Genomic DNA, 230686 nt, shown 5'->3' on the forward strand with positions numbered 1-230686 from the left:
ACGGTCTTGACAGCGCCCGAAAGCAGTCCCAAGTCCTTATCCGAATTGACCGTTCCCTGCCCGGCGGCGAGGGGTGATTCGGACGGAAATTGCTCCCATGCAGGCCAAACCACCCCTGAAAATCGTGCTTTGCTCGCCCCGCGGCTTCTGCGCCGGGGTGGTACGGGCGATCGATACCGTGGAACGGGCGCTGACCATCTATGGCGCCCCGGTCTATGTCCGCCACGAGATCGTCCACAACCGCTACGTCGTGGACAGCCTGAGGACCAAGGGCGCGATTTTCGTCGAGGAACTGGCCGAAATCCCCGACAATACCAACGCCCCCGTGGTGTTTTCCGCCCACGGGGTTCCCAAATCGGTGCCCGCCGACGCCCGGGCGCGTAATTTCTTCTCGCTGGACGCGACCTGCCCGCTGGTCACCAAGGTGCACCGGGAAGCGGCGATCCATTTCAAGCGCGGCCGCGAAATCCTGCTGATCGGGCATTCCCATCACCCGGAGGTGGTGGGGACGCTCGGGCAGCTGCCGCCGGGGGCGGTGACGCTGATCGAGACCGCGGAAGACGCCAAGACCTTCACGCCGAAGGATCCCAACAACCTTGCCTTCGTGACCCAGACGACGCTGTCGATCGACGACACCGCCGAGATCGTCGCGATGCTGAAGGAACGGTTTCCCAACATCTCCGGCCCGCACAAGGAAGACATCTGCTACGCCACCACCAACCGCCAGCTCGCGGTCAAGAAGGTGGCGCCGGTGGTCGACGCCCTGATCGTGGTCGGCGCGCCGAATTCGTCGAATTCGCAGCGGCTGCGCGAGGTCGCCGAACGCGAAGGCTGCCCGATCGCGGTGCTGGCGCAGCGCGCCGGCGATCTCGACTGGTCGCGCTTTGCTGGCATCAAGAGCCTCGGCATCACCGCGGGCGCCTCGGCGCCGGAAGTGATCGTCGAGGAGATCATGGGGGCGTTCGCCGAACGTTACGAATTGCAAGTGGAGACGGTCTCGGCCGCGGAAGAGAACGAATTCTTCCCGTTGCCGCGTTCGCTGCGCCCCGACGCCGCCGAGTAACTGCGATGGCGGTTTACACCGACGTCGCCGCCGACGAGCTTGCGGAATTCCTGAGCCGTTATGATCTCGGCGAACTGTTGTCCTACAAGGGCATCGCCGAGGGCGTCGAGAATTCCAACTTCCTGCTGCATACCTCGGCCGGCTACTTCATCCTGACGCTGTACGAAAAGCGCGTGGCGAAGAACGACCTGCCGTTCTTTCTTGGCTTGATGACGCATCTCGCCTCGCGCGGCCTCAGCTGCCCGCTGCCGGTCAAGAACCGGGGCGGCGAGGCGCTCAGCACGTTGGCCGGCCGGCCGGCGGCGATCATCAGCTTCCTGGAAGGCATCTGGCCGCGCAAGCCCAGCGCCGCGCACTGCGCCGGCGTCGGCCAGGCGCTGGCGCGCATGCATCTGGCGGGCCGCGACTTTCCGATGTCGCGCGCCAACGCGCTGTCGGTGTCGGGCTGGCGGCCGCTGTTCGCACAGTCCTCATCGCGCGCCGACGAATTGCAGCCGGGGTTGGCCGCCTTCATCGAAGCCGAACTCGATCATCTCGAGAGCGGCATCTGGCCGAAGAATTTGGCGCCGGGTGTGATTCACGCGGACCTGTTTCCGGACAACGTGTTCTTCCTCGGCGAGCGGCTGTCCGGCATCATCGACTTCACCTTCGCCTGCAACGACATGCTGGCCTATGACGTCGCGATCTGCCTCAACGCCTGGTGCTTCGAGAGCGATTGCTCGTTCAACGTCACCAAGGCGCGGGCGCTTCTCAACGCCTATGGCCGCGAGCGCAAATTGTCCGAAGCCGAGGAGAACGCACTGCCGCTGCTGGCGCGCGGCGCCGCGCTGCGGTTTCTTTTGACGCGGCTGGTGGATTTCCTCAACGTGCCGCCGGGCGCGCTGGTGCGGCCGAAGGATCCGCTGGAATATGTCCGCAAGCTTCGCTTTCAGCAGGGCGTCGCCAGCATGCGCGATTACGGCGTCGCGGCCTCGGGGCTGGTGGCGTGAGCTCGCTTCCGACCGTCATCATTCATACCGACGGCGCCTGCTCGGGCAATCCCGGGCCCGGCGGCTGGGGCGCGATCCTCAAATTCGGCGAGGTCGAAAAGGAATTGAAGGGTGGCGAGGCCCATACCACCAACAACCGCATGGAGTTGATGGCGGCGATCTCCGCGCTGGAGGCGCTGAAAAAACCCTGCACCGTCGATCTCTACACCGACAGCCAGTATGTCCGTCAGGGCATCACCGGCTGGATCCATGGCTGGAAGAAGAACGGCTGGCGCACCGCCGACAAGAAGCCGGTCAAGAACGTCGAACTGTGGCAACGCCTCGACGCCGCGCTGAAGTCGCACCAGGTGCGCTGGCACTGGGTCAAGGGTCATGCCGGTCACGACGAAAACGAGCGCGCCGATCAGCTCGCGCGCGACGGCGTCGCGATGGCCAGGCTGAAGGGTTAGGCGACGTGGCGGGTTTCGCTGCTCGACCACCCACCACTGTCGTCACCCGCGAAAGCGGGTGACCCAGTATTCCAGAGGCGTTCGTAATAGAACTGCAAGGCCGCGGCGTACTGGATCGCCCGGTCAAGCCGGGCGACGACAGTTGTGGTTGTCAGTCGTGATTGTCGCCGCAGTTTGCGATCAATTTCAAAGCTGCGCCAGCAGCGTATCGCCGCCGGAGACCTCGACCTTGCCGGGGGCCGGCTCGAGGTTGAGCTTCCTGACCACGCCGTCATCCACCAGCATCGAGTAGCGGTGGGAGCGGATGCCCAGCCCATTGCCAGAGGCGTCGAGTTCCATGCCGATCGCCTTGGTGAAGTCGGCGTTGCCGTCGGCGAGGAAGGTGGCTTCGTCGCGCTGGTCGGTATCGCGCTTCCACGCGTTCATGACGAAGGCGTCGTTGACCGAGACGATCGCGATCGTGTTCACGCCCTTGTCCTTGATGGCATAGGCGTTGAGGAAGATGCTCGGCAGATGCATCTTGTGGCAGGTGCCGGTGTAGGCACCGGGCACCGCGAACAGCGCGACCTTCTTGCCCTTGAAGATGTCGTCGGTTGTCTTGACCTGCGGACCTTCCGCCGTCATCACGCGAAATTTTGCATCCGGCAGCTTGTCGCCAACTTTGATGGTCATCGTCAATTCTCCCTAAATGGTGCGGATGTTTCTTAAAGCATTTTCCGGCGGGAAGGAAACCACTTCACCAGGGTGTGATGGTGGCGCTGGATTGGGCAGCCGTTGCTGCGAGCCTTCGGGCCGCATTCGCGCGACCCGTTGACTCCTCCACAATGACGGCGGTGGTTCAGGCCGCCACCGCCTTCTTTTCGTCGCGCAGCTCGCGGCGCAGGATTTTTCCGACATTGGTCTTGGGTAATTCGGTCCTGAACTCGATTTGCTTGGGAATCTTGTAGTTGGTCAGTTGCTCGTGACAGAATTTGATGATGTCCTCGGCGGTGAGGTTCGGATCCTTCTTCACGATGAATGCCTTGACGGCCTCGCCGGTGCGCTCGTCCTTAACCCCGATCACGGCGCATTCCAGCACGCCGGGATGGCTGGCGATCACTTCCTCGACCTCGTTGGGATAGACGTTGAAGCCCGAAACCAGGATCATGTCCTTCTTGCGGTCGACGATCTTGGTGTAGCCGTCCGGCGTCATGATGCCGATATCGCCGGTGCGGAAATAGCCGTCGGCGGTCATCACCTTGGCCGTTTCCTCCGGCCGGTTCCAGTAACCGGCCATCACCTGCGGGCCCTTGGCGCAGATTTCGCCGGGCTGGCCGAGCGGCACTTCGTTGCCGTCGTCGTCGCGGATCGAGATATAGGTCGAGGGCACGGGAACGCCGATCGAGCCGTTGAACTCGGAGGCGGTCGCGGTGTTGCAGGTCAGCGTCGGCGAGGTTTCAGACAGGCCGTAGCCTTCCGCAATGCTGCAGCCGGTCAGCTTCTTCCACTGCTCGGCCACCGGGCGCTGCACCGCCATGCCGCCGCCGTTGGAAATCTTCAGCCTGGAGAAATCGATCTTGCCGAAATCGGGATGATGCAACAGCCCGTTGTAGAGCGTGTTGACGGCGGGGAAGCTGTTGACCTGGTATTTCATCAGTTCCTTGATGAAGCCGGCCATGTCGCGCGGGTTGGGAATCAGAAGATTGACGCCGCCGGCCCGCACCGCCAGCAGGAAGCAGGCCGTCAGCGCGAAGATGTGATAGAGCGGCAGCGCGCAGACGATGAAGATCTGGTCGACATGCGGCGGCGCCGTCAGCGCGGGCTGCAGCCAGGCATCGTTCTGCAGCACGTTGGCGAGAATGTTGCGGTGAAGCAGCGTCGCGCCCTTGGAGACGCCGGTGGTGCCGCCGGTATATTGCAGGAAGGCGACGTCGTCGGGCCCGATCTTCGGTTTGCTGAACTTCAAGCCGCGGCCGGCCGCCACCGCGTCGTTGAACAGCACCGCGCCCGGAAGCGAAAATGGCGGCACCATCTTCTTCACGCGCCGCACCACCAGATTGACGATCATGCCCTTGAGGCCGAGCATGTCGCCCATGCTGCCGATGATGACATGCTTGACCGCGGTCCTCGCGATCACCTGCTGCACGGTGTGCGCGAAGTTTTCCAGGACGATGATCGCCTCGGCGCCGGAATCCTTGAGTTGGTGCTCGAGTTCGCGCGGGGTGTAAAGCGGGTTGACGTTCACCACGGCATAGCCGGCGCGCAGCACAGCGGTGGTCGCCACCGGGTACTGCAGCACGTTCGGCATCATCAGCGCGACGCGGGCGCCCTTCTGCAGGCCCTTGCCCTGCAAATAGGCCGCGAGCGCCAGCGACATCTCGTCGAGGTCGCGATAGGTGATCGACTTGTCCATGCAGAAGAAGGATTTGCGGTCCGAGAACTTGGCAAAGCTCTCTTCCAGCAATTCGACCAGCGACGGGTACAGGGTGGCGTCGATATCGGCGGGCACGCCGGCCGGATATTGCTTGAGCCAGATGCGCTCCATGGTGTTTCCTCTTCCGGTTTGCGGTCCCGTTTTATGGGCCGAGACGCCTTATTTCCGGCAGTATTGAGCAATGCGGCGGCCCATGGCAAGCGCCGCGCGTTATCGCTGCATCGCAGAGTAAAGAGGGTCCGGAAGGGATCGGCTTCTGCCCGGCCGAAACGGCACTTAACTGCGCGGTGTGGCCGCCTTTTGATCCGATGGAGCGGCGTCGCCGGTCGTGCTTTTGGGCTTGGCCGCAGGCTTTGCAACCGCCTTGGGCTTGGCCGGCTTTACCGGGCTGTCGGCCGTGGCCTTCGGGGCGGTATCGGCGGACTTGGTATCGGCAGATTTGGCGTCGGCACGCTTGACGGCAGCCGGTTTGGCCGCGGATTTCGCTTCGGGCTTCCTGTCGGATTTGACGTCCTTTGCCGTTTCCTTGGCGTCGGCCTTAGGCTCGGCGGCGGCATCTGGCTTCTTTGCCGCGATCCGGGTCTTCTTGCCGCGATGCGGCGTGGCCTGCTTGTCGGAATCCGCGGCGACAGCCGCGATCAGGGCGGCGCCGGTCCGGGTCGGGCCGGTGTAGACGACGATCGGCTCGGAGGCCGCGGGCGCGCCCGCCAGCAATTCCGAGGGCTTCAGGATCGGCGGCTGCAGCCCGGCGGCAAAGAAGGTCAGGCTGCTGCTTTCGCCGCCGGTTGCGCTGCCGCCGCTGCTGGCGACCGTGTCGTCCTCGTCGCTGGCGGGCTTGTGCCGCTTGCCGCCGCACATCTCGTCGCGCAGGTTCGGCGGCGAGGCGTCGATCGGCGCCAGATTGTCGACCGTGCCGAGCGCGGGACGCAGCCACGACAGCGTGTTGTTGGCAAAGCCGCGCTCGAGCATCTGCGCGGCGCGCACCGCGCGCATCTGCCCGGAGGAGGCCCCCAGCACCACCGCGATCAGCCGTTTGCCGTTGCGGGTGGCGGACGCCACCAGGTTGTATCCGGACGCGCAGATGAAGCCGGTCTTGAAACCGTCGGCGCCCGGATAGCGTCCGATCAGCTTGTTGAAATTCTGCGTGACCTTGCGGCCGAATCGGATCGAGGGAATGTGGACGAAATATTCGTATTCCGGTAGGTCGCGAATGATCGCGCGGGCCAGAATCGCAAGATCGCGCGCCGAAGTGATCTGGCCGTCCGCGGGCAGGCCGTTCGGATTGACGTAGCTCGTTTGCGTCATGCCGAGCTTTTGCGCGTTCTCGTTCATCAGCGCCGAAAAGCCGTCGATCGAACCGCCGACGCCCTCGGCCAGCACCACGGCCATGTCGTTGGCCGATTTCACCAGCATCATTTTCAGCGCATTGTCGACCGTGACCTGCGTGCCCGGACGGAAACCCATCTTCGAGGGTGACTGGGAAGCCGCGACCGGCGACACCGTCAACAGCGTATCGAGGGTAAGGCGCCCTTCCTTGACCGCTTTCAGCGTCGTGTAGGCCGTCATCAGCTTGGTCACCGATGCGGGATACCAGGGATAGGTGGCGTTCTCGGCCTCCAGCACCTTGCCGGTGTCGGCTTCGATGAGCAAATGGGCTTCGGCGTGGGCGACGCGCGGGGCGGCGACGCCGAGCGCTGCGACGACAACGATCCAGTTCAGCGATGACTTGCGAAGCAGCGGGCGAAGAAAATGCACAATCCGATTCCGGTCCTTTTGAGACCCGCCTTCGCAAAGGAGGTCTGACATGTAACGTTCGGGTTTCAAGCGTGTCCGGCGCCGTCGGCTACGGCGGCTGCAAACCTATACCGGCTTGCCGATTCAGAACAGAGGCTCCCCAATTAAATCGTGGACGAAATAGGCCGAATTTCGGCGATATCTAAATCTTGACGGCGGCGCTCGCGGTGTCGCGCGTCTGCACACCGCCGCGCACTTTTTCCTGAACCATGAATTGCGCCCTGGCGAGTTCCGCGAAATGGCCGCCTTTCGCCACCAGTTCATCGAACGTTCCGCTTTCGATCACGCGCCCGGAATCGAACACGAGGATTCGCGTGGCGTTGCGGATGGTCGAGAGCCGGTGCGCGATCACGAACGTGGTGCGGCCCTTCATCACTTCGTCGAGAGCGGCGTTGACCTTGGCCTCGGTGACCGCATCGAGCGCGCTGGTTGCTTCGTCGAGGATCAGGATCGGCGGATCCTTCAACAGCGCGCGCGCGATCGACAGCCGCTGCCGCTCGCCGCCCGACAACATGCGGCCCCGCTCGCCGGCATTGGTCTCGAATCCCTGCTCGTTGCGCTCGATGAATTCCAGCGCCTGGGCGCGACCAGCCGCGATCCGCATTTCCTCGTCGGTGGCGTCCGGCTTGCCGACGCGCAGATTGTCGGCGATCGTCCGATTGAACAGCAGCGCTTCCTGGAACACCACGCCGATATTCCGCCGCAACGCCGTCAGCGTCAGGCCGCGGACGTCCATGCCGTCGATCCTGATGAAGCCCGACTGCGGATCGAATGCGCGATGCAGCAGCGCGATCGCCGTCGATTTGCCGGCGCCGGTCGGGCCGACCAGTGCGATGGTCTGGCCGGGCAGGGCGGTGAAGGAGAGGTCCTCGACCGCGGGCCGCTTGCCGTCATATGAAAACGACACGTCCTTGAATTCGACCAGGCCAGACAGCCTTCCGGTATCGATCGCGTCGGGCCGGTCGCGCACCGCCGGCACCGCATCCAGCACGTTGAAGAATTCCTGCAGGCGCGGCGCTTCCATGAACACGTTGTTGATGAAGGAGACCACCTGTTCGAGCTTCTGGATCAGCATGGTGGCGAAAGAGACGAACATCACGATCTCGCCGACCGTGGTCAGTCCCTGCGCATGCAGCGCGATGCCGACGGTGAAGATCGCCAGCACCGTGATCGTGGTCGACGCCCGCGTGATGACGGTGACCAGCGCCCACCACGACAGCACCGGCATCTGCACCGCCAGCAGCTTGTCGGCGACGAAGCGCAAGCCCTGCACCTCGGCATCGATGCGCACGAAGCTCTGCACCAGCGCGACATTGCCAAGCGCGTCGGAAGCGCGCGCCGACAAATCGCTGTAATGCGCCTCGACCTCGTTCTGCATGCCGTAGGTCTTGCGCACCACCAGCGTGGTGAGCACGGTGAACACCACGCAGAGCGCGAACAACAGGATCGCCAGCCGCCAGTTGATGTAAAGCGCCAGCGGCAGCAGCACCACCAGCGACATGATGGCGGCGAAATGTTCGCGGAAAAATCCGAGCCACAGCCGCCACAGCGCGTCGGTGCCGTTCAGCATCACCTTCATCAGGCGGCCGGAATGGGTGCCGGTGTGGAAGGTCAGCGGCAGCTGCATGATGTGCTCGAAATAATTCGTCAGCACCGCCTGGCGCTGGCGGTGCGCCAGCCGGTCGGCATGCAGCGCGACCCAGGCGCTGCTCGCGATGGTGAACAGGCCGAACGCCGCCCACGCCCCCAGCAGCGGCCACGCGGACGACGATCCGCTGGGATCGGCGGAGGGCTTGCCGGAGAGGACATCGACGATGTGGCCGAACAACACCGGCTCGGCGAATTGCGCGCCGGCGAGCAGCAGGTTGGCGCCGGCCAGGATCCAGCCCAGCCGCGCCTCTTTGCCGAGCAGTTTGAGGACGCGCGTGTAAAGCCGAAACAGGGACATGCCGTTAGGACTCGAAAGAAAAGAAGCCGCCGGCGGACCAGCGTCGGAAGTTCCATTCTAAGCAGGGATTGTCGGCAAGATACAGGCTAGGGGGCGCGTTTTGCTCAATTGATGAGCCGGCCGTCCGGCGGCGGCAGGAAGCTGTCGTCGAAAATATCCGCCGCGGACGGCCTTTTGCCGAATTTGAAATCCTCGCCGACCTCGGCGATCGAGCGGTCGAGGCGGGCGGGGTCGACCCCGCCGATGCCGTAGCGCCTGACCTCGGCGGTGAGGATGTTGCCGGCAATCAGGGTTTGCAGCCGTTCAAGTTCCAGATCGCGCGATCCGCCATCCATCCGGCTGATCACCTCATCGACCGCGCGCGCGGGCTGCTTGATGGCAAGATGGGTCCCCGCGATCAGGGCGCGCACGAAGCCTTTCACCGCCTCGGGACTCCTGGCCGCAAACGCCGGGTTGACGATGACGGCAAAACCGTAGGCTTCGCAGCCATAATCGGCAAATCGAAGCACCGCGAGGTCGTCGGCGGGGACGCCGCGATCTCTCAGGTTGACCGCCGACAGATATGAGAAGCCGGTCACGGCGTCGACCTGCCCGGCCGACAGCATCGGCTCGCGCACGGCAGCGCCGATCCTGTTCTGCTTCACGTTCGCGACCTTGATCCCGTTCCGCTTCGCCAACGCCGGCCACAGCCGGATCGACAGATCGCCTTCGGCGACGCCGAGGGTCTTGCCCTCGATATCGGACAGCGCGTGGATGCCCCGGCTTTTGCGCGCAACGATGGCATAGGGCGACTGGTTGTACAGCACGAACACCGCCTTGACTTGCGGCGCATCGGATTTACCGCGAAAGCGGATCAGTTCGTTGATGTCGGCCAGCGCGAAATCGGCCGCGCCGGAGGCGACACGCGCGATCGCGTCCGCCGAGCCGCCGGCGATCTCGGTGGCGACCGCGAGTCCCTCCGAACCGAACAGACCACTGGCCGAGGCCAGCAGCACCGGCGCGGCGCCCGCATCGATTGGACGATCGAAGGCAAACCGGATCTGGATCGGTTGCCGGGGTTCGACCTGCGCCCGGACTTGACTGGCACCGGAGCACGCAAGAGCCAGAAGACCCGTCAGCAAAGCCGAAATGCAGTGGAAAGCGATGGTTGGACGCACACGCATTGGACTATTTCGAATTCGGGGCGCCAGCGCATGCGGGTTCTATGACCGCATCATGACGGCTGAGGCGAAAGCTTTCGACCATACTGCCGGATCGAATCTGAACGGCCGATGAGCGCCACGAATCCGCCACCGATCGTTCAGCTGGGTTCGGTTTTGGGAACCTAACATGGGTTCGGCGGTTGGCTACAGGCGGCCTGACGGGCCGGGCCATGATGGAGGAATTCGAGATGTTTGCGCGAAAAGCAGTGTTTTCTTCGTTCGGACGCGCCGCCGTGATGGCGAGCGTCGCGGCGATGGCGCTGACGGTTGTGGCGCCTTCGCTGGCCTGGGCCGGCTCGCCGAGCGGGGCGACTGATATCAGCGCCCGGCACAGGGGCTATGGCGGTGGTGCTGCCGCGGCGGCCGCCTTTGCCGGCATTGTCGGCACCGGCCTGGCGATCGCGGCCACCCAGAACCGCCGCGCCTATTATGACGATTATGATAGCGGCCCGGTCTATTATGGCGGCGGCCCGGTCTACTACGGCGGCGGTCCCGGCTATTACGATCACGGCTATGGCTATGGCCGCAGCCGTTCTGAATTTGGCGGCCAGCCCACCGGCCATTGGTAGCGCGTGTTTTTCCAGCGGCCATCCGCCCGCGCCGGGCTGTTAACCAAATTTGCACCAGCCAATCGATCCGCCGGATGCGCCCCGCGCCGCCGGCGGATTTCTTAATAATGCGCAGTGTCTGTTAACACGCTGGCCACCGGTTTGGATTAGCTTGAGAGAATGAGTGATTCGCTCGAACGGCTCTATCAGGCGGTGCTCGCGGCCAAGGATCTCGATCCGGCAATCTCGCGAACCGCCCGGCTGTTCCAGCGCGGCCCGTCCAAGATGGCCAAAAAACTGGCCGAGGAAGCCATCGAGGTCGTGATCGATGCCGTCAACGGCAATTCCGAAGCGGTAGTCCGCGAGAGCGCCGACCTTCTCTACAATCTCACGGTGCTGTGGGCGTCGGCGGGTGTGCGGCCGGACGACGTCTGGCGCGAAATGGCGCGGCGCGAGCATCTGCTCGGCATCGCCGAGAAGTTGCCGAAATCAAGCATGAAATTGCCCAAGGCTTCGCCCGACCGGATCGCGCGGCGACCAATTGTCGCGCTCGAAGGCCGCAGGCTTCGCAAGCGCCACTGAGATTTGACGCAATTCGGCAAATTCCCGCCATGGACAAATCCGTCCCATGGTGGTTCATCGCGGCATGCTGAGACGGATCTACGACTGGTGCATTGACGCCGCCCACAAGCCTTACGCGCTCTGGATCATGGGCGCGGTGGCGTTCGCGGAAAGCTCGTTCTTTCCGGTACCGCCGGACGTGATGCTGATCCCGATGTCGCTGGCGCGGCCGCAGCGGGCCTGGCTTTACGCCGTGATCTGCACGGCGACGTCGGTGGTCGGCGGCATGCTCGGCTACGCGATCGGCGCGCTGCTCTACGATTCCGTCGGACATTGGCTGATCCAGTTTTACGGTCTTGGCGGCAAGGTCGAAGCCTTCCGCGCCTCCTACGCCGAATGGGGGGCCTGGATCATCATCCTCAAGGGCCTGACGCCGATCCCCTACAAGCTCGTGACCATTACCTCGGGTTTTGCCGGCTACAACATCTGGCTGTTCGTTGTTTGCTCGATCATCGCCCGCGGCGGGCGCTTCTTCGTGGTCGCGATCCTGCTCAACCGTTACGGCGAGTGGATCCGGGTCAGGATCGAGAAGCATCTCGGGCTCTGGGTGGCGCTCGGCGCCGCGATCCTCGTGCTCGGCTTTGTCGTCGCCATTCGAATGGTCTGAATGAAGGCCGTCGCGAAGGGCTTTGCCCCTTTGGTGGCTTCCGGCTACGCTCGATGGCATGACGGCTCGGCCCGACAACCTCATCGCGCAGGCTAGGACACAGGTCGCGACGGCGACGCTGGCGATCGCAAGAGCGACGCTGGCGATCGCAAGAGCGACGCTGGTCATGTCGATATGGCTAATGACCGCCGGCACGGTCTGGCCGCAAGCCACGGCGCCCGCGCTTGGCGTTCGGGAGGAGGCACCGCAGGCCGCGCCTCCGCAAGCGGCACCGGCGCCCCCTGCGCCGGCGCGCGAAGAAAACCCGGGCCTGATCTCCGAAATCGGCAAGCTGTTCGACAAGCTGCCGTCGCTGAAAAGTCCGCAGGAGACCATCGAGGACTTGAATACGCGCGCCAAGGATGCGGCGCAGGGCGCTTCCGACAGCCTGTCACGCCTGGCCAAGCCGGCCTCCATGGTGTCCGGGCGCGTGATCTGTCCGGCGTCGGCAAACGGCCCGCCGGACTGCAAGCTCGGCGCCGACAAGCTCTGCCAGTCCAAAGGCTACCAGGAGGGCAAGAGCCTCAACACCGATTCCGCCGAAACCTGTTCGGCCAGAGTGCTGATCCCGGGCCGGGCCCGGAAACCGGGCGACTGCCGGACAGACAATTACGTCACCAATGCGCTGTGCCAGTAATGGCCCGCCGGGCAACGGCGCGTGTCTGTCGTTCGTTTCAACCGTAACTTTCAGCGGCCTCCTGGCGCGGTTGCCTTGTTGGTATGATGTCTGGCATCCTTAGCGTGATGGCGCAATACGCCCCGCCTCCGCCCGGATAGACAATCCCGGAAACACCAAAAAAGGATTTTACCGAATGTCCATGCCTGCCTTGTTCAAGGGCCGTCTGTCGATTCCCGTGATCGGTGCGCCGCTGTTCATCATTTCCGTACCTGATCTGGTGATCGCGCAGTGCAAGGCGGGCGTTGTCGGATCGTTTCCGGCGCTGAACGCGCGCCCCGCGGCGCTGCTCGACGAGTGGCTGGTGCGGATCAAGGAAGAACTCGCGGCCCACGACAAGGCGCATCCCGAGCGGCCGTCGGCGCCGTTCGCCGTCAATCAGATCGTGCATCGCTCGAACAACCGGCTCGATCAGGATCTCGCGCTCTGCGAGAAGCACAAGGTGCCGATGATCATCACGTCGCTGGGCGCGCGCGAAGAACTCAATCAGGCCGCGCATCGCTGGGGCGGCATCGTCTTTCATGACGTGATCAACCAGAAATTCGCCCACAAGGCGGTCGAGAAGGGCGCCGACGGCCTGATCCTGGTCTCGGCCGGCGCCGGCGGCCATGCCGGGACGCTGTCGCCGTTCGCCTTCGTGGCGGAGACCAGGCAATGGTTCGACGGGCCGATCGCGCTGTCGGGCGCCATCGGCAACGGCCGCGCCGTCCGCGCGACGCGGATGCTGGGCGCCGACTTCGCCTATATCGGCTCCGCCTTCATCGCCACCAAAGAGGCCAATGCGGTGGAGGGCTACAAGCAGATGATCACCGCTTCGACGGCGGAAGACATCGTCTATTCCAACCTGTTCACCGGCGTCCACGGCAATTACCTGAAGCCGTCGATCGTGGCGGCGGGCATGGATCCCGACAACCTGCCGCAGTCGGATCCGTCGAAGATGAGTTTCGGCACCGACGCCTCGGGCGCGCGCGCCAAGCCGAAAGCCTGGAAGGAGATCTGGGGCAGCGGCCAGGGCGTCGGCAGCGTCGGCAAGGTCGCGCCGGCCGCCGAACTGATCGCGCGCTTCAAGAAGGAATATGACGAGGCGGTCGATCCGGCGCTGTGAGGCGAGAGCTATCGGGCGGGGGCCTTGCCGGTTCGCGTGAAGAAAACCCGTCGAACAAAAATAGAGAGCCCCGGTTCTGCTTTATCAGAACCGGGGCTTTGGCAACTACACCCAATGCTTGAGGTCTATTCGAGTTCGATCGGCTGGTACTTTCCGGTTTCGTCGAGCGCGGTTCCCCAGATCTTGTGCGAGGCCTGGTGTTCCGAGCGGCCGAAATTGAGGGAAGTCCCGAGGCCGAGGTCGATGTTGCGCATGGCCTCGAGGTTGTCGATCAGCCGCTCGGTGTCGAACTGCGAACCCGCACGCTTCAGGCCCTGGATCAACACATTGGCGGCAACATAGCCCTCGAGCGAGACGTAGTCCGGCGCCTCGCCCGGAAAATATTTGGCAAGCGCGTTCTTGTATTCGAGCACCGCGCTCGAATAACCGGAGACCGCCGGCACCACCTGGGTCACGATGACGCCGGTGGCGAAGCGCGGCCCCAACAGGCCGAGTTCCTCGGCAAGCGAGGTGCTGCCGACGAACGACACGTTGGTGTAGATCATGCCGGGATAGGCGTCGCGCGTCCTCTCGATGAACTTCGCGGCGGCCCGATAGGCGGCCACCATGACCACGGCCTTGATCGGCGGCTTCTGCGTTTTCAGCTGATTGACCGCGTCGTCCACGTCCACGGTGTTTCGCTTGTAGTTGAGCCGGACGATCGCGCCGTCGTTGGCGCCCATCGAACGAAACGCCTTGGCGACGCCTGCGTAGCCCGCATCGCCATAGGCATCCTGCTGCGCGAAGACCGCGATCTGTCGCAGCGGTATCCGGCGAATTTTCACCAGATAGCGCACCACGGAATCGGTTTCCTCGGCATAGCTCGCCCTATAGTTGAAGACGTAACGATCGGGAGGATCGTTGCGCAGGATGTTGGCACCGGTGAAGGCGCCGAAGAACAAGGTTCGCCGATCGAGCGCGTAGGGTACTGCGACCGCCGCGGTGGGCGTTCCGACATTTCCGATGAAACCGAATACCTGGTCCTTCTCGTAGAGCTGCTTCATGGCGTCGAGCGTCCGGGCCGGCTCATAGCCGTCGTCGGCCGCGATCAGCCGGAGCTGCCGGCCGTCGACGCCACCCGCATCGTTGATGCGGTTGAAGGCGGTGTCGATCCCGAGCTTCATCTGGCGGCCGAGCTCCTTGGCCGGTCCCGAGAACGGTCCGGCGATGCCGAACCGGATTTCGCGATCGGTGACGCCGCGCACCGCCGGACCTGTCGGAACCGGTGCGATCGATGTCGCCGCAACCGCGGCGGACGGCCCGATGACGCCCGCCAGCGACGGCCCCGACGAGGCCGGTCCGGCGATCGAGCGTTCGAGATCGGCAAGCTGGCGCTCGGCCAGCCGGCAATCCATCTTTCCGCTGGTCACGGCGTTGCGGCCGTCGGCGACGCTGCGATTGAGCTGCTGGGTGAGGTCGTCACGCTCGGCCTCGTTGGACGAGGCCTCCTTGATGACGGCGGCGAACTTGTCGACGATGGCCTGAATACGAGGCCGCGCAATGTCGGTGCAGGCCAGCGCCGAACCGACGATCGGTCCGACGCGGCCCGCCAGATCGCGAACGACGTCGGTATTGCCACCAGGTGCCGCGCTCGCCGCACTCGCGAGCAGGGCGCCAAACAAAGCGGCCATCCAACGAGGGGTCATCGCAAGCTCCCCACCAAGGTCAGCAAGGACTCTTGATCAGGCATCTTCGTTTCTCCCTCGTTTGATTGTCGCGTATACACTATTGCGTCGTTTCGGTTGAGTTGGGCTTCTGGCGCCATTGCATGAACTGCTGAAGCAGCTGCCCCGACTGCTCGCGCGTCGCGGGCTGGTTGCCCTGGGCCGCCGACGCCAGGATCGGTTGAAATTCGGCGATCGCCGGCTTCGATCCGTCCTCGCGCTGGCCGGGCTGGAACAGCGCGGACTTGATCGATTTCACGATTCCGGAGGAGCCGCCGCTGTCAGGCAGCCGGGACGCCGGCACCATGATGACAAAGAACAGCGCCACGATCGCGGAGACGCCGACGGCGGCAGCAAAGCGGCCGGCGACCGTAATCAGTGCGCTCCCCCGATCCATTTCTTCCGCCAGCCCCGGCGGTTCCTGAATGACCTCGGGATCCAGCGGATGCCATAGCGCGCTGGAAACGGCGTTCTCGAGCTGGCTATCGAGCGCAGAAGCCGGACGGGAGCTCGGGCTCCTGACGGGCTCGGCTGTCTTTTCGTTCGAAGGAGCCACTCGTACCTCCGGTCTTTCACGCAACCAGCGCGGAGCATAATAGGTAGGTTCGTTTGGATTCAGGTGGTCTTGCTCGCTCAGGCTACTCATACGCAACTCCTCATGACGCGGTATTGCGGTCACCGGTCGGTGCCGCAATCACTGACCTGTTGACGTTTCTTGTGGTTGGACGACTTGAAGCGGCGAGGAGCGTCGGGTGGAAGTGTACGAAATCCGGCTGTACGAGATTCAAATGCTGACGAGAGAATTTGAATCAAAGATTCCGACGCGAAATCCGCATCGTGCATCGTGTACTTCGGCCTGCGAATAGGATCGCAAGGCCCTACCGTCCCCACCTTTTCCATTGCCCTGTCCCCTGGCAACCATCCGCTCGCGTACGAACGGATGAGATCTCCCCAACCCTCGCCGGCCGGAAAAATAACCAAGTTTTGATGGTACCGCGCCAAGACATTATTAAGCCCGAAACTGGACGGAATTGAGGTTAAGTTTTGTTAACCAATATTTTTGGTTAATCCTGCCACAGACTTGTCACAAGAACTCCTTGGTTGATGCGCCCGCTATTAATCAACTGTTAACCAAGACCGCCGATCCTTAACCATTCGCTAAGCATAGGAAAGGCGACTAGACGACCATGCACGCTGTCAGGCAGCCAACGCCTCAACTGGTTCGTATGCGCGGCCGCTCCTACGTTGCGTTCGTCTTTTGTCCCGTCGTTCCGATTGTGGGCTGGCTCGAGGAAATCGACGCCACGCTGGCGCGCTCGCCCGGCTTCTTTGTCGGCAAGCCGGTCGTGCTCGACCTGTCCGCCGTGGAGCTCAGCCAATCCGCCATCGCGCACCTGCTCGGAAGCCTCGAGCAGCGCCATATCCGCGTCCTCGGCATCGAGGGGGTGGACGCCGATCGCCTCACCGCCGGCATGCCGCCGCTCTTGACCGGTGGGCGCCCGACCGTGCTGATCCAGAATGAACCGAAAAAGGTCGAAGCCAAACCCGAAGCCAAGCCGAAACCGAATTCCCTGCTGCTCGAAAGCCCGGTGCGCTCCGGCCAGTCGATCATATTCGCCGAAGGCGACGTCACGGTGCTCGGTTCGGTCGGTTCCGGCGCGGAGATCGTCGCCGGCGGCTCCATCCATATCTACGGCACGCTGCGTGGCCGCGCGATGGCTGGCGTCAACGGCAATTCGGCCGCGCGGATTTACTGCCAGAAGATCGAGGCCGAGCTCCTGGCCATCGACGGCTACTACCAGACCGCTGAAGACATCGACGCCAGTTTGCGCAATCGGCCGGCACAAGCCTGGCTCGACGGCGACATCATGAGAATCACACCACTGAATTAATCGGCAAGGAGGCAATAATGGCCAAAGTCTTGGTCGTAACGTCCGGCAAGGGTGGCGTCGGAAAGACCACTTCCACGGCAGCGCTCGGCGCGGCGCTCGCGCAGATGGGAGGCAGGGTGGTGGTCGTCGATTTCGACGTCGGCCTGCGCAACCTCGACCTCGTCATGGGGGCGGAACGCCGGGTCGTGTTCGACCTCATCAACGTCGTGCAGGGCGTTGCCAAGCTCTCGCAGGCGCTGATTCGCGACAAGCGTCTGGAGAATTTGTGGTTGCTGCCGGCATCGCAGACCCGCGACAAGGATGCGCTGACGGAAGAGGGTGTCGGCAGGATCATCGCCGACCTGCGGACCAAGTTCGACTGGATTCTCTGCGACAGCCCGGCCGGCATCGAGCGCGGCGCGACGCTCGCCATGCGCTATGCCGACGAAGCCGTCGTCGTCACCAATCCCGAGGTCTCCTCGGTGCGCGATTCCGATCGCATCATCGGCATGCTCGATTCCAAGACCGTCAAGGCCGAGAAGGGCGAGCGGGTGGAGAAGCACGTGCTGATTACCCGCTACGATTCGGGCCGCGCCTCCCGCGGGGAGATGCTCGGCATCGACGACATTCTGGAAATCCTCGCGACCCCGCTGCTCGGCATCATCCCCGAGAGCCAGGACGTGCTGCTGGCCTCCAATGTCGGCTCTCCGGTGACCCTCAACAATGCCGCCAGCGCACCGGCTCGCGCCTATGTCGACGCCGCGCGTCGGCTGATGGGCGAAACCGTTCCCATGGTGGTGCCCGTCGAACGCAAGGGCCTGATGAACCGGTTGCTGGGACGGAGGGCCGCATGAAGGGTCTGCTGCGGCTTTTCAACGGCCGTGCTGCTTCCGCGCCTGTCGCCCGGGAACGGCTGCAGATTCTGCTGGCGCATGAACGCGGCTTGCGCGGGCAGCCCGACCTGTTGGGCGTGCTCCGGGCCGAGATCCTCGCCGCGGTCTCGCGGCACATCACGCTCGATCCGGACAAGGTCATCGTCAAGATGGACCGCGGCCCGCACGTATCGACGCTCGAGGTCGATATCGAAGTGCCCAACGGATTCGAACGATCGCTCGCCGCCGCCGGCTGACAACCGGACAGAACGGGCTCGACGCCCGCTGCTGTGGTCCGGGACCTAAGGGAGCACTGCTTGCGCGCCGCGCCGCATCCCCTGTAGCGCGCTGGCGGCGAAAAGCGGATCGGATTTCATGCAAGCCATTTATCGCGTCGACGGCAATCGTGTCGTCACGAGCCCCCATGCCGCCGGCCCATGGGACGGCAGTATGCAGCACGGCTCGGCACCGGCGGCTTTGGTCACCTGGGCCGCCGTGCAAAGCCTCGTCATCGAGAAGCGCTAGCGGCGCGAAAACACAGCGTCGCCGCGCGACAATTTTTTCGCTAGTATTCGATTGAGCTTCGACCGGGGTTGATCATGAGCCCAAAGTCACCCGCGCTTCCCCTGACCGGCGGCTGCTCGTGCGGCGCGATCCGCTACGAGATCGCATCGTTTCCGCTGCTGCTCTACACCTGCAATTGCACCAATTGCCAGCGGACGTCCGGCAGCGCGTTCGCGCTGAACATGCCGGTGGTCGCAAAGGATTTTCATATTCTGCAAGGCAGCCCGAAGGGATGGCGTCGTCTGTCCCCGAGTGGCGCGGACGTCACCTCATGGTTCTGCGGCGATTGTGGCGGTCGAATCTACGGCGAACGCGTGGGGCGTCCGCAATCGATCAACATCCGGGCCGGAACGCTTGACGATACCACCTGGCTGGTTCCGGTCGCGCATATGTTCATGAAGAGCGCGCAGCCATGGGTCTTGCCCGCCGCCAATGCCGAATGCCACGAGATCGGCCCGGGTGATTTCCGGCCGCTGGCCGCGGTGTGGCGCTCGATGTGGCCAGACTTTTTTCCGCCAAAATAGTTCCATTTGCGAGGAACCGGCTGGTCCCGATGGCGTTTGACCCCCGTCGAGGGGTCGCATGAATTCGGTCGAACCAATCGCCACCAAGGCGAAATCTAAGGCGAAATCCGGAATTTGGGGGCTCGACAATATTTTGTCGGGCGGGTTTTCGCGTGGCCACGTCTTCCTGGTGGAAGGCGCGCCGGGAACCGGCAAGACCACCGTGGCGCTGCAGTTCCTGATGGAGGGCGCCAGGGCCGGCGAAAAATGTCTCTACATCACTTTGTCGGAGACGGAGCGCGAGCTGCGTGACGGCGCGGCTTCCCATGGCTGGTCGCTGGACGACCGCATCGAGGTGCTCGAACTGCTGCCGCCGGAGAGCCTCCTGGATTCGGAGCAGCAGCAGAGCCTGCTTTATTCCTCGGACCTCGAACTCGGCGAAACCACCAAGCAGATCTTCGAGGCCGTCGACCGCGCGAGGCCCGACCGCGTGGTGCTCGACAGCCTTTCCGAAATTCGCCTGCTGGCGCAAAACTCGCTGCGCTACCGGCGGCAGATTCTCGCGATCAAGCACTACTTCGCCAAGTTCAACACCACCGTGATGCTGCTGGACGACCTGACCGCCGATGTCGCCGACAAGACCGTGCACAGCGTCGCCCACGGCGTGCTGCGGCTGGAGGAACTGGCGCCGGCCTACGGCGCGGAGCGGCGGCGGGCGCGGGTCATCAAATATCGCGGCGTGAAGTTTCGCGGCGGCCATCACGATGTCACCATCACCACCGGCGGGCTGAACGTGTTTCCGCGGCTGGTGGCCTCGGAATACCGCACCAATGTTCAACGCCGTACGGTGTCGAGCGGCATCGCCGAGCTGGACCGGTTGCTGGGCGGCGGCGTCGAGACCGGGTCGAGCACACTCATTCTCGGCCCCGCGGGCACCGGCAAATCGCTGGCCGCGATCGTGTTCGTTGTCGCGGCGGTCAAGCGCGGCGAAAGGGCGGCGCTGTTCGTGTTCGACGAAGAGCTCGGCCTTTTGTTCTCGCGCATGAAGGGCCTCGGCATCGACCTCGAGGCGATGCAGCGCAGCGGCGAGCTCTTCATCGAACAGGTGGACGCCGCGGAACTGACGCCCGGCGAATTCGCCCATCTGGTTCGCAGGCGGGTCGACGAGGACCGCATCAAGACCGTGGTGATCGACAGTATCAACGGCTACCAGGCGGCGATGCCGGAAGAGAATTCGCTGATTCTGCATATGCACGAATTGCTGCAATATCTGAACCGGCGGGGGGCTGCGACCTTCATGACGGTGGCGCAGCACGGCCTGGTCGGCGACATGAAGGCGCCGGTGGACGTGACCTATCTCGCCGACACCGTGGTGCTGCTGCGCTATTTCGAGGCGCTTGGCAGCGTACGGCGCGCGATATCGATCATCAAGAAACGTACGGGAGTCCACGAATCCACCATCCGCGAGTACCGCATCGATAATCGCGGCCTCACCATCGGCGAGCCGCTGGACGGCTTCCAGGGAGTCCTGCGTGGCGTTCCCGTCTATGTCGGCGAGGGCCAGCCGCTGCTGCAGGAGCGAAGTGCGTGAGTCCGGGCGCATCGTCCGAGCGTGCCGTCATCCTGGCGCCGACAGGACGGGACGCCTCGGTGGCTGCGGCGCTGATCAGGGAAGCCGGCTACTACGCCGATATCTGCACCGATCTCGCGGGCCTGATGCATGAGGTCGAGGGCGGCGCCGGGCTCGCCGTGATCGCCGATGAGGCGATCAAGACCGCGGATCTGCGCGGCCTGACGCGCTGGCTGAACGACCAGCCGTCCTGGTCGGATTTGCCGATCGTGCTGTTGACGCATCAGGGCGGCGGCCCCGAGCGCAATCCCGACGCGATGCGGCTCGGACAGGTGCTCGGCAACGTCACCTTCATCGAGCGTCCGTTCCATCCGACCACGCTGGTCAGCATCGTCGGCTCCGCGGTGAGGGGCCGGCGCCGCCAGTACCAGACCCGGGCGATCCTTCAGGATCTTACCGAAAGCGAAAGCCTGCTGCAGACGGCGCTGAACGCCGGCCGCCTCGGCGCGCTGGAGCTGCATCTGCCGGAGCTCGAGCTCGAGGCCTCCGATACCTGCAAGCGGTTTTTCGGTCGCGCGCCGGACGAAGCCTTCTCATACCCGGATCTGCAGGCCGCGGTTCATCCCGACGACCGCGCGCGCCGCGGCGAGGTGCTGGAGCGCACTATCAGAACCGGCGGGGATTACAGCATCGAATACCGCAATATCTGGCCCGACGGCTCGCAGCACTGGGTCGACGTGCGCGCCCGCGCGGTGCGCCGGCCGGACGGCAGCATCAAATCGCTGGTCGGCGTGTCCTCCGACATCACCGCGCGCAAGGTTGCCGAAATCGAGCGCGAGACCCTGCTGGCGCAGCTGGCGGCGGAGCGCACGGCGCTGGCGAATCTGACGGCGACGCTGGAACAGCGCGTCGAGCAGCGCACCGCCGACCTGATGAAGGAAGTCGCCGCGCGCGAAAAGGCCCAGGAGCAGTTGCGGCAGGCGCAGAAGATGGAGACGATCGGCCAGCTCACCGGCGGCGTCGCGCATGATTTCAACAATCTGTTGATGGCGGTAATGGGCAATCTCGACCTGTTGCGCAGGCGCATCCCCGACGATCCGCGGCTGCACCGCCTGATCGACGGTGCGCTGCAGGGCGCCGAGCGCGGCGCGTCGCTGACGCAGCGCCTGCTGGCGTTTGCGCGGCGGCAGGATTTGCGCGCGGTACCGGTCGACCTGCGCGGCCTGATCGAGGGCATGATCGATCTGTTGGAACGTTCGCTGGGACCGCGTGTCGCGCTGCGGCTCGACCTGCCGGAAGGCTTGCCGCCGGCGCGCGTCGACGCCAACCAGCTCGAGCTCGCCATTCTCAACCTCGCGATCAACGCGCGCGACGCCATGCCGGACGGCGGCTCGATCGAGGTCCGGGTCTGCGAATGCCAGGCCAGCAGCGATCCGGCGCTGCAGCCCGGCCGCTATTTGAAACTGTCCGTGATCGATACCGGCAAGGGCATGACGCCGGAGATATTGAAGCGTGCGGTCGAACCGTTCTTCTCGTCAAAGCCGCTCGGCAAGGGTACCGGCCTCGGCCTGTCGATGGTGCACGGGCTCGCCGTGCAGCTCGGCGGCGCGCTGCAGCTGTCGAGCGCGGTGGCAAAGGGCACCAGCGCCATGCTGATCCTCCCCGTCGCAACATCAGGCCCCGAGGCCGAAAGCCCGGCGCAGAAATCGCAGAAGGTCAACCGCTCGGCGGTGATCCTGTTCGTCGACGACGATCCGCTGATCGCGTTGTCGACCACGGAAATGCTGGAAGACCTCGGCCACCACGTGATCGGCGCCAATTCCGGCCTGCACGCGCTCGACATCATCAGGAGCGATCAGCCGATCGACCTGATGATGACCGATCACGTGATGCCCGGCATGACCGGCATTGAACTCGCCGCTGCCTCGCGCGCGCTGCGGCCGCAACTGCCGATCCTGCTCGCGACCGGCTACGCCGAACTGCCCGAGGGCGCCCAGCTCGATCTGCCGCGGCTGGCAAAACCCTATCACCAGGACCAGCTGCGCGACCGGCTCGATCAGTTGCTGGGGTGAAGGCCTCCGGCCGCTATCCCATCATCCGGTCGCGGCCAGCCCAGAAACGAATATGCTCAGTTGTCGTCCTCCGCGAAAGCGGGGGACCCAGTACGCCGCGGCCTCTCGGTCTATCGTTGGCGTCTCTGGAATATTGGGGCGCGCCGACAGTTGGAATTCCAGTGCACTCAATGACTTTTGCCTGCCATGCCGTGTGGACCGTATGACGAAGCTAAAGCGGGATGATTAAGTGCAGTCCAGCACTGTCACCCTAATTCTCGCTTTCTGCCCAAAGATGAGGACACACGGCTTGCCGGTGCCAGGTTTTTTCAGCCCGATCATAATCGTGTGGCTCTTAGTCGCCTTGGGCTTGGTCGTGTTCTACGTCGTCATCAGCGAGGCTCTTGAGCGTTCGCCCGGCTGTTTAGTGGCGGTTGCTCATTGTTGGTTCGCCCCTATCCGGCAATCAGCCTTCAGACCATCAGTGCGCCTAAATAAAGATTCCCTGCAGAGAATAGCAATTGACAACTTTGAGGTGCATTCAATAGCATCTGTTCCGGTAGGGGGCTCTCCATGCGTACCGGACTTATTGTCTCTCTGGCACTAGTTGCAACTATGTCACTTGCCGCGTCGGGCGGTCGCTCGTTAGCGGCCGAAAGCGGCCTGACATTTGCAAAGTGTGATTGCAGCGACCCTGACTGTAAATGTTCGCCCAAAACAATCAAAAAATCCAAGGAGAATGCGGAGCGCGCGGCGGCTAAGCGCGCAAAGCAGGAGAAGGCTGCTCCTCAAAAACCAGATTAGTCGTTGGGTCACGTGGGGCACTTCCGTAAGATTTCAACCATCGGGGTGGCCTTTATATTTGGAGTCATTCTCCAATCTTGCGCTGCCGTCGATCAATTCGGCAGCCGCATCGAGGATGCCAATCGAAATTCGCAGCACGCGAACGACCAGGAAACGCTACTCAATATTGTTAGAGCGAAAAATTTCCGACCCCTGACGTTCGTAGCGGTATCGCAAGTCACAGGCTCACAGACTGAAACAGTCACAACTGGGCTGCCGACCATCACATTCGGAAGCGGAATTACGCCTGCGCAGCACATTGGGCAGATAACGAATTCGGTGATGGGCCAAGCCCAGGGGTCGTATCAATCCAACCCATTGGTATCGACCCAGTTTCAAACGGGAATGTTAGCTGCCATACCAGAAGAGACGATCGCTTACCTCATCGCCGCCCATCCGCGGGACCCCGTCCTCTTTTCAACTATTGACGCGTTAATAATCAAAGTTGGCTCGACAGGAAAACTCTATCGGCTTGATAACAATCCAGACGAAGACGAAAAAAATCCAGACAAAAACGATCCGGACAAAGACTGCCCGACATTCGTCGCAGAAAAGGTGGACGTGAATTTCTTCGAGCGGTCAATACCTTGCAGTTACTCAACCTTCCTTCGCGTTACAAATTTCATTTTGGGGTCAGGCCTAACAGCGGAAATCATTTCATCAAACGGCAACAAAGCTACCGGCAACAAGGCCGCGAATAAGGGTCCCGGCGGCACGAAGGGCGCGGCTAGTACTGGAGGCAGCGGGAGCGCCACCAGTAGCGGTGGAGCCGCTGACGGTGCTGGGGGCAGCACGCAGTCGGTTCAAGGCCGGTTCTGCTTCGATCCCACAAAAAGCGCGCGGGGTGTACGCGAACCGCTGTGCTCAGTGTTCAAGCTACTTGAACCGAAGACCTCAAAGAAGGCCAAAGTAATAAAATTCGGCTTCGGCAAAGCAGGCACGGTAGAAGCCCAAATTCTGATAAAATCGCCATTAGGCGTTTATGAGTTGTACGGTGCGGCGTTACGACATCCTTGGCCCCATGACTTCCCCTACGCAGCACAGCTAGGCCAGGAGCTCATAAGGGGCGAACCGTTCGTAAACGTCACAAGCTCACCAGGGGCTTGCTTTGTGGACGTGACCTATCAGGGTCAATACTATTGCGTACCCGCGAACTCGCAAAACACGCCCGTGATATTTGACATTGTAGAACAATTGAAAAACCTAAGTACAACGCCGACCGACCTGAACGCGCCTTTCGCGGTCCGGTTTGTTGGGAACTGAGCGGAATACAGTCCCTCAGTGGTCCCCGTGGGCGTTTGAAAGCAGAAGTTTCCATGCCCCAAGATGTCGCGGACGCCGTGCTCGACAAGGTAAAGCAGTTCACCATCGGCTTCGCCAGAGCCGGGGACACGCCAGCAGCGAAGGGTAGCGGCGTCCTGATCAAGCACGGCGAATTGCTTGGGATATTGACCTGCGCGCATGTCGATCAGTACCTCCGGGTATTGAAACAGCCGGTCGGGCTCGTGCGGCTCAATCGCGGACTCGCGCAGCAGTTCGGAACGCTTGATATGGAGGAGGTCTTCAGCTACGCGGCAGGCGAAGAGCCTTGGGACAAGGGCGACGACGACATTTCCTTCATTCACCTGCCGCCGGACCTCGTTGGAAATATTGCAAAGGATTGCGTTTTCCTAGACGCCGAGAGGAACTTCACGAAGCCCGAGCCTGAGGATCGCTCGACACTGATCCCGGCGTTCTCCGTCTTTGGCCTCGTCGAGGAGTTTACCGGCGCAACGACGCGGCAAGGCGGCATGGCAACGACGGCGCTAAAGGGCGTGCTGACGTCCGGCGCCCCGCGAGACTTCGGGGCTTTGAACATCACGCTGGAGTGCTTCGAGCAAAATATTCCCGATCTCCCTGACAGCTTCGGCGGCACGAGCGGCGGCGGTCTTTGGCGCGTCTACGTGCGCAAGGGTGAAGACGGTAGCTTCGAAGCCGTGCACCACCGGCTAATCGGCGTCGCTTCGCGCGAAGAAAAAAGCTGGCCGCCTCGCATCATCTGTCAGGGAATGGGCCGGGTAGAGGCGCTGCTTGAGGGCGTTGGTCGCGGCGATGTCTAGACTCTGCTTCTCGCAACGATGACGGCGTGCCCGCGAGTGGAGTCGACGGATGTTGTCACGCGTGGTCCCTCACCTGCCGAAACATCTCCTTGACGTCTGACAGCGGAAGCTTCTTTGCGCCAAGTTTACCGGTAGATCGCTCAACTTACTTTGAAACCAGGCGAGGTACCTGCACGCGCGAGGCGGTGGAGCAACCATCCACCAAGACGGGAGCACGACAACGAAGTTGTTCCAGCCCAGACTGGGAAATTGCCGTTCCGCGCTAAACTCAAAATAAACCACGGAATTACGGTGAGAGTGCATTTAATTGACTTTTCGGGGAACGGCTGGCCGGAAAAAATGCCAACTGCTTCGCTTGGCGCGCAAGCGAAATCCTGCAGCCGGGCCGCGACAAAACAACCCGCCGGGCAAATCACCCAAAACCCTGTCCACCCCCTCGCGCAAAAATATTCCGCTTAACGTGTCGGGCAAATCAGTGATTTACCTTCGCGCGTCTCACCCGATGAGAGGGGCGGCTCGCGATCGTCACGAACGCGCGGTGGGATGCGGTGGACGTGAGGCCTGCGAACGACGAGCGCAGGCGGCGCGGACGGCGAAGCCGTGTGGTCCTGGCGCCCCGACGCTGGGTCAAGTTCGCGAGAAGCAAAACTTTTCGCGGGCGACGGTGGCAAGAAAGCCCGGTCACCGGGGAGAGCGCGGAGTAAGCCGTAACCCATCGCGCAGGGAAAGCCGGATTGCCTCCGCTGAACCTGTATGCTCGTGTGCGTTTTCTGTTTTCCTTTGCACACGAGACCGCGGGTGCAGCGCGCATCCGGCTTTCCCTGCGCCCTCTCGGTGTTTTGCGAGGGCGGCGACCCTCGCAAAACCCGGGCGCATCGCGCCGCGGCAATGCGAAGGCATGTCCTCACGCTTTTTGGAAGTTGAATCGGAAGCCAAATGAATCGGAAATCAAACCCTCTGCCAAACCCCGTCATTGCCTGCGACAAACGTGAAGCGTTTGCGCAAGGGAGCGTTTGCGACGAAGCAATCCATTCTTTCTTTCCGCTGCCCGATGGATTGCTTCGCGGAGCCTGTCATCGGGCGCGCATTCGCGCGACCCGTTGGCTCGCAATGACGGCCGAGGGACCGTCGCTCATCGCGCTTGGCCGTCGCTCGCAATGACGGCTGATGGTTTTTCGGGTCTTCTCGCGCGGCCTTCGGTCGTGTCACTATTGCGGAAACAACGGATGTGAAGGCGAGGAACGACAAACATCATGACACCGGAACGCACGGCGTTGACTTTCCCCGATCCGCTCGCCCGCTTTCGCGACCGCCTCAGCCTGCCGTTGATCGCGGCGCCGATGTTTTTGGTGTCGGGCGTCGATCTCGTGGCGGCGGCGTGCCGCAACGGCGTGATCGGCGCGTTTCCGACGGTGAATTGCCGCAGCGCCGAACAGCTCGACGGTTGGCTCGGCGAGATCGAAGCACGATTGCAGCGGCATTCGGAAAACAGTGAAAAACCTGCCGCGCCCATTTGCCCGAACCTGATCGTGCACCGCTCCAACGCGCGGCTCGAGGCGGATCTGCAGGTGCTGTTGCGGCACAAGCCCGAGATCGTCATCACCTCGGTCGGCTCGCCGTCGCCCGTGCTGGTGCCGCTGCACGATGCGGGCGCGCTGGTGTTCGCGGACGTCGCCAGCATCCGCCATGCCGAGCGCGCGGTCGTGGCCGGCGCCGATGGATTGGTGCTGCTGACGGCCGGCGCCGGCGGGCAGACCGGCTGGCTCAATCCGTTTGTGTTCGTCCGTGCCGTGCGTGCGTTCTTCGAGGGGCCGGTAGTGCTGGCGGGCGGCATCAGTGACGGCCACGCGCTGTGGGCGGCGCAAGCGCTGGGCTGCGATCTCGCTTATATGGGCACCAAATTCATCGCGACCGCCGAGAGCATGGCGGATCCGCGATACAAGGAGATGCTGGTCGCAAGCAGCGCCGACGACATCCTGCTGACCACGGCCTTCACCGGCTTGCAGACCAACATGCTGCGGCCCTCGATTGCGGCCGCCGGCCTCGATCCGGAAGACCTGCCGCCGCGCGGCGCCATCGACATCGGCAAGGACATCGATATCGGCGCCCGCGAGAACCGCCCGGCGCGCTGGCGCGACATCTGGAGCGCGGGGCATTCGACCTCAGGCGTCACCGGCGTGCTGCCGGCCGACGAGCTGGTCGCGCGCACCCTCGCCGAATACCGCGCCGCGAGGGCCGGCCAGAGCGCTTTCCATTTCTAATGCTTCATCCTTCGAGCGGCGTCGCTTCGATGCTCTTCACTCCCCTCCCTCCACGCGCAGCGTGGCGGGGAGGGGTCCGAGGCGAGCGAAGCTCGCTCTCGAGGTCGGGGGTGGGGGTGTTTCAGCCGGCTCAGTGCCAGAACGAGAGCGAGAACTTGCTGCGCCACCCCCCACCCCCGACCCCTCCCCACCGCTTCGCGGGGGGAGGGGAGAAGAAAAATGTGCTGGCCCATGTGAGATGGATAGCGCTAGCGCCCGCAACCGCATGGCTTCCCCGCGACAAAGCGCTTCAGGGCGCCTCCCACACCGTATAGAACACCGTCCAACCACCGATTTTCCCGACCTTCGAAGGACAGACCATGCCAGCCTACCGCTCCAGGACCACGACCCACGGCCGCAACATGGCCGGCGCCCGCGGCCTCTGGCGCGCCACCGGCATGAAGAACGAGGATTTCGGCAAGCCGATCATCGCCGTGGTCAACTCGTTCACCCAGTTCGTGCCCGGGCATGTCCATCTCAAGGACCTCGGCCAATTGGTCGCGCGCGAAATCGAAAAGGCCGGCGGCGTCGCCAAGGAGTTCAACACCATCGCGGTCGATGACGGCATCGCGATGGGGCATGACGGCATGCTCTACAGCCTGCCGTCGCGCGAGATCATCGCCGACAGCGTCGAGTACATGGTCAACGCCCATTGCGCCGACGCGATGGTGTGCATCTCCAATTGCGACAAGATCACGCCGGGCATGCTGATGGCGGCGCTGCGGATCAACATCCCGACCGTGTTCGTCTCGGGCGGTCCGATGGAATCCGGCAAGGTCAGCGTCAAGGGCAAGATCCGCTCGGTCGACCTGATCGACGCCATGGTCGCCGCCGCCGACGAAAAGGTCAGCGACGCCGATGTCGAAATCATCGAACGATCGGCCTGCCCGACCTGCGGCTCCTGCTCGGGGATGTTCACGGCGAACTCCATGAACTGCCTGACCGAGGCGCTGGGGCTGGCGCTGCCCGGCAACGGCTCGCTGCTGGCGACCCATGCCGATCGCAAGGGGCTGTTCGTCGAAGCCGGTCATCTGATCGTCGATCTGGCGCGCCGTTACTACGAGCAGGACGACGAGACCGCGCTGCCGCGCGCGATCGCCAGCTTCAAGGCGTTCGAGAACGCCATGACGCTCGATATCGCGATGGGCGGCTCGACCAACACGGTGCTGCATCTGCTCGCGGCCGCCTATGAAGGCGAGATCCCCTTCACCATGCAGGACATCGACCGGCTGTCGCGCCGGGTGCCGGTGTTGTGCAAGGTGGCGCCCTCGGTGCCGGACGTGCATCTGGAGGACGTTCACCGCGCCGGCGGTGTCATGGCCATTCTCGGCGAACTCGACCGCGCCAATTTGATCAACCGCGGGCTGCCGATGGTACATTCCAAGTCGATCGAGGACGCGCTGAACCGCTGGGATATCAGCCGCACCAAGAGCGAAAGCGTGCGCCATTTCTTCAAGGCGGCGCCCGGCAACGTGCCGACGCAGCAGGCCTTCAGCCAGGACCGCCGCTTCGAGGACGTCGATACCGACCGCAGCAAAGGCTGCATCCGCGACGCCGAGCACGCGTTCTCCAGAGACGGCGGCCTTGCCGTGTTGACCGGAAACCTGGCGGTGGACGGCTGCATCGTGAAGACCGCCGGCGTCGACGAGAGCATCCTGAAATTCGCGGGGCCGGCGCGGATCTTCGAAAGCCAGGACGCCGCGGTCGAGGGCATTTTGGGCGGCAAGATCAAGCCCGGCGACGTCGTCGTGGTGCGCTATGAGGGTCCGCGCGGCGGCCCCGGCATGCAGGAGATGCTGTACCCGACCAGCTACCTCAAATCGAAGGGGCTCGGCAAAGTATGCGCCCTGATCACCGATGGCCGCTTCTCCGGTGGATCGTCGGGGCTTTCGATCGGGCATATTTCGCCGGAAGCGGCGGAAGGCGGGCTGATCGGACTGGTCGAGGAGGGCGATCGCATCGAGATCGACATTCCCGCCCGCTCCATCAGCCTCAAGGTCGATGACGCCACCCTGGCGCGGCGCCGGGAAGCGATGCTGGGCCGCAAGGCGGAAGCCTGGAAACCGGCGAAGCGAACCCGCAAGGTGACGATGGCGCTTAGGGCTTATGCGGCGCTGACCACCGGCGCCGCGCGCGGCGCGGTGCGCGTGGTCCGGGACTAGGCGTGCGTGCGAACCGGTCCCGGGACAACCCGTTTTCGCCCTTAACGCGGCATTAACCATTCCGCCACCAGAATTGCCTTCGAAGGCCGTCCGCCGCCTTAAGGGCGCAAGGCCGCGCCTCGAGACCGCCATTCGAAGGGCCGCGACATGGATTTCGACACGCTTTTCGCGAAAACCCCTGCCACCATCGACGAAATCAGATACCGCGTCGCCCGCGCGCTCGACCGGCATCCGCTGTGCCGCAATGTCGAGTTCGACATCGTCAGCATGCCCCGCACCAGCAAGAGCAACTGGACCATCAGCCTGCGCTCGGTCGCGCCGGATGGGATTTGGGAGGCGTCCGATATCGTCGCCGACATCCAGGAAGCCTACGAATTGTTGGCCGCGCCCGAGTTATCCCCGGCCTAAGCTATTGAAAAAGCGTAAGATTGATGCATTTATACCGCCGTCGCATGGTTAGGCCTTAATTAATTCCCAGTTGTCGGCAAAGTGATTGTCGTTGACGGTTCGGAAGGAAGACCAGCTTGACCAAAGCCATCGCCCTGATCGCGCTGACCTGTTTGCTCGTCGCCGGCGCGGCCGTCAGCAGTATTCTCGGCCGCAACAGCGTGCCGGCGGCCCGGGCGGATATGGCTTCCGCCGGCGTCAAAGGCCCGGTCGCGAACCGGGAAGGCAAGCAGGACAAACTCGCGGTCACGCGGCTGGCGCTGGCCTCGTTCGAGCCGGCGCAGACCGCAAGCCTGACCGAGCCGCTGCGGCAGGCCTATGCATCCGCAGCCCCCTCCGACATCGAAATGCCCGGGATCACGGCCCCCGCGGCCGAGACACCGGCGCAACTCGCGCCGCCGAAGCCGAAGCTCGCCGCCAAGCCGGCCCCGCAGAAAGCCTACACGCTGCTCAGCGACGAGCAGATCGCCACCATCAAGGATCGCCTGAGGCTGTCGTCGGACCAGGAATATTACTGGCCGGCGGTGGAAAGCGCGCTGCGCGCCGTGGCCCGTAAGATTCACGCCAGCCGCCATGGCGACACGCACGTCGCCGGCGTGCCGCCGATCGATCCCGACGCCGCCGAAGTCCAGCAGCTGAAATCCGCGGCGATGCCCCTGTTGTTCCAGTTGCGCGAGGACCAGAAGCAGGAAGTGCGCTCGCTGGCCCGCCTGATCGGCCTGGAGAAGGTCGCCGCGCAGATCTGAGGCGTTTGTCCGCGATTGAACGGTCCACGACGCCGGGGCGACTTCGGTTGAACCGAGCTGTTCGCTCCCTCAGGCGCCATCGTGGCCAAGCCACACCGGTTCGCGGCGCCGGATCAGCTCGATCACGCCTAACAGCCCTTGGAAGATCAGCCGCCGCCTGATCTTATCGGCCGAGCAAAGCACTCCGGCGAGAGGTTCACATGCAGATGCGACGCGAACATGATTTGCTGGGCGACCGCGATGTGCCGGCGGCGGCCTATTACGGCGTCCACACCCTGCGCGCGGTGGAGAATTTTCCGATCAGCGCAACGCCGATCTCGATCTATCCGGACCTGATCGTGGCGCTGGCATCCATCAAGCTGGCCGCAGCCAAGACCAATTGCGAATTGAAGCTCTTGGACCAGACGCGCGCCGACGCCATTGTCGCCGCCGCCGAAGAAATCAGGGCCGGCCGGCTGCATGAGGAGTTCGTGGTCGATGTGATCCAGGGCGGCGCCGGCACCTCGACCAACATGAACGCCAACGAGGTCATCGCCAACCGCGCCCTGGAATTGCTGGGCCGGCCCAAGGGCGACTATCATTTCCTGCATCCCAATGAACACGTCAACATGAGCCAGAGCACCAACGACGTCTACCCGACGGCGCTCAAGCTCGCGGCCTATTCCGGCATCATGCGGTTGGTTGAGGCCATGGCGGTGTTGCGTCAGGCGTTCGAGAAGAAGTCCGAGGAGTTCAAGGACATCATCAAGATGGGCCGCACCCAGCTGCAGGACGCCGTTCCGATGACGCTGGGGCAGGAATTCTCGACCTATGCGGTGATGCTCGGAGAAGACGAGCAGCGGCTGCAGGAAGCGGTGCTTCTGGTTTGCGAAATCAACATGGGCGCCACCGCCATCGGCACCGGCATCAATGCGCATCCGGACTACGCCGGACTGGTCTGCCGGCATTTGCGCGATGTCACGGGCATTCCGGTCGTGACCGCCTCGAACCTGATCGAGGCGACCCAGGACTGCGGCAGCTTCGTGCAACTCTCCGGCGTTCTGAAACGGGTCGCGGTCAAACTGTCGAAGACCTGCAATGATCTGCGGCTATTGTCATCGGGGCCGCGCGTCGGCCTCGGCGAGATCAATCTGCCGCCGATGCAGGCCGGCTCCAGTATCATGCCGGGCAAGGTCAACCCGGTGATTCCCGAGGTCGTCAACCAGATCGCCTTCGAGGTGATCGGCAACGACGTCACGGTGAGTTTTGCGGCCGAGGCCGGTCAGTTGCAGTTGAATGCGTTCGAGCCGATCATCGCGCACAGCCTGTTCAAGAGCGTCAACCATTTGCGCGCCGGCTGCCTGACGCTGGCAACAAGATGCGTGAACGGCATCACCGCCAATCGCGAGCATCTGCGCCGGGGCGTCGAAAATTCGATCGGTATCGTGACCGCGCTCAATCCCTATATCGGTTACGCCAACGCCACCGAGGTCGCCCAGGAAGCGCTCCTGACGGGCCTGAGCGTCGCCGATCTCGTGCTGGCCAGGAAGCTCCTGACGCGCGAGCAACTCGACCGGATCCTGCAGCCGGAAGTGCTGACCCGGCCGCGACCGTTCGGCATCGACCAGGCGCCCGCCGAAACCCATGTTTTAAGCCTGCGCCGCGACCAGATCGATTAAGGGGATGGGGTGGCCGGGAAGAGCGCGCAACGCTCCCAGCCTCGATACCAACATGCATGCCAACATTGGTGTTCCAAGAATGTGCACCAAGGAGGCGACTTTGCCGAGAACGTACGAGGGTGCGAGTCGGTCCCCTGCTACTTCTTCCCACTATTTCCTACGCCAGCCTACGATGTTCTGCTATTTCGTTCGCTTGATGGTAGCACCCAAGCCAGCTCACGCGAGTAGCACGCTATTTTTCACCAGGCCCTTCGCGGAATGAGCGGTTACGGAGGGACCGCCAATGGCGCAAAGCTGCCGTTCATTCGCAAACAGCAAACCCGCCGCTCAAAGGAGTGAAAATCTGGATGCCGATGAGGGATCAAACTTGCGAGTTGATTGATACTTCGGCGGCAGAAGCGATTCTTCGGCGCTCGCGTTCTTGCTAGTTCTCGATCCAGACCGTCACGCCCGGCTCGAGGCCTGCCGGCTCTGCCTTCGGGTCGAGGCGCAACCGCAGCGTATTGCGGTCATGATCTCCAATCACCCGCTCGGCCTGCCAGGTGGCGAACGTTCCGATCGGCCGCAGTTCGGTGATAACGGCATTGATTGCGCCATCGGCACCGTTCCGCATCACGCTCACTGTTCTTCCGATCGTGAAGCCACTGAGATGATCTTCGCGCGCGTTAAACGAAAGCCATTGCTCGCCTTCCGCCTCGACCATCAGGATCGGCTGACCCGCGTGAACATTCTCACCCGGCTCTGCAGCGATGACGCTGACCACCCCGTCGACTGGAGCACGCAGAATCATCTTCTCGAGACGGCGCTCCAGCACCGCGACCGCGGCCGCTGCGGCCTGCATCTGTGCGTCGGAGATCGCGCGCTCCTCCCGGGTCGGGCCCGCCACGGCCGCATCGTAGTTCGCCTGCGCCTCCGCCACATCGGCACGCGCGCTTGCAGCATCGTTTTCGGCCTGGTCAAGCGCCTGCTGGGACTCGAAGCTTTGGCGTGCCAGCGTACTGGTTCTTGCGAGCTGGGCTTGCACATATTCGAGGCGGGCGCTTGCCTTGGCGATTCCAGCCTTCAGCGAGTCGACCTGCTCGCGACGGACGCCGGCATAGACGTTGTTGCGATTTGCAGTCGCCGACGCAAGCGCGGCGCGCGCCTGATCCGCCTGTGCCGTCAACTCGATTGCGGAGAGCCTCGCCAGGACGTCGCCCGCATGTACGCGGGCGCCTTTCTCGACCGCAATTGATGCGAGCTGGCCGTCCACCTCCGGCTCCACCCTGACTTCGGTCGCCCGCACCACGCCGACAATTGCGGCCGAAGAATCGGGACGACGCTCGAAGTAGATCAGGGCACCCGCGAGCAGCACGAGCACGATTGCGCCGATCGCGGCACGCCTAACTTTGCGCATGTCGCTGTCCTCTCTTGACGGCAAACGCCGAGATCACGGCGAGCGCGAAATAAGCGAGCGTCAGACACCACAGTCCGAGCCAGTCATGCGCGACCTCCCAGATGCCGGCGCCGAGCTGGTTGATGCGCACGAGGCCATCGATCGCGGAATCGGCGGGGAAAATCCGACCGAGCGCAAGGGCCGCGTCGGGAATTGCTTCGCGCGGCCATGCGAAGCCGGCCATGAAGAACTGAGGCAGGCTGGTCGCAAGCAGGAGAATGGTCGCGTTTTCCGGCCGCGTGAACAAGGCCCCGACGGCCTGCCCCATGAAGCTGGTCGCCAGCAAAAAGACCGCAGCGAGCGCGAACAGTTGCGGAAGATGGCCGAGCGTCGAAAAGCCGTAGATGCGCGGCAGCACGATGAGATACAGCGCGAGCGCTGGCAGGTAGATTGTCAGGTGGGCTATGCCGCGGCCGAGCACACCGGCGAATGCTCCTCCGCCTCTCGCCAACGCCGTACCGGTCAGCATCGCCGCACCGATCAGAAGGGTTTGTTGCAGGATCAGCACAAACGCCGCCGGGACGACGTAGCTCGCATAGCCGCCCACCGGGTTGAAGATCGGTTGCAGCAGAACGTCGGCCGGACTCAGGCTCGCCAATTTCGCCTTCACAAGGCTTCCATCGGAGCGGGCGCCTCGCGAAACGAGGTCGGATGTCAATGCGCCGACCGCCGTGGCGACGCCGCTGGCGGTCGATCTGAATATGAACAGGTAGGTGGCGTCCGCGTAGACCGGGATGTGAACAGTGATGCCTTTGAGCACATCGCGCTCGGTGCCGGGCGGGATCTCGACGGCGACAAAGGCCTGCCCGCGATCGATTGCGGTGCGCGCCTCGGCAAGTGTTCGGGCGCGAACCACGACGCTCAATGCCCCACTCGCGTCCAGTGTCTCCACGATCCGGCGGCTGAGATCACTCAGATCATTATCGACGACTGCGACGGGAAGCTTGCGAAGGATCTGGTTGAGATAGGGCTGCGGATAGTAGATACCGTAGATCAAGGGAGCCAGGAACAGCAGGCTGAACGCGCTCCGCGCTCCGAGCACGCGCCGCCACTCCGCCGTAAAGGCGCCGCCGATGCCCCGCGGTGCGCCCCCTGTTTCGGGTTGCTCGGCAGGTCGCGCCATCTCAAACCAGCCCTTGCGCTTGAGGCTCGCCATGCGCAGCAATGCGAGACCGGCAAAGAGCATCGTAAGGCCTGCGAGCGTCGCGAAGGGAACGGCGGAATCCGAGACCGGCAATCCCCGCGCCGCTTGTCCAAGCAGGACGGCCATGTACCAGCGCAGCGGCAGGATAGTGCTCCAGACTTGCGCAAACGTATTCATGCCGACCGTGGGAAAGCCGACGCCCGCGTAGCCGAATGCAGGAGAGGCAATGAGGCCCGCAAGTCCGAGCCCCGTCGCCAAGTCGCCGACCAGGAGCTGCAGCAAGGCGCCGAGCGACAGGTGGGCAATAATCAGGAGGCAGCCAGCGGCGACCAGCAACGGCACGTCTCCCCTAAACGGGATTTTCAGCACGCCCTCAAGGAAGAGCACCTCAACCAACATGATCAGGAAAAAGATGCCGAACAGCGGCGCGAGCTTACCGACCAGCGCGACGATCGGATCGCCTCCGGCGCTTTCGAGCCACGCTCGTGCGTCGCGACGGCGGAATTCGGATCCGACGGAATAGCCTGCGGCGAGCGTGATCACCACGTGGATGATCGTCGGCAGCAGCGCACGTAGCAGAAACTGCGCATAGTTCTTTTGCGGATTGACAAGCGCGATGGTCTCGCTGGCCAGTGTTCCGACGGAAGCTGGGGCGGGGGCGGTGCGCTTGGCGGGGGCGGCCGCTGCCGCCGCAGCGGATAGCGCATCGCTCAGGCCTGAGGATGCAATGCCAGAAGGGGTCAGGAACTGCTGGTTATAAAAACCCACAACCTGTGGTCGGCGATCGGCTTTCAGGTCACGCTCGAAATCCGGCGGGATATAGATTGCCGAAATCGCCTTGCCGGCCCGTATGTCCTGCACAGCCGTCGACAGCGTACCGGAGCGGTTGACGATTTTCAGGCTCGGAGACGCCGCGACATATTCCACCAGGGCACGCGAAGCGTCCGATCGGTCCGCGTCGACGACGGTCACCCCGAGCCCCCGGATGACAGGATGGCTGAAGACAGTCGTGAGAACCACGAACGCAAATAAGGGTACGCCGAAAATCAGAAGCAACGCCACGCGATCGTGAAACAGCCAATCGCACTCGCGCCGCACGACCGAAAGAAATCCGGGCTTCGATGCCGGCCTCATGACCTGGATCGCCAGTCGAGATAGGCGCTCATCCCCGGTCGCAGTTCGGGCACCGGCTGGACCGGGTAGGCGCGGATTGAAAACGTCCGCAGGTCGAAATCGCCCGAAGCGCGCGTGGCGCGCCAGCTCGCATATTCGCCCTTGGTCGCAATGAGCTTGACTTCGACCGCGACGAGGCGGTCATCGAGAGCGGGAATGTGGACGTCAAATCGATCGCCGACTTTCAAGCCCTTCACCAGATCCTCGCGAAGATCGAAGTGGATCCAGACATCAGCCAAATCGATCAGGGTGACGAGCGGCACGCCCGGCGAAACATATTCGCCAGGCTCCACATTGCGCTGATAGATTTGCGAGGCAACGGGAGCATAGACAACCAGTTGATCGATGATTGATTGCACGCTCTGGATATCGGCATTGGCCTTTTCGACATTGGCCTTGGCAATCGCCCGTTCTTCCCTTGTGTAGCCATTGACCGCCTGATCGTAGGCTGACTTGGCCTGGTCGACCGCCCGTTCGCTTTCGTGCAGCGAATCGGTCATCTGGTCGAGGCGGGCTTGCGGCGCATTGCCTTGCTGGGTCAAAGTGTTGGTGCGGTCGAAATTTTTCTGCGCCAGAACGAGAGCGGCTTGTGCGCGCTCCAGCTCCGCCTTCCGCGCGGCGGTGACTTCGACCCGGGTTCCGACGAGTACGTTGGCAAGCTGCGACTGGGCAACGACCATCGCCGCTCGCATTTGTTCGAGTTTGGCGACAGTCTCGGGATTATCGATCCTTACCAGCACAGCGTTCGCGGGGACGTTCTGGCCGCGTTCGACGGGTATTTCCTTGACGCGTCCGTCGACGCGCGCGGCGATGTCGAGCCGCGTCGCGTCGGCCTCGCCCTGGACAAGCAACGGCTCCGGCCGCAACAGATAGAAGAGCGAAAGAGCGACGACGACAACCGCAATGGCGGCAACGATAATGGAAGGAGCGCGCGTCGCGGCGCGCGTGTTCTTCTCTTGTCCGTCACTTGGCGCGTCGGACGTACCTTGAGCTTCCTCGTCAGAGGTCGGTATGTCCATGCCTGACTCCACTTAGTTCATGACAGTCTTGGTTGTTAGGCCTCGCCGGACCTCCATGCGCCGTGTCTGACTCGGCGGCACCGTGACTTAGCCAGCGTGCACATTTCGCCGCTTGTCCGGATGCGCTCCGATTTGCATGTTCGTGCGGTTCGCCGTCGCTCGCAGCCTTAAGCGCAGCGAAAACGTCGCGCGCATGGCTGTCGCCGGCAATGAGGCTACAGAAGACGCCGCGGCGAGTCGAGGGGGCGCTATGCTCCGCATATTCGAAGTCGCAAAAACCCTTCTGTCGGTCATGGACCGGTGCCGCAATATCCCTCGCGTGCCGAATGTACGGAATGAACCGCGCCGTACGACGGCGATGAAGAAGCACAACCATTCCAGCGACGATCGTCCCATCCAATATCGTGGCAAGTATTCGCGGCACAGTCGCGGTCAAGCGCTGACCAATTTCGCGTCAGGTCGCCACACGGGTGCCACATGTCTGAAGCCGTCAGGAAGAACAATCGAAGCGCTGGCGCCAGCGCTGTCGTCCCTCGTCTTTTTGTCCTCGAGTTGAATGCCGGCCGCATTCACTCCATGAATGCGGACGGTTCCGACCGCAAGACCATCGTGTCGGATTGCAATTTGCCCGACGGCATCGTCGTCGATACCGAAGCTGGCCATATCTACTGGACCAACATGGGCATCCCAAGCCTGAACGACGGATCCGTCGAGCGCGCCGATATCGACGGCAAGAACCGCAAGACCATCGTCGCTCAGGGAGACACCCACACTCCGAAGCAGATCATCCTCGATAAGAAAGGCGGCAAGCTCTATTGGTGCGACCGCGAGGGTATGCGCGTCATGCGCTGCAACCTGGACGGCTCGCAACTGGAGACGCTCATTGAGACGGGGCGCGGCGAAGCCGACAGCCGGGATCCGACGCGATGGTGCGTTGGGCTGACGATCGATCCGAAATTCGGACATATCTACTGGACGCAAAAAGGCCCAGACAATGCCGGGCTCGGTCGCCTGTTCCGAGCCAATGTCGAAATTCCCGCCGGCCAAACTGCAGCCACCAGGTCCGACATCGAGATCTTCTTCAAGGATCTGCCGGAACCGATCGATATCGAGCTCGACCACAAGAACCGTGTTCTCTACTGGACTGACCGCGGCGACCCTCCGCGCGGCAACACAGTCAATCGCGCCTCGATAGACAACAAGCCTGTCGAGCCGGAGATCGTGGTGACCCACCTCATGGAGGGGATCGGTATCGCGCTCGATATTCCAAACGACCGCATGTTCGTGACCGATTTCGCCGGCTCAATCTACTCCGCCCGGCTCGACGGATCCGGTGAACGGAATTTCCTGTTCGCACAGGGCAACCTCACCGGCATCGCCTACGCCGAAATCCCGAAGGAGAAGTAACGTGTCGCAAAACAATCCCATTCGCCGAGTTGCCATTATTGGCACGGGCGTCATCGGCGCCAGCTGGTCCGCACTGTTCCTTGCCCACGGCCTTGACGTGGTGGCGACAGACGTCGCGCCGGGCGCGGAAGCGGCATTGAAGCGCTTTGTTGCAGCGGCGTGGCCCGCACTGCAGCGGCTTGGCCTTGCATCCGGTGCTTCCCAGAACAGGCTGTCATTCACCGCGGTCCTGACGGACGCCGTCAAGGACGCCGATCTGGTCCAGGAAAACGGACCCGAGAAGATCGACTTCAAGCAGACGCTCTATCGGCAACTGGATGAACTGCTGCATCCCAGCGTCATCATCGCCTCAAGCTCGTCGGGGCTCACCATGAGCGAAATCCAGAAGGGCGCCGCGTCTCATCCGGAGCGCTGCGTGATCGCCCACCCCTTCAATCCGCCGCATCTGGTCCCGCTGGTCGAGATCGTCGGAGGAGCGAAGACGTCGAAGGATACGATCGAGCGCGCAGCGGAATTTTACACGTCGATCGGGCAGCGGACGGTGCGCCTCAACAAGGAAATGCCGGGGCATGTCGCCAACCGCCTCCAGGCTGCGTTGGCGCGCGAGGTCTATTACCTCGTTGGCGAGGGCGTGGTCAGCGCCGCCGACGTCGACACGGCCCTGTGCTGGGGCCCGGGCCTGCGCTGGGGCATCATGGGCAACTTGATGCTCAACCACCTCGGCGGCGGTCCGGGCGGTATCGAGCACTTCTTCCAGCAGTTCACCGGTCCAATGACGGCCTGGTGGAAGACCCTTGGCTCGCCGGTGCTGACTCCCGACGTGCAAAAGAAGCTCATCGACAGCGTCCACGCCGAGGTCGGATCGCGCACCATCGACGAACTCGCGGCGGAGCGCGACGAAGTCCTGCTCGGCCTGATTGAGCTGCGCAACAAGGTTGCCAAGGCGAGCCAAACGAAATCGACGGCGCCGGTCGCCTGAGACCAGGCGCCAGCGGCGATATCGATCACGCATCCGACACGTCCTTCAAATCTTCCGGCTTTCAAGCCGCCGCCAAAGGAGTCCAAAATGCCCACCGCAACCGCAGCAAGCAAGACCACCACGCCGAAGCCGGTGCCCGTACCCAACGGCGATTTCTATCAGCTGGTCGACCTTCTCACCCCCGAAGAGAAAGCGCTGGTCAAAAAGGTGCGGACATACTTGGAGAGCAAGGTCCAGCCGATCATCAACAAGTACTGGTCCGATGATGCGTTTCCGTTCGAACTGCTGCCTTCATTCAAGGAGCTCGGCATCGGCGGGCTCGGCTTTGAGGGTTACGGCTGCGCGGGTGGCAGCCAAAAGCTGTTCGGCTTCGTCGCGATGGAGATGGCGCGCGTCGACGCGTCGATCTGTACGTTCTGGGGCGTACACAGCGGCCTGGCAATGGGCTCGATCTATCTCGACGGATCCGAAGAGCAGAAGCAAAAATGGCTACCGCAAATGGCGCGCTACGAAAAGATCGGGTGTTTCGGGTTGACCGAGCCACTGGTCGGTTCGGGAACGAGCGGCGGTCTCACGACAACCGCCAAACGTGAAGGCGATACCTGGATTCTCAATGGACAGAAGCGGTGGATCGGTAACGCGCCATGGTGTGACGTTTCGATCATCTGGGCGCGCGATCTCGCGGACAACCAGGTCAAGGGATTCATCGTTGAGAACAAGTCGACGCCCGGTTTCAGCGTCGAGAAGATCGAGCACAAAATCGCGCTCAAGGTGGTCCAGAACGGCCAGATCACGCTGAAGGATGTGCGGGTGTCTGAAGCGAACCGCCTGCAGGGCGGCAATTCGTTCCGCGATACCGCGCGCGTGCTGCGGATGACGCGATACATGGTGGGTTGGGCGTCAACCGGCATCCAGATGGGCGCATTCGAAGCAACCCTCAAATACGCCCAGGAGCGACTGCAATTCGGCAGGCCGATCGCTTCGTTCCAGTTGATTCAGGATCTGCTCGCCAAGATGCTTGGCAATCTGACCGCGTGCCAGTGCCTGATGCTCCGTTTGGCGCAGCTCGATGACGAAGGCAAGCTTGGCGACCATCATGCGGCGCTCGCGAAGGCGTTCTGCACGGCGAAATCGCGCGAGACGGTCTCATGGGGTCGCGAGGTCCTGGGCGGCAACGGCATTGTCGCCGACTACAACGTCGCACGCTTCTTCGCGGACGCCGAGGCGCTGTACTCCTACGAAGGCACTTATCAGATGCAGAATCTGATCGTCGGCAAGGCCATCACCGGTCACGGCGCCTTCCTGTGACATCCCAGCGGCCGGCGCTCCGACGCCGGCAGCCCCCCATCCAGGAGATATGACTATGGTTTCGGCTGCACCGTTCACCTCTTCGCCTGCAACAGTACCCAACTCCGTGCCCAGAGCGGCGTTGGCGCTTGCGAACGTCCAGTACGAGAAAAAGGGTTCGATCGCCTACGTGGCGGTCAATCGGCCCAAGGTGCTCAACGCGCTCAATACGCCGACTTGGACCGATTTGAAGGCCGCATTCGAGGATGCAAAGGTCGATGCGTCTGTGCACGGCGTGATCCTCACCGGCGCGGGCGACAAGGCTTTCATCGCCGGCGCAGACATCGGTGAACTCGCGCATGTCGACGCCTATGAAGCGGAAGAGTCCAGCCGGTTCGGGCAGAGCGTGCTGGACGTCATCGAAAATCTCGGCAAGCCGGTGATCGCGGCGATCAATGGCTTTGCGCTCGGCGGCGGCTGCGAGACGGCGATGGCTTGCACGATGAGGATCGCGGTGGAGCATGCCAGATTTGGGCAACCCGAAGTCAAGCTGGGCCTGCTGCCCGGCGGTGGCGGAACGCAGCGGTTGCCGCGGCTGGTCGGAAAGGGCCGTGCGTTGCAACTGATCCTCACGGGCGAGACGATTTCCGCGCAGGAAGCCTATCGTATCGGCCTCGTCAACGAAGTCGTTTCCGCAGCCAGCCTGATTGACCGTGCCGAGACGATTCTGAAGCAGATCGCGGCCAACGCTCCGATCGCCGTGAAGTTCTCCCTGGAGGCGGCGAACAAGGGGCTGGAGACCAGCCAAAGCGAAGGCCTTGCGTTGGAAGCTTCCTACTTCGGCATTTGCGCCGCCACCGAAGACAAGAAGGAAGGCACCTCCGCCTTCCTCGAGAAACGTGCACCGCAGTTCCGAGGCCGGTAAAGCAGCCGCAGCCTACAGCGCCTTCAGAAAGGACAGTCATGGCAAGCAACAACATTTTCTCTGGACTGAAAGTAGTAGATCTGGCGAGCTTCATCGCAGGCCCCAGCGCCGCGGTGATCCTGTCCGACTTCGGCGCTGACGTCATCAAAGTGGAGCCGCCGAGCGGCGAGCTATGGCGGCATGCGCACAACCTGCCTCCGCAGCCGGTCGCCGAGGATGCCTACCCCTGGCACCTCGCCAATCGCAACAAGCGGGGTATGGCGCTTGATCTGAAGTCGCCGAGCGCCCATCAGATTCTCGAAAAGCTCGTCAAATGGGCCGACGTTCTCATCGTCAATACGCCGCATCCGGCACGCGCGCGACTGAAGCTTGAATATAAAGATGTGGTGCAGTGGAACCCGCGCTTGATCTACGCGGACCTCACGGGTTTCGGCGACAAGGGACCGGATGCAGATCTGCCCGGCTTTGACATCACGTCGTACTGGGCACGCAGCGGATTGCTGTCGATGACGCGCGATGCCGGCGCGCCGCCGACCTGGCCGGTGGCCGGCAGCGGTGACAATGCCACCGCCGTTGGGCTCTATTCGGCGATCGTCACCGCCTTATATCGTCGCGAGCGCACGGGGGAGGGCGCGCATGTCACGACCTCGTTGCTCGCCGAAGGCGTGTGGTCCGCCAGCGTCTCGATCCAGGCAGCGCTGTGCGAGGCGAAATTCTTCGGGCTGCACGATCGCAAGAACCCTGTGAATGCGGCAATGAACGTCTATCGCGCCAAGGATGACACCTGGTTCGTTCTCCTCATCACGCCCGACAAGCTGGCAGCCGTCGCCAAGGCCCTTGGCCGCTCTGACCTTCTGACCGATCCGCGGTTCTCCGATCCGACGCAGTTGATGGCGAATATGCCACAGCTCACGGCGATCCTCGATGAGATCTTCTGTGCCGAGCCGATGGCGCATTGGTATGACGTGTTCAACGGCGTTCACGTGACGTTCGGAGCGGTGCGTGGGCCACAGGATGTGATCAACGATCCCCAGCTCCGGGCGAACGACATCGTCGTTCCGCTCGAAGGCGCCGGCGGCAAGCTGACGTCGACGATCAGCAGCCCGCTTCAGGTGCATGGCGTCGCCAAAGTGTCCGCCAAGCGCGCCCCAAAGATTGGAGAACACAACGATGAGGTTCTCCGGCAGCTCGGATTCAGTGCGACCGAAATCGATGGTTTGCGTGCGAGCGGTGCTATTCCGAAAGCAAAGGAGCATGCGGCCTAGCGCACACTGCCGGGGCGGCGGGAGCCGCCCCGAACCTCGACTTGCAGTAAAATTCACCAAAGGGACCAGGACCTCGACCATGGAAGAGATTGTTACCGAACATGCGGAAGGCATCCTGCGCGTCCAGTTGAACCGCCCGACAAAGCGGAACGCGATGACTTCAGCCATGTACATGGCTCTCGCAGGCATCTTCAACGAGGCGGCGAATGACGAGAACACGCGTGTCGTCCTTTGGCACGGCGCGGGAGACTCGTTCTGCGCAGGCAACGATATCGAGGATTTTCTGAAGAATCCGCCCGGGCCGGGAGAATCTCCGCAAGCCCGACTGATGGAGGCGCTGGTCAACATCGACAAGCCGCTGGTCGCCGCGGTCCACGGCGCCGCGATCGGCGGCGGCACCACCATGTTGACGCACTGCGACTTCATCTACGCCGGCGAGAGTGCGAAATTCCAGATGCCCTTCATCAATCTTGCTGTCGTACCGGAATTCGGATCGAGTTGCTCCGTGCCGGCGCGGATCGGTCATGTTCGTGCGGCAGAGCTGATTTTGTTGGGAGCTCCCTTTGATGCCATGCGTGCCGCGGAGTTGGGTCTGGTTACCGAAGTCGTCTCCGACAACGATCTCCGGGCGAGAGCAACCGAAACGGCTCGGAAATTGGCAGCGAAGCCGGCGAACGCGCTGCAAGCCAGCAAGAGGCTTATGAAGCAGCCATTTCGCGAGCAGATGAAGGCAGCGATGAAGGCCGAGAACGAAGAGTTCAGCGCGCAAGTCCGCTCTGAAGACGCAAAAGAGGCGTTCTCGGCTTTCCTGGAAAAGCGCAAGCCTGACTTCACGAGGAGCACCAAGTCTCCAGCGACTGCATAGAGCGAACATACGATCCCGCCGGACATGCGATCACCGCGATTGAACATTCCGGGCAAGTGCAGTGTCTCTGGCAGAGCTTCGCGCGCCACGCCGCCCGAGGACGGAGTGGCCTGACCTGTAATGGAGAATACCATGGATAAGCCGATGAATGTGTGCGTATTGGTTGGAAGCCTACGGAAGGCTTCGTTGAACGGGATGCTGGCCAATGCGCTGATCTGGCTCGCGCCGTCCTCGATGAAGCTCGATATCGTCGAGATCGGGCAATTGCCGCTTTACAATGAGGATCTTGAGACCGCGGCTCCGCCCGAGCAATGGACCGCGTTCCGCCAGCGCGTCAAGGCGGCGGATGCAGTTCTGTTCGTCTCGCCGGAATATAATCGCTCGGTGCCGGCCGTTCTCAAGAATGCCCTCGATGTCGGCTCCAGGCCGTATGGGAGCAGTGTCTGGGACCGCAAGCCCGGCGCGATCGTCAGCAGCTCGCCGGGCGCGATCGGGGGCTTCGGTGCCAATCATCATCTCAGGCAGTCACTCGTGTTTCTGAACGTGCGGACCATGCAGCAGCCCGAGGCCTATGTTAGCCATGTCGACAAGCTCTTCGATGAACATGGTAAGCTCGCCGGCGACGGCACCCGTAAATTCCTGCAGGAGTACATGCAGGCGTTCTCGAATTGGGTCCAGACGATCCGATCCGATTGAAATCGAAGGTGAATCTCAAAATTGTATTGGCCGCATGCCCTCGAATTCGTCGCGGCACGCGTCGCTGAAGCCTCGCAACAGATCGATCGTGCCATTAATGGCCATTTCACGCAGTTCGACGAAACTCTTGTCCGGCTCCAAATAGGTGTCCAGGATTTTCCGGGCGACGTCTTCGGCACAATGGACCACCGGCTTTGAAGACATCGCCCGCATGCTGCTCAGCTTTGCGTAAACGCCGACCAGGCCGGGAATGTCGGCTTCATCGTGCTGGAGCGCATCAATGTAGCATTTGGCGGCTTCCTCGATGAAATCCCTGTAAAGCATCTGCCGGCGGGTCTTCTCGTGAAGGATCCACTCGGTGCGGACCTGGCTTCGGTGATTCAGCCAAGTTGCAATTCCGCTCGTCAAGCCGCCGACGGCTGCTCCGGTGAGGGCGGCGAGCGCGGAGATGACGGAGACATCCACAGGTGCCATTCCAAACCAGCTTGCGGCATCCGGCAGCGATGACTGCCGGGCCTGACTACGACGATGACGCGGACGACCGCGACCCTTCGGAAATCAGCCGCGAGCTCCGTTGCCCCGACAGATAAGACCAGAGCCATTGCGTTTGAACGCGGAACCGGTTCTGAAGCTGCGGCAGCGCGAGCACATGTAGCGCGGCCCACACCAGCCAGGTCACAAAGCCACTGCTGCGCAAATGGCCGGACTCGAGGATGGCGAAGTTTTTGCCGACCACCGCCATATTGCCTTTGTCGCGGTATCGAAACGGTCGACCATCCTTGCGGCCTCTGACACGGTTGGCGATGACATGTCCGACAAATCGGCCCTGTTGAATGGCTGCCTGCGCCACTCCGGGCACTGGGTGACCATCCTGGGTCATCGTGGCCGCGTCGCCCGCCACAAAGACGTTGGGTGCGTCGGGGATGTCCATGAAAGCGCCGACGAAGGCGCGCCCGGCGCGGTCTGTCTGCGTTCCAAGCATTTTCACGACCGGCGAGGCGCTGACGCCCGCCGTCCAAAGCACAGTGGCGCTGGGAATCCGGACGCCCGCCGCGATCACGCCCTGATCATCGACCTTCTCGACCTTTACGCCCGTCGAAACTTCAACGCCGAGCTTGGTTAGTCGCTTGGCCGCTTTTCGCGACAGCGATTCCACAAATGTCGGAAGAATACGAGCGCCGCCGTCCAGTAATACAATTCGGCTCTTGGCGGGGTCGATTTTGCGGAAATTTTTGCGCAGGGTCACCGAGACCAGTTGAGCGATCGAAGCGGCAAGCTCGACGCCGGTCGGGCCAGCGCCCACCAACACGAAGGTCATTTGGCGATCGCGTTCTTTCGGGTCATCGGTCGATTCCGCCAATTCGAACGCACTCAGGATCTTGGTTCGGATCGTTTCAGCGTCGTTGAGGCTCTTGAGGCCTGGCGCGAACCGTGCGAACTCGTCATGACCAAAATAGCTCGGACGCATTCCGGTGGCGATCACCAGAAAGTCGTACTCGAGTTTTCGACTGCCAATCCCCGGGCAAATGGCCTCGAGGGCGCGAGCTCCCAGGTTGATGCCCTTAACTTCTGCCAGCAATACGCTGAGGTTCTTCTGTTTCGCCTCGAGCTGCCGGATCGGCGCTGCTATCTCGGAGGGTGACAAGACAGCGGTGGCCACCTGATACAGGAGCGGCTGAAAAATATGGTGGTTACGCCGGTCGACCAGCGTTATTTCGACATTGGCTCGCTTGAGCGCCCGTGCTGCCGCGATGCCGGCGAAACCGCCGCCGATGATCAAGACGCGTTTCGGGACCGCCTTTGTTATAGGTGGCTTTTCTTGCGGGAACGATTTGGTCAGAACTGTAGTCATGGATGTACCAACGATCTCCAGGGCCAGCCGCCCGATTAGCACTGGGATACAGCAGGGCTTCGGGCCAATCTTGAACGGTGGTGCGGTGCATAGAACGTCTATGCCGCTTTTATGCTGGCGCGGGCAATACGCGCTCGAACAGCATGCGCGGGAGGATCAGCCCGAAGGTCATGGCCATGATGATCAGAAATGCCGTGGCGCCGTTCGTGGCGATGCTCGTCAGCAGAGCCACTGGCGCGCTCGGCCCGATCGAGACCAATTCGACGAGGCCAGTCGCGGCGTTGAACAGGAAAAAGCCCGGCATCAATGAGACGACGGCGGAAAAGGCGAGAGCCGCGAAGGGCAGATGCAGGCGATCGGCTATTGGCGTCACGAGGACGCTGACGAGCATGCAGGCGACGAGCGCGCCAGTCGCGGCATTTGTCCCCACGACGGAGATCAGCGCCCAGCGCGCGGCATGCGCGAGCATGCCGGCCGCGATCGGGAGCGCGAGCAGGCGCCACGGCATTGAGAAGAACGTGCCAAAGGAGGCGACGGCGCATCCTGCCGCAATCACGTCGATGACCAAGGGCACGGGTGGAGATGATCCGGCTATCGCGAGGTTTGCGCCGACCGCGGTGAACCCGAACAGGCCGCCGGCGCAGATCAGGAGCACGATGACGCCGGCATGGGCCAGGCGCACGATTCCCAGCGCGATGCGCGTACGAGCGAGGTCGATGGCACCGTTGAGGATATGCGGGCCGGGAACCAGCACCATGCAGGGACAGAAACCGACCAGCGCTATTGCCCCCGATAGCTGGAAACGGCTGGCAGCAGCAGCCACGATACCCGCGATAGACGCGGCACAAAGTGGCTGGATCAGTGGATCATTGCTGAAGCGGGACAGCCAACGCCTGACGAGCGCACCGATGGCGGCGCTGGCCGCGATCAAGAGCAGGCTTGTCGCATCCAGTACGCCGAAAATGACGCCAAGCGAAGCCGCGCCAATGGCTGCAAAGAGCGTGAAGCGTGGCGTGGAAGCTGGCGGCAGACGGCCAGCCGACGTGAGTGCGGATTGCGCAGTCTCGGCCGGCAACGTGCCGTGGCAGACTTGGTCCAATACCGTCATGACGGCCAGGACTCTGCCCATGTCGACCCCGAGCGGCTTGGTGGGAACGATTCGTGAGACGGGCGCGCCGTCGAGTTCGACGGTGAGCTCACCCCAGTAAGGTAGCACCTTAACCGTCACGCCAAGAGCGCGCCCAAGCCGCTCGGCAGCGGTAACCGTCCGTTCTGTGGTCTGCCCGTGAGCAAACAGGAGTGTGGCGGCCAGCGCGGTCGTCTCCAATGCCGCCTTGCATGTCAGCGGCTCGGGGCGCGTTGTTTCGCTTTTCAGATTGGTCAATTGCGTCGCGCGGTCCAATAGCCCGTGCATCGCGCGCCTCCCGCGCGGCCACTCCATCTTCCGCGCCCGGATGTCCCGGAAAGCCTCCCCGTGCCGGATGCAAATTTGTCTTGAACCGTCACCGACGCACGAACCGAACCGGACTTCGCGACGTATCCCCTGAATTTTACCAGATTGGGGTGAGTCACGATGCCATCGGAGATATTGACGGTGAAGTTGTAACTGGGATCGCATGCGCCCGTTTGCGTCACGAAGACGAGATACCAGGAGCCATCATAGGCGGAACGCGCGTATGCCACAGATGCCGGGGCGATAAAGCAGGCGGCTGCAATCATCCAGAGCGAGGGCGTCTTCATCGATAGTTCTCCGTTAGGCAAAGCGGTCGCTTCCAAGCAACCGCAACAGACCTCGTCAATATTCGAATTTGGGAGCGGCGCGTTGCCGATTCGAACGATGATCTGCGTTAGGAAAAAGCTTGCGCAGGGCGCTTGTTGAAACGTGCTCGAACCATCCTGAATCGTGCGATCGCGACGCGTGTCGCTAGAACTGAATTCGTCAGCTGACAGTTTTGAGCATGATTGGCCCCAATCGAGCAGCCACGTTCAATCGCCGCCGAGGGGGAGGATGCATATCGGATGCACACACTGCGGCTGTTCGAACTGAACACCACAGCTCTCATTTTGAAAGAACTCGGAGCAGCGAGATGAACGTCAAATCCATTGCTGGCCAGCTTGGGGAAAGACGAGTTCGCTCTGCATTATCGTCGGATTCTGCTCAGCCGCTGGCTGACCATTGGCGTGTGTCTGACTTCGTCGCTCTCACAAAGCCACGTGTGATGATGCTTGCTGTCTTCACCGCGCTCGTCGGATTGAGCCGCGCTCCAGTTCGACTTGATCCGCTAACCAATCTTGCCGCGGTTCTTGCCATTGCCGCGGGAGCTGGAGCCGCCGGCGTGCTCAATATGTGGTACGACGCAGATATCGATGCCATCATGAGCCGCACTGCGATGCGGCCAATTCCCCGGGGCAAAATCTCCCGGTTCGAGGCGCTTGTCGTTGGACTCGCTCTTGGCGGTTTCGCAGTGATGGCTCTCGCGTTGGCGACGAACCTCACAGCAGCCGCACTGTTGGCCTGCACCATCCTCTTTTATGTTGTCGTGTACACAGCGTGGTTGAAGCGGTCCACGCGACAGAACATCGTCATCGGCGGCACTGCAGGAGCGCTGCCGCCTGTTATCGGATGGGCCGCTGGAACCGGAGAAGTCGGGCTCGAGCCGCTTACGCTGTTCCTCATTATTTTCCTCTGGACGCCGCCCCATTTCTGGGCTCTCGCGCTCAATCGTACCGACGACTACGCGCGTGCGGACGTGCCGATGTTGCCGGTTGTCGCGGGACGCGCTGCAACGACGCGTCAGATCCTGATCTACAGCGGCCTGCTGGTTCTCGCCTCGGAGCTGCCCTGGATGCTCGGGTTTGCAGGGGCGATCTATGGCGTGATCGTCGCGATCTGCGGGGCTGTTTTCCTGCTGCTCGCACACCGGCTGAACAGAAGCATTGAGGCCGATCGCCGCGCGGCTCACAGGTTGTTTGCGTTCTCCATCTTCTATTTGTTCGTGCTGTTTGCGGCCCTCCTGATTGACCATGGCCGCGGCGTCTCGGCGCATGCCGAACTCAAGTCAGGCGCCGTCCGCAGCGCATGCTGCACCGTCAACTTCAGCGAGGTCTAACATGCGATATGGCTTATTTGCCGCCGTCCTGATCGGTGCCGCGACACTTGGTGGCTGCACGGAAGGCGTGCTCGATCCGCAAGGGCCGATTGCCGTCGCCGACCGAGAAATTCTACTGAACTCGCTTGCCATCATGCTGGCGATCGTGATCCCGGTAATCCTGGCCACACTTGGCGTTGCTTTCTGGTTTCGTGCATCGAATGAGCGGGCGCGCTATCGGCCAAATTTCGCCTATTCCGGCCGTCTCGAGATGCTCGTCTGGTCGATCCCCGCCATGACGGTGTTCCTGGTTGGCGGCGTTGCGTGGGTCGGCGCACACGATGTGAGCCCGCGCAAACCGATCGCATCCACAGTGAAGCCCCTGCGGGTCCAGGTCGCCTCGCTCGACTGGAAATGGCTGTTCATCTATCCCGATCAGGGTGTCGCAAGCGTCAATCGGCTGACCATCCCGGTCGGCACGCCGGTCAGTCTGGAGCTGACGTCCTCAGGCGTGATGAACAGCTTCTTTGTGCCGCAGCTGGGCAGCCAGATCTACACCATGGCGGGAATGATCACCCGTCTTCAGCTGCAGGCCGACTATCCTGGAACATACCGCGGATTTTCTGCGCAGTTCAGCGGCGAGGGCTTTTCCGACATGCATTTCGACGCCGATGCCGTGCCGGACGAAAAGTTCGCGCAGTGGCTTGACTCAGTCCGCAGTGCCGGTCCGGAGCTTGACGCGAAGACTTATGCGGATCTGGCGAAGCCGAGTGCTGCCGTGGCGCCATTCGCCTATCGCTCGGTCGCGCCAGGTCTGTTCGACAGCATCATGGTCTCCGAAATGCAGTCCGACGATGCAATGTGCCGCAGCTATCCCACGTCAATGAGGGCGGAAAGATGAATCTACTTGGCACGCTGAATTGGAGCGCGATCCCCTTCGACCAGCCGATCATCATGGGGGCATCGGGCGGCGTGGTCCTGGCCATCGTCTGCATCCTTTCGTGGGTCACGCTCAAGGGCTACGTGCCTTATCTCTGGCGGGAGTGGCTCACCTCCGTCGATCACAAGCGCATCGGCATCATGTACATTATCCTCGCGCTGATTATGCTGCTGCGCGGCTTTGCTGACGCCATCATGATGCGGGCGCAACAGGCGGTCGCAGCAGGCGGTGCGCAGGGATATTTGCCGCCCGAGCACTTCGACCAGATCTTCTCGGCGCATGGCACGATCATGATCTTCTTCATGGCGATGCCGTTCGTGATCGGAATGATGAATTTCGTTGTGCCGCTGCAGCTCGGCGTCCGCGACATGGCGTTTCCGACCTTGAACTCGGTAGCCCTCGGGCTGACCGCGTCGGGTATTCTCCTGGTCAACATCTCGCTCGCGGTCGGCGAGTTCGCGAAAACCGGCTGGGTCGCCTATCCGCCGCTGAGCGAACTGCAATTCTCGCCCGGGGTCGGCGTCGACTACTATCTCTGGTCGCTGCAAATCTCCGGCGTCGGCACGTTGATGACCGGAATAAACTTCGCCGCGACCATCCTCAAAACGCGGGCGCCGGGGATGAGCTATAAGCGCATGCCCGTCTTTTGCTGGACGTCGCTCGCCGCGAACCTGCTGATTGTCGCGGCTTTCCCGGTCCTGACCGCGACCTTGGCGATGCTGTTGCTCGATCGCTACCTCGGCCTTCACTTCTTCACGATCGATGGCCAGGGCAACGCGATGATGTACGTCAACCTGTTCTGGGTTTGGGGCCATCCGGAGGTCTACATCCTGGTCTTGCCGGCGTTCGGTATCTTTTCCGAGGTTGTCTCGACGTTCTCCGGCAAGCCGCTGTTTGGCTATCGCTCCATGGTTGCCGCGACGATGGCGATCTGCGTGCTGTCGTTCATTGTCTGGCTGCACCACTTCTTCACCATGGGCGCCAGCGCGAATGTCAACGGCTTCTTCGGGGTCATGACGATGATCATCGCCGTGCCGACGGGCGTCAAAGTCTTCAACTGGCTGTTCACCATGTACGGCGGCCGCATCCGGTTCACCGTTCCGATCCTGTGGTCGATCGGCTTCATGGTGACCTTCGTGATCGGCGGCATGACCGGCGTGTTGATGGCCGTGCCTCCCGCCGACTTCCAGCTTCACAACAGCCTGTTCCTGATCGCGCATTTCCATAATGTCATCATCGGCGGCACAGTGTTCGGCCTGATGGCGGGCTACAATTACTGGTTCCCCAAGGCATTCGGCTTCAAGCTCGACGAACGCTGGGGCAGGGCCTCGTTCTGGTGCTGGCTGATCGGCTTCTACATCGCTTTCATGCCGCTTTACGCGCTGGGCCTCATGGGCATGACCCGCCGGATGCAGCATTACGACGTTGCCAGCTGGCAACCGTGGTTGGTGGCCGCAGCAGTCGGCGTCGTCATCATCCTCGCGGGGATCGTCTGCCAGGTTGTCCAGCTCGTGGTCTCGATCCGCGACCGCGAACAACTGAAGGTGACCGCGGACCCATGGAACGGCCGCACGCTGGAATGGGCGACCGCTTCGCCGCCGCCGGCCTGGAATTTCGCTCTGTTGCCGCAAGTCACGGACGTCGACGCTTTCTGGAAAAAGAAGCAGCGCGAGCGCACGCAAGGGCAGCCGGCGAGAGAACGCAAGTTCGAGCCGATCGAGATGCCGAAGAGCAGCGCGACCGGCTTCGTCACCGCATTTTTTGCGGTCGTTACCGGCTTTGCGGTGATCTGGCACATCTGGTGGATGACCGGTGTTGGCGCAATCGGCGTCTTTCTGACCATGCTTACCTTCGCGTTTCGCGACGAAGAGGAAATCGAAATCCCAGCCGAGCAGATTGCGCGGTTCGAGCAGGCGCACCAGGCGGAGATTGCGGTATGAACATCGCTGTTGCAGTTGATGATGAGGTTCGTCACGAGGCGCGTCCGAGTGCAAGCGAGGCCGGTCCCGCCGCAAAGCGGATCGTGGTTGGCTACGGCTTCTGGATATTCCTCTTGAGCGACATCGTGATGTTCTCGGCGTTCTTCGCCGCTTACGCGGTGCTCACGCATGCGACCGCCGGTGGTCCGACTGGCGCGCAGCTGTTCAACCAGCGCAGCGTTGCGATCGAAACCGGCTGCCTTCTCGCGTCGAGCTACACCTGCGGATTGATGTCCCTGGCCATTAGTTCGCGGCGCTACGCCGGCACTTATTTGGCTGCCCTCGTCACCTTCGTGTTGGGGGCCTCGTTCCTGGCGCTGGAGGTGCGGGAGTTCGCCAGTATGATCGCCGTCGGAGCCGGTCCGCAACGCAGCGCGTTCCTCTCCGCCTTCTTTACTCTTGTCGGCTGTCATGGGCTGCATGTCACCGCGGGCCTGGTCTGGCTGGTGGTGATGATGGCTCAGGTCGCGATCAAGGGCTTTCACGCGACCGTCGAACGCCGTCTGCTCTGCTTTTCCCTGTTCTGGCATGCGCTCGATATCGTCTGGGTATGGCTGTTCACGGTGGTCTATCTGATGGGAGTCCTTTCATGACCGACACGCATTACGATCGCGCGCCCGGCGACGCGTCAGCACTTCCCGACGTGGAACAGGGAGCGTCATCCGGCGTGCTTGTCTATACGATCGGATTGGCTCTCGCGGTGGTCCTGACGGCCATGTCGTTCTGGGTCGCCAACACGTCGCTGCTCTGGGTCGGCGGTGTCTCTCTCGGCCTGACCGTCCTCGCGATCGCGCAAATGGGCATCCACCTGGTGTTCTTCCTGCACGTCACCACGGGGCCGGACAACACTAACAACGTGATGGCACTGGCGTTCGGTGTGCTGATCGTCACCCTGGTCGTCGTCGGATCGCTTTTGATCATGGCAGATCTGAACGACAACATGATGCCTGCGGCTGAGCTGATGAATCTGCAAATGCAGCACTGAAGAGCGTCGTAGGGATATAGGCTGCTAATCAACACAAACCACCAAGCCGTCACACGTTTGTCCAAGCACTGGGAACAACACCAACGCTAACATTTCATATTGAATTGATGCGCGGTTGATACGCCACGGATGGTGGGGACGAAAAATGCTGAAAGGATACACTGCGCCGCGGTCCCCACTGGGCGCCGCTGCATTGGTCCCGTCGCCACCTTGGCATTTTGCAGGCGACGTCCTGGCGGTGGAGTTTTGGAATGATCCCGATATATCAGTCCAGACCCTCCCGGCGGGTATCGAGCTTGATAAGATATGTCCAGGCCGCTCTGTTGCACTCTTCACGGATTATCAGTTCACCGCGCAGAACAGCGAATATCTCGATCCCGCCAGATATCAGTGTCGCGGGTTCAGCGTCCTCCTCGACGCGATGTGGAAGGGATCACGAATAGCATGGTGTCCATATTGCTACGCTGATAACGACGCTGCCTTGATGAGAGGCTGGATACAGGGTTATCCGAGAAAATTCGGTGCAGTGCACCAGACCCGCACCTTTGCCACCGCGAGTGCGGCTTCGGCGCCACTCGCGCACGATAGCCGGTTCTCTGCCTGCATGTCCGCCCATGGTCGGTTGCTGGTGCAAGCTCGCATCACCTTGCGCGAAAAAGCAGAGTGTCTTGGCGGCCTGCTCGATCGCCGTATTGTAGGACGGAGATATTTTCCGCGGCTCTCCGCGGGTTGGCACGACACGCCAGCCGTGGATGAACTCGTTCGATGCGTCTCGGATCACCTCCTGATCACAAACATCTGGATCGGCGAGGGAGAGCTCAGTTTTCCGGAGGCCTATGGCGAAGAGTTGGAAGTGCTGGGGCCGCTGAAGGTGGGCCGCGGATATCGATTCTCGTTTTCCTATTCCGTCACCGATATCGAGGTCCTGGCAGACCTGACCGCCTGCAGCCGTGGCTGATGCCGACAAGCGCGTTGTGAATCGCGGCAGGAATAAACAAGCCGACGCACTTAAATCAAATCAATTGTGGCTGGTTCCGGTAGCCTCGTTACCGAAAGTGATGGACGCACGCATCAGGATACGGAAATGCTGAAGGGCTTTACAGTTCCAAAATCGCCATTCGGCCAGGCTGCTCTAACTCCGCCACCACCCTGGCACTATGCCGGCGACGTTGTTGGAGTGGAGTTCTGGACGGACCCCGACGCGACGGCGGCGACATTGCCCAAGGGCCTTTCCCGAGATCCGAAGTCAAACGGTCACGCCGTCATGATGTTTCTGGATTGGCAATTCACGGCCCAGGACGACGAATATCTTGAGCCGGCTCGTTATCAATATCGCGAGGCGTTTATTATGGTCGACGCCATGTATCGCGACGTGCCGGTCATGTGGTGTCCTTACATTTATGTCGACAATGACGCTGCGCTGGCGCGCGGTTGGACGCAGGGGTTTCCAAAGAAAATGGGCAGCATTTTTCAGACGCGCTCCTTTGCGGCCTCAGGTCCCGCCGCAGCGCCGGTCGCGTCCGGCAGCCGGTTTGGCGCCAGCCTCTCGGCGCATGGCCAGCGTCTTGCGGAAGCCTGCGTCACCCTGCACAAGCCGGTAGAAAACGGACTGTCGCTCTTCAGTCGACCCACGGTGCTGTTGCGATACTTCCCGAGATTGGCGGCCGGCTACCAGGACAAGCCTGCCGTCAACGAGCTGGCGATGTCGATCACCGACAATCTCACCGTTGCCGGCGCTTGGATCGGGAAGGGCGAGCTTAATTTTACGGAAACGAGTGGCGAAGAGCTCCACGCCCTCGCGCCGAAACGGATCGAGTCAGGGTTCCGCTATTCACTTTCCTACTCAGTCAGCGATCTGAAAATCCTCGAGGACCATGGCTCGTAGCTGACTGAAAAAATCCTGCCGTACGGCGAAGCGTATAATCCCTCGCTTTGCCGAGAGGGTCTCTGCGGACCCCCCGGTCCCGCGGAGACCCTCGGCCGGGGACATTCTTGTGATAGCTGAGGAAAGATGATCGGCAAAACCGCACGGAATATTTCGGCCGTCTGGGATTGAGATCAATGTTCGCGAATCCCCCACTCGTGGGGGCAGCCCTGCACATCTGTATCCTCGCGTCTCTCACAGCATTTCGGATATGCACGACTGCCCGGTGCTCCGAACAGTTGCAAACTCGGGCTCATCAAGATTTAAAGTATTGATATTGAACACTAAAGTCGTTCTGTGGGGCTGAGCAACATTAACCTTCCATAACGCTGATTAACGAGCCAAAGGGGATCCCTTACTGCACTCTCTCGCCGATTCGAAGGCACGGATAGGTTGTCGAGGGAGTGGTCATGGAAGGACTTCAAACCACCGCAGCAGAGGCTTCCTTTGCAGCCGATCAACAGTTCCACCTGGTTGCAAACAGCGTGGCCAAGCTGCTTGAGACTGCAAGGCGCGAGTTGGGGCGTGATCACGAGGCGGCCAAGGCGTCGCTGGCCACAGCGTCTCACATCCTGCAAGCGGAGATCGAGCGCTGTTCGGGCGCTAGCGGCTCCGCAAGGGGCGGTCTGGCGGCCTGGCAGATCCTTCGCGTGCGAGCTTATATTGACAGCAATTTACACCGCACCATTCACATCCGGGATCTCAGTGCGGTCGCGCGTCGAAGCCCGGCGCACTTCTCCCGCAAGTTCAAATTGGCTGTTGGCGAGTCGCCACATGCCTACGTGGTGAGACGGCGTCTGGAGAGAGCCTGCCACCTGATGATCACCAGTGCGGCATCACTGAGTGAAATAGCCTTGAGCGTAGGCTTTTCGGATCAAGCACATCTTTGCAGGCTCTTCAGACAGGCCTTTGGTCAAAGTCCGGCTAACTGGCGACGCGAGCGCGGAATCCCTGGCGATGTCATCTCAAGAACCGGCTTGGACGAGAATATCCCATGAGCGATCAGCCCGGCAAAGTGCTGAGCTTCGGCCCTTTCGAACTCTCGATCGGAAACAGACTTCTGACAAATGGCGCAAAGGTCGTGCCGCTCGGCGCGCGCGCCATGGATCTCCTCATCGTCCTGGTGGAGCAAGCAAACAAGGTCGTCGGCAGGAGAACTCTGATCGAGCGCGTTTGGCCAGCGAGAGGAGCCGAACACGTCAGCCTGCGCGTCCACATCTCAGCGCTACGGAAGGCTCTCGATCAGGGCGACCCCGGCAGGCGATATATCGCGAACGTACCCGGGCGGGGGTACAGCTTCGTCGTACCAGTAACCTCACTCTCCTCGCAAACATCGAGCGATATCAATCCATCTTCGAGGACCCGAATGCCTGCGCGCTTGATGCGGATGCTTGGACGAAGAGACGCCGTGGCCGCGATCCAGTTGAAGCTGGCCGAGCAGAAGTTCGTGACGATCGTCGGGCCGGGCGGCATCGGCAAGACCACGATAGCGGTGGCAGTTGCTTATGAGATGAGCACCGCTTTCAACAGCCAAATTTATTTCGTCGACCTGAGTGCTCTCGGCGGCGCTTCGCTCGTCGCGCCAGCCGTGGCCGCAGCACTCGGCGTGTCGGTACAAACAAACAATGTCGTACCAGCCTTGATCGATCGTTTGCTGGAAAGGCCAACGCTCATCATTCTAGATTGTTGCGAACACCTTATCGATGGAGCGTCTGCTGTCGCAGAAGAACTGGTTCGCCATGTCCCGACACTGCATTTGCTCGCGACCAGTCGGGAGGCGATGCGTGTTGAAGGTGAACATGTCTATGAACTCTGCGCGCTCGAATGCCCTTCGGAAGATAGCAGCTTGTCGGCGCTGGACGTCTTGCAATATCCCTCCGTTCAACTTCTGGTCGACCGCGTGCGGGCCGTGCGAAGTGACTTCGAATTGGCCGATGCGGATGCGCCGATTGCCGCGAGAATCTGCCGGCGGCTTGATGGAATTCCACTGGCAATCGAACTCGCAGCCTGCAGGGTTGACATATTTGGCCTCGGCAAGACCGCAAGCTTGCTCGACGACCGGCTAAACTTGTCATGGGCAGGGCGGAGAACCGCGCTGCCGAGGCACCAGACCCTGAACGCCACGCTGGAGTGGAGCTATGACCTGCTTGATGAGGCGGAGAAGCGCGTATTGAGCGGCCTCAGTGTTTTTGCCGGCGGATTTACATTTGAAGCGGCGGTCGCCGTCATCGCCGATGAGACGGTGGATGAAGCAAAGGTCTCGGATTGCGTTTGGGAACTCCGTTCGAAATCGATGATTGCCGCTCAGGGACAGGACGGGCGGCTGCGTTTACTGGACACCACTCGTGCGTTTGCTTCACGACGACTTGCCGAAGGCGATGAGGAGGGGCGTTGTCGCCGGCGCCACGCTCTCTACTTCTGCGACTTGTTCAAACAAGGCGCTTCGATGGATATGCCTGAAAGGCTCGGGGCGCATGGGGGCGAGGTCGACAATCTCAGAGCCGCTCTGAACTGGGCTTTCTCGGCCGGGGGTGATGCGAAAATTGGCGTTGAGCTTGCTGCCGCCTCGGCAGGCACCTGGATGGCAATGGCCCTTCTTGCCGAATGCCGAGAGTGGATGACGACAGCCATCAGTCGGCTCGACGATACGAGCACCGGCTCACGGCAGGAAATGATCATTCAGTCCGCACTCGCCAGTTGCATGATGTTCACGGATGGTATGACTGAAGAGTCGTACGCGGGCTGGGAGAAAGCGCGCCTTCTTGCCGAGTGCCTCAACGACACCGAATGCCAGCTCGATTCTCTGCTTGTTCTCTGGGCTCACCAGATACGGCTTCCCAACTATGCCGAGGCGACAGAATTGGCGGATCGGTGCGGCGATGTCGCTGAGGCGAGCGGCAATCACGGCGCGATCGCAACGGCCAATTACATGCGCGGCGTAACCCACCACCACATCGGGCAAATGCTGCAGGCCGAAGCTCATTTCGAATTGTCCCTGCATCGCGATGATGAAGCGGCCCGACAATCTCTCATCAAGCGGTTTGGCTACGATCGGAAAGTCGACGCCCTGGCTGTACTGGCCAACCTGGCCTGGCTGCGGGGCAGCCCTGATCAGACACGGCGTCTCAACCTGATGTCGATCGCCGAGGCACGCCAACTGGATCACGCGGTACCGCTCTGCGTAGCGCTCGCCTGGGCAAGCTTCAACACGTACCTGACAAGTCCGGAGGATCTCGAGACCGAAGCGCTTGCCAACGAGCTTGTCGACCTCGCCGCAAAATACGCTGTGGAGAGCTATCTCGGCTTCGGCCTCAGCATGCAGGCTCTCTGCAGAGTGAGGCGGGGCGAAGGCGATGCGGCTTCGGCGTCGCTCTACCGCGGGTTGGAGAAGTTGTCAGCGGCGCGATATGGGGTCTTCAATTGGATCCTGCAGGCAGAGTTTGCAAGATGTACGGCCGTCGCCGGTCGGCCCCGGCAAGGACTTGCTGTCTTCGAACGAGCGAAGATCAATCTTGACGAGATCCAATGGTACGCTCCGGAACTGCGTCGTATCAGGGGCGAACTGGCCCTTGGCAACGACGAGGGACTCGCGATTGGCAGGCAGTATTTTCTCAGTGCGCTCGAACTATCGGAGAGACAGGCAAGCTTGTCGTGGGCGCTCAGGGCCGCGACCAGCCTTGCTATCGCCGAAACGTCAGCCGAGCGAAAGGAGGCCGCGTGGCGGACTTTACAAGCCACTCACACGAAATTTCGAGAAGGCCTTGAGACCGCCGATCTACGCCTGGCCAAGCAGGTGTTGAATGGCTCATACTGGCGCGACAGCGCGATCAATTTGGCACAGTGACAGCTTGTTGCTGAAGGGGGTTTCGGTTACCATTTTGATGGGGCTGGGGGTATTTGCACAAGACTGACGACGAACGGTGCAACGACCGAATCGTCGAGGATCTTGCGGAATTACTCATGTCGATTCAACATATTGGCTCACCGCGTGCAATCCGGCTTCGGTTTGGCCCATTCGAGCTGAATGTCGCTGAGCGCTCTCTCAAGAAGGCGAACCAGGTCATCCCACTTGGTGGCAGGGCTTACGACATCCTGATCGCACTTCTCGAAAACGCCGGTGAGGTTGTCGGGAAAGCCGAACTGATCGCGAGGGCATGGCCTGACGTAACGGTCGAGGAAGGCAGCCTTCGCGTCCATCTATCGGCGCTGCGCAAGGCACTAGGCGACGGTCAGTTCGGCGACAAATATATCACGAATATCCAGGGCCGCGGCTATAGATTCATCGCGCCGATCACACGCCTTGCCGCGGATTACGACAAGGGTGGCGCATCTGAGGGATTGTCCAACCTGCCGCCCGCGCTGGGCCGCATGGTCGGTCGCGAAAATGTTGTACGTGAGATTCAAGGTCGGCTCCAGACGGACCAACGCCTGATCACAATTCTGGGTGCTGGCGGTATAGGCAAGACGACGGTTGCCCTGTCAGTCGGGCACGGGGCGTTGGCCGGCTTCGCTGGCGCGGTATTCTTCGTCGATCTTTCGACCGTAAACGACAAGGAGCATCTCATTGGCGCCATCGCTTCCGCGCTCGGGCTTGACCCTCGGTTTGTCGATGGCGGGGATGCGTTAGTTGATTTTCTGCACCCTCGAAGGGCTCTGATCATCCTTGATGGTTGCGAGCATCTGATTGAGAAAACCGCGGAGATCGCCGCCTTTATATTTCAAGATGCCCCCGACATCTACATACTTGCGACCAGCAGAGAGGCATTGCGCGTCCCTGGTGAACGCATACTTCGTCTTTGTCCACTGGATTGCCCGCCAGAGCAGCCGGGGCCGACTGCGTCAGAGGCGCTTGCCTATCCGGCCGCACGGTTGTTTGCCGAGCGTGTCAGCGCTCGCCGCGGCAACTTTTTGCTCGGTGACGACGAAGCCCCCATGGTTTCCGAGATTTGCCGCAAGCTTGATGGAATTCCATTGGCAATCGAGCTTGCCGCCGGAAGGGCCGCTATCTTTGGCGTCAGGAACACGGTGACAAAGCTGGGATCGCGCCTCGATCTCTTGAAATTCGGCCGACGAACTGCGAATCCACGACATCAAACGCTCATCGCGACGCTGGACTGGAGTCACGACCATCTTTCCGAGGTCGAACGAGTGGTGCTGCGGCGGGTCGCGATCTTCATCGGGCACTTCACACTGGAGGCGGCGCTCGCCGTGGGGAAGGAAGAGGAAATTGGCCAGCTCGAAATCGAAAGCGCAGTAGAAAATCTTGTCAACAAATCGCTCATACTAGTGTGGCCCAGCCACCGGGGGATGCTTTACCGATTGCTCAATACGACGCGCTGTTATGCCTTGGAGAAACTCGCCGCGAGCGGCGAACATCATTCGATAGCGGCGCGCCACGCGAGCCATTTGAGCCAATTGTCGGAAAACAACCGGGGCAATCCCTTCGACCTGGAAGCCTCGACGATCTCTGGCAGACGCCATGGTACCTGGGCCTAGCTTCACTGCGTGGTGACAAGACCCAAGGTCTGCGCGCGTGATACCGCTTGCGCGCGCTTTTCCACACCCAGCTTGGTGAAAACGCTCTTGAGGTGCGACTTCACGGTCTCAGGACCGATATCAAGGCTCCGAGCGATTTCCTTGTTGGACAGTCCGTCCGCGATCAGTGTGAGAATGTCGGTCTCGCGAGGACTCAATGCGCTGAGAATCCGTGCACCGGAGGTCGGCGCCAAACCATCCTGTCCTCCTCGCTGCAGACCTGCCACCAGCCGATCGACATAGGGAATCAAGTCTGTCCTGACATTGCCGCTCTCCTGAGTCGCCTGGAGAAGCCTGGAAATGACTGGGCCCTCGTCCAAAACGGTCTGATAGAGACCGGCTGCAGCGCACGCAGTAAGCACGCGCCGAAAACGGCTCACCGCTTCCGCGACTTTGCCCGAAGTGAGCTGAACTGCCGACAGACGGATCGAAATGCAGATCAGGAACTGACGATGCTGCATTGCTTCGGCTTCGCGTTGTAGCTGTTGCAGGATCGCAATGGCTTCGTCGGGCCGAGCTTGCTCCCCCAACAAATGAGCGCGCGCCAACTTGTGGTGCCATTCAATTTCCGACCAGGCGCAAGGCCTTGGTGCCGGATGCTTCCCCGCAAGGCGCTCCAGGCGATCGACGCATGCGGTGGCTTCATCCAGTCGGCCATCGTTCAGGTAGAGTCGCGCTTGCTCTGCTATCGCGCCAGCCGAGAGCCTTCCCCAGTCCCGCGCGACGCCCTGATTTTCAGCTCGCTCCAGGAGAGTGCGGGCACGCTCGAAATTCATACGGGCTGCAGCGACTCTTGCGATCACGAAATACGTGCTCCACACGCAGTCGAGCATCGTCGCAGAGCTGATCAGAGACGTGCGATCGATGACCCACGCCTCCGCCTCATCGAGCTGACCTTGTTCGTATTTAATTCGCGCAATCAAACTCGCGGGCAAAGCTGCGGCAATCGAGTTCGGCCCGACATCTTGCTCGGCGATCCGCAAGGCCTCGCAATAGTGCCCATCTGCCGCCGCGAGGCGTATTTGCCGTTCCTCCGCAAGTCCTTTAAGGCAGTGGCGATAGACCGATGCAAATAGGTTCCTGTGATCCTCCTCGACTGAATATGGGATCCAGGGCGTCGCATGGAATTGCTTGAGGTTGCCCGCTTTCATATGACCGAAGCGAACGACATTTGAGGCAACGTTCGCAGTCCACGGATCAGACGAACCTTTCATGCAGGCCTGTGCCAGAGGCAGCGCCCGCTCGCTGTCATCCTTCAGCGCGATAGCAACAGAGCGGATCGCCTGGCATTCGCACAGCAAGTTGCTATCTGGCAGAGCCATTGCAGCGATATCGCCCTCTATGTCAGTTGCGAGCTTCAGGGCCTCATCAAAACGAAGCGCGAGTCCCAGCCCCCAGGCGATGGCCAATCTGACCTCGCTCTGACCGCGCATGAGTTCCTCGGGAAACTGGCGCTGCCATTCGAGCAAGGTGAAGAGATCGCCTCTCTTTATCAAAGCCATGGCGCAATTCTTGATCCAGCTAATCGCACGATCAGAGTCGCCGGCTGCGATCGCGTGCTGAACCGCCTCAGTCCATAATTCTCGAGAGGCATACCAAAGCGCCGCACGCCGGTGCAACTCGGGAGTCTCGATGCCCCGGTCCGCCTCCAGCCTCTGTCTCAAATATTCGGCGAGCAGCGCATGATAACGAAACCAGACGCCATCATTATCGAGCGGCGTGAGCAGCATTTGGCGCTGGGCAAGCGATGCCAGGATTGTGCGGCTCGAGCTCGAACCGGTTACGGCTTCGCATAGAGGACCGGAGAGCCGGTCAAGAATGGCCGTTCGCAGCATGAAGTCGACCAATTCCACCGGAAGCCCATCCAGCATCTCCGCCAGATAGGCGGCAATTGGACGCTGCGAACCCGAGAGATTATGTACATACGCCTTAAGGCCGAATCCGGACTGCGAGGGCATGGACGAGATAATTCGCAGGGCCGCGGGCCACCCTTCAGTCTTGCGTTGCAAGAGTTGGACGTCGGGGACTTCCAGAACGCCAGGCTTGGTGCTGTCCAGAAAGGCTTTTGTCTCCTGCATGTCGAATCGCAGGGCTACGGCATCAATCTCGATCAGCTGATTCTGGGCTCGCAACGTCGCAATCGGCAGGGGAGGTTCGGCGCGCGTCGTAAGCACCACATGACAGTGAGACGGTGCGTGCTTCAGAAAATAGGCGACCGCCTGATGGATGCGAGAAGCGCTGAGCCAGTGATAATCTTCCAGAAACAGATAAACATCATCTTCTATCTCTGCCAGATCGTTGATCAGGCTCGACAGGATCGCTGTCGGGTCGATCAGGTTGTTCTCGAGGATCAGCCCAATCGCGCCGGCGCCGACGTCCGGACAGGCATGGTGCAGGGCCTGAGATACGTAAAACAGAAACCGTGTGGCCTCGTCGTCATCTGAATCGATGGTCAGCCACCCAACGCCATTGCCGCTTTGCTCAAGCTCCTCGGCGCAGGCGGCCGCCATCGAGGTCTTGCCGAATCCCGCTGGCGCCTTGATGACGGCAAGTCGCTTAGCCGGGAGTTCGGACAGGATAGCGACGAGACGGGGGCGCGCGACCAGCCCCTTGAACCGTGCCGGCACGGTTTTGGTCGCGAGGAATGGCAGCTGTCCCATGGCAGGCAGGGTGCCCGTTCCAATAGCAAGATTGCCTGAGCGCGGCTGGATCAAGGGCTCCCCCTACCCACGTCGGTCATTCCCCCATCCGGGGGATACCCACAGTGACGAAAGTGTACGACCTCTGTAAGCGAGAGGGAAGCGCAGGGCATCATTGGCTGCAAGCGTCCCGACGCCGGTCGCCGAAGCAAGCTCATGTCTATCAGGAACGCACGCTTGGGTTTCGCAGGGATAATTGAACACCCGGACAAACAGACTAACTCCAGGCGAAGAGCCATGGCTGACGATGATCTTCAAAGAAATCTGCAGTTTGGCCCCTTTGAGCTTTCGAGCAGGGAGAGGGTGCTGCGGCGTGAGGGTGTGGTGTTGCCCCTTGGTAGCAGGGCCCTGGACCTCCTGATCTACCTTGCCGAGCGTCCGGGCGAGGTGATCGCAAAGCAGGAGCTGATCGATCACGTGTGGTCGGATGTAACGGTCGAGGAGGGGAGCATCCGGGTCCACGTGGCCGCGATCCGCAAGGCACTTGCTGACGGCCAATTTGGCAACCGCTACATCGCGAACATCAAAGGACGGGGCTATTCGTTCGTCGGCACCGTTGTCCCCCTCGGGGGCGGCACGGAAAGCAGGAACGCCAGGTTCCGGCACCAAGGCAGGCTCCCCGTGCGACCGATCATGATGATTGGCCGCGAAACGGTCGTCAGCGAGGTTAGCGAAAAGCTTCGAAATGAGCGGTTCGTAACACTGCTCGGTCCCGGCGGCATCGGCAAGACGACCATCGCCTTGGCTGTTGGCCGCGCCGCTGCCGAGGAGTTTGGCGGGAATGTCCATTTTGTCGACCTGGAAAGCCTTACCGACCCACGGCACGTTGCGGAGGCTGTCGCGACATCCCTGGGACTTGCACTCAAATCGAAAGATCTCGGCTTGGAGCTGGTCGACCTCGTTCGTTCGCGAAAGCTTCTTATTATCCTCGATAGCTGTGAGCACGTGATCGAGGCGGTCGCCTCGCTAGCCGAGCAACTCTACCAGCAAACCGAAGAGATCCATGTTCTGACCACGAGTCGAGAATTGCTGAAAGTAGAGGGCGAGCATTGTTGCCGGGTTCTCCCCCTTGATTTTCCACCCGACGGCTCAAAGCAAACGGCAAATGCCGTGCTTCGATATCCGGCAGTGCAGTTGTTTGTACGGCGCGTGGCGGCGAGGGCGGGAAGCGTCGTTCTCACCGACGAAGAGGCGCCCCTTGTCGCGGAAATGTGCCGAAAGCTCGACGGCATACCCTTGGCAATTGAGTTGGCGGCGGGCCAGGTGGCCGTACTCGGCCTCAAGAACACGGTCGCTCGCCTGGCGTCCCGGCTGGAATTGCTGAAACTAAGCCATCGGACGGCCGTTCCCAGACATCGGACGCTTAAGGCGGCATTGGATTGGAGCTACAATCTGCTGTCTGATGCAGAGAGGATTGTTCTTCGGCGCATTGCTCCTTTCGTCGGCCATTTCACCCTTGAGGGCGCGCGGTATGTCGCAGGCGAACTCGGCGCAGGCACCGGAGAAATTTTTGACGCGATCGCCGGCCTGGTCGAGAAGTCATTGATAGCAACTCGCATCGACGAAACGCAGGCGCAGTATCGGTTGCTGGACACGACCCGGGCGTATGCACTCGAAAAACTGGAGGAGCATGCCGAAGTCGAGTTGGTCTTCCGCCGGCATGCAGAGTACGCCGCCGGATACCTCGAAGCACAAAGGGTGGCGCAGTTGGCTCTGGCAAAGGCTGAAAGCGGCGCCGCCGATCCCAGTCAATCGGGAAATATTCGTCCAGCGCCGGAGCGGAGCTTTGGGCCGCGCGGCAATGGCCAGATCGCGACGGGACTCTCGGCCGCTTCAATGCGTTCCAGCCAATTGGGTAACGTCCGCGCGGCGCTGGAATGGAGCTTTGGGCCGAATGGAGACAACGAGATCGCGACAAGGCTTGCGGCCGCGTCAACGCAGCGGTTTCTCGAATTGTCCCTGTTGATCGAATGCCGAGTCTGGGCGGAGCGAGCGATCGCCCGTCTCGGAGATCAGCACAAAAACTCTCGCCGGGAGATGGAAATCTACACGTCATTGTCCTTGGCCCTGATGCACTCCGAAGGGAGCAGCGAGCGGGTCCGCGAGGCATTTTCCAGGGCGCTGGACGTTGCGGTCATACAAGGAGACTTTGCCTACGAGCTGCGGCTCCTGAGCGGGCTCTTCATGTATTACCGTTGGAACACCGACATTAATGCTGCGCTCGATATCGCCTCTCGAAGCAAAGAGGCGGCCTTAAAAACCGGGGATCACGACGACATGGCGCTCGCTGAATCGATGTTGGGCGCCGTCCATTTTTTGGCCGGAAATCACCTCGTCGCAATACGGCATTTCGAATCAGGGCTGAGCCACTCGGCGTCCGGCTGGCGCTTCCGCGCGGGGCAACACTTGTTTCATAACAACAGCCTCTTGCTCGTTGGGATGGCACGTAGTCTGATGTACAGAGGTTTGCTGGATCAGTCACTTGACTACGCAAAGCGCGCCATAGAGGAAGGAGAGAAATCCAATCATCCAGCCACGCTGTGTCGATCTCTGAGCTTCGTTCTTCCGGTCTATTTGGCCCTGGCGGACTCTCTCCGGTCGGAACAGTACATCGTGCAGTTGACCGAGCTCGCGGCGGCCTACTCCTTGAAGCCCTACCGTGCCGTAGCGACTGGCCTGCGAGGTCAGTGGCTGCTCCTTCAAAATGATCTTCGCGAGGGGATTCCACTGCTGAAGAGAGCTTTGGAAGAGCTTCACACCCAACGTCACGACTCGCTCAATATGGAATTTCTCTGCGATCTGGGTGCGGGTCTTATTGCCATGGGCGAGCACCAGGAGGCGCTGACGCTGACTGTGAACGCAATTGATGTGCAGCAGCGCGGCGGAAAGTTTGTCTACATGCCCGCTCTGTTCAGGATGAAAGGGCTCATCTTGGCGTCTCGATCGGCCGAGGATTATTTTGAAGCCGAAGAAAGCCTTCTGTCCGCAATCGACTGGGCGAAGCGCCAGTCCGCCACCCTGTTCGAATTGAAGGCTGCGACAGACCTTGCCGAGCTGTTGCTGAAACAGGATCGCGTGCCCGAAGCCCGCAAATACCTAAGGGCGGCTTTCGATCGAACACCAGCCGGGATTGTATCCCCCGATCACAAGCGCGCCCTGCAAGTCCTCAGCCAGCTCCAATCCGGCACCGAGCCCGTCGGCTAAAGCAGCACCTTCGGCGATTGTGCGCCGTCTGCGCAGTCGGGTTCAAGTCTTCGCATTCCGATACAAGCCCACGCCTGCAAGTTGGGCGCATGTTGTGGCAGGAATGATCACAGCAGGGCTTGAATGCTATGGGCAAGCTGGTCGCGGACATCATTGTCGAAACCCTGCAGAGTGCAGGCGTCAAGCATTGTTACGGCGTGGTGGGCGATACGCTCAACTTGATCGCCCGCTCGCTCGAAAAAAGCCAAATCGAGTGGGTGTCGATGAGGCACGAGGAAGCCGGAGCGTTTGCCGCGCAGACGGAGGCGCAGGTCGCGGACCGCCTAACGGCAGTTGCCGGCAGCTGCGGCCCGGGAAGTCTGCATTTCATCAACGGGATATACGAGGCCAATCGCAATCGGGCGCCCGTCATCCTGATCGCAAGTCAGATCATTCGCGACGAATTGGGCTTCGATTTCATCCAGGAGGTCGACTTAAAGCAGGTCTACAGGGACTGCAGCGTCTTCTGCGACATGATCCATACGCCGGAACAGGCGCGACGGAAGACCGTGATCGCCTGCCAGACGGCCTTGGCGAAACGGGGCGTTGCCGTTCTGATCGTGCCGGCGGATATCTCCGCCTCGGTCGCGGATGATAAAATCCCTTACGCGGTGCACGTCACAAGGCCCGTCACGCGACCGAACGATGCGGATCTCGCCGAGATCGCAGAGATTCTCAACAACAGCGAAAATGTAGTGCTGTACGGCGGATCGGGTTGCCAGGGCGCGCATCAGGAGATTCTCGCGGTCGCCGACAGGCTGAAGGCGCCGATCGCGCATACGTCGCGGGCAAAGGACTTCCTCGAATACGACAATCCCTACAACATCGGAATGACCGGGATGCTCGGCAACGAGGCCGGCTATAACGCCATGCTCGATTGCGACGCGTTGTTGATGCTGGGCGCAGACTTTGCCTGGCGTCAATTTTATCCCGACAAGGCAAAGATCGTGCAGGTCGATATTGACCCGACCCATCTGGGGCGGCGTCATCCGGTCACGAAGGGCGTTATCGGCGATGTGAAGGCGACGATGGCGGCGTTGCTGCCGAAGCTGGTTGAGCGCACCGACGCCTCGTTCCGAAGCGCGTACCTGAAGCGCTACGCGAAATATCGCGAGACGGAACGGGCTAAAGCTGCTGGCGGCCACGATGGCAGTATTCCTGGAGACTACCTGACAAAGGTGATCAACCGCCACGCGGCAAAAGACGCGTGGTTCACGGCTGACGACGGTACCCCGGCCGCCTGGGCCTATCGCCATATCGATGCGAACGGTCAGCGCCGCATTTTGCCAGTCTGCTTCATGGCACAATGGCCAACGGCATGCCGGGGGCTATCGGACTGCAGAAGGCAGAGCCCACTCGGCAGGTGGTCTGCATGGCAGGCGATGGCGGGATTTCGATGCTGTTCGGAGACCTGATGACGGTCGTCGCACAGGGGTTACCAATCAAGATCGCCGTCTATGACAACGGCAAGCTCGGCTTTGTGGAAATTGAGCAAAAGGCCGAGGGCATGCTCGACACCTTCACGAAGCTGAAGAATCCGAATTTTGCAGGGGTTGCCCGCGCGTTAGGTCTCTGGGGCGAGACGGTTTCAAGCGCGGACCAGCTGGAGACCGCGGTGAAGGACTGGTTGGCGCAACCAGGGCCAGCGCTTCTGCACGTGCACGTCAACCCGATGCAACTCGTCATGCCGCCATTCACGCAGGTAGAGCCGGCGATCGGGATGGCGCTTTATTCGACCCGCGCCATCCTGCACGGCCGGGGAGGCGATGTTTGGGAAATGGTGAAGGAGAATTTCCTCTAGTTTGCGCCAGGTTTCGGGTGTCGAAAAATTAGGTGTCGTTTTTGGCCGGCGTGGGTTCGATTCCCCCAAAAATCGCGATACCAACACTCCCGCCATCTACCAACAAAGATACCAACAAATTTGCCGGCTAACCCAGTGTTGGCGTTGAGCGAGCAACGCACAACAAACCCGCTTGCAGACTGCACTCGTGTCAAGAAAGCGAATGTGAGTGCACAATGACGAGCACGTTTTGTACTCGCAAACAGTATTCGCGTTTTCGATTTGTTGGAGATGGACATTCATGCGTTTCAACGGGGGGCGAAATTAGGAATCGAAATAGTCAATTAAGTTATTGATATTGCGTGATTTTCTAGACTGGTGCCCCTGGCCGGTAACTGCCTAATGCCATAACTATTTGAATTTGAAGTAGTTTTCATCGTTGATGGCGGCCGATACCAACGGAAATACCAGCAAGATGACGCGCGGTAATAGCTGGCAAAAATAAAACAGCAGGCTCCACGGCAGCAGGCACGCCCCATGCCGTTCTGATCTCCACAATCGTCTCGACCGGAATCGAACCCGGCTCTGGTTCGAACTCCCGTCGGAATCGACCGAACATTATATCGCGAGGTCAAGCGAGGATCTTGTTATGCGTACCCCATCCATCGTACCCCACGATGCCGGGCGAGACACTTACCTCGCGCTGGACGACTTCGGGGTCGATTCGGTTGGGCTTGGCGCGAGACCGACGCCGAAAGCGCTGATCGCGCGACGCCGATCCGCGATCTGCTGGACGTCCAATGACGATGGCGTGCCAATGTCCGACAACACGCTGAACAAGGCGCTGCGGACATGGGCTACGATACTGGCCCCGGCGGCGACCACTGCGCGCACGGCTTCCGCTCGACCGCGTCGACCCTTCTCAACAAAGAGGGCGCTTCGACGGCGATGTAGTGGAAGCCCAACTCGCCCACGGCGCGGAGAAAAAAGGCGCCAGCGGCGCGACGAGGTGGTGCGGTGTCAGCTTGGCAAGGGCGACAAGAACAAGATCCGCGGCATTTATAACCGTCCGGCGCCTATTGGGCCGAACGCGTGCGTTTTAATGCAGCATTGGTCAGAGCCTCGACAGCCTACGCGACGGTGCGGCCGCCGTCTCGCTGCGCGGATCGGCGGCCTAGCTTGCTCTCGTTTCGACCCTCGGCAGCGAAGCGTGATATTCATCCACGCTGTCGAGGTCGATCATGGTCTTGCCTCCCATCTTGTAGGCCCTGATCCTCTCGCGGGCGATCAGCTTATAAGCCTTGGTCTTTCCGAATTTGCCATAGCGGCAACCGTGCTTGAACTCGACGAGCCGGCGCCGCTTGTTGTTATCATTGTCAACCATGGTTCCTGCATGTGCTTCGATGATCTCCGCCACAATCGGATCAAGCCCCGCTGAGCGAGATGGGCATTTCCATGGCGCGACCTTGGTGTCGACGCGGGCTTACCAGGAAGGTGCTGCTTTTTTGGTAGTTGACGAGGTTCCTGCTGACTTGTTTCGACGCCATCTGCGCGTAGCCCAATTGCCGGGATGCGTTGATCTATATCGCCTACGGTGCCAAACAAAGCTCTCTCTGATGCCGCGGCTAATCCTGCGCGCTGTAGCGTGCAAATCGGACAGACCGGAAGCGCTGTTGGTAAGCTCGTAGCACGCCGTCCCCGCGCTCACTTGGCCCCGTTCGGCAACTTCCGGTGTACAAGCGCCATTCAAACTCATAACCTGAAGGTCATAGGTATATCCCCGCAACCACTTTTGTTATAACTCGCTCACCGTCCCAGTCTAACCGCCGAGACGGATTGAGCGTTTCTGAAGAACGTAGGGGCCGGGCGATAGGGCAGATCCAGCTACCGGAGGTGTGACCAAGTCTGCTCTCGACAGAACATCCCTAGAAGTTACCCTCTCGCGTTCTTTCCGTCGAGACTGCGATTGAGATCGAAGAGAAGAATCGCCCCTCAATATTTTAGCGACGAATCTGGAGCAAGACTTCGAATCTCTTCGGGCGCGCCAAATTCCCACCACTCAGAATAAGACTACGAACCCCGTGTCCACAGGAATGCGATCGTTGTTGGCGAGCTTCCGGTACCGAGTGCAAACAGACGTTTCACGCATTCTGATGGACCTCCGCTCGGCACCGCTCGATGTCGACATCGGCGACTCGAAAGCAGCAATCGATTCTGAGATTGAACCGAAGTCGTGCAGGACTCCGGAGCAGCGACAGCGCGCTCACATCGGCCCGCTTCCTGGCCAAGGCAAACCCGCGCTCGACAAAACGCAGGGTCCGTTCGGTCCGGTACTGCAGAAATCAGGTGGTCTTTGCATGTCGCTATAGGCAGCATCTGCCCCGATATGAATTCGGCGCGTCAGAACACGAGCGACTGACACAGATGATGGCTGGGCAAACCCGAGCGTTCCTTCGTTCAATGAAACGAAAGAACGCTCCGATAAGATCCTTGGGCGCGCTTGAACCGTGCGGCAGACGTGATCGTCTACGAGTGCAGCGGTCTGATGTTCTGGTTCATGCAGAAGAAGTTTGTCGGGTCGTACTTGGCTTTCAAGGCGACGAGGCGGTCGTAGTTGTCCCCATAGGTGGCCTTGAGCCTGTTGTCGTCCCCATCGTCCATCATGAAGTTCACATAGCCTCCGTCAGCCGAGTAAGGATGCACGGCCTCCCAATAGCCCTTGGTCCAGCGCGTGATCTCGCCCGCCTTTTGCGGATTGGGGTCGATGCCGGCGATGACCATCGACCAAGTGGCATCGCGCGTGTTCCAGGCGGTGTCGCTCTTGCCGATGCGACGGACAGCGCCGTCGATCGGATAAAGATGCATGAGCGAAAGCGCGCTCGGCAGTTTCTGTGCTTGGGCGATATGGGCGTAAATTGCCTCGTCGGTCAATTCTTTCACGAAATCACCGCGCCAGTACCATTGCAAGCCTTTCGGGAAGAACGGATCGAACATCGACTGGAGGGCCGGGTAGGGCATTTCGCCCATCCAGTTGAAGAGCGGCGGGGGCAGCTCACCGAGCAACTTGGCCATGACCGCCTGGCCATCTTCTGCCGGGCCATTGTAGCAAGCGATGATGGCGCAGGCGCGCTTGCCCTGATGCTCCGCCGGGAACGGGTCCATCGGTGGAACGGTCTTCAGGCCGACAAAGGCCCCAAGCTCCGCGGGAGCACCGGGCAGGAAATCCCTATACCTCTGCATAATGGTCCGGGCATTTTCGAGATCCCAGAAGACTGGACCGGCATAGACCATATTCACCGGATGAGCCTGGAACAGGAAGCTCGTGACGATGCCGAAATTGCCGCCGCCACCGCGCAGGCCCCAGTAGAGGTCAGTGTTCTCTGACTTGTTGGCGGTGACAATGCGACTATCGGCAAGCACGACATCCGCCTCAAGCAGATTGTCGGCGGTGAGGCCAAGCTGGCGGGTGAGGTATCCCGTGCCGCCACCAAGCGTGAGGCCGGCGATACCCGTCGTGGACACGATGCCGGCCGGCACGGCAAGCCCGTATATATGGGTAGCGTGGTCGACATCGCCCTGCGTGCAGCCGGGGCCGACGCGGACGGTGCAGGCGGTGGGATTGACCCGCACGCCTTTCATCATCGACAGGTCGATCATCAGCCCGTCGTCGACACTACCAAGGCCCGGCCCGTTGTGCCCGCCTCCTCGGATCGCGACCTTCAGATCGTTCTGCCTTGCAAAATTGACCGCAGTGACAACATCAGCGACGTCGGTACACCGCGCAATCATCACGGGACTCTTATCGATCATCCCGTTGTAGAGGCTCCGTACAGAGTCATAATCGGCATCCATCCGCCTGACGACCGGACCGCGCATGTTGCCAATAAAAGTTTCAGTGGCCATGGCTTGCATGACGTCCTCCTGTTCTACACAATGATCGGCTAGTGAGCCTGAGGTTACTCCCATCTTCGGGCAGGGGCAAAATCGGGCCTTCGCAACATTCCTCGGCGGACTTCACCATGAGTACTTCCGAGTTTGATCTCCGGCAGGCACAACCGTGGCGTGACCTTCCAACTGCTGTCAAATGCCGTCGAGCACCGCTCTGGCCTCACGGGAATCGACGGTTTCGAAGCCCTCAGTGAACGAGCCGTAGATCTTGGTGAGTTCATCATAGGCTTCCGCTCGTCGATCGCCCTCCGCCACAAGCCGCGTGAGCTTTGCACTGCCTCGTAGGAGAAGTGCGCGGGCACTTTGGGCTTGCGCGCTCTCCATGGCGCGCCGGAGGCAGCGTTCCGCCTCCGCTTGGTCGCGGGTTGCCAGAGCGAGATCCCTCGAGCAGGTGCAGACTGGCGTCGGTCCAGTGCTCCTCATTGCGCTCGGCGACAGCCCGAGCTTCGGCGAGAGTGACGATCGCGTCCTCAAGCCGTTGCGCTCGGCGGTAAAGGTCAGCAAGGATCCCCAAATAGTGCGGCAAACGCAGCTCAGCCCCGGTGGCCCGCAGGTCACGCACACCGACCCGAACGCGTGCGATACCATCATCGACATCGCCCTCCTCGGCGACGGCCCAGCCGTTCATGATCGCGGCCCAGGCGTCATAATAGCTGAACCCGTGTTCGGTGCAGATCGAGTGAGCCGCGTCGGCACGAGCACGGACCTCCGTCGGCTCGCGACGGAACTGGTGCAGCATCGCCGCGTATGCGAGCGCCACTGCCAAGCTAAACGGGTGGACGAGTCGATGGGCTAGATCGATCGCATCCTGCGCCGCCCGAAGCGCGGTGTCCGCGAACCCAAGATGCCAGTCGACATGAGCCCTATAGGCGCGGCCGAAGACGTGAATGTTGACGCCGCGCGACAAGGCATTGGCCGGATCGCCGGCATGCACGATCTTTGCACTGCTGATCTCCAAGTGCTCGCGCGCCGATTGGTGCTCGCCCTGATGGAATAGATTGAACGCCAGGGCATTGTGCGCGTCGGCCTGCATCACGAGATCGTCGCCTTGCTCGGCCAGGTCGACGAGCTCGGAGCCCAGTTCGCTCGTGCGCTGGATGTGACCGCGTACGTGATGCACATAGCACAGGCCGCGTAACGCCCTGGCGACGGTGACCGTACCGTCGCGCCAGGTGCTCCGCTCTGGCGTGCACCGTCTCGACCTCTGGGGCGGCAAAAGCCCCTTGTTGCGGTCAGCGGGGACCCAGTGCAATCTGCACCTCAAGCTCGCGGCGCAACTGCTCATCGGTGGGCGGGCGGTTCCCGAGCATCTCGAGGGCCGTGGTCAGGTGACTTATCGCCTCCCTGTTCGCCGATCGGCCAACAGCCATCTGTCCGGCTCGTAACCAAAAGTCGATCGCCCGATCGGCGAGCCCGGCTGCGGTCAGATGGTGCGCAAGGAGCTCGGGCTGACGCGCGACGACGTCGGCGAACCGCGCCTCGAGGACGGCGGCAATCCGGCCGTGGAGCTCGCTCCGTCTGCTCTTAAGCATCGAGGCGTAGGCGACGTCCTGGACCAGCGCATGCTTGAACGCATAGACCGCCTCGGGCGGCGTGCCGCGCTGAAAGACGAGCTCTGACTTCACGAGCCGGGCGAGCGCCTGGTCGAGATCAGTCGGTTCTCGTGCAGCGACTGCATCGAGGAGCTCGTAGGTGAACTCACGGCCAATGGCGGCGCCGACCTGGACCAGATCCTTGGCCGAAGCCAGGTGATCGAGCCGGGCCATGAGAGAGTCCTGCAGACTCGCCGGAATGGCAAGTACGCCACGCGATGCGACCAGCGCGAGACCCTGGGGCGTGTTGCGCAGCATGCCTGACTCCAGCACGGTCTTGGTGAGTTCTTCGATGAAGAGCGGAACGCCTTCGGTCTTCGCGACAATCTCGTCCACCACTGCTGGAGGAAGGCGGCGCCCACCTGACGTTTGCTCGACAAGAGCCGCCGCTGCCCGGCGCGCGAGGCGATTGAGCGTCAAGGCCGTTACATGCGGGAAGGACGGCCAGGGTGGCGTCATCTCCAGCCGGAAGGTGATGATTACGAGCACCGGCAGGCGCTGGACCCGTTCCAAGATCAGCCCGAGGAGCTCGATTGATGTCGGATCGTACCAGTGCGCGTCCTCAAACACTGACAGAACCGGCCGTCGCTGGGCCAGGCCTTCGAGCTCTGCGAGAAGCACCTCGAGTGTCTTGCGCTTCTGGGTCTGCGGCAAGAGGTCGAGCGGCGGGTATCGACCGTCCATCGGTATGCCGAGGAGAGCCGCGATGAGTGGGACGGCTTCGGTGAGATCGTCGGTCCCTTGGGCAAGCAAAGACACGAGCTTGGATAGCCGCATCGGAGGCGTGTCATCCCGCTCGAACGCCGCCGCTCGCTCGAGCTGGTCGATGAATGGCCAGAGCACGGTATTGGCGTGGTAGCGCGAGGCACGGTGAGAGATCCGAGTGTGCGGCTCGTCGGCGATCCGCTTTCGGAGCGCCTCGATGAGTCGCGACTTACCGATCCCGGCCTCTCCGGCGAGTAGCATCGCCTGACCCTCGCCGCTCTTGGCGAGGTGCCCGCGCTCGAGGAGAAGTCCCAGTTCCTGCTCACGCCCAACGAGCGGGCTCAGGCCCGCTGTGTGGAGTGCCTCGAAGCGGCTCTCCGCTGCTCCTGCGCGGGCGATCCGCCAAGCGTTGATCGGCTCTTTGAAGCCCCGCAGCTCGCATGGTCCGAGGTCCTCGACCTCGAACAGCCCGCCGATCAGGCGCCGTGTTTGCTCAGCGATGACGACTTCACCGCTCCGGGCCACAACCTGCAGGCGGGCGGCGAGGTTCGGGGTGTCGCCGACGACCGCTTCCTCCTGCGCCGCGCCGGTGCCGAGGAGATCACCTACGACGACGAGGCCTGTCGCGATTCCTACCCGCGCGGCAAGTGGGCGACCGTCAGGAGACCGCAGACGGTCCACGGCCTCGACAATCGCGATGCTGGCTGTCACCGCCCTCTCAGCCTCATCCTCGTGCGCGCGTGGCCAACCGAAATAGGCGAGCACGCCATCACCCATGAACTTGGCAAGGTGCCCCTCGAAGCGTGCGATCTCGCCCGCGACTGCGTTCTGGTAGGCAGTCAGCGTCTCCCGCATGTCCTCAGGATCGAGCCGCGTGGAAAGGGACGTCGAGCCGACAAGGTCGACGAACATCACCGTGAGCTGGCGGCGTTCTGCGTGGGACGGCCGCCGGATTGAGGCGGTGGACGACGATGCAGCCCCCAGAGCAGCCATCGCCGTTAGCAGCTTTTTTCGGTGCCCGAGCGGCAGACCAAGCTTCTCGAAGTCAGCGTCCGTGAGCGACGACAGTACGTCGGCATCGATAGCCTGCTCGCGGAAAAGCGCCGCGTAATCGGGAAGGCCGAGATCCTGAAGCCACTGCGCGACGTCCATTCCGCGACGCTCCGCCAGCCGGGTCCCCCGCAGTGAAGTCTAGCAGAGAACGAGAGCCTACGCGGGAATGTCTTGCCTCCGCTTGCCGGTCGCAGCAGTCCCTTTCACCCGGCTCGGATCGACCGGCGAGCCCGCCGGCAACGGCCGGCCATCGTGGTATCAAGCTTAACATAAGTGCCAATGCCGTGATTAAATAAGGCTATTATTGCTGCGGTGCATGAGTCCGCTGCTGGCGCCTTTGAGACAAGCCAGCCGCATCTGAGCATGTCTGTTTACAGGGGTAGATCGGAAGTGAGCGGCAGACGGTCAAAACGGCGCTTTTGACCCTGAGCAGTCATTCGCCGTAAGCGCAAACCCACAAGTGAGGCGCGGGCCTCGGGAGTGAGTCACGCTGGATGACATGGTCGGCGCGCTTGAGCACCTCGGCCGGAATAGTCCCGCCGGCGGCTTATGCGCACCCGTCACCCTGCGTCGCAAAATCGCAGGCTCGACCAAGCGGACGCTCGCTTCAAACTTGGCGTGAGTGTTGCCGGATAAAGCACTTTGCTGATGGATACACATCAGGCTGCTACCGGAACGCTCTCAGCTTGTCCTCGGATTCCGCCGCGAGCACTTGCTTGGCGTGATTGTATCCCGCCGCGACAACTTCGTCGTATCGCTTCCATTGCAGCAGTCCGACCTGTTCGATGCGCGGCTGAAACAGAAGATCGACGAATTTTCGCATCGCCTTCTGCTTCGAGACCGAACTGATGAAGGACGAATTCAGCATTGTTTCAGGCACCGTCGGCAGGCGGTAGCGCTGCATGTCCCACGACCGGAGTTTGTCACGAAGATGCGCAATGGTGCCCGGTATCTGATCGATCTCGAACACCCGGCCATCCTCGATCAAGAGGTCGACACCGATGATCTGCCGGGCGCCGCGCCGCGCCATCACGTCGACGGGAAAATTATTGAACATGCCACCGTCGAACATCAGGTGTCCGCCGATAAACATCGGCGGCAGCGCACCGGGAACGGCATAGCTCGCGATCACATTTCGCGCGAGATTTCCTTTGTCGAGAACGACCTCGCTGTTGGTGGAAAAATCGGAGGCAATGACGAAGAACGTCTTCCAGGTGTCCTCCGCGTCGATACTGGCACCAGTCGCGTTCTCGATGGCCTGGGCCATCGCCTCGTGGGTGCGCTTGCCCTTGATCAGCGACACCAGTGGAATGAAATTATAGTCGCCGGTGATGTTGCCCTTTGGATGAAGCAGAAAAGCCTTGTGGACGGCGGTGGAAATCCGCTCCGCCGGCAGATCGAGCGCGAGGCAGGTCCCCATGATGGCGCCGATCGATGTGCCTCCGACAAAATCGGCTTCGATGCCCGCCTCCTCCAATGCCTTCATGACGCCGACATGGGCGAATCCGCGCGCCCCACCGCCCGCCAGCACGAGGCCGACACCGTTGCCCGATATGATCCGCGCCAACCTGCGCATGTCGCGCGCAAGTTCCGGCCGGATGTGGAAATGCCTCGAGATGCGTCGGTTTTTCAGCCATTGCGCGGTGCCGGTCGGGCTTTTGGTCTCGAGGCCATGCAGAAGGACGAGTGTCCGCCGCGCGATCGAGACCGGCGTCTCGCCCGCGAGACAGCGGCTTTCCACGCTTGAAAGGCCCGGGTCCTGGCGGCCATCCCCGACCAGTAAGATTTCGTCGCAGTTCTGCAGACAGAACTGCGTCCAGGCGGACTCGCATGGGTCGGCGACGAGATAAACCGCCTTGCTCGCGGCCTCGATCCCGTCGATGTGATGAGCGATCGCGTCATGATTTTGGCGGACTGCGCTTGCGGCATCCGTGCCGAACTGCTGGCCGATGTCATTGGGACCCACGATCCTCGTGGCTGCGCTGTCCCGCCCCGCGGCCCGCAAGCGTCCCGCCAAAGCCGCTGCGTCGACGCCAGGCGAGACGGCAAGAATGCAGATATTGACAGGAACAGTCGGGGCCTGACGCTCTCGTTCCGACCGTCGAAACCGATCGATGACGATTCTCGTCATCTGCAGCGCGACCTGCGGGGATTTGGCGAGCGCCCGTTCGACGATCTGCCGCGTCACTTTGACGACCGATGAATCGCGCAAGGCGACGATGGAAGCGGAGCGTGGTTCGCCAGTGAACAGGGCAAGCTCACCGACGGTTTCGCCGCGGCCGATTTCGCCGAGTATTTTGCTTTCGCCGTTGGCTTCCGCCAGCGCCAGCAATCGGCCCGACAGCACGAAATAGACGTCGTCACTGTGCTCGCCCTGGTGAAACAGGACGCCGCCCGACGGCAGGTCGATGAATTCGGCTGCGGCCTTGATGCTTGCGATCAGCTCGGCGTCGTCCGAGGCGAAGTGGCCTTTCAAAATGGTTTGCAGCAGGTCGTGTCTGTGTCGATCGTCCCCGTTCGGTTTCGACATGGACGTGCATCCCATCGGTGGACCACAGAGGTCTGCCAAATCGTTTTACGGTTCGCAATCCCCTTTCAATCGAGACCGGCAGCTGGAGCATCCCATGCGGCCTGGCGGACCGGCCGTATCGATTGTTCGTCGTGATTGCGGCGGCGCAAACTCACTTATGCTGCAACGCGGTCATGCCCTCCCGATGGTCGCCGGGCAGCGCGTTCACTCCCCATTCCGCGCATCCGCGCAGGGACGGCGACGATGCCCGCGCTAAGATGGCGGATTTCCGGTTATGGCGGCACTTTTCGGACCTCGCGTTCGGGCAGCGCGACGTCCGATCATTGGGGCAAAGCAGACATCATTTTGAAACGAGCCGACGTCCGAGTCTGACCCAAGAGCTAACTAGGAGGGTATGACCGCTTCTGGCGCAAAGCGGACGTCGACCCAAGTGCCGGCTCTCCGAGTTAGCATTCGACGCATATTTCGCAGAAGAGATTGATGGCTGTACAGGTTGCAATGCTGGTGGGAAGTCTGCGGAAGGGATCGCTGACGCGAAAGATCACAAAGGCGCTTATCGCTTTGGCGCCCCGTGCGATCGCGAGTGCGTGGCTTCCCGACCCGATATATCCGCGTCCGCGATGGGCGTGGTGGGGTTCAGGACATGCGATAATCATCGCGAACGGCATCGACCAGAGAGCAAGAATCTGGCCACTGGGCTGATGCTGAACGAGACCTCGGCCCGCGACGACGACGCTGCGAGAACCGCAGGCGGGCGCTGTCAGTGCGCGGCGCGGTCGTCCGTGGGCTTGGCTTCCGGCGCCAGCACCAACTCTGCGTCGGCGGCGACATAACGGACATGGCGGTAGTCGCGGATGAAACTGATCCGGCCGTCGCGCCACTCGAGCCACATCATATAGCTGGGCTTCGGATCGGCGCGATCTTCGAAGACTGCAATCACCTCCCGGCCCTCAAGCCAGGCTGGGGCGAGCCACACGCCCTCACTCTTGGCATAGATGGTGAAAAACAAACCGGCGTCCGCACGACCGATGCGAGGCGGATGCGAGGACTGATTGAGTTTCACATCGTCGGCCAGAAGCGCCCGCAGGCTATCCCAGTCCCGCTGATTGAAGAGCTCGGCATAGCGCGTCACCGCAGCGGACGCCGGCCGCGCTTCCGGAGGCGGACCAGCTTGCTCATTGATCTGACGAAGACGCGCGCGGCCCCGCGCCAGATGCCCCTTCACCGCATCGACGGTCAGGTCGAGCAAACCGGCAATCTCGATCAATGACTCATCGAGCACGTCCTTAAGAATAACGACACTCCGCTGGAGGGTGGGAAGCTCCGCGAAGCGCGACACTGCAGTGTTGACCGCTTCCCGGCGCATCAGCATCTCCACGGGGTCAGGGCTGGCCGAGTCGGCGACGTCCGAGGCCGCGTCGATCGGTTCAGCCTTCCGCGCCGCTCGGCTCCGCAGCAGGTCGAGGGCGCGGTTGTGCGCGATCCGAAACAACCACGCTCGAAGCGGCGGCGCCTCCTGCAGATCTGGCAGTGCCACGAACGCACGGACGAGCGTGTCCTGCACGACGTCCTCGCCTTCGATGACCGATCCCATGAGACGCGCGCAATAGCGATGTAGCTCGGGCCGCAGCTCGTCGGCCAAGGCGAGGAGCCGCGCCCGGTGATCGCCGTGCGCTGAGATCCGTTCTACGCTCAATCCGCGAACCCCTCCATCATCGTGACGCCTTTGTCGCCCGTCAGCCCAAAGGCAAAGCCCTCAGCATGCGCCGGGTCGTGCAGCACGGCCACCACGTTCTCGCCGAAGACCCTTGGCGGCATCGGCGCCCCAAAGCGGGCCACGAACGCCTCGGGCTCGATATCCATGGCTCGTGCGTAGGCGCCGGCGGCCGTGTCGCCGATTCCGGTACCCAGAATCATCTGCCGCGGGAGGATCGTCTGGAAGCGGATGCCAAGTTTCCTCTGCTCGGAAACGCGATTGGCGTATTTGGCCATGAACCAGAGCATGCGCTTGGCGCCACCATACCCGCCCGACATCGGCGATCCCTCCACAGCCGCGCCGCTCGACACCACCAGGACGCGGCTCCCGGGCTTGAGTGGCAGGTTCAGCGCGCTCTGCAGCCAATGGAACCCCGCTTTGACATCGTGCTCCCAGGGTGCGGTGAAATCCGCCCAGCTCATTTGGTCCAATCGCCCCATCGGTGGCTTCGCCCCGGCGTTCAGCGTGAGAATGTCCGGCCGAACGTCGGCAAGGATGCGGTGGGCGGCGGCCTCGTCCCTAATGTCCGCCGCGACCGTGGAAACGTCCAGTCGGGCCCGGACGGCCTCAAGGGCATCGGATTGGCGCGCGACCACCGTGACCCTGGCGCCGTGCTCCACGAGCGCCTCGACCAGCCCGAGGCCCAAGCCGCGGCTTCCGCCGGTGACGACGACATTCTTATCTTTGAGGTTCATCGGTTCTGCTCCAGTATTTCTATGAAGCTAGGACGATTCAGCCTCGAAAAAAGAGTCAATCAACGGTCTGCCGATTGGAGCCCGGAACTCTTAAAGAGCAGCTTGAGGTGAATTCAAGGGCGGGGCCGGTCTTTCGGCTCCGCCTCGTCGTTCGCGTAATGAGCGGTTATGGAACGGCCGCTTATGGTGGCGCGAAGCAGACATTCGTCCAGACGACGAGGTCCCGAACAGTGCCAATCGCGTCGTTCTGATCGCCCGACGGTCACCTCCGATCTCCCGATGAACGGACATTTTTAGAGCCGGTCGGCATGTCTCAAAAGTGGCCAACAACGGAAATGACGAACTGCATTCGATCACCTCGTTGGCGCGGCCGAGCGGCGATGGCACAATGGTAAGCCCGATTTGCCTCGCCGGTGGCGACCGGCTCCCGGACAGGTTGCATTTGCGCGAAATCTGGCAAATGCTTGAAGGTAAGAGTCTTCTCCGGGGAATCGCGGAACCGGGAGATCCTCATGATTGCCATTCACGGCACAAAACGCCGGCGCGGCTTGATATGGTTTGGTACGGCACGCGCCATCATCGGGATATTTCTTGCGGCCGCGTTGGCTTGTTGCACCGCGATCCCCGCGACGGCGGCAGAGGACCTCTATCGCGCACAAACCGTCGTGACGGGCCAGGGCGAGGCAAATCGCATGATCGGCTTTGCGTCGTGCATGGAGGACGTCCTCATCAAAGTATCAGGAGCCGAGAGGCTCGCGGGTGACCGCCGGTTAGCGGCGTACAAATCGAAGGCAAAGGATTTCGTCACAGCGTTCGATTATCGCGATCAGTTCTCCGGCAAGCCCGAACGCGACGAGCAGGGCACACGCGATCGGCCATTCGACCTGACCGTCGACTTCGACAAGGAGAAAATCGACGGCGTGCTCAAGGCACTTGGCTTGAAGCCGTGGCTTTCACGTCGTCCGGTGCTTGCTGCCTTTGTCGAGATGGAGCAAGGCGAGCGGAAATTCATCGTCACGTCGGATGGAACGCAATCCGATTTACAACGCGACGCGCTGCTCGCGGCGGCTGCCAGGCGCGGGATGAACATTGTGCTGCCGACCGCGGCGGCATTGGCGAAGGCGAACATCAACGGTACGGAGCTGAGCAAGACGCCGTCCTCGACGCTGGTCTCGCTCGCGGCCGGGCAGGGCGGGGAAGTTGCCTTGGTCGGACGCCTGGTCTGGAATGATCAGGACCTTGGATGGGCCACGCAATGGCAGATCGACCGGGCCGGTCGGCCGCACCGCTGGCGGCTTCGCGGCGTCACGTTTGATGAAGCCTTCCGGCGCGGCATCGGTGGCGCCGCGCAGGTGCTGTCTGACAAAGGCGAAGCCGGGAGTCGGGAATGACGAGGTGCGAACCGATTTGAGGTTTAGCAAATCTCTATAGTTTCGGACGTCCGCTTTTTGGCGCGAAGCGGACGTCCGACGAACCACGGGCGTCAGCCAGTGCCATACGCGGACGTCAGTAAAAGCGCAAAGCCGACATTCGTCTCCCGGCGACCAATCAATTCGCTTGCGGCGTCGTCTCCAAAAATGCACACCGCTGCGTTGGTTTTGGCCGGGAATAAGAACGAAGCCGGCTTCCAGTGGCTTTTCCCCCGGCGCGACGGAGATCCATGAACGGTCTCGTCGATGGCCCATACTTCCTCCGGATTCGGATCCGGCGCGAAGTAATGGCAATAGACCACCCGAAGGTTCGAATTTCCGCGGTCGAACTGCTTTAACTCTCGACGATCTTGTCGAAGCGCTTGCGGGCGCTCCACTAGCCCTTTGGCTCTTCTAGCCACGCGCACGAGCAAGCCTTTGACGCTCAATCTACGCAAGGAAAACCACGGGACAACTTCGTCGACTAGAACACCATGGCAATTCGTTGCAGAAATGGCTTACGCGCAGGTGAACTCCGTCATTGGCTCATCAATATCAAGCGCGTTTTTTGGAACGATCCGAGCCTGTCTGTGAGGCGCTGTCGCAAGGCTCGATGCCGGGGTGACGAATATTCCGAAGATGGGCGGCGAGATTGGCGAAATCATCGGCGCGCGGGTCGCTGCGGCGCCAGACCAGCTCAATCGTCCGCGAGTAACCGGCCAGCGGCAAAGGCACATATTCGATGCCGTTGATTTCGGTGACCGCCAGTGCCGGCATCAAGGTGCATCCTTCGCTCGCTGCGACCATGTATTTCAGGGTCTCTAGACTGGTCGCGTGGCGGTTTGAGGCATCTATCTCGGAGCATGCCGCGATCGCCTGCTCGCGGAGGCAATGGCCTTCTTCAAGCAACAGGCGCTCGTTGGCCTCCAGGCCCACCCATCCCATGCCGCGCGGCGATGTGGCCGAATGGCCGCGTGGACACGCCATCACGAAGGGTTCCCGGAACAGAGCGGCTTCGCTCAACCCCGGTTCGATGACGGGGGCCGAGATGACGACGGCATCGAGGTCACCGCGGATCAGCGCGGCAATTAAATCGTCGGTTCTGCCTTCGCCGAGGACGAGGGAGAGAGCGGGATAGCGTGCGCGCAGATCGTGGAGGACGTGGGGGAAATAATAGGGTCCGAGCGTCGCTATCGCGGACAGCCGGAGCTTGCCACCGAAGGGTTCATCGGAGCGGCTGGCGAGGTCGAGGAGGTTGCGGGTCTCAAGCAATATCTTCCGCATTTGATCGACGAGTTGCCGACCTTCAGCGGTTACGATCAAACGCCGGGTCGTGCGCTCGAAAATGACCGTCTTGAGTCGGGCTTCGAGCTTGCTCACTTGCACGGAGAGGGAGGGTTGGGCGACGTGACACCGCTCGGCCGCCTTGACGAAGCTGCCAAGCTCCGCAACGGCGACGGCGTATTCAAGATCGCGAAGAGAGAGACCCGAGACATTCATATGCCGCGATATAGGATACCACTATTAATAATCAAGGAAGGTTGTGATAATCCTATTTGTGAGGAGGTCATACGCGGGGGCCTTCCGCCACGCTAAATCCATCCCTGCAATTCGCGGCGGACGATGGTCTCGATGACGCGCATACCGCCGTCACTGGCGTTGAGGCATTGAATCCGAGCAAATTCTTCGCCGCCGCCCTCAAAGAAATACCCGGCGTTCTCCTCGCCGATCTCCTCGATCGTCTCCAGGCAGTCCGCTGAGAACCCCGGGGTCAGGACAGCGATGCGCTTCACGCCGCTGGCCGCAAGCGCTTTCACTGTTTCATCGGTGTAGGGCTTAAGCCATTCGGCCGATCCAAAGCGCGACTGGAACGTGACGATGAACTTGTCCACGGGCAGTCTCAGGCGCAGGCGGATCAGCTCCCCGGTTCGCTGGCAGTGCTCGTAATAGGGATCGCCCTTGGCCAGCGTCTCAGCCGGCATGCCGTGGAACGAGGCGACAACCACCTCCGGCTCGAAACCCAGACCATCCCGCCCCTCCGTGATCGAGCGCGATATCTCCTCGATGTAGGAGGTCTCGTCGTAATAGGGAGCGGCCACGCGAAGGACGGGTTGCCGCCGCATCTTGGCCAGCGCCTCGAACACCTTATCACAGGCCGTTGCGCTCGTGGCAGCGGAATACTGCGGATAGAGCGGCAGGAGCAGGAGCCGGTCGCATCCCTGATCTGACAATCGGTCGATAGCCGATTTGAGCGATGGATTTCCATATCGCATGCCCCAGTCGACGACGACGTCAACCGAGTTTGGACCCAGCAGGCCGGCGTCAATCGCTGCCTGCAGTTTCTCGGCCTGCGCGCGCGTGATCGTCTTCAGCGGGCTCTCGTTCAATTCGCGATTCCAGATCGTCTGATAGTCTTTCCCCTTGCTGGCCGGGCGGGACGTGAGGATCAACCCGTTGAGAATGAAAAACCAGATCAGCCGCGGCGCTTCGATGACCCTTCGATCCGAAAGAAACTCCGAGAGATATCGCCGCACCGACCAGTAATCGGTTGCGTCGGGCGTGCCGAGGTTGCTGAGCAGGATGCCGATTTTGCGGGGCGTGATGAAGTTGACTTGCGGAGGTTGCGAACACACCTCCTTTGTCAGGCTTGCAAGGTTCGTGCTGTGGAAGGTCATGTGTGCCTCGCAGTAATCGCCATGATTGGGCACCGAGCGAGATTGGCCTGCCGTTGCGGGGACGGCCGGCGCTTCGCCTTGGGGAGGGTGCCTTCGATCAGGTCGATGCCGTGCATCACGTCGTCGCGCTCAGCAATGCCGGCCCCGCGCGGGCCATACATGCCGACCGCATGGACCTCATCAATGCAGGTCATGGCGTTGTGGCGCTCGGCCAGATCGCAGATCCCGAAATGAGCCAGGTAATCGACCATGGTCAGCGTGTCCTTTCGTCGCTTTGGTGGGAAGACCTGTCCGCACCGAAAGGGGTCAGCGCGGACAGGGTGCCAAGGGAGACGGCATTGCAGGTGTTGCCGATCTACCCGACGGGCGAGGTTTCAGATGTTATTCGGCTGCCTCGGTCACGGGGTTGGGAACGATCCTCGACCGCGCGAGCTTGTCGATCGCATCGGCCACGCCCTTGCCGTAGGCCGGATCGGCCTGCGTGCAGTTGGCAACGTGACGCTCGACCACCGGCTGGGAAGCGCCATTGATCGCGCGAGCCGTGTTATCGAACAGCACCTGCCGCTGGGCGGGCGACATCATGCGGAAGAGGTTGCCCGGCTGCGAGAAGTAGTCGGTATCCTCCCGGTGGTTCCAGCGCGCCACCGCGCCTTCGTTCTTCAACGGCGGCTCCGAGAAATCGGGTTGCGCCTGGAGCGCACCACGGCTGTTCGGCTCATAATGGGTGCCGCGGCCGCCATTGCCATCGACGCGCATCGCGCCGTCGCGGTGGTAGCTATGGACCGGGCATTTCGGGGCGTTCACCGGAATCTGCGAGTGATTGACGCCGAGCCGATAGCGCTGGGTGTCTCCGTAGGAGAATAGGCGGCCCTGGAGCATCTTGTCCGGAGAGAAGCTGATGCCAGGGACGATGTTTGTCGGGGCGAACGCGGCCTGTTCGACATCCTGGAAGAAGTTTTCCGGGTTGCGATTGAGTTCCATGACCCCGACTTCGATCAGCGGATGGTCCTTTTTCGGCCAGACCTTGGTCAGATCGAACGGATTGATCGGATAGTTGTCGGCTTCCTCCTCCGTCATGATCTGCACATAGAGCGTCCACCGCGGGAAATCGCCGCCTTCGATGGCCTCGAAGAGATCGCGCATGTGACTCTCGCGATCGCCGCCGATCGCCGCCACCGCTTCGGCATCCGTCATGTTCTGGATGCCCTGCTGCGTGCGGAAGTGGAACTTTACCCAGAAGCGCTCATTCTGAGCGTTGAAGAAGCTGTAGGTATGGCTGCCGAAGCCGTGCATATGGCGCCAGGTCCTCGGGATGCCGCGCTCGCTCATCACGATCGTGATCTGATGCAGCGCTTCCGGCAGCAGCGTCCAGAAATCCCAGTTGTTGTCGGCGCTGCGCATTCCGGTGCGCGGATCGCGCTTAATGGCATGGTTCAGATCGGGGAACTTCAGCGGGTCTTTGATGAAGAAGACCGGCGTGTTGTTCCCGACGAGATCCCAGTTGCCTTCGTCGGTGTAGAATTTCAGGGCGAAGCCCCGAATGTCACGTTCGGCATCGGCCGCGCCGCGCTCGCCGGCGACGCTCGAGAAGCGAGCGAACATCTGGGTCTGCTTGCCGACCTCGGCGAAGATCTTGGCCTTGGTGTAGCGGGTGATGTCGTGTGTCACCGTGAAGGTGCCGAAGGCGCCGGCGCCCTTTGCGTGCATGCGCCGCTCTGGAATCACTTCGCGGTCGAAGTGGGCGAGCTTCTCCAGGAACCACACATCCTGCAGTAGCGCGGGTCCGCGCGGGCCGGCGGTCATAATGTTGTTGTCGTCAACGACAGGGGCGCCGAATGCGGTCGTCAGTTTATTACTCATTGTCTGGCCTCCTTTGATGGTCCTGGGCTGGCGCCATCGAGGTTCGGTGGTGCCGAACACGACCATAGGAGGCGATGATTATTAGAGGAAATATATACTTCCGCGGACTCTTATAGGGTTCTCCTATGAGTTGGCGCGTTCGCTTACGAAAGCGCACAGATAAGCCATTATATTCCAGGCGTTGTCTGAATACGCCGCACGAGGCAGGTCACGCCGGAATTCGAGAATTCTCGACCGAACAGGTCGAAAATCCTGGCGGCGTGGAAACCCAGACTTGCGCGCGAAGTGACACACAGATTCGGCTGCGAGTATGGCGCTCAACACCAATGCGCGCGTCGGCGGATAAAGAAGCTCGTACTCCGCGATCCCGTGGGCGTTCCGTTGTCGTGTTGTACAATTGCGTCAGAACGCATCAATCCTTGAACAAGGATACGCCAGTTTCTCACCCGGTTCAGCGGATCGGTGTCATAAGTTCACGTGGTATCCTTGGCGGACTTCATCACCAATACGCTCGCGTTTAGGCTTTCGGTACACACAGGATAGTCTGAAAGCGCTTGACCCCAAACGGCCGATTAGAGAAGCGGACATTTGCCAAAATATCGTCGTCGGCTAAGTGGCATTGCACATTAACGCGTGTTGGTCATCCGCACGAATGATCTGACAGAGCTACCTCCGCTCGACCGCGTAGCGTCACTTCATTTCGTCGAATGTAAATTGAGAGTGCATATCCCGCCGCAATAAATAGGCCCAATGAGATCACGCTCAGTGTTCCGGAAATCTTGTAAACTTCGGCGCCCACTGCGTAAGCACCGAAGCCGAACAGACACGCCCAGCAGACCCCACCGGCTATATTGAAGAAGAAAAAACGCCGTGCCGGCATGCTATTGGCGCCCGCAAGCAAAGCCGCAAACATTCGTAGCACTGCAATGAAACGGCCAAAGAACACGACGCCGTTCCCGTACCGAAAAAAAAGATATCGGCCGATCAGCAATCGATCCTCATCGAGGCGGATGTACCGACCGTATCTGCGAAGAAACGGCAAGCCAAGCCGACGCCCGACCATGTATCCCAAACCGTCCCCGACAATCGCACCTGTTGCAGCTGCTAATACAACGACAACGATGTTGATCTGAGCAGTGGTGGCGGCAAGGAGTGCAGCAGCAACTAGGATTGTCTCTCCGGGGAGAGGCACGCCGGCACTTTCGAGCGCAACAACACCAAAGATGATCCACGGGCCGTAAGTTGGGATTAAGCTAATCAAGGCATCCGACAAAGAAGTAAACTCCATCTTTTGAGGTCCCATATCCGTGTAGACGCACGACCCTCGCGGCGAATTGCCACGATGGTGGATTCGAAATGTTGGCGGTATTTCATGGTGCTTCACCAAATGGTGAGATGTTCGCAAGCGACTGATTTATAAGTAGCCGGCGATGGAAAGATCAGCTGCCGGCTCTTATCTAGTGTGTGTGGAGGGTCCGCCATTCCTGGCCATTGGTCCAATGGATAAAAACGCACAGCTTCATTGGACATTCCGATGGCCATTCTGCCCAGTCTTCAACAACTCCGCTTTCTGTGTGCTCTGGCCGAGCAACGCCATTTCGGTCGTGCTGCGGAAAATTGTGCCGTCACCCAATCTACGCTGAGCGGTGGGATCAAGGAACTCGAGGCAAGGCTGGGCATAACGCTGTTCGAGCGCAGCCAGCGCCAGGTGATGCTGACGCCCTTGGGGAAAGAGATCGCGACGCGCGCCCAGCGCCTGCTGGTCGACGCCGAGGAGATGGTCGGGTTGGCCCGCAACGCGCAGGAGCCATTGTCCGGGCCGCTCCGGTTCGGGGTAATCCCGACAGTCGGGCCGTATGTCCTGCCCTCGCTGCTGTCGCATCTGGGCACTGCGCTGCCGAAGCTCAAGCTGTACGTGCGGGAGGCTCCGACCACAGTCCTGCTGGACAAGCTCGCGAGCGGAGAACTCGACATTTTGCTGGTGGCCATTCCTTACGGACTTGGCGATGTCGAGGCGATGGAAATGGCGGAAGATCCAATCGTCGTTGCGATGCCGCGCAACCATCCTCTTCGCAATCACAAAGTGGTAACCCGTGATGACCTGGCGCGTGAGCAACTGCTCCTGATCGAGGACGGGCATTGCCTGCGCAGCCAATCGCTGCAGGCATGTCGGATCGTGGATCCGGTGCGCAATGAGGTCTTCCAGGCGACCAGCCTGCGAACGCTTGTCCAGATGGTGGCCGCAGAGCTTGGCATCACACTAATGCCCCAGATGGCGGTGGATTCGGAACTCGCTTCAACTCGCAATGTTGTGATTCGCCCGCTCTCTCCAGACAAGCCGTTCCGCACCCTGGTCCTAGCCTGGCGGCCGACCACCTCGCGCGGCGCCGAATTCAGGATGCTCGGAAATCTTATCCGAGAGTGTCTGACGGGTACCAAGAGAGCATTTGCGCCTGACCATGACATTGAAGCACTGACAGCGCGCTGACAGCGTGCCAGGCCGGCATCCATTGTGGCGATACCTGGGTGCTGGCCGGGCGCCATCGGCTGCTCCGATTAATGCCTTCGAAATTTCCCGTTAGCTATTCGGAGCCGGGCGACCACATGAGGGCCGGGCGAGAAGTTCGATGATCACTGATGGCTCTGCCCGTCGAAAGGAACGATTCATGACTGGACGAAAAACGATGATGGTATTGGCAACCGCCCTCCTTGCCGGCTCTCTGCTCGCGACGGGTGCACAGGCACGCGGCGGTGGAGGCGGCGGCGGAGGCGGAGGTGGCGGTGGCGGCGGACACGGGGGCGGCGGCTTTAGCAGCGGCGGCTTTGGTGGTGGCGGTGGCTTTCACGGAGGCAGCATGGCCGGCTTTGGCGGCGGCGGCTTCTACAGTGGCGCTTTCGCTGGAGGATTTCACGGTGGCCCCGGCCCCGTCGTTCGAGGATCCAACAATGGCGGCTTCCACGGTTTTGGCCCCGGTCCCGTCGTTCGAGGATTTCGTGGCCACGACTACGGGGACCACCGCTACGGCTACCGGCCGTATGGCTACTGGAACGACTACGCTTACGACTATCCGTACTACGATTCCTACTACGACGACGGCAGTTGCTACGTTCTTCAGCGACGGGTGGACACCGCGCATGGTCGGCGTCTGCAACCCCGCCAGGTATGCGGTTGATCGACCGTCGCGCATCGATGTTGATCGCGGTCTAAAACGTCAACTGACTGCTTAAGCGTCGATTGCCATGAGATGACCTCAGCGTGGTCCTGCGCTGAGGTCAAGTTTTGCGGGATTCCCCTTCTTCCCATCGGCACAGCAGTAGGCCACTTTTGCCGATCCCGTGCTGACCAGAACTCAGGCTGCCTCGGCGACCCTGTCGCCGGAGCGGCCTTCCTTGAGCGTGTTGGCCCACCAGACGAGTTCGTCCAGCATCGGCTTGGCGCAGTCGTCGAGGTAGGGATAGTCCGCCATGGACTTGCCCTCACGCATCATGCCCATCATCTCGATCATGCCGATATGAACGGCGCGCGGGAGCGAGGCCACTTGCGCCGTGGCGAGGATATTCCGCAAATGCTCGACGGCGCGGGCTGCGCCGCCCCCGCCATAGCCCAGGAAGGTCGCCGGCTTGCGGTGGATCTCGGACCAAAGATAGTCGAGGGCATTCTTCAGCACGGCCGGAATGCTGTGGTTGTATTCCGCGGTGACGAAGATGTAGCCGTCAAGGCTGGCGATCTTCTCACCCCAGCGCAGGGCGACTTCGTTCTGCGGCGGCGCAACGTGCAGCGGCACCTTTTCCTCGAAGAACGGCATGGGATAATCGCGGAGATCGACAATCTCGAAATCGGCGTCATTGCGCTCCTTGGCGATATTGAACAGCCAGTTCGTCGGGACTTCGCCGAACCGCCCGGGACGGGTCGTGCTGATGATGACGCCGATTTTGGGTCGTTTTTGCATAGTCGCTTTCCTAGACACTCACGATTGGTAAGCCACCATGTTGTGGTAACCCCGGTGGGCGCAAGATCGCACTTTTTCCGCAGTGACTTACCCGCCAGTAAGTGAGGTCGCGGCTTTAATCGTCGACGACGGCGCTATCCTCGTGAGATTGCTCTCGAAGTCGCTCGCGCGCCTCGTCGATGTCGGTCTGGTTCTCCATCACCCACCTACCGATCGGGGCCAGCGCAAGCTTGAGCGAGCGCCCGCGGTCGGAAAGTTCGTATTCGACCCGCGGCGGAATCGTGAGGTGGACTGTCCGGATCAGGATCCCTTCGTGCACGAGATTTCGCAGCGTAACGGTCAACATGCGCTCGGAGATGCCATTGACCGCCCGGTGCAATTCCGTGAAGCGCATCCGCCGGTCGCCGAGCACCATCAGAAGCAGGATTGTCCATTTGTCACCGACCCGCGCCAGGATGTCTCTGGCCCGGCGGCAATCAGCGGGAAGTTGTTGGGGTTCAATGGTCATGCAGCAAACATAAGGTCGATTACGCCATGAATAAAGACCGCGGGCGCATCGATCTCCGTGAGCAGCCTCGACGGCACGGCGTACCCTCGTGATGTTGGTTGCCACTTTTCGCGACATAAAAGCGAATAGCGCTAAGCCGCCCCCGCCCAGGGTGGCGTGGACCTGGGCCATCACAGACATATGGCACTGCAAGTTCGTTCCAGGAACGAACCGTGTTGACGTTCCTTGGATCTCGTCCCGCCAATAAGCCCAGCGTGACGCCGCGCGCGGCGCGCCTGATAGGTGCAGGATCGTCTGCGGCAGCCCCACGATCACCCGATAGAGGCCGTTACCGGTTACAACGGTGCGGCCCGCGCACCATGTAAGAACGGGGCCAATTGATTGGAGAAAATGCAATGCGTTCTGGCTTGGCATTATGCCTTTTGATCGCCCTCTGTGCTTCTGCGAACGCCGCCGCAAGAGCGCATCATGCCAAATCGCGACATGTCATCGTTCGTCCCAGCCAGGCTGTGATCCCAAGCTACGTCACCCCAGGTGGTGTGCGGATCTATCGCGACGACTCCGTTATGGGTGGTCTGCGGACCGACCACGACGACCCTCCAGCCTACGATGACCCATCCAAGTTTGGCGGCGAATGATCTGCGGCAACCAGATGACGTGTACGCCAAAAATTCTCGCGTGCCATGGCGCAAAGCTGGGTCCGGAACTGATAAGGAAAGGCATAGAATGGAGTCAGTCACGACTGATAAACAAATCATAGAAAGCTTATCAGTTGTTGAATGGCCGTTTCTGGCGCAAAGCGGTCATCGCTTTGAGGCGACAAAAAACTTTGGCTTAGACGCGGAACGGATGTATCACTCCGGACGGCGCATAACCTGACATCGCCTCTTTCAGCCGCCTGCTCGCGTTCGAACGGATTACGGATTGAGAGGGACGGCAGCATGCAGCGGAGACCACCGCTCACCTGCCGAGGGCTGCGGGCCGAGTGTCCCGCGTTATCGCCGCAGCGAGCGTCGGCCAAGTCGAGGCACCCTCTCGCCGCAGTGTCACGCGGCAGCCCGGCTTGGCATCTTCGATGACGAGATCGAGGCCGTGCAGCCTGGCCACGGCCGCGACGAGGCTGAGCCCCAGTCCAGTCCCAGGGGTGTGGCGGCTCCTCTCTGCGCGATAGAAGCGCCGCAGGACAGCCTCGCGCTCCTCTGCGGGAATGCCAGGTCCAGTATCGGTCACGATGATGCCGAGATTTTCATTTGCACGAAAGATGCGCAATGCAACCCGCCTCCCCGGCGGCGTGAACTTGATCGCATTGTCCACCAGGTTCCCGATCGCCTCGAACAGCAGACTTGGATCACCGGCCATCTTGGCCGACCCGCCGCTCTCGTCTTTCAGCGAGAACGAGACGCCCTTGCCCTCAGCCAGCGGCTCGTAGAAATCCCTCACATCAGCTGCGATCGCGGCAAGATCGAGCGTCGTGAACCCAGTGCGCCGCGCGCCGTCCTCAACTTCGGAGATGCGCAGCATTGCACCAAATGTCGAGAGAACGGCCTTGGTTTCGACAATCGCCTCATCAACGGCGGTGGCAAATTCGTCAACCGAGGCCGCGCGGCGGGCCGCCCGCTCGAGGCCGGCGAGCAGCCGCGTCAACGGCGTGCGCAAATCGTGCGCGATCCCATCGCTCACGCCCTTCACTTCGTGCATCAGCCGCTCAATGTCGTCCAGCATTCCATTGACGACATCCACCAGCCGGTCGAGATCACCTGCCGTCCCACGGGTCGGCAGGCGCTCGGCCAAATTGCCATTGACGATGCGTTCGATGGCATGGGCGACCTCATCGATGCGGCGGACCGACCCAGCGCCAATCACAGCCGCGCCCGCCAGCCCCATGATCAGAACCAGCAGGCCGCCCCAAGCCATGGCGCCGACCAGCAATTCGCGGAATTCGTGCATCTCGTGCACATTCTGACTGACGAGGACGACGTCGCCGGAGGGCAACCGGTGCGCCAAGCCCCGGAACGTCACCGCCTCACCGCGCCGGTTCAACCTGAACTCGAAGGGACGGTCCGACGGCGAGGGCGTCGGCAGGTTCGCCACCTTGCCCGCGACTCCGTGCCCGGCGGCATCGAACAAGGCAAACGGGCGGTCGCCCTCGGGATCGCGCGCCGCGTGCTCGTTCAGATGTTCGATGAGCTGGGAGGGGCTTGCAGCGACCAGGCCCGCAAGTTCCCTAGTCAGCCATTCGTCCGTGCCGCTCTGTAAGTAACCAGCGGTTTGCCAGTAGAGGAAACCGAAGAGCGTCAAGGAGGCCGCCCCAAAGAGCGCAAGAAACAGCAGGGCGAGCCGAAAGCTCGTGGTGCGCCGGAGATCACTCAGCCGCACGGAGCACATACCCCGAGCTGCGCACGGTGTAGATCAGCGTGGGCAACCCGCCTTCGTCGAGCTTCCGGCGGAGCTTGCCAATGTGCACGTCGATCACGTTCGTCCGTTCGTCGTAGTGATAACCCCAGACCTCTTCGAACAGCATCGTCCGCGTCACTACCTGGTTCGGTTGCCGCATGAGATACTCGAGCAGATGGTACTCTCGCGGCAACAGCTCGACGAGCCGACCGGCTCGGCGCACCTCGCGGCTCAGGAGGTCGATCTCCAGGTCGCCGACATGGAGCATCGTATCCCGCCGAGGGACCGCCTGCCGCCGTACCAAAACCTCGATCCGGGCAGTCAGCTCTAGAAATTCGAAGGGCTTGGTCAGGTAATCGTCGCCACCGGCGCGGAGTCCTCGCACCCGCTCGTCCACCGCAGACAAGGCGCTAAGGATGAGCACTGGCGCTTCGACGCCGACCGTGCGGAGGGTCGATAGAACGGTAAGCCCGTCCACTCCGCCAGGCAGCATGCGGTCCAGCACGATGGCCTCGTACGCGTCCGCGCCCGCTTTCAGCAACCCCTCGCGGCCGGTATGGGCGCAATCGACGTCGAAGCCGGAATCGCCGAGTGCAGCCGCAATCTCCGCGGCGGTCTGGACATCGTCCTCCACTACCAGCACCCTAGCCATGCTTCTCCTCCAAAAGGACCTGGAGCCTGTCTGCCATATAGCGAGCAAAGTGCCCATCTACCACACATGAAATCTAGTTTAAGAAAGGAACGCGGTGCGCATCCTGGTTGCCGAAGACGATGATCGCACGGCGAATTATCTGGTGCGGGGCCTGACCGAGAGCGGTCATATCGTGGATCGCGTCGCGGATGGCGAAACCGCGCTGGCCATGGCGCTCGAAGGCATCTACGAGGCACTCGTCCTCGACCGCATGCTGCCGGCGATGGATGGCGTCACCTTAGTTCGGCGCCTGCGCGAGCACGATCCTCGCACTCCGGTGCTGATGCTGAGCGCCGTCGCAAGCACGGTCGATCGCGTCGAGGGTATGCGCGCCGGGTGCGACGACTACCTCGCCAAGCCCTACATGTTCGCGGAGCTTCTGGCGCGCCTTGAGGCGCTTGGCCGCCGGACCGACCGCTCGCGGCGCCTCTCGGTGCTGCGGGTTGGCGACCTCGAACTCGACACGGTCGGCCGGACAGTGTCGCGGGCAGGACGGCCGATCCGCCTTCAACGTCGCGAATTCCTCCTGTTGGAACAGTTGGTCCGCCACGCCGGCCAAGTCGTCACGCGATCCATGCTGCTGGAGGCCACCTGGGACTATGATTTCGAGGCGCGCGGCAACATCGTCGACATGCATATCCACCGGCTACGTAAAAAAGTGGACGAGGGCTTCTCCCATCCGTTGATCCAAACGGTCCCAAGTGCCGGCTACACGATCCGCGAGCCTAGCGGTACCCCGACGCAACCGGACCAACCGGCCTGATTAAAATCGATTTCATCATCGAGCGATGCGCGCTCTACGACCGATCCGTCAGAGTACCGAAGCGTTGAACCAGCTCCAGGCTGCCTTGTCGGGCCGTCGATGTCTCATCAATTGGGTGGATTAGAAAACGATGACCAACCGACCATTTGCCCAGGACCTCGTCGTCGAGGCTCGCGGGCCCGCCGTTGAGCCGCCGCGACGAAAGCATCATCGGTTGCGGGCAATCGTTATTCTAATACTTCTTGGCGGCACCGCGTATGGCGCTTACGCCAACATCCACCATGAGGCAACCGCCGCCGGGGCGTCGGCGCCTTCGGCCTCCGCCACTGCCGTTATCGGCGTAGGAACTGCGCAAGCCAAAATCGAAAACGTACCGATCTATGTGACCGGGCTCGGCACGGTTCAGCCATTCAACAGCGTGACCGTCAAGCCGCGCGTCAGCGGCCAGATCAGCGACATTGTCTTCACGGAAGGGCAGTTAGTCCACGCCGGCGACGAGCTGGCGCACATCGACCCGCGGCCATTCCTGTCGCCGCTGCATCAGGCGGAGGCCATCCTGGCCAAGGACCAGGCGCAACTCAATAATACGAATATTGATCTCCAGCGCATCACGAGCCTCGCTCAAAAGGGCTTTGCGACGGGCCAGTCTCTCGACACGCAAAAATCGCAGCTTGCCGGATTGCAAGCCACGATCTTGGCCGATCAGGCCGCGATCGAAACTGCCAGGACCCAGCTCGACTTTTCCACGATCACCTCTCCCCTAAGCGGCGTCGCCGGAATCCGGATGATCGATGCGGGCAACATGATTACTCCGTCCGATCCGGGACTTGTGGTCATCAATCAGCTCGAGCCGATCTCGGTGGTTTTCACGGTACCGTCGGAAGCGATCAGTCATTGGGCGGTGGGCCGACCGACATCTATCGTCCCGGTCACGGCGCGATCGCCCGACAATGCTCGAATGCTCGGCACCGGTGATTTGAGCCTCGTCGATAATCACATCGATCCCACCACCGCGACCATCAGGCTCAAGGCGACGTTCCCGAACAAGGATCATCTGCTCAAGCCCGGCCAATTCGTCAACGCTTCGATCCAGAGCGCGCTACTGTCGAACGTTGTCACTGTGCCGTCCAGCGCCGTTCAGCAGTCGACAAGTGGTTCTTACGTCTACCTCGTGCAGCCCGACATGACTCTGGCACAGCGCCCAGTGACGGTCGTGCGCGTGGCCGGCGACACGACCGTAATCGCGCCCGGATTGAACGCAGGCGACACGGTGGTCACAGACGGCCAGTACAGCATGAAGCCGGGCCTGAAAGTGTCCATTTTGCCGAGCGATTCCGCTCCCCAGAAGGTCGCCGATCGGAACAACGCGACACAGTAAATCTGTCGTCTCCCTGTCTGAGGTCAATCCTGTGAACATCTCGAAGCGTTTCGTCGAGCGTCCCGTTGCCACGGCCCTGCTGACCCTCGGCGTCGTTCTGGTGGGCATAGTCGCCTATCTGCTGCTCCCGATTTCCTCTCTGCCCCAGGTCGATTTTCCGACCATCGCGGTTCAGGCGAGCCTGCCAGGTGCGGATGCCGAAACCATGGCGGCCACGGTTGCCAGTCCACTCGAGCAGCAGTTCGCCAACATCCCTGGTGTTACGCAGATGACGTCCACGAGCACGCTCGGCATGTCGAACCTGACGCTGCAGTTCGACCTCAATCGGAACATCGATGGCGCTGCTCAGGATGTGCAGACCGCCATTAATGCGGCAAGCGGGCTGCTGCCGAAGACGATGCCCAATCCGCCGACCTACCATAAAGTCAATCCCGCACAGTTCACGGCGATCTCAATTGTGATGCAGTCAGACACCATCCCGCTGCCGAAAGTAATGGATGACGCGACGAATCTGGTCGCCCAAACCCTGTCCCAAATCCCTGGCGCGGGCTTTGTCGACATGCCCGGCTCGTCTAAATCGGCGATTCGGATCCAGCTTGACCCGATGAAGATCGCGTCCATGGGTCTGAGCCTCGAAGATATCCGCGCGGCTCTCGTGGTTGCCACCACGAACGGCCCGAAGGGCACCCTTAATGGCAGCCAGCGTTCGGTTACGCTGGACGCCAACGATCAGCTTCTCAGCTCGACAAATACAAACGCGGCCATCGTCGCCTACCGCAACGGCTCGCCGGTGCGGATCAGCGACATCGGACGCGCTATCGACAGCGTCGAGAACACCACGATGGGCGCCTGGTACAACAACCGAAAGGCCGTCACGATCGACGTCCACCTGCAGCCCGGCGCCAACGCGGTTGAAGTGGTCAAGGGGGTGAAGGCGGCGCTGCCCGCGCTTCGGCTACGGCTTCCTCCTTCCGTTCAGTTGACCACAGCCGGCGATTCTACCGTTGCCGTGCGAGCAGCGGTCAGCGACGTGCAGAGAACGCTGTTGATCACGATTGGCCTCGTGGTGCTGACGATCTATGTGTTCTTGAAGAGCCTTAGTGCTACGATTATTCCAGCCGTGACCATTCCTGTGTCCTTGATCGGGACGTTCGGAATTATGTACCTGCTCGGCTACAGTCTCGACAACATCTCGCTCATGGGGCTGACCATTGTCGTTGGCTTCGTGGTCGATGACGCCATCGTCGTGATCGAGAACATTGTGCGCCATGTCGAAGATGGCGCTTCACCTATAGCTGCGACACTCAAGGGCGCGAGCGAGATTGGCTTCACGGTCGTGTCAATGACGGTGTCGCTCATCGCAGTATTCATCCCGCTTCTCCAGATGAGCGGAATGGTTGGTCGGCTTTTCCGCGAGTTCTCGGTCACAGTATCGGTGGCGCTGATCATCTCGGCCATCGTCTCGCTGACGCTGACGCCGATGATGTGCGCGCTCATGATTCGAGGGCACCAGCCCGAATCCCGCCGCGGCCTGGCGTCTCGCGCCCTCGAACGAGGGTTCGCCCTGTTCGAAGCCGGATACAAGCGGTCCTTGCTCAGTATCATCGCCCATCCGCGCCTGGTGATGCTGTCCTTCGCGGCGACACTCGCGTTGACGGCGTATCTCTTCATCGTCATCCCGAAAGGGTTTTTCCCGCAGCAGGATATCGGGTTGATCTCCGCCTCCACGCAGGCGGCGCAGGACATCTCGTTCGAGGCGATGGCTGCCAGACAACAGGCCGTGGTCGACCTCATCATGAAAGAACCGGCGGTCGAGACCGTCCGCTCGAACCTCGGCGGCTCGGGACTCATGAACACCGGCAATTTGCAGATCATCCTGAAGCCGCAATCGGACCGTTCGGTAACCGCCGACCAGGTTATCGCACGCATCCGCAAGCAGATGTCAGTGATGACCGGGGTGAGCCTCGCCATGCAGGCTGTGCAGGGCATAAACGTGGGTGGACGGATCTCCCAGACCCAGTTTCAATACACGCTCCAGGACCCCAATCTTCCCGAATTGTATAAATGGGCCGACACCATGGTGGCCGAGCTGCGTAAGCTGTCTGAGATCCGCGATATCGCGAGCGATCTTCAGTCAGCCGCCCCGCACGCCAGTATCGTGATCGACCGTGATACGGCCACCCGTCTCGGCGTCACCCCCCAGGCAATCGACGATACGCTGTACGATGCGTTCGGTCAGCGGCAAGTTGCGACCATCTTTACTCAACTCGATCAGCACAAGATCGTGATGGAGGTCGATCCCAAGTTCAGGGTCGATACCGGCGCGCTTGATAATCTCTATATCGGGAACAACGCCGGCAAGCAGATCCCGCTCAGCACGTTCGCCAAGGTGGGCACGTCCGTTGCGCCGCTCGCGATCAATCATCAGGGCCTGTTCCCATCGGTCACGCTCAGCTTCAATCTCGCTCCCAACGTAGCGCTTGGAGACGCGGTAACGGCCGTGAACACCCTGAAGACCCGGATCGGCGTGCCCGCGACTATTCAGACCGGATTCCAGGGGACCGCCCAGGCGTTTCAGGCCTCGTTGGCCACGCAGCCCGTGCTGATTGTGGCCGCCTTGGTCGCGGTCTACATCGTGCTCGGCGTGCTCTATGAGAGCATGGTGCATCCAATCACGATCCTATCGACGCTCCCGTCGGCCGGCGTCGGCGCCTTGGTTGCCCTTATGCTGACGGGTGGGCAACTCGATGTCATGGGCCTTGTCGGCATCATTCTCTTGATCGGCATCGTCAAGAAGAATGCCATCATGATGATCGATTTCGCGCTAACGGCGGAGCGAGGTGGGATGTCGCCGAGGCAAGCCATCATCCAGGCCTGCATCCTGCGGTTCAGGCCCATCACCATGACCACGCTCTGCGCGCTATTGGGCGCACTACCTCTGGCGCTCGGCACGGGTGTCGGATCGGAACTGCGGCGTCCGCTCGGCATCGCGATCGTCGGCGGTCTCTGCGTCTCGCAACTGTTGACGCTGTACACAACGCCGGTGGTCTATCTCTACATGGAACGGATCGCCAGCTTCATGGCTACGACCAGGACCAAGGCGTTCAAGCCGAAAGCCGCGATTCAACCATTGCCGTCAGAATGACAGCCTTTTCATCCAATGGCCTCATGCGCGCTCCAAAGACCGCTGTTGGCGCGGCGAGTTCAACCGATCGCTGCAACACATTCTGCGAACTTCGCAGCTGGAGTCAGATAGAGCAAGGTCTTTCGTGACCTTTGATTGAACTGTCTTGCGATGGCACTGAGCTTGGCCTGGCTGTGCAAGGACAGATCGGTGCCACGCGGAAAGATATTGGCGCAGCAATCTGTTGGTGTTTTCGTTTGACCCGCGCTGCCAGGGACAGCGAGGGTCACAAAATAGACGTCGACCTCGGTGGCCAATGTCAGGCGCTGATGGTCGGCAAGCTCCTTACCTCTGTCCCAGGTCAGCGACCGGTAAAGTTCGCTTGGCAGTCGCTGCGATTGCTTGATCACCGCCGAGACAACGCTTTCGGTGTCCTTGTTCGCAACCCTGACCAGCATCACGTAGCGCGAATGGCGCTCGACAAGTGTTCCGACGTAGCTGTTCCTCGATCCGCCGATCAGGTCGCCCTCCCAATGGCCTGGGACCGCACGATCTTCAACAGACGGTGGTCGTTCGCTGATGGATACAGCGTTCTTGATCTGGCCGAGCCCGTTCCGTTTCAGGCTGGCGTGCCTGGAGCGGCGGATCGTGCGCCTCGCTCTCAGGTGCTCAAGAAACTCCTTTTTCAGTACGCCGCGCGCTTGAACGAACAGGCTCCGATAGATCGTCTCGTGTGACACCTGCTTTTGAGGCTCACCCGGATATGTGCGCTTGAGCCAGCCAGCAATTTGCTCCGGTGACCATTGCCGCCGCAGCCCGATCGATACTGTCTGCCTCAAGAACGGACGGCAAGCCAGCTTGCAAAGTTTGGGACGCCGCGCCCGATCCCAGGCGGCCTGATCGGACCCAGCAGCCCGATAGCGGTCCGCTCCTCCATTGCGACTGACCTCGCGGCTGACGGTCGATGCAGATCGTCCCAAGTGGCGCGCAATCGACCGCAACGAGCAGCGCATGCTGAGCCATCGAGAGAATCTCCTCTCGTTCCGAAAGACTGAGTGCCTGTTTGGCGCTGCATCCTATGTTGATCGAATCTTGCGCGGTGCCTATGCTGCGGAATTGCCTGTTCAAGCGCCAACCGTATTCGATTTGGTCGTGAGCCAGAAAGCTGCAAGGCAACTTGGCCTTTACAGCCACGCAAAAAGTTCGAGTGAAGGCCGGTTTATTGATCAGCAACCTCACCCAGTAGTGTCTGCGTTCACCGGTAGTGTGAACTGAAACGTGGCTCCGTGGGCTACGTTTGCCGTGGCCCAAAGCCGGCCACTGTGGCCTTCCATGATCGAACGGCAGATCGAGAGTCCCATCCCCATGCCGCCGGATTTGGTGGTGAAGAAGGGGTTGAACAACTGGCCTGCATTCTCGCCGGAGATCCCTGCGCCGCAATCCGTCACGCTTACGATCACTTGGCCTGTCGCGTCCTGGCCTGATCGGATCACTAATTCGCGCGACCGATCCGTGACCGATTGCATCGCTTCAATGCCATTCATCACTAGGTTGATAATCACCTGCTGCAGTTGAACCCGATCGCCCAGGACCGTGGGGAGAGCGGACGCCAACTCCGTTCGTAACGACACCTGGTGGCTGATCAATTCACGCTGCACCAGCGCGATGGTCTCCCCGACGACGTTGTTGACATCGAGTGGTACCATTTCAATGTGGGATTGTTTCGCCAGCGCCCGGACCCGGCCGATCACCTTACTCGCCCGATTGCCGTCGTCTATTACCCATTCCAACGAGCGGCGCACTGCGTTCAGGTCGGGGATTCCGCGGTCGAGCCAAAGGAGACAAGCTTCAGCGTTGGTTATGACACCGGCGAGCGGCTGGTTCACTTCATGGGCGATCGAGGCCACCAGCTCCCCCATCGTCGTGACGCGATTCACGTGCGCAAGCTCCATTTGGGCGTCGAGGAGGAGCTGTTCACTGGCGCGCAGCTTCTCTTCCGCCCGCTTGCGGTCGGTCATGTCGAGGACAAAGGCAACACCTTCGTCTCGTTTCCACTCGAAAAGTGCGCCGGCGATCAGAACCGGCACGCGGCTGCCGTCTTTGCGGAAATATTCCTTCTCGTAGGGCCTGCAGCTCCCAGTGGCGTTGACCTGGGCCAGCGCATCCTGGTCGGCGGCGAGCCACTCGGCGGGAGTCAGCTCTGCCCACCCCGTTGGACCCGAGATAAGGTCTTCATGGCTGTAGCCAAGCATGTCGAGAATGGCTTCGTTGGCCTCGATGATTCGGCCCTGAAAATCCCAGATCATGATCCCGATGATGTTCGAATCGACCAGGCGGCGGATCCTGGCCTCCCGTTCCCGTAGATCGTTGTACAGACGGGCGTTCTCGAGGGATATCGCCGCTTGTGACGCCAGCAGTTCCAGCACCGAGATCCGGGCGGGCGTGAACACGTGCGATGCCAGATTGTTCTCGAGATAGAGCACCCCGATCAGTTTGGATTGCTTCACCAGAGGCAAACAGAGAACCGACCTGGCATGGCTCTGGCAGATATACGGATCCGCCGAGAACTCATTCTGGACCAGTGCGTCATCAAGGATCACGCTTTCCCGCGTCCGGATCACGTAATGGAGGACGGATTCGGGAAGCTCGGCTGGCGAGGCGGCCGTCTGGCGCAGCGTGACCTCAACCCGGCCGCGGCCGGTCGTGGCTTCTGCCGCGATCCGTGGCTCATCGTCCGGGAACAGAATCAGCAAACCACGCTCTGCGCCGGCGTCCTCGATTGCGATCCGCAACAGCGTCTTGATGAGCTCACCGAGGACGATTTCGCCGCACACCGCCTGCGCGGCCTTGAGCACCGTCCCGACATCCAGCTGTTCGACGCGCGCGCCGATGGTTGCGGTGGGAAATGCAGAGACCTGCGCGTCACGGAGGTCGGGATGAAGATGCTCGAGTTGTCGCACCTTGCCGTCGGCGCCCCAGCGCAGATAGCCTTGACGGGCGTCCTGCAAATACACACGGGCAATCTTCTCGAAGCCGCGCGCCGCATAGAAGCGGGACGCGAGTTCGTTGGCGAGCGCCTCATTGTGAACAAAGCCGTTTGCGCGAGCCGAGCGGATGGCCTGTTCGTAGAGAGACATGGCGTCGATGTCGCGGCCGTCGATGCGAGCAATCTCCGCGCCGACCAGCGCGGCGCGGTTTTCGAAATTATCCGGGCAGTTCGCCGCCCAGAGCAGGAGCTGCCGGTGGCGAACGGCCAATTCGTCGACATGTTGCCGCCGCTGGTCCGCCGGCGCGGTGTCGCAGGATGCAGCGCAAGTCAGCGCGCTGTAAAACTGATATTCGGCCTTTTCGAAGTAGGATGGCGATGTCCACATCAGCCGTTGCGCCCGAGACGAGGCCTCAATGGCCGACGCATAGTCACCGGCAAAGAAGCGCGCTTGCAGCTTGCGGACCCAGTACCAGCACTCGACAAACGCCAAATCCGGATTTTCTGAAAAATGGCGCTCGATCCGACGCTCATCAAACTGATCATCGTCGAAGGAGCCGAATGTCGGCGTCAAACCGCGCAGCGTCCGGATCAGCCCGAGCTGGGGGGCGATGGAGTTAATGACAAACCCGAACCGCGCCTTCTGCGCGAACGCGAGGCCGTGCAACGCTTCGCGTTCCACCTCGGCAAGCGGATCGCCCGCCGCGAGAAGGTTCGTGTTCAATTCGTTGCCGCAGTAGGCGGCGTAAGTGAGGTCGCCGACCTTGGTTGCCGCCTCGAACGCGCGGCGCACCAGATCGCGGCCAGCCCGAACATGTCTCGTCCACGGCAGGACGACATTGCCAAAGTCCATATAGATCCTGGCCCGGAAACGTGTCAGTCCGCGTCCTTCGACCAGGTCATAGCCGAGCTGACCGAAGCGGTACGCCGCCTGGTAGTCGCCGAAGCATGCGCCCGCGATAATGCCAAGGAACGTATAGGCGGCGCACGAAGCGTCGCAGTTGCCGCGCTCAAGGCTGAGATTGACCGCTCGGCAGATAACCAGGGCAAGCAGGTTCGCATCCGTATACAATGCAGGTGGCCCGATCTTGGTCAGAACGTCCAACGTCGCGAGGGATGCCGGGTCGCTCATCAAAGGCAGCTCGATGAGTTCCTCGATCGTGCTGCTCCCGAGCTGCGACCATATCCGCTTCGCGTCGCGCTTCCCCTTCCGTTGGGTGTGGCGACCAGTCGATGCCCAGATGCCGGAGGTAGTCGAGACCGACGGCGATCGCCCGGCTGCCCTGATCGAGGGTCGTGTACAGATCCGCCCGCAGGCAGGCGACGCTTGCGCGTTCGACCGTCGTTGCTGCGCGGGTCGACAATGCCGCCAGGCGCTGCTCCGCTTCCGCCAGCGCGCCTGTGAGGAATTCGCATTCGGCCCGGTGCAGCTCCAGCGCAAAGGCGAGCTCGTGCCGGCGCTCCCACGAGTCTTCCGCCAGCAGCGCCGCGCCGGCGGCGAGATAGATCAGCGCGGAGGCACAAGCGGTAGACACCTTCGCGCGCTTGCCCGCGATCAGGTTGAGCTCGGCCAGTTGCTCGCGCTCGTCTCGCGAGGTGATCAGTGCGGCGCCGCGGTTGAGCTGATTGACGATATCGAAGATGGCCTCTTCGTGTTTTTCCGCAGGGGTATGCGCTACGAGCAGCCTTCCGATGCGGAGGTGCGCCTCGGCACGCAACCGTTCCGGTATGAGAGAATAGGCGGCCTCCTGGACCCGGTCGTGGGTGAACTTGTACGAGTCCACCAGGTGCTCGGCCAGCTCCAGACGAACGGCCTCCCACAGATCCGAACCGACGTCCTCGTTCGATTTCCCGAGAACGATCGAAAGCATCCCGATTTCGGTGACGTTACCGAGGCAGGCGAGCTGCTGCAACGCCGCGCGAGTCTCGACGGGCAGGCGGGTCAATCTCCCGACCATGAGGTCCACCACATTGTCGGTGTACCCCTTGGCGTGAACGCGATCGAGCTCCCAGTGCCAGCGCGCCGCGTCATGATCGAAGCGGAGCAACCCCTCTTCGGCAAGCGCAGAAATGAACTGAATGGCGAAAAACGGATTGCCACCCGTCTTCTCGTGCACCAGTCGCGCCAGCGAGGCGGAATCCCCCGGTGCGCAGCCAAGCGCATCGCCAATGAGCCGCTCCAGGTCTTCTCGGGCGAGCGGCGCAAGACTGATCTCCTGCACGAACGCTCCCGCCTTGCGGACAGCATTGAGTGTGCGCAGCAGCGGGTGAGAGGGAGTGACTTCGTTGTCCCGATAGGCGCCGACCAGCAGCAGGTGCCGCACTTCCGAATGCGTAACCAGATGCTCGAGCAGGTCGAGCGTCGCCGCATCCAGCCATTGCAAATCATCGAGGAACAGCGCAAGCGGGTGCTTCTTGCGCGCGAATACCGCAAGGAAGCACCGGAAAACCATTTGGAAGCGATGCTGCGCGTCCTGCGGCGGCAAATCCGCGACCGGCGGCTGTTTGCCAATCACAAGTTCCAGTTCGGGAACGAGGTTGACCATGAGCTGACCGTTGGGACCCAGCGCCTCGCTCAGGGACTTCCGCCACCGGCCAAGCTCGGCCTCGCTTTGGCTCAGGAGCGATCGGACAAGACGCTGGAAGGCGTGGCCCAAGGTCGCGTATGGAATATCGCGCTTGTACTGATCGAACTTGCCGGACGCGAACAGGCCACGTGAAGGTACGAGCGCCCTGTGCAGTTCGTTCACCACCGAGGATTTACCGATGCCGGAATATCCGGATACGAGCACGAACTCCGTGCTGCCTTGGGCCACAACTCTGTCGAAAGCTGCAATCAGCGCCTCAATCTCGCGCTCCCGGCCGTAGAGCTTCTCCGGGATCAGCAGCCGGTCCGACCCATCGTGCTCGCCAAGCGGAAATCCGTCGATGCGGCCATATAACTCTAGGTCCGCGAGGCATTTTCGAAGATCAGCCTCGACACCAGCGCCAGTCTGGTAGCGCTGCTCGGCGGTCTTGGCGAGCAGCTTCATCACCAGTGCTGCGAGCGGCTCCGGGATGTCTGCAACACGCTCGTTGGGCGGGATTGGTTGCCGCGCGATATGGCAGTGCACCCACTCCATCGGATCGGCAGCGGTGAAGGGGAGCTGCCCCGTCAGCATCTCGTAAAAGGTGACGCCTAGCGCATAGAGATCGCTGCGGGAGTCCACCGAGCGGTTCATCCGGCCGGTTTGTTCCGGCGCCATGTAGGCGAGCGTCCCGGCGATCACCTCCGGCGGGGCCGGGACTTGGCGCTCGCGCGGCAGACGCGAGGCAATGCCGAATCCCGTCAGCCACACCCCGCCGCTTGCCGCATCCACCAGGATGTTTGCCGGCTTGATATCCTTGTGGATCAGGCCTCGCTCATGCACTCGGCGGAGCGCCCCCGCGAGAGGGATCGCGATGCGCAGGAAGCGCGATAGGTCCAGTGGCCGGCCAAGCAGTCGATCGACCGGCACACCGCCAGGATCCTCAAGTACCAGCGTCATGCGATCGTTGTGGCGTGTCAGCGCGACGGGTCGCGCCGCCCAGCCTGCGTCAAGTTCGGCCTTGAGCGCATATTCGTGTTCGAGCCGCTGGACGCAACCGAGCGAAGATTCGTCAGCCGCAACGAGCAGGATCGGCGCCAACCCGATGCCAGAGCCCCGGAAGAGAGAAATATCTCCCTCCCGCAGCGGCGAGAATGCGTAGCTCGAGAACTCGTTCACGAGGGCCTCCTGACAGGAGGACTACTTTAGTGCATTGACCTGCTTACGTTTTCTTTAGCCCATCAATCTAAAAACCGACGCCAAAAATGCGGCGATATCACGATCGGTGGTATATTACGGCTAGCCGATGGGGAGAGCCATGTCGGCCTTTTGCTCTTAAAGCCGGCTGGCGAGGAAGAATGCGACTGACTTCCGGGATGGCACAAACCGAGCCAGGGGTTTGGCTTTGTTGCACAAGGCATGTTCGCCACGGGATCACCGACCGTGACTTCTCGGAAGTCACGGTTACGGTCTTCTCGGCGGCCCTGCCGATGGTGACGCTGTCTGGCGCGCCGATGCTTGCCCATTGAGCAAACCTGGTGCGCTTGGTCTCGGAATTCGAAGGGCGGCATATCGCTTGTGGCAATGGCCGCCCAGGTGCTCCGATCAGACCGGCATGACTTCCGGCTTGTTCTTCGGGAATTTTGCGATCGTCGCCTCGCTTACGTTCAGGTGCTGGGCAACCATCGCCGGCGGCGTACGGGCAATCCAGTCGGACAGGGAAACATCCATGAACTGGGGAGCCCTGAACACCTCGAGGAACTGCAGATCGGTATCGCCGGTGTTCTTGATATAATGTCCGAGGTTCTTCTTGACGTAGCCGATGTCGCCGGCATTGAAGTCCATGGTGACAGCGTTCGGGCCGGTGTTGAAGATCGTCATCTGCCCCTTGCCCTTGATCCAGTACTGCCATTCATCGGCGTTGGGGTGCCAGTGCATCTCGCGCAGGCCGCCGGGACGCACGGTCACCAGTGCGGCGGCGATCGTTGTGGAAACGGTGAAGTTGCGGCTGTCGGCAATGTGCACCGTACCGCCCTTGGTTTCGCGCGCCGGGGCCCCCGATCCGAGCGAGAAGGTGAACGGGTGCGGCGGCGCGCCCTTTCCGCTCACCGCGTCGCGGTCCGCGGCCAGATCGCCGGGTAAATTGCCCTGGAAGATGTAGAGGTCGCGCAGCGGTATATCCTTGAACGTTTCGACAGGAACACCGAAGTTCTGGGCGAGGATATCCGGCGGCGTATGCGTGAACCATTCCGACACCAACAGGGTGGTGAACTCGGAGGCCTTGCCTTCATCGAAGCATATCAGGAACTCGCAGCCGTCCGGGCCGAGCCCCTGCAGTGAATGCGGCAGGCCGGCGGGGAAAAACCAGAGGTCGCCTTCTTTCACGTCAGCGATATAGGGTCGGCCCAATTCGTCGAGAGTGGTGATCCGGCAGGTGCCGTAGGTCATGTAGGCCCACTCGGCAAACTGGTGCCAGTGCATCTCCCGGATGCCGCCGGACGTCAGCCTCATGTTGACGCCGGAGATGGTGTCGGCAACGGCGAAGGAGTCTTGTGTCACCTGGCGCGCCCAGCCGCCATTTTGAATGCGCCGTGGCGCGTTGTTGAACGAAGCCCAGCTCAGCGGCATATCGCCGACGTCGGTCGGCGGTGGGGAAAATGCAGCCGGAAACTGGTCCCTGATGGCCGGATTCTGTGGACCGGGATCGCTGACGCTCCTTGGATTCTTGGCGTTGACGGCACCTTGCGGCGGATCGTTCGGATTGCCGAAGGTGATATCGCTCCTCACCGGAGTAGCGGCATCCGCCGTGGTCATTGTCGCTGCCGCCACCACTCCACCCGCGGCCGTCGCCGCCAACACGTCACGCCTTGAGAAAATCATATGTCGCTCCTGTTGCAGGAATTGAATTTCAAACAATCGAGAAATAGTCGCGAGCTTTTCGCGCACCATTAAATTTGGGTTTAAAAAGGGTGGAACTTGCATGCAGCGCCGACAGCGAACTAAAGATCGCAATGCGAAATGCCAGCACGCTGCTCCGAACGTGATCTAGCCCGCGGGCCTATTTGCGCCATCAAATATTGGTTTCGGATTGCTCCCATTCGTTCTGAGTGGTCGCGGGATCGGCGTGGAGATTGCTCTAAACGCGTGTAACCCCAGATGCTGCATACGTAAGCTTCAGGTCGTATGTTCGCCCATCCGCAATCGATCTGCGTTGCTGCGTTGGGCAGAAGAGTCGGGAATGACCACGTTAAGTTTCCTGTCGTGACGGGCGATGGAGCTCCGCTGTTGCTATGCGTAGTGAAAACCGACCTGCTGCAATTCGAGCATCGTGCCGCCCGCACCGGGAATTAGAACGACGCCATCCACCAGATGGTTGGTCAATTCAGCCGCGAGCGCGGCATGCGGGAGTTTGTCAGGATTGAGGCCCGCTTTGATTAGGGCCGCTGCCTGTTCCCAAATGGCATTGTGACAGCACATGAAAACAACGCCGCGGCGCATCAGCGCCGCTATCGAATTGTCCTCGCTGGAGAAGGGGCCCGCTGGGTCCTCATAGTTCGTGGGATCGGCAGCCGCGGCCTTCTGCTCGACGATCAGCGTGTTGGTCTTGAATTTCTCGCCGGCCAGTCTGGTGAGCTGATACTTGTCCCACATCTCCTGATCGTAGAGCGCTAGATCCGCCGTACCATGAGTAACCGAAACAGCGAGGAAATCCGGATGCTTGAACGACCATATCTGGGTATTAAGCGCGTTGCGCATCAGGCTCAGCCAGGGACCTGCGATGTCGATATTGTCCCAGGCCTGCTTGGGCACAGGTCCGTAGGCGAGCACTTCTGTCAATGCTTCGTGATCCCATTGCTGCCGATCGTTCAAGATCATAGGCACGGTTTTGAAATCGCGACGACGGGGTGCCTGCGTGAGACGCTTCTTCAACGCTTCAAGGTGGGCGGCACCGGGAGCCGTCAGCGCGGACTCAACGGCCGCTCCCGCCGGCTTTGCTGCAGCTGTCGCAAGACCGATCGCGCCTGTGGCCACGGTCAAGGCGAATGTTCTCAGTATGCCTCTTCTGCCCTTGATGATTTTCATGGACGTCATCTCCTGTTTACGTCTCAGGCAGATATGCAGCGACGTCTTTCGATGCCAATAAATCCGTTTTTATGATGACAATCCTTCCGCAGACCTTGGTGGAACGCAGTGACGAGGCACAGGGTGTCCCGATGGAATTGTACCGCCGGGAAACTGAAGCGCATCGCTGCGCAATTTTTCTCCTGATCCGCTTGCCCGAGAACGCTGGCCAGCACGATCGCTGCAGTTCGAATTCGAAAAATTGACCAGGAATTTAGTGGCCCTCCCTTGCCCGATTATTAATCTCGTCGCAGTGGTCTCGTCCTAGGCCGGGAGAACTACGATGGATATGACGGCGCTTCTCCTCTCGCGAATTCAGTTCGCCTTCACCATCACGTTTCACATCATCTTTCCATCCTTCACGATCGGGCTGGCAGCCTGGCTCACCGTCCTGGAGGCCATGGGCCTTGCGACCGGCCGCCCGGTCTATCGCGTGATCTTCGAATTCTGGCTGAAGATATTCGGCATTGCATTCGGATTGGGTGTGGTATCCGGGATCGTGATGGCATTCCAGTTCGGCACCAACTGGAGCGTGCTGTCCAAAATGTCGGGGCCGATCCAGGGACCGCTCCTGATGTACGAGACCTTTTGGGCGTTCATGCTCGAGGCCAGTTTCTTCGGCGTCCTGATCTTTGGCCGCAGCCGCGTACCGCCATGGTTCTATCTATTTTCAACCGGGATGGTTGCGCTGGGGACCACGTTTTCGGCGTTCTTCATCATGGTCAACAACAGCTGGATGCAGGTGCCATCGGGCTACGTCATGGAAAACGGCGCCTTCGTTCCGAACGATTGGACCAAGATCCTCTTCAATTCGGTGGTCTGGTCGCGATTTCCCCACATGCTGCTCGCTGCCTACCTGACCGGTGCTTTCTGTGTTGCCGCGACCGGGGCATGGTACATTCTGCGGAAGGTATACCACGCCGAGTCCCGGATCATGCTGCGCATGGGCCTTGGTCTGGCGGCCGTGCTGATGCCGATCCAACTGCTGTTCGGACATCTGAACGGTGAGTATGTCAACACCTACCAGCCCTCGAAGATGGCGGCGATCGAGGGACGCTGGAATGACGAGAAGCCGGGCTCGGAAGTGCTGTTTGCCTGGCCTGATGTGGAGAACCGGCGCAACCTGTTCGCGATCACGTTGCCCCCGCCCTTCGGCAGCCTGATCGATTCCGACAGTTTCACGGCCGCGGAAACCGGGCTTAACAGTATCCCTCGGGAGAACTGGCCGCCGGTCGTCATTCCGTTCTTCACCTTCCGGATCATGGTGGGCTGCGGTCTGGTGATGCTGGGGCTCGCCTGGCTCGGCAGCTATCTGAGCTACAAGCACCGACTGGCGTACAATCGCCCGCTGCTTTGGGTGACTTTCCTGAGCTTTCCACTGCCCTTTGTTGCGATCATCACCGGCTGGTTCACCGCTGAGGTCGGCCGTCAGCCCTGGGTGGTCTTTGGAGTGTTGCGAACCGCGGATGCCATCACGCCATTCTTGACCACGACCGAGGCGACGATCTCGCTTGCCATCTTCTGTTCGGTTTACGCATTCATCTTCCTGTTTGGCACGTTTTACATCTACCGGCTCATTCGCACAGGTCCTCGTGGAAAGCTGTTCGATATCCCCCATCTTGCCGTTCCGAACCGGCCGATGTCTCTGGCCGATGAAGGACCAATTGACGAAACGAGCCACGTCGGCGCAGGAGAATAACCATGGTCATGTTCTGGGTCTCGCTTTTGGCCATCAGCATTCTGCTCTACGTGCTGCTCGATGGTGTTGACCTCGGCGTCGGACTACTGTTCGGACTGGCGAGCGGAGAAACCAGGCGCGGCGGCATGTTGAGCGCCGTCGCGCCGATCTGGGACGGCAACGAGACCTGGCTGGTGGTCACCGCGGTTATTCTGTGGGGAGCTTTCCCGATCGTCTATGCGACGTTGCTGTCGGCCTTCTATCTACCCCTCATTGTCATGCTGATGGGCCTGATTTTGCGCGGAGTGGCATTCGAGTTTCGTTACAAGACGCAGCGGCTGCGCTGGATCTGGGATCTGAGCTTTGCCGGCGGGTCGCTGATCGCGACCTTCATACAAGGGATGACGGTGGGTGCCCTGGTGGAAGGGTTGCCGTTCACGAACGGTGAATATTCCGGCGGTGCGGTCGGCTGGCTGACGCCGTTTGCCATCCTTTGCGGCATTGGCCTGTGCCTTGGCTACGCGCTTCTCGGTGCCTGCTGGCTGGTCAGAAAATGCGAGGGCGACGTTCGCGACGTAGCGCACCGTCAGATCCCGGTGCTTGCGGTGGGCGTACTGACGTTCCTCGTAGTTGTCTTTGGTTACGCGCTGGCCGAAAATCTTCCGATCCTGCATCGCTGGATCGACCGGCCTTATCTGTTCGTATTCCCGGCGTTCGGAGCGATGGCAGCTATCGTGCTCGCCCTCAGCATCGTCAAACACAACGACTACTTGCCGTTCTACATGGTCACGGTGATCTTTATGTCGGCGTTCGGCACGCTGGCGCTGTCCTTCTGGCCATACATGATCCCTTCCGTCTTCACCGTCCAGCAAGCCGCCTCGCCGCAATCCAGTCTCGTGTTCATGTTCTGGGGATGCGGGCTGATCGTCTTCCCGCTCATGCTCATCTACACCATCGTCAGCTACAGCGTCTTCCGAGGTAAGGTCAGGGAAACAACCGGATACGGACACCATTGAATTTCAGACAAAGAGCCGAGCGACTACGTGTCCACGCGGAGTGTTCCTCCGAGGTCGCAAATTCGAAATGAAGGCGCCGGCGAAGATCGGCGTCGCGAGAGAAGAGGATCGCGCATCGAGTGTGGTTGCGTGTAAGGCTTGATGCCATAACCGTTCTTGAAGGTAAGTAACTCACGCAACTTCGAAGTGAATGCGGGGGCGCCCAGGGAGAAACATCAAGGAGAGCGTCATGATCCTAATGAAGACCAGGGTTCTGGCCGGAGTGGCCGCTTGCATTGTTGTGTCCAGCTTCGCCTACGCACAGCAAGGGCCACGCGGGAAGTCGAGCTACATGCCGGTGGACATCATGGAACCCTTCTCAGCGATCCTCGCCAGGCTGTCCGCACAGAAGCCGGATGTCACGCGCGAGCACATGGCGCTTCTCAACGAGCGGTATGACCTGAGCGATCGGCCGGCGGCCGGCATCACCATGGACCGCACAAAACCGGTGCAGGAAGGAGTTCGCGTCAAGCTCCCGGCAGGAAAGACCTGGGAGGCTCTTGCGAATATGAGCCCGGAGCAGATTCGCGAGGAGAACGCGTTTCCCAAAGGATTCTATCCGTTACCCCATCCGAAGCATTCGGCAGGCGGCTTCGTGTTCCCGCACTTCCTGATCGACGAGATCAAGCGGCAGGAGGGACGCGATCTCACGCGTTTCGACGTCGAGTATGACATCCCCGACCACTTCTTGCCGGAGTTCCCGCCGCCGATGTATCTCAATCAGCGCACTGACCTCGGCGACGTTACGCAAGGCAAGCTCGTCACCATCGAGAATTATTACGAGCTGTTTAACGGCATTGTCCCTCCCAAGCAGTTGGAAGGGCTGCGGCTGCTCCTCACTGCGTTCCCGCAGCAGCAATTCAATCTGACCGAGGACCGCCGTTCCGAGCTGCCGAGCCGTGGCTCAGCGTGCTTTGACTGTCACTCGAACGGCCACACCAACAAGGCCACGCACCTGGCTCCCGATGCCCGTCCGGAAGAATCCCGTCATCGCGTCGTCACCCCGACGCTGCGCGGCGTGCAAATCCAGCGGCTGTTCGGCTCGCAGCGCGCGCTCAAGACCATCGAGGATTTCACCCAATTCGAACAGGCAGGAGCCTATTTCGACGGTGACCACGTGATCGCCGCCAAGAAGGGTCTGAACCCCCTCGATCGGATCAGCCAGGTCGGCTTGATGGCAGAGTTCCAGGAGGAACTGGGCTTCCCGCCGGCCCCGAAGCTTGACGTGTTCGGCAGGCTCGATCCGACCAAGGCCACGCAAGCCGAACTGCGCGGCCAGGAGGTCTTCTTCGGCAAGGGCCGGTGCAGTGCCTGCCACGCCGCGCCTTATTACACCGACGACCTGATGCATGATCTCAAGACCGAGCGCTTCTTCAAGCCGGAGATGATCAACGGCATGAGTGAAGTCGGTGACGGAGCCGTCAAGACCTTCCCGCTGCGCGGCATCAAGGATTCGCCGCCCTATATGCACGACGGGCGCCTGCTGACGCTCGATGATACGGTCGAGTTCTTCAATTTGGTGCTCGGCACGAAACTAACGAGCGACGAAAAGCGTGATCTGGTTGCGTTCCTTCGCACCCTCTGACCACCATCATCACTCGTCCTCTCATGACATTCTCCTTTGGGATGGGCGGGACTTTCCGCAACAGAAATAGTCGGACGCTGGCGTGTCCCAACAAGGCAATCGCCGACGTCGCGATAGACTGAAGATGAGGATCGCTATTCGCCTTCTCTACTAAATTCGCGTTCAGTCGTCCGAAATTGAAACGCCTGGTGAGACCAGGCATTACAAGTTCGTGGTCATCAGTTTTGCTTCGGATGATTCTGAACCGGCTTTGGCGACGGGCTATCAACCAACGGTGACTCCGCACTGCTTTTAGCTTTTAGCCTTGGCTTCTTGCGGAGCGAAGTTGGAGCAAAGCATCAAAAGTGCGCCGCACTGAGTGGTGTAGATGCGACTTTTATGTTCAGAATTCCTGTTACGCTATTTGGGCGAGCCGCTGGTAGCTATTCGCCGCCACGACGGTAGCGTGTCCTCTGCATGCGGACGAATTGGACACCGCTGCGGTCCTCGATCATTCGGCGGGCACCGGCTGTGCGCCGCTGGGAGCCGCTTGCTTCTTATGTCCGAACAGCCGGTTCTGCAGCTTGTCGAGATAGATGTAGACGACGGGCGTCGTGTAGAGGGTGAGGATCTGCGACACCGCGAGGCCGCCGACGATGGCGTAACCGAGCGGTTGGCGGATCTCCGAGCCAACCCCCGTACCCACCATCATCGGCACGGCGCCGAGCAGCGCCGCCATCGTCGTCATCAGAATTGGCCGGAAGCGCTTGATGCAGGCCTGATAGATCGATTCCTCCGTCGTGAGGCCTTCACTCTGTTCGGCTTGCATGGCGAAATCCACCAGCATGATGCCGTTCTTCTTGACGATGCCAATCAGCAGTATGAGGCCGACGATCGCGATCACGCTGAGATCGATATGCACCGCCATCAGCAGCAGGGCGCCGACGCCGGCTGAGGGGAGCGCAGAGATAATCGTGATCGGGTGGATCAGGCTCTCATAGAGCACGCCGAGGATGAGGTAGATAACGAACAACGCCGCGAGTATGAGGATCGACGTGCTCTTAGCTGGGCGCAGTGCGAAGGGTAGGAATTGTGCGTCGATGCTCATGTCAACTCCTCTTTCGCGGAAAGCCGGATGTCTTCTCCGCCCGAAGCTCGAGCGAACTACTGAAATGATAGGTGGGAGGCATCGCGGAGCCACTAAAATGGCGTTTAGGACACGAAATTCGAGTTCAATCGAGACGTGCGGAGCTTTGGGTCGAATCCAGCTGCCCGGACCCGATCTGATTTGATGCGAGATCGTCCATTTTGGACCCTCTAACCCAAGCTATCTCGTTACTTCGACCGCGCGCGCTGCTGTGAAAGCAACTGGATGCATCGGGCCGCTGGTCAGTCCGATTGCAGAAAACGATGGCGTGTTTTCTTGCGTGGTAGCTCAGGGAAGTTGTCTGTTTCAAATGGCTGGGCGGGATTCGAGAAAACTCGAAGAGGATGATTTTCCTGCTGAGGGCTTCCGCACCGTAATGAATCCTCGGAAACGGCGATAGTTCGCCGAGCCCGCTTGCAAAGAAGCTCTTTGAGGTGCCCGGACTGCAACTGACGCAGATCGGCGACCCGGGCGAGGGAGCTGTCACCCGGATATTGGGCGGACGCACCGTCTTTGACGACAGCGTTTCCCCAAGGATCGGGTATGGCGCGGCCTGGCATCGCAGCGCCGATCCTCGCGTCCGCGAGGATCGGCGTCGCAACTTAGCGCTCTTCGTCGTAATATGGATTCTGAAGCGCAGCATCCGGCACGGGGCTATAGTGAAGGTGCCAGCTGCCAAGGCGCTGACATTGGCCGACGCCGGCCATCAGCTGGCCGGCGTTCATCGCGGGCCCGTCGTCGGCAACAGCGTCGCCCGCGGGCGTTGTGCAGGAGCCCGGGCCACGGCCCGCCGCAAGGCTGGCGCCTGGTGTTACCAGTGGCAGGATCGCTGCAAGCGCGACTGCCGCACTCAGAGTTCTCAGATTTTTCATCGTTGCTCCATTTCTTCGGTTTGAAACCATCCCGCCGTCGGTCATCGACGCCGTTACATTCTGATGTAGGTTCGCAATCCGCCGGTACCTACTAAATTGTGTTTTAGAGAATGGCCTGTTTTGAATAGGCGAAGGCCTATTTCGACGGGCACCCGCGAATCGCATGATGGGCGTACGTTTCAAGCGTTTGTCAGATCCCGCCTCAACAACATGAAGGAATGGTGCTTGGTTGTAACGATGATGCCGCATCGTGCGGGATCAGGGGTTGATAGCTTGCCTGAAATGTCCAACTAAATTCGCGTTTATTGTTTTGGCGCCGCCTCAGCGAGGTCTTTGCAAGCATCGAGTTGAATTCGAATATTGTGTCTGTGAATTTTGAGTTAATCGTCGAAACATAACGTTGAGTGTTCGCGCGTCCGACTTAGAAAAATTAACAATATTGTTATTTGAGCGGGCGGCGGTCGTTCCCGATATTTATCGTATCAACTGTGTTGGTGAGCATTTATCCATCACGGAATATCTCACGGCTATCGTGCCGACGATAATGGAGAGCGCAATGAGGGAAGACGAAGTTGCGGGGGTCGGCGACTACGAGGGAGCGGCCGCGGGGTGGGGTGCCCTGAAAGCCGTGGCAGATGCCGTTCGCGGTCAGAAGGCCATTGTGAAAGAGACTCGCGGTCTTCTTACCATGAACCAGCCGCACGGGTTCGATTGCCCGGGCTGCGCCTGGCCCGATCCGAAGCATACGTCGTCGTTCGAGTTCTGCGAGAATGGAGCGAAAGCCGTCTCATGGGAAGCGACCGCCAAGCGAACGACACCGGAGTTCTTTGCGGCGCATACGGTCAGCGAACTCTGGAATTGGCCGGACTTCGACCTGGAGAATGAGGGTCGTCTCACGCACCCGATGGCCTACGACCGGGCAACGGATCGATACCTGCCCATTTCCTGGGACAAGGCGCTGGCGAAAATCGGCGCCGCGCTGCGTGGATTGCCACACCCCGATATGGCGGAGTTTTACACATCCGGCCGCGCCTCCAACGAGGCGGCTTTCCTCTATCAGGTGTTTGCGCGGGAATACGGAACCAACAACTTTCCCGACTGCTCGAACATGTGTCACGAGGCGACGAGCGTCGGCCTGCCGGAGTCGATCGGGGTTGGCAAGGGAACAGTGACTTTGGAGGATTTCCAGTATGCCGACGCGGTCTTTTGCATCGGACACAATCCCGGGACCAATCATCCGCGCATGCTGACGACGCTGCGCGAGGTCTCGAAGCGAGGCGTGCCGATCATCGTGTTAAACCCGCTTCGTGAGCGCGGGCTGGAGCGGTTTACGTCGCCGCAGCACCCCGTCGAGATGTTGACGCTGAATTCGACGCCGATCGCGTCAACCTACCATCTGGTGAAGGTCGGCGGGGACATCGCAGTGCTGAAGGGAATCATGAAGACCGTCGTGGCACTCGACGCGAAAAGTCTTGCGGAAGGAGGTCCCGGTGTCCTCGACCGCGAATTTATTGGGAGGCATACAACGGGCATCGATGAACTACTGGCTGACCTTGATGCAACCTCCTGGGTTGCGATTGAGCAGGCGTCGGGTCTGTCGCGCTCAGATATCGAGTTCGCGGGCGGTATCTACGCCAAGGCAGAGCGGGTCATCATCAATTACGGCATGGGGATCACCCAGCATCGCCACGGCACGGGCAATGTGCAGCAGATCGCCAATCTGTTGATGCTCCGCGGCAATATCGGTCGCAAGGGCGCCGGCATTTCTCCGCTGCGCGGCCACTCCAATGTGCAGGGAGATCGCACGGTCGGCATTACTGAGATTCCAAGTGATGCGCTTCTGAACGCAATAGGCCGCGTCTTCGGATTTGAACCGCCGCGCAACAAGGGCCACAACGCGCTCGAAGCGGTCGAGGCGATTCGGGACGGGCGCTCGAAGGCTCTGGTCTGTCTTGGCGGCAATCTTGCCGTTGCGATGTCCGACCCGGAAGTGACGTTCAAGGCGATGCGGAATCTCGATCTTGCGGTTCATATCGCCACCAAGCTAAATCGCTCCCATTTGCTGTTGGCGAAACAATCTTTCATTCTTCCCTGCCTGGGGCGGACCGAGATTGACACTCAGGCGAGCGGTCCCCAGTCGATTACCGTGGAAGATTCAATGTCGATGGTTCACGCTTCGCGCGGCGGACTGAAACCCGCGTCCGAGCATCTCAAGTCGGAACCAGCAATCATCGCGGAGATGGCGCGGGCAACGTTGCCGAACACGCGGGTCGGATGGGCGGAGCTGGTTTCAGATTATGGCAAGATCCGCGATTGCATCGAGGCGGTCTTTCCGGATTTTGCAGACTTCAATGCCCGGATCAAGCAGCCGGGTGGATTTCGGCTGCGCGTTGCTGCATCGGAGCGTGAGTGGCTGACACCGACGAAGAAGGCCAATTTTTTCGTATATTCCGGGCTCGATGAAGATCCGCGTGTCGCGAATCGTGAAGCTCTCACGCTCACAACAATCAGAAGTCATGATCAGTACAATACGACGATCTACGGCATGAATGATCGCTATCGTGGAGTTACGGGGCGCCGTGACGTCGTGTTCGTCAACGAACGCGATCTCTCCAGTCGCGGGCTGAAGCACGGCGATCTCGTCGATATGACGGTCGTACCCGATACTGTATCGAAGCCGGGGCAGCGGGTCATGCGCAATCTGACAGCGATCGCGTATGACATCGCGCAGGGCTCTGTCGCGGCGTACTATCCGGAGGCAAATGTCCTGGTTGCGCTCGATCAATACGACGTCAAATCCGGAACACCCTCTTACAAGTCGACTCCCGTTCTGATCTGCGCCGCGCAAAGCTAGATATAAAATGGATATGCGCGTGCGGCGAAGGGCGGCCGTCGTCGGTGCCGGCCAAGCAGCATACCGTATTCAATTGTGTGGGAAGCGTTTCGGATGAGTTGCGGGGTGAAAGAAGCGAGAAATTAGAGCATGAAATTGGCCATGCGGGAGCAGTTAAACTGTCGCATGGCGGGCGGCCGGCGGGGATCGAATCCCCTGCCAGCCTCCGAACCTGCAATGCGACCCGATCAGCACCGATCGCAGCGAGTTGCCTTTCGAAGGCCTGCTAAGCAGACATTGTCGCTGGCGCCCGTATTTTCGCGGCGCGCTTCCTGGCCGCCTTTCGCACTTTCTCAAACGCGCACGCTTCGATTTGGCGGACGCGTTCAAGCGACACGTTGAATTCCACCGCGAGATCTTCCAGCGTCGTTGGTTCGTTGGCCAAATGGCGGGCTTCGAAGATGCGACGTTCTCGGCCGGTTAGCACCTCGATTGCGCAGGCAAGCGCCTTATGCTGGTAGTGCCTTTCGTCCTGCTCGGCGACGATGGCTTCCGGCGAGGGGGACTGATCTACGAGGCAGTTCTGCCATTCTTCGGCGTCGTCTTCGTCCCGGATTTGTGCGTTGAGCGATGTATCACCGAGTATGCGGCGATCCATGTCAATAACTTCCCGATCCGTGACATCCAGGCTATTTGCAATCAGCGTTACTTGATCGGGACGCAGATCACGACCACCGTCCAGCGCAGATATTTTACGTTTGGCCGCGCCTAGCTTGAAGAAGAGCTTCTTCTGGTTTTTGGTAGTGCCGAGTTTTACAAGGGACCACGACCGCAGAATGTAGTCCTGTATCGAGGCCCTGATCCACCACACCGCGTAAGTGGCAAGGCGAAAGCCTCGTTCGGGCTCAAAGCGATTCACTGCCTGCATCAGGCCGACGTTGCCTTCGGAGATAATTTCCGAAGTGGGCAGACCGTAGCCGCGATAAGCCCTGGCAATTTTGGCGGCGAGACGCAGATGGCTCGTGACAAGCTGGTGTGCGGCATCATGGTCACCGCACTCGCGCCAACGCTTGGCGAGGTCGTACTCCTGGTCCCTTTCGAGTAACTCGAAACGGCGGATGTCGTGCAGATAACCGCTGTCGATGCTGTCCCTATTGAACGCAGTGTCGCGCGTAGCGGGACGAAATGCGAGCAGTGTGAATTCTGCATCGATGTTCATGTCAGCTCCTCTGTCGCAGAAAACCGGAGTCTTTCTTCCGCCCGAAGCTCGAGCGAATTACGAAATGATAGTCAGAGGACATTGGGGAGCCACTAAATTGGGCGTTTAGGTCATTAAATTCGGAGTGTGACCCTCGGGCGTGCGGGCGCCGCGCGCGTGCATCCCCTATTAGTTGCCTCATGCGCGGCCCCGCACGAGCCGGGCAAGGTGCCTCGTCCATCTCCGATGTCATGCTCCGGCGACTGAACGACACAAGCTGGCCAGGCCGGGTTTTGTGTCGGCGAGGATCGCATCGCTGTCGCCGACATTGGCCGGTCTCGGTGGCGAACTCTGCGAGAGCGGAGTCGCACTCAGAACGAAGCCCTCGCCACGGACGTTGCGAATCAAGGGCGCTTCGTTTGATCCGTCGACCTTGCGGCGCAGTCGGCCCAGATGAACATCGACAAGGTTCGTTTTAGGAACGAATTTATAATGCCATACCTCCTTCAAGAGGGTTGCCCGCGTCAGCAATGTGTCGCTTCGTTGCATCATGTACTTGAGCAACTGAAACTCGCGCGGCCGCAGATTGATACGACGGTCGCCACGCTTCGCAGTGCGATCGAGCAGATCGAGCTCGATCGGCCCCACGCGCAGCACCGTTTCATTGAGCTGAACAGGCAGCCGGGCCAAAGAGTCTCCGCTGGGCAACAATTCAACTATCGTGAGTGGCGTTTTGGAGGGGGCGTCAGTTCGCTGGCAAGACCCGCGCATTCGATCAATCATCTTCGCGAGTGTGTTTGAGAGCAGCGAATGAACATCGGCGCCCCGGGAGACGAGCTCCGATTGGACTTCCGCGGGTATTTCATGGACGTGGAAACGCACCAGAATGGGTAAGCCGTCGATATCGGCCAGAACCTCCGCCGTTTCATTCTGCAACCTCGGCGCCAGCCGCGTGTTCCGAACGGCACTACAATGCCCTCCCGATCTGGGTGATGAATTTTGCGAATGTATTGAGCCCGATCTCGGCTCCGAAACCCCCGAATCGGAATCGGCACCGATGAATGCCGTGTCGGTCCGATGGCGGGTATCAAGGCTGGTGTTATGAGTGCTCATCGCAACGTCCTTTCCCTTGACTTCGGATTGGTCTCCGATGGCCGAATTGGTTGATCGTTCAGCAGATCTCGTAGTCGAGTCCTTTTGCGCATAAGCGGCAAATCGAGGAGGGGGCCGTCATCCTAGACTAATCCTGATGCTCTTGACTGATTTGCAAGAAGCAGGATCGCAATATTGCAGCGATCGGCGTAGCAATCATGATTGCAGTAGGCGAGCCGCGTTCCGACTTCTCGGAGGTAACCCGCCCCGATCGGCTGATCGCACCTCACACACAAGGATCGTCGGCAGGGTGTCCTTCCATTCACCAGTACGAATCTCATGTCGCGTTTCCCAATTGTCGCTCTAGCTTGCTGCGAAATCCTGGACGTCGAGACATTGGCGCGTACTGCTTGCCGCAGCCGTTGTCAGGCGGCGGCTTGCTCGACGTAACCATTTGTAACCTCCCGACGGGTCCTGAAGCGTTCTGCGCACTTCGTTGAACAGAGTGCGGTTCGCCAGGAGTAACGTTCGGATTAAGCCACAGATCGCGCAACGCTTGGCCGCGCCGTTACGAACATATTGCGGAGTGCTGCACATTATTGCCTCCTCTGGACCTGGCGTGCGGAGTGGTTGGTGCCTGCCTCGTTTGCTGGCTCGTTGACCTGGATCGTAGACATGCCGTCACCTGCAACAGGCGCTTCCGATTGGCAGCGAGACTAAGCTGATGCCGAGCAAGCCTCAATGATACATGGGTAAGAGCCCGATATTGAAAGGGATCGGCAAACTATACGGAGGTTTCGGGTGCCTTTTTTCGATGGCTCGATTGACCGGCGCAATGAGTCGGCCCGCAATGCTGTCATTAGATGCCGAACGAAGCCGATAGTCGCGCCACGCTCTGCATTCACGTTCAATCAAGATAAATGGGGTCAGCTATTCCCACTGGGGCTTTTCTCCGGGGCGACCAAGACACCTGCCGACGGTACTCGAATCCACTCCCGCAGGTAGCAGGTGCGATGCTGCGCCGGCGCTCACCGTCTCAGGTGTCAGTTCTGCCGCGATGTGCTTCCAGCGCGTTGTCGAGGTATTTGATCAAGGTGGGTCCAGCAAAGGGCTTGCGCAGGAAGCAAATTGCTCCGGCCTTCAGCGCTCGGGCGCGAACGTTCTCATCGGGAAAGGCCGTAATGAAAATGAATCGCGCACGGTGACCCTGGGCGCGCATATGGATGAGCAGATCCAAACCGCTCATCGCCGGCATTTGCACATCCGTAACTATGCACGACGCGCCCTGCAGTTGAGGCGACCGTAAGAAGTCCTCGGCCGAGGCAAATGTATGGACGATATACCCGTGCGACGAGAGAAGGTTGTTCGTCGCAGCACGGACGGACGCATCATCGTCAATGACGGCAATGTCCAAAGGCCTTGACAAGACGAACCTTCCAATTGCGGGAACCAAACGCAGCGCTCGTGCCACACAGCTAAGATGAGGCAGCGAGACAAGATTGCAAAATATACATAGGTTTACAAACCAGAGGCCCTCGCACGCCGAATTCCGAGCGTCTCCGCTATTCTGATCAAATCGGCCAACGACCTCGCGCCCATTTTCTTCATAATATGACCGCGATAGATCTTCACGGTAATCTCAGCGAGTCCAATCTCGGCTGCTACCTGTTTGTTCATCAGGCCAGAAGTGACCAAGGCCAAAACGTCCCGCTCGCGGGCGGTCAGTGTCTCAAACAGGGCCTGGAGGTTCGCGGTGATCTTCTCAGCCTCGCGCCTCTTCCGATCCCGCTCAATTGCCGCTAACACGGCATCCAGCATGTCTTGATCGCGAAACGGTTTCGTGAGGAAATCGACCGCGCCGCTCTTCATGGCCCTGACGGTCATCGGGATATCCCCATGGCCAGTCATAAAGATGATTGGAATGTGAATGTTCGCTTTGGCTAGTTCGTTTTGAGCGTCCAAGCCGCTCAATCCGGGCAATCTGATGTCGAGGACCAGGCAGCTGGTAACGTCCGGAAGCTGTCTTTGCAGTATTTCTGGCGCCGAACCGAACGCCTTGACCTGTAATCCAACCGATTGAAAAAGATTGGTGAGCGCCCTGCGCATGGATTCGTCGTCGTCGATGACGAAGACAATCGGCTCATTGGCGCGCGCGGGTTCAGGCGATGATTTGATCTGGTAAATCACAACATATCCTCCCGATGCTAAGGCAGGACGAATTGGAACGTCGCACCGCGCCCCCTCATTGCCGGAAGCCGGCAATTGTCCCCGGTGAGCTTCCACGATCGAACGGGCAGACCGACAGTCCCCTGCCTATGCGGCTGTATTTGGTGGTGAACAGCCGATCTGCGTTCTCGGAGGAGATCCCTATGCCGCAATCCGTCACACCGACGAATACGCCGGCCCGTCGCCTCCTGGCCATGTTGGATCACAAGTTCGCGCCGCCGAACCGTGACGGATTCCGCCGCTTCAATACCGTTCATCGCCAAGTTGTTAATTACCTGCTGCAATTGGACCCGATCACCCAGGATCAGAGTAGCGTGTGTGCCAACTGCGTTCGCAAGGCCAGCTAACAGCTGATTAACTGAAGGTGCACCAGCTCGATGGTCTCCCGAACGACGCCTTTAACGTCCAGCAGCAACTTCTAAATGCCGGCCGTGTTTCCTGCGGCATGTGGGCTCACTGTTTCGATGGCGTTGATGATTAAACTAACCATAAGCCGTAGCAGTTGAACTCGATCGCCCTGAACCGGCGGCAAGTCCTTTGCCAGTTTCATCCGCACCCACAGCGTTGATCTCCAGGCGTCCCCTCCGTGGCGGCGCTTTCTTTGATCAGCGCATAGGTGCGGTTAACGATGTCGCCAGTGCGCATTCCGTCCTTGACGATACAAGCGAGCAACCGCCCGCGACTGCTTCCGCATCTGTCGGCTGGGCGAGGAGCAGCCGCAGAGCGGCTTCGGCGTTCATGACGACAGCACTGATAGGCTGGTTGATTTCGCCAATCGACGCCGATAGCTGCCTTAGGATCGGGACCCCGTTCGCGGACGCCAACTCGGTCTGAGGCATGGCCCACCTCCGAATTGAGGTAGTGTAGCAGCCGCCGGAGGGCTTTTCCTTAGGGCCGACCTTAAGAATTCTTAAATCGCGGCTGTCCCGGTGAGGTCGCCTGGCTGTGTCTCAAAGACTATACCTGTCGTCCATGCCCACCAACCGTGCGCTCGGATCGCGACTGGCGCGATGCTTGCGGTGCGTGGTTACCGTGGCTGGACGGTCCTGCTTTGGTCACGAGCTGTCGCTTTATTAGGCGGCAGGAGTATTGCGCGTGCCACAATGAAAGGCAAAATTTCAGCCGATCTAGTCCGCGAGGGCGGGATGTCTGAAGCAAGCGGAAATCTGGTCTATGCCTGCGATCAATGGGAGATCGACCTCAGCCGGCGCGAGCTGCGGTCGCGCGGGATTCCCGTGCCGCTCGGCGGCCGGGCCTTCGAGATCGTCACGGTCCTCGTAGAATCGGCCACCGAGCTCGTCACCAAGGACCATATGATGGAACGGGTGTGGCCGGGCGCGGTCGTCGGCGAAGGTACGCTCCACGTCCACATCTCAGCGGTCCGCAAGGCGCTAGGCCCTGATCGAGCCATGCTGAAGACGGTCTCCGGTCGCGGCTATCGCCTGCTCGGGAGCTGGACCACTCAGCAGCGGGAAGGGAGCGCCCCGCCGGTCTATTCACCTCTGACCCGTACATCCGGAGCGCCGCCGGCGAACAATTTTCCCGCGCTTATTAACCGCCTGATCGGTCGGGCCGCGGCTGCGCAGTTTGTGCGAGACCTCGTCTCTGCCTATCGGGTGGTGACCTTGACGGGCCCTGGTGGCATCGGGAAGACCTCGCTCGCCATCAAAGCCGTCCGTTACCTCCTGCCCGACTTTGAAGACGGGGGGTGGATCGTCGAACTGGCCTCGCTGTCCGACCCCGGCCTCGTCCCGTCTACGGTAGCCAGCACGCTCGGGCTGAAGCTCGCCGGCGAGATTTCGGCGGAGTCTGTCGCTCGCGCCGTTGGTGGAAGACATCTCGTGCTTGTGCTCGATAATTGCGAACACGTCATCGACGCGGTGGCGAACCTGGCCGAGACCTTCACGCGCTTGTGCCCGCGCACCACGATTGTGGCAACCAGCCGCGAAGTCCTGCGGATCGACGGCGAGTCCGTCTATCGCGTCCCGCCGCTCGACGTGCCCGCCCTCGGGCAAGCGGCGCCGGACTACATCATGCAATACAGCGCGGTGGAGCTGTTCGTCGCCAGGACAAAAGCGCTGAGCGCAGGCTTCTCGCCGCACGCCGAAGACCTCGGGTCGATTGCCACGATCTGTCGACACCTCGACGGCATACCGCTCGCTATCGAGTTCGCGGCGGCTCGCGCCGCTGTTCTCAGCGTTCAAGGGGTAGCCGCCGGCTTGCGCGATCGCTTCGCGCTGTTGACGGCCGGCCGCCGCACGGCGCTTCCGCGGCACCGGACACTGCGCGCGACGCTCGATTGGAGCCATGAGCTGCTGCCGGAAACAGAGCGGCGGTTGCTGCGGCGCCTGGCCGTCTTCCCCGGGGGATTCACCATCGATGCCGCCGCCGCCGTCATGAAGGATACCGGATTCGATGCATCAGCGGTGCTGGACGGCATCGCCAATCTCGTCGCAAAATCGTGGGTCGCGCTGGACAAATCGGGCGCCGGCGCCCGCTGGACTCTGCCGGAAACGATCCGTGCCTACGCGCTCGAGAAGCTTGTCGAGCACGCCGAGGCCGACGTCGCCGCGGGGCGCCAAGCATTCTATTTTCGCGATCTCGTCACGCCGCAGGCACGAGGCGCCAGATCGTCTTTATCGGATGAGGACTTGGCGCGCCGTGTTCGAGAGATCGACAACGTTCGCGCGGCGCTCGACTGGTCCTTCTCCTCAGCCGGAGACCCGGCGATTGGCGTCGACCTCACAGCCGCCTATGCGCCGGTCTGGCGACACCTGTCGCTGATGCGTGAATGCCGCGAACGCTGCGAACGCGCGCTGCTCAGTCTTGAACCGCGTGTGACCGCGAACAGATCGCTGCGAATGGAGCTGCAGATGGCCCTCGCGAGTGCGATCTTCGTCACTATGGGTCCCGCAGAACAGACAAAAACCCTCCTGACCGAGGCACTCGAAACCGCCGATGCGCTGAATGATCTCAATGCGCAGGCGGGGGGTCTGTCGACGCTGTTAGCCGTTTACTCTTTTCGCGGGGAATACGGTAGGGCGCAGATCGCGGCGGAACGGATCGAGCAAATTGCTCATCGTATTGACGACCCGTTACTCATCCGTTTCGCCTATCAGCAAATGGGCGCCATGCTAATCACGAGAGGCAGACCTCGCGAGGCCCAGCAATATTTGGAACGCGTTCTTCGATTTCCCGCGGTGCCGGGGGGGCGCCATAGCGCGATTTATTACGATTCGAACGACCATGCAGCGGCCCGGGCGATGTTGGCTCGGGCGCTTTGGATGCAGGGTTTCGCGGAACAGGCGCTCAATGAAGCTCACCTCAGCCTGAAAGAGCTGCAAGGCACAGATCACCAACTCCAGCTTTGTCGGATTCTGTATCACGGCATCTGCCGCATCGCGACGATGACAGGTGACGTCGCAACCGCCGATCGGGAGATCGCGCGTTTAATCGAGGCGGCCACCCGTTTGAACGCGCTCCTCTGGGCGACCGCGGGTCACTTCCTGAAAGGGAAGTTGCTGGTCGAACGGGGCGAGTTCGCGCAAGGCCTGCTGATATTGCGCGACGCCTTCGAGACGTGCGGCCGAACCGGGTGGCGCCTGTCGTATCCGGAGTTCAAGGGCGCTCTCGCGTTGGCGTTTGCCGGGACAGGGCTGCTCGACGAGGCTCTCGGCGCCTTGGACGACGCGATGGCGGCTGCCGGCGAGGACGGGCACGGGTGGTATGCCCCTGAGTTGCTCCGCATCAAAGGCGAAGTGCTGCTCCAGCAAGCCGCGGATCAGTCCGCCCTGGCGGCCGAAGATTGCTTTAACCAGGCGGCCCAAATGGCTCGCGAGCAGGGCGCTCTATTCTGGGAGCTGCGGGTCGCCCTCACCATTGCCCGTTTGAGGGTGAGTCAAGGTCGCCGCCACGAGGCGAGAGCACCGCTTGCATCGGTTTATGATCGGTTTACCGAAGGTTTTGCGACCGCGGATCTGCAGGCCGCCCGCACCATGCTTGAGGGGGTGCCGCCATAATGCAGGGCGTTGGGAGAATCGCCGTGAGGAACGTCAGAAAAGGCGCGTAAACTGCACCCGGTATTCGCTAGTACCTCGTCACAGTGATTATGACTGGTTGATTTTGAGCCAATCCAGGATGGGCAGGTCTTTCGGCGCAACGAGGATCTGGATGCTTCGGGCGACGCCGGGTTGACGCCGAATGAGGCCATTTCGTTCGAGCGTCACAATCATCTGGTGGACCGAGGGCGGGCTGACTTGAAAGTGGCGCTGGCACAAAAAAATGATCGACGGGGAGAGACATTCAGCCGCACGAGGTTGAACACTCTGGTGCCGCACCGCAGCCAACGCGCGGCAGCGCTGGATGACCCGAGCACCGTCCGCGCCAGCCATGCTGGCTCGGCGAGGAATCCCCGCCGAAGCCGTCGGGCGAAAGCCCAAACCGCGATCACGCGGCTCGGACGTAACCGTAACGCAAATTCGAGGGCTCCTTGGCGGCGAACTCATACTTGCTCTTCAAGGCGGCCAGCCGGTCCTCGGAAAAGGCCGGCATCCTGATATTTTCGGCGGCCTTGAGATTGATCCGGTACATGCGGGCTGCGTTGCCGCCGAAGATCAACTGCTTGACCGCGCTGTCGGCGCCACCGAGCGGAGCAAAACCATATTTCTTCTGCATATCCTCCGGGATTTCGAGCCGACGCAGCGCCTCTATCTGCCACTGGGGCGACCCGTACCAAACTGAGTCGGTGCCCCACAGGACATGATCGACCCCCATACCCTTGATCAGCGTGCCGACCAGAGCGGCGCAGAATTTGGGATGCGCCACGGCCGAGTTGGCAAACGACGTGCCAAGCTCCGCATAGACGTTAGTGACCCCGAACTTCTGCGGAATTTCCGCGAGATCGGTGGCCCACTGGATGCGGCCCGTGGACTCGAATTCGGCCCAGGCCTGATCGGGCAGCTCAAGGAATGGACGCAGCGCCGAGTGATAGATGACGAAGTTCATCTGCGGCCAGTCTTTGGCAGCCTTGCCGATGTCCCAGGCGGTCGCGTATTCCCATACGCCGGCGAAGGATTTCTCGTAATCGGGCGGCAGCAGACCCTTGTGGATACATAGCGTTGTAATCCCGGCTTTCACCGCCTTGTCGTAGAACGGATACATCACCTGCTCGTCGTCAAGCCGCCAGGGAAATTTCGACGGCGCGAGCGGGTCGCCGATCGTGTAGGACTTCCACGAATCCGGTTTGTAGACCGCGATCGCCTTGTCGACCTCATCCATCCAGCCTGGCTGCTTGGGTGTGATCACGCTGTGCGCCAGCAAGCGGCGTGAGCCCGCGAAGTCATTGATCATCTCGCGCGCCTTGGCGATCTGCTCGTTCGACAACAGCCACCAGCTCGGATCGTCGAACGGGGCGCCGCTCAGAAGCGCCATGGTGGTGTCGCTGTCGTAGTAGATCTCCTTCATGTAGTTCTGGAACTTGTAGCGGGCGAGCGACGACACGCCTTCCTGCTTCATCTGCGGATTCCAGTGCTGGCTGGCGAAGCTTGCGAGGTCCAGCAGCTCCGCGTGCTTGAAATCGTCGCGCACGAAGTGGGTTTGGACGTCGAAGACGAACTGCCCTGCGAGACTCTGCGCCCGCGCCAGCATCATTTCGGGCTCGTGGGCCTCGGCAGCCGTGACCTGGAAGACGTTGCCGTAGATCTCGTTCATGGCGAGGAAGGCGGCCGCCATACCGCAGCTCGTTTGCATGAACTGCCGGCGGTTCAAGCCGAGCTGTTTCCCGTTAAAGTCCGCCAACTCATTGATGCGCACTTCGACCTTCTTCTGGGTCGCGCTCTGCGAAGGCGGCAAATACTCGCCGTTCGATACAATCTGGGTCGGAATCGGCGTTGCGGCCGATGCCGCCTCGGCGCCTGCGACAAGGCGCTGTTCACGTTCACTGAGCCAACTACCCATCGTCGTCCTCCCTGTTTGCAGTGGTGATCGACCAGTCGACGGTCGTAACGGGAGGACGTTACACCCCGAATGTTCGCTATTGATAGGTAAAGGGACCTGTCGCGAACGTACGGCACGCGAGCGTGCGGCCAATCGATTTGCTCATCCGCAGCAACGCAGTCGCGGCTGGCCGGATTCAGCAGGTAACGTGAAAAAGTCCGATCTTTTTCGCACGCGAGTTGTTGAACGTATGAATCGCCCTGGCGGTGGGCTGCAACAGGACCGTGCAACCCTTTTTCGCAAAATACGCCTCAGCTTCCGGCGATAGATGCACATTGCCCATCTGGCCCGAGCCAAGAATTAGCTGCTCGCATCCGTTTTCAAAGACGAACTTCGCTTCGTCCTTCGAGAGCACATGCGAGGTGCCGTAGTACTTCTTCGACAGCTTTTTCTTCCGCTTGGCCACTTCGCCGGACAGACGAATGATCACGTCGTGTTCATAGGTCTTTCCGTCAATCGTGATGGTACCGAATGTCGTGCGTTCGATCTCCATGGCCTGACCTCTTCGTGATCTTGGCACGAGGCCCCGACTCAGCGTCGGCAGACGAGCCTGGCATCGATGTCAGGGCACCCTGCTTGTCGTCGCTCGATTCCCAGACCGCTCGCCCGTGTCGGCCAGCTTCGGCAGAGGCGGGCAACCGTGCCGTCGGTCCCGCGTCCAATCCCTTTCCCTCGGGATTGCTCCCTCCCGAGGTATGGCGGAGCCTACCATCCCGCAAGTGCGAGATCAGGCCGAAGTGTTATGGGGACGCTACAGCCCGGAATAGGCCACGAGCGCCGGTTCCCTGGAATGTCCGGTAACGGGCGCCCGAAACGGGCTTGCGAATGTCTGCTTAAGGTCATGAGAGCGGATCGTGCGCTCGCTAGGTCCTTGCTCCGGGCCCGATAACAACAAGCTGCCGTTCGGAATCAAGAATGACCCTTGTTCCGAACCGCTGACAATCCCCATCCAGCGTCTGCTGGATCCATTCAATGTCCCGCCACGATGGATTGGAGAGACGAAAGTTCTTGATCTGCAGGGGAACCAGTTTGAGCGCATGGAGGTTTCCGCTGGCCGGATTCAGGTCGGCGAAATACATCGACGCCAGGTCGTCACGGTAGCGCTCGTAACCACGGATCCCTTCATAGTCGTTCAGAAAATCACCGCAGCCATAGAGAATGAGACGATCTCGATAAATTTCGATCGCTCTCGGATGATGCGAAGAATGCCCGTGAACGATCGACACGCCTGCCTTGTCGATGAGGGCCCGGGCAAAAATCGTCTGCTCTTCCGGAATGTGATATCCCCAATTGGATCCCCAATGGATCGAAACGACGATGAGATCGCCCGGTCGCCTGAGCGCCATGACTTGGTCAGCGACCTCCAGCGCGCTCGCCTCGCACAGGTCAGGCAGCAAGTTGACGCCTGGAGCATCTGACGTCGCAGCCCACTCGAACGGGATGCCGCTCGATATCGATCCGAACGAAAAGATCAGGAGCCGCGCGTTGGCAAGGTTCAGCACAGCGGGTGCGCGCGCTTCGAGATCGGTGCGTCCTGCGCCCGTCGCTTTAACGTTGAGTTTCTGCAGTATAGTCAGTGTCTCAATTAGGCCGGCGCGGCCCCAATCGAGCACATGGTTGTTGGCCAACACACAACAATCGATCTTGGCGGCCGCCAGACATTCTGCATTCTCAGGGCTCATGCGGTAGTTGATGCCCTTGTTCGCCCGGTCATTGCTGCGGGTCACGGCCGTTTCGAGATTGATGATCCGCGCGTCCGGCTGCATGCGCTCCAATTGGCCCAGCGCGGCGCCCCAAACGTAGGACGACCCGTTGCGCTGCGGAATGGGCCCGTTCGCCTGCTCGGCGAGCAGCACGTAAGTCTCCGCCGTTCGCACGTGGCGTTCGTAAATCTCGGGGCTGCAGGGGTGCGCCAACACTTGGTCGATGCCGCGGCCGCACATGACATCTCCGCATAGAAAGAGCCGCACCGGTTTCCGGTCCCCAGCCGGCAAATGTCTTTCTTCGGGCATGAAATACCGCCTAGATCGTTGCGTCAGGCGTGAGATCCCCTGAACGCCGCCATCACCTCGGCCAGCATCTGCGCCTCGTCTCCCAGATAGCGCAGAGAGAAGTGAAGCGGCTCGACGCGGTGCACATTGGCTTCCCGCGCAATTTCCCCGGCAGCCGTGGTGTGGAAAACCTATTTGGGTAGCTTTCGACCCTATTCGGACATCCCGCGCGGAAACCTTCGTCAACCAGGCTCGAGCCCGTGCGTTTCGATTGTCGGTGCCGCGGCCGGTGCGGTGAGAAATATGATCAGCGCCGTGGCCGCGTCCGCCTCCTTCGCCGCAGTAGGAACTCCGCCGGAATATATGGTGATGTTTTGGATACCCGCCGGCAGGGGCCCAGATATTTGATGCCTTTCAGCGAAATGAGCTCGCTTATCTGCTGGAAGCCGATTCCGGCATCGCCGCGCGCAACCACCTCGCCAACGGGTTCACCGGGCTTCACTACTGCGGTCTTTAATTTGACTTGGTCGGCGATGCCCAACTTCTGGAACATGCTGACGATATAGATGCCGCTTGATCCTGCAGAGTATGCAACGGATTTCGCAGTTAGCACTGACTTCTTTACTGCGTCGGCCGAGCTGATGTCCGGCTCCGGCGTACCGACCTGTATAGCCACTCCAATGCCCATTTTTGCAAAATTTGCCCGGCTGTCGGGGACGAGCTTGCGTTGCTTGATCAACTCGTCAGTCCCGCTGTTGCCCAAGATGACCAAATCGGCGGCTTCTCCAGCCATAATGCGTTTCTGGACGGCAGGGGTGCTCGTCCACACCGCCGCGACGGTATGCCCGGGTGCCCTTTCGAACTGCGGCAGCAGTTCCAGATACGCATCCTTTAAGGCGGCAGCAGCAAGGAGTTTGATCTCGGCGCTCTGAGCCACCCCAGGTATGAACAGACTCGCTGCTACGGCGAATCAATCGCAGTGTCGATCTTCCGCACCATGTGATAATGTGGCAACGTCGGTGCTTTCCAACCAAGACTCTAGCGTGGCCCCGCAGACTTTACAGGATGCGTGACTGGTGTGCGGCACTAAGAACTTGGCATCGGTGCGTTTGTACTCAGCGCCGCAATTGCATCGGACAATTGTCGCCGTTCTCGGAATATGCGCCTACGGCACTCCGAAACAAGTGGAAACCCGACGCCACAATCAAACTGATCCACTACCGGCGTTTGGGTGCGAAGCCCCATGAATCATCCGCCAGTGGCGGATATCTCGGCATACAATGCCTTCAAAGGTTCCAAAGCCTCGATGCGGCGCGCGCGTCCCCCTCCGGCGTGAGCCTGCGGGCTTCGCCATGCCCTTCGTTCAGCCCGATAACGGCAGCAAGGATGTGTTCGTGCACATCTCCGCGGTCGACGGCACCGCCACGAACTGCGTGACAGTTGCGTGACAATAAGGATGCCAGGAAGCTGTCCCGGCGGTAAGGGCCGCCAGCAAAAGAACCTCAAGAGCTTCAAGCAGCACAAGCGCCGGCTGTAACGAACTCCTCGCCGCGCAAGACATCCCGATTATCGAAAAATCCGATGTGAGAGTCAGAAAGCGAACGGAAGCTCCGACGTTAGTCAGCCATATCTTTGGTCAGGCGGGCGCGAGGCGGTTATCCGCGGCAGCACCTGACCTGGTGGAAGTTGGGGAATGATTCTCGACTCCGTTTCTGCGATGCAGCATGTGCCCCGGGAGGTCCGGGACGCAATTCGGACTACTGTTGATTACAGTTTCGTTTGAAAGGATGAAAACCCGTGAATGATGCCAATATGAAAGTCGAAGTGAATGCCAATCCGCCGAATACGAACGGCCATGCTAACGAAAAGCACGGCTTTGACATGCCGCTTTTCGCAATGCCGGGGATCTTCCATGGGATCGCCGAGCAGAGCGTCGTGCGGGCAAGGGACAACTGCGAGAAGATAAAGGCTGCCTCGGGGGAGATAGCCGAAATTCTCCGAGAAACCTACACGACCAACGCAAAGGGCGCCGCAGACTACGGGGTCAAGGTAATCGAGATCTCGGGCGTCAACACCAACTCCGCTTTCGATTTTCTTACCAATCTCATGGACACGAAGTCGCTATCGGAAATCATACAGCTGTCAGCCACGCAGAGCCGCAAGAATTTCGAAGCCACGTCCGCGCAGAACAGGGAACTTTGGGAGCTCGCTCAGAAAGTCGCGACCGAGACGGCCGTGCCGATCAAGAGGAACTTCACCAGAGTCCTGCAGAAAGCCTCCTGAACCGAACTTTTGCAGGCCGCCGGGATCAGCTGGAACAAGCGCCTCCCGCGAGAAGAGGTGCAGTCCAGCCGATGGCGAAGGGGCACGTTGCTACGACACAAAAGCGAAACAGGGAGGATCAAGATGGGCATCGTTATGATCAAATGCCCTCAAACGGGACGCGAGATCCCGACAGGCATCAAAGCGGATCGGGAAAGGTTTCGATGCAGTGCGGTGTTCTTCGCGCGCACCTACTGCTCAATCTGCCAAGCCAATCACGAATGGTTCGCCAAGGAAGCCTGGGTTTACGAGCCGAGCTAGATAGCGGAGACGATGTGCTGAGGGTCGGCCTTTAGTCAATTGCGTCAATGACCTCTTGCCCGTGGGCCAGTCGCCCCGTGGGTTTGCGTGTTCCGCTGCGCTTCATCCACCTTGGCCAACAGGGGATCTCGAGCGCGCGGAGTTTCGTGCACCGGCGGGGCGTGAATGCGAGGCTTCATTTCTTCAGGCGAAACAATACGATCGATTCTACGGCGTATGACCTCGTAGCACTCGCATGCCACTGCTTCGAGCCGCGGTCTGTCAATCTCGATCAAGCCGCGCCGATTAGATCGGATAGCCCGCGACGTCCGAAGCTTGTGCACAACATGCGTCACCGTCGTTCGTCGTACGCCAAGCAGCTCCGAAAGTGCCTCTTGCGTCAGCGGTAGGGAGTCACCGTCAACTCGATCGTGGATATGGAGCAACCACCGGGCCATGCGGGCCTCGGCGGAATGCAGCGCATTGCAGGCGGCCACGTGCTGGAATTGCGCCAGCAGCGCCCTGGTGTGGATCTGGACCGCATGTCTGATGGCGCCACTGTGGCGGAGAGCCGCATGAAATCGCGCTGGAGAAATTTGCAATGTGGTCCCGGCCACGCGTACGACCGCCGTCATCGGAGAGCGGGAGGGTCCCAGCGCGGATAAGATGCCCACGGCTCCCTCATTCCCGACCACCGCGGTTGCGACCGTTTGTCCGTTCGGCATGTCCATGATGAACGCGATCGTCCCGCTGCGGGGAAAGTAGATCTGTTCAATTGGATCTCCCGATCGCACCAGCACGGCGTCGCGTTCAAGCGATACTTTCCGGAGGTAAGGAGCAAGCAAATCGAGGTCTGCCGGCGGCAACGCAGCTAACAGTCGATTGCCAACCCTGGTCCTGTGCTCCATCACGGGAAAGCTCCTTCCCTCGACGGACGCGCGGTTCGCTGCAGAAGATTTCCTGCCTGGCGCCAGGCTGCGTGCGGAAACCTTTGACGCCTGATACCAAAACCCGCCGCGCCGCATAAAGTTCCAATGGATAGATTTTGGCAGGTTGGATATCAGCCGCCCGCGCCAGATAACCTCGGCGGCTGGGCCCCGTTGGGCTGTCGGTCTCGGGCCGGACGATCCTAACGACGATATCGAACCGAATAGAGATGCCATAAAGGGCGGACGGCGGACACAAGGCCTAGCCAAGTTACTTCACGGCCAGCCCGCTCGCGTGAGCGCGCACCAGCCCTCTCTCTGGTCAAAAAAGGCCCCTAGTCTAAAAACTCACCAATAGGCCAAACTACGGCGAGCGCCCGCCCGGATAGGCCTAATGTCCAAAAACGGACTTCTCGGGAATGTCGGCTTTTTGGCGCAAATCGGACCTACGCGTCCGCCGTCAAAGGCCGTTGTCGGCTCTTGCGCCGGCTCTCACGCAAGGAGTGCGGCTATGCCTTGTTCAAAGCCTGCGCGATGTCCGCGATCAGATCAGGCGGGTGTTCGATGCCGATCGACAGCCGGATCGTGGAGTCGAGAACGCCTATTTTTTGGCGGATGTCAGCCGGAACGCCGGAGTGGGTCATGCTTGCGGGCAGGCTGGCAAGCGATTCGGTGCCGCCCAGGCTCACCGCCAGCTTGAAGATTTGCAGCGCGTTCAAGAATTTGAATGCGGCGGCTTGGCCGCCGACAATGTCGAAGGAGAACGTGGAGCCAGCGCCGGTGCATTGCCTCGCGAACAGACGGCCGGCGGGGGAGGCCTCTTCGTGGTGGCCAAGGTAGTGGACTTTCGCGACCTTGGCGTGGTCGCGCAGGTAATCCGCCACGAGCCGCGCGTTTCTGTCAGCTTTTTCCATGCGGATGCTCAGTGTTTCGAGCGACCGGCTGATCATCCAGCAGGAATGGGGGTCCAGTTGGGTGCCGATGGCGCCTCGCAACGCCTTGATGTCTTTCATGAGGGCTCTTGAGCCGAGCGCAGCGCCCGCGATCAGGTCGGAATGACCGCCGATATATTTGGTTAGCGAGTACAACGAAAGATCCGCGCCGTGTTCGATCGGCCGCTGAAACACCGGCCCCAGTAGCGTATTGTCGCAGGCGACGATCGGCGCGTGCCCCTGAGCCTGGCCGATGATCTCAGCAACGCGGCGGACCATCGCGATATCAACCAGGCCGTTGGTGGGATTTGCCGGGGTTTCGATGAAAATCATCGCTACCCGGCCTTTTCGCAGGGCGTCCCCCGCCGCCAGCCTGACTGCGGCTTCGTCGATGCCGTCGGCAAAGCCCACCGCTCCGATGGAGAGGCCCGCAAGCGTCTTTGCAAACAGAGTTTCCGTCCCGCCATAGAGCGGTTGAGAGTGCAGAATGACGTCGCCAGGGCGGGCGAACGCGAGGATCGTGGTCGCAATCGCCGCCATGCCGGACGAGAACAGTGCGCATTTCTCGGTGCGCTCGTAGACAGAGAGCCTGTCCTCGACGATCTCGCTGTTGGGATGATTGAACCGCGAATAAACCAGGCCCGCACCCATCCCCTCGGGAGGCTCGCGCCGACCGGAGACGAAATCGAAGAAGTCCTGTCCGTCTTCGGCGGTCCTGAAGACGAAGGTCGAGGTCAGAAAGACCGGTGGTTTGACGGCTCCTTCCGACAGTTGTGGATCGTAGCCGTAGTTCAGCATGAGCGTTTCGGGATGCAGCATGTGGTTGCCGATATGGGTCTTCGACGGGAAAGGTTTCACCATGGCCTGCCTCGCTGTCTGGATTCGGAACGTCGCCCTACGTTTTGCAGCCTTCCGCAATGACCACGCGGTCAGCAGCGATTGATGCGACGGCATCCAACGGCTCCAGTCAAGGTTGCCAGGATCAGCGTACCCAACATCCGAGACTGATTTCAGTTCACCGAGGCGGATTTCGCGGCGCTCATCCTTGGGGGGATCGGCGTCCAAAATTGACCCCCTATAGGTTGGCCTGTTGCGCTGCCTGCTTTCGAACGAAGCAGGTGGTGGGGGATGCTGGTCGTGGAGACGATTGCGCGGATTCGGCGCGAGCACTTTATCAAGGGCAAGACGATCAAAGAAATCGCCCGGGACCTGAAGGTGTCGCGGAACACGGTCCGCAAGGTTCTGCGGTCAGGCGAGACATCCTTCGAGTACGATCGGGAAGTCCAGCCGCGACCAAAGCTGGGCGGGTGGACGGCAGATCTCGACGAACTGCTGGCTGGGAATGCGTCAAAGGCTGCTCGTGAGCAGCTGACGTTGATCCGCATCTTTGAAGAGTTACGCGGGCGCGGCTATGACGGTGGCTACGATGCCGTGCGTCGCTACGCCCGGCGCTGGGGCAAGGAGCGCGGACAATCAACGGCTGCGGCCTACGTCCCATTGAGCTTTGCGCCAGGTGAAGCCTACCAGTTCGACTGGAGCCACGAGGTTGTTCTGCTGAATGGCGTAACGGTGATTGTGAAGGCCGCCCATGTCCGGCTCTGTCACAGTCGCATGCTGTTCGTGCGAGCTTATCCGCGCGAGACGCAGGAGATGGTGTTCGACGCCCACGACCGGGCGTTTGCTCTGTTCAAGGGCACCTGCGGGCGCGGCATCTACGACAACATGAAGACCGCGGTGGAGACGATCTTCGTGGGCAAGAATCGCCACTACAATCGTCGATTCCAGCAGATGTGCAGCCACTACCTCGTCGATCCCGTCGCCTGCACGCCGGCATCCGGCTGGGAGAAGGGGCAGGTCGAGAACCAGGTCGGGCTGGTCCGTGAACGCTTCTTCACGCCGCGGTTGCGGTTCAAAAACTATGACGAGTAGAACGCATGGCTGCTGGATAAATGCATCGCCTACGCCAAGGCGCATCGCCATCCAGAACTGACCGAGCAGACAATCTGGGATGTGTTCGAGGCGGAACGGCCAAAGCTCGTTCCCTATGCCGGCCGGTTCGACGGATTCCGCGCGGTGCCGGCGTCGGTCTCAAAGACCTGCCTGGTCCGCTACGACAACAATAAATACTCGGTGGCGGCAAGCGCGGTCGGACGGCCCGTCGAGGTTCACGCCTATGCCGATCGCATCGTGATCCGCCAGGACGGTCGGATCGTCGCTGAGCATCCTCGCTCGTTCGGCCGTGGCGAGACGGTCTATGACCCCTGGCATTACGTACCCGTGCTGGCCCGCAAGCCCGGCGCCTTGCGTAATGGCGCGCCCTTCAAGGACTGGGTGCTGCCGGCCGCGATGGAACGTGTGCGGCGCAAGCTCGCCGGCGTCGACGACGGCAATCGACAAATGGTCGACATCCTCAACGCTGTACTGACCGACGGCTTGCCCGCAGTCAAGGCTGCCTGCTCCGAGGCAATCGCCCACGGCGTTCATTCCGCCGACGTCGTCCTCAACATTCTGGCCCGCCAGCGTGATCCCGGCCCACCGGCCACGATCCTCACCCCAGCCGCCCTGACGCTGCGACACGCGCCGATTGCCGATTGTGCCCGTTACGACAACCTCCGGAGAACCATCTGATGGAACGCACTCAACTCTTCGATCTCATGGGCGAGCTCAAGCTCTACGGCATGAAGGCCGCTTACGATGAGATCATGGCCACCGCCGTCAAGCGCCAGCATGAACCGCAGCGCATCGTCGGCGATCTGCTCAACGCCGAGATCAGCGAGAAACAGGCGCGCTCGATCAAATACCAGCTCACCATCGCCAAGCTGCCACTCGCCAAGGATATCGACGACTTCCGGTTCGAAGGCACGCCGATCAACCAGACGCTCGTCAACGACCTCGCCGGCGGTGGCTTCATAGCCCAGCAGCGCAATGCCGTGCTGGTCGGCGGGACCGGCACCGGTAAAACCCACCTTGCCATCGCCATTGCCCGCAGCTGCATTCGGTCAGGTGCCCGTGGTCGGTTCTACAACGTCGTCGACCTCGTCAACCGGCTTGAGACCGAGACCCGCAACGGGCACCAAGGCGGGCTTGCCGAGCATTTGACGCGGATGGATCTCATCGTCCTCGACGAACTCGGCTATTTGCCCTTCGCCCAGGCCGGCGGACAGCTCCTGTTCCACCTCGTCAGCAAGCTGTACGAGCGCACGTCCATCATCGTCACCACGAACCTCGCCTTCGGCGAGTGGCCCAGCGTGTTCGGCGACGCCAAGATGACGACCGCGTTGCTCGACCGCCTTACACATCACTGCGACATCGTCGAAACCGGGAATGAAAGCTGGCGATTCAAAAGCCGCGACGATGAGCAAACAACCCGCGCTCGCCCCGTCTCCGCAACCCCGACCAGCTCCGACGGCGCGAGCGCTGCCGTCAAGACCCGCCGCTCAAGGGGGTCAAAATTGGACGCCGATCAGGGGTCAATTTTGGACGCCGATTGACAAACCGCGGCGCCGCCATGGACGTCGGAGGTTGGCTGCGGAGGCTTGGCCTCGAACAATATGAGGCGGCATTCCGCGAGAATGAGATCGACGGCGCAGTCCTGCCGAGTTTGACGGCAGAGGACCTGAAGGGATCTAACGGGTGTGACGTATGGGGACGCGTCCTATTCCAACGGGTCGCGCGAAATTCTCGATCAACGAGTCGCAACTCTAGAAAAGTGCAGTGATTGCAAAGATAAAGGGCTGCCAAACGGCTTGATCAAATAACCGTCAGCGTAATCTTGAACTGGAGTTTAATGGGGCTGGCTCGTTAGCACCTTACATCTAAATCCAGCCGAGCATTCGGATGGTCCCAATACGAAAGCTCGCTTCGAATCACGTCGGGTGTGCCGTTCAGAAACGACGAACTCCTGACGCGCAGGCTTCACCAGATTTAAGTTCAAAAAAGGTATCGATCAGCGCATCAGGGTTGGACCCTTGATAAATCCGGATCTGTCGACATCGGACGCAGAGTGTTGGATTCCCGCGCCGCAGCGATGATCGCAGGCTCTGGGAGCCGGATGGGCGGAACTGCCTGGTAGTGCTCCCATCCGCCACCGAGCGCCTTGTAGAGCGCAACCAGCTGAACGCCTGCAATCCGCCGGGAGATCTCGTATTGGGCTTCGATTTCAAACCGCTGTCGCTCGGCATCGAGGACGTTGAGGAAGTCTGTGAGACCTCTCTCGTAGCGGTCGGTCGAAAGCCTGACTGCGTCAAGCGCGGCACTGCGGGCGCGGGAAAGGCTGTTCAAGCGACTCTGTTCGGCGTTGTAACCGGCAATCGCCTGGTCTACCTGCTGCACGGCACCCAGCACATTCGCCTTGTATCGAAGCAGCGCTTCGCGGGCCCGATAGTCAGCCACCTCGATACGCGCATCCAGAGTCCCGAAGTCCAGCACCGGCCAGTAGAGCGCCGGACCAATCCCGCCGATGAACGTAATGGATGTTCCGGTAGCAGCAAGCGGACCGCCCTGGCCGCCTATGGCAGTTGTCACAGCCACGCGCGGAAAAAGATCGGCGATCGCAGATCCCATGCGGGCTGTCGCGGCCCCCACCTCGAATTCCGCTTGCTGGATGTCCGCACGTCGCTGCAACAGACTGACCGGCAGACCGATCGGAACCTTGGTCGGAAAACGCGGAGCGGGTCCATCCGCTCTCAGTACCAACGTCTCCGGATACTGTCCGAGCAAGGCGGCGATGACGTACCGGCTGGACTGGACCTGACCCGCGAGCGGCCCGAGGCCGGCCTCGAAGGTGGCCAGCTGGCGTTGCGCCAGCGTCACATCGAGCTCGTTGGTGAGTCCCTGGTTGAAGCGGTCCTGCACGAACTGGAGACGCCGCCGGGCGGATTCGATGTTGCTGCGCGTTACGGCGATCTGCGCCTGAAAACCTCGCAGCTCGATGTACGCGCGAGCTACGTCGGCGATGACCGACACGAGCACCGCGTCGCGGGCCTTCGCGGCAGCCAGCGCATCCAAATGGGAGGCTTCGATCTCGCGACGCAGCTTGCCAAAGATATCAAGCTCCCACGCCGCGTCGAAACCGCCGGCTTCGTTTATGTGATTAAAGCCGGTCGTGTTGGCCGCACTATGCAGCGTGTCCGAGATGCGCGCGCGCGTATTGTCCGTACCGGTTCCAACAGCAGCGCCCGCTGACAATTCGCCGTTCGGAAGCGCCGCGCCAATCGCGACGAATTGCTGCGCGCGTGCTTGTTGCAGTCGCGCAAGCGTGATTGCGATTTCCGGATTGGCCGCGATTGACCGCTCGACAAGCGAAACAAGTTGAGGGTCCCGGAAGGAGCGCCACCATTGCGCGAGATTGACGCTTGCCACGAGCTCGGAAGCCGGGACAGTCTCGCTGGTGTTCATCCTGGCGATGTAGCTTTTCGGAAGCCCCGCTTTGGGAAGGTTGAAATCAGGGCCGACCGAGCAGGACGACAAACCTGTGGCTCCTAAGCAAGCAATCAAACTTCCAAGTACCCGCTCAGAAAGACGTGATCCCATGCTGCCCCCCGCCTCTATCAGCCTTTTGACAACTTCAGCCTGATTTCCCCTCGGCGCCTTCACATCGTGGTCTTATTCATGATTTTCCCGCAAGCCAAACGCCGACGTCGTGCGCATCAACGTTCCTCCCAAAGGCGATTTGGCTGTCAGGGTTCAGTTCTACGCTCACGCCTTCCTTGAGACCGGACTCGATCTGCACATCCCCATCGTCGGCGCCGATCCTGGCGTCTAGTGCACGTCGTGCAAGGCTCGAACCATATGAAACTGTATGACGTGTCGAAATCCCGGGCGTGGCGGACATTGCTTTGGGACACGGACATGGTCCGCGCCTCCGTCATCAAAAACGGAAGCGCACTCCAACCGTGGGATCGATGTTGCTGTGCTGGAAGAAGCCGAAGCCCAACCCGCCATGCACCTGGTTGAACATCATGCCGAAATAGAGATCCCACTTTGGTGCAAATCTCCAATCCACTGCGGCAGAAATCGCATCATACGTCCCGGCGCATTGCGCATGCGAGCTGTCGGAGCAGAAGAGGAGCCCTCCAATCGGGGTGCCGAACCACGAATTCTGGATGTAATGGTAATAGGCGCCGATCACATCCAAGTCACCCGTGACGGCGTATTTCGCGCCGGTCCACATGATCTGTAAGACTCTGTTACCAAGGCCGTTCACGCCAAAGGCCGCATTGTTGATATTCGTGTTGTTGAACCCCGCGCAGCCCAGGCAAAGAAAGTTTCCCGCGATATCCGTGAAGGCGGTCTGCGGATCGCTGGGCGCCGTAAATCGAAAGTATTCGTAACCGGCGTACAGCTTCAGCGGCCCGGTCGTGTATTTCGCAGCGAACATCGCCGCGGTATTGTCCGAGATCGTCGCGGTGAGCGTCTGGGGCAGGAACGGAGGAATCGGCATCCCAAAGGCGTTATTGCTTCCCGGCGCAAGCGCGAGCGCCACGGAATCCGTGACATGGCTGTAGATGACGTCAACCGAGAGCATATCCTTGCCCCATGTCGGGAAATCGGCACCTACGCCGAACTGGTAGGCTCCATTGGAGGCATTGTTTTGGCCGTAGCCACCGAACTGCCACAGCGCCGCTGCCCGGAAGTGGTCGAGGAAGTTGATCCGATATTTCAGCGACGTTGTGTTTCTGCAGTTTTGGGTATTGCCGCCGCCGCAGGTGATCCCCTGAAAGCCGATCGGCGAGAAGGCGTAGGAGGCGCCGAATGGATCGTAGTCGAAGACGGCATCCAGTGTCAGCGAGTTCTGTCGGAAAACAGTCAGTGTGCCATAGGTCGGAGAACTGACGCCGACGTAACCTTGGCCGTCGTAAAACTGGCCCGCCCGGCTGGAGTCGGAGTAGGAGTCTTGCAGATTTTGGGGAACGCCGTTCATCGCGGCAATTGATCCCGGTCCATTCGAGAGGCGCAGGGAGTAGGGGTCGAAGCCGGCATCGAGATCAAATACGACAGAAAAGTCCCCGCCGATCGGTTCGTTTCCCTTGATCCCAATGAATGAATTGCTCATCGCGTTGGCTGCACGGGTCCACATTGATCCCTGGTTCTGTTTCTGGATCAGGTATGAGGAGGTGACAGCGGATATTGAGTCAAAAGGCGCGCCGTGGCTTTGCCAGCCAAACCCCATGTCCACAGCGCCGAAGAGCGTGATGCCGTGCCAGGTCAGCTGGCAGTTGGTCGTGATGAAATCCGCGGGGTCGGCGCATGGTTGCGGCGCGGCTGTCGACAGCGTCGTGGCTGGCGATACCTTTGTCGGCAAGTCGTCAGCGGCCCATGCATCCGCGGCGTATGAGGCGCCAAGAGTTGCGAGGAGGAACGCTGCGCAAATAGTAAACTTTGCCATGAGGAAGCTCCCGACGATCAGGACTACGCTCATGCGCCAAGCTTGCTCTTTGGCTGCGTGCGCCGCAACAGCTTGCCTCACTCTTAGGCGCGGCTTGTGCAAAAAAATCTTTGCCTGTGGCTCTATCGCCACACGCCGTAGGGCGGTCCCATGCTTCAGCGACTCCTAGTCAAGGCCGAAGCGATGCGACCGAGACGAGATGTGTTGGCGGCGTCGGCCATGGGCGCGCCGCCATGACGTGTCGGCAGCGAAGGCTGGTTCCCTTGGCAATCCGGACCAGCCCGCCGAAGGAGCGAGCGGCACATCGCGCCTGCGTAAACGAAAACGCGCCCGGTGCGGGGGTCGAAGCTCCGCGCGCGCAGCAGTTGGGATTAAACGACAATTTAATGGCGGCGCTCCCAGGAGCTACTTACATGTCAGCCATGCAAGCGATGCACAAGCCAATCTCAATCACACTCATGGAGTGACGAACGATGTTCACCTCACGTAGAAGCTTACTCGCCGGCGTTGGCGGCGTTTCTCTTGGAGCCGCCGTAAATGCTCTCCAACCGCGTCAGGCAAGTGCCGGCGAGGCCGCCTTGCCGGTCGCGGCTGAGGGGGGAGAGGAGCTTACTGCTGTGGCCGTGAACGACGCGCTGGAGGGAGCCTATGGTCGGCACGAAGGCAAAAGACGAAATCACACGAAGGGATTAGGTGCCGTCGGCTACTTCGTCGGGACCAAGGAGGCTGCAGAGCTCTCGCGGTCGGGGCTGTTTGCAGGGGACAGGATCGAGGTGATCGCCAGGTTCTCGACCGCCGGTGGCGATCCGAAAGCATCCGATTCCGAGCGCAGCCCGCGTGGGATGGGGCTGGAATTTCGGCTCAAGGGCGGAGCCTTGCATCATATGACGATGATTCACACCCCGATGTTCTTCGCAAGGACGCCGTCCACCTTTCTCGACAAGTTCCTGGCGCTCGCCAAGGACGTGCACACAGGCAAAGCCGATCCCGGCAAGTTGGCTGCCTTCATGAAACAGCATCCCGACCAGGCCGCGCAGTTTCATTTCCTGGAGACCAACAATCCTCCTGCGAGCTACGCCAATTCTGCTTTCTACGGGATACATACCTTCCGCTTCATCGACCACAATGCACGGCCAACGAACGTGCGCTGGCGCTTCATGCCGGAAGACGGCGAGAAGACGCTGACGGACGCACAATTGGCGCAGAAGCCGCATGATTTTCTCGATGATGCCTTTCGAGAGCGCTTGAAGGAAGGCCCCATTCATTGGCACATGATTGTGACGATCGGCGAACCCGGCGATCCGGAAGACGATCCGACAATTCTCTGGCCTTCAGGGAGGCGTGAAATCAGGGCAGGCACGTTGACGCTGATCTCCTCGTCGCCGGATCAGGAATCGGGAGCCTACACCATCAATTTCGATCCCATGCTGATGGCCGATGGTGTCGAGCCAACCAATGATCCGATCCTGAGCTTCCGCTCCTCCTCCTATGCGATCTCGCATTCAAGAAGGCTCACCGAGGTATCCAGCAAAAGCGCAACAGATTGAGCGCAAGCTCACTAGGTAGCAGAGGGTGACCGACAGCCAGCTCAGCGAGCTGTCCCTGTCGGAAACCTAATCCGCTAGCATCGCCAACTTGTTGTGGGGAGCGCCGAGAATCCATGGAGAGCTTCTCAAGCTCGGCATCGAAATGTTTCAAGTGCATCCGCAACGATGTCCTCGATTGCGGCGTTCGCGGCTCTGGTGAATCAAGAGCTTCCTAATGTCTAACAGAGCAATGAAAATCGCTGTTGCATTGTCCATAGTCTTGACCCCTCCTGCCGCCTCATTTGCGCGAGGGGGAGGAGGACACGGGGGCGGATACGGGGGATTTGCGCGCCTCGGGGGATTTGGGCGCCTCGCAGGTTCGGCGGGAACGGGAAATGTGCCGATCAGTGGTATTCCGCGCGGCCCTGCGAACGCCGGTGGATTGAATAACGCGACGGTCGATCCCAGCGGGTATGGCGACGCTTCGAGGATGGGTACTCTACCGCAGCCGAACATAGCCGCTCCGACGCAGCCGGGTGGCTCGCGAAATCCGGCCGCACCTCTGTCGATGAACTTAAACCAGCAACCGCTGCCGGAGGCACTGGGGGGAGGGGGTCGCCAGCCGCGCGCCGATCAAGTGCCTTCGGAGCAAAGCCTGATGGATCCGAACGGTCCATACAATCGGGAGCTTAGTCGGGAGAACGCGGCGGTTGACCGCATGCTCAACATTTGTCGCGGTTGCTGACCTCATGACCGTTGAACTCACGTAACGCATAACGAACCTACATCGCATTCTGGACCACGTGTACGCAGCTCAGAGAATAAAGATGCTGATCCACCTGCCGATCATTATTCTGACTTCCCTGCACCCCACGCCTATCGCGGATACCGTGCCGAAATTCGAAATCGCGCGGGAGTGCCAGTTCGAAGGCGGCTTGAAGGAGGACCTGAATAGGTGCATGACCGATGAGACGCAAGCGCGCGAGCAACTTCAAACGAAATGGACACAATATACTCCCAGCGAAAAAAAACGGTGTAACCAGGTAGCCGACACGAGCGGCATTTCGAGTTATGTCGAATTGCAGGTCTGTCTCGAAATGGAGAGAGATGTGAAGCAGGAGGAGGTTGGGAAGATGTGAAGGTCGCGTTGCCAGGTAGTGCGTGGCCTGCACGGTTCACGGACCGAAGGCGCTACTCGCAGATCCAACTAGGCGACTTTAGAACAGAATTGTCTCGGCGTGTTACGTACCGACATCAGAACCGTGCCGGGTCGCCGACGTGGTGATCGAATAAGCGAGCGGATATTCGCTTCTGTGCACCGACGAACACTGAAATGTCTGCTTATCGGGCGAGACCGGAAGTGATCGACGGGCAGTCGGAATGACGCGAATCGTTGGTTGCAGAGGACTGGGGCAATGTATGGCCGGTTACGGCCTTGAAAGCAGGTCGGCTTCGGGCGCGCGCGGACTTGGATGCGAGTTGGCGGCGAATGATCCTTCGCACATAACGCAAACGACATCCGCAGCGTTTTTACTGAAGCAATGCTGACAGGCGATCATCTAACATTCCTTCTTTTGCGGTCCTTGCCGATTTCAATTCGAATTTAATGCCTTAAAAACCAATTTAATGGTCGTGCCGCTTGGCTCAAGTAATATGTCAACGCGGAAAGAGCGATCGTCGGACGGGCCGGAAGGGCTATTCAAATGTGGATTGTTCAAGTCGCCCTCAAGCGCCCTTACACGTTTATCGTGTTGGCATTTCTCATTGCGATCTTCGGTTCGCTGGCGGCGGTGCGGACGCCGACCGACATCTTCCCGAGCATTAATATTCCTGTTGTCAGCGTGGTCTGGACCTATTCCGGGCTGCTGCCGAAGGACATGTCAGACCGCGTCATCTACTATTACGAACGCCAGCTGACCTCGCAGGTCAACGGCATCCAGCATGTCGAGTCGCAGTCGCTGAGCGGCTACGGCGTCGTCAAGATCTTCTTCCAGAAGGGTGTCGACATCGGGGCTGCGCTCGCTCAGGTGACCGCCGTGTCGCAGACCGTCCTAAAGCTCCTGCCGGCTGGCATCACTCCGCCCTATGTCCTCAGCTACAACGCATCGAGCGTTCCGATCCTCAATCTGGCGCTCTCGAGCAAGAAACTGCCCCAAGATAAGCTATTCGATCTTGGCCAGAATTTCATTCGTCCGCAGCTCGCAACCGTCAACGGTGCCGCCCTGCCTTCGCCTTATGGCGGCAAAATTCTTCAGGCTCAGGTCGACCTCGATCAGCGGGCGATGCAAACGCACAAAGTATCGGCCGACGATGTCGTCAACGCGATCTCCGCGCAGAACCTGGTTCTTCCGGCTGGCACCGAGAAAATCGGCAAGTTCGAGTGGAACGTCGATCTCAATGCAAGTCCAACCCTGCTGGATCACATCAACGACCTTCCGCTGAAGAAGGTCGACGGCACAGTCATTCATATTCGCGACGTCGCCTATGCGCATGACGGCTCGCCGCCGCAGACCAATATTGTTCGGGTCAATGGCGCCAGGGCCGTGCTGATGTCGATCCTCAATGCCGGGTCGGCCTCGACCCTGGACATTATCGCCGGCATCAAGGCGCGACTGCCCAGGATCGAGGGGGGGTTGCCGTCCGGGCTCGACCTCAAGATGGTCGGGGATCAGTCGCCCTTCATCAGGTCCGCCATCTCCGGCGTTGTTCGCGAAGGCGTCATTGCCGCCGCGCTGACCGGACTGATGATCCTGCTGTTCCTCGGAAGCTGGCGCTTGACCATCATCGTCCTGATCACGATCCCGCTCGCTATCCTGTTCTCACTCACCGCCCTGTCCTGGCTCGGCGAAACGATCAATACGATGACGCTCGGGGGGCTCGCGCTTGCGGTTGGAATCCTGGTCGACGAGAGCACCGTTACACTTGAAAATATGAACTGGCATCTGGAGCAGGGCAAGGCGCTGGAACCGGCTATCCTGGACGGCGCCCAGCAGATCGTCATTCCGGCATTCGTCACGCTGGTCTGCATGTGCATCGTATTCGCGCCGATGTTCCAGCTTGGCGGCGTCGCCGGCTATCTGTTCATGCCGTTGGCGGAAGCCGTCATTTTCGCTCTTATCGGGTCCTTTCTGCTGTCCCGCACCTTGGTCCCGACCTTGGCCAAGTACTTGATGCGGGCGCCGCATCCGGCCCACGGCGCTGCCGATGATCGCGGAGGTCCGGTCGCCCCGTCGCGAAATCCGCTGAAGCGTTTCCAACTCGGATTCGAGCATCGGTTCGAGCAAATCCGCGACGCCTACCACAGACTTCTCTCGCGCGCGCTCGGGCGTCCGAAGTTGTTTGCCGCCGGATTCCTGGCTTTTGTCGTGCCGTCGTTCGCCCTAGTGCCGTTTCTCGGCCAGAATTTCTTTCCGTCCGTCGATGCCGGGCAAATCCTGATCCATGTGCGGGCGCAGGCCGGAACGCGCATCGAGGAAACCGCGCGCCTGTGCGACCAAGTCGACCAGGAAATTCGCCGGACGATTCCGCCGAATCAGCTCGCGAGCGTCGTGACCAATATCGGACTGCCGATCAGCGGCATCAACGTTGCCTATAACAACACCGGCACGATCGGTCCGTCGGATGCGGATATTATGATTTCACTGCACGAGAACCACGCGCCGACGGCGGGCTACGTCAAGCAGCTGCGGGCGCTGCTGCCGCAGAAATTCCCCGGCACAACCTTCGCATTCCTGCCGGCCGACATCGTGGCGCAGATCCTCAATTTCGGCCTGCCGGCGCCGATCGATCTGCAAGTGATCGGAAACAAGCAGGAGGCCAACTACGCTTATGCGACCGATCTCCTCAAGCGGATCCGCAAAGTCCCCGGGATCGCAGACCTGCGCATCCAGCAGACCTACAGCTATCCGCAAATCAATGTCGCGGTCGATCGGACGCTCGCGGACGAGGTTGGGCTGAGCCAGCGCGACGTCGCCGACAGCCTTCTCGTCACGCTGTCCGGCAGCGGCCAAGTGAAGCCGAATTTCTGGCTCAATACCAAGAACGGCGTGTCCTACCCGATCGTGGCGCAGACGCCGCAGTACCGGATCGACACCATGTCCGATCTCGCCAATGTTCCGATCACGTCCCAGAAATCCGGCACGCCGCAATATCTCGGCGGGCTCGCTGATTTTTCCATCGGTCCGAGCGCGGGAGTCGTATCGCATTACGATGCGCAGCCGGTGATCGATGTCTACGGCGCCACCCAAGGACGAGACCTTGGCGCGGTCGCCTCTGACATCCGCCGCATTATCGCTGAGACCAAAAAGGACGTCCCGGCCGGTTCCTACGTGGCGCTGCGCGGGCAAGTCCAGACCATGACGAGTGCCTATGACCAGCTCTATCTCGGCCTGCTCAGCGCGATCGTGCTGGTTTATCTGGTGATCGCGGTCAATTTCCAATCCTGGCTCGATCCGCTCATTATCATCTCGGCCTTGCCCGGGGCGCTCGCCGGCATTGTCTGGATGCTGTTCATGACCGAGACGACGTTGTCGGTCCCTGCGCTGACGGGGGCCCTGATGTGCATGGGCATTGCCACGGCAAACAGCGTTCTGATCGTCAGTTTCGCGCGCGAAAAGCTCGAGGAAGGGTTGGACGCGACCGCCGCGGCGCTCGAGGCCGGGTTCACCCGTTTCCGACCGGTGATGATGACCGCGCTCGCGATGCTCATCGGCATGATGCCCATGGCATTCGCGATGGGTGACGGCGGTGAGCAGAACGCTCCGCTCGGGCGAGCCGTGATCGGCGGGCTCCTTATTGCAACGTTGGCGACGCTGTTCTTCGTTCCCACGGTGTTCAGCCTTTTGCATCGCCGCCACAGTCGCGCGCCCGAGGGGAGGCCGGGTTTCGACGAGATCGCGGAACCTGTCACCTGAAGGGAGAACCGACGTGTCGGAACACGAAGACAAAGCGCCAGAAGCTATTCCGGCGAAGCGGCAGCCGCGCACGATGTCACGATTGCTGAGCGTAAGTGCCGTCGCCGTCTTGATGGCGGTTGCCGCTGAGGGAATCTGGCATCGTCAGTTGCAAGAGAAAGCGGTCGCCGCATGGACTGACGCCGCCGCGATTCCCGTTGTCAACATTGTTCATCCCACCAAAGGCGCGCCGGAGCAGCAAGTCGTCCTGCCCGGCGATATCCATGCCTGGTACGAAGCGCCGCTTTACGCGAGGGTCAACGGCTACCTGAAAAATTGGTACTTCGACTTCGGCGCTCAGGTGAAGAAAGGTCAAGTGCTCGCCGATATCGACACGCCGCAAATCGACGCCGAGTTGACCGCCGCCAAGGCCAAGCTCAATGCGGCAAGCGCCGCGGTCAAGGTTCGGGACGCCGAAGCCCAGTTCGCCAAGACGACCTACGAGCGCTGGCGGGACTCGCCGCGCGGCGTGGTATCGGTCCAGGAACAGGACTCCAAACAGGCGGACTATCAGAGTGGCATGGCACGCCTCAACGCGGCCAAAGCCGATATGGCTGTGGCCCAGGCCGATGTTGATCGCCTGGAATCGCTGCAAGCCTTCAAGCAGGTGGTCGCCCCCTTCGATGGCACCGTGACCGCGCGCGAAACCGACATCGGTGCACTCATCAATGCCGGCAGCAACGGCACGGCGCGGGAACTGTTTAGCGTGGCGGACACTCACAAGGTGCGCATCTACGTCAAGGTGCCCCAGCGGCTGGCCGGTAACATTCACCGGGGCCTGACGGCCGAGTTACGGCTGCCGCAATATCCGGGCAAGGTCTTTATGGCAAAGGCAACATCGACCTCACGTTCGGTCAACACGTCATCTCGAACGCTGCTGGTCGAACTTCAGGCAGACAACCCGGCAGGGCTGCTTCAGCCCGGTACCTATGTCGAAGCTCAGTTGAACCTTCCGAGCGATCCCAACACCCTGCTGATTCCGTCAAGCGCGATATTGTTCCGGCAACATGGCCTGGAAGCCTCGGTAGTCGGCGACGGCGATAAGGTCACGCTGAAGAAGATCAGTTTGGGCCGGAATCTCGGAGTCCAGGTTGAAGTGACAGGCGGTCTCGTGCCGACCGACCGGATCGTCGATAGCCCACCTGATTCACTCGGATCTGGCGACGTCGTGCGCATTGCCGGTGGTCCCGCCCCAACCAACCCGCCGGTTGGGTCAGAAATGGAAGCTGAGGCGAACTAGGGCCGGCGGCTTGCGTCGGCCACGCACCCTGCCATCGCGATCATTGACGAAAGAATGAGGTAGCGTTTCGAAGGGGGGCAAGATCGGGTAGAGGATGGGAATGTCGCGCAGATCGAATCTTACCCCAAGAAGGTGATAAGGTTGCGTGAACCTTAGCAGCCAAATCGTCTCTGGAATGAAGGTTGATGCGCATGAAATCAGCTTTCGGCTTTCGGGAAAGTACTAGATACTACCATCGTTTTTTTGCGAGTCGGGGAATGTCGTGACGTGAAAGCGTCGTACGGAAATCAAACTGGATTTGTCAAACCTTCGATAATGGCAGGGGGCGGTATGAGTTCATTCCTTTCCGAGCGAGTATTTCGAAGTTGGATTGCCTGCTGGGGAGCCGTAGGTCTGTCGGCTTGCTCCGTCGGCCCTGATTTCCAGCTTCCCGAAACAGGGCTTCCGGAACACTACCTCGCTGGTGTGAACACCAGTAAGACTGTCCCGGCTTCCGAGCTCGTGGCAAGCGTCAATCTCACGCAATGGTGGCGCTCCTTTTGGATACGTTTTGCTATGGGATAGCAATGGACTGGGAAACAACGAAGGCTTCTGAAAGCATTAACAAAGGCCGCCAGAAACAACACCACCCCAGATTTCCGGTCCGATTTAAAAGCAGACATCAAGTCGCGGATGATCGATGTCCGCTCTTCCCTCAGCAGCGGACAATCGCCAGGGCGACTAGTTGGTCCGCTTTTGTGCCATTAGCGGAAGTCGCCGCGCTTTTTCAAAGGCGCGGGCCAGCAAGGACCCGATGACAAGGATGCATGACCGCAGCGGAGGACATCATTCGGGTACTGCGAGCGCAGGTTCCCATGAGCCAAGGCAAATCGCCTCACCTAGCGGACCTGAGAGAAATCTTCGACTGCCGCTCGCCTTCGTCTCTTTGACTGTCGTACTTCACCCGCAAGGACTGGAACGGCGTCACCACTCTCAAGTCCGCACGCGCCCATGGACCACGTTTTTTAACGGGGACAGTGCCTCCAATAAGCTGACGGCCGCTACCCTCCCGGCCGCAGAGGATAGCACAAGGCTGTTTCTACCCCGCGCAGGCGCGCCACGACGCTGGACAGTTTTTTAGCATATAAACGGGTTATCACCGACGTCGCAATTTTCCCCGTCCGGGGGCGCCGGGGGAAATGGACCGACGCTCGGCGCTGAAATGCCGACACGGCCGTCAATATGATGGGCGGTGGGGGAAGTGCTCGCATTGGCGTCCCTTGCGCGGCGGTGCCGCGAGGTTACATGGCTCGTGCGAGCCATAGCGGGAGTTGCGAGCATGACGGCGGCGATCAGTGCGGCCGACAGAAGTTTAGTCATTTAATTTCTCCATTGCATATGAAAAGCCGACGTGACTCCTCTATGGAAATGGGGCGGTGATTGACGGATTAAAGTTGCAATTTCTTCACGTCGTTCAACGCCACGCGAGGTCGGGCGCGTCGTACTATCATTCGCCCAGCTCGAGTCCTCAAGGCGAATTGAGCTTTGTGAAGTGTAATTTAATGGGGCGAGATCGCTGCCGGCTTACATCTATCTCGATACATCTGAGCACTCGGATGCGGCAAATGAGAAACGGAGAAAATCTTTAGGGAGCGCTCCGAGAGCAGCATGCGTGACTCTCGATGAACCTGCCGCTTTTGCATAGCCTGAGGCAAAAGCTTGTATCAAAGTATGTTTGGGTGATCTGCTTTGTAAGCCTGGGGCGAGAGAGTTTCGCTGGTAGCCGGAGCGAAACAGCCAATGGAAGGGGAGCCGCCGTGAAGCCGCACACGAAATTTGCCGCCTTGGCCGTTGTAATGATTGCGTCGAGCTCCGTTGTCGAAGCACAAGACGGCCGCCCAACGACGGCGAGTCCGCCTGGCACGACGCAAGGGCCTTGGACCAGTGTAAAGCCCGGGAATTCAGAAAGCCGCTGTAGTCCGGGCGAATATGCGGTTGGAATCGAGGTTGAAGTCGTACCGCCCGGGGCAAAACCCTGCGCCGGGTGCGTTTCAAGACTCCGCGTTATCTGCCTACGCTACGGTATCTAATTATCTGTCGGCTTCGCCCACGCGTTTGGTGCGCAGGGCGGAGATTACTCACGGCCCTCCCCCTGTGATTGCTCCAGCTTAGCAGAGTCCTTGGTGAAGCCGGCCGTTAGGTCGTGGGCTTAGCACAAGCGGCACGCTCCCCAGGATCCGCAACACGCGCCACCCCCGCAGCCACCGAACCCGATCCCGCAGCCACCGAACCCGAACCCGATGCCACCGAATCCGATGCCGATCCCGCAGCCGCAGCAACCACGGAAGCCGCCGCAACCACGGCAGCCACCGCACCCGCCACCGCCACAACCACGGACGCCGCCGCACCCGCCGCCTCCTCGGCAGCCGCCGCAACCGCCGCCACCACCATGGCCGCAACCTCCGCATCCGCGGGCGAGCTGCACGCCGCCACCAACGTTTTCCCTATCGAAGACATAGAACGTGGCGAGACTGACGTCGCTCATTTCCTCTTCGCTGAGAACGAAGCGCTGATTGGGCGAGGTATTGTCATATTGCGGGGATACCGGCAGTGGGCATCGTGGATGCGGACGTACTACCCACTTTTGACAGGCCGTGTCCAGTAGCGCCACAGCATCTTGCCGTCTACTTTCGCTTGTATAGCAAAAGTCGATTATTGCTGAACAAAGAACACGGCCCGTGCAACAGGATTAGATGCCTGTCAAAAAAATCGAACACCGGCATCGCGGGTGCACTTGATCATCTGGAACTCGGACGAAAGGATCGATAAATCGGCGTTCACTCGAACTTGATGAGTTGCTGCAAGGGCTGCGAACGCGCATGGATACTACATCTTTGTGAACCAGCATAAGCCACGCACCCGGGCCGACCGATCATTTCCAAGGTGATATGGGTATGTAGGTGCCGTCAACTTCGGAGAGAGTCTTCGGATGCCGGACATACAAAGCGACTTAACCCGAACAGCAGAAAACCTTCATCGCGGTATGAAGGCAACTGCGGACGCGGTAGGCATACTACTTGTTGATGGATTTCACTATTTGGCGCTCTTCACGATTGGCGCGACAACCGTCTGGTCGGCCCTTGCCGCTTTCATCAGCATGTTAAGTAAGGGGCGCGCTGAACTCTCGGACATCCTTCTTCTGTTTATTTATCTTGAAATCGGCGCAATGGTCGGAATCTATTTCAAGACGACCAGGCTTCCGGTTCGCTACTTGATATATATCGCGATGACCGCGCTGGGTCGGGTCCTGATCGAGGTTGGGGGCGCTGAGCACAAGACAGGGAACGAACTTCTCATAGTAGCAGGGGCGATTTTTGTTCTGTCCTTTGCTGTGCTGGTGCTGCGGTTCGCCTCTGACAAGGACGACCCGTCCGATACGCTGGGTCGCGGACGTCATCTGTATCAACATGCTGACCTGCATGAGCCGTCGAACGACGACCAGATTTCGCGAAAATAATAACTACTTGGAAGTTATTCGGCCTCATGCCGCGGCAGTTTGGGCGTTTGACCAGCGCGCTGCCGTCGTCCGCTCTTCCATTGAAACAGGTGAAAAAGTCTTCTACGCCACTGGATACAACTTTTTCTCGACCTTATATGCGGCGACAGAACACTACCTAGGAATGTGGCAAAGAACTCACCGGCGACTTACAGAACGGCCCAGAGGCTACATGATTGTTGATCGCGGTTCATTCGATCTTTTTGCGGGAAAGTGATCGAACGGCACTTTGGGAGTAGTGCAACACTATCCCACCGATGGCCAACATTAAGTGTTTTCCCCTCTGTTTGGTATCGCGGTTCCGGTCGCTGCCGGGCGCGATCCTTGAACCAGACCTGTGGTTCCGGCAGTCGTAGCACCAGTCCGTGAAGCTCCCGCGTGATCTTGGATCTGGCATGACAGCCGGCTGCCGGCGCGGCGCCGGCTTATTTGCTCATTGCTCCATGCAATGTCCATTTTGCCTGTGCGCTTGTAGAGACGCCCGATGCCGCTATCGATCAGCGCGCCTTGCCCGACCAGCCGCTCGGTCGCTGCTATTTTGTCCGCCTCGTCCTCGCGTCAAATTCTGGACCGTACTGATATCGGTCCAACGAATTTTGCTGGTGTCGACCTTCATATCCATTCTTCCGCGACTCGCATTCAGCCCCTGCAGGATCATAGCGCTGACTTAGCGCCGAACGGAATCCAATTGCTGGGCATGTGGTTCAAGTCACCGTCGGCGATTCTTGATGTCCGCAACGCGGGTTAACGAGTTTGCCGTAACACCCGCGAAAGGATTGCCCCTGCATCGTAAGGCAATTCGAACTATGCCGCCATCCGCACCGCCGGCTGATCGGCCGGCCGCTTGGGCTTTCCCTTGTCGCGGGGCCGCGGGCGCGTTCGGGATATTTACGGCGCATTGCCTCGAAAAGCAAAGTTGCGATCGCGCTGCGCGGCAGCGCGATGCGGCATTTGACCAAGGCCTTTTCGGCCTCGGTGAGATTGCCGCCGAGTTCGGCTGCATAGGCATCCATCAACGTGCGGAAGCGCCGGGGCGCATCGGCTGCCGTCAGCGCGCGGCAACTTGATCGCTGAACTGTGGCGAGCGGCGCTTGGCAGCAATAGCGGACATGTCTCCGTTCCAAGTCGGCGATCAATGAGGATGCTGTCGCTGGATGCTGCACGGGCTGAACGCGAACTTCAGGCCCCGGGGGCGCGCACTGCTGTCGTGCAGAAGGCGCCCGCATCTGTCTTGTATCGACGCACTACTGCACAATCACTTTGCGACTCTATCTGCGCCGCACCACTTCGCGGGGGACCTATCGCGAGCCGTAAAAAAAAGGCGGTCGGGGGCCACTAAACTAAAACCGAATTTAGTGGGATTGGCCGGCCCGCGAACTACATCATGATTGTGCCGATAAGCGTGGCACCATCCGGGGCTGGGAAACGGACGGATTATAGGAAATGCAAGAGATCGCTGCCGTTACCGCCGTTGCAGGCGCAGTAATTGCGCTTGGAGCGGCATGTTCACTCTGGGCGCTACATCGAAAGAGCTGACGCTGTTCAACTATGCTCTCTGCCGCGGGAGGTCGAGGTCGAGGCATCGGCACCGCAAAGAGCTCGTACACGTGGCCGATCCTAAACGTCATTTTCGGCCCAGCACAGTGGAGAAAGGCTAACATGCAAATTACCGTCGTCGCCCTAATGTGCCACACGCTGGCCAGCATCCCGCAGCCGGTCTGCCGTGAGGAGATCGTTGTCAAGGACGAGATGCCCATGCAGGCCTGCATGCTGTCACAGCCTGCGATAGCAGACTGGAAACGCCGCTCGATGTTCAGCGGTGACCAGTGGAACGTTGCCCGCATCAAGTGCGTGCCAGGCGACTACGTCCTCAAGGGGGCGGCCTAAAAAGGCGCCCGGTAGTCGGGTGTCCCGTCTGTCCAAATTGCCTACCAGCGCACATGGGAGCACATCATGCGCAAATTCGACTCCATCGCTACTCTGCGCGGCGACGGACTCCGGCCCGAACTGCGGGCATTATTCGATCGCCTTGCCATCGATCCACGCCCCGTATTCTTCGTAAGAGACGGCATGGTCCAAGCCGGTCCGGACCCCGCCTCGGAGACAGCCCCCACAAACGTTGTGCCTCTTCGCGATAGGCCCGCCAACGACGGCCGCCCACGGCGTCGGAAAATGGGCAGCCAAGGAACTCGTGACAATGATGTCGCCCCTCCAACTCTGGATCATGTGAGGCAGCACTTCGTGCACATTCTTCATGATAAAGCTCACATTCAAGTTCAGCATCCGGTCGATAGCCCCTGCGTTGGAGTCACCGAGTCGCCGCAGAAGTAGGTACCTGCATTTGCATGCAAGATGTCGAGTCGGCCTGCCTTCTCTAGGATCCTCGGCAGCAGCGTAGCGCAGTCGCTTGGGTCGAGCAGGTCGATGATGAGCGGGATCACGGCGTCGCCGCGCATTTTGCAGAGCGCATTCAGCGCTGCCTCGCTGCGGTCAACTATAACCACGCGCGCCTGCGGCCAACATTGCCTGGGTACTTGCCAATCCCATGCCCGACGCAGCCTTGGTCACGGCGGCAACCTTGCTTCCAGTTCTCTCGCCATGGGTCTCCACATTGCTGCGCGCAGCACAACGCCCGCCGCAATATAGCAATCCCACGCGGGGTTGCCGGGGACAAAGGACGGCCCAGCGCTTGGCGGCGTTCTCCGCCGCGAGCATCCTGCTCGGGTTGCGCCACTGCGTCTCAAGCTCGTGTGAATTGAGTCGTGGGATCCTAGCCGAGACGGACGAGCCCATGTCGGACATAGAAGCCTTTATCGGCAATCGCCGCATGCTGGTCGTCTTGGACAGTTGCGAACGAATGGTTGCCGCCATCGCGGCTCTGATCGAGGCGATCTTGGCGGCCGCACCCAACGTCGTCATTCTAGCCACCAGTCGCGAGCCGCTCCGCGCAGATGGCGAGCGGATTCGCCGCCTTGATTCCCTTCCTGTTCCTCCTGTCGATGCACGATTGGACGTCGGCGTCGCTCTCAGCTTCCCGGCCATCGAACTCTTCGTTGAGCGAGCGACCGCGAGCCAGTCCAGTTTCCAAATAACGGACGAAAACACGTCCGTGGTGACCGAGATTTGCCGACGCCTCGATGGAGTTCCACTCGCGATCGAAATCGCTGCAAGTCGAGTGGACTCGTTTGACGTGCCGGTTCTTGCGGAATTGCTCGACTATCACTTCCGTCTGCACCTGCCCGGGCGTAACACGGGTCTTTCCCGCCATCGCACGCTCTCGCTACTTTGGATTGGAGTTTCGACGCGCTGTCGGCGGAAGAACAGATCGTTCTGCGGCGCCTGTCCGTGTTCCGCGGCCCGTTCACCTTCGAAGCTGCCCGGCAGATCGTTGGCGACGATAGGATCGCACCCGCTGACGTCACGGCTCTAATCGCCAGCCTTGCGGTAAAATCTCTTGTGACGGCGGGTCTAGGACGGGCCGGAGGAATGCGCCGCCTTCTGGACACGACGCGCGCTTATGCCTTGGATAAATTATTGGGGAGTATCGATGTCGACGCTGTCTCCAAGCGCCATGCCCTTTACTTCAAAGACGTGCTGGAGGCAGCCTAGGCGCGCACTGATTTGGTTTGGACGACTGAGTGGGATTCCGCTTACGGTTCAGAAGTGGATCAGATCCGAGCTGCTCTGGACTGGTCGAGTTCGCCATCGGGTGACCCTCTGTTGGCATTGACGCTAACGGTTGCCGCTTTGCCGCTCTGGGGTCATCTCGGCCTGGGCGAAGAGTGCTTGGCGCGGGTGGACCATATTTTGGCTCTCCCTGGAGTTCAACCTACACCGGAACAGCTCATAGCGTTGGAGGCGGCGCGCGCTGGCGCACTGGTGAACCGGGATAGGACAGGTACTCTCGTCACCGAAACCTGGCGACGGATTTCTCGCTTTGAAGGGCAAGTTGATGCACCACGGCAGAAGCTGCAGGTTCTTCTTGCCGATCTTGGCAGCGCCTGGATGGGGGGGCGCTTTCGCGACTGTCTCACGGCTGGCCAACGCGTGCGCGACACTGCGACCGCAGCGCGCGAAAGGGCCTACATTGGGGTTGGGGAGCGGATGATAGGGAGCAGCCTGTTCTATCTTGGAGAGCTCAGCGAGGCGCGCACCCTTATCGAGAAAGCACTACGCAACGGTGTATGGCTAAGTCGCTACGGCTTCGATGTCCACAGCCACTTTGATGAGCGCGTTGCGGCCTTTTGCGATCTCGCACAGATCCTGATGCTCCAGGGCTTTCCGGAGAGAGCGCTGGAAATGGCAGCCGCGAATGTCGACCGCGCCACCAAGACGGGGTATGCTCCGACTATTTGCTACGCCCTCGGTATGTCGACATGCCGGATTATGCTTGACGCCGCCGAACCGACCACGGCAGAACGATATGTCGGCATGCTCATGGATTACATGGCCCGGCCTGGTCTAGATCTTTGGCGCATGGTTGCCGATACGCTGGCGGGAGCGCTCCTGAGCCGGCGAGGCGAGCATGAAGCGGCGGTTGTTGCCCTCCGAGCTGTCGTCGAACGTCTTCGCGAGACGCATGTCTGGTCATTCCAGACGCTGTCCCTCGGCTATTTCGCCATCGCTCTACTCGAGGCTGGGCGATTTGTTGAGGCGTCAGAAACGATCGATGAAGCCTTGGATCGCTGCCAGCAATCTGAAGAATTCTGGAGCTACGCGCGTTTCCTCATGTTGAAAGCCGAGATTCTGCTTAAGGGTAAACTCGGACATACATGCAACATCGAGAGCTATTTCATGAGGGCCCTGGCGGTGGCGGATCGTCAGGGCGCTGTTTTTTGGAAGCAGCGAATATTCGATGGATTAAATTCGATCGGCTTAGATGTCGCCCGTCCGACCTAGCCGGCGCAACGGAGCTCGAATATAGCCAGAGGATGGTACCCCGAATGCGGACCTGCTGAGAGTTGCCATTGGGTCGATACTCACGAAGGAGTTTGTTGTCTTTAATGAACTGAAGCGTCGGGCCCTATTTTCTCGTTTTGCGCGAACTCAGAGATAGCATGCGCATACTGTTTCGATTGGACCTGCGCTGCCGGTCAGGTGAAAGGCTTTCGGAACCATCGAATTCGTTCTGCTTGTGCTATCAGCCAGTCCGGTCATTCGATCTAGAACGGTTCAATGCGAATTGGGCTGGTAGCGTTCATGCATGTGGAGCAGCAGAACCACCGGCGAGGCGAGTGCAACCGGATGGGCCGATTTTCCTAACCGCCCATCTTTGGCCGGGTTCAAATACTTTCCGAGGGTATCTCATTCACAGCAGCGAATATCGCTCACCGCCGCAGATTGCCGCCAGCAGTAGCACACCGAAGTGCGTCGTCTTCGGCATCAGAAGCAAACTCGCGCCAGCGGCGGGCACCAATCGCTCATTACCCGGACGAGACGTCCTTCGGCGACTTGCTCCTGCATCCACATGATCCTGTTGGCTGCCATCCTTCTCGCGATTGCCTGGACGCCGCGCGTTCAGATGTTGGCCCTATCTGGTCGATAGCTGGTGGCGAGCAATGTTCATCGGTGCGGAATTTCGATGCCAGGATCACCTGGGCGCCACCGCTGTTCAAGTCACGGGGTGGTTCGCCGGTCGTGAGTGCGAGCGCTGGGCTTCTACGGATGTGCATGCTGGCATCATCCGGATTGGCACAAGCACTCTAATGCGACGCTCAGAATGGTTGTTTGGGGCTTCTGGAGCTTTGGCAGGCGCTGGATCTTTATGTCGTAGGCGAGCCTCAATCATCGTGCGCTTGGGCTCCAACCATGGAGGCAGGCTTACCGTTTCCCCGGATCTCTGGTCGGGAACGTCTGTTGCGAAACCTGGACCGTCGGTTGCGATGGCGAAATTCACTCCGCACGGTCCCCTGAAATAGATGGCATGAAAGTACTGGCGATGGAGAGCGGGCGTGACCGCGACCCTCATCGCTCGCCACGTCGGGCTGTTCGACGTGTCCAGATGCACAGCGACCGCGCGTGGTTCGGTCTCGCAGTTACTCAGCCGCTGCATTTAAGGGATGTCGGCTCGGGCCGAACCTGTTTCTCGGAACGCGATGGAAGGTGCGACCGCCTCCATGAAAGCCTCGACCGCGAGCACGCCCTTGCTGCTCCACCATCGATATATGGTCGCTTTTCCTACGCCGGCGCGGGCGGCGACGCCCTCGATCGACATCTGGTGGAAGCCGACGGTCTTCAGGAGTTCGTATGTCGCATCGAGAACCCGTCGGTCTTCTCCAAAGGACCGACCGCGGGCCTCGATCTCCGTAGACATGTCTCCGCACCAGGGAGGGTCGACGTGTCATACGGGAGGGCCTGACATCACGCTGTCAAGACCTCGCTCGCGGGAGCGAACTTTTCGAAATGGATGTTTGCGGGCGATAGACCGAGCTTCGCGACGTGCTGGCGCCCGTTCTCGACCATCTCGGGCGGCCCGCACAGATATACGTCCACGTCGCCGTTATTGAGCGAGCCGGCGGCAAAATGATCGGTGACATGGCCAGTCAGCGGATGCCGGCTTCCAGGACCCGAACAGGTGGTGTGATAGGCGAACTTAGGGATACGCGCTGCGAGCGCCTCGATCCGTTCGACCTCAACCAGATCGGCGTCATCGCGCGCGCCGTAAACGAGTTGCACGGGCTGATTGTTGGCGCCCCGCGCGGCCAGATGCTCGAGCATTGACAAGATCGGCCCGACGCCGGTCCCTCCGGCGAGGAACAGGATCGGTCGTCGCGGTGCACGAAGGTAGAAACTACCGAACGGGCCGTTGAGAAGGAGCCTGTCACCTGTCTTGGCCTTCGCCTCGAGATAGGCACTCATCTTGCCGCCCGGCACATTGCGGATCAGGAAGGTCGCCACATCAGCGCCCGGCGCAGAGGTGAAGGAATAGGGCCGGCTCGTCATCTGATCGGGAGCGGTGACATTGACATATTGCCCCGGCAGGAACATCGGAAGCGTACCTTCCAGGGGCTTGACCGACAGCCTCATACGGTGGGTAGACAAGGCCTCGACCTCGACGATTTCGGCGATTGTGTCTTTGGGCTTCACTTTGCACGCGCCGGAGGAGGCCAGGATGTCGATCACCATGTCGCTCTTCGCCTTTGCCTGGCAACAGAGGACGTAGCCTTCGGCGGCTTCCACATCGCTCAATGCATCCTCGATATAGGATCCAGGGTCGAACTCACCCGATTGAAGAAAGGCCTTGCAAGTGCCGCAGACTCCGTTGGTGCAGTCGAGCGGCACATTGATGCCGTGACGATAAGCGGCGTCGGCGATGCTTTCGCTTTCGTCTGCACGGATGAACTGGGTAGTTCCATCTTCAAAATTTAGAGCAATCGTATGGGGCACGCGTCTGCTCCACCTGCCTGCCATCATCAAATGTGATAGATGTCGATGACGTGGTGGATGTAGTCGTTCTTCAGAATCACCTTTTTGTCTTTGATCAGGGGGCGCTCTCCCGTGACTTCGAGCGTGTAGAAGGAGACTCCGAAATAGGTGTCGATGATTTTGTAACGGTAGCTGAGCGTCAGCCAGTTGAAGCGCAGTTCGATCTTGCTGTCGCTCTGCGAGAGGATTTCGACATTTGATACGTTGTGTGACGTCCGCGGCTCGGGGGTGCTGGCGCTCGACCGTTCAGTCTTGATGCGGAACACGCGATCCTCAAGGCCGCTGCGACGGGCGTAGTAGATCAGGGAAATCTCCGCTTGAGGGTCTTCGACGATTCTGTCGTTGTCGTCCCAGGCCGGCATCCAGAAGCTCGCGTCAGGCGCATAGAAGGCCAGCCACGAGTCCCAGTCCCGATCGTCCAGGGCACGGGCTTCGGCGTAGAGAAACGCTTCGACCCTCGACAGGGGGATCATCGTGCTCATGCCCCGTCTCCCTTGAGTACGGCCTCCCGCAGCGCGTCGGACCAATATCCGTGCTGAACAAGGAAAAGACCTTCGTCCTCGATCTTCACTCCGCTCCTCAGTGGATGAAGGTCGATCGCCTGCGCCCCCTCGTCCGCACCCTCGATCCAGTGCGTCGCGCCGCGCGACAAGTCATTCCAGCGCATCGCCTTGGCCATGTATGCCTGCTGACAGGCGCGGAATTCCTCCAGATCGTCGGGCGTCGCCATGCCACTGGCATTGAAAAAATCTTCGTATTGGCGAATGCGGCGCATTCTCTGCTCTGCCGGCTCGCTCTTCGGCGCAATGCAGTAGATCGTCACTTCGGTCTTATCTACCGCGAGCGGACGGGTCACGCGCAGCTGCGAACTCATCTGGTCCATCAGATAGAGATTTGGATAGAGGCAGAGGTTGCGCAGGTTCTCGACCATCCATTGCGCCCTGGCGCGGCCGTGCTTTGCCGTGAGCTGGTCGATGTGCGCGTAGGCGGGCCTGGTCGTTGGGTCGGCAAACCGAGACCAAACGACCATGTGCCCGTTTTCGAACGAATAGTAACCACCCTTCAGCTCGCTCATCTTGCTGAGATCGGTCGCCTTGACATCATCCGATTCCGCATTGCGGCGGCTCGTCGTGGCAATGTAGTTCCAATGCACCGACGATACATGATAGCCGTCGGCACCATTTTCAGCCTGCAGCTTCCAATTGCCGTCGTAGATGTAGCTGGACGATCCGCGCAGGACTTCGAGTCCGTCGGGTGCCTGGTCGACCATCATGTCGATGAATTTTGCGGCTTCGCCGAGATGTTCGGCCAATGGCTTCACATCCGGATTGAGGCTTCCGAACAGGAAGCCGCGATAGGCCTCGAACCTCGCGACCTTCTTCAAGTCGTGCGAGCCTTCGTTGTGGAATTGTTCGGGATAACCGGCGCCGTCCGGGTCTTTCACCTTCAGCAACTTTCCGGAATTGCTGAATGTCCAACCGTGGAACGGGCAGGTGAATGTCGACTTGCTGCCGCGCTTGTAACGGCAAATCATTGCGCCACGGTGACTGCAGGCATTGACGAAGGCGTTTAGCTCGTCGTTCTTGCTGCGGGCGATAAAGATGGGCTGTCGTCCGATCCAGGTTGTGAAATAGTCGTTCTTGTTCGGAATCTGACTTTCATGGGCGAGATATACCCAGTTTCCCTCAAACAGGTGCTTCATCTCCAACTCAAAGAACCCGGTATCGGTAAATATCGCACGATCACAACGAAACAGACCGTCGGCCGAATCCTCGACCAATGCTGTGTCGAGACGTTCAAGGATGCTTGTTGTCATGGCTTGTTTTCTCCGAAGTGTCGGTCAGTCTGTTAAGCGGGCGGCGATGGTCGCAGCTCTCGCCGAGACGATCAGAATGAACGCAAATCAGATAGGCGTCATGAGACGATCGCGCCCTTTCTGCCTGTACGGAGGCGTACTAGGCTGATCATGGACCTCGAGCCTGTCGGCACCGGCAGCGAAATCTTTGTACAGTAAGTCGGCAAAGCCGCAGGTCTTTTGCAAAACAGCTTCGTGCAAACCCATAATCCAAGCCAACGAAGCGAACATCCAAGTGTGTCCGCTCAGGCCGATAAGCATTGCAATTGAAATCCATTGCCTCAAACCCGCACTGTGAAGTCTCAGAGGCGTGATCAATCGTGATTCAAGGTCGGGTTAAATCGGTGTCATCTTGAATATGTCCCGCCACATGGGAAGAACTCATTTCGGCGGCGCCGGTAAGGACGAAGGACTCCTTACCCAGAGAAGCTTCTCTGAGTTTGAGCGCACTTGACAGAGGCGATGATGCATTCGAGCGACGATTTTCTCAGCACCCCAAACCTGGATTACGAAGCGTGGCGAGATGTGGTCCGCTTGATCTGTGGCCGGTACACGCCGGAGGGGATCGAACCGAATACCTTTTTTGGCAGAGCGCGTGTCCGAACCATTTGCGGATTGAAAGCAGTGGAGCTTACTTCCAATGCTCATCGCCTCGAGCGCACCCGCCAGGACATCCGTGTTGATGCTAGGGATCACTACTACGCGATCTTTCAGATGACTGGTCAGTCGAGAATCATCCAGAACGACCGGACTGTGGAACTTGCAATCGGTGATGTCGCTCTCGTCGACGCGGCGCGGCCCGTGACATACGTATCTGAGAAGGGGAGCGACCAGTGGTGGGGGTCTTTGCAACTGCCGCGGCGGTCCCTGGTGTCTCATCTAGGCTTGGAACCGCGGTGCCTTTCTCGACGTAGCGGAGCGGCTGCAGCGCGACCGCTCCGTCAACTCCTTCAGGATGGCGTCGAAGACCAGCAATCAATGTCCGTTTCGGCCAACGCCTACATGCGTCTCGCATTCTACGACTTATTGGGCGCATTATTCGCGCCGTCCGATCCAGAAGATACCTCTCTTCACACAGACAAGCTGTTCGCGCGTATCTGCGATATCATCAAGGATCACTTTGCCGATCCGGATTTCGGTCCTTGCGACGTGGCGGTCGAGGCGAGAATCTCGTTACGCTACCTTCAGAAGCTCTTTACGGCCAGAAACTCCACCTGCAGTCATTTCATACATTCGGTTCGTCTGGATCACGCCGCGCGTCTGTTGGAACGTCGGTCGTTTCTGAAAACAAGCCAGCCCATCAGCGAGATTGCTTACGCCAGCGGCTTTGGCGACTATACTAATTTCAGTCGAAAATTTCGCCGTCGGTTCGGTCATACCCCAGGCTCCCATTCGGGAGATCATGCCGAGCACGGGCGTATCAGCACCGCTGAAAGTGCGGCATAGGCTCACGACGTCTGAGGCAGAAATTCGCACCGGACAAGCCAACATGGGCAAATCGTATAGCAGCAGTCGCACCAATTAGACTCACGAATTGAAGTTGCCTATTCGCTCCGATGGGGCGTGCCACGCAATGGTGTGATGGTGAGGCTTGAGCTCATGACCCTGGCGTAGGTCAAGCCGATGAGCCTTGCGACGCTACCTCCAACGAACTCTCGGGCGCAACACGCCGTGCGCCGCCGTACGAGCGAAAGGGCGTCGACAACCAATGACGTTGATGCTGGGCCGATCTAGGTTTGCAGGACACAATATCAAAGCAGGATAGAGGGATGGGTCGGAGCAAATGATTCCCAAACGAGAGGTAATGGAGAGATTCGGTATGTCCCATCAAATCGGCAATCCGCATACCAAGCCGCTCGAGATGGAGCATAACGGGCAAATGAGTTCGGGCCGATCACAAAGTGATGTGCCCTTAGAAGGATTTCTACCACGAGAAGTTCTCTCCGAGCGGCGCGGTGACCGCTATCGCCGAAACCCACCGGCATGTGGTGTGAGGCCGCGATGACGACCTATCCGGACCGCTTCGCCGGCAAGACTGCCGTAGTGACCGGGGCAGCGCAGGGCATCGGCCGTGAGGTCGCATTGCGGCTTGTGCGGGAAGGGGCTCGCGTTGTCCTTGTGGACCGCTCCGACCTCGTCGAGGAGGTGCGGCAAGAGGCGGGAGCCGAGGCGCTGGCCGTCATCGCAGACCTGGAAGGCTTCGCCGGCGCAACGGCGGCGGTGGAACGGGCCCGGGCGCGCTTCGGCCGCATCGACATCCTGGTGAATAACGTCGGTGGCACGATCTGGGCCAAGCCGTTCGCCCAGTATGAGGAAGCTCAGATCGAGGCAGAGATCCGCCGCTCGCTCTTCCCGACGCTCTGGTGCTGCCGGGCCGTGCTGCCGGTGATGCTGGAGGAGGGCGGCGGCGTTATCGTCAACATCTCGTCGGTGGCGACGCGGGGCGTGAACCGCGCGCCCTACGCGGCGGCGAAGGGCGGGGTGAACGCCATCACCGCCTGCCTCGCCTTCGAATACGCGGAGCGCGGCGTCCGCTTCTGCGGCGTCGCCCCCGGCGCGACGGAGGCGCCGCCGCGGCGCATTCCGCGCAACCCCGCCCCGCCGATAGAACAGGAGAAGGTCTGGTACCAGCAGATCGTGGATCAGGGCCTCTCCTCCAGCCCGATGAAACGCTTCGGCACGACCGCGGAGCAGGCGGCGGCAATCCTGTTCCTGGCCTCGGACGAGGCCTCCTACATCACTGGCGTGACCCTGCCCGTGGCAGGCGGCGACCTCGGCTGAGCGATGACCGTCGGACGCTTGCGATCAGGACTCCGCGACGGAGGAACGCGAGATGAGCGACAGCCTGGTGGAGACGGTTCTGGTGCAAATGGCCTGCGCGAGCAAAGACATCTTACTTCCCATCAGCAATCGTAAAAGGCGGATATTATGAGCAGTACCAAGTTTGAATCTGATCCCGAGCGGAACACTCAGACGGCAGGATTTGCCGAACGGGTACGTGCCAACCAAAAAAAGCTCACGGCTGAACTCAAGCCGCACTATGACTTCATAGTTTGCGGATCTGGCTCATCTGGTTCAGTGGTGGGGCGCCGTTTGGCCGAGAATGCGGAGGTCAGCGTCCTCCTGCTGGAGGCCGGCGGCAGCGACGATATGCCAAGCATCAAGGAAGCCGGCCAATGGCCTCTGAACATTGGCGGCGAACGTGACTGGGCTTTTATGGGCCAGCCGAACCCACACCTAAATGGACGCTCCATTCCGCTGAATATGGGCAAGATACTTGGCGGTGGATCCAGCATCAACCTCATGGCTTGGGCGCGCGGGCACAAGAATGACTGGGATTTCTTCGCGGCCGAGGCTCGGGACGCCGCATGGAGCTACCAATCAGTACTGGACATCTATCGCCGCATCGAAGATTGGCACGGCGTGCCGGACCCGAGGTGTCGCGGGACCGGAGGACCGGTTTTTGTTCAGCCCGCACCAGACCCGAACCCGGTGGCCCCTGCCATGGTCGAAGGCGCACGCTCGGTTGGCATTCCGACCTTCCAAAGCCAGAACGGGCTGATGATGGAAGGTGATGGCGGTGCCTCTATCATCGACTTGCGAGTCCGCGACGGAATGCGGCAATCGGTATTCCGTTCCTATACTTTCCCCTACATGGACCGGCCGAACCTGACGGTGCTCTGTCACGCACTGGTCACTCGACTTGTCATGAGCGGTAAGCGAGCCAGGGGCGTGGAGATCGTTCATGACGGAAAGGTTCAACACATCGCCGCAAAAGCGGAGGTCGTACTATCGTTGGGCGCGATCCACACGCCAAAGGTGCTGATGCTGTCCGGAATTGGTGACCAAACCGAACTGCGACGGCTGGGAATACCTTGCGTGCAGCACCTTCCGGGCGTTGGCGAAAACTTCCAGGACCATGTCGGTTTTGGGTGTGTTTGGGAGTATCCGCAAGCACTCCCTCCACGCAACAACATGTGTGAAGCGACGTACTTCTGGAAGAGCGATCCTGATCTCGATACCCCGGATCTGCAAACCTGCCAGGGTGAGGTGCCGTTCTGCAGCGCAGAGACAGCAGCCCAATTTGGCCCACCGCCGGGTTCCTGGTCATTGCTTGCAGGCGTCGTGCGGCCAAAGAGCCGGGGCCGCATCCGCCTGACGGGTACCAATCCTCAGTCCCCGATCGAGATCGAGGCCAACACATTGGCGCACCCGGATGATATGAAGGCGGCGATAGCGTGCGTCGAGCTTTGCCGCGAAGTCGGCAACTCTGCTCCACTGAGGCCGTTCGTCAAGCGGGAGGTGATGCCAGGCAATCTCAAGGGTGCAGCACTCGAGAACTTCATCCGTGACGCAGCAAGTAGCTATTGGCATCAGACATGTACTGCCAAGATGGGACAGGATGCGATGTCGGTGGTGGACGGCTCTCTCAAGGTCCACGGGATCGATAATATTCGTATCGCTGACGGTTCCATTATGCCGCGCGTCACAACCGGCAACACGATGGCCCCTTGCATCATAATTGGCGAGCGCGCCGCAGAGATGCTGAAGATCGCCCACCGCACTTGAGGTCCTACAATCGCAGTGATACGCGCTCAGCGAGCCAGCGAGCGCTTGCGTGAAAGAGAAAGGATCGGATTGCTCGATGGCAACTAAACGGCGGGCACACCACTCGGCTAATCCTATGTACGTAGACCCCACCCACTCTTTTTGGGATTGCCAATGAGCTTTGATGTTCCCGCGACCCCTGTCGGGATAGTCAAAGTCGGCCATCCGGCGCTCCGTAACGGCACGCGGAGTGTACCGCAAGAACTGTTCGGGACTCCCGCGCTTCACGAACTGATCGACGTCATGCGTGCGACGCTCGCGGGAAAAGGCGTAGGCCTCGCGGCGCCACAAATTGCGGTGCCATTACGTCTGTTCGTCGTCGAGGACACTGAAGATCGGATGAGCCATCTGACTCCCGGACAGCAAAAGGCTCGGAATCGATATCCCTTCCCGTTCGAGGCAGTCATCAATCCGACCTGGTACGCGACCTCCCCGGAGATGGTGATCGAAACAGAGGGGTGTCTCAGCATTCCCGATTTTAAGGCGGATGTCAGCCGTTACTGGGCGATCGAGGTTGAAGGATTTCAGCCGAATGGCCAGCGGAAAACTTGGTCCTTCAAAGGATGGCCGGCACGTATCTTTCAACATGAAATCGATCACCTTGACGGACGGCTACTTACCGATTGCATGCTTCCAAGAACGCTCACATCGACGGAGCCGTACGGTACAGGTGCTTCGTCCGACCTACTCGAACGCCTCGCCATTTCCACCGAACCGCCCAAGGAAAAATGAACGGCATTCGGCGCCGGACCGCACATGTGCTTTGGCTTGAACCTCGCCCTGTCGAACGGCTGACCGGATCGATCCGGCGCGAGTGCGTGAATCATTTCGTCGTGTTGAGTGAACGCAGAGGAGATCGAGAATGTTGAAAAGACTTGTTCTTGCATTGGCTTTAGCGAGAGTTCCGATGGCCAGCGCCCAGGCCGACACCTTGACTGCGGGGCAGACAAAGACGACCGCGCTGGCGGACTGGTATGCCAACATTTACTACACTGCAGTGGAAGGAACATACCAGGTGGTGATCACGCTCGCGCCGGGCCCTCAAGAAGGCGGTCGCCCTATTTGAGTCGTGCACGGACTGGCCGACGGCGAAAGCCAAGAGATTTGGATTGGCGGTTTTGGAAAAAACACGCTCTTGACGACCTTGAAGGCGAGCCGTGCGGCCGATCAAGTCTTCTTCAACGTCGGCACACGAAACGTGTCCGTCCGGTAGAAGATCACCATCCTGCAGATTGTAGGCTGAACTGGCTTCGGCGATTCCGAGTCGCCCCATCGGAGGAAACCGAAATCGTCAACATGCACGTAGAGGCCGGACTGGCGCGCTGCAGGTGTCAGGAGCCTTATCGCGAATCATTTGCGCTTACTCTGTCGGTACTGGCGACCGTCGGCGTGAGGCGATGTTCGATTTAGGCTCGTGAGGGCACATCAATTGTCGGCCTGTATTGGGCGGGTTGCATCATCAATATGTACAGATTTGATTTGCGACACCCACAGGCGCCATGAGGCCGAACCCGAAAGCCAGTGGCAGAGTTACGCAGTGGAAAATAGGCCCTTTGTGTCGTCTACGTGCGCGACACGAAACTGTTCGAGGAATCGTGCCGCTCTGCTGCAATCTTCGCCGGTCGTCGCGCCACCGGCAGTGTCGGCGTCGTCAATGTCAATGACTGTGTCCGCAAGGCCGCCGACCCGTGATACGATTGGCTCGCGGTGCCGTTAACGACCGAGCTGTTAGAGTTCTTAAATTTTTTTTTATTCGAGCGGGAGCGCGTTGCGTCTCGCTTTCACGGGACTTTGTGTTGCGCGCTCACCTGGAACAGAAATACTGCGTCATTGTTAGATACGGAACGGGACATCCATCAAAGGGCTTGTCACCGACAATAATATTTGGAGGCCGCGCTCTCTGAGGCATCTTCATCCGGGAGCGAGCAATGTTTGAGAGCGTCGATCGTAGTTCCGCGAAAAAGACTCAGCCTGCGAAGCTTCCCGGAGCTAATCGTCACCCCAAGATCCTTCGGGCGTCATCGCTTGTGGTGGCAGGTGTGCTTTCGCTTTTGCTGGTAAATGCGGTTGTTCCGCCGATTGTCGCCGACCAATCTGACAGAGCGGTGGTGGATGCTCCCATTACGCTCCTGACCGCACCCATCGAGGGCGAAATCGACTCACTGACGATAAGTCCAGGTCACGCCGTGGATGCCGGTGATTCAGTTGCGCGAATTTCGAACGTCCGATTGGATCGCGGAACCCTGATTTCGCTTGAAGAAAAGGCGGCGGAGGCTAGGGAAAAACTGGCATCCGCGGTGGCAAACAAGAATTCGGACCGCGTCTATCTGAAATCGCTCGATTCCGAAATCGCGAACGAAATCGAACAACTCAAGGCACAATTTCAAACCCAGATCGTCGAACTGCGCGCGCGGGTGGCCGAATCCGTTTCTCAAAGTGCAGAAAAGAAGGCGTTGGTTGAACGCCAATCCGACATGGTCTCACGCGATGCCGCGAGCGTGTATATGCTCAAGCCGACCACCCACCAGTATTCGGCCGCGCTTCATAATGCGGATGCCGAAAGCGCCAAGCTCAATCAAAAGATCGCACAGCTCGATGCCCTGGGAAAAGGCATCTATGTGGGAGACGATCTCATCGCCATCGGTACCCTCGTTCAGAAACGGCGCGACATCGACCTCGATGAAAAGAGAATGGAAATCGAGGAAAAGGAACTTTCCGCGGTTTTGCAAGATCACCAGCGTCTCATCGACGTTGAGCAAAAGAGATTGGATACCTTGGCCGAAGCCAATGTGCTGGTTACCACTGCGGGCGACATCCTGAACGTCGGGGCTGGGCCCGGCCGGCATGTCAATGCAGGGGACACACTGGCGTCCCTTGTCGATTGCGACAAGAGCTTCGTGGTGGCTATCTTTTCGTATCGACAGGGGCAGAGCATGAAGGTCGGCACAAGAGTCCGCGTCGACGGCGCTTCCTTCCACTCGGGCATCGTGACGGCTGTGTTGCCCAAGACGAGCGATAAGATCGATGACCGCTTCGCCGTCCCGTTCCCGCAGACCGAGCGGCGGGAACTGTACGCGATCATTGCGCCTGACGGCCAGACCGATGGCGCTGCCCATGCGGAATACACAGCTCAGCTTGAGCAATTGACACCCTGTACCGTTGGTCAGTGGGTAACTGTGACCAAGGATGACGGCATCGTTCCTTCCATGTCGGTTACGTGGCGTCGCCTCGAAACGCTAATGACGTCGTGGCGCAACAAGAAAGGTCCCCTCCAACCGGCTGACGACATCGAAAGGAAACCTGAAACAGGGTTCGCCATGCTTGCGGCTGCATTTCGTTCGGCCTCGCAAGCCGGATATCAACCCCCCGATCTGGCACATTGGCTGCCCCGCATAGATACCGTCGTCTCTCGATGAAGCGATCCCTTGTCACCCTCATTTGCATCGCGACGATGACCAACTCCGTTGCGGCAAACGCCAGCCCGGACTCTCAGCGGGCGCGTTATTGCGCCCCGTTGGCCGACGCCGTCGCATCGCAGGCGGCCGGCTCCGGCGCGGCTTTCGTCCGCAGTTATGAGCACGGAGAAGACGAGAGCGGCCTGCCCGCCGGCTTGGCTTCAACTGCATTTGTCTACGATAACGCTCTCGCGGCGATCGCGCTGATTGCCTGCGGAAACGTGGCCAGCGCAACCACCATCGGCAATGCCTTGAGCCTTGCGGCCCGCAACGACCGCACGTTTAAAGATGGCCGCATTCGGAATGCTTATCGGCCCGGGCCGGTTAGTAGAGGGCCTCCGGCATTGCCGGGCTGGTGGGATGACAAGCAAAAGCTTTGGGCTGAAGACGCGGCCCAGGACGGCACCTCGACAGGCAACGTCGCCTGGGCTGCCTTGGCATTACTAACGCTGCATCAAGCAACGAAACAGGCCTCCTATCTAGTGGACGCCGAGCGCCTGATTGATTGGGTGATTGGGAACGTCTCCACCGGCAGCGGATTCCGCGGAGGATTCCACGGTTACGACCCGCAGCAGGTGAAACTCACCTGGATATCGACTGAACATAATGTCGATGTGTATGCGGCGGCCACCTGGCTATCCCGTCTAACGGGCGAGCGAAAATATGCCGATGCGGCATTCCAGGCCCGGCAGTTTCTCGAAAGAGCCTTCGCTGTCGATCATTTCCTGTTGGGAACCAAGCCCGACGGCAGTCTCGCCGATCCGTCGATGCTCGTATTGGACGTGCAGCTCTGGCCATGGATGGCAATCCCGGATGCGCCGGCGCAATGGCGATCTGCCCTCAATTTTGCGGCCACACATTTGGCTGTGAAGGACGGCTTCGATTTCAACGGTGACCGCGACGGCCTGTGGGTCGAAGGGACCGCGCAGGCGTCGTTGGCCTATCGAATCGCGAGCGATCCCCACCGCAGCGCGCAGTTGCTGGCGACGCTGGAGGCCGATCGAACGCCATCCGGCTTTCTCAACGCAACCCGGGGTGAGCGCGTATCAACGGGCCTTTCGATCAACCCGACGCCCGCGGCGACAGAAGCGGACTTTTTCTACTTCAGACGTCCTCATCTGGGAGCTACCGCCTGGGCAACGCTGGCGGCGACGGCGTGGAATCCATTTACCGGCAGAAAGGTGGATTGATGTTCGAAAGCGCCGCGGACAATTCATCCATCTTGTCGATCGATCTTGGCCTGCTGATCGGGCTGCTCGTGATGGGGCGGCTGCTTGATCCCTTGCAGGCCCTTGATCGGATCTTGTTCGGATCGACCGCCGGCGCGTTGCTGATGATGTATGCGCTGTGGCGCTGGCATGACACGCTCCCGACATTCGCATTTTCCATCCAGATTTTATGGGAGTATTTCTTCTTTGCGCTCGAAGCACTCGCCATCGTCTACACGCTGATGTCGATTGTGATTCTTTTTCGCAATATCGACCGGTCCGGGCAGGCTGATGCGGCGCAAAGCAGAATGGAACACGAAGGCGATTTCCCGCCCGTCGATGTCTTTATTTGCACCTATGACGAACCGCTCGAGATCCTAGAGAGGTCAGTTCTGACCGCCCTGGCATTGGACTATCCAACTGCCACCGTCTGGGTTCTGGACGATACAAGGCGAAAATGGCTCCGCGAATATTGTGAAGCGGTCGGCGCGCGCTACGTGACCCGGGACAACAACAGAGACGCCAAGGCGGGAAACCTCAACAACGGTCTTGCGGTCACGGCAGCCCAGACCAACGCCCCGCTCATCCTGGTGCTGGATGCGGATTTTGCTCCCCGCCCCGATTTTCTGAAGCGCACAGTTGGATTGCTTTCGAATCCGGACGTTGCCGTGGTTCAGACACCGCAGTTCTATTACAATCCCGATCCGATCCAGCACAATCTGCTGGCCGCGCAAAGTTGGGTCGACGACCAACGCTTCTTTTTCGACGTATTTCAGCCGGCCAAGGATGCGTGGGGATGCGCGTTCTGTGTCGGGACGTCCTTTGTCGTTCGCCGCGATCGGCTGACCGAGATCGGCGGATTTCCGAGCCAGGCGATCTCGGAAGATATCAATCTGACCTACACGATGCTGGCGAACGGCTACCAGACCTGGTGGCTGAACGAGAAACTCAGCATCGGCTTATCGGCCGAGGGAATACCCGAATACATCACGCAAAGGGCCCGCTGGTGCCTTGGAACGATTCAAGTGGCTCTGCTTCGCGACGGGCCGTTGTTTGGATCGGGATTTACGTTCACCCAAAGATGGCACTACCTGCACGGCGTGTTGAATTGGTTCTGTAAGCCATTCCTGGTGCTGCTGCTGATTGCGCCTCCAATCTATTGGTTTGCAGGCATGCCGGCGTTCGAGACGAATTATCTTTCATTCCTCCGATATGGCGTGCCGGCCCTGCTTAGTCAGATCATTTACATGGCCTGGATTTCGAGGTCGCGCACGCTGCCGTTTTTTATGGAAGCAACCCATGCCGTGACGGCTTTTGCGGTTACCGTCACGCTTCTCAGCGCTGCGGTCAAACCGTTCGGCCGGCCGTTCAAGGTTACCGACAAGGGCGGCGACCGCTCCGCCCACCGGACGCATTGGAAACTCGCATCGGTGTTCGGCCTGATCTCGCTAAGCTCTGCTGTGAGCATCGTTTGGGCGTTTGTCTCGCCATATGCGGCGAGCGAAATCTCCTCTCTCGATTTCTTCAATTTGCTCTGGGCCGGCATCGCGATGCTAATCGCGTTCATCGCGTTCCTGGTCTGCTTCGAGTTACCGCGCGGCGAGGCACTGTTCGCGGTCGATGAAGCGGCGATTCTTGCACTGGACGATGATGTTATCTCCGCTCTTGTCACGGGACTCTCGACATCCACTGCGCAGATATCCCTGAACCGAAATGTTCCGGCGCGCCTGTCCAATCAAACCGTTCAGCTTTATCTTGATGCGCTTGGGTGGATCGAAGCGGAAGTTTCAAGTTGTTCCGAAGCTGCCATTGGACTATGCCTTCGACCTACACTCACGCAGCATCAGCAACTCGTGGTCAGGCTGTTCGGCACGTCGTACAGTAACGTTGCCGATACCGCCAGCATGAGCGGAGCAATCTTAGGAATGCTATCGAGAGGGTTTCGAGGACATTGACCTAGGTAGGCCCGCTTAGCGAAGTTGGGTAAGGGCTTTGCCATCTCGTGTCTTTAATGTGCCAATCGCGCAGCACCAGTGCCGGCCGCGCAGCGCGACCCCTTGGCGCCTTCAAACCTTTGAGGCCCCATACCCATCCGGCCAACCAGCGCGGGCGATGTTTCCCGGCCCCTTGCGCGCGCATACCGCCGAGCATTGCGTCCACGCGGAGGGTCACGATTGCGGGAAATAAATTCCATGCCCGACACAAAAAATAGATTGGACGTTACGACTAGAGCGGCGCCAAACTGCAGCATGGGCCGGTCCAATTCATCTGAGCGATGCGAGCACTGCGGCGCCTTGATGGTGCTGGTGACGCCAACTGATGGTAAAGGGCCGGGAGCGCTTCGATGCTGGGAATGCGATCGGATTGACCCGATGCAGCTGCAATCGACCGCGGCGTGGCTTGTCGGCGAGCTTCGCCCTCCGAAGTAATCGGGAAGCCCGAACACTGGCTTGCTTTCGTAATCGATCTCTCGCCAGCTTTCGGCTGCCTCCCTCACGAGAAGCTGATGCGCAGTATCAAGCTCTACGGCAGCATTGTGATTCTTTCAACGCCCGCGCGCTTCGTCGAGATCGGGGCCTATAAGGGGCGTTCATCCTGCTAACTCGCCGAACGTATCGCCGAGACCGGCAAGGCCATTCACTTTGACGTCGTCGACACGTTCGCCGGCGATCCCGACGTCGGCGAGCGGGATCTCCGGCCCGAATTCTCCGCCAATCTCGCGCGCGCTGGCGTCCTGGCGCGCGTCGAGGCGCATCGCTGGGGGCAACTATCTGCTTCCGCCCAACGAGCACGTGGCGCGAGTCGGCTCGGTCTGCGGCACGCACGCCTATATCGTCAACATGGAGGTACAACCGGAGATCGAGGCCGGCTTCGGCGACTTGCGCCGCGTGATCGACGAGCACGGCGCTGGATGCGGTCAAGCACGATCGGTTCTATGTCCTACCCCACGGACAGATCGCGGCAAACGTTGCGGTAAGGATGAAGGACATCGTGGATGGGCGATTCAACAACGCAGGCCTGCCGCCGCCGACCGCACTGCTTGCCGAGCAGACCGAAGACGACTGGAACGGCATCGCGCTGCGTTCAGTGCTGTCGCCTCATGAAACCATCGAAGAATGCTGCAAGTTGCGCATAGCCATCGAGCGGAAGAACGTGTGCGACGTATTGATCCGGCCGGACGATCACCATGCACCCCCGTGCGCGATCGATGCCGCGCAAGGTGAAGATGTCATTGCCGCTCTTTAGGTCGGCGCAGAACAGTTTTTCGTAATCGCAAAGTCCGTAACGACCCTTCCGCGGCAGGAGGAAGGACGGCATGGCCTCGATGGCGAGCTCGTGATGACTCTGCTGGAAAACCGCACGGACATCGATCACCGAGTCGATGTCCTCGCCCGTCGGGGTATATTCCGCCACGGGAGAGTTTTGTCCTTCAGCGAGAAAATCGCACAGGCCGCGGATGCCGGAGCTGGGCCCGGTGGGACCCTCCGCGCCGGCAAAGGCGAAGATGCGCCAGCGGCCATCCGCCTTGGCCACGTGACCGAGCTGGAGCGGCTTGGCGTCCGCCAGGCGGATGACCGGCGCGGAATGAAAGCGCATGCCGATCGTCAGCCCCTCGGCCAGATGCTGATGGGTCGCTTCGCCGGTGAGGATCGAGGGACTGTAATGGGCCGCGGTCCCCGCCGTGTAGCGCCCGTGCCTGGCGAAATACCGCTGCGTCTCGGCCGGATCGAACCCTTTGCTTGATGCAAGCAAGGCGGCCCATTCGCGATCGAAGTCGATCAGCTCCTTGGCGATGGCCTGACGTTCTGCCGAGTAGCTGTGCAGGAGACTGGGTGCGCAGCGCTTCCGCAGCACGGAGGCCAGTTTCCATCCGAGATTAAAGCCGTCTTGCATGGAAACGTTCATGCCCTGGCCCGCTTTCGGGCTGTGCGTGTGGCAGGCGTCGCCGGCGATGAAAACGCACGGCAAACGTTTCACGACGTCCTCTTCCGGCACGTCGTCGAACTTGTCGCAGAGCCGCTGGCCGATCTCATAGACCGACCACCAGGGTACTTCCTTCACGTCGAGCGAATGTGGCCTGAGAATGCGCCGCGCCGCCGCGATCAGGTCGTCGGGCGTGATGTTGCGATTGGAAATCCTTTCACCGGCGTCGAGCTTGTCCAGCTCGATATAGAGGCGAAAAAGATAGCCCCCTTCTCGCGGGATGATGAGGATGCTGCCGTCGTTGGCGGACTGGATCAATGACTTGAAGCGGATATCCGGAAAGTCGGTGACGGCCAGCGCGTCCATCACTCCCCAGGCGTGGTTGGCGGAGTCCCCGTGCAGCGTGCGTCCGATGTTCTTGCGCACGGTGCTTCGCGCTCCGTCGCAACCCACCACGTAGCGAGCCCTGATCGTCTCGGTCTGTCCCTCATGCGGGGGATCGAGACGCTTGAGCCTGGCGATCACCCGATAGGGATGGGCATTGTCGCCTGTGGCCGCCTGCTCGATCTGAAGATCGAGCAGGCAGCGGGCATAGTAAGGCTTGAGGAGTGCCGGCGATTTGCGCATGACGTCCAGCCAGAAGTCGTGCACCCGCGCCTGGTTCAGAACGACATGCGGAAACTCCGACAGCCCGTCTTCGGTGTCCTGCACCCTTCCGCTGCGAACGATCCGATCTGGCTGCTGTTGGTCGGGCTTCCAGAATGTCGTCTCATTGATCCAGCAGGCCTCCTTGAGCACGCCCTCGCTAAAGCCGAAGGCCTCGAACATCTCCATCGTGCGACAGGCGATACCATCAGCCTGGCCGCGGAGAAGCGGGCCCGGCTTCTGTTCGACGATGCAGGTCTTGATATCGGCAAAGGCAGACAGCTGGGCCGCCAGGGTCAACCCGGCCGGTCCGCAGCCGACGATGAGGACGTCCACCTCCTCCGGAACCGTACCGGAGGATCCGGGCGCCGCATGGCGCAGGGCCGGGTCCGAGATCTCGGGGTCGCCGGCTTCAAATCCGTTCAGATGAAATTGCACGAAACCTCCCCGTGTCTCACGCGCCTTCCGGGCCGGCCGTGGCTCGTACTGATGCCGGTCAACGCGCCCGGGGCGGCTGCACCATGGGCTGCGTCATTATCTGCGGGGTCTACAGCACCCACGTCCATTTGCTCAGTATACTGATTATCAGTATACTTGTCAACGAGAGCCGGAGGGTTGAATGACGGACAACAATGACAAGCCTGGGCATCTGGCGCGCCGGTTCCAGCAGATCGCGGCGGCGATTTTCCATGCCGAGGTCGACGAGGCCGGGTACGACCTCACGCCCGTCCAGTACGCAGCACTCACCGCGGTCGCGATGCATCCAGCAATCGATCAAGCGACACTTGCCGGATTGATCGCCTATGACCGGACGACCATCACCGGTGTTGTGGATCGGCTGGTGCAGAAGGGCTTGCTGGTGCGGCACGCAAGCAACAGGGACAGGCGCGCCCATGAGTTGCAGATCACCGATGAGGGGCGGCGAATCCTTGTCGGGATCGAGCCGGCCGTGGAGGCGGCCCAGCGGATCATGTTGCGTGGCCTGACTCCAAAAGAGGCAGAGACGTTCATGCGGCTGTTGCGCAAGGCCATCGCTGCCGGCAACGAACTGAGCCGCGCGCCGTTGCGAGACGCTTAAATAGTCGCTGTTTTATCGCGTACCATCCGGATTTTGGCGCTAAAGGAGTCAAAGCATCAGGTAGGCGAGAATACGATTCCTAATCGTCAGCCCGAGGCCTGAACTCTTCCGGACCGGAAAAGACGCTCAAGACTACATTCGAAGCGAAACCAGTTCTTTCGTGGCATCCGGGCGCTCAGGGCAGTGCGTCTGTACCAGGTTAAAGCCTCGGCGGAATTTGAACTTGCCTCGTCCAAGCATCTGTATAGAGTCAACCGACTGGACGGTTGATTATTTACCTAGGAGCGCGATGATGCTAAACGCCAGGGGCGCCCTCGCGGGTCTGCGGGTCATCGATATGACGCACGCGCTCGCCGGACCCTTCTGCACGCAGGTGCTCGCCGACCACGGCGCGGACGTTATGAAGATCGAGCCGCTGGAAGGCGATTTCTTTCGCAATATCGGGCCTTGGCGCGACGACGACAAGGCCCGACACTTCGGCGGCCTGTTCCAGGCCTGCAACCGCAACAAGAGGTCGCTCGCCGTCAATCTCAAGGATCCGCAGGGCGCGGCGCTCGTGCGCGAGCTTGTGCGTGGCGCGGACGCGCTTGTCGAAAACTACCGCGCCGGCGCGATGGAGAAGCTGGGGCTCGGATACGACTCCCTCAAAGTGGAGAACCCGCGGCTCGTTTATACATCGATCCGCGGCTTCGGTGACGTCGCAGGCGGCCGCAGCCCTTACATGAGCTGGCCCTCCTTCGATATCGTCGCGCAGGCGATGGGCGGCTGGATGGGCGTCACCGGCACGGACGCCGACCACCCGGTCAAGGTCGGTGGCGGACCCGGCGATACGGTGACCGGTCTATTCGCGGCGTTCGGCACGATGGCGGCACTCTGGCAGGCGCGCACAACGGGGGAGGGGCAATATGTCGACACCGCCATGGTTGATTGCGTGCTCGCCCTGTCGGAATCGGTTGTCAGCCATTACGCCTATCGCGGCGTGTCGCTGGAGCCTATGGGCAACGCCATGCCGGGCATCGCGCCGTTCGATACCTATCGTTGCTGCGACGGCATCATCGCGATCGCGGCGCCGCACGATCCGCAGTGGACCGAGCTTTGCCGCCTGATGGACCGGACCGAACTGCTGGCCGATCCGCGGTTCGCGAGCGAACAACTGCGCTGGGAGAATCGCAACGCCGTGCGCGACGCGATCGAGGCCTTCACCGAAGTCCGCACCAAGGAGGAGCTTCGCGGGATATTCGGTGGGCGCGTCCCGTTCAGTCCGATCTATTGCGCCGCGGACATTTTCGCCGATCCCCATTTCGCGGTGCGCGACATGCTGCCCGAACTGGAGCATCCGGGCTCCGCCCGGCCGGCCGCGGTGCCCGGCGTGCCGGTCAAGCTCTCGCGAACGCCGGGAAGCGTGCGTCATCGCGCGCCCTTGGTTGGCGAACATACCCGCGATATCCTTGCCCAGATGGGCATTGAGCCGGAACGGATCGAGCGGCTGGCGCAATCGGGCGCGGTCGCGGTACGATGAGTCCATGACCAGCAAATCCGCACCCAGCATCGCCGCGCCGCCAACCGCGGCGAGTCCGCCCGGGCGTAAGCGCCGTGCCCCCGGCCAGAAGCACGAGGACAAGCGCATCGCGATCCTGCGTATGGCTGCGCAACTCTTCGCCGAAAACGGCTACGATACGACGTCGCTCGATGCCATCGCCGACGGCGTCGGCATCCACAAGGCGACGCTGTACCACTACCTTCCGAACAAGGAGACTATCCTCTATCAGTGCCTGCTCGCCTCGTTCGAGGATCTGGACGTCGAGATCGCGGCGATGCGCGACCGGTCCGTTCCCGTGCTCGATCGGCTGCGCCGCTTCGTGCGTTCGCTTGCGCGCGCGCAGAACGGCGATTTCGGCCGCTGCCTCGTGCTTGTCGGCGAACGTCCCCTGGCGCTGGCGCCGGGCGGCAAGATCAAGGAATTCCAGCGGCGGCTCGACATGGCCGTGCGCGAGTTGACGCTGGAAGGCGTGTTGAGCGGGCAATTGCGCCCGGTCGATCCGGGCCTCGTCTCGGCAATGCTGTTCGGCGCGCTGAACTGGGTTCCGCGCTGGTTCCGTCCGGACAAGCGGCTGTCGCTGGATGAAGTGGCGGACGCTTTCGTCGACATGCTCGCGCTGGGAGTGGTTCCGCGCGCCTGACCAGCCGGTCTCACATCGCGCGCGAAATCAGGTCCTTCAGCGTTTCGTTGCTGCCGCCGTAAATGCGTTGCACGCGCGCGTCGAGGTAGAGCTGCGCGATCGGCGAATCCGTCATGTAGCCGTAACCGCCGAACAGCTGCAGACAGTGGTCGATGATCTCGCACTGTTTGTCCGAGCACCAGTATTTGGCCATGATCGCCTCGGCGGGATCGATCTCCTCGCCGTTGGATAGCTCCATGACCAGACGGTCGACGAAGGTGCGGGCGATGCGCACCTCGGTGGCGCATTCGGCGAGCGTGAACTTCGTGTTCTGAAAATCCCAGAGGGTCTGGCCGAGCATCTTGCGGTTCCTGGCGTGCCCCAGCGCAAGCTCGATCGCGCGCTCGGCCGTTGCGACGCCGGTGACGGCGATCGACAGGCGCTCGCGCACGAACACGTCCATGAGCTGCCCGAAGCCGCGGCCTTCAACCCCGCCGATCAGGTTCTCGGCGGGAATGCGCGCGTCGTCCAGAAATATCTCGCAGGTATCGAGCCCGTTCTGGCCGATCTTTTCGAGCACCCGGCTGATCTTGAAGCCGGGCGTCTTTTTTGTCTCGACCATGAACAGCGAGATGCCCTTTGCACCACCGCCTCCGGTGCGCGCCGCGACGAGCGACAGTTCGGCCTGGCGCCCTTGCGTGATGAAGACCTTGTTTCCATTGAGGACGTAGGAATCGTCGTCGCGCCTTGCGGTCGTGCGCAGCGCCTTCACGTCGGTCCCGGCGTCCGGCTCGGTAATGCAGACCGACAATCCCTTTCGGCCGGCGGCAATGTCCGGCATCCAGCGCAAGTTCTGTTCGTGCGTGGCCGTGTGCAGCAGAAAATGCGGCGCATTGAGCGCGCCGGGCACGAAGCCGAAAGCCGTGTCGCAGATGCGCGCCTGCTCTTCCATGACCACTACCTCATGCGCAAAGCTCGCGCCTTGGCCGCCGTACTGCTCCGGTACGCTCATACAGACGAGGCCGAGTTCGCCGGCCTTCAGCCAGACCGAGCGATCGATCTGGTGTTGTTTGCGCCAGCGGTTGGCGTGTGGCGCGACTTCCTCCTCGAAGAAGCGACGCGCCGTCGTGCGCAAGATGTCCAGTTCGGGGGTCATCCAGGGGGAGCGGTAGGGCTTCAAGGCTTCGCCTCCAACATTTCCGGACCAATCGCGGCGCCGGTGGGGCCTGTTTTGGCCCCGTGCCTCTAGTTACCTTACGATCGGTCGGTCAAAAAGTCAACCGACTAGTCGGTTGACTTTTACATTCGTGGTCTTTAATCTTCTTTGAGGGAAGCACGCAATTTGAGCGATCCGCAGATCGCCGGAGAACATCCTCATGAAGATCGTCCAGGTTGAATGTGTGCCGGTATCGACGCCGATGAAGAAGCCGGTGATCATGCCAAACACGCGCATCGACCGGATCGATAGTGTGGTGATGAAAATCACGACCGACGATGGCCGTGTCGGTATTTCCGATTCCGGCGACACGTCATCCTGGTACCGCGGCGAGCTGCAGGACTCGATCGTTGGCATGGTCTGCCATGTTATCGCGCCGCGCATCCTGCTCGGCGAGGATCCGCGCCGTATCGAAAAAATCGTCGCCCGCATGGACCTTCTGGTGCGCGACAATAACCAGGCGAAGGCCATGGTCGATTTCGCCCTGCACGACCTCAAGGGTAAGATTCTCGACGTGCCCGTTTACGAATTGCTCGGTGGCCGAACGGTCGAAAGCGCAAGTCTTGGGTGGGTATTGTCCGCCGGGGCGCCGGACGAAGTTGCGATCGAGGCGAAGACAGCGCTGGCGAAAGGCTTCGCGCTGCTCAAGCTGAAGACGGGACACGGCACGCTCGAGGACGATCTTCATATGGCGCAGGCGGTACGCGAAACGGTCGGGCCCGACGTGCGGCTGACCATGGACGCGAACGGTTTCTGGACCTACGAGCAGGCCTTGCGTCTCATCCGCAAGCTCGACCCGCTGGACCTCGAACTGATCGAGCAGCCCCTGCCACATTGGGACATCGAGGGCATGGCGCGTCTGCGCGCGCAGGTGCGCACGCCGATCTACGCCGACGAATCCGCGCAGGAGATGCACCATATCAAGGAGATCATCGATCGACGCGCGGCCGATGGCTTGTTCATCAAGACACAGAAAGCCGGCGGGCTTCTCAAGTCGCAGCGCTGGCTGACGCTGGCGCGGCTGTCGGGCTTGCCCGTGATGTGCGGCTGCATGATCGGCTCGGGACTGGAGCACGGCCCGGCCGTGCATCTGTGGACCAGCAATCAATGGGCGTCGCAATATCTGAACGAATCGATCGGTCCGCTGATGATTCACGGCGTATGGGAGAGCAAGGACATTCCGGCAGGGGCCGACATTGCGCTCAATCCGCCGCGCTTCCAGAACGGGAAGACCTATCCGAACGAAGGTCCGGGATTCGGCATCGAGCTGAACGAAACGTTCCTGAGGAGGCACGCGACGAAGGGCAAGGAACCGCGTCGAGTAGACCTGTGAGTGCAGGCGCCGGCCCCCTTGCCGCAGTGACGGCGATCGAATTCGCCGGCCTCGGCCCTGCGCCTTTCGCCGGCATGATGCTCGCCGATCAGGGCGCGCGGGTCATCCGCATCGACCGAACGCCGAAAAGGAACGCGCCGAAATCCGCGCGCGACGGCGACGTGCTGTCGCGCGGCCGCGAATCGATAGCGCTCGATCTGAAGAAACCGGACGCGGTCGAGGTCGCGCTGCGTCTCATCGAGCGCGCGGACGTGCTGATCGAAGGCTTCCGTCCGGGCGTTATGGAGTCGCTCGGGCTCGGGCCTGACGTCTGCCTGCAACGCCGCCCCCGGCTCGTCTATGGGCGCGTAACGGGCTGGGGCCAGACGGGACCGCTGGCGCAAGCCGCAGGACATGACATCAATTACATCGCATTGACGGGAGCGCTGCATGCGGTGGGCCGACACGGCGATCCGCCGGTTCCGACAGCCGGCATGATCGGCGATTTCGGCGGAGGCGGCATGCTCCTGGCCTTCGGCATGCTGTGCGCGCTGCTGGAGGCGAAGCGATCGGGCAGGGGACAGGTCGTCGACGCTTCGGTCTGCGACGGCTCCGCACTGCTTGCTTCCCTGCTCTATGGCTGGCGCGCCACGGGCGCCTGGCATGCCGAGCCCGGAACAAACGTCGGCGACGGCGGCGCACCCTTCTTCAATGCCTATGCCTGCGCCGACGGCCGCTACATCTCGATCGGCTCGATCGAGCCGCAATTCTACGCGCTGCTGCGTGAGCGCTGCGGACTGACGGATCCCGTTTTCAAACGCCAGCTTGACGAGAGCCAGTGGCCTGCGCTCAAGGCGCGGCTCGCGGACACCTTTCGCCGGCGCACGCGTGCGGAATGGTGCGCCCTGCTCGAAGGCACCGATGTTTGCTTTGCGCCAGTGCTGTCCTTCGACGAAGCGCCGGCGCATCCCCACAATATCGCACGCGGCACGTTCGCCAAGGTCAACGGCGTGGCGCAGCCGGCGCCGGCGCCGAAGTTCGGCGGTACGCCGGCGCCCGCCTGCAAGCCCGTGCGCGCGGCGGGCGCCGATACGCGCCGGCTGCTGGCGGAAATCGGCTTCGAGGAAGCGACAACTCACCTGCTGCACACGAATACAGCCTGGACGGAAGCGCCGGGCTGAAACTGCACACACAAAGCCAAACGAGCCAGGAAATCCCGGCCAAGTCAGAGGGGAAACGTCATGAGCATACAGACCGGGGGTAAACCAATTGGGGAAACGACGACCGATACAATGACAGGCGGTCGCAGGTGGATCGTGATTGGTGCGGCCCTGGGTCTCGCCGTCGGGTTCGGCCCGATGTTCTTCAGCACCGCCGGCATTTTCCTGAAACCCATGGCGGAATCATTCCAGTGGACGCGGGCCGATGTCGCCCTGCTGCCAATGCTCGCCATGACCGGCACGGCGATCGGCGCGCCCATCGCCGGTTATGTCGCTGACCGCATCGGCTGGAGCAGGGTGATCGGCATCGGGATGGTTCTCTTCTCGCTGTTCGTGCTCGCGCTGGCTTTCGCGCCTCAGAGCCGGCTCTATATCGCGATCGCCGGTTTCGTCATTGGCCTTGCCGGCGCCGCCACGACAGCGGCAGGCTATCTTGCGATCTTGCCGCGCGTTTTCGACGCGCGTCTCGGCATGGCGTTGGGCCTCGGGATGCTTGGCACGGGCGTAGGCGGCTTTCTGATGCCGGTTGTCGCAGGTCGCCTCAGCGGCGTCTACGGCTGGCGCGTCTCTTATGCGGTCTTCGCCGCTCTTGCGCTCGTTCTGGGAGCGGTCGCGCATCGCATCATCTTCGCTAATCTGCCGGTCGACGACAGAGGCCCCGCAGCGCAGGCGCAGGACGCGGCGGCGCTAACGGGCGCGACCTTCGCCGAGGCGCTCGGAACATTCCGCTTCTGGCTTATCGCGGTCGTGATGTTTCTGATCTCAATGATCATCCTCGGTGGCTTCGTGCATCTCGCGCCATTCGCCACCGACCGCGGGCTGGGCGGCGACGTCGCGGCGACTGCGGCCGGAATCGTCGGGGCGGGGCTCGCCGTCTCGCGCGTCGGCGCAGGCTTCATTCTAGACCGGGTATTTGCGCCGCTCGTCGGACTCACCGCCTTCATCCTCGGCGCAGTTGGGTTCGTCATCCTCATCGCCATGCCGAACTCGCCCGCGCTCCTGCTGCTGTCGGCACTGCTGCTCGGCGTGTCGACCGGCACTGAAGGCGACCTGATCCCGTATATGGCTCGAAAATATTTCGGCAAGCGCGCGCTGGGCGCGATCTACGGCGCGCTGTTCGGCGCAGCCACGCTCGGCGGCGCGGCCGGTCCCCTCGTCTACGGTCTCGCCTTCGACCGGTTCAAATCCTACGCGCCGATCCACGCGGCGTCCGCGGTCGTCTGCGTGGTCTGTGCGCTTGCCATTCTCGCGCTCGGCCGATATCCCGCGGAATACCCCCGGAAAGGCGACACGCAGAGGATCTGGCGGTAAGGGAGGCGGTATTGAGACCCAACGGACGCGGTGCGCTCGAATCGCTCTACTTCACCTATCCCGACTTCACGTCGAAGCGGGCGCCGGAACTGGACGTCGCGGGTCTACGCCACCCGGTCGCGATCGTCGGCGCGGGCCCGGTCGGCATGACGGCGGCGCTTGCGCTCGCCCGCTACGGGGTGCGGTCAGTCCTGCTCGATCGCAAGAACACGTTCAATGACGGCAGCCGCGCCATCTGCATCGCACGGGCGAGTTTTCACATTCTCGAACAGATCGGCACGGTCGGGCCGTTTCTGGCGAAGTCGTTGGGATGGCGGCGCGGCCGCAGTTATTACCGCGGCGATGAAATCTACCGTTTCGAGATGCCGCATAGCGACAACGACAAATACCTGCCGATGTATAATCTGCAGCAGCAATATATCGAGCAGTTCCTATGGGACGCGGTCGAGAAGTGCGAGTTGATCGACGCGCGCTGGCGGGCTGAAGTCACGGGCGTCCGCAACGACAACGCGGGGGCGACGCTCGACGTGACCTCGCCCGAGGGCACCTACCCATTGCATTGCGGTTATATTCTCGCGGCCGACGGCGCGCGCAGCCCATTGCGCAATATGCTGGGGCTGCGCCTCCATGGCGACAACTACGAGGGCAGATATGTCATCGCCGACGTGCGCATGGCCCACGACTTCCCGACCGAGCGGCGCGCCTTTTTCGAACCCGCGGCCAATCCTGGCGGCACGGTGCTCATACATAGGCAGCCCGATGATATCTGGCGGATCGACTATCAGCTGCGCGCGGGCGAAAGCGAAGAGGATGCCTTGAAGGAATCCTCGATACGCGCGCGCGTGGGGGCAATTCTCGAGGAGATCGGGCACAAGGGCGACTGGGATCTCGAATGGTGGAGCGTCTATTCGGCAAACACGCTTTGCCTCGACGACTATCGCCGCGGCCGCGTGTTCTTCGTCGGCGACAGCGCGCATATCGTGCCGATCTTCGGTGTGCGCGGCCTGAACAACGGCATGGCTGATGCCTATAATATCGGCTGGAAGCTCGGCTATGTGCTGGCGGGCAACGCCGATCCTAAGCTGCTCGATTCCTATTCGCCGGAACGGCGCGGTGCCACGCTCGACGTTTTTGCGAACGCGACGAAGAGCACGCGCTTCATGACGCCGCCGACCCGAGGCTGGGCGCTGGTGCGCGAGGCTGCGCTGTCGCTTGCCGGGAAGCACGAGTTCGCGCGAAAATTCGCCGATCCCCGCCAAATGCAGCCCTATACCTACGGCGGAAGCCCGATCACCTGCTTTGCGCGAAACGATGCGGCATTTGCGCGAGGACCGGTCAGCGGCGCGCTCGCCGCGAATGCGAGGCTCAGCGATGGCAGTTATCTGCTCGACCACGCGGGCGCAGGATTCTCCGGCGTCTTTTTTGTCGATGAGACGTTGCGGGCTGAATCGGATGCGCTGTTCGCGCGTTTGCGCGCGCTCGATCTCCGGTTTACGTCGGTGGCGCTTGATGCGTCCAGCGAAGTCGCCCCGGTCTACGATGCACAGCCCGGAACCTTCTATCTGCTGCGGCCCGACCTGCACGTCGCCGGCCGCTGGCGCAGGTTCGACCCAGACGAGATCGCAGGTGCCTTGCGGACCTGCCTCGGAAAGGACGCCGCATGAGCGAAGCACGTTTCGACGAAATCGAGAAGATGTACGATGCGCTCGCTGAAGCGATCGATCGCGCGGGCCCGGCAAACGAGGCGCTGTTCCTAACTCGGCTGGCGTTGCTTCTTGGCGAGCAGCTTGGGGACAGCAAGGTCTTTCAAGATTGCCTCTCTGCCTCGCTCGATGACCTGGCCGAGCCTCCGTTTGCAGGCCAAAACGCCCTCACGGGTTAAGTTGATTTATTTTGAGGATTGAAGGGGTCTCATCTCACTCAAACAGACACCGTGACTGACCGCTGATCGCCGCAAAGCGAACCTTGACGTGAGCTAAACATAGGACAAACCGCGCGCTGTCGTTTTCGTTTGCCCGCCCGCAGAACCAAGGCCCGTTCAGCGGATTCACCCTCCAACGAGGTTGCGAGCGCCCAGAGGATGAGTTCGTCGAGAGCGCTCCATCCGCGTCCCTTCTCGATTACGGCCTTCGCGGATATCGGCCGACCACTGTTGGCGCAAAGCGGCCGTTCGTACTCGTAATGAGCGGTTATGGAACGTCCGCTGATGGCGTTGCCGAGATAGTCAGGAGTCATCTAGAGAAGACCAACAGCTCGCTCAAGGATGAGCCCGACGGCACACGATGTTGTCAGTAGGCTGCGGTCAGTGGATGGCGCATTGTCGATGACCTGCGATCAATGTGACGGCCGTGTCACCAACAGGAATCAGAAATGCTATCAGACGGCCCCAAATAGGTCATGAATCAGATCGAAGCTCACGCGGTGTGAAGCGAGGGCGTGCAACATGAATGAAGTATTTGAAAAATTCATTCAAGATCTCTCGATGCTCGATAACACGGCAGAAATCGAGCGTTTGTTGCGCCGAACCCTGGATCAATACGGCTTTCCGTGTTTCGCCTATCTAAGCTTCGCGCCAGGAGGCGATGACGACGACCCATTGGCAATGACGACGTATCCGAGTTCCTGGGTGCAGCAGTACTGCGCAAACCGGTACGACAGGATCGATCCGGTGATCGCGCGCTCAATCGCAACAACCCTTCCCTTCGCGTGGTCGGCCGACCGATTCGAGACAAAGCTAACCAACAAGCAAAAGTGGCTTTTGGAAGAGGCCAGCGAGTTCGGGATTCGGCATGGTGTCACCATTCCGATCCATGATCGCCAGGGAAAGGTTGCAACGCTCACGCTTGCCGCCTGCGAACCCCGTTTGCCGTTCAACGTCCGAGTCGAGCAATACCGCCATCAGCTACATCTCATTGCGATCTACCTGTATGCGCAACTGCGCAACGTAACGCCGGCGCTCATTTCACCGCTTCGTCCGTGTCTGACGCAGCGCGAGAGGTCGTGCCTGCAATGGGCGGCTCGCGGAAAGAGCGCTTTGGATACCGCGGAAATTATAAGCGTCAGCCGCCGAACGGTGGTCTTTCACACCGAGAACGCCAAGCGCAAACTGGGAGTAGCGACCGTGCAGCAGGCGGTCGCCAAGGGACTGATGTACGATATCATCAGCATGTAACCGCTCGTCGATGCAGTCTGAAATCTTCGCCCTGACCTGAGTCCGGTGACGGCGTTTCGGCTCGCCGATGGTTTGTCGAAGCGGGTCCTCGTATCACAGTTCTTCGCCAGCTGCGTCAGTGTCCATTAGCTAATAGTGTCAGCATTGTCGTCTTGTTCGGGGTCGGCGTGTTTCGGCCGCGTGGCGGCGCGCGGTCACGCGCAACCAACTGCAACTTATGGCGCTCCCGGCGCACGGGACACCTGTAAAGGTAGACAGCTCTAGCTGATGCTCACCGTCGGGTAATGTTCAACCCTAATCAACGGAATGAGAGCGCTGATGATAAGAATTGTCACGAACGACAACGCAGAACATCATGTCAGTAACTTGTATCAAATGCATCGCATTCGGAAGGCGGTCTTCAAGGACCGCCTCGGCTGGGACGTCACCGTAAAGGGCGAACTCGAGGTCGACGAGTACGACGCCTTGCGGCCGAGCTATCTGCTCTCGATAGACAGGTACGGTATCATTAACGGGTGCGTCCGCCTTCTGCCGACGACCGGCCCGAATATGCTTCGCGACATCTTTCCGTCTTTTGTAACCAGGGCAAGGGTGCCTCGCAGCGACCGGGTGTGGGAAGCCAGCCGATTTGCCGTGAGCGGGAACGCCACCCCGGCTGAAGCGGGCCTGTCACAAACGACCTACGACTTGCTGATCGGCGTACTGAGATTCGGCCTATCAAGCGGCATAACCACGATTGCCTGTGTCGTCGACGTGCGAATGGAGCGAATCCTGAGGCGTGCTGGCTGGCATCTCGAGCGCCTCGGCCCCGCGCGCCGAATCGGCAACACCATCGCGATGGCCGGACAGCTTGACGTGTCCGCGCAAATCCTCCGGCAGCTTGAAGCACGCAGGGGCCTCGCGCACGCCGCCGCGGCTTGATCGTCTACGCGCGACTGCACTCATCCCATTAGTCGAGATCGGAGCAAGAGACGTGAGCAACCCTTTCGACGAACAAGGCGGCGTCTTCGTCGTCCTGATCAATAACCAAGGTCAACATTCGCTCTGGCCCGCACCCGCCGAAATTCCGGCCGGCTGGTTCATCGCCTGCGAGCGGAGCAGCCGCCAGGCCTGCATCGAATACATCGCTGAGAATTGGACGGACATGCGTCCGAGAACCTGCGCCGATATCCGACGGTCGTGACCGCCGAGCCGGTAATCGATCATCCGCTAAAAGCATGCACGATTGGGGAAGCCATGGACGCGAACAGCAACTCTTCACAGGTCCTGCCGCTCACCGCTGCCCAAGCGGGCATGTGGTTTGCGCAGAAATTCAGTTCGCCGGATTCGATATTCAATCTTGCCGAGTCCATAGAAATTCACGGACCGATCGATCCATCGCTGTTCGAGGCGGCCTTGCGGCAAGCCGGGATGGAAGCGGAAACCGTACGGGTAAGGTTCATCGAGCATAGCGATGGGCCTCGACAGGTCATTTCCTCCACACTGGATACGGCCTTTCCATTCATCGATGTCAGCTCCGAGCCGGATCCGCAGGCGGCGGCGGAAAGCTGGATGATGGCGGAGTTGACTCGCCCGGTCGATCTGCTGACAGGGCCGCTCTGGGTCTGCGCATTGTTCAAGGCCGCGCCGGACCACTACTTCTGGTACCATCGCAGCCATCACATCGTCATGGACGGTTTCACGGGCGGGCTCTTCGCCCGGCGTGTCGCCGAGATCTACACAGCGTTCGCCGAGGGACGCTCTCCCGAAGAGGGCACGTTCGGTCCGTTGGGTCTGCTCCTCGAAGAAGAGGCCACGTATCGAAGCTCCGAACGATTTGCACGCGACCGCCAATACTGGTTAAAACATTTCATCAAACGGCCGGCCGCGCTTAGTCTCGCCGATCAGCGGCGGCAAAATGTCGGGGGCCTCCTCCGTCACACGATCCATCTCTCTGCTGAAAGTGTGAAGGCGCTGCGCGCGACAGCTCAGGTCAGCGGTGCAAGTCTTCCGCAGATTATGATCGCCGCGACCGCCGCTTATCTCTATCGCGTGACTGGTGTTGAAGACCTGGTCATTGGTCTGCCGGTGGCGGCCCGGCCCAAGGGGCGCCTGCGACGTGTACCCGGGATGGTCGCGAACGCTGTGCCGCTACGTTTGGCCATGAGCCCGGGCATGAGCGCGACGTCGCTCATTCGTGAGGTGGGACGGCAAGTCCGCGAGGCAATTCGGCACCAGTGCTACAGGTATGAGGATCTGAGGCGGGACCTCAATCTGCTCCCTGCCAACCAGCACCTTTTCACGACCGTCATCAATATCGAACCGTTCGACTACGATCTCCGCTTCGCCGGCCATCCCGCGACGACGCACAACTTGTCCAATGGCTCGGCCGACGACCTTGCCGTGTTCGTCTACGACCGCGGCGACGGGAAAGGCCTGCGGATTGATTTCGATGCCAATCCCGCACTCTACAGCGCGAAGGATCTCGCCGATCACCAGCAGCGTCTCGTGAGGCTTGTCGACGCGATCGTAGCCAGTCCCGATCGGCCGATTGGCGGAATAGACATTCTCGACGCGGCGGAGCGGCATCGGGTGCTGGTCGAGTGGAATGACACCGGGCGCGTCGTGCCGCCCACGACCTTGCCAGCGCTGGTCGAGGCTCAGGTCGTGCAGCGCGGTGACGCCACCGCACTAGTGTGTGAGGACACCACGCTCAGCTACGCCGCCCTCAACGCCCGCGCCAACCAGCTCGCGCATCTGCTGATCGCGCAAGGCGCCGGCCCCGAGCAGATCGTCGCCCTTGCCCTGCCACGCTCGGCCGAACTGATCGTCGGCCTGCTCGCCATCGTCAAGAGTGGCGCCGCCTACCTGCCGCTCGACCCCGATTATCCCGCCGACCGTCTCGCCTTCATGCTCGCCGACGCCAGGCCGGTATGCCTCATCACCAGCAATGCTATCGCTCAGCGCCTGCCCGAAGCCGCGCCTCGCCTTGTGCTGGATGATCCCGACACCGCCGGCGTCCTCGCCCGCCAGCCCGACACCAACCCGCGCGACCAGGACCGCACCGCTCCGCTTACCCCGGTCAACCCCGCCTACGTCATCTACACCTCCGGCTCCACCGGAACCCCAAAAGCCGTCGTCGTCTCGCAGGGTAGTCTCCTCAATCTCATGCTGTGGATGATGAGCGAATACGCGTTGAGCGAACCGGACCAAGTGCTGTCTCGGACGTCGGTTAGCTTCGATGCCGCGGGTTGGGAGATCTGGCTGCCGCTGCTTTCAGGCTCTGCACTGAACGTTGCGCCATCCCATGTCACTCGCGATCCGCAGCAATTGATCGACTTTATCAAGCATCAGGGCATCACCGTTGCTCAGTTCGTGCCGTCGCTCCTCGCAGCAACATCCGAACTCATCAGTCCGGCCCACACGCATCGCCTCAGGCACGTCTTCGCGGGCGGCGAGCCGCTGGCTTCGAGCCTGGCGAGAGAAGTGACGTCGGCCTGGAACGTCCCACTGGTCAATCTCTACGGTCCGACCGAGACAACTATCCAAGTGACGTCGTGGCCTTGGCAGCGCGACGGTGTTGGTCAATTCATTCCGATTGGGCGTCCGATCTGGAACACGCGGGTCTACGTACTGGACGACGGCTTGCAGCCGGTGCCGGCCGGAGTGGCGGGCGAACTTTATATCGCCGGTAGCGGTCTGGCGCGCGGCTACCTCAACCGCCCGGGCCTGACCGCCGAACGTTTCGTCGCCGATCCGTTCGGACTGCCGGGCAGCCGCATGTACCGCACCGGCGACCGTGCGCGCTGGCGCCCCGACGGCACGCTGCATTTTCTCGGCCGTGCCGACCATCAGGTCAAGATCCGCGGCTTCCGCATCGAGCCCGGCGAGATCGAGGCCACGCTCGGTCAACATGATGGCGTCGCCCAGGCCGCGGTCGTTGCCCGCGAAGACCTTGCTGGCGACAAGCGCCTCGTCGGCTACGTCGTTGCCGCCGCCGGTCATGCGCCGGACGCAACGATCCTGCGTCAGCATTTGGCGCGCACCTTGCCGGATTACATGGTCCCCGCCGCGTTCGTCGTGCTCGACGCGCTGCCGCTCACGCCCAGCGGCAAGCTCGATCGCAACGCCCTTCCTGCCCCCGACCAACAACCCGCCACCGAATACACGCCACCACGGACAGCGACCGAGAAGGTGCTTGCCGGCCTCTGGGCCGAGACGTTCGGGCTCGAGCGCGTGGGTATCCATGATAACTTTTTCGACCTCGGCGGTCACTCGCTGCTCGTGACACGTCTGATCTCCAAAATCCGTGCTGCTTTCGAGGTCGAGCTGCCCCTTGGTACGCTGTTCGAGGTTTCCACTATCGGCGGGCTCGCTGAACGGCTCGATCAGGCCCAGGCGGCAGCACGACCAGCTCTTCGGCCGGGCCCGCGTCCGGAGGTGATCCCGCTCTCCTTCGCGCAACGTCGCCTATGGTTCCTCAACCATCTCGAAGGACAAAGCCCGCGCTATCATCTCACGCTCGCATTGCGCATTTGCGGTACTCTCGAGCGGGACGCCCTCGAATCCGCCCTCGGCGATTTGGTCGAGCGACATGAGAGTTTGCGCACCGTTTTCCCGGAAACGGCGGGCACACCGCGGCAGCTGATCCTTAATGCGGGAATCGCGCGGCCCATCCTTGCGGTTGCGGCAACCACCGAGGCTGAACTTCCCCAGGCGCTCACCGCGGCCGCGAGCCGGGGCTTCGATCTCGCCGTCGAACCTCCGCTCCGCGCCGACCTCTTCGTCCTCACACCGCATGAGCAGGTACTTTTGCTACTCGTTCACCATATCGCCGGCGACGGAGCGTCACTCGGGCCGCTGGCTCGCGATCTCGCTGTCGCGTATGCCGCGCGCAGTGAAGGCAACGCGCCTGCCTTTGCGCCACTGCCCTTGCAATATGCCGACTACACGCTTTGGCAGCACGGGCTACTGGGCAACGAAGATGATTCGGAGAGCCCGATAGCGCGCCAGCTCGCGTACTGGAGAACCACGCTGCAGGGCCTGCCGGAGCAACTGGAACTGCCGATCGATCATTCCCGGCCGGCTGTTTCCAGCCATCATGGCGATACTGTCGCCTTCGAGATCGCGCCGGAATTGCACCAGGGTCTGCTGATGCTGGCGCGCGAGCAGCAGGCGAGCCTGTTCATGGTGCTCCAGGCCGGCCTCGCCGCGCTGCTCACGCGGCTCGGCGCGGGCACGGACATCCCGATCGGCAGCCCGATCGCGGGGCGAACCGATCACGCGCTCGACGACCTGATCGGATTTTTCGTGAACACCGTGGTGCTGCGCACTGACACGGCCGGAAATCCCAGCTTCCGTGAACTGGTCGATCGCGTGCGCGCCGCGGATCTCGGGGCCTACGCGAATCAGGATTTGCCGTTCGAGCGCATCGTCGAGGCTGTCAACCCGACACGGTCCCTGAGCCGCCATCCGCTCTTCCAGGTGATGCTGGCGTTCCAGAACGCGGGCATGCTCGGCCTCGACATGCCGGGCGTCACCGTGGTCTCGCAACCGATGAGCACAGGCGTCGCCAAATTCGACCTCGCCTTGATCTTGACCGAGAGTCCCCTCGCGCGCGGCCGGTCGGGTGGGATCGAAGGCAGAATCGAATACAGCACGGATCTGTTCGAGCGGAAAACCGTCGAAGCCATCGCCACGCGTTTGGTGCGCCTGTTCGAATCCGCAACCGCCGCGCCCGATCGGCCGATTGGCGGAATAGACATTCTCGACGCGGCGGAGCGGCATCGGGTGCTGGTCGAGTGGAATGACACCGGGCGCGTCGTGCCGCCCACGACCTTGCCAGCGCTGGTCGAGGCTCAGGTCGTGCAGCGCGGTGACGCCACCGCACTAGTGTGTGAGGACACCACGCTCAGCTACGCCGCCCTCAACGCCCGCGCCAACCAGCTCGCGCATCTGCTGATCGCGCAAGGCGCCGGCCCCGAGCAGATCGTCGCCCTTGCCCTGCCACGCTCGGCCGAACTGATCGTCGGCCTGCTCGCCATCGTCAAGAGTGGCGCCGCCTACCTGCCGCTCGACCCCGATTATCCCGCCGACCGTCTCGCCTTCATGCTCGCCGACGCCAGGCCGGTATGCCTCATCACCAGCAATGCTATCGCTCAGCGCCTGCCCGAAGCCGCGCCTCGCCTTGTGCTGGATGATCCCGACACCGCCGGCGTCCTCGCCCGCCAGCCCGACACCAACCCGCGCGACCAGGACCGCACCGCTCCGCTTACCCCGGTCAACCCCGCCTACGTCATCTACACCTCCGGCTCCACCGGAACCCCAAAAGCCGTCGTCGTCTCGCATATCGGCATCACGAGCCTCGCCCGAGCTCAGATCGAGCGGCTCGGCCTCACTCTCGACTCGCGCGTCCTGCAATTCTCCTCGTCCAGTTTCGACGCCTCGATCATGGAGCTGCTGATGGCGCTCCCCGCTGGAGCCGCGCTGGTCGTCCCGCAGGCCGGCCTCATTGCCGGCGAGATCCTTGCCGATACGCTGACCCGGTACGCCGTCAGCCATGCGCTGATTCCGCCGGCGGTTCTCGCCGGCATGCCGACCGAGCGGCTCGAGCAATTCCACACTCTGATCGTTGGCGGCGATGCCTGCCCGCCTGATTTGGTTGCGCGCTGGTCGGAAGGGCGGCGGATGGTCAACGCGTATGGACCAACCGAAACGACGATCTGCGCCACAATGAGCATGCCGCTCTCCGGCGCCGCGGATCCGCCGATTGGGCGTCCGATCTGGAACACGCGGGTCTACGTACTGGACGACGGCTTGCAGCCGGTGCCGGCCGGAGTGGCGGGCGAACTTTATATCGCCGGTAGCGGTCTGGCGCGCGGCTACCTCAACCGCCCGGGCCTGACCGCCGAACGTTTCGTCGCCGATCCGTTCGGACTGCCGGGCAGCCGCATGTACCGCACCGGCGACCGTGCGCGCTGGCGCCCCGACGGCACGCTGCATTTTCTCGGCCGTGCCGACCATCAGGTCAAGATCCGCGGCTTCCGCATCGAGCCCGGCGAGATCGAGGCCACGCTCGGTCAACATGATGGCGTCGCCCAGGCCGCGGTCGTTGCCCGCGAAGACCTTGCTGGCGACAAGCGCCTCGTCGGCTACGTCGTTGCCGCCGCCGGTCATGCGCCGGACGCAACGATCCTGCGTCAGCATTTGGCGCGCACCTTGCCGGATTACATGGTCCCCGCCGCGTTCGTCGTGCTCGACGCGCTGCCGCTCACGCCCAGCGGCAAGCTCGATCGCAACGCCCTTCCTGCCCCCGACCAACAACCCGCCACCGAATACACGCCACCACGAACGGTACGGGAGGAAAAACTCTGCGCACTGTTCGCCGAGACCCTCGGGCTCGAGCGCGTGGGCATCCATGACAACTTCTTCGACCTGGGCGGTCACTCGCTGCTCGCCATCCGCCTTGGCCGCCGCATCTGCAACGAGATCCGGTCGGATTTCCCGATCACGGCGGTTTATACGACGCCGGTCGTCAGGGGCCTGGCGGCGATGCTCGACCTTGATGGACTTTCCGACCGCACCCCGGATCTGTCCCGCGACATCTTCCTTCCGTCGCACATCAAGCTATCCGGTGCGCGCGCGCCGTGCAGGCCCAAACGCATTTTCCTGACCGGAGCCACCGGCTTCGTCGGCAGTCATCTTCTCTCCACGCTGCTCCAGGAGACCGACGCGCATATCGCCTGCCACGTCCGCGCCGCTGATCAAAGATCGGCCGAGACCCGTTTGTGGCAGGCGCTCGATAAGCGAAAGCTTTCGGCGTGCTGGGACGAGCGTCGTATCGAGATCCTGACCGGAAACCTCGGACACACGGCACTCGGACTCAATGAGAGGGGAACCCGCATTGTGCGTGACGAGTGCGACGCGATCTATCATTGCGGCGCGAACGTGGAATTCCTTCATCATTATACCGCGCTGAAACCCGCCAATGTAGACAGCGTCCTCACTCTGCTCGATTGGACCGCGAAGGGACGGCCGAAGAGATTGCACTATGTTTCCACGCTTGCGGTGATCGACAAGTTCCAATCCGGGCCGGTTTCGGAGCAGACCGACCTCACTTCGTGGCAGGGTCTCAAGAGCGGTTATAGCCAAAGCAAGTGGGTCGGCGATACGCTCGCACGGCGGGCACAGATGCGCGGTCTGCCGGTGTCGATCTATCGTCTGAGCAGCGTCACCGGGGATCGCGTCAATGGAATCTGCAACGAAACCGATCTGATCTGGCGGCTTGTCCGGCTCTATGCCGAGCTCGGGGCGATTCCCGACCTGGACCTTCTGCTGAACATGACGCCTGCGGATGATGTCGCGCGGGCGATCGTCCGGCTCGCGGGCAACGAAGCGTCCTGGGGCAGCGTCTATCACCTCATGAACAGCGAACCGCTTCATGTGCAGGAGGTACCCCGGATCTTTCAGCGGCTCGGGCTGCCGCTCGAGCTCGTGCCGCTCGATCGATGGATGGACATTGCGCGAGGGCGGCTCGCGCAAACCCATGACGATGATCTTGCAGCGGTGCTGTCGATCCTATCCAAAGAGGACACGTCGCGATCGCACCCCGAAATTACTTCGGACTCCACGCAGCAACAACTGGCTGCGGTGGGCGCGCCGATCGCGCCGGTCAGGGCCGTCCTGCTCGAACGCTATTTGGCGAGCTTGCTGCTTCCGGAAGTCGTGTCCGATGCTCTTGGGCCAGGTACTGCGGAACAAGCAGCGAGCAGGTTAGTGAGCTAGGGAAGGGGAGTGCACAACATGGCGCGGTTTCTCATTGCTGCCACCTCGGTACCCGGTCACGTCTTCCCCCTGCTTGCCGTTTCCCAGCACCTCATTGGTCGCGGCCACGAGGTCGTCGTGCATACCGGAAGCGTGTTCAGGGAGCGCGTGGAGGCGACCGGCGCGCGATTCGTCGCGTTTCGCCCGGAAATCGACATCGACTATCGGCAACTCGACGCGCGCTTTCCCGAGCGAAGCAAGATCGCTCCCGGCCCCGCTCAGTTCTGCTTCGGATTGAAGCACCTCTTTGCCGATGCCATCCCGCACCAGAGCGCCGGGATACGCGACATCTGTCGCGATTTCCAGATGGATGCGATCATTGTCGATACCATGTTCTGCGGAACTTTTCCGCTCCTGCTGGGACCACGGGAAAAAAGAGTTCCGATCGTCGCGCTCGGGATCACGGCCCTCGCGTTGTCGAGCGCGGACACCGCGTTCTTCGGCACAGCGCTTCCGCCGGCGCGCACGGCGGAGGATCGTGCCCGTAATGCCGCGATGAACTGCCATTTGCAAAAAGCGATCTTCGGCTCCGCGCAACAATACTTCAACGACGTGCTCGTGAAGCACGGGTCGCGCCCTCTGCCGGAATTTCTTTTCGACAGCATGATCAAGCTGCCTGATCTGTACTTACAACTCACGGCCGAGGCATTCGAATACCCGCGCCGCGAAATGCCCGACAACATCCGCTTCGTCGGACCGCTTCTGCCGCCGCCAGCCGCCGATTTCCGTCCGCCGCCTTGGTGGGACGACCTCGACAAGGCCGGTTCGGTCGTCCTCGTCACCCAGGGTACCGTCGCAAATGAAGATCTTGGGCGGCTCGTCGGACCGACTCTGACGGCTCTGGCGAACGAGGATCTGGCCGTGATCGCAAGCACCGGCGGGCCGCCCGTCGACTCGATCCCCGTGACGTTGCCGCCCAATGCGAAGGCGGCGACATTTCTTCCGTTCGACCGCCTGCTCCCGAAGGTGAGCGTCATGGTTACCAATGGCGGCTATGGCGCCGTCACCCACGCTCTCAGTCTCGGGGTGCCGCTGGTCGTCGCCGGGGATAGCGAGGAAAAGCCGGAAATAGCCGCGCGGGTCGACTGGGTGGGCGCCGGCATCAATCTCGGCACCGGCCGACCATCGGCCGCGCAGATTGGCGAGGCTGTCCGCACCGTACTCACGAAGCCGCACTATCGACAGTGCGCGCAGGCGCTGCGCGCCGAATTCGCCCGCCACAACGCTCGTGAGGGGATTGCGGAATTGGTCGAAGACCTGGCGGCTGGCGGGACGGCGGCGAGCGCTCGCGAAAATACGCGCCGCGCGCTCGGCTTCGTCGGCGCTCCGGCTCAGGGCGTAACCCGTCAGGCTGTCGACGTCGATACTGGTTCGACACGCACGATGTCGAAAACGACTTGAACCGCCGATGCTTCAAGCGGCGAGGGCGGTGCAGCCAAACCCACATCGGCTTTCGCAGCACGTTTGCTATCATGCGCTCCGCAACACCGATGCCGCTTTCGCGCTTCCGGTGAGTCCCGAAACGCGATCGCGTTTGCCGCAATCGCTCCGGCATGCAGCTGAGAAACGGCAGCGTGAATTTCTCGCCGGTCGCTGGTGTGCGGAGCAGGCGCTTCGGTATCTGGGTGCTGGTTCAACGCATGTCGCGATGGCCGAGGACCGAGCGCCGATCTGGCCCGACGGCGTGGTCGGCTCAATCACTCATGCCGGCGGTTTTGCCGCAGCGGCGGTTGCGCGGGCGGCGGACATCGCCGGGCTCGGCATCGATTCGGAACAGATCATCGACCCTACGGCGGCGCATGACATCGCTGACATCTGTATGGTCGATGAGGCGGGGCTGTTCAAGGCGGTCCACGGCCGTAGCTTCTGCGAATTCTGCACACTTGTGTTTTCCGCGAAGGAGGCTGTCTTCAAATGTCTTTTTCCGCTGACGCGGAAATTCTTCGAGTTCTCCGATGTGCAGATTACGTCGTTCGACTGGAATCGAAATTATTTCGCATGGACAACCGTCGGCGAACACATCGGAATTGGGCGGCTATCGCACGCCGATGGGTTTGTGCATACCTCGGTCGAATTGTCGTGGCTCGGTATAGCGGCTGAGTAGCAACGTCTCGAAATGGCGGCGCTCGTTCGATCCGGTCGACGGTCTTGCGAGCTGTTGGGTGTCAACCGACCCTTCAGCAGAAAATTAGCCGCAGGCATTTTGGGAATCTTGCAACATTACAACAAGGTCGGTGAAGTGAGGCCAGACGGTCAAGTGAAGTACGAAATGTATCTTATGAAGGTGAGTTCGCCGTCGGAATCCAAGACTCGCGGAGATTTCTGTAGCGTACTGGCGGAGATTCCGGGCGACCAGGCATTTCGCCCGCTTTCGGGAATTGAATGTCCGCTTTTCGCGCGCAAATGAGACGTGGTCGTGAGGTGAATTTTTCGGCAGCGATTATTACGGCAGGCTTACGAGTAGTTGCGTCGGGCCGGGATAACAAGTTTAACGAGACGTGCGACGGACGCAGCACGACTTTCATGAAAGGCCGTCTGGTGGACCTATAAATGCCTGCGGACGATCGAATTCCGGGTAGTCTGCCTCCAGCGCTTCGGGCTCCGTGAGGTCACTGAAATTCTCTGAAGAAGGCTGCCTTTGCGGCTCTTCGTTCAAATTCTCGCTCACTTGCCGCAACTAGGTCACAGGCGCGAAGCTTGCTGTCGATGGCCAGGTTAAAGATGACAACTCCGCCACCCCGCCCACCGCATCGCTCAATCGCGAGCGTATGATTTTTATCGACTGAGCAGTCTGGTCTCCTAAAAAAAACTCGCGACCGGCTGCTTATGGCGGCGGGTTCAACTGGTCGCTGCAACACATTCTGCAAACTTCTCAGCTGGGGTTTGATATAGCAAGGTCTTTCGGGGCCTTTCATTGAGCTGCCTTGCTATTGCGCTGAGTTTGGCTTGGCTATGTAGGGACAGATCGGTGCCGTGCGGAAGATATTGGCGCAGCAATCGGTTGGTGTTTTCGTTTGAGCCACGCTGCCAGGGAGACCGAGGGTCACAAAAATAGACCGCGACCTCGGTGGCCAATGTCAGGCGCTGATGATCGGCGAGCTCTTTGCCTCTGTCCCAGGTCAGCGACCGGTAAAGTTCACTGGGCAATCTCTGTGATTGTTTGATCAGCGCCGAGACGACACTTTCAGTATCCTTGTTCGCGACCTTGACCAGCATCACGTAGCGCGAATGACGCTCCACGAGCGTTGCGACATAGCTGTTCCTGGACCCGCCGATCAGGTCGCCCTCCCAATGGCCCGGCACGGCGCGATCTTCAATAGATGCCGGCCTTTCTCTGATGGACACGGCATTTTCTATCTGGCCGAGCCCGTTTCGTTTCAGGCTGGCGTGCTTGGAGCGGCGGATCGTGCGTTTCGCTCTAAGGTGCTCAAGCAGTTCTTTTTTCAGCACCCCACGCGCCTGAATGAACAGACTGCGATAGATCGTCTCGTGTGACACCCGGTTTTGCAGTTCCCCCGGATATGTGCGTTTGAGCCAGCCAGCAATTTGCTCCGGTGACCATTGCTGCCGCAGCTTGATCGATACTGTCCGGCTCAGGACCGGACGGCAAGCCAGCTTGCAAAGCTTGGGACGCAGCGCCCGATTCCAGGCGGCTTGATCGGACCGGGCAGCCCGATAGCGATCCATGCCACCATTGCGACTGACTTCACGGCTGATGGTCGATGCAGATCGTCCCAATTGCCGAGCAATCGAACGCAACGAACATTGCGTGCTGAGCCCTCTGGAAATCTCCTCCCGTTCAGAGAGGCTGAGCGCCTGTTTGCGGCGCTGCCGGACCGGCGGACGAATGCCACCGGTTGGCGAAATCACCGAAAATACCGACGAGGACTCCCGATCAAATCGGCGTCCGATCGAACTCATCGACTCCCCGGCCTGCCAGCGATTCCAGATCTCAGACCGCTGAGCGGATGAGTAGTAGATGCGACGTCGTTGCTTCATGGTCCACACTCCATCTTGCTGAAAGATTAGTGTGTTGCGCTGACCAGTTGAACCCGCCGCCCAAAGCGGCCGTTCGTCGAGATCGTGCCCTGATCTTGCAATTGAATTCTACGACTATCACACGTAGTCATCGACGGGATGAAGCCCAGCGCTGAAGGCCAGGATCTTTGGTCCTAGGGGTGTCTGAATTGTGAGGAGCGGAAGCAGAAGCCGATAGATTCCGAGCGGCTCGTTTGATGATCACCAACAGAGCCAGCCGGAATTTTCCGGCCAATCACCTGGCGGAAGACTGTCGTGCTGCAGTTACCCCTGCGGCTGTTTGGAGCGAGGTTCCCCGCCGACGGGGTTTGGCCCAATGGCCATAGGGCCTGGCGTGCATCTGCTGCTGAATACTTCTCTGTTGGAACCGCCAAGCTGCCTCTCGTTTTCAGAGACTGTGCCATCTGTCGAGGAGTTGTGCCGGCAACTCGACATCATCGAAATCCAGGCGTTGATGACCGAAGGCTTCGCCGCCGCCATCGGGTTGTGGTAGCCGCAGTGGCGCCGCTTTCCTCTGCCTTCTTTTGACGACAGCACTGGAGGCGGTCGTTAATGTTCGAGGTTGACGGCGCCACCGGGGTGATCATCGCTGGAACTCGCCTCCCGGCTTTGGCGCAACTCTTCCTTTAGCCGTGCCAGCTCCCGCTCCAAGCCTTCGATGCGGTCGAGGATCGGTGCTCAGGCCTGCGCGCCTCCCTTGATCGGCATAACCTTCTTGGGATCGAGCCAGTGGTCGATCCGATCAGCCCAATGCTGCATCAGCTTCGTGCGCGAGCCGATCAGCGCGAGCGGTCCGTGCTTCTTGTAGAGCCCTTCCACAGTCGAATTATCGAGATGCGCGAGCTGCAGCTCGACGACATCGCCGTCCCATGCCTTGGCGTCCTTGATCTCTTCGTGGTGAGACAGGGTCGAGAAGGTGGTCCGGAATCCGTGGGCACAATGATCAGTCTTGGTGTCAATGCCAAGCAGCCGCAAGCGCTTGTTGAGCGTGTTGTTTGATAGCGGCGTGTCCTTCGAGCAGGAAAACGCGTACCGGCGATGGCCGGTCAGCTTCTGGACGCTGCTCAGCATTGCGAGTGCCTGCCGTGACAAAGGCACGACGTGGTCCCAACCGGTCTTCATTTTGGCGGCTGGAATAGTCCAGCGTTCGGCATCCCAATCGACCTCGCTCCACTCCATTTCATTGACCATGCCGGGGCGGGGAATGGTCAGCGCATCGAAGCGCAAGGCAAGGCCAACAACGTCACTAAACCTCGCTCTCGTCCACCGCGCGCTAATGAGCTTGAAGACGCGCGTCACGTCGCGTGGTTCGGTGACGCCGGGACGCGGCGTCGAAATGTTGGCAATCATCTGCCCATTCAGGTTGCGGAATGGATTGTAGCCGTCGCCTTCGACATCGGCATAGTTGCAGATTTGCTCACCGATGCTGCGCACGCGGTCGCGGGTTTCCAGCTTTCCCTCGGCTTCGTATGAACGCATGAACGCGAGCACGTCCGGACGCTTGATGTCCTGCCTGCACAGCTTGCCGAAGCGATCCTTGACGTAGCCTACACGCAGCTCAAGCACCTCGATGGTCTTGGGGTCGCGCACCGCGACGATCCTGCCGCGTTTGACTTTCTCCACCTTCTTCTTCGCGAGCCACTCGTCGGCCCATTGCTCGAAAGGCCGGGCGGCCGCCTGCCTGTGCTTGTCGAGCTGCTTCTCGGTGCTCGGGTCTTTGCCTTCCTTGAGCAGGTCCTTGGCCTTGTCGCGCTCGCGCCGCGCGTCGGCGAGCGAGAACGTGCCATCCTTGCCGTTGCCGTAAAGGCCGATGGAGTAGGTTTTCTGACGGCTGTGGAAGCGGTAGCCCATCCGCCAGAGCTTGGAGGCAGCGTTGCCGGGCCTGCTCTCGTCAGGCGTGACGAAGAGATAGAGACCGCCGCCGGTCACGTCGGAAATCTTGGCGGGGCTCCACGCGCCGTTATTGAATTTCGGTCGGGCGGCGCGGCAGTCGACGTCGGTCCTGATCTGCTTGGGGTTGGCGGACGCGCCTTCGTTCTTGCGGGCCATCTGCTCAATTCCCTCGTTTGGATAGCGAAAGTCGCCGTGAACGTTTGTTCTCCCGATACCAACAAAAATACCAACAAATCGGACGGCTGGGATCGGATGAGAACAAACGGTGACGAATACCGATGTACGCGGAAGAGCCTATTTTTCAAGGGTTTCCGAGCACTGCGCGGACGGTTGCGGACGCTTTGGAACGAGCTTGAACAGCCTAGTTGGTGCCCCTGGCCGGAATCGAACCAGCACTCCTTGCGGAACTCGATTTTGAGTCGAGCGCGTCTACCAATTCCGCCACAGGGGCTTATCGCGCGCTCGGCCGGAAGGCCCAGGAGGTCGCGAAGCCGGCGGAATATAGCGGGCGGGGAGGGCGGGTCAACCCGCAGCTGTCGGAGGATGCCCGAAGAGATCGGACGGCGATGGCTGGAATGGCTTCGCCCTGCTACGCCCATGTCGGCCGCGGCGGATGTACCGTTCAGGGGCGAGCCGCTTCCACCTGTCATCGAACCGACAAAACACTCCGCTGTGATCGCGGCCGCCTCGACAGGGCGGGGCGCGCAGGCTAGGACGCTTTCGCCAGAGGAGATCACCTTGACGTCCGGCACCATTGCAAATCCCTCGCAGACGCGCGGCGCCGCCAACCCGGCGCTGACGGCGGCGCTTGCGGTCACGGCGATCGCGGCGGCGACGCTGGCGGGGGCGTGGTTCATCCAGCTGGTGATGGGTATCCAACCGTGCGAGCTCTGCCTCGCGCAGCGCTACGCCTATTACCTGGTGGTGCCGCTCGGCGCGCTGACCGCCATCGGCGCGGCAAAGGACGCGCCGCGCGGCGCGCTGGTCGCGGGCCTTGCCGTCATCGCGCTGGCGACGCTCGGCAATGCCGGGCTCGCCGCCTATCACGCCGGCGTCGAATGGGGGTTCTGGCAGGGGCCGACCGCCTGCACCGGCCCGGTCGGCAATCTCGGCAGCGCCGGCAACCTGCTGGAGCGCCTCGACACCGTCAAGGTGGTCCGCTGCGACGAGGTGCAGTGGAAGTTTCTCGGCCTATCGCTCGCCGGCTACGACGTGCTGATCTCGCTCTTGATGGCCGCGATCGCCGCCTGGGGCGTCAAGCGTGCCGCGCGGGGCTGAAACGGGCTCCCGCGCGTCAGCGAGAACCCGTCCCGGCAACGTCAATCGTTCGATTTCGGTCCGCCTTCATAGCGGTGCGTGTTGAAATCGCGGTGCGTGTTGAACTCGGCAGCCGATGTCGGCGGCATCTGATCGAATGCGCCGTAAGCGGAAAGATCGGTTACTTGAGGCCGATGCCGCGTGTTCGGCGGGGCCGTGCGTGCAAATGCCTGTCCTGAGACCGCAACCAGCAACATCATCGAGGCCGCTAGCGGAAGAATTTTCGTCATGGCTCTGTTTCCTTACGGTGTGAGAGCCCCCGGTGGTGCGGAGATGCGCATCGCGGCATAGGAATGCCAGTTGATTTCACGCACGTGTTTACAAACGTGACATTAGAATAGGTCTCGGGAATCGGCCTCGCCGGCAATCGGAACCGACCCGGCGCTAATCGTCGACGTCTTCCTGCGGCCGTCCGAACAGATGGATGATGCCGGGGGTTGCGATGGTGACAAAGACAAAGCGCGAAAGGTGATGCGCGCCGACGAAGATCGGATCGATGTGCAGCGTCAGCGCGAGCGCCAGCATCGCGTCCATGGCGCCCGGCGCGAAGGCGACGATGATGTCGGCGAACCGGACGTGGGTGGTCAGCGCGATCACCGCGACGAAGACAGCCGAGATCGCCACCGCGATGGCGAACGACCCCACCGCCGCATTGACGTGGCTGAGCAGGGTTTTTGGCCGCATCCGCGCAAAGCGCGAGCCGATCAGCGCGCCGATGCCGACCAGCGCGATCGCCCGTACCCATGGCGGCAGGCCGCCCTCGATCGCCCCGGTGCCGTGCAGCACGCTGGAGCCGATCATCGCGCCGAACATCCAGCTCGCCGGAAATTTGATCAATCGCAGCAACAGCGCGACCGCGACCGAGGCCGCGATCAGCTCGGCAAGCTCGAGCGGCGAGGCGATCGCGGTCGCCGCCGCGGGCGGGGATGACGGCGCAATTCCGGTCAGCGCCAGCAACATCGGAAGCGCTGCGGTGAGAATGATCACACGCATGGTCTGCACCACCGCGATCGCCGAAACGTCGGCGCCGCGCTCGATGGCGAGCATGGTGATCTGCGACAGCGCGCCGGGACTTCCGGCGAGGAATGCCGAGGTGCGGTCCCAGCCGTGGACACGCTGCAAATAAAGGCTCGAGCCGAAGGTCGAGCAGAACGTCGCCAGTGCCAAGAGGCCGATGGTCAGGGGATAGGCACCCATGTGCTGCAGCAGCTGCCGCGACACCAGCGAGCCCAGCGAAATCCCCAGCAGCACCAGCACCGTCTGGGTCAGGATCGGCGTTACCACCAGCGGCCTTCCCGCAATCGCCGCGATGCAGACCGCGATCATGGCGCCGGAAATCAGCCCGCCCGGCAGATTGGCCACGAGAAACAGCGCGCCCCCGGCGGTGCCGATCACGAGGGTTTCGAGCACGTTGAGGGTTTTGGCGCGGGTGGGGATGGCAAAGGCCATCGATGCGGGGATCAGGCTCACGCCGCCTTATGGCAAATTCGTGAGGTGGGGACAAATGCGCCAGCGCGGTGCAGCAATGCGCGTCCGGAAAAACGGCTCGCCGTCATGCAGGCGTCACCGGGCCCCGCCTTCGGCGAGCCCCGGTGACGGGTAAGACTATGGGGAGGCGAGGGTGCAGCCGCGGTTACGTCTTCGGCTTGGCCATCGCGTCCTTTGCCGCCTTCTTGCATTCGGACATGAATTTCTTGCGCTCCTTGCCGTGGAGGCTCTTGGCATCGGCGTCCTTCGAGCATTGCATCGATTCCGCGGACCGCGGCTTCTCGGCCTTCTTTTCCGTCTTTGCAGCCGGTGCGGGCGTCGCCGGCGCCGGGGTTTGTGCGAAGGCCGAGCTGATCAGGAACAGGGAGGCGATGGCGGTCGCGGCCACCCGGGAGGATATCGTCATCATGGGAGCACCTCAGGTTGAAGAGGAGGGCAACGTCGCGCCGCAATGCTGAACCGTGGATGAATGAAGTAGGGGGAAGCCGTATTTTCGCGGCACGATATTTTGGCGTGGCGATAAATCGCTCCGTTGTCAGGCGCGGTCACTGCGCTAGGATGGGGAACTTGCGGATCGTTCCGCCCCAGGGAGACCAAGGATGACCATTCAAGCAAAATTATTGTGCACCTTTGCCGTGGCGGGTTTTGCCGCGTTCGTCGCAACCGCGCCGGCGCAGGCCCTGACCGCGCAGGAGTGCAGTGCGAAATACCAGGCCGCCAAGACCGCCGGCACGCTCAACGGTCAGAAGTGGAATGATTTCCGCAAGGCCCAGTGCGGAGCCGACGCCGCCGCGGCGCCGGCCGCAGCTCCTGCGGCAGCACCCGCCGCACCGGCGGCGCCGAAAGAGGCCGAAGCCAAGCCGAAGAAGGAAGCCGCTCCCGCTGCGGCACCTGCCACGCCGGCCGGCCCTGCGGTATTCCCGAGCGCCGTGGATCCGAAATACGCCAAGGAAACCGCCGGCAAGGCCCGCATGCACACCTGCGTCGACCAGTACAACGCCAACAAGGCCACCAACGGCAATGGCGGCCTGAAATGGATCCAGAAGGGCGGCGGCTATTACAGCGAGTGCAACAAGAAGCTGAAGGGCTAAGCTAGGCGCCTTTCGACACGGCGGCAGGTCCGGGCGGTGCCTGGACCTGTCCGCCCGTAACAACGACGGGCTGAATTTTCACGAGGAGGGGCATGGGAAAGCTTGGCTGGAATATAGCTACATCGATCGGCCTTATCGCATTTTCCCAGACCGCCTCGGCGACAGCGGACAGTCGCGCGCCGGAGGTTGTTTCGGTTCATCGAAATGCAGCGCTGCCCGATCATTCGGCATACCTGCTCGCCCAGGCAGGCGGGCCCAAGGAATCTGCAACGACACCGCCGCTGGAGTCGAAGCAACCGCAAGACCAATCGTCTGCGGCAACTTCTTCGCCGCCCGCCGCGACGTCGACAGCCGAAGTCCCAAGGCCCGAACGAACCGTCCCGGGATGCGCCCTGAAATATATGGCGGCGGAACTGTCCGGCAAACTGAAGGGGCGCAAATGGAAGGAATTTCGCCAACAGGAGTGCGGAGCAAGCACCGTTGAGGTGGTATTTCCTGCGGCCGTCGCGCCGAAATACTCCGGCGATAGTCCGGAAAAAGCGCGGACACTTACGTGTGCGGATCAATTCAACGCCAACAAGGCGTCGAACGGCAATGGCGGCATGAAATGGATCGAAAAGGGCGGCGGTTACTACAGCGAGTGCGTCGTTCGCCTGAAGGGTTGAGTCGGCAGTAAAACTGGAAGGCCTGCGCGTCGGCCCGCTCCGGTGCGAGGCCCGGCGCCGAGACCCTGATCGAGACCATGACCGCAACCTTGATGGCGCTGCCGTGGCGCGGCTGAGAGCCCCGCGGAGGCGTGCTGCGCGGCGATTGACAAGCGCGTGCGGGAAACGCCTGATGCGCAAGTTCTCTGCGCGCAGGTCTTTGATGATCGCAAGTTTAAGCTTGATCCTGCTGTGCCAACTGGCCGGCGAAGTCTTTGTGCGCGCTCTCGCGCTGCCGATGCCGGGTCCGGTGGTCGGCCTCGTGCTGTTGCTGTCGCTATTGGTAGCGCGCGATCGTTTTGCCGTTCTCGCGCGCGGGCCGCTGCAGGGCGGCGGTGTGGAGAATGCCAGCCGCGGCCTGCTCGCGCATCTGTCGCTGTTGTTCGTTCCCGCCGGTGTCGGCGTCGTGCAGAAGCTCGATCTGATCGCAGCCCATGGCATCGCCATCGTCGTCGTGCTGCTGCTCTCCGTGGTGGTGACCCTGCTGGCGACGGTGGCGACGTTCCTGGTTGTGAGCCGGCTTACGGCGCACGGGCGGGGCGCGCCATGAGCGAAAATCCGTTCTCGCTGTGGGTCTATCTCTCGCAGTCGCCGCTGTTGTCGCTGACCGTGACGTTGCTGATTTACGCGGTCGCCGACGCGGTATCGCTTGCGACCCATCGGCACGCACTGGCCAATCCCGTGTTTCATTCGATGTGGATTATCGGGGCATTCCTGCTGCTCACCGGCACCTCCTACACGACCTATTTCGAGGGGGCGCAGTTCGTGCACTTCCTGCTCGGGCCGGCGACGGTGGCACTCGCCGTGCCGCTCTACGAGAACCGCAAGGCGGCGCTGGCGGCGATCCTGCCGATGCTGGCGGCGCTCGCGGTGGGCTCCGTGACCGCGATCGGCTCGGCGATGTTGCTGGCGGAGGCCGCAGGGCTGCCGCGCACCGTGGTGGTGTCGCTGGCGCCGAAGTCGGTCACGGCGGCCGTTGCGATGGGCATCAGCGAATCCCTGCATGCCGATCCGTCGCTGACGGCGGTCGCGGTCATCCTCACCGGCATCATGGGGGCGATGATCGTCACCCCCTTGATGAACCGGCTCGGCACCAGGGACCTCTGCGCCCGAGGATTCGCGGTCGGGATCGCGGCGCACGGTCTCGGCACCGCGCGGGCGTTCCAGGTCGATGCGGTCGCGGGCGTGTTCGCCAGCATCGGCATGAGTCTCAACGCGCTCGTGACCTCGCTATTGGTGCCGCTGGCGGTGACGCTGCTGGCGCGCTGATATCGATTGCAGTTTCGCGCCAACGCCGTCATAGAGATTTGCAGAAAATCATCTCAGAAAATCGCCTGGAATTCCCTGGGGGCCCGCCGTGCAAGTGATGTTACCGACTTGATGATCTCCGTGATGCAGGGCGTGCTCGGGCTGCTATCGGGCGCGCTGGTCGGATTTTCGCTGGGGCTGGTCGGCGGCGGCGGGTCGGTGCTGGCGGTGCCGCTGATGGTCTATGTGGTCGGCGTGCCCGACCCCCATGTCGCGATCGGCACCAGCGCCATCGCCGTGGCAACCAATGCCGCATTCAATCTGTCGAACCATGCGCGCGGCGGCACCGTGCGCTGGTCATGCGCGCTGACTTTCGCCGCCGCCGGCATCATCGGCGCCTTCGTCGGCTCGATCTTCGGCAAGATGCTCGACGGCCAGAAGCTGCTGGCACTGTTCGCGCTGGTGATGCTGGTGATCGCGGCGCTGATGCTGAAGACGCGGGCGCGGGTCGGGCTGCCCGACGTGCAGATGAGCTGGTCCAACATGCCCGCCATTGTCGGGCTGGGGCTCGCCACCGGAACCCTGTCCGGCTTCTTCGGCATCGGCGGCGGCTTCCTGATCGTGCCGGCGCTGATGCTGGCGACGGGCATGTCGATCCTGAACGCGGTATCCTCGTCGCTGGTCGCGGTGACCGCGTTCGGGCTGACGACGGCCGCCAGTTACGCCTGGTCCGCGCTGATTTCCTGGCAACTGGCGGGAATCTTCATCGCGGGCGGCATCGCCGGCGGATTGATCGGCACTCGGTCGGCGCGGCATCTCGCGGCGCGGCGCGGGGCGCTGAATGTCGTGTTTGCCGCTGTCATTATCGCGGTAGCGCTCTATATGTTGGTCCGCAGTTTGACCCCTATTCTGATGAGCGCGCCTTGAGCGCCGGCCCGGAGACCTTTGGATGATGAAATCGATCGATCCGGCGCCGCCGTATCAGGGACGCAGCCGGCGCGAGGCGCTTGGCCTGCTCGGCGCGGGCGCCGCCATGCTGGGCCTGGGGATCCTGCCACGCGCGGCGCTGGCGCAAAACAGCGACGAGACGGTGCTGACCGAAGCGTTGGTGCTGCGCGATCCAGATATTCCGGTGGCGGGCAATCCCAATGGCGACATCACGATCGTCGAGTATTTCGATTACCAATGTCCGTATTGCCGCAAGGTCGAGCCCGAACTGAAGCAGGTGGTGCATGACGACGGCAAGGTCAGGCTGGTGCAGAAGGACTGGCCGGTTCTGGGACCGGTCTCGGTCGTTGCTGCGCGGATGGCGTTGGCCTGCAGATACCAGGACAAATATCTTCAGGCCCATGACGCGCTGATCGGCGTCAACTCGAAGCTGACCGAGCCGCGCATCCGCGAACTGCTGGCCAGCGCCGGCATCGATGTCGACCGTGCCGCCCGCGACCTCGACACCAACGCCAAGGCGATCGACGCGGTTCTCGCGCGCAACAACGATCAGGCCAGCGCGTTCGGCTTCAACGGCACGCCGTCCTTCATCGTCGGCAAATTCCGCGTGCCGGGCGTGCTCACCATGGAGCAGTTCGGCATGGCCATCGCCGACGCGCGAAAAGCGGCCAAAAAGAAGTGAAGAAGAAATGAAGAGGAAATAGCGCAGACAAAGGCAGAACGCCCTCGCCGCAAGGCGAAGGCGCTTATTTGGCTGACCGGCTCGCGGATATTTTCGCGACGACCTGAGAGATTGTTTGAGAGACTACTTGGACGACAGCCGGATCCAGTCGTCGTGGGCGCGCGTCTTCAGCGCGTGCCAGTCGGAGGCGGCGACGTCCCAGTTAACGATGGTCCGATTGGCCTCGGCCACCTGGCCATTGGCGACGGTGGAGGTCTGCATCGAATCATAGGTGTAGACGCCTACGACCAGCAGCAGCGCCCCCAAGATCATTCCAAGAAAAACCCGCATGAGAACCTCCTGTGAACGCCAACAACGCGAACGGGGAAGGATGGTTCCATCCCGTTTTCGCGCCGGGCAGCCGGGAAAAGGTCAGCCCAGGTTAAAAATGTGTCTTGTTAAAGATGGGTCTTGGCCGGCGCTGGCGCAGCTGATGGCGCGGCAGCCGCCGTTGTCACGAGATTGAGCGATTTCAGCTCGTCCGGCTTGAACACAAACAGCCTGTCATGGGGTGTCTCCATGGCATGCACCCATACCTGCAGGCTGACGCCCATCTCGTCGAGATAGCGCTGGCAGCGCGCCGAGATATTTTGCGCCAGGCTCATCTCATCGCGCGGCGCTTGGTTGGCGGCCGACGGCATCGCCGTGACCTGATGCACGCCGATCGATGCCCTCTGGCCGGCGCGGCGCTCGACGCCGCCGGCGAACACCAGAGGACAGGATGAGACGCAGTATTTTCCCGCCTCGACCTCGGTTGCGAATTTCCGTTCGCGAATCAGCCGGCCCATGGCGAGCGCGTCGGCCACCGAACCGCCCGGCGAATTCAGCACCACGGTCTTGATGTAGTCGCCGTGTCTTCCGATCTCGGCAGCGAAGCTTTGCGAAATTCCTGGCGTGATACTGCCGGTCGCCAGCAATTTGCCGCCGCCGACTAGTTCGAACGTCATCGGTTGCGCGAGTGCGCTGTCGGGCTGTGGCAGCGGCATCAGGCGCTTGTCGCCGCCCGGCAGCAGCGGCGACAGGATCGATGGCACCAGGCTGGGAAGGTTCAGCGTCGGTGAATCTTCCCTCACCTCGGCTGGCGCTGCGGCGCCGCGATCTGGTATCGCGATCCAGCCCTGCATGCTGGCGAGGTCGACCGCGAGGACGGTGATCGTGACCGCCAGCGTGCAGCGGAAAATCCAGCGCAAGATGGCCTCGTCGGCGCTACCCGCCAGCCAGGCATGAAAGCGTTGCCCCGGGCTCAAAGACTGCGACATCGGCGGAGACTATTTGGTGAGCCGCGCGGACGGCAGCGAGGTGACATTCTCGTCCGCCGCCGCAGCCGCGGGATCCGCGGCCGGTGGTTTGCCGTCGTCGACCTGCACCTCGCCCGGCGCGGTCTTCAGCCGCGCTTCCTCGACCTCGCGCGCCATCTGCATCGCCGACACCAGTTCGCCGACGGTCATGTTCGACGCGCTGACCGCCGGAAGCCCCTCGCGCCGGATCGCGGCGTGCACCACGCACAGGATCAGCACGAGTACTGCCGGCATCAGGTCGATCGATATCGCACCGGCCCAGCTCGGAATGAAATCGCCGGCATAGCGCAACACCGCTTCGGCCGGTGACAGCGTCTGGAACCTGATCGGTTCGACCCGCGGTGTCGCCAGGATCTTGTCCGCGGCATCCGAGAGCGACGCTGCTTGCGCGCCGATCGAGCTCTCGACCTTGCCGACCACCGCGGTCTGGCGATCCGCCAGATCGGCGGTGCGGCCGCCGGCGGCGGGCGCAATGAAGCTCGACGACAGCGATGTCGCCGCGCGTTTGACCGCGGGCGCCACGGAGGTCTGCTGCAGATTGGCGATCACGCCCATCAGCGCCAGCGATTCCGTTGCGAATGCATCGCTGCGCGTTGCGATTGGTCCGCGATCGCTGATCAGTTCGCGCATCCTGGCCAGACTCTTGCTGCCTTGGTCGTAGAGAGCCGAGACACGCTTGCCGGAAGCCTGGACTTCCTGGCCGAGACTGTCGAGCTGCCCCGACATCTGCGTCAGAAGCTGGACGACGGTGCCGGAGCCCGAGGTGCCCGTCAGCGAGCCGGCGCGTTCGGCATCGGCGAGCTTTGCGAAGCGCGACGACGCCAGCTGGATATCCGGCAACAGCCCCTGGGCGGCGATGGCGTCGGTATTGGCGGTATCGAGATCGCGGGTGTAATCCTGCACCGTGGTGGCGAGATGCTGCTGGATAGCGGCGGCGCCGGCCAGTGCCGACGCATTCAGCCAGGACGACATCGCCACGATCATCAGGGAGCCGAGCAGCATGCAGCCGAACATCAGGCTGCGGCCGGTGCGATGGGTCACATGCGGCATGAACTGCATCAGGAAGACCCAGAACGTGTAAATGCCGACCGACACTGCGACCGAGTAGATCACCGCGGCGAAGAACACCGTGGTCGGGCTGCCGTTGAGCAATTCGCGGACGCCGAGATAGGTGTAGACGCCGGCTGCCAGCGCGAGGATCGCGGTGGTCAGCTTCAGCGTCACTTCGAGGCGTGCGACGCCCTTCGAAAGCCACACCGACGCAGACGCGCGGGAAGGCAGGGTTTGAGAAGGCAAACTTTGGGAGGCAGGGGCAGTATTCGAGGGCATGGTGTGGTTTCCGCGCTGACCAGCGCCCCCGCTTCTCTTTACCTTTCTGGAGAAAAATTCGGACGAGATTATGTCGCATGTGCCCAATCATCAGGCGTCACAAAGGCTTGAAACGGACGTGAGCCGTGCATCAATGAAGGGTGCCTTACTGCGTCAAGGAGAAGACATGACCGACAAGACCAGCAAAGTTGCGATCGTCACCGGCGCCTCGCGCGGTATCGGCGCCGCGGTGGCGGAACGCCTCGCGACCGACGGCTTCACCGTCGTCATCAACTATTCCGCCAATGCAAAATCCGCCGAGACACTCGCCCGTAAGATCGAGGGCAAAGGCGGCCGCGCGCTCGCCGTCAAGGCCGACGTCGCCGATGCCGGCGCGGTCCGCGGCATGTTCGACGCCGCGCAAGCCGCGTTCGGCGGCGTCGACGTGCTCGTCAACAATGCCGGCATCATGACGCTTGCCAGGATCGCCGACAGTGACGACGCGCTGTTCGACCGGCAGATCGCGGTCAATCTCAAGGGCAGCTTCAATGCGATGCGCGAGGCCGGCAAGCGGCTGCGCGACGGCGGCCGGATCGTCAATTTCTCCACCAGCGTGGTCGGGACCAAGCTGGAAACCTACGGGGTCTATGCCGCCACCAAATCGGCGATCGAGACCATGACGGCGATCCTGTCCAAGGAAATGCGCGGCCGCAACATCACGGTCAACGCGCTGGCGCCGGGCCCGACCTCGACCGACCTGTTTCTCGAGGGCAAGTCACCCGAACTGGTCGAGCGCATGGCGAAGATGAATCCGCTGGAGCGGCTCGGCACGCCCGAGGACATCGCTGCCGTGGTCGCATTCCTGGTCGGTCCCGACGGCGGATGGGTCAACGGCCAGGTGCTGCGTGCTAATGGCGGCATGGTCTGACCATCATCCTTTGCCGCTCAGCCAGTTCAGGATCGGCGCGTTCATCTCGCGTGGATAGCAATGGCTGAGATCGTCGAGTTCCCGGTAGGTGACATCGGCGCCGGCCGCCGCCAGCGCGTCGCGGGTCTGCCGCGCGACCTGCACCGGAAACATCCAGTCGAGCCGGCCGTGCACAAGATAGACCGGCAGGCCGCGCAATCTTCCCCCGTCGGCCATCTCCGCCATCAGCGGATGGAAGGTGGCGGAGACCGGCGCCAGATGGGTGAAGGGCGAGGCGCTCTCAAGTCCGGTGACGTAGCAGAACGTGCCGCCGTCACTCATGCCGGTCAGCAGCAGTCTTGCCGGATCGACGTTCCAGCGGCTGCACACGGCGCCGAGAATGCGGCCGAGGTTTGCAGTGTCGTCGTCATCGCCCATCAGGGCCCAGGTATTGCCGGTCGCTGTCGGCGCCACCAGGATGGCGCCCTGGCTGCGCGCCTCGCGCAGCCAGCTCCACAGGAAGCCGCGGCCGTTGCCGCTGCCGCCATGCAGCGCCATCACCAGCGGCCAGGCGCGGTCGGGCGTGTAATATTCCGGCACATACAGTGAGAAGCCGCCGCGGCTGCCGGGTTCGTTGTGGTCGTGAAAGATCCCGGTGTTTTCGGCTGCCGGTTCCGCGAGGCGCGCCAGCAGGGTTGCATCCTCGCGCAGGGCGGGATCGACAAAAAACTCGCTCACCGGCGGCAATCTTGCCCCGAGCGGATAAAGCGCCTCCTGCGCGCGGGGGGCGTGACGCAGTGCGCGAAACACCGCGATCAGATCGCCATTGCCGTTCTGGACCTCGCGCAATCCCGCGAACGCCTTGAGCGCCGCGTCGCTGGCGGCTTCGAGCGCGGTCCGGATGCTGGCGTACGGTTCGGGCCAGCCGGCGAGGCGCGGACGAACCGCCTGCAAGGCTTGGTCCGGCTCGCCCGCGGCCATCATGACCGCGGCGAATTCCGGCGGGTTCAGATGACGGGCGACAAAAGCGAGCGCCTCGAGCGACTGCAACAGCGGCGGCAGCACGGCCACGATGTCGTCGACCACGGCCTCGCTCATTGCCCGTCCCCCGCGTGTGCGATTCCATAGCGTTTTCGAGCGAAGTGGATACCGGTTCGCGTGAAGAAAACGCGTCAGATAAAGCAAATGGAGATCGGTTCTGATGCCGTCAGAACCGGTCAGGCCCTAGTGCAGCTGCGGGCCCTTCAGCAGCCTGGAGCGGTCGGTCGAGGTCAGCGTTACGTCGAAGGTGACGCCGTCATGATAGACGGTGAGCGGGACGTCGACGCCTGCCGGCCCGAGTGCCCAGAGTTTGCGGTAGAAGCCGGTTTGACTGGAGACCTTCTCGCCCTTCACTGCCAGGATGACGTCCCCGGCCTTGAGTTCGGCGCGCGCCGCGGGCCCCTTGGCGGAGATGCCGATCACCACCACCCTGTTGTCGATCTCGGTCGAGTACATTCCGAGCCAGGGCCGCGCCGGCTTGTTGACGCGGCCGAATTTTCGCAAATCGTCGAGCACCGGTGTCAACAGATCGATCGGCACGATCATGTTGACGTGCTCGCCCTTGCCGTCGCGTTCGCGTTCAAGCTGCAGCGAACCGATCCCGATCAGTTCGCCGCGGGTCGAGATCAGCCCGGTGCCGCCCCAATTGGGATGCGCCGGATAGGTGAAGATCGCCTCGTTCAGGAAATATTCCCAGTAACCGGCGAACTCCTGCTTGGCGGCGATCTGGCAGGCGACCGAGCGGGTGCGTCCGCCGGCGCCGCCCACCACGACAGGGTCGCCGAGCTGGGTGGCGCGGGAGGAGCCGAGCGGCAACGGATCGAGATCGATGCGGCCAAGCGCCTGCACCAGGCCGAAGCCGCTCTCGAAATCGATGCCGAGCACGTGGCCTGCCACGACGCGGCCGTCGCCGAGATGCAGCCAGACCGACTCGGCTTCGGTGATCAAATAGCCGATGGTCAGCACTAGCCCGTCGTCGATCACGACGCCATTGCCGGCGCGCTCGGTGCCCAGCGTGTCCGCGCTGAAGGCGTCCGCGGGGATGATCGAATGCAGCCCAACCACCGAGGAAAGCACCCGGTCGAGATCGAAACTGTAGTCGCCCGGGCGCGGCTGATTGGCCGGCGGCACTTTCCATTCAGTCAAAGAGGGCATGGAGACTCTCCTGGCCTGCCGGTGCGCTATACCCCGCAAATTTGAGCGAACTGCGGCGCGCCAACCGATAACGATCTTATGTCGCAAACGGCGGTCGCGAAAGTCTCGATCAGCCTGGACTCACATACATTGCCCGCGCCGCCGGCTCGCCCTTAAAGCCGGAAATACCATTTCGCACAGGAGGTGTTTTTCACCGCATGCCGATTGAGGTCGGGGCGCCATCCGTCCACCACACCGGACCGGGCTCGCCGAGTTCACGCTTGATGAGATCGATCACGCGATGCGCGGCGGCCTGTTCGACTGGGTCGTCTGACTTGTCACTGGATGCGGATGATCTCGGCTTCGCCGGCGCCGGCGGCGACGACATCGCCGACGCGTTTGCCGAACATCGCCCGCGCCAGCGGCGAGATATGGGAGATGGAACCTTGCGCGGGATTGGCCTCGTCCTCGCCGACGATCCGGAACGTCTGCTCCCGGCCGTCGTCGCGCAGGATCGTCACCGAAGCGCCGAACCGCACTTCGGACGAGTCCGAGGGGGCGGGGACGACGCGCGCGGTGGCGCGCCGCACGGTCCAATAGCGAAGCTCCCGGCGCGCGGCCGCGAGTGCGGCGCGATCGGCCGTCGCCTGCGCATCGGCGTAGGCTTCGCCGGCGGTGGCCAGCGCCTGTTCGATCCGTGCGAGGCCTGTCTCGGTCACATCATTGGGATGCTCCGAGATCGGCCGATCCGGCAGATCGTCGAGGTAATCGGTGTCCTGCTCCTTAACGAAGGCTCGGCTCATGGTGGTGACCTGACAAGTTGCAAACGATGAGGAAAGGAACAATTATCGGACGGTTCCGTTCCTTCCCGAAGGCGGCTCGTCGGGCATGCGGGCCGGACCGAATCGAGGCCGGCACCATGACCGATCCTTTCGACCTCGCGCGCTTCGTCGATGCGCAGGCGCCGGTCTACGCCGCTGTCCTCGCAGAGCTGCGCCGGGGCCGGAAGCAAAGTCACTGGATGTGGTTCATCTTTCCCCAGTTTGCCGGCCTCGGGCTGAGCGCGATGGCGCAGCGTTTTGCGCTTCGCTCCCGCGAGGAGGCCGTGGCCTATCTCGGGCACAAGGTCTTGGGGCAAAGGCTGCGGGAATGCACCGTATTGGTCAATGCCGTCGAGGGCCGGACCATCCACGATATCCTCGGCAGTCCCGACGATCTCAAATTCCATTCGTCGATGACCCTGTTCGCCGCGGTGTCGCCCGAGCCGGAATTCGCCGAAGCCATCACGAAATTCTACGGCGGCACGCCGGACCGCAGGACGCTGGCGCTGCTCGGCGGCTGATGCCAGGGTGCGTATCGCCTTGTATCGCCTTGCGCAGCGAACCCCGATCCGTTGCCCTGCGACTGATCCGCCCTTCGTGCCGGCCGCATGGCTGGTGTCCCGGCCGGCGCTAGGCGAGGCCGAATGAAGCTGCTAACGATTTCGCTCTCGCATTTGGATCAGGGGCCCGTGGATGGACAACCGCAGTGACATTTGGCTTGGCGTTGACGCGATCAAGGCGAGTTTCATCGCCCTGAGCGACAGGGTCTGGGCGATGCCGGAAGTGTGCTACACCGAGGCGCGCTCCGCCGCCGAACATCTGGCCGAGCTGCGCCGCCAGGGTTACCGCATCACGGAGAATGTCGCGGACATCCCCACGGCCGTGATGGGCGAATGGGGTGAGGGCGGCCCGGTCATCGCTTTCCTCGGCGAATACGACGCGCTGCCCGGTCTCAGCCAGGAGGCGGGCGTGGCGGAGCCTCGCCCATTGGAGGCCGGAGGACATGGCCATGGCTGCGGCCATAATCTGCTTGGCTCGGCCGCGTTGCTCGCCGCCACGGCGGTGAAGGACTGGCTTACCGCAAACAAGGTGCCCGGGCGCGTGCGCTATTACGGCTGCCCCGCCGAGGAGGGCGGTGCCGCCAAAGCCTTCATGGTGCGCGCCGGGACCTTCGATGACGTCGATATCGCCATCACCTGGCACCCTTCCAGCTTCTGGGAGGTAGCGGTCACGCCTTCGCTGGCCAACACGCGCGCCGATTTCATCTTCACCGGCCGCACCTCGCATGCCGCGGCTTCGCCGCATCTCGGCCGCAGCGCGCTCGACGCGGTGGAACTGATGAATGTCGGTGTGAACTACATGCGCGAGCACATGCCCAGCGACGCCCGCGTTCATTACGCCTTGCTCGACACCGGCGGTATCGCGCCCAATGTGGTGCAGGCCCATGCCCGCGTGCGCTATTCCATCCGCGCCCGCGACCTGCCCGGCATGACCGAACTGGTGGGGCGTGTCCACAAGATCGCGCAAGGCGCGGCGCTGATGACGGAAACCAAAATGGAGATGCGGATCATTTCCGCCGTCTCCAATGCGCTGCACAACACGCCGCTCGAGGAGACGCTGCACCGGATCATGGAGGAACTCGGTCCCCCCCATTTCGACGAGGCAGACAAGGATTTCGCCACGAAAATCCGCGCGACGCTGACCGAAAAGGACATCGCCAGCGTCTACCACACCATCGGCATGGACCCCACCGACCGTCCGCTGGCCGATTTCCTCGTGCCGCTCGACGCCAAGCGCAACCCCCTGGTCGGCTCGACCGACGTGGGCGACGTGAGCTGGGTGGTCCCGACCGTTCAGGTCCACGCCCCGACGATCGCCATCGGCACCCCGCTGCACACCTGGCAGGTGGTCGCCCAGGGCAAAAGCCCGCACGCGCACAAGGCCATGGTGCAGGCCGCCAAGGCGATGGCGGGGCTGGGCGTCAAGGCGCTGACGGAGCCCGGCCTGATCGCCGCCGCCAAGGGCGACCTCAAGAAGCGCACGGCGCGGACGCCCTATGTCAGCCCTTTGCCGGACGATGTTGCACCGCCGCTGGACATGTCCCTGAACTGATCCTCAAGGCGGCTTGCGCGCGTCTTAAGTGCGTCTTGGGCGTGAGGTGGCGAACAAACTTTCAGCAATCCAGGGCGTGCTGGACCGCGCTTTGGCGCCCGAATACCGCTGGATTGCCGAAACGGTGGGCGCCTTTGCCCAAGCAACAACCAGAAAACCCTCCGCGTCTACACCGCAACAAGTTGACCTGCGGGGCGTTCGGTGTGCCATCTTCCCGGGGACATTTGACGCGGCTACCCTCCGGCCGCCCGCAAACCACACGCGAACCGCACGAGGCGACGATGCTGGACAATGAACTGCGAACCATGATCGACGGGGTGAAGGACGGCCGCATGGACCGCCGTGCCTTCATTGCGCGCATGATCGGTCTCGGCCTCACCGCGCCCATGGCCACCCAGCTTCTGGCCATCGGCGGCGTGGCCATGGCCCAGAGCCCGTCACCCTACAAGCCGACCAAGCGCGGCGGGGGCGGCCCGCTGAAGCTGCTCTGGTGGCAGGGGCCGACCCTGCTCAATCCGCACTTTGCCACCGGCACCAAGGACCAGGATGCTTCGCGCATCTTCTACGAGCCTTTCGCGAGCTGGGACGTGGACGGAAACCTCAATGCCATTCTCGCGGCCGAAATTCCGTCGATCCAGAACGGCGGTCTGTCCGCAGACGCCAAGTCGGTGACCTGGAAACTGAAGCCCGGCGTCAAATGGCACGACGGCAAGCCCTTCACCGCCGACGATGCCGTGTTCACCTGGCAATACGTCACGGATCCCGCCACTGCGGCGGTCAGCGTCGGCGTCTACCGCGACCTCACGGTGGAAAAGGTGGATGATCTTACGGTCCGTATCCTGTTCGACAAGCCGACCCCGTTCTGGGCCAACGCCTTCGTCGGGGCCTATGGCTGCATCCTCCCAAAACATCTGTTCGCCGACTACAAGGGCGACAAATCCCGCGACGCTCCGAACAACCTCAAACCCGTCGGCACCGGCGCCTACAAATTCGTCGAGTTCAAGCCCAGCGACCTCATCCGCGCCGAGCTCAACCCCGACTACCATATGCCGAACCGACCCTACTTCGACACATTCGAATTGAAGGGCGGCGGCGATGCGGTCTCCGCGGCGCGCGCCATCATCCAGACCGGCGAATATGATTATGCCTGGAACATGCAGGTGGAGGACGAGGTGTTGCTGCGCCTCGAAAAGGGCGGCAAGGGCAGGACCATCTATGCGGTCGGCGGCGATATCGAATTCATCGCCCTCAATTCCACCGATCCCAATACCGAGGTCGACGGCGAGCGGTCCTCGATGAAAACCAAGCACCCCCTGTTGTCCGATCCAGCCGTGCGCAAGGCGCTTGCGCTGCTGGTGGACCGCGAGGCCATCAAGAAAGTCATTTACGGCCGCGCCGGACGCGTCACGGCCAACTACCTTAACGGGCCGGAGAAGTTCGTCTCCAAGAACACCTCGTGGGAATTCAGCGTCGAAAAGGCGGCCAAGCTGCTCGACGAGGCCGGATGGAAACCGGGCGCGGACGGCATCCGCGAAAAGGATGGCAAGAAGCTGAAACTGCTTTACCAGACCTCGACCAACGGGCCGCGCCAGAAGACCCAGGCCATCGTCAAGCAAGCCTTCCAGAAGGCCGGAATCGACGTCGAACTGAAATCGGTCGTGGCCTCGGTGTTCTTTTCCTCCGATGTCGCCAATCCCGATACCTATGCCCATTTCTATGCCGATATCGAGATGTTCCAGATCCCGATGACCCAGCCAGACCCGGCCCAGCACATGCGCCGCTATCATTCGCGCTACGTCGCCACCAAGGAGAACAAGTGGCAGGGCACCAATTTCCCGCGCTGGGTCAATGCGGATTACGATGCGGCCGTCGACGCGGCCGAGAACGAAATTGATCCGGTCAAGCGTGCCGCGCTCTACATCAAGTGCAACGACCTGATGTGGCAGGAAACGGTGTTCGTTCCCGTCATGCACCGCGTCAAGGTCGGTGCCAGCGCCAACACGCTGCGCCCGGTGATGAGCGGCTGGGCCAACGATCTGGACAATCTGCAGGACTGGTATCGGGAGGAGTGAAGGAGCGCGAACAGAGTGTTGCCTCATGAGCCAGTACCTTCTGCGTCGCCTGCTGATCGCCATTCCGAGCCTGCTCGGCATTTCGCTGGTTCTGTTCGTCGTCCTCTCGCTTGCGCCCGGTGATCCCTTCTCGGAACTGGCCACCAATCCGAACGTGCCGCCCGAAGTGCGCCTCGCGCTTCGGGCCAAGTTCGGGCTCGACGATCCGATCTATCTTCGCTACCTGCACTGGCTCGCCGCCATGGCGCAGGGCGACTGGGGCTTTTCCTTTGTCAGCCGGATGAACGTCGACACGCTGATCCTGCAGCGGCTGCCGACCACGCTGTATGTGATCGGTTCCTCGCAGCTGCTGGCGTTGCTGATCGCGATCCCGGTCGGCGTCTATGCCGCCACCAGGCCCTATTCGGTGTTCGACCAGGCCGCCAACACGCTCGCCTTCATCGGCTTTTCGCTGCCGACCTTCTTCACCGGCATCCTGTTCATCCTGATCTTTTCGGTCAAGCTGGACTGGCTGCCGTTCGTCTATACGACCGACATCAAGGCGACCGGCATCGCCTGGTTTGGCGAACAGATCCGGCAGGCGATCATGCCGGTGATGGTGCTCGGCCTGTTCCAGGCGGCGTCGATGACGCGTTTCGTGCGCTCGGCCATGCTGGACGTGATCCGCCTCGATTACGTCATCACCGCCCGTTCCAAGGGCCTCGGGCAGGCCAGGGTCATCGTCAGGCATGTGATGCGCAACGCGATGATTCCGGTCGTCACGCTGATCGCGCTGCAGATCCCCGCGGTGTTCGGCGGCGCCATCGTCACCGAGCAGATCTTCCGCATTCCCGGCATCGGCTCGCTCTTGATTTCCTCCATTCTCGCCAACGACACGCCGGTCGTGATGGCCGTGACCTTCGTCTTCGCTTGCCTCGTGGTGCTCTTCAACCTCATTGCGGACCTTCTGTATGGCTGGCTTGACCCTCGCATCTCCCTCCGCTGAGCGGCGCACCTATTCGCCCTGGCGCGAGAGCTGGCGGCGTTATCGCCGCCACAAGCTCGCCGTGGTCAGCGCGATTCTGCTGCTTGTCCTGGTGTTGGCGGTGGTGTTCGGCCCCTTGCTGTGGCGCGTCTCCATCAACGACATCGATTTCAACGCGCGCCTCGAGGGGCCTTCGCTCGCCCATCCCTTCGGCACTGACGATCTGGGCCAGGATATCCTCGCCCGCATGATCTATGGCGGACGCATCTCGCTCGCCGTCGGCCTCGCCGCGATGATGGTCTCGGTGATCGTCGGCACGTTGATCGGCGCGCTCGCGGGCATGTCGCGCGGCGCGCTCGGTCATGCGCTGATGTGGCTCACCGACCTCTTCCTCTCGCTGCCGCAATTGCCGCTGCTGCTGCTGCTCATCTATCTGTTCCGCGACGGGCTCAAGGCCGTGTTCGGCCCCGAGGGCGGTATTTTCATCCTCATCGTGGTGGTGATCGGTGGACTGCGCTGGATGCCGGTCGCCCGCCTTGTGCGCGCCCAGTTCCTCTCGCTGCGCGAAAAGGAGTTCGTCGAGGCCGCCCGCGCGCTCGGCGCCAGCCGCGCCCGGCAGGTGGTGCGCCATATCCTGCCCAACGCGCTCGGACCGGTGATCATTGCCGGCACCATCGATGTCGCCGCCGCCATCATCGCCGAATCGACGCTGTCCTTTCTCGGGCTCGGCTTTCCGCCGGATACGCCGACCTGGGGGCGGCTGCTCTACGACGCCAAGGACTATCTCGACATTGCCGCTCATTGGGCGTTGTTTCCGGGCGCAGCCATCTTCATCGCGGTCGTGGCCATCAATTTCATCGGCGACGGATTGCGCGACGCGCTCGATGCGCGGCGGGTGATCTGATGGCGCTGCTCGAAATCAGGGGCCTGAAGACCCACTTCGCGACCGACGACGGCATTGTTCAGGCGGTCGACGGCGTCGACATCACGATCAACCGGGGCGAGACGCTCTGCGTGGTGGGGGAGTCCGGCTGCGGCAAGACCGTGACGGCGATGTCGATCCTGAAGCTGATCGCGATGCCGCCGGGCCGCATCGTCGAAGGCGAGATCATCTTCGAAGGCCGCGACCTCGTGCCCCTCACCAGCAACGATCTCGACGAGATCCGGGCCAAGGAGATCGGCTTCATCTTCCAGGAGCCGATGACCTCGCTCAATCCGGTGCTCACGATCGGCGAGCAGATCGCGGAAAGCCTGCGCCGCCATGAGGGCCTGCCGCAGAAGCAGGCGCTGGCCCGCACGGTGGAGATGCTGAAGCTGGTGCAGATTCCCAATGCGGAAGCGCGCGTGCATGATTATCCGCACCAGTTCTCCGGCGGCATGCGCCAGCGCGTCATGATCGCGATGGCGCTGGCCTGCCAGCCCAAGCTCGTCATCGCCGACGAGCCCACCACCGCGCTCGACGTCACCATCCAGGCGCAGATCCTCGATCTGTTGCAGGACATGAAGGAGCGCTTCGGCATGGCGGTGATGCTGATCACCCATGCCATGGGCGTGGTGGCGGAAACCGCGCAGCGCGTGGTGGTGATGTATGCCGGCAAGGTGGTCGAGGAGGCCACCGTCGACCGGCTGTTCGAACATCCCAGCCACCCCTATACGCAGGGTCTGATCCGCTCCATTCCGCGCATCGACCTCGTCAGCGAGCGCAAAATCCGGCTGGAGGCGATCGCCGGTACCGTGCCGAGCCTGATCAATCCCGCCCCCGGTTGCCGGTTCGCGCCGCGCTGCCGCTATGTCATGGGCGTCTGCACCGAAAGCGAGCCGCGGTTGCGCGAGATCGCGCCGGGCCATCGCATGGCCTGCCATCTGGGAGCGGCGCCATGAGCCTGCCTTTGACCAGCTTGCCTTTGACCAGCGAACCCCCAGCGAGCGAACCCTTGACGAGCGAACCGTTGCTGCGCGTTACCAATCTCAAGAAGCATTTTCCCATCCTGGGCGGCCTGTTGTCGCGCCAGATCGGGAGCGTCTATGCGGTGGACGGTGTGTCGTTCGCGGTCAATCGCGGCGAGACGCTGGGACTGGTCGGTGAATCCGGCTGCGGCAAGTCCACCACGGGCCGCTGCATCCTGCGCCTGATCGAGCCCAGCTCGGGCGAGGTCGCCTTTGACGGGCGGGACGTGCTCGGCCTCGGCGGCAACGACCTGCGCGTGCTGCGGCGCAAGATGCAGATCGTATTCCAGGACCCCTTTGCCTCGCTCAATCCGCGCATGACCGTGGGCGCGATCCTCGGTGAGGCGCTGACGATCCACAAGCTCGCCGCCTCGGCAGCCGACCGGGAGGAGCGCGTCGCGAGCCTGCTGGTCAAGGTCGGGCTGAAGGGCGAGCACATGCGCCGCTACCCGCACGAATTTTCCGGCGGCCAGCGCCAGCGCATCGTGATCGCGCGCGCGCTCGCGGTCGAGCCGGAACTCATCGTCTGCGACGAGCCGGTTTCGGCGCTCGACGTGTCGATCCAGGCGCAGGTGATCAATCTGCTGGAAGATCTGCAGAGCGAATTGAACCTCACTTATCTGTTCGTCGCTCACGATCTCTCCGTGGTCGAGCATATCTCCGACCGCGTGGCGGTGATGTATCTCGGCCGCATCGTCGAACTGGCCAAAGCCAGCGATCTCTACCGCAATCCCCAGCACCCCTATACCCAGGCGCTGTTGTCGGCCGTGCCGGTGCCGGATCCGAAGGTGAAGCGCAAGCGGATCCGCCTGCAAGGCGACGTGCCGAGTCCGATCAACCCGCCGAAAGGCTGTCATTTTCATACCCGCTGCCCCATTGCCGAGCCGCGCTGCCAGCAAACCGCGCCCGAACTGAAGCAGGGCAGCGACGGGCATTTCGTCGCCTGTCACCTGGTGTAAGGCGGGCCCGAAGAAAGAGCGTCGGTCACGGAGTCGGGCGCCTGCCCATGGCGCCGACTTGCTGATCGGCAACGACCGTCCGCAATTGAACGCTTCGGACCGCCCGGCAAATCTTTTCGAACGCCCGCGCTTCGATCTGCCGCACGCGCTCCCGCGAGATGCCAAGCTCTGATGCCAGGGCTTCCATTGGAATGGGATTCTCGGCCAGCTGACGCAACTCGAAGACGTATCGCTCCCGATCGCGGAGGGTCCTCAATGCGTCGCGCAGAGTCTTGCGGCGATATTCATGCTCGTCGTTCTCCGCGAGCACCCTTTCCTGATCGGGCGTCTCGTCCGGTAGGCGATCCTGCCACTCACCGGTCCGGTCCTCTTCCTGGGCCGTGGCGTTCAGGGACATGTCGCGTTCAAGACGCTGGTTCATGTAAACGACTTCGTGCTCCTTGACGCCAAGATGACCCGCGATGAGCTTGACCAGGTCGGGGGTCATGTCGCCGTCCCGGTCAGCGGCGACCCGGTTCTTCATCTGCCGCAACTTGAAGAAGAGCGTACGCTGGCTTCTCGTCTTGCCGATCTTGACCAGCGACCACGACCGCAGGATGTAGTCTCGGATCGCTGCCTTGATCCACCAGATTGCGTAGGTTGAAAATCTGAAGCCTTTCTCCGGATCGAAGCGATGGCCGGCCTGTATCAGCCCGATATTGCCCTCGGAAATCAGGTCGGAGAGCGGAAGCCCATAGCCACGATAGGTATGCGCGATGCTCACGACCAGTCGCAGATGACTGGTGAGAAGTTTGTGCAAGGCCCGGCCGTCGGCATTCTCGCGCCAGCTCCTCGCCGACACGCACTCCTCCTCTGCTTCGAGCAGCGGAAATCTTCTGATTTGCCTCAAGTAACGGCCAATGTTGGCCGTGGAATATCCATCGAACATCACGTTCATCTCTTGCGGGTTACTCAAGAACTGCCGCCGCACGGCGACCAACTCTCGCCTGTCTCGTTCAATGCTGCCGAAGCATGTGCGCTATCTATCGATTTCGGGCGGTACATAGTCCCGCTTATTGCCTGTTGCGACACTCACGACCGGCAGGCGCCCACATTCTCGTGCGAAGCTGCAACACACCTCATTCACGCAACGTTGAATTGGCGTGAAGAAAGATTGCCTTTGATCGACCGACGCCGGTCCGCATCTCCCTTGAGGAAGCCCGGATAGCCAGGCTCTTTTTTCAATGGAGGGACCCAATGACTGGCCTCAAACTCTTGTCGGTTGGAATGATTGTTGCGGCCGCGCTTGCATCCCCCGTTACAGCCCGCGAACGCCATTCCGCTTCGCGCAGCATCGCCGATAATGCCTATGCCGCGGCGCCGGGCGCGGCTGCTGTCGACAAGCGTGGCTGTGATCGGGCCCCGCGCATCGGCGCATACGCCACGCAGCCCTGGCACAAACCGCCGTGCGAGCCCTCTCAGGGCTATTGACCGGTTCCGCCCTTCGCATTGGGCCGGCTGTTCGCCGGCGTCCGGAAAGCGGATTGAGATCGGGATGTATAGAGCTATGCGACTGGCGAGAGCGAAGTGGAAGATGTCGGGCCGGATGCACTTTAGCAGCCTGACTTCTTGCACTTGCTATCAATGAAAGGAGAAACAGATGAAAGCATGGAAAGCGTTCGCAATTGCAAGCCTGGCGGCTTTGGTGAGCTCCTCGGCGCTCGCTCAGGAGATGGGAGGCGCGATGGGACCAGGCTCCGACTTCGGCTATGAGCCTGGGCCCGGTCCAAGCTATTACGGTCGCACCTATCCCAACGATGTGTTCAGCGCGGCCCGGGATGCTGCTGCCGGGTCGTATGCCAGAATGGATAGGCCTGGCAATTCCTGTGCGCAGCGCCACCCTTCTTACGATCCGCGGTCGGGCACGTTCCTGACGTATGATGGACGCCGCGTCCCCTGCTGATACGACCGCCCAAGCCGGCAGCCCCAAGCGGAGCTGCCGTTGCTGCTCAAACGTGGACGACTGCAACGCGAACTTCTTCTGGTTCGTTTGCCGTTTGGCTGATGGCGCGTCTGCCACGACGCCTCTCGATCCATCAGCCACTGGTCACGTGCACCCTCGGCTTCCGTCCGGCGTTCCATCGGCCGCCGACCGCCCGCTCGATCTGGGCCGCGAGCTGAAGCAGCAGCCCGTCATTGGCCTGGCTGGCCTGGGCCTGGATGCCGAGCGGCAAGCCATGCTCATGTTCCGCCAGCGGCAGTGAGATCGCGGGAATCCCGCACAGATTGGCGAGCGGCGTGAAGGCGAAATTGCGCCACAGATTGCCGAACCAGTCCAGCACCGACGGATTGTCCGAGATCGTCAGATATTCTGTCGTGCCGATTTTCGGCGTCGGCAGCGCCGTGATCGGCGTCAGGATGATATCCCATTCCTCGAAGAACGCCCCGAAGCCGCGGGATGTGGTGTTGAAGACCGCCTGCATGCGTGCCCGCTCGGCGAACGAGATGTGCCGGCCCGCTTCCCAGATCCGGATGTTGACGGGCTCGACGAGATCCGCGGGCGGCCGGTCCAGCCCGGCTGCTGCGAGCATGTTGCCGATCACGACCGCAAAATTGCTGATGTAGCAGGTGGTCTGGGCGTCGAAGGCGGCGCGATAGTCGATCGCGGGCAGCGCGAAATCGACGTGGTGGCCGAGGCCTTCGAGGAAACGGCCGGTTCGTTCGAGCTCGGATGCGATCTGCGGCGTCGCCCGATAATCGCCCCATTGCTGCGAGAGCGCGATTCGAAGCGGTGCCGGATCGCGCTTGATCATGTCCAAATAAGGCTCCTGCGCGGTCCAGAACGGCATGAACTCGCCGGGCGCGGGACCCCGGCACGCATCCACAAAGGCCGCGGTATCGCGTACCGACCGCGACTGGCAGCCCTGGATCGATACCAGTCCCGTCAAATCCGACGCATGCGGCGCGAGCGAGAACACCCCCCGTGAAACCTTGAGACCGATGTTTCCGTTGACGCCGGCCGGAATGCGGATCGAACCTCCGCCGTCGGTGGCATGTGCGATGGGTACAACGCCCGCCGCGACCATGGCGGCGCTGCCGGCCGATGATCCGCAGGTCGTGTAGTCGGTGTTCCAGGGATTGCGGGTCACGTAGACGGCGGGATTTTCCGCCGAACTGCAAACGCCGAACTCCGGCGTGGTGGTTCGTCCGATGAGGTTGAGCCCCGCCTGGCGCATCTTCGCCGTCAGGAAGGTATCGGCGCCGGGGCGATTGCCGCGCATCAGGCGCGAGCCCATTTCCTGCAAGCGCCCCTTCATCGTCGGGCCCAGATCCTTCATCAGGAACGGCAGACCGGCGAAGGGCCCCGCGAGATCGGCGCCGTCCCTGCCGGGATCGACGATCGCGTCCTCAAAGACCTCGACCACGGCCGACAGCGCCGGATTGAGCCTGGCGATGCCCGCTTCCGCCTGACTTGCCAATTCCCTTGCCGTCAGCTCGCCCTTCCTGACGCGCGCGGCCAGCGCCACTCCGTCGTGCTGCGCCCATTCGTTCCAGCTCATCGGCAAAGTCATGCGATCCGTTTCCTCCAGTGCGGCAGCGACCGACCTTAGTTTCGCACCGTGGCAAGTCAATCGATCGAGCATGCAAGAGAGACCGAACTCGAGCGGTGCACGCCATCAGGCGGCAGCCGCAAGGCCGGAAGGATTTGTTACTTCTCGGTTCCCGGCGCTTCAGGCTTCAGGTAGACGATCAGGCAACAACAACACATGCCAAGCCCCACCAGCGGATATTTCAGGGCAACGATCGCGGCCGCCGCGAAAATAACCAGCGTGATGATCGAGCGAAAGCGCATGATCCTGCGCTCCTTCGGCGCGACGTCCTTGACTGGGTCTCGTCCAACAAGTTCCCAGATCAAGGCGACGTAGGTCGCGTTTACGAGGAAGAAGACTGCGGCATAGAACGCCACCGGCTGTGGCGCCAACTTGCTTACCGCCATCCAGGCGGTGGAAAGGGGAAGCAGCGACACCGAAAACAGATGGGCGAAATTGAACCACATGAGACGAGGCGTGGCCTCCGTGGCATAGCGCATGAGATGGTGGTGATTGGCCCAGACGATGGCGATGAAGAGATAGCTGACCGCGTAGCTGAGCCACGTCGGCCAGAGCGACAGCAGCGCTTTGAAGGTCGGGAGTTCGGGCGGGCGCAGCTCCAGAACCAGCACCGTTATCAGGACGGCGAATACGCCGTCGGAGAACGCGCTCAGACGTTCCGGACTTCTTCTCAGGTGTGGCACGGCGGTCACCCCTTTTTCACGTAGAGAACGATTCAACGTCCGCCCGAACTTCGGGTTCGACGGCTCTGCCGTCAGAACGGCCTTGCCTCGATTTGCCGACCAACCTCACCTGGTTTCTCTTCGCCACGAGTCGCCAGGACGATGGCTCCGAGCGCGCGCGAGGCAGCGCTGCGAGGGGATCATTTCAGAAAATCGCGAATGCTCTCGGCGATCTCGCGGGCATGCGTTTCCAGGGCGAAATGGCCCGTGTCGAAGAGGCGGACAACCGCACGCGGGTTATCCCGCTTGAACGCCTCGGCGCCGGCCGGCACGAAGAACGGGTCGTTCTTGCCCCACGCCGCCAGTAGCGGCGGCTTGTGGGTACGAAAATATTGCTGGAATGACGGATAGAGGGCGACGTTGCTCTTGTAGTCGCCGAACAGGTCGAGCTGTGCCTCATCCGCGCCGGGACGGGCCAGATAAAAGTTGTCGAGTTTCTGGCCATCCGGCGACACCATCGTCGGGTCGGGTACGCCGTGCGTGTACTGCCAGC

General features: G+C 61.2%; 178 protein-coding genes, 1 tRNA gene and 7 pseudogenes (1 of these 186 cut by a window edge). 109 read left to right on the plus strand and 77 right to left on the minus strand.

Annotated elements, in window-relative coordinates:
- The first annotated feature begins 97 nt into the window (after positions 1 to 97).
- The 3 genes from ispH to rnhA are packed head-to-tail and all read left to right on the plus strand — an operon-like array spanning position 98 to position 2501.
- Positions 98 to 1063, plus strand: coding sequence for a 4-hydroxy-3-methylbut-2-enyl diphosphate reductase (gene ispH, locus B5525_RS14845; protein WP_079566666.1), 966 nt, complete (start codon positions 98 to 100; stop codon positions 1061 to 1063).
- Between the two features lie 5 nt (positions 1064 to 1068).
- Positions 1069 to 2052 (plus strand): homoserine kinase, encoded by a 984-nt coding sequence (locus B5525_RS14850; RefSeq protein WP_079566667.1) that lies wholly within the window; start codon positions 1069 to 1071, stop codon positions 2050 to 2052.
- On the plus strand, positions 2049 to 2501 hold the full coding sequence (gene rnhA, locus B5525_RS14855; protein WP_079566668.1) for a ribonuclease HI: 453 nt from the start codon (positions 2049 to 2051) through the stop codon (positions 2499 to 2501). The genes B5525_RS14850 and rnhA overlap by 4 nt, the downstream gene beginning before the upstream one ends.
- Positions 2502 to 2687: 186 nt before the next feature.
- On the opposite strand, the gene B5525_RS14860 is transcribed toward rnhA, so the two are convergent.
- The 5 genes from B5525_RS14860 to B5525_RS14880 all read right to left on the minus strand — a co-directional run bounded on the left by B5525_RS14860 (position 2688) and on the right by B5525_RS14880 (position 9819).
- Positions 2688 to 3173: a peroxiredoxin gene (locus tag B5525_RS14860; protein ID WP_079566669.1), complete on the minus strand. Its 486-nt coding sequence runs from the start codon at positions 3171 to 3173 to the stop codon at positions 2688 to 2690.
- A gap of 166 nt (positions 3174 to 3339) precedes the next feature.
- Complete coding sequence (locus B5525_RS14865) at positions 3340 to 5025, minus strand: long-chain fatty acid--CoA ligase (RefSeq protein WP_079566670.1); 1686 nt, start codon at positions 5023 to 5025, stop codon at positions 3340 to 3342.
- A gap of 165 nt (positions 5026 to 5190) precedes the next feature.
- Positions 5191 to 6669, minus strand: coding sequence for a serine hydrolase (locus B5525_RS14870; RefSeq protein ID WP_079566671.1), 1479 nt, complete (start codon positions 6667 to 6669; stop codon positions 5191 to 5193).
- 181 nt (positions 6670 to 6850) lie between these two features.
- Complete coding sequence (locus B5525_RS14875) at positions 6851 to 8656, minus strand: glucan ABC transporter ATP-binding protein/ permease (protein WP_079566672.1); 1806 nt, start codon at positions 8654 to 8656, stop codon at positions 6851 to 6853.
- Between the two features lie 104 nt (positions 8657 to 8760).
- Positions 8761 to 9819 carry an ABC transporter substrate-binding protein gene (locus tag B5525_RS14880; RefSeq protein ID WP_079566673.1) on the minus strand — a complete coding sequence of 353 codons (1059 nt, stop codon included), beginning with the start codon at positions 9817 to 9819 and terminating at the stop codon, positions 8761 to 8763.
- 227 nt (positions 9820 to 10046) lie between these two features.
- On the opposite strand from B5525_RS14880, the gene B5525_RS14885 reads away from it, so the two are divergent.
- From B5525_RS14885 to B5525_RS14905, 5 genes are all read left to right on the plus strand, one after another.
- Positions 10047 to 10427, plus strand: coding sequence for a hypothetical protein (locus B5525_RS14885; RefSeq protein WP_079573385.1), 381 nt, complete (start codon positions 10047 to 10049; stop codon positions 10425 to 10427).
- A 159-nt stretch (positions 10428 to 10586) separates the two neighbouring features.
- Positions 10587 to 10988, plus strand: coding sequence for a phosphoribosyl-ATP diphosphatase (gene hisE, locus B5525_RS14890; protein ID WP_079566674.1), 402 nt, complete (start codon positions 10587 to 10589; stop codon positions 10986 to 10988).
- 46 nt (positions 10989 to 11034) lie between these two features.
- Positions 11035 to 11634, plus strand: a complete 600-nt coding sequence (locus B5525_RS14895) for a YqaA family protein (RefSeq protein WP_172899880.1) — start codon at positions 11035 to 11037, stop codon at positions 11632 to 11634.
- Positions 11635 to 11800: 166 nt separating this feature from the next.
- Complete coding sequence (locus tag B5525_RS14900; protein ID WP_079573389.1) at positions 11801 to 12310, plus strand: hypothetical protein; 510 nt, start codon at positions 11801 to 11803, stop codon at positions 12308 to 12310.
- Positions 12311 to 12485: 175 nt separating this feature from the next.
- A complete protein-coding gene (locus B5525_RS14905) occupies positions 12486 to 13454 on the plus strand; it encodes an NAD(P)H-dependent flavin oxidoreductase (RefSeq protein WP_079566675.1) in 969 nt (322 codons plus the stop codon).
- Positions 13455 to 13579: 125 nt separating this feature from the next.
- Here B5525_RS14905 and B5525_RS14910 read toward each other — a convergent pair whose 3' ends face one another.
- On the minus strand, positions 13580 to 15139 hold the full coding sequence (locus B5525_RS14910) for an ABC transporter substrate-binding protein (RefSeq protein ID WP_079566676.1): 1560 nt from the start codon (positions 15137 to 15139) through the stop codon (positions 13580 to 13582).
- 79 nt (positions 15140 to 15218) lie between these two features.
- A complete protein-coding gene (locus tag B5525_RS14915) occupies positions 15219 to 15713 on the minus strand; it encodes a hypothetical protein (RefSeq protein WP_079566677.1) in 495 nt (164 codons plus the stop codon).
- Between the two features lie 631 nt (positions 15714 to 16344).
- Here B5525_RS14915 and minC point away from each other — a divergent pair.
- The 14 genes and pseudogenes from minC to aspA all read left to right on the plus strand — a co-directional run bounded on the left by minC (position 16345) and on the right by aspA (position 32843).
- Complete coding sequence (minC, locus tag B5525_RS14920) at positions 16345 to 17049, plus strand: septum site-determining protein MinC (protein WP_079566678.1); 705 nt, start codon at positions 16345 to 16347, stop codon at positions 17047 to 17049.
- A gap of 17 nt (positions 17050 to 17066) precedes the next feature.
- Complete coding sequence (gene minD, locus B5525_RS14925; RefSeq protein WP_079566679.1) at positions 17067 to 17882, plus strand: septum site-determining protein MinD; 816 nt, start codon at positions 17067 to 17069, stop codon at positions 17880 to 17882.
- Complete coding sequence (gene minE, locus B5525_RS14930) at positions 17879 to 18157, plus strand: cell division topological specificity factor MinE (protein ID WP_079566680.1); 279 nt, start codon at positions 17879 to 17881, stop codon at positions 18155 to 18157. Before minD ends, minE begins: the two co-directional genes overlap by 4 nt.
- A gap of 118 nt (positions 18158 to 18275) precedes the next feature.
- Positions 18276 to 18395, plus strand: a pseudogene (locus B5525_RS43935) (thioesterase family protein); the annotation flags it as partial.
- Positions 18396 to 18499: 104 nt separating this feature from the next.
- Positions 18500 to 18988: a GFA family protein gene (locus tag B5525_RS14935; RefSeq protein WP_154073230.1), complete on the plus strand. Its 489-nt coding sequence runs from the start codon at positions 18500 to 18502 to the stop codon at positions 18986 to 18988.
- Positions 18989 to 19046: 58 nt separating this feature from the next.
- Positions 19047 to 20558, plus strand: coding sequence for an ATPase domain-containing protein (locus B5525_RS14940; RefSeq protein WP_079566682.1), 1512 nt, complete (start codon positions 19047 to 19049; stop codon positions 20556 to 20558).
- A complete protein-coding gene (locus tag B5525_RS14945; RefSeq protein ID WP_079566683.1) occupies positions 20555 to 22609 on the plus strand; it encodes a hybrid sensor histidine kinase/response regulator in 2055 nt (684 codons plus the stop codon). The genes B5525_RS14940 and B5525_RS14945 overlap by 4 nt, the downstream gene beginning before the upstream one ends.
- 786 nt (positions 22610 to 23395) lie before the next feature.
- On the plus strand, positions 23396 to 24694 hold the full coding sequence (locus tag B5525_RS14950; protein WP_154073231.1) for a hypothetical protein: 1299 nt from the start codon (positions 23396 to 23398) through the stop codon (positions 24692 to 24694).
- 35 nt (positions 24695 to 24729) lie between these two features.
- Complete coding sequence (locus B5525_RS14955) at positions 24730 to 25530, plus strand: hypothetical protein (RefSeq protein WP_154073232.1); 801 nt, start codon at positions 24730 to 24732, stop codon at positions 25528 to 25530.
- 1253 nt (positions 25531 to 26783) lie between these two features.
- Positions 26784 to 27791 carry an NAD(P)H-dependent flavin oxidoreductase gene (locus B5525_RS14960; RefSeq protein ID WP_079566686.1) on the plus strand — a complete coding sequence of 336 codons (1008 nt, stop codon included), beginning with the start codon at positions 26784 to 26786 and terminating at the stop codon, positions 27789 to 27791.
- A gap of 359 nt (positions 27792 to 28150) precedes the next feature.
- Positions 28151 to 29992 (plus strand): dihydroxy-acid dehydratase, encoded by a 1842-nt coding sequence (gene ilvD / locus B5525_RS14965; RefSeq protein ID WP_079566687.1) that lies wholly within the window; start codon positions 28151 to 28153, stop codon positions 29990 to 29992.
- 147 nt (positions 29993 to 30139) lie between these two features.
- A complete protein-coding gene (locus B5525_RS14970; protein ID WP_079566688.1) occupies positions 30140 to 30400 on the plus strand; it encodes a hypothetical protein in 261 nt (86 codons plus the stop codon).
- 116 nt (positions 30401 to 30516) lie between these two features.
- Complete coding sequence (locus tag B5525_RS14975) at positions 30517 to 31185, plus strand: hypothetical protein (RefSeq protein WP_079566689.1); 669 nt, start codon at positions 30517 to 30519, stop codon at positions 31183 to 31185.
- Between the two features lie 200 nt (positions 31186 to 31385).
- Positions 31386 to 32843 carry an aspartate ammonia-lyase gene (gene aspA, locus B5525_RS14980; RefSeq protein WP_079566690.1) on the plus strand — a complete coding sequence of 486 codons (1458 nt, stop codon included), beginning with the start codon at positions 31386 to 31388 and terminating at the stop codon, positions 32841 to 32843.
- Between the two features lie 424 nt (positions 32844 to 33267).
- Here aspA and B5525_RS14985 read toward each other — a convergent pair whose 3' ends face one another.
- Genes B5525_RS14985 through B5525_RS14995 form a run of 3 tightly spaced genes read right to left on the minus strand, consistent with a single transcriptional unit; the run spans position 33268 to position 37614 of the window.
- Positions 33268 to 34239 carry an HlyD family secretion protein gene (locus B5525_RS14985; RefSeq protein WP_079566691.1) on the minus strand — a complete coding sequence of 324 codons (972 nt, stop codon included), beginning with the start codon at positions 34237 to 34239 and terminating at the stop codon, positions 33268 to 33270.
- Positions 34226 to 36556, minus strand: a complete 2331-nt coding sequence (locus B5525_RS14990) for an ABC transporter permease (RefSeq protein WP_079566692.1) — start codon at positions 36554 to 36556, stop codon at positions 34226 to 34228. The genes B5525_RS14985 and B5525_RS14990 overlap by 14 nt, the downstream gene beginning before the upstream one ends.
- Complete coding sequence (locus B5525_RS14995) at positions 36553 to 37614, minus strand: HlyD family secretion protein (protein ID WP_079566693.1); 1062 nt, start codon at positions 37612 to 37614, stop codon at positions 36553 to 36555. The genes B5525_RS14990 and B5525_RS14995 overlap by 4 nt, the downstream gene beginning before the upstream one ends.
- Positions 37615 to 38091: 477 nt before the next feature.
- Between B5525_RS14995 and B5525_RS15000 the strand changes: the two genes are divergently transcribed.
- From B5525_RS15000 to B5525_RS15030, 7 genes are all read left to right on the plus strand, one after another.
- Positions 38092 to 39021, plus strand: coding sequence for a 3-hydroxyacyl-CoA dehydrogenase (locus tag B5525_RS15000; RefSeq protein ID WP_079566694.1), 930 nt, complete (start codon positions 38092 to 38094; stop codon positions 39019 to 39021).
- 1 nt (position 39022) lies between these two features.
- On the plus strand, positions 39023 to 40000 hold the full coding sequence (locus B5525_RS15005; RefSeq protein ID WP_079566695.1) for a 3-hydroxyacyl-CoA dehydrogenase NAD-binding domain-containing protein: 978 nt from the start codon (positions 39023 to 39025) through the stop codon (positions 39998 to 40000).
- A gap of 87 nt (positions 40001 to 40087) precedes the next feature.
- The gene (locus B5525_RS15010) at positions 40088 to 41308 is read left to right on the plus strand and encodes an acyl-CoA dehydrogenase family protein (protein ID WP_079566696.1); all 1221 of its coding nucleotides are present in this window, start codon (positions 40088 to 40090) and stop codon (positions 41306 to 41308) included.
- A gap of 55 nt (positions 41309 to 41363) precedes the next feature.
- Positions 41364 to 42212: an enoyl-CoA hydratase-related protein gene (locus B5525_RS15015; RefSeq protein ID WP_079566697.1), complete on the plus strand. Its 849-nt coding sequence runs from the start codon at positions 41364 to 41366 to the stop codon at positions 42210 to 42212.
- Complete coding sequence (locus B5525_RS15020) at positions 42134 to 43477, plus strand: CaiB/BaiF CoA transferase family protein (RefSeq protein WP_244567902.1); 1344 nt, start codon at positions 42134 to 42136, stop codon at positions 43475 to 43477. The genes B5525_RS15015 and B5525_RS15020 overlap by 79 nt, the downstream gene beginning before the upstream one ends.
- Before the next feature lie 154 nt (positions 43478 to 43631).
- On the plus strand, positions 43632 to 44342 hold the full coding sequence (locus tag B5525_RS15025) for an enoyl-CoA hydratase-related protein (RefSeq protein WP_244568044.1): 711 nt from the start codon (positions 43632 to 43634) through the stop codon (positions 44340 to 44342).
- A 132-nt stretch (positions 44343 to 44474) separates the two neighbouring features.
- Complete coding sequence (locus B5525_RS15030; RefSeq protein ID WP_079566700.1) at positions 44475 to 45038, plus strand: NADPH-dependent FMN reductase; 564 nt, start codon at positions 44475 to 44477, stop codon at positions 45036 to 45038.
- Between the two features lie 15 nt (positions 45039 to 45053).
- Here the strand turns inward: B5525_RS15030 and B5525_RS15035 are convergent, their stop codons facing one another.
- The 4 genes from B5525_RS15035 to B5525_RS15050 all read right to left on the minus strand — a co-directional run bounded on the left by B5525_RS15035 (position 45054) and on the right by B5525_RS15050 (position 48630).
- Positions 45054 to 45512 carry a hypothetical protein gene (locus tag B5525_RS15035; protein ID WP_079566701.1) on the minus strand — a complete coding sequence of 153 codons (459 nt, stop codon included), beginning with the start codon at positions 45510 to 45512 and terminating at the stop codon, positions 45054 to 45056.
- 46 nt (positions 45513 to 45558) lie between these two features.
- Positions 45559 to 46890 carry an NAD(P)/FAD-dependent oxidoreductase gene (locus B5525_RS15040; protein WP_079566702.1) on the minus strand — a complete coding sequence of 444 codons (1332 nt, stop codon included), beginning with the start codon at positions 46888 to 46890 and terminating at the stop codon, positions 45559 to 45561.
- Between the two features lie 109 nt (positions 46891 to 46999).
- Positions 47000 to 48292, minus strand: coding sequence for a threonine/serine ThrE exporter family protein (locus B5525_RS15045; RefSeq protein WP_172899881.1), 1293 nt, complete (start codon positions 48290 to 48292; stop codon positions 47000 to 47002).
- Entirely contained in the window at positions 48271 to 48630 is a 360-nt protein-coding gene (locus B5525_RS15050) for a hypothetical protein (RefSeq protein ID WP_079566704.1), read from the minus strand. Before B5525_RS15050 ends, B5525_RS15045 begins: the two co-directional genes overlap by 22 nt.
- A gap of 347 nt (positions 48631 to 48977) precedes the next feature.
- Here B5525_RS15050 and B5525_RS15055 point away from each other — a divergent pair, with 347 nt between their 5' ends.
- The 10 genes from B5525_RS15055 (at position 48978) to B5525_RS15100 (ending at position 61303) form a co-directional block, all read left to right on the plus strand.
- Positions 48978 to 50000, plus strand: coding sequence for a heme o synthase (locus tag B5525_RS15055; protein WP_079566705.1), 1023 nt, complete (start codon positions 48978 to 48980; stop codon positions 49998 to 50000).
- A gap of 1 nt (position 50001) precedes the next feature.
- Positions 50002 to 50880, plus strand: coding sequence for a ubiquinol oxidase subunit II (gene cyoA / locus B5525_RS15060; RefSeq protein WP_079566706.1), 879 nt, complete (start codon positions 50002 to 50004; stop codon positions 50878 to 50880).
- Entirely contained in the window at positions 50877 to 52859 is a 1983-nt protein-coding gene (cyoB, locus tag B5525_RS15065) for a cytochrome o ubiquinol oxidase subunit I (RefSeq protein ID WP_079566707.1), read from the plus strand. The genes cyoA and cyoB overlap by 4 nt, the downstream gene beginning before the upstream one ends.
- On the plus strand, positions 52856 to 53491 hold the full coding sequence (gene cyoC / locus B5525_RS15070; protein WP_154073233.1) for a cytochrome o ubiquinol oxidase subunit III: 636 nt from the start codon (positions 52856 to 52858) through the stop codon (positions 53489 to 53491). The genes cyoB and cyoC overlap by 4 nt, the downstream gene beginning before the upstream one ends.
- Positions 53488 to 53883 (plus strand): cytochrome o ubiquinol oxidase subunit IV, encoded by a 396-nt coding sequence (cyoD, locus tag B5525_RS15075; protein WP_079566708.1) that lies wholly within the window; start codon positions 53488 to 53490, stop codon positions 53881 to 53883. Before cyoC ends, cyoD begins: the two co-directional genes overlap by 4 nt.
- A 193-nt stretch (positions 53884 to 54076) precedes the next feature.
- Entirely contained in the window at positions 54077 to 54841 is a 765-nt protein-coding gene (locus B5525_RS15080; RefSeq protein ID WP_197687922.1) for an acetoacetate decarboxylase family protein, read from the plus strand.
- 126 nt (positions 54842 to 54967) lie between these two features.
- Positions 54968 to 55768 (plus strand): acetoacetate decarboxylase family protein, encoded by an 801-nt coding sequence (locus B5525_RS15085; protein ID WP_079566710.1) that lies wholly within the window; start codon positions 54968 to 54970, stop codon positions 55766 to 55768.
- Between the two features lie 449 nt (positions 55769 to 56217).
- Positions 56218 to 56805: a helix-turn-helix domain-containing protein gene (locus B5525_RS15090; protein ID WP_079566711.1), complete on the plus strand. Its 588-nt coding sequence runs from the start codon at positions 56218 to 56220 to the stop codon at positions 56803 to 56805.
- The gene (locus B5525_RS15095; RefSeq protein WP_079566712.1) at positions 56802 to 59651 is read left to right on the plus strand and encodes an ATP-binding protein; all 2850 of its coding nucleotides are present in this window, start codon (positions 56802 to 56804) and stop codon (positions 59649 to 59651) included. Before B5525_RS15090 ends, B5525_RS15095 begins: the two co-directional genes overlap by 4 nt.
- Before the next feature lie 116 nt (positions 59652 to 59767).
- Positions 59768 to 61303, plus strand: a complete 1536-nt coding sequence (locus B5525_RS15100) for an ATP-binding protein (RefSeq protein ID WP_154073234.1) — start codon at positions 59768 to 59770, stop codon at positions 61301 to 61303.
- A 2-nt stretch (positions 61304 to 61305) separates the two neighbouring features.
- On the opposite strand, the gene B5525_RS15105 is transcribed toward B5525_RS15100, so the two are convergent.
- Positions 61306 to 64056, minus strand: a complete 2751-nt coding sequence (locus B5525_RS15105; RefSeq protein WP_197687923.1) for a LuxR C-terminal-related transcriptional regulator — start codon at positions 64054 to 64056, stop codon at positions 61306 to 61308.
- 222 nt (positions 64057 to 64278) lie between these two features.
- On the opposite strand from B5525_RS15105, the gene B5525_RS15110 reads away from it, so the two are divergent.
- The 3 genes from B5525_RS15110 (at position 64279) to B5525_RS46285 (ending at position 69085) form a co-directional block, all read left to right on the plus strand.
- Positions 64279 to 67245, plus strand: a complete 2967-nt coding sequence (locus B5525_RS15110) for an ATP-binding protein (protein WP_172899882.1) — start codon at positions 64279 to 64281, stop codon at positions 67243 to 67245.
- Positions 67246 to 67373: 128 nt separating this feature from the next.
- The gene (locus B5525_RS15115; RefSeq protein ID WP_244567903.1) at positions 67374 to 68699 is read left to right on the plus strand and encodes a thiamine pyrophosphate-binding protein; all 1326 of its coding nucleotides are present in this window, start codon (positions 67374 to 67376) and stop codon (positions 68697 to 68699) included.
- Positions 68603 to 69085 (plus strand): thiamine pyrophosphate-dependent enzyme, encoded by a 483-nt coding sequence (locus tag B5525_RS46285; protein ID WP_244568045.1) that lies wholly within the window; start codon positions 68603 to 68605, stop codon positions 69083 to 69085. The genes B5525_RS15115 and B5525_RS46285 overlap by 97 nt, the downstream gene beginning before the upstream one ends.
- 1153 nt (positions 69086 to 70238) lie before the next feature.
- On the opposite strand, the gene B5525_RS15120 is transcribed toward B5525_RS46285, so the two are convergent.
- From B5525_RS15120 to B5525_RS15160, 7 genes are all read right to left on the minus strand, one after another.
- A complete protein-coding gene (locus B5525_RS15120; protein WP_079573394.1) occupies positions 70239 to 70448 on the minus strand; it encodes a helix-turn-helix domain-containing protein in 210 nt (69 codons plus the stop codon).
- A 1142-nt stretch (positions 70449 to 71590) separates the two neighbouring features.
- Complete coding sequence (locus B5525_RS15130; protein WP_079566717.1) at positions 71591 to 72976, minus strand: FAD-binding oxidoreductase; 1386 nt, start codon at positions 72974 to 72976, stop codon at positions 71591 to 71593.
- A gap of 256 nt (positions 72977 to 73232) precedes the next feature.
- The gene (locus B5525_RS15135) at positions 73233 to 74132 is read right to left on the minus strand and encodes a hypothetical protein (protein ID WP_154073235.1); all 900 of its coding nucleotides are present in this window, start codon (positions 74130 to 74132) and stop codon (positions 73233 to 73235) included.
- 112 nt (positions 74133 to 74244) lie between these two features.
- Positions 74245 to 76461: an ATP-binding protein gene (locus B5525_RS15140; RefSeq protein WP_079566719.1), complete on the minus strand. Its 2217-nt coding sequence runs from the start codon at positions 76459 to 76461 to the stop codon at positions 74245 to 74247.
- 568 nt (positions 76462 to 77029) lie between these two features.
- Positions 77030 to 78892 carry a patatin-like phospholipase family protein gene (locus B5525_RS47190; protein ID WP_079566720.1) on the minus strand — a complete coding sequence of 621 codons (1863 nt, stop codon included), beginning with the start codon at positions 78890 to 78892 and terminating at the stop codon, positions 77030 to 77032.
- A gap of 760 nt (positions 78893 to 79652) precedes the next feature.
- Positions 79653 to 80534, minus strand: coding sequence for a sigma-70 family RNA polymerase sigma factor (locus B5525_RS15155; RefSeq protein WP_276328851.1), 882 nt, complete (start codon positions 80532 to 80534; stop codon positions 79653 to 79655).
- Positions 80535 to 80584: 50 nt separating this feature from the next.
- Positions 80585 to 81343 (minus strand): SDR family oxidoreductase, encoded by a 759-nt coding sequence (locus tag B5525_RS15160; protein ID WP_079566723.1) that lies wholly within the window; start codon positions 81341 to 81343, stop codon positions 80585 to 80587.
- Between the two features lie 413 nt (positions 81344 to 81756).
- Between B5525_RS15160 and B5525_RS15170 the strand changes: the two genes are divergently transcribed.
- The gene (locus B5525_RS15170; RefSeq protein ID WP_244567904.1) at positions 81757 to 82734 is read left to right on the plus strand and encodes a DUF2066 domain-containing protein; all 978 of its coding nucleotides are present in this window, start codon (positions 81757 to 81759) and stop codon (positions 82732 to 82734) included.
- 92 nt (positions 82735 to 82826) lie between these two features.
- Here the strand turns inward: B5525_RS15170 and B5525_RS15175 are convergent, their stop codons facing one another.
- From B5525_RS15175 to B5525_RS15200, 6 genes and pseudogenes are all read right to left on the minus strand, one after another.
- A complete protein-coding gene (locus B5525_RS15175; RefSeq protein ID WP_154073236.1) occupies positions 82827 to 83150 on the minus strand; it encodes a hypothetical protein in 324 nt (107 codons plus the stop codon).
- 157 nt (positions 83151 to 83307) lie between these two features.
- The gene (locus tag B5525_RS15180; RefSeq protein ID WP_079566727.1) at positions 83308 to 84252 is read right to left on the minus strand and encodes a LysR substrate-binding domain-containing protein; all 945 of its coding nucleotides are present in this window, start codon (positions 84250 to 84252) and stop codon (positions 83308 to 83310) included.
- 92 nt (positions 84253 to 84344) lie between these two features.
- Positions 84345 to 85427: a ferrochelatase gene (hemH, locus tag B5525_RS15185; protein WP_079566728.1), complete on the minus strand. Its 1083-nt coding sequence runs from the start codon at positions 85425 to 85427 to the stop codon at positions 84345 to 84347.
- Positions 85428 to 85501: 74 nt separating this feature from the next.
- Positions 85502 to 85651 (minus strand): annotated as a pseudogene (locus tag B5525_RS43940) (aminotransferase class I/II-fold pyridoxal phosphate-dependent enzyme); the annotation flags it as partial.
- A gap of 157 nt (positions 85652 to 85808) precedes the next feature.
- Positions 85809 to 87287: a catalase gene (locus tag B5525_RS15195; protein WP_079573396.1), complete on the minus strand. Its 1479-nt coding sequence runs from the start codon at positions 87285 to 87287 to the stop codon at positions 85809 to 85811.
- A gap of 640 nt (positions 87288 to 87927) precedes the next feature.
- Positions 87928 to 88575, minus strand: coding sequence for a DedA family protein (locus B5525_RS15200; RefSeq protein ID WP_079573398.1), 648 nt, complete (start codon positions 88573 to 88575; stop codon positions 87928 to 87930).
- Positions 88576 to 88821: 246 nt separating this feature from the next.
- Between B5525_RS15200 and B5525_RS15205 the strand changes: the two genes are divergently transcribed.
- Entirely contained in the window at positions 88822 to 89775 is a 954-nt protein-coding gene (locus B5525_RS15205; protein ID WP_079566730.1) for a hydrogen peroxide-inducible genes activator, read from the plus strand.
- Positions 89776 to 89953: 178 nt separating this feature from the next.
- Positions 89954 to 90460: a hypothetical protein gene (locus B5525_RS15210; RefSeq protein ID WP_244567905.1), complete on the plus strand. Its 507-nt coding sequence runs from the start codon at positions 89954 to 89956 to the stop codon at positions 90458 to 90460.
- Between the two features lie 177 nt (positions 90461 to 90637).
- On the opposite strand, the gene B5525_RS15215 is transcribed toward B5525_RS15210, so the two are convergent.
- The 4 genes from B5525_RS15215 to B5525_RS15235 all read right to left on the minus strand — a co-directional run bounded on the left by B5525_RS15215 (position 90638) and on the right by B5525_RS15235 (position 94791).
- Positions 90638 to 91237 (minus strand): NADPH-dependent FMN reductase, encoded by a 600-nt coding sequence (locus tag B5525_RS15215; RefSeq protein ID WP_079566732.1) that lies wholly within the window; start codon positions 91235 to 91237, stop codon positions 90638 to 90640.
- A 115-nt stretch (positions 91238 to 91352) separates the two neighbouring features.
- The gene (locus tag B5525_RS46300; RefSeq protein ID WP_244567906.1) at positions 91353 to 92159 is read right to left on the minus strand and encodes a winged helix-turn-helix transcriptional regulator; all 807 of its coding nucleotides are present in this window, start codon (positions 92157 to 92159) and stop codon (positions 91353 to 91355) included.
- 546 nt (positions 92160 to 92705) lie between these two features.
- On the minus strand, positions 92706 to 94043 hold the full coding sequence (locus B5525_RS15230; RefSeq protein WP_244567907.1) for a sensor histidine kinase: 1338 nt from the start codon (positions 94041 to 94043) through the stop codon (positions 92706 to 92708).
- A 64-nt stretch (positions 94044 to 94107) separates the two neighbouring features.
- Positions 94108 to 94791: a response regulator transcription factor gene (locus B5525_RS15235; RefSeq protein WP_079573400.1), complete on the minus strand. Its 684-nt coding sequence runs from the start codon at positions 94789 to 94791 to the stop codon at positions 94108 to 94110.
- Between the two features lie 94 nt (positions 94792 to 94885).
- Here B5525_RS15235 and B5525_RS15240 point away from each other — a divergent pair, with 94 nt between their 5' ends.
- The 3 genes from B5525_RS15240 to B5525_RS15250 all read left to right on the plus strand — a co-directional run bounded on the left by B5525_RS15240 (position 94886) and on the right by B5525_RS15250 (position 100116).
- Entirely contained in the window at positions 94886 to 95593 is a 708-nt protein-coding gene (locus tag B5525_RS15240; RefSeq protein WP_079566736.1) for a response regulator transcription factor, read from the plus strand.
- Between the two features lie 382 nt (positions 95594 to 95975).
- On the plus strand, positions 95976 to 96971 hold the full coding sequence (locus tag B5525_RS15245; RefSeq protein WP_172899883.1) for an efflux RND transporter periplasmic adaptor subunit: 996 nt from the start codon (positions 95976 to 95978) through the stop codon (positions 96969 to 96971).
- Between the two features lie 31 nt (positions 96972 to 97002).
- A complete protein-coding gene (locus tag B5525_RS15250) occupies positions 97003 to 100116 on the plus strand; it encodes an efflux RND transporter permease subunit (RefSeq protein ID WP_079566738.1) in 3114 nt (1037 codons plus the stop codon).
- A gap of 59 nt (positions 100117 to 100175) precedes the next feature.
- On the opposite strand, the gene B5525_RS15255 is transcribed toward B5525_RS15250, so the two are convergent.
- The 4 genes and pseudogenes from B5525_RS15255 to B5525_RS15270 form a co-directional block, all read right to left on the minus strand.
- A complete protein-coding gene (locus tag B5525_RS15255; RefSeq protein ID WP_197687924.1) occupies positions 100176 to 101108 on the minus strand; it encodes an IS30 family transposase in 933 nt (310 codons plus the stop codon).
- Between the two features lie 222 nt (positions 101109 to 101330).
- Positions 101331 to 106794, minus strand: a pseudogene (locus B5525_RS15260) (trifunctional serine/threonine-protein kinase/ATP-binding protein/sensor histidine kinase).
- Between the two features lie 459 nt (positions 106795 to 107253).
- Positions 107254 to 108525, minus strand: coding sequence for a cupin domain-containing protein (locus B5525_RS15265; protein WP_079573402.1), 1272 nt, complete (start codon positions 108523 to 108525; stop codon positions 107254 to 107256).
- A 411-nt stretch (positions 108526 to 108936) separates the two neighbouring features.
- Entirely contained in the window at positions 108937 to 109731 is a 795-nt protein-coding gene (locus tag B5525_RS15270) for a transcriptional initiation protein Tat (protein ID WP_154073238.1), read from the minus strand.
- A gap of 322 nt (positions 109732 to 110053) precedes the next feature.
- Here B5525_RS15270 and B5525_RS15275 point away from each other — a divergent pair, with 322 nt between their 5' ends.
- From B5525_RS15275 to B5525_RS15285, 3 genes are all read left to right on the plus strand, one after another.
- Positions 110054 to 111469, plus strand: coding sequence for a cytochrome ubiquinol oxidase subunit I (locus tag B5525_RS15275; RefSeq protein WP_079566740.1), 1416 nt, complete (start codon positions 110054 to 110056; stop codon positions 111467 to 111469).
- A 2-nt stretch (positions 111470 to 111471) separates the two neighbouring features.
- Complete coding sequence (gene cydB, locus B5525_RS15280) at positions 111472 to 112464, plus strand: cytochrome d ubiquinol oxidase subunit II (protein WP_079566741.1); 993 nt, start codon at positions 111472 to 111474, stop codon at positions 112462 to 112464.
- Between the two features lie 229 nt (positions 112465 to 112693).
- Positions 112694 to 114088 carry a cytochrome B6 gene (locus B5525_RS15285; RefSeq protein ID WP_154073239.1) on the plus strand — a complete coding sequence of 465 codons (1395 nt, stop codon included), beginning with the start codon at positions 112694 to 112696 and terminating at the stop codon, positions 114086 to 114088.
- A 490-nt stretch (positions 114089 to 114578) separates the two neighbouring features.
- On the opposite strand, the pseudogene B5525_RS15290 reads toward B5525_RS15285, so the two are convergent.
- Both B5525_RS15290 and B5525_RS15295 read right to left on the minus strand, forming a co-directional pair.
- Positions 114579 to 115118, minus strand: a pseudogene (locus tag B5525_RS15290) (efflux RND transporter permease subunit); the annotation flags it as partial.
- A 698-nt stretch (positions 115119 to 115816) separates the two neighbouring features.
- Positions 115817 to 116086, minus strand: coding sequence for a hypothetical protein (locus tag B5525_RS15295; RefSeq protein ID WP_079566743.1), 270 nt, complete (start codon positions 116084 to 116086; stop codon positions 115817 to 115819).
- Between the two features lie 556 nt (positions 116087 to 116642).
- Between B5525_RS15295 and B5525_RS15300 the strand changes: the two genes are divergently transcribed.
- Positions 116643 to 118940, plus strand: coding sequence for an FdhF/YdeP family oxidoreductase (locus B5525_RS15300; RefSeq protein WP_079566744.1), 2298 nt, complete (start codon positions 116643 to 116645; stop codon positions 118938 to 118940).
- Positions 118941 to 119205: 265 nt separating this feature from the next.
- On the opposite strand, the gene rpoH is transcribed toward B5525_RS15300, so the two are convergent.
- From rpoH to B5525_RS15325, 4 genes are all read right to left on the minus strand, one after another.
- A complete protein-coding gene (gene rpoH / locus B5525_RS15305) occupies positions 119206 to 120138 on the minus strand; it encodes an RNA polymerase sigma factor RpoH (RefSeq protein ID WP_079566745.1) in 933 nt (310 codons plus the stop codon).
- A gap of 228 nt (positions 120139 to 120366) precedes the next feature.
- Positions 120367 to 121053, minus strand: a complete 687-nt coding sequence (locus tag B5525_RS15310) for a winged helix-turn-helix domain-containing protein (protein WP_197687925.1) — start codon at positions 121051 to 121053, stop codon at positions 120367 to 120369.
- 1192 nt (positions 121054 to 122245) lie between these two features.
- Positions 122246 to 122635 (minus strand): response regulator transcription factor, encoded by a 390-nt coding sequence (locus B5525_RS15320; protein WP_079566748.1) that lies wholly within the window; start codon positions 122633 to 122635, stop codon positions 122246 to 122248.
- Between the two features lie 92 nt (positions 122636 to 122727).
- Positions 122728 to 123396, minus strand: coding sequence for a response regulator transcription factor (locus B5525_RS15325; RefSeq protein ID WP_244567908.1), 669 nt, complete (start codon positions 123394 to 123396; stop codon positions 122728 to 122730).
- Between the two features lie 182 nt (positions 123397 to 123578).
- Between B5525_RS15325 and B5525_RS15330 the strand changes: the two genes are divergently transcribed.
- Together B5525_RS15330 and B5525_RS15340 are read left to right on the plus strand one after the other, a co-directional pair.
- Complete coding sequence (locus B5525_RS15330) at positions 123579 to 123782, plus strand: hypothetical protein (RefSeq protein ID WP_154073240.1); 204 nt, start codon at positions 123579 to 123581, stop codon at positions 123780 to 123782.
- Between the two features lie 798 nt (positions 123783 to 124580).
- On the plus strand, positions 124581 to 127454 hold the full coding sequence (locus B5525_RS15340; protein WP_172899884.1) for an ATP-binding protein: 2874 nt from the start codon (positions 124581 to 124583) through the stop codon (positions 127452 to 127454).
- An 87-nt stretch (positions 127455 to 127541) separates the two neighbouring features.
- On the opposite strand, the gene B5525_RS46310 is transcribed toward B5525_RS15340, so the two are convergent.
- From B5525_RS46310 to B5525_RS15365, 5 genes and pseudogenes are all read right to left on the minus strand, one after another.
- Positions 127542 to 127826 (minus strand): LexA family protein, encoded by a 285-nt coding sequence (locus tag B5525_RS46310; RefSeq protein WP_244567909.1) that lies wholly within the window; start codon positions 127824 to 127826, stop codon positions 127542 to 127544.
- Positions 127827 to 127881: 55 nt separating this feature from the next.
- A complete protein-coding gene (locus tag B5525_RS15350) occupies positions 127882 to 129390 on the minus strand; it encodes an amidohydrolase family protein (RefSeq protein WP_079566752.1) in 1509 nt (502 codons plus the stop codon).
- Between the two features lie 175 nt (positions 129391 to 129565).
- Positions 129566 to 129922 (minus strand): Mth938-like domain-containing protein, encoded by a 357-nt coding sequence (locus B5525_RS15355; RefSeq protein ID WP_079566753.1) that lies wholly within the window; start codon positions 129920 to 129922, stop codon positions 129566 to 129568.
- Between the two features lie 370 nt (positions 129923 to 130292).
- Positions 130293 to 131441: a CapA family protein gene (locus B5525_RS15360; RefSeq protein WP_079566754.1), complete on the minus strand. Its 1149-nt coding sequence runs from the start codon at positions 131439 to 131441 to the stop codon at positions 130293 to 130295.
- Between the two features lie 221 nt (positions 131442 to 131662).
- Positions 131663 to 132357 (minus strand): annotated as a pseudogene (locus B5525_RS15365) (substrate-binding domain-containing protein).
- Positions 132358 to 132772: 415 nt separating this feature from the next.
- Between B5525_RS15365 and B5525_RS45350 the strand changes: the two are divergent.
- The 3 genes from B5525_RS45350 (at position 132773) to B5525_RS15375 (ending at position 134003) form a co-directional block, all read left to right on the plus strand.
- The gene (locus B5525_RS45350) at positions 132773 to 132868 is read left to right on the plus strand and encodes a cold-shock protein (protein ID WP_172899886.1); all 96 of its coding nucleotides are present in this window, start codon (positions 132773 to 132775) and stop codon (positions 132866 to 132868) included.
- A gap of 349 nt (positions 132869 to 133217) precedes the next feature.
- Positions 133218 to 133703 (plus strand): phasin, encoded by a 486-nt coding sequence (locus B5525_RS15370; RefSeq protein WP_079566756.1) that lies wholly within the window; start codon positions 133218 to 133220, stop codon positions 133701 to 133703.
- 123 nt (positions 133704 to 133826) lie between these two features.
- Entirely contained in the window at positions 133827 to 134003 is a 177-nt protein-coding gene (locus tag B5525_RS15375; RefSeq protein ID WP_172899887.1) for a hypothetical protein, read from the plus strand.
- 44 nt (positions 134004 to 134047) lie between these two features.
- Here the strand turns inward: B5525_RS15375 and B5525_RS15380 are convergent, their stop codons facing one another.
- Complete coding sequence (locus B5525_RS15380) at positions 134048 to 135145, minus strand: Crp/Fnr family transcriptional regulator (RefSeq protein ID WP_425305269.1); 1098 nt, start codon at positions 135143 to 135145, stop codon at positions 134048 to 134050.
- A 272-nt stretch (positions 135146 to 135417) separates the two neighbouring features.
- On the minus strand, positions 135418 to 136701 hold the full coding sequence (locus B5525_RS15385) for a cystathionine gamma-synthase family protein (RefSeq protein WP_079566757.1): 1284 nt from the start codon (positions 136699 to 136701) through the stop codon (positions 135418 to 135420).
- A gap of 267 nt (positions 136702 to 136968) precedes the next feature.
- Between B5525_RS15385 and istA the strand changes: the two are divergent.
- The 3 genes and pseudogenes from istA (at position 136969) to B5525_RS47810 (ending at position 139558) form a co-directional block, all read left to right on the plus strand.
- A pseudogene (gene istA, locus B5525_RS15390) lies at positions 136969 to 138538 on the plus strand (IS21 family transposase).
- On the plus strand, positions 138468 to 139331 hold the full coding sequence (istB, locus tag B5525_RS15395; protein WP_079566758.1) for an IS21-like element helper ATPase IstB: 864 nt from the start codon (positions 138468 to 138470) through the stop codon (positions 139329 to 139331). Before istA ends, istB begins: the two are co-directional and overlap by 71 nt.
- Positions 139332 to 139348: 17 nt before the next feature.
- Positions 139349 to 139558: an SAM domain-containing protein gene (locus tag B5525_RS47810; protein WP_079566759.1), complete on the plus strand. Its 210-nt coding sequence runs from the start codon at positions 139349 to 139351 to the stop codon at positions 139556 to 139558.
- A gap of 236 nt (positions 139559 to 139794) precedes the next feature.
- Here B5525_RS47810 and B5525_RS15405 read toward each other — a convergent pair whose 3' ends face one another.
- Together B5525_RS15405 and B5525_RS15410 are read right to left on the minus strand one after the other, a co-directional pair.
- Positions 139795 to 141309: an efflux transporter outer membrane subunit gene (locus B5525_RS15405; RefSeq protein WP_172899888.1), complete on the minus strand. Its 1515-nt coding sequence runs from the start codon at positions 141307 to 141309 to the stop codon at positions 139795 to 139797.
- A gap of 400 nt (positions 141310 to 141709) precedes the next feature.
- Positions 141710 to 143227, minus strand: coding sequence for a porin (locus B5525_RS15410; RefSeq protein ID WP_154073244.1), 1518 nt, complete (start codon positions 143225 to 143227; stop codon positions 141710 to 141712).
- 473 nt (positions 143228 to 143700) lie between these two features.
- Here B5525_RS15410 and B5525_RS15415 point away from each other — a divergent pair, with 473 nt between their 5' ends.
- From B5525_RS15415 to B5525_RS15435, 4 genes are all read left to right on the plus strand, one after another.
- Positions 143701 to 144774 (plus strand): catalase family peroxidase, encoded by a 1074-nt coding sequence (locus tag B5525_RS15415; protein WP_079566762.1) that lies wholly within the window; start codon positions 143701 to 143703, stop codon positions 144772 to 144774.
- An 806-nt stretch (positions 144775 to 145580) separates the two neighbouring features.
- A complete protein-coding gene (locus tag B5525_RS15425) occupies positions 145581 to 145892 on the plus strand; it encodes a hypothetical protein (protein ID WP_079566763.1) in 312 nt (103 codons plus the stop codon).
- 564 nt (positions 145893 to 146456) lie between these two features.
- On the plus strand, positions 146457 to 149666 hold the full coding sequence (locus tag B5525_RS15430) for an efflux RND transporter permease subunit (RefSeq protein ID WP_079566764.1): 3210 nt from the start codon (positions 146457 to 146459) through the stop codon (positions 149664 to 149666).
- A gap of 13 nt (positions 149667 to 149679) precedes the next feature.
- A complete protein-coding gene (locus B5525_RS15435; RefSeq protein ID WP_079566765.1) occupies positions 149680 to 150945 on the plus strand; it encodes an efflux RND transporter periplasmic adaptor subunit in 1266 nt (421 codons plus the stop codon).
- A 2175-nt stretch (positions 150946 to 153120) separates the two neighbouring features.
- Here B5525_RS15435 and B5525_RS15445 read toward each other — a convergent pair.
- Positions 153121 to 153417 carry a hypothetical protein gene (locus B5525_RS15445; RefSeq protein WP_154073245.1) on the minus strand — a complete coding sequence of 99 codons (297 nt, stop codon included), beginning with the start codon at positions 153415 to 153417 and terminating at the stop codon, positions 153121 to 153123.
- A 496-nt stretch (positions 153418 to 153913) separates the two neighbouring features.
- Here B5525_RS15445 and B5525_RS15450 point away from each other — a divergent pair, with 496 nt between their 5' ends.
- From B5525_RS15450 to B5525_RS15460, 3 genes are all read left to right on the plus strand, one after another.
- On the plus strand, positions 153914 to 154441 hold the full coding sequence (locus tag B5525_RS15450) for a phosphate-starvation-inducible protein PsiE (protein WP_244567910.1): 528 nt from the start codon (positions 153914 to 153916) through the stop codon (positions 154439 to 154441).
- A gap of 523 nt (positions 154442 to 154964) precedes the next feature.
- On the plus strand, positions 154965 to 155228 hold the full coding sequence (locus tag B5525_RS43950) for a hypothetical protein (RefSeq protein ID WP_154073246.1): 264 nt from the start codon (positions 154965 to 154967) through the stop codon (positions 155226 to 155228).
- A gap of 911 nt (positions 155229 to 156139) precedes the next feature.
- Positions 156140 to 156367 carry a hypothetical protein gene (locus B5525_RS15460; protein WP_079566770.1) on the plus strand — a complete coding sequence of 76 codons (228 nt, stop codon included), beginning with the start codon at positions 156140 to 156142 and terminating at the stop codon, positions 156365 to 156367.
- Positions 156368 to 156628: 261 nt separating this feature from the next.
- Here the strand turns inward: B5525_RS15460 and B5525_RS15465 are convergent.
- Positions 156629 to 157080 (minus strand): annotated as a pseudogene (locus tag B5525_RS15465) (SDR family oxidoreductase); the annotation flags it as partial.
- 320 nt (positions 157081 to 157400) lie between these two features.
- The gene (locus B5525_RS15470; protein WP_079566771.1) at positions 157401 to 157748 is read right to left on the minus strand and encodes a hypothetical protein; all 348 of its coding nucleotides are present in this window, start codon (positions 157746 to 157748) and stop codon (positions 157401 to 157403) included.
- 17 nt (positions 157749 to 157765) lie between these two features.
- On the opposite strand from B5525_RS15470, the gene B5525_RS15475 reads away from it, so the two are divergent.
- Positions 157766 to 158089 carry a hypothetical protein gene (locus B5525_RS15475; RefSeq protein WP_079566772.1) on the plus strand — a complete coding sequence of 108 codons (324 nt, stop codon included), beginning with the start codon at positions 157766 to 157768 and terminating at the stop codon, positions 158087 to 158089.
- Positions 158090 to 158200: 111 nt separating this feature from the next.
- Positions 158201 to 159379, plus strand: a complete 1179-nt coding sequence (locus B5525_RS15480) for a hypothetical protein (protein WP_154073247.1) — start codon at positions 158201 to 158203, stop codon at positions 159377 to 159379.
- 1153 nt (positions 159380 to 160532) lie between these two features.
- On the opposite strand, the gene B5525_RS15485 is transcribed toward B5525_RS15480, so the two are convergent.
- Genes B5525_RS15485 through B5525_RS15500 form a run of 4 tightly spaced genes read right to left on the minus strand, consistent with a single transcriptional unit; the run spans position 160533 to position 163721 of the window.
- Complete coding sequence (locus tag B5525_RS15485) at positions 160533 to 160793, minus strand: TetR/AcrR family transcriptional regulator (protein WP_079566774.1); 261 nt, start codon at positions 160791 to 160793, stop codon at positions 160533 to 160535.
- A gap of 47 nt (positions 160794 to 160840) precedes the next feature.
- Positions 160841 to 161893: a benzoate 1,2-dioxygenase electron transfer component BenC gene (gene benC, locus B5525_RS15490; RefSeq protein WP_079566775.1), complete on the minus strand. Its 1053-nt coding sequence runs from the start codon at positions 161891 to 161893 to the stop codon at positions 160841 to 160843.
- Entirely contained in the window at positions 161893 to 162378 is a 486-nt protein-coding gene (benB, locus tag B5525_RS15495; RefSeq protein ID WP_079573412.1) for a benzoate 1,2-dioxygenase small subunit, read from the minus strand. Before benB ends, benC begins: the two co-directional genes overlap by 1 nt.
- Before the next feature lie 5 nt (positions 162379 to 162383).
- Positions 162384 to 163721 (minus strand): Rieske 2Fe-2S domain-containing protein, encoded by a 1338-nt coding sequence (locus tag B5525_RS15500; RefSeq protein WP_079566776.1) that lies wholly within the window; start codon positions 163719 to 163721, stop codon positions 162384 to 162386.
- A gap of 489 nt (positions 163722 to 164210) precedes the next feature.
- Between B5525_RS15500 and B5525_RS15510 the strand changes: the two genes are divergently transcribed.
- The 8 genes from B5525_RS15510 (at position 164211) to B5525_RS15540 (ending at position 174986) form a co-directional block, all read left to right on the plus strand.
- Complete coding sequence (locus tag B5525_RS15510; RefSeq protein ID WP_154073248.1) at positions 164211 to 165206, plus strand: helix-turn-helix domain-containing protein; 996 nt, start codon at positions 164211 to 164213, stop codon at positions 165204 to 165206.
- Between the two features lie 555 nt (positions 165207 to 165761).
- Complete coding sequence (locus B5525_RS15515; protein ID WP_079566779.1) at positions 165762 to 166541, plus strand: 1,6-dihydroxycyclohexa-2,4-diene-1-carboxylate dehydrogenase; 780 nt, start codon at positions 165762 to 165764, stop codon at positions 166539 to 166541.
- A gap of 147 nt (positions 166542 to 166688) precedes the next feature.
- Complete coding sequence (locus tag B5525_RS15520; RefSeq protein ID WP_079566780.1) at positions 166689 to 168329, plus strand: GMC family oxidoreductase; 1641 nt, start codon at positions 166689 to 166691, stop codon at positions 168327 to 168329.
- A gap of 153 nt (positions 168330 to 168482) precedes the next feature.
- Entirely contained in the window at positions 168483 to 169100 is a 618-nt protein-coding gene (locus tag B5525_RS15525; RefSeq protein ID WP_079566781.1) for a peptide deformylase, read from the plus strand.
- A gap of 130 nt (positions 169101 to 169230) precedes the next feature.
- On the plus strand, positions 169231 to 169434 hold the full coding sequence (locus tag B5525_RS43955) for a hypothetical protein (RefSeq protein WP_154073249.1): 204 nt from the start codon (positions 169231 to 169233) through the stop codon (positions 169432 to 169434).
- 862 nt (positions 169435 to 170296) lie between these two features.
- Entirely contained in the window at positions 170297 to 171784 is a 1488-nt protein-coding gene (locus B5525_RS15530) for an HlyD family efflux transporter periplasmic adaptor subunit (protein WP_079566782.1), read from the plus strand.
- Between the two features lie 35 nt (positions 171785 to 171819).
- Positions 171820 to 173013 (plus strand): hypothetical protein, encoded by a 1194-nt coding sequence (locus tag B5525_RS15535; RefSeq protein ID WP_079573414.1) that lies wholly within the window; start codon positions 171820 to 171822, stop codon positions 173011 to 173013.
- Positions 173013 to 174986, plus strand: coding sequence for a glycosyltransferase family 2 protein (locus B5525_RS15540; protein WP_079566783.1), 1974 nt, complete (start codon positions 173013 to 173015; stop codon positions 174984 to 174986). Before B5525_RS15535 ends, B5525_RS15540 begins: the two co-directional genes overlap by 1 nt.
- A gap of 635 nt (positions 174987 to 175621) precedes the next feature.
- On the opposite strand, the gene B5525_RS43960 is transcribed toward B5525_RS15540, so the two are convergent.
- The gene (locus tag B5525_RS43960) at positions 175622 to 175798 is read right to left on the minus strand and encodes a hypothetical protein (RefSeq protein WP_154073250.1); all 177 of its coding nucleotides are present in this window, start codon (positions 175796 to 175798) and stop codon (positions 175622 to 175624) included.
- 317 nt (positions 175799 to 176115) lie between these two features.
- Positions 176116 to 178038 (minus strand): FAD-binding monooxygenase, encoded by a 1923-nt coding sequence (locus tag B5525_RS15545; RefSeq protein ID WP_079566784.1) that lies wholly within the window; start codon positions 178036 to 178038, stop codon positions 176116 to 176118.
- Positions 178039 to 178219: 181 nt separating this feature from the next.
- On the opposite strand from B5525_RS15545, the gene B5525_RS15550 reads away from it, so the two are divergent.
- The 3 genes from B5525_RS15550 (at position 178220) to B5525_RS15560 (ending at position 180858) form a co-directional block, all read left to right on the plus strand.
- Positions 178220 to 178678, plus strand: coding sequence for a MarR family winged helix-turn-helix transcriptional regulator (locus B5525_RS15550; RefSeq protein WP_079566785.1), 459 nt, complete (start codon positions 178220 to 178222; stop codon positions 178676 to 178678).
- 292 nt (positions 178679 to 178970) lie between these two features.
- Positions 178971 to 180197, plus strand: a complete 1227-nt coding sequence (locus B5525_RS15555; RefSeq protein WP_197687926.1) for a CaiB/BaiF CoA transferase family protein — start codon at positions 178971 to 178973, stop codon at positions 180195 to 180197.
- Between the two features lie 4 nt (positions 180198 to 180201).
- Positions 180202 to 180858 (plus strand): TetR/AcrR family transcriptional regulator, encoded by a 657-nt coding sequence (locus B5525_RS15560; protein WP_079566787.1) that lies wholly within the window; start codon positions 180202 to 180204, stop codon positions 180856 to 180858.
- Positions 180859 to 180868: 10 nt separating this feature from the next.
- On the opposite strand, the gene B5525_RS15565 is transcribed toward B5525_RS15560, so the two are convergent.
- Positions 180869 to 182017 (minus strand): acyl-CoA dehydrogenase family protein, encoded by a 1149-nt coding sequence (locus B5525_RS15565; protein ID WP_244567912.1) that lies wholly within the window; start codon positions 182015 to 182017, stop codon positions 180869 to 180871.
- A gap of 196 nt (positions 182018 to 182213) precedes the next feature.
- On the opposite strand from B5525_RS15565, the gene B5525_RS15570 reads away from it, so the two are divergent.
- The 11 genes from B5525_RS15570 (at position 182214) to B5525_RS15625 (ending at position 199974) form a co-directional block, all read left to right on the plus strand.
- A complete protein-coding gene (locus B5525_RS15570; protein ID WP_079566789.1) occupies positions 182214 to 183386 on the plus strand; it encodes a mandelate racemase/muconate lactonizing enzyme family protein in 1173 nt (390 codons plus the stop codon).
- On the plus strand, positions 183383 to 184546 hold the full coding sequence (locus B5525_RS15575) for a CaiB/BaiF CoA transferase family protein (RefSeq protein WP_079566790.1): 1164 nt from the start codon (positions 183383 to 183385) through the stop codon (positions 184544 to 184546). The genes B5525_RS15570 and B5525_RS15575 overlap by 4 nt, the downstream gene beginning before the upstream one ends.
- Before the next feature lie 111 nt (positions 184547 to 184657).
- Positions 184658 to 185896 (plus strand): MFS transporter, encoded by a 1239-nt coding sequence (locus B5525_RS15580; RefSeq protein WP_172899890.1) that lies wholly within the window; start codon positions 184658 to 184660, stop codon positions 185894 to 185896.
- Between the two features lie 11 nt (positions 185897 to 185907).
- Positions 185908 to 187560, plus strand: coding sequence for an FAD-dependent monooxygenase (locus B5525_RS15585; RefSeq protein WP_079566792.1), 1653 nt, complete (start codon positions 185908 to 185910; stop codon positions 187558 to 187560).
- Positions 187557 to 187778 (plus strand): hypothetical protein, encoded by a 222-nt coding sequence (locus B5525_RS15590; RefSeq protein ID WP_079566793.1) that lies wholly within the window; start codon positions 187557 to 187559, stop codon positions 187776 to 187778. The genes B5525_RS15585 and B5525_RS15590 overlap by 4 nt, the downstream gene beginning before the upstream one ends.
- A 561-nt stretch (positions 187779 to 188339) precedes the next feature.
- Positions 188340 to 189068: a LuxR family transcriptional regulator gene (locus B5525_RS15600; RefSeq protein WP_079566795.1), complete on the plus strand. Its 729-nt coding sequence runs from the start codon at positions 188340 to 188342 to the stop codon at positions 189066 to 189068.
- Positions 189069 to 189386: 318 nt separating this feature from the next.
- Entirely contained in the window at positions 189387 to 189989 is a 603-nt protein-coding gene (locus tag B5525_RS15605; RefSeq protein ID WP_172899891.1) for an acyl-homoserine-lactone synthase, read from the plus strand.
- Between the two features lie 52 nt (positions 189990 to 190041).
- Entirely contained in the window at positions 190042 to 190251 is a 210-nt protein-coding gene (locus tag B5525_RS15610) for an MbtH family protein (RefSeq protein ID WP_079566797.1), read from the plus strand.
- Positions 190252 to 190304: 53 nt separating this feature from the next.
- Positions 190305 to 197831, plus strand: a complete 7527-nt coding sequence (locus tag B5525_RS15615) for a non-ribosomal peptide synthetase (RefSeq protein ID WP_079573416.1) — start codon at positions 190305 to 190307, stop codon at positions 197829 to 197831.
- An 18-nt stretch (positions 197832 to 197849) separates the two neighbouring features.
- Entirely contained in the window at positions 197850 to 199271 is a 1422-nt protein-coding gene (locus tag B5525_RS15620) for a glycosyltransferase (protein ID WP_079566798.1), read from the plus strand.
- A gap of 7 nt (positions 199272 to 199278) precedes the next feature.
- Positions 199279 to 199974, plus strand: a complete 696-nt coding sequence (locus B5525_RS15625; protein ID WP_079566799.1) for a 4'-phosphopantetheinyl transferase family protein — start codon at positions 199279 to 199281, stop codon at positions 199972 to 199974.
- Between the two features lie 734 nt (positions 199975 to 200708).
- On the opposite strand, the gene B5525_RS15630 is transcribed toward B5525_RS15625, so the two are convergent.
- On the minus strand, positions 200709 to 201869 hold the full coding sequence (locus tag B5525_RS15630; protein WP_079566800.1) for an IS30 family transposase: 1161 nt from the start codon (positions 201867 to 201869) through the stop codon (positions 200709 to 200711).
- Between the two features lie 373 nt (positions 201870 to 202242).
- Here B5525_RS15630 and B5525_RS43965 point away from each other — a divergent pair, with 373 nt between their 5' ends.
- Positions 202243 to 202401, plus strand: coding sequence for a hypothetical protein (locus B5525_RS43965; RefSeq protein ID WP_154073251.1), 159 nt, complete (start codon positions 202243 to 202245; stop codon positions 202399 to 202401).
- Positions 202402 to 202586: 185 nt separating this feature from the next.
- On the opposite strand, the gene B5525_RS15635 is transcribed toward B5525_RS43965, so the two are convergent.
- A complete protein-coding gene (locus tag B5525_RS15635; protein WP_079566801.1) occupies positions 202587 to 203957 on the minus strand; it encodes a tyrosine-type recombinase/integrase in 1371 nt (456 codons plus the stop codon).
- Between the two features lie 210 nt (positions 203958 to 204167).
- Positions 204168 to 204252 (minus strand) — tRNA-Leu (locus B5525_RS15640).
- Positions 204253 to 204539: 287 nt separating this feature from the next.
- Between B5525_RS15640 and B5525_RS15645 the strand changes: the two genes are divergently transcribed.
- Positions 204540 to 205079, plus strand: coding sequence for a disulfide bond formation protein B (locus B5525_RS15645; protein WP_079573418.1), 540 nt, complete (start codon positions 204540 to 204542; stop codon positions 205077 to 205079).
- 41 nt (positions 205080 to 205120) lie between these two features.
- Here B5525_RS15645 and B5525_RS15650 read toward each other — a convergent pair whose 3' ends face one another.
- The 3 genes from B5525_RS15650 to B5525_RS15660 all read right to left on the minus strand — a co-directional run bounded on the left by B5525_RS15650 (position 205121) and on the right by B5525_RS15660 (position 207012).
- Positions 205121 to 205348 carry a hypothetical protein gene (locus B5525_RS15650; RefSeq protein WP_154073253.1) on the minus strand — a complete coding sequence of 76 codons (228 nt, stop codon included), beginning with the start codon at positions 205346 to 205348 and terminating at the stop codon, positions 205121 to 205123.
- Between the two features lie 154 nt (positions 205349 to 205502).
- Complete coding sequence (locus B5525_RS15655; RefSeq protein ID WP_154073254.1) at positions 205503 to 206588, minus strand: AbrB family transcriptional regulator; 1086 nt, start codon at positions 206586 to 206588, stop codon at positions 205503 to 205505.
- 163 nt (positions 206589 to 206751) lie between these two features.
- Complete coding sequence (locus tag B5525_RS15660) at positions 206752 to 207012, minus strand: PsiF family protein (protein WP_079573420.1); 261 nt, start codon at positions 207010 to 207012, stop codon at positions 206752 to 206754.
- A gap of 193 nt (positions 207013 to 207205) precedes the next feature.
- Between B5525_RS15660 and B5525_RS15665 the strand changes: the two genes are divergently transcribed.
- From B5525_RS15665 to B5525_RS15690, 6 genes are all read left to right on the plus strand, one after another.
- Positions 207206 to 207697, plus strand: coding sequence for a hypothetical protein (locus tag B5525_RS15665; protein WP_079566804.1), 492 nt, complete (start codon positions 207206 to 207208; stop codon positions 207695 to 207697).
- 401 nt (positions 207698 to 208098) lie between these two features.
- The gene (locus B5525_RS15670) at positions 208099 to 208362 is read left to right on the plus strand and encodes a hypothetical protein (RefSeq protein WP_244567913.1); all 264 of its coding nucleotides are present in this window, start codon (positions 208099 to 208101) and stop codon (positions 208360 to 208362) included.
- Positions 208363 to 208564: 202 nt separating this feature from the next.
- A complete protein-coding gene (locus tag B5525_RS15675) occupies positions 208565 to 208951 on the plus strand; it encodes a CidA/LrgA family protein (RefSeq protein ID WP_079573424.1) in 387 nt (128 codons plus the stop codon).
- On the plus strand, positions 208948 to 209670 hold the full coding sequence (locus B5525_RS15680) for an LrgB family protein (RefSeq protein WP_079566805.1): 723 nt from the start codon (positions 208948 to 208950) through the stop codon (positions 209668 to 209670). The genes B5525_RS15675 and B5525_RS15680 overlap by 4 nt, the downstream gene beginning before the upstream one ends.
- Positions 209671 to 209781: 111 nt before the next feature.
- Positions 209782 to 210576, plus strand: a complete 795-nt coding sequence (locus B5525_RS15685) for a sulfite exporter TauE/SafE family protein (RefSeq protein WP_079573426.1) — start codon at positions 209782 to 209784, stop codon at positions 210574 to 210576.
- Positions 210577 to 210601: 25 nt separating this feature from the next.
- Positions 210602 to 211279 carry a DsbA family protein gene (locus tag B5525_RS15690; protein WP_079573428.1) on the plus strand — a complete coding sequence of 226 codons (678 nt, stop codon included), beginning with the start codon at positions 210602 to 210604 and terminating at the stop codon, positions 211277 to 211279.
- Positions 211280 to 211402: 123 nt separating this feature from the next.
- On the opposite strand, the gene B5525_RS15695 is transcribed toward B5525_RS15690, so the two are convergent.
- The 3 genes from B5525_RS15695 to B5525_RS15705 all read right to left on the minus strand — a co-directional run bounded on the left by B5525_RS15695 (position 211403) and on the right by B5525_RS15705 (position 213945).
- On the minus strand, positions 211403 to 211609 hold the full coding sequence (locus B5525_RS15695) for a hypothetical protein (protein ID WP_079566806.1): 207 nt from the start codon (positions 211607 to 211609) through the stop codon (positions 211403 to 211405).
- Between the two features lie 107 nt (positions 211610 to 211716).
- Positions 211717 to 212577, minus strand: a complete 861-nt coding sequence (locus tag B5525_RS15700; protein WP_079566807.1) for a hypothetical protein — start codon at positions 212575 to 212577, stop codon at positions 211717 to 211719.
- Positions 212578 to 212586: 9 nt separating this feature from the next.
- The gene (locus B5525_RS15705) at positions 212587 to 213945 is read right to left on the minus strand and encodes a hypothetical protein (protein WP_079566808.1); all 1359 of its coding nucleotides are present in this window, start codon (positions 213943 to 213945) and stop codon (positions 212587 to 212589) included.
- 166 nt (positions 213946 to 214111) lie between these two features.
- Here B5525_RS15705 and B5525_RS15710 point away from each other — a divergent pair, with 166 nt between their 5' ends.
- Positions 214112 to 214852 carry an SDR family oxidoreductase gene (locus B5525_RS15710; RefSeq protein ID WP_079566809.1) on the plus strand — a complete coding sequence of 247 codons (741 nt, stop codon included), beginning with the start codon at positions 214112 to 214114 and terminating at the stop codon, positions 214850 to 214852.
- Between the two features lie 3 nt (positions 214853 to 214855).
- Here the strand turns inward: B5525_RS15710 and B5525_RS15715 are convergent, their stop codons facing one another.
- The 3 genes from B5525_RS15715 to greA all read right to left on the minus strand — a co-directional run bounded on the left by B5525_RS15715 (position 214856) and on the right by greA (position 217809).
- On the minus strand, positions 214856 to 215929 hold the full coding sequence (locus tag B5525_RS15715; RefSeq protein WP_079566810.1) for a phospholipase: 1074 nt from the start codon (positions 215927 to 215929) through the stop codon (positions 214856 to 214858).
- Positions 215930 to 216055: 126 nt separating this feature from the next.
- Positions 216056 to 217027 carry a S1C family serine protease gene (locus tag B5525_RS15720; RefSeq protein ID WP_079566811.1) on the minus strand — a complete coding sequence of 324 codons (972 nt, stop codon included), beginning with the start codon at positions 217025 to 217027 and terminating at the stop codon, positions 216056 to 216058.
- A 317-nt stretch (positions 217028 to 217344) separates the two neighbouring features.
- On the minus strand, positions 217345 to 217809 hold the full coding sequence (gene greA, locus B5525_RS15725; RefSeq protein ID WP_079566812.1) for a transcription elongation factor GreA: 465 nt from the start codon (positions 217807 to 217809) through the stop codon (positions 217345 to 217347).
- A gap of 116 nt (positions 217810 to 217925) precedes the next feature.
- On the opposite strand from greA, the gene B5525_RS15730 reads away from it, so the two are divergent.
- The 7 genes from B5525_RS15730 to B5525_RS15760 all read left to right on the plus strand — a co-directional run bounded on the left by B5525_RS15730 (position 217926) and on the right by B5525_RS15760 (position 225881).
- Entirely contained in the window at positions 217926 to 218348 is a 423-nt protein-coding gene (locus B5525_RS15730) for a DUF1810 domain-containing protein (protein ID WP_079566813.1), read from the plus strand.
- Between the two features lie 172 nt (positions 218349 to 218520).
- Entirely contained in the window at positions 218521 to 219939 is a 1419-nt protein-coding gene (locus B5525_RS15735; protein WP_079566814.1) for a M20 family metallopeptidase, read from the plus strand.
- Positions 219940 to 220220: 281 nt separating this feature from the next.
- The gene (locus tag B5525_RS15740; protein ID WP_079573430.1) at positions 220221 to 222011 is read left to right on the plus strand and encodes a peptide ABC transporter substrate-binding protein; all 1791 of its coding nucleotides are present in this window, start codon (positions 220221 to 220223) and stop codon (positions 222009 to 222011) included.
- A gap of 25 nt (positions 222012 to 222036) precedes the next feature.
- Positions 222037 to 222996 carry an ABC transporter permease gene (locus tag B5525_RS15745; RefSeq protein ID WP_079566815.1) on the plus strand — a complete coding sequence of 320 codons (960 nt, stop codon included), beginning with the start codon at positions 222037 to 222039 and terminating at the stop codon, positions 222994 to 222996.
- Complete coding sequence (locus tag B5525_RS15750) at positions 222962 to 223879, plus strand: ABC transporter permease (protein WP_079566816.1); 918 nt, start codon at positions 222962 to 222964, stop codon at positions 223877 to 223879. The genes B5525_RS15745 and B5525_RS15750 overlap by 35 nt, the downstream gene beginning before the upstream one ends.
- Entirely contained in the window at positions 223876 to 224856 is a 981-nt protein-coding gene (locus B5525_RS15755; RefSeq protein WP_154073834.1) for an ABC transporter ATP-binding protein, read from the plus strand. The genes B5525_RS15750 and B5525_RS15755 overlap by 4 nt, the downstream gene beginning before the upstream one ends.
- Complete coding sequence (locus B5525_RS15760; protein ID WP_079566818.1) at positions 224853 to 225881, plus strand: ABC transporter ATP-binding protein; 1029 nt, start codon at positions 224853 to 224855, stop codon at positions 225879 to 225881. Before B5525_RS15755 ends, B5525_RS15760 begins: the two co-directional genes overlap by 4 nt.
- Before the next feature lie 25 nt (positions 225882 to 225906).
- Here B5525_RS15760 and B5525_RS15765 read toward each other — a convergent pair whose 3' ends face one another.
- Positions 225907 to 226818 (minus strand): RNA polymerase factor sigma-32, encoded by a 912-nt coding sequence (locus B5525_RS15765; protein WP_079566819.1) that lies wholly within the window; start codon positions 226816 to 226818, stop codon positions 225907 to 225909.
- Between the two features lie 299 nt (positions 226819 to 227117).
- Between B5525_RS15765 and B5525_RS15770 the strand changes: the two genes are divergently transcribed.
- Positions 227118 to 227351: a hypothetical protein gene (locus tag B5525_RS15770; protein WP_079566820.1), complete on the plus strand. Its 234-nt coding sequence runs from the start codon at positions 227118 to 227120 to the stop codon at positions 227349 to 227351.
- Positions 227352 to 227724: 373 nt separating this feature from the next.
- Positions 227725 to 227823, plus strand: a complete 99-nt coding sequence (locus tag B5525_RS47815) for a BA14K family protein (protein ID WP_425305313.1) — start codon at positions 227725 to 227727, stop codon at positions 227821 to 227823.
- Positions 227824 to 227956: 133 nt separating this feature from the next.
- Here the strand turns inward: B5525_RS47815 and B5525_RS15780 are convergent, their stop codons facing one another.
- The 3 genes from B5525_RS15780 to B5525_RS15790 form a co-directional block, all read right to left on the minus strand.
- The gene (locus tag B5525_RS15780; RefSeq protein WP_079566822.1) at positions 227957 to 229432 is read right to left on the minus strand and encodes an amidase; all 1476 of its coding nucleotides are present in this window, start codon (positions 229430 to 229432) and stop codon (positions 227957 to 227959) included.
- Between the two features lie 137 nt (positions 229433 to 229569).
- Positions 229570 to 230154 (minus strand): TMEM175 family protein, encoded by a 585-nt coding sequence (locus B5525_RS15785; RefSeq protein WP_154073255.1) that lies wholly within the window; start codon positions 230152 to 230154, stop codon positions 229570 to 229572.
- Positions 230155 to 230333: 179 nt separating this feature from the next.
- Positions 230334 to 230686: the final stretch of an alpha/beta fold hydrolase gene (locus B5525_RS15790; RefSeq protein ID WP_079566823.1), read on the minus strand. 499 nt of this gene lie beyond the right edge of the window; only the last 353 of its 852 coding nucleotides appear in the window; its start codon lies off the right edge, out of view; the stop codon is at positions 230334 to 230336.

Source organism: Bradyrhizobium erythrophlei (assembly GCF_900129505.1).
In the GTDB taxonomy this organism is placed as follows: domain Bacteria; phylum Pseudomonadota; class Alphaproteobacteria; order Rhizobiales; family Xanthobacteraceae; genus Bradyrhizobium; species Bradyrhizobium erythrophlei_D.

What these genes read in the sequence shown, in the direction of transcription:
- B5525_RS15780 (WP_079566822.1), bottom strand. Translation starts at nt 229,432, where the DNA reads ATGACTTTGCCGATGAGCTGGAACGAATGGGCGCAGCACGACGGAGTG.
- B5525_RS15380 (WP_425305269.1), bottom strand. Translation starts at nt 135,145, where the DNA reads ATGGCATCTCTATTCGGTTCGATATCGTCGTTAGGATCGTCCGGCCCG.
- B5525_RS15630 (WP_079566800.1), bottom strand. Translation starts at nt 201,869, where the DNA reads ATGAAGCAACGACGTCGCATCTACTACTCATCCGCTCAGCGGTCTGAG.
- benC (WP_079566775.1), bottom strand. Translation starts at nt 161,893, where the DNA reads ATGATGGCAGGCAGGTGGAGCAGACGCGTGCCCCATACGATTGCTCTA.
- B5525_RS14880 (WP_079566673.1), bottom strand. Translation starts at nt 9,819, where the DNA reads ATGCGTGTGCGTCCAACCATCGCTTTCCACTGCATTTCGGCTTTGCTG.
- B5525_RS15470 (WP_079566771.1), bottom strand. Translation starts at nt 157,748, where the DNA reads ATGGCGGGAAAGACCCGTGTTACGCCCGGGCAGGTGCAGACGGAAGTG.
- B5525_RS15095 (WP_079566712.1), top strand. Translation starts at nt 56,802, where the DNA reads ATGAGCGATCAGCCCGGCAAAGTGCTGAGCTTCGGCCCTTTCGAACTC.
- hemH (WP_079566728.1), bottom strand. Translation starts at nt 85,427, where the DNA reads ATGACCTTCCACAGCACGAACCTTGCAAGCCTGACAAAGGAGGTGTGT.
- B5525_RS15650 (WP_154073253.1), bottom strand. Translation starts at nt 205,348, where the DNA reads ATGACGAAAATTCTTCCGCTAGCGGCCTCGATGATGTTGCTGGTTGCG.
- B5525_RS14895 (WP_172899880.1), top strand. Translation starts at nt 11,035, where the DNA reads ATGGTGGTTCATCGCGGCATGCTGAGACGGATCTACGACTGGTGCATT.
- B5525_RS46310 (WP_244567909.1), bottom strand. Translation starts at nt 127,826, where the DNA reads ATGGCTGGCGCGGACGGTGCTCGGGTCATCCAGCGCTGCCGCGCGTTG.
- B5525_RS15515 (WP_079566779.1), top strand. Translation starts at nt 165,762, where the DNA reads ATGACGACCTATCCGGACCGCTTCGCCGGCAAGACTGCCGTAGTGACC.
- B5525_RS43955 (WP_154073249.1), top strand. Translation starts at nt 169,231, where the DNA reads ATGTTGAAAAGACTTGTTCTTGCATTGGCTTTAGCGAGAGTTCCGATG.
- hisE (WP_079566674.1), top strand. Translation starts at nt 10,587, where the DNA reads ATGAGTGATTCGCTCGAACGGCTCTATCAGGCGGTGCTCGCGGCCAAG.
- aspA (WP_079566690.1), top strand. Translation starts at nt 31,386, where the DNA reads ATGCAGATGCGACGCGAACATGATTTGCTGGGCGACCGCGATGTGCCG.
- B5525_RS14960 (WP_079566686.1), top strand. Translation starts at nt 26,784, where the DNA reads ATGACACCGGAACGCACGGCGTTGACTTTCCCCGATCCGCTCGCCCGC.
- B5525_RS15110 (WP_172899882.1), top strand. Translation starts at nt 64,279, where the DNA reads ATGGCTGACGATGATCTTCAAAGAAATCTGCAGTTTGGCCCCTTTGAG.
- B5525_RS14970 (WP_079566688.1), top strand. Translation starts at nt 30,140, where the DNA reads ATGGATTTCGACACGCTTTTCGCGAAAACCCCTGCCACCATCGACGAA.
- B5525_RS15180 (WP_079566727.1), bottom strand. Translation starts at nt 84,252, where the DNA reads ATGAATGTCTCGGGTCTCTCTCTTCGCGATCTTGAATACGCCGTCGCC.
- cyoD (WP_079566708.1), top strand. Translation starts at nt 53,488, where the DNA reads ATGACCGACACGCATTACGATCGCGCGCCCGGCGACGCGTCAGCACTT.
- B5525_RS15140 (WP_079566719.1), bottom strand. Translation starts at nt 76,461, where the DNA reads ATGGACGTCGCGCAGTGGCTTCAGGATCTCGGCCTTCCCGATTACGCG.
- B5525_RS14905 (WP_079566675.1), top strand. Translation starts at nt 12,486, where the DNA reads ATGTCCATGCCTGCCTTGTTCAAGGGCCGTCTGTCGATTCCCGTGATC.
- B5525_RS15700 (WP_079566807.1), bottom strand. Translation starts at nt 212,577, where the DNA reads ATGTCGCAGTCTTTGAGCCCGGGGCAACGCTTTCATGCCTGGCTGGCG.
- B5525_RS15735 (WP_079566814.1), top strand. Translation starts at nt 218,521, where the DNA reads ATGGACAACCGCAGTGACATTTGGCTTGGCGTTGACGCGATCAAGGCG.
- B5525_RS15675 (WP_079573424.1), top strand. Translation starts at nt 208,565, where the DNA reads ATGATCGCAAGTTTAAGCTTGATCCTGCTGTGCCAACTGGCCGGCGAA.
- B5525_RS15035 (WP_079566701.1), bottom strand. Translation starts at nt 45,512, where the DNA reads ATGGCACCTGTGGATGTCTCCGTCATCTCCGCGCTCGCCGCCCTCACC.
- B5525_RS15200 (WP_079573398.1), bottom strand. Translation starts at nt 88,575, where the DNA reads ATGGAGTTTACTTCTTTGTCGGATGCCTTGATTAGCTTAATCCCAACT.
- B5525_RS15285 (WP_154073239.1), top strand. Translation starts at nt 112,694, where the DNA reads ATGATCCTAATGAAGACCAGGGTTCTGGCCGGAGTGGCCGCTTGCATT.
- B5525_RS15745 (WP_079566815.1), top strand. Translation starts at nt 222,037, where the DNA reads ATGAGCCAGTACCTTCTGCGTCGCCTGCTGATCGCCATTCCGAGCCTG.
- B5525_RS15615 (WP_079573416.1), top strand. Translation starts at nt 190,305, where the DNA reads ATGGACGCGAACAGCAACTCTTCACAGGTCCTGCCGCTCACCGCTGCC.
- minE (WP_079566680.1), top strand. Translation starts at nt 17,879, where the DNA reads ATGAAGGGTCTGCTGCGGCTTTTCAACGGCCGTGCTGCTTCCGCGCCT.
- B5525_RS15130 (WP_079566717.1), bottom strand. Translation starts at nt 72,976, where the DNA reads ATGCAAGCCATGGCCACTGAAACTTTTATTGGCAACATGCGCGGTCCG.
- cyoB (WP_079566707.1), top strand. Translation starts at nt 50,877, where the DNA reads ATGAATCTACTTGGCACGCTGAATTGGAGCGCGATCCCCTTCGACCAG.
- cyoA (WP_079566706.1), top strand. Translation starts at nt 50,002, where the DNA reads ATGCGATATGGCTTATTTGCCGCCGTCCTGATCGGTGCCGCGACACTT.
- B5525_RS15160 (WP_079566723.1), bottom strand. Translation starts at nt 81,343, where the DNA reads ATGAACCTCAAAGATAAGAATGTCGTCGTCACCGGCGGAAGCCGCGGC.
- B5525_RS15760 (WP_079566818.1), top strand. Translation starts at nt 224,853, where the DNA reads ATGAGCCTGCCTTTGACCAGCTTGCCTTTGACCAGCGAACCCCCAGCG.
- B5525_RS15720 (WP_079566811.1), bottom strand. Translation starts at nt 217,027, where the DNA reads ATGCCCTCTTTGACTGAATGGAAAGTGCCGCCGGCCAATCAGCCGCGC.
- B5525_RS15450 (WP_244567910.1), top strand. Translation starts at nt 153,914, where the DNA reads ATGCCGGACATACAAAGCGACTTAACCCGAACAGCAGAAAACCTTCAT.
- B5525_RS15385 (WP_079566757.1), bottom strand. Translation starts at nt 136,701, where the DNA reads ATGGTGAAACCTTTCCCGTCGAAGACCCATATCGGCAACCACATGCTG.
- B5525_RS15730 (WP_079566813.1), top strand. Translation starts at nt 217,926, where the DNA reads ATGACCGATCCTTTCGACCTCGCGCGCTTCGTCGATGCGCAGGCGCCG.
- B5525_RS14900 (WP_079573389.1), top strand. Translation starts at nt 11,801, where the DNA reads ATGTCGATATGGCTAATGACCGCCGGCACGGTCTGGCCGCAAGCCACG.
- B5525_RS14875 (WP_079566672.1), bottom strand. Translation starts at nt 8,656, where the DNA reads ATGTCCCTGTTTCGGCTTTACACGCGCGTCCTCAAACTGCTCGGCAAA.
- B5525_RS15050 (WP_079566704.1), bottom strand. Translation starts at nt 48,630, where the DNA reads ATGAAGACGCCCTCGCTCTGGATGATTGCAGCCGCCTGCTTTATCGCC.
- B5525_RS15100 (WP_154073234.1), top strand. Translation starts at nt 59,768, where the DNA reads ATGTCGATTCAACATATTGGCTCACCGCGTGCAATCCGGCTTCGGTTT.
- B5525_RS15430 (WP_079566764.1), top strand. Translation starts at nt 146,457, where the DNA reads ATGTGGATTGTTCAAGTCGCCCTCAAGCGCCCTTACACGTTTATCGTG.
- B5525_RS14865 (WP_079566670.1), bottom strand. Translation starts at nt 5,025, where the DNA reads ATGGAGCGCATCTGGCTCAAGCAATATCCGGCCGGCGTGCCCGCCGAT.
- B5525_RS15695 (WP_079566806.1), bottom strand. Translation starts at nt 211,609, where the DNA reads ATGCGGGTTTTTCTTGGAATGATCTTGGGGGCGCTGCTGCTGGTCGTA.
- B5525_RS46285 (WP_244568045.1), top strand. Translation starts at nt 68,603, where the DNA reads ATGCCGGGGGCTATCGGACTGCAGAAGGCAGAGCCCACTCGGCAGGTG.
- cydB (WP_079566741.1), top strand. Translation starts at nt 111,472, where the DNA reads ATGGTCATGTTCTGGGTCTCGCTTTTGGCCATCAGCATTCTGCTCTAC.
- B5525_RS15410 (WP_154073244.1), bottom strand. Translation starts at nt 143,227, where the DNA reads ATGGCAAAGTTTACTATTTGCGCAGCGTTCCTCCTCGCAACTCTTGGC.
- B5525_RS15015 (WP_079566697.1), top strand. Translation starts at nt 41,364, where the DNA reads ATGGTTTCGGCTGCACCGTTCACCTCTTCGCCTGCAACAGTACCCAAC.
- B5525_RS15690 (WP_079573428.1), top strand. Translation starts at nt 210,602, where the DNA reads ATGAAATCGATCGATCCGGCGCCGCCGTATCAGGGACGCAGCCGGCGC.
- B5525_RS15275 (WP_079566740.1), top strand. Translation starts at nt 110,054, where the DNA reads ATGGATATGACGGCGCTTCTCCTCTCGCGAATTCAGTTCGCCTTCACC.
- B5525_RS14885 (WP_079573385.1), top strand. Translation starts at nt 10,047, where the DNA reads ATGTTTGCGCGAAAAGCAGTGTTTTCTTCGTTCGGACGCGCCGCCGTG.
- B5525_RS15705 (WP_079566808.1), bottom strand. Translation starts at nt 213,945, where the DNA reads ATGCCCTCGAATACTGCCCCTGCCTCCCAAAGTTTGCCTTCTCAAACC.
- B5525_RS15590 (WP_079566793.1), top strand. Translation starts at nt 187,557, where the DNA reads ATGAGCGAAGCACGTTTCGACGAAATCGAGAAGATGTACGATGCGCTC.
- B5525_RS15085 (WP_079566710.1), top strand. Translation starts at nt 54,968, where the DNA reads ATGCTGAAGGGCTTTACAGTTCCAAAATCGCCATTCGGCCAGGCTGCT.
- B5525_RS15460 (WP_079566770.1), top strand. Translation starts at nt 156,140, where the DNA reads ATGCAAATTACCGTCGTCGCCCTAATGTGCCACACGCTGGCCAGCATC.
- B5525_RS15665 (WP_079566804.1), top strand. Translation starts at nt 207,206, where the DNA reads ATGACCATTCAAGCAAAATTATTGTGCACCTTTGCCGTGGCGGGTTTT.
- B5525_RS15425 (WP_079566763.1), top strand. Translation starts at nt 145,581, where the DNA reads ATGCTGATCCACCTGCCGATCATTATTCTGACTTCCCTGCACCCCACG.
- B5525_RS15235 (WP_079573400.1), bottom strand. Translation starts at nt 94,791, where the DNA reads ATGGCTAGGGTGCTGGTAGTGGAGGACGATGTCCAGACCGCCGCGGAG.
- B5525_RS15635 (WP_079566801.1), bottom strand. Translation starts at nt 203,957, where the DNA reads ATGGCCCGCAAGAACGAAGGCGCGTCCGCCAACCCCAAGCAGATCAGG.
- B5525_RS15210 (WP_244567905.1), top strand. Translation starts at nt 89,954, where the DNA reads ATGACTGGACGAAAAACGATGATGGTATTGGCAACCGCCCTCCTTGCC.
- B5525_RS47815 (WP_425305313.1), top strand. Translation starts at nt 227,725, where the DNA reads ATGGATAGGCCTGGCAATTCCTGTGCGCAGCGCCACCCTTCTTACGAT.
- ispH (WP_079566666.1), top strand. Translation starts at nt 98, where the DNA reads ATGCAGGCCAAACCACCCCTGAAAATCGTGCTTTGCTCGCCCCGCGGC.
- B5525_RS15255 (WP_197687924.1), bottom strand. Translation starts at nt 101,108, where the DNA reads ATGCGCTGCTCGTTGCGGTCGATTGCGCGCCACTTGGGACGATCTGCA.
- B5525_RS15750 (WP_079566816.1), top strand. Translation starts at nt 222,962, where the DNA reads ATGGCTGGCTTGACCCTCGCATCTCCCTCCGCTGAGCGGCGCACCTAT.
- B5525_RS15025 (WP_244568044.1), top strand. Translation starts at nt 43,632, where the DNA reads ATGACTTCAGCCATGTACATGGCTCTCGCAGGCATCTTCAACGAGGCG.
- B5525_RS43950 (WP_154073246.1), top strand. Translation starts at nt 154,965, where the DNA reads ATGCCGCTATCGATCAGCGCGCCTTGCCCGACCAGCCGCTCGGTCGCT.
- B5525_RS15195 (WP_079573396.1), bottom strand. Translation starts at nt 87,287, where the DNA reads ATGAGTAATAAACTGACGACCGCATTCGGCGCCCCTGTCGTTGACGAC.
- B5525_RS15355 (WP_079566753.1), bottom strand. Translation starts at nt 129,922, where the DNA reads ATGGAGATCGAACGCACGACATTCGGTACCATCACGATTGACGGAAAG.
- B5525_RS15115 (WP_244567903.1), top strand. Translation starts at nt 67,374, where the DNA reads ATGGGCAAGCTGGTCGCGGACATCATTGTCGAAACCCTGCAGAGTGCA.
- B5525_RS15670 (WP_244567913.1), top strand. Translation starts at nt 208,099, where the DNA reads ATGGCGGCGGAACTGTCCGGCAAACTGAAGGGGCGCAAATGGAAGGAA.
- B5525_RS15375 (WP_172899887.1), top strand. Translation starts at nt 133,827, where the DNA reads ATGGGCATCGTTATGATCAAATGCCCTCAAACGGGACGCGAGATCCCG.
- B5525_RS14985 (WP_079566691.1), bottom strand. Translation starts at nt 34,239, where the DNA reads ATGCGCAAAGTTAGGCGTGCCGCGATCGGCGCAATCGTGCTCGTGCTG.
- B5525_RS15120 (WP_079573394.1), bottom strand. Translation starts at nt 70,448, where the DNA reads ATGGTTGACAATGATAACAACAAGCGGCGCCGGCTCGTCGAGTTCAAG.
- B5525_RS15040 (WP_079566702.1), bottom strand. Translation starts at nt 46,890, where the DNA reads ATGACTACAGTTCTGACCAAATCGTTCCCGCAAGAAAAGCCACCTATA.
- ilvD (WP_079566687.1), top strand. Translation starts at nt 28,151, where the DNA reads ATGCCAGCCTACCGCTCCAGGACCACGACCCACGGCCGCAACATGGCC.
- B5525_RS15580 (WP_172899890.1), top strand. Translation starts at nt 184,658, where the DNA reads ATGACAGGCGGTCGCAGGTGGATCGTGATTGGTGCGGCCCTGGGTCTC.
- B5525_RS15525 (WP_079566781.1), top strand. Translation starts at nt 168,483, where the DNA reads ATGAGCTTTGATGTTCCCGCGACCCCTGTCGGGATAGTCAAAGTCGGC.
- B5525_RS15000 (WP_079566694.1), top strand. Translation starts at nt 38,092, where the DNA reads ATGTCTGAAGCCGTCAGGAAGAACAATCGAAGCGCTGGCGCCAGCGCT.
- B5525_RS15350 (WP_079566752.1), bottom strand. Translation starts at nt 129,390, where the DNA reads ATGGGTAGTTGGCTCAGTGAACGTGAACAGCGCCTTGTCGCAGGCGCC.
- B5525_RS15485 (WP_079566774.1), bottom strand. Translation starts at nt 160,793, where the DNA reads ATGTCTACGGAGATCGAGGCCCGCGGTCGGTCCTTTGGAGAAGACCGA.
- B5525_RS14995 (WP_079566693.1), bottom strand. Translation starts at nt 37,614, where the DNA reads ATGGACATACCGACCTCTGACGAGGAAGCTCAAGGTACGTCCGACGCG.
- benB (WP_079573412.1), bottom strand. Translation starts at nt 162,378, where the DNA reads ATGATCCCCCTGTCGAGGGTCGAAGCGTTTCTCTACGCCGAAGCCCGT.
- B5525_RS47190 (WP_079566720.1), bottom strand. Translation starts at nt 78,892, where the DNA reads ATGTCGAAACCGAACGGGGACGATCGACACAGACACGACCTGCTGCAA.
- B5525_RS15340 (WP_172899884.1), top strand. Translation starts at nt 124,581, where the DNA reads ATGTCTGAAGCAAGCGGAAATCTGGTCTATGCCTGCGATCAATGGGAG.
- B5525_RS45350 (WP_172899886.1), top strand. Translation starts at nt 132,773, where the DNA reads ATGCCCTTCGTTCAGCCCGATAACGGCAGCAAGGATGTGTTCGTGCAC.
- B5525_RS15710 (WP_079566809.1), top strand. Translation starts at nt 214,112, where the DNA reads ATGACCGACAAGACCAGCAAAGTTGCGATCGTCACCGGCGCCTCGCGC.
- cyoC (WP_154073233.1), top strand. Translation starts at nt 52,856, where the DNA reads ATGAACATCGCTGTTGCAGTTGATGATGAGGTTCGTCACGAGGCGCGT.
- B5525_RS15600 (WP_079566795.1), top strand. Translation starts at nt 188,340, where the DNA reads ATGAATGAAGTATTTGAAAAATTCATTCAAGATCTCTCGATGCTCGAT.
- B5525_RS15570 (WP_079566789.1), top strand. Translation starts at nt 182,214, where the DNA reads ATGAAGATCGTCCAGGTTGAATGTGTGCCGGTATCGACGCCGATGAAG.
- B5525_RS14850 (WP_079566667.1), top strand. Translation starts at nt 1,069, where the DNA reads ATGGCGGTTTACACCGACGTCGCCGCCGACGAGCTTGCGGAATTCCTG.
- B5525_RS15330 (WP_154073240.1), top strand. Translation starts at nt 123,579, where the DNA reads ATGCCGCAATCCGTCACACCGACGAATACGCCGGCCCGTCGCCTCCTG.
- B5525_RS14910 (WP_079566676.1), bottom strand. Translation starts at nt 15,139, where the DNA reads ATGACCCCTCGTTGGATGGCCGCTTTGTTTGGCGCCCTGCTCGCGAGT.
- B5525_RS15415 (WP_079566762.1), top strand. Translation starts at nt 143,701, where the DNA reads ATGTTCACCTCACGTAGAAGCTTACTCGCCGGCGTTGGCGGCGTTTCT.
- B5525_RS15765 (WP_079566819.1), bottom strand. Translation starts at nt 226,818, where the DNA reads ATGAACGTGATGTTCGATGGATATTCCACGGCCAACATTGGCCGTTAC.
- B5525_RS14860 (WP_079566669.1), bottom strand. Translation starts at nt 3,173, where the DNA reads ATGACCATCAAAGTTGGCGACAAGCTGCCGGATGCAAAATTTCGCGTG.
- B5525_RS15605 (WP_172899891.1), top strand. Translation starts at nt 189,387, where the DNA reads ATGATAAGAATTGTCACGAACGACAACGCAGAACATCATGTCAGTAAC.
- B5525_RS15270 (WP_154073238.1), bottom strand. Translation starts at nt 109,731, where the DNA reads ATGAAAATCATCAAGGGCAGAAGAGGCATACTGAGAACATTCGCCTTG.
- B5525_RS47810 (WP_079566759.1), top strand. Translation starts at nt 139,349, where the DNA reads ATGGACGTCGGAGGTTGGCTGCGGAGGCTTGGCCTCGAACAATATGAG.
- istB (WP_079566758.1), top strand. Translation starts at nt 138,468, where the DNA reads ATGGAACGCACTCAACTCTTCGATCTCATGGGCGAGCTCAAGCTCTAC.
- B5525_RS15740 (WP_079573430.1), top strand. Translation starts at nt 220,221, where the DNA reads ATGCTGGACAATGAACTGCGAACCATGATCGACGGGGTGAAGGACGGC.
- B5525_RS15770 (WP_079566820.1), top strand. Translation starts at nt 227,118, where the DNA reads ATGACTGGCCTCAAACTCTTGTCGGTTGGAATGATTGTTGCGGCCGCG.
- B5525_RS15520 (WP_079566780.1), top strand. Translation starts at nt 166,689, where the DNA reads ATGAGCAGTACCAAGTTTGAATCTGATCCCGAGCGGAACACTCAGACG.
- B5525_RS15620 (WP_079566798.1), top strand. Translation starts at nt 197,850, where the DNA reads ATGGCGCGGTTTCTCATTGCTGCCACCTCGGTACCCGGTCACGTCTTC.
- B5525_RS46300 (WP_244567906.1), bottom strand. Translation starts at nt 92,159, where the DNA reads ATGCCAAGCCAGAACGCATTGCATTTTCTCCAATCAATTGGCCCCGTT.
- B5525_RS15055 (WP_079566705.1), top strand. Translation starts at nt 48,978, where the DNA reads ATGAACGTCAAATCCATTGCTGGCCAGCTTGGGGAAAGACGAGTTCGC.
- B5525_RS15500 (WP_079566776.1), bottom strand. Translation starts at nt 163,721, where the DNA reads ATGACAACAAGCATCCTTGAACGTCTCGACACAGCATTGGTCGAGGAT.
- B5525_RS15295 (WP_079566743.1), bottom strand. Translation starts at nt 116,086, where the DNA reads ATGAAAAATCTGAGAACTCTGAGTGCGGCAGTCGCGCTTGCAGCGATC.
- rpoH (WP_079566745.1), bottom strand. Translation starts at nt 120,138, where the DNA reads ATGAACATCGATGCAGAATTCACACTGCTCGCATTTCGTCCCGCTACG.
- B5525_RS15715 (WP_079566810.1), bottom strand. Translation starts at nt 215,929, where the DNA reads ATGAGCGAGGCCGTGGTCGACGACATCGTGGCCGTGCTGCCGCCGCTG.
- B5525_RS15685 (WP_079573426.1), top strand. Translation starts at nt 209,782, where the DNA reads ATGATCTCCGTGATGCAGGGCGTGCTCGGGCTGCTATCGGGCGCGCTG.
- B5525_RS15535 (WP_079573414.1), top strand. Translation starts at nt 171,820, where the DNA reads ATGACCAACTCCGTTGCGGCAAACGCCAGCCCGGACTCTCAGCGGGCG.
- B5525_RS15540 (WP_079566783.1), top strand. Translation starts at nt 173,013, where the DNA reads ATGTTCGAAAGCGCCGCGGACAATTCATCCATCTTGTCGATCGATCTT.
- B5525_RS15205 (WP_079566730.1), top strand. Translation starts at nt 88,822, where the DNA reads ATGGCCATTCTGCCCAGTCTTCAACAACTCCGCTTTCTGTGTGCTCTG.
- B5525_RS15625 (WP_079566799.1), top strand. Translation starts at nt 199,279, where the DNA reads ATGCTTCAAGCGGCGAGGGCGGTGCAGCCAAACCCACATCGGCTTTCG.
- B5525_RS15555 (WP_197687926.1), top strand. Translation starts at nt 178,971, where the DNA reads ATGCTAAACGCCAGGGGCGCCCTCGCGGGTCTGCGGGTCATCGATATG.
- B5525_RS15010 (WP_079566696.1), top strand. Translation starts at nt 40,088, where the DNA reads ATGCCCACCGCAACCGCAGCAAGCAAGACCACCACGCCGAAGCCGGTG.
- B5525_RS15030 (WP_079566700.1), top strand. Translation starts at nt 44,475, where the DNA reads ATGGATAAGCCGATGAATGTGTGCGTATTGGTTGGAAGCCTACGGAAG.
- greA (WP_079566812.1), bottom strand. Translation starts at nt 217,809, where the DNA reads ATGAGCCGAGCCTTCGTTAAGGAGCAGGACACCGATTACCTCGACGAT.
- B5525_RS15680 (WP_079566805.1), top strand. Translation starts at nt 208,948, where the DNA reads ATGAGCGAAAATCCGTTCTCGCTGTGGGTCTATCTCTCGCAGTCGCCG.
- B5525_RS15090 (WP_079566711.1), top strand. Translation starts at nt 56,218, where the DNA reads ATGGAAGGACTTCAAACCACCGCAGCAGAGGCTTCCTTTGCAGCCGAT.
- minD (WP_079566679.1), top strand. Translation starts at nt 17,067, where the DNA reads ATGGCCAAAGTCTTGGTCGTAACGTCCGGCAAGGGTGGCGTCGGAAAG.
- B5525_RS15300 (WP_079566744.1), top strand. Translation starts at nt 116,643, where the DNA reads ATGAGGGAAGACGAAGTTGCGGGGGTCGGCGACTACGAGGGAGCGGCC.
- B5525_RS15215 (WP_079566732.1), bottom strand. Translation starts at nt 91,237, where the DNA reads ATGCAAAAACGACCCAAAATCGGCGTCATCATCAGCACGACCCGTCCC.
- B5525_RS15660 (WP_079573420.1), bottom strand. Translation starts at nt 207,012, where the DNA reads ATGACGATATCCTCCCGGGTGGCCGCGACCGCCATCGCCTCCCTGTTC.
- B5525_RS14935 (WP_154073230.1), top strand. Translation starts at nt 18,500, where the DNA reads ATGAGCCCAAAGTCACCCGCGCTTCCCCTGACCGGCGGCTGCTCGTGC.
- B5525_RS15550 (WP_079566785.1), top strand. Translation starts at nt 178,220, where the DNA reads ATGACGGACAACAATGACAAGCCTGGGCATCTGGCGCGCCGGTTCCAG.
- B5525_RS15360 (WP_079566754.1), bottom strand. Translation starts at nt 131,441, where the DNA reads ATGCCCGAAGAAAGACATTTGCCGGCTGGGGACCGGAAACCGGTGCGG.
- B5525_RS15560 (WP_079566787.1), top strand. Translation starts at nt 180,202, where the DNA reads ATGACCAGCAAATCCGCACCCAGCATCGCCGCGCCGCCAACCGCGGCG.
- B5525_RS15530 (WP_079566782.1), top strand. Translation starts at nt 170,297, where the DNA reads ATGTTTGAGAGCGTCGATCGTAGTTCCGCGAAAAAGACTCAGCCTGCG.
- B5525_RS14990 (WP_079566692.1), bottom strand. Translation starts at nt 36,556, where the DNA reads ATGAGGCCGGCATCGAAGCCCGGATTTCTTTCGGTCGTGCGGCGCGAG.
- B5525_RS14940 (WP_079566682.1), top strand. Translation starts at nt 19,047, where the DNA reads ATGAATTCGGTCGAACCAATCGCCACCAAGGCGAAATCTAAGGCGAAA.
- minC (WP_079566678.1), top strand. Translation starts at nt 16,345, where the DNA reads ATGCACGCTGTCAGGCAGCCAACGCCTCAACTGGTTCGTATGCGCGGC.